Raw genomic sequence first — 228,276 nt, 5'->3', positions numbered from 1 at the left:
GTAGGTTTGTGCCGTAGTTTTGCGGGCCTCTGCCGCAACGAGACAGAGCAACGCTTGCCAGTTGCACGGCGACCGGGAGTTTCGCGCGAAATCCTACTTTGGTCGGAGGGAATTGCCCCTGTTATTGCAAAGTGCTCTACTCGCATTGACGCCAGCGAGCCGGACGCTTGCGATGATGCCTGGCCAGATCACGAAAATCGGGAATTCGGCCGCACAATTCCTGCTCGGCGGCCTTGCGGCGCTTCGATCATTCGGCAACGGAGAGAAGGCCAGGCCCGCGGTCGCAGACGACCCGCGGCAGAACACCGGTCTGCGTGACGCCGTGAAGCAATGGCGCGAGGTGTTCGAGCACAATCCGGTCATGTACTTCATGGTTGATCCAGCCGGAACGGTGCTCAACGTGAATACATTTGGCGCCGCACAACTGGGCTACACGACGGCCGAGCTGATCGGCCACTCCGTGCTGAACGTCTTCTTCGAGGAGGACCACGACTTCGTTCGTCAATGCGTCGCGTTGTGCCTGACGACCCTGGACCAGTCGCATACCTGGGAAATTCGCAAGTTCCGGAAGGACGGCTCGGTGCTCTGGGTCCGTGAAAACGCCAAGGCGATGCTGCGCGGCGATGGCACGCCGATCCTGCTGGTCGCCTGCGAGAACATCACCCAGCGCAAGGAGACGGAGGATGCTCTGCGGCAGAACGAGACCTACCTCGCCCAGGCGCAGGAACTGAGCCACACCGGCAGCTTTGGCCTGAACGTCGCGACGGGCGAAGCCGTCTGGTCGAGGGAGACCTTTCGCATCTTCCAATGCGACCCGGCGACGAAGCCGACCCTGAACTTCGCCCTTCAGCGCATCCATCCGGAAGATCGCGATACGGTCCGCAGGACCCTTGATCGGGCCTACCGCTTGGCACAGGATTTTGACCACGAGTATCGTCTGCTGATGCCGGACGGATCGGTCAAATATCTCCATTCCGTGGCACGTGCGGTACGACACGCATCCGGGCGCATCGAGTTCGTCGGGGCGGTGACCGATGTCACGATTGCGAAGGAAGCGGAACAGAGGCTGCGTCGCAGCGAAGCCTATTTGGCTGAAGCCCAACGCCTCAGCCAAACGAGCAGCTGGGCCTGGGACGTTCATCGTCATGAATTCGCCTACCGCTCGGCCGAACTCTACCGCCTGTTCGGGTTTGAGCCGGACCAGATCGATGTGCCGGCCCGGGCTTTTCAGCAACGTATCCTGCCGGAGGACTTTCAGCGGATTGTCGAGATGGAACGTGAAGCGATCCGGCAAAAGCAGCCCTTCCAGATCGACTTCCGGATCGCGCGTCCAGACGGCTCGATCAGACGCGTCCATAGCGAGGGACATCCGGTGATTGGCGGCGACGGCGAGGTGACCGAAATCATCGGCACGCACGTGGACGTCACCGAGCAGTTCACGGCCAAAGAGGCGCTGCAAAAGGCGTTCGACGAGCTCAAGGCATCCGAGGAGCGGTTCCGCGACTATGCCGAAACCGCATCAGACTGGTTCTGGGAGACCGGGCCGGACCACCGCATTACCCAGATATCGGAACATGCCGATACGTCCAGCGCTGCGCCGACGGGTTTGATCGGCCTGACCCGCTGGGACATTCCGCCCGATGTCGAGTTCGAGCCGGAGAAATGGGAGCAGCATCGCGCGGCGCTAGATGCCCACCTTCCGTTCCGCGATCTGGTCTACCGCAGCAGGGATCGTAACGGATCTCCGATCTACGTGCGCACCAGCGGCAAGCCCCTTCATGACGCGAAAGGCAATTTTCTCGGCTATCGCGGCGTCAGCACCGACGTCACGGCGACGATCCGCGTTGAGCAGGCGGAAGAGGCGCTGCGCAAGACGCAAGGCGAGCTCGCCCATGTCACGCGCGTCACGACGCTCGGCGAACTTACGGCCTCGATTGCCCACGAAATCACCCAGCCTCTCGCCGCCGTGATCTCCAATGCGGACGCCTGCATCGCTTGGCTCGACCGCAACCCCGCCGACCTTGAGGCTGCGCGCCGTTCAGCAGAATGGATTGTCGAGGACGCCAATCGGGCCAGCGAGGTGATCCGCCGGATCAGGGCACTCGCGAAGAAAACCGAGATCGAAGTCGTTCCACTCGACATCAACCAGGTGGTCAGGGAGGCGGTGGCGCTCGTTCGGCGCGAGCTCGCGACCCATGCGGTGTCGGTGCGAATGGAGTTGGCGTCCGACCTGCCCAGGATTTGCGGCGACCGAATCCAGCTCCAGCAGGTGCTGATCAACCTTGTGATGAACGGCATCGAAGCCATGCAAGCCAATGTCGATCGCCCGCGCGAATTGGCGATCCGCTCGAACCGGACGAACGACGACGACGGTGACCGCCTGCTCCTCACCGTGACGGACTGCGGTGTCGGCCTCGGCAAGGACGTAAAGCAACGCATCTTCACCCCCTTCTTCACGACGAAATCGGGCGGTCTGGGGATGGGACTCGCGATCTGCCGATCGATCATCGAGGCTCACGCCGGCCGGCTTTCGGCCTTTCAAAATGAGGGGAGCGGTGCAACACTCCAGATCGCCCTGCCCTTGCCGCTCAAGGACACGTCGTGACCGACCATGCCAAGCAGGCGCAGGCGAGCGCCGGTGATCCGATCGTCCTGATCGTCGATGATGATCCGTCGATGCGCCGCGCACTCACCAATCTCTTTCAATCGGTCGGCCTCAAGGTCGAGGCTTTCAGTTCAGCGGCGGAGATCATGGAGGCCAAACCGCCTGCGGTCCCCAGTTGCCTTGTGCTCGACATCCGCCTGCCAGGCTCGAGCGGCCTCGATCTCCAGGCGGACCTCGCCAAGGCCAATATTCACACGCCCATTATCTTCATCACCGGTCATGGCGATATTCCCATGACCGTGAGAGCCATGAAGAGCGGTGCCGTCGATTTCCTGACCAAGCCGGTGCGCGATCAGGACATGCTGGATGCTGTGCAGGCGGCGATCGAACGGGATCGCAAGCGGCGCGATGCCGAGAAGTCGATCTCAGGCGTGCGATCCCGCTTCGAGGGGCTGACAGCGCGCGAGCGCGACGTCCTCGTCCTGGTTGCATCCGGCCTGATGAACAAACAGGTCGCCGCCGAGCTCGGATTGGCCGAGATCACCGTGAAGATCTATCGCGGGCAGATCATGCGGAAAATGGAGGCGAAGTCGTTGGCCGATCTCGTCAGAATGACCGACGCGCTCGGAATCCCGCGCAATAGGGGTCACCTGCAAACCTAAGTATGCTTTCCAATCTCGCTCCGGAGGCCCACTTTCCGGAGGCGGCTGAACTGCGGCCGGCGGCGCCCCGTTCAGGAGCGATCATATTGCCAGTACCTTCGATCATTTCCGTCATTGATGATGATCCCTCCGTTCGGCTTGCGACGAACAACCTCCTGACGTCGCGAGGATATACGGTCTACACCTTTGGTTCCGCTCACGAATTTCTTCAATCCGCCGAACTGGACGCAACCTCCTGCGTGATCGCGGACGTACAGATGTCGGCCATGAGCGGCGTCGAGCTGTTGACGCATATGCGCGGCCTCGGGCGCATCACGCCCTTCATCTTCATGACGGCTTTTCCCGACGACGCCGTGCGCGACCGCGCGCTGAAGGCCGGCGCGACCTGCTTTCTCGCCAAGCCGTTTTCAACGCCAACCCTGATTCAATGCCTGGAATCGGCGCTGTCGGGCCCCGGTGGCGCCACGATGTGATGCGGCGGCGCGGAGTCCCGCCCGCTCCTGACGGCCAGACACTCCGCGTTGCGGCCGCGGCGAGGCGCTCAATCCACCTTGATGTTGGCGGCCTTGATAATCGGCCACCATTTTGCGATTTCCGCCTTCTGGCGGGCGCCGAGCGCTTCGGGCGTGAGCTGATCCTTGGGCGTCATCTCGAGGCCCTGGCTCTCGAGCTGCTTCTTCACGGCGGGATCGTTCAACGCTTCCACCGCGGCCGCATTGAGCTTGGTGACGATCTCCTTCGGCGTGCCCTTCGGCACCCACAGGCCCGACCACAACGTCATGTTGAAGCCTTTCAGCCCCGCCTCGGCTGCCGTCGGAATGTCCGGCGCCGACGAGAGCCGCTTGTCGTCGGTGATGGCGTAGGCGCGGATCGTGCCGGCGCGGACCTGGTTGATGGAGTTGGAGGTCTGATCGATGATGACGTCGATCTGGCCGGCGATGAGATCGTTCAGCGCGGGAGCCGTGCCGCGATACGGCACATATTGCAGCTTGATGCCGCTGACGCTCTCGAAATAGACACCGGCGATATGGCTGCCGGAGCCTGCGCCGGCGGTGCCGGCGGTCGGCGGCGACGGCCGCGACTTCAGCCACTCGATGAGCTCCTTCAGCGAGGTCGCGGGCACCGCGTTCTTGCTGACGACGATCATCGGATTGCTCGGCAGCAGCACCACCGGCTCGAGATCGGCGACGAGGTCGTATTTGAGCTTGTAGACGGCGCCGTTGGCAACATGGGTGCCGAGATGACCGAAGGAGATCGTGTAGCCGTCCGGCGGCGATTGCACGGCGCGACCGACGCCGATCGAGCCGCCCGCGCCGGTGACATTCTCGATCACGAGCGGCTGGCCGAGCGTCACCCGCATGCGCTCGGCGAGCACGCGCGCCATCGCGTCCGACGGGCCGCCGGCGGCGAAGGGAACGATGATGGTGATGGGATGCGAGGGATAGTCGTCGGCCTGCGCGGCGGCGCTAGCAACGAGAATACCGATCAGCCCGGCCCAGATGGCCTTCTTCATTGTCTTCTCCCCAGCGATGTCATTTTTATTGTTGCCCTCCCCGCGTACGGGAAGAGGGATCGTTCGTGAAGAGGCGAAATGACGCGCTGGAGCGCGACCATCGCGCTCCAGCTGCCCGGTCCTGCTTAGAACTGCGTGTAGTCGATCGGCTTGTGGCGATCGAGCGTGCGGGTGACCGGCGGCAGCGGGTACTTCAGGCCGGTCGCGCAGTTGAACAGCATCACGCGGTCGGTCTTGCTGACGCGGCCGTCGGCGAGGCTGTCCTTGTACGCGGCGTAGGTCGCGGCGCCCTCGGGGCACAGCAGCAGCCCCTCCTCGCGCGCGACTTCGTTGAGCGCCGACGAGATCTTGTCGTCGTCGACCGCGATGGCAAAACCCTTGCTCTCGCGCACCGCGCGCAGGATCAGGAAATCGCCGATCGCCTGCGGCACGCGGATGCCGGAGGCGATGGTGTGGGCGTCCTCCCAGCGCGTCGCATGCTCGGTGCCGGCGTCATAGGCCCGCACCATCGGCGCGCAGCCCGACGCCTGCACCGCGACCATGCGCGGGCGCTTGGAGCCGATGAATCCGATCTTCTCCAGCTCGTCGAAAGCCTTCCACATACCGATCAGGCCGGTGCCGCCGCCGGTCGGATAGAAGATCACGTCGGGCACGTCCCAGCCGAGCTGCTCGGCGAGCTCCAGGCCCATCGTCTTCTTGCCCTCGATGCGGTACGGCTCCTTGAGCGTGGACGTGTCGAACCAGCCGACCTTTGCCTTGCCTTCGCCGACTATCTTGCCGCAATCATCGATATAGCCGTTGACGCGATAGACGGTCGCGCCCTGAAGCTCGATCTCGCTGACGTTCACCTCGGGCGTGTCGGCCGGGCAGAAGATCGTGGTCTTGATGCCGCAGGAGGTCGCGTAGGCCGCGAGCGCCGCACCGGCATTGCCGTTGGTGGGCATCGCCATGTGCTTGATGCCGAGCGCTTTGCCCATCGACACCGCCATCACGAGGCCCCGCGCCTTGAACGAGCCGGTCGGCAGCCGCCCCTCGTCCTTCACGATGATCTCGCCGCCGCCAAGCCTGGCGCCGAGCTTCGGCAGCCGGATCAGCGGCGTCGTGACCTCGCCGAGCGAGACGATGTCCTTGCATTTGCGCACGGGCAAGAGCTCGCGGTAGCGCCACATGTCGCCAGGACGCTGAGCAAGCGCATCCTTGGTCAGCGCCTTCTTCACACCAGCGAGGTCGTAGCGCACCAGCAGCGGCTTACCGGCCTTGGAGAGATTGTGGACCTGGTCGGCGGCGTAATGATCACCTTCCATCGCGCATTCGAGATGGGTGACGAAGGTCGGGCGTTCGATGGTCAAATTGTCGTTGTCGTGCATGGGTTCATCCCTTTTGTTATTCTGTGTTCAGTATCTGACTCGTCACCCTGAGGTGCCGGAGCGAAGCGGAGGCCTCGAAGGGCGACGAGCCCGGCTGCCTCTCGGCCGTTCATCCTTCGAGGCTCGCTGCGCGAGCACCTCAGGATGACGGAACCAACAGCGCCGCCGTCCAATCGTCAAATATTCAAAACCCTTCCATAGGCATCCAGCACAGCTTCCTTCATCATTTCCGACAGGGTCGGATGCGGGAAGACCGTGTGCATCAACTCTTCTTCCGTCGTCTCCAGATTCATGGCGACGACGTAGCCCTGAATCAGCTCGGTGACCTCCGCGCCGACCATATGGGCGCCGAGAAGCTGGCCGGTCTTCTTGTCGAAGATGACCTTGACCAGGCCCTGATCCTCGCCCAGCGCGATCGCCTTGCCGTTGCCAACGAACGGGAAACGGCCGACGCGGATCTCTCGGCCGCTCTCCCTGGCCTTGGCTTCGGTGAGGCCGACGGAGGCCACTTGCGGCTGGCAATAGGTGCAGCCCGGGATCATGTTCTTGTCCATGGGATGCGGATGCAGGCCCTTGATGGCCTCGACGCAGATCACGCCCTCATGCTCGGCCTTGTGCGCCAGCATCGGGGGACCGGCGACGTCGCCGATGGCGTAGATGCCCGGAACATTGGTCTTGCCGTAGCCGTCGATGACGATGCAGCCACGGTCAGTCTTCACGCCGAGCTTTTCGAGGCCGAGATTCTCGATGTTGCCGACGACGCCGACCGCAGAGATCACCCGCTCGAACTCGGTGGTGACAGGCTTGCCCTTGCCGTCGTCGATGGTGGCGACGACGCTGTCGGCCTTCTTCTCGAGTTTCGTGACCTTGGTCGAGGACATGATCTTGATGCCCATCTTCTCGAAGCGCTTTCGGGCAAGGCCGGCGATCTCCGCATCCTCGACGGGCAGGATCTGCGGCAGCACCTCGACCACGGTGACGTCGGAGCCCATGGTATGGAAGAACGACGCGAACTCGATGCCGATCGCGCCAGAGCCGACGACCAGCAGCGATTTCGGCATCCGCTCCGGCACCATCGCCTCGAAGTAGGTCCAGATCAGCTTCTTGTCGGGCTCGAGGCCCGGCAGCACGCGCGGCCGCGCGCCGGTCGCAACGATGATGTGCTTGGCCTGATAGCTCCCCTCGCCCAGCGCGCCCTTGGGCCCCTCGACGTCGGACTTCTTCACGGTGACCTTGCCGGGCGCGTCGATCGATGCCGCGCCCCAGATCACGCTGACCTTGTTTTTTTTCATCAGGAAGCCGACGCCGTCGTTGAGCCGCTTCGAAACGCCGCGCGAACGCTGCACCACGGCCTTCGGATCGAACGAGACCTTCTCGGCCGACAGTCCGTAATCCTTGGCGTGCTGCATGTAGTGGTAGATCTCGGCGGAGCGTAAGAGCGCCTTGGTCGGGATGCAGCCCCAGTTCAGGCAAATGCCGCCGAGATAGGATTTTTCGACGATCGCGACCTTGAAGCCGAGCTGGGCGGCGCGGATCGCGGTGACATAGCCGCCGGGCCCGGAGCCGATGATGATGACGTCGAAGGATGTATCGGCCATGGCGGCTCCCGTTCAACTCAAGCGGTCGTTGCGCCGCGGGCGCGGCGATTGAGGATGTAGGTTCTGATCAGCCATTCCAGGAGAATGACCGCCGCCATGACGGCGAAGATGGTGAGCGCGATCGGCGCCCAGATGTTGCGCGACAGCGCTTCACCGGCGAAGAAGGCTGATACAACGATGTCGCGGCCGAGCGGGCTGAGCGTCGCGACCAGCGAGATCAGCATCGAGATCCAGGGCCAGCGCGTCGTCATGCGCCATCTCAGACCATCATCATGACGGGATTTTCGATCAGCTGCTTGAATGCGCCGATCAGCTCGGCGCCGAGCGCGCCGTCGATGGCGCGGTGATCGCACGAGAGCGTCACGCTCATCATGTGCGCGATCTCGATCTTGCCGCCGCGCACCACGGGGCGCTCCTCGCTGGTGCCGACCGCGAGGATCGTCGCGTGCGGCGGGTTGATCACGGCGGTGAAGTGGCTGATGCCGAACATGCCGAGGTTGGAGACGGCCGTGGTGCCGCCCTGGTATTCCTCGGGCTTCAGCTTGCGCGAGCGGGCGCGTGAGGCGAAATCCTTCATCTCATTGGAGATGGTGGAGAGCGTCTTGGTCTCGGCCTTGCGGATGATCGGCGTGATCAGGCCGCCCGGCATCGCCACGGCGACGCCGACGTCGGAATGATGGTGCTTGACCATGCCGGACTCGGTCCAGCTCACATTGCAGTTCGGGATCTTCTGGAGCGCAACGGCCATCGCCTTGATGACGAAGTCGTTGACCGAGATCTTGTAGAGCGGCTTCTTCTCCTTGTCCTTGGGAGCAGCCGCATTGATCTCCTCGCGCGCGGCGAGCAGCTTGCCGATGTCGCAGTCGATGGTCAGATAGAAGTGCGGGACGTTCTGGATCGACGCGGTCAGGCGCTGCGCAATCGTGCGGCGCATGCCGTCATGCGGGACGATGTCGTAGGAGCCGGGCTCGAACAGCGACAGGATCTGCTTGTCCGACATGGTCGGCGCGATCGAGGGCGCGCCGGACGGCGCAGCGGCAGGCGCCTTCAGGCCCTTGCCGGACTTGGCCTGCTCGACGTCGCGCGCGACGACACGACCGTGCGGGCCGGTACCTGTCACCATCGACACATCGATGCCGGCGTCCTTGGCGAGACGGCGCGCGAGCGGCGATGAGAACACGCGGCCGCCATGGCCGTTGCTCTGCGCGGCTGGTGCGGCAGGCTGCGGCGCTGGTGCGGCGGCGGGGGGCGGAGCGGCCTTGGGCGCTGCAGGTGCGGGCGCCGGCGCAGCAGCGGGAGCCTCGGCGGCTTTCGGGGGCGCAGCCGAGGCACTGGGCTTCGCGGCACCAGCCGCCTTCACGTCCTCGCCCTCGCCGGCCAGCACCGCGATCACGTCGTTGACCGGGACGTCCTGCGTCCCCTCGGGCACGAGGATCTTGGCAATCGTGCCTTCGTCGATGGCCTCGACCTCCATGGTGGCCTTGTCGGTCTCGATCTCGGCGATGACGTCGCCGGACTTGACCTTGTCGCCTTCCTTCTTCAGCCACTTGGCGAGGTTGCCCTTCTCCATCGTCGGCGAGAGAGCGGGCATCAGGATGTTGATGGGCATGCTGACCTCAAGAAGAACTTTGCAAAACGTCGTCTCCAAAAGCGAAGACGAACAGACCAGGTTTAGTTGCCGATGTCGCCCTGCCACAGGCGCTCATTGGCAGGATTGGAACGCCAGTTCTTCATCATGGTGATGGAGCGGTCGTCCGCAATATCGATCCAGGGGATGCCGAACTTGTCGAGGATGTCCTTGGAGCCCGGGAAGGTGACGGATTCCCCGATCACCACCAGTTGGACCTTGAACAGAGCGAGTGCGCCGGCGCACATCGAGCATGGCGACAGCGTGGTGTACATGACGGTGTCGTGGAACGAGATCACGCCGGCTTCGCGCAGGCAGCTCATCTCGCCGTGCAGGATGACGTTCTTTTCCTGCACGCGGTTGTTGTGACCGCGGGCGATGATCTCATTGCCGCGCGTCAGCACGGCGCCGATCGGCAGGCCGCCCTGCGCGATCGAAGCCTCCGCCTCGCGGATCGCCTCCAGCATGAAATCGAAATGATGGGCTTCGATCGCCACGGTCAGTGTCCCTTGCCGCGCGGCGTCGTGGTGCCGGTGTCTGTAGGACGCTCGATCTCGGCCTGGAACATCTCGAGGATCCGGTTCAGCGCGTCTTCCTCGGTGTATTCGCTCTCGCGCGCATACGCGCGCGCGGCGTGACGGGCGAGATCGACCAGCAGCAGGCCCCACATGTCGGGCTCCTCGAAGGCCCGCTGGAACGCCATCGACAGCCCGCCGTCCAGCACAAACACGCGCAGGATCTCGACCGCATCTTCGCGGGTCATGACGTCGGGCGGCAGTGGCTGCTCCTTCGGGCCCGCCATGGTCTACCTGTAGCAGACGGCTTTGGCGGCCTCGACCACTTCAGCCGCCGAGGGCAGCGCCAGCTTCTCCAGGTTCGCGGCATAGGGCATCGGCACGTCCTTGCCGGAGACGCGTGTCACAGGCGCATCCAGATAGTCGAAGGCGTTTTCCATGATGCGGGCGGCGATCTCGGCGCCGACGCCGCTCTGCGCCCAGCCCTCTTCCACCGTGACGGCGCGGCCGGTCTTCTTGACGGAGTTGATGATGGTCTCGGTGTCCATCGGGCGCAGCGTGCGCAGGTCGATCACCTCGGCCTCGATGCCCTCTTTGGCGAGCTCGTCGGCCGCCTTGAGCGCATAGGTCATGCCGTTCGACCAGGAGACGATGGTGACGTGGCTGCCGGAGCGCACGATGCGCGCCTTGCCGATCGGGATCACGAAATCGTCGAGCTTCGGCACTTCGCCGGTGTGGCCGTACAACACCTCGTTCTCGAGGAAGATCACCGGGTTGGGATCGCGGATCGCGGCCTTGAGCAGGCCCTTGTAATCGGCGGCCGAGAACGGCGCGACGACCTTCAGGCCCGGGATGTTCGAATACCAGGACGAGTAGTCCTGGCTGTGCTGGGCGGCGACGCGTGCAGCCGCACCGTTCGGCCCGCGGAACACGATCGAGCAGCCCATTTGGCCGCCGGACATGTACAGAGTCTTGGCCGCCGAGTTGATGATCTGGTCGATCGCCTGCATGGCGAAATTGAAGGTCATGAACTCGACGATCGGCTTCAGCCCGGTCATGGCGGCACCGACGCCGACGCCGGCAAAACCGTGTTCGGTGATCGGAGTGTCGATGACGCGCTTGGCGCCGAACTCCTGGAGCAGGCCCTGCGTTACCTTGTAGGCGCCCTGGTATTCGGCGACCTCTTCGCCCATCACGAAGACGTCGGCGTCGCGGCGCATCTCTTCGGCCATCGCGTCGCGCAGCGCTTCGCGGATGGTCTGCGTCACCATCTCGGTGCCGGCGGGCACTTCGGGATCGGGTTCGGCGACGGCCTGCGGTGCGGGCGCAGCCTTCGGCGCGGGTGCCTCGGCTTTCGCAGCAGCGGGCGGCGCAGACTCCGCGGTCTTCTCCTGCTTGGCGGGCGCAGGCGCCTTGGCGAGATCAGCAGCGCTCTCGCCGTCGGCGAGAATGGTCGCGATCGGCGTGTTCACCGCGACGTCGGCTGTACCCTCGGGGATCAGGATCTTGCCGAGCGTCCCCTCGTCGGTCGCCTCGACCTCCATCGTCGCCTTGTCGGTCTCGATCTCGGCGATGACGTCGCCGGACTTGATCGTCTCGCCCTCTTTCTTCAGCCACTTGGCAAGGTTGCCCTTCTCCATCGTGGGCGACAACGCGGGCATCAGCACTTGAATTGGCATATCGACTCCAAAAGAAAGCTTGCGCGCGTTCAGCGGTAAACGTCGGTCCAGAGCTCGGCGGCTTCCGGCTCGGGATCATGCTGGGCAAAGTCGGCGGACGCGTTGACGATGTCGCGCACCTCGGCGTCGATCGCCTTCAGGTCCTGCTCGCTGACCTTGGCCGCGAGCAGTCGGTTGCGCACCTGCTCGATCGGGTCCTGGTCGTGGCGGACTTTCTCGACCTCCTCACGCGTGCGGTATTTTGCAGGATCAGACATCGAGTGGCCGCGATACCTGTAGGTCTGCATCTCCAGGATCATCGGGCCCTTGCCGGCGCGGCACCAGGCGACAGCTTCGTCACCGGCGGCCTTCACGGCGCGGACGTCCATGCCGTCGACTTGCAGGCCGGGGATGTTGAAGGACGCGCCGCGCTTGGAGAAATCCTGCTGGGCGGAAGCGCGCGAGACCGCGGTGCCCATGGCGTAGCGGTTGTTCTCGATGACGTAGATCACCGGCAGCTTCCAGAGCTCCGCCATGTTGAAGCTCTCGTAGACCTGGCCCTGGTTGGCCGCGCCGTCGCCGAAATAGGTGACGCTGACATTATCGTTGCCACGATAATGGTTGGCAAAGGCCAGACCCGTGCCGAGCGAGACCTGGGCGCCGACAATGCCGTGGCCGCCGTAGAAGTGCTTCTCCTTGCTGAACATGTGCATGGAGCCGCCCTTGCCCTTGGAATAGCCGCCACGCCGGCCGGTGAGCTCGGCCATGACGCCGTTGGCCTCCATGCCGGTGGCAAGCATATGACCGTGATCGCGATAGCCGGTGATGACCTGATCGCCCTGCTTCAGGGCCATCTGCATGCCGACCACCACGGCTTCCTGGCCGATATAAAGGTGGCAGAAGCCGCCGATCGCGCCCATGCCGTAGAGCTGGCCAGCCTTTTCCTCGAACCGCCGGATCAGGAGCATGTCGCGGAGCGCCTTGAGCTCCTGCTCCCTGGTGAATTCCGGGGGCGAACCGCCGTCGGTCTTGTCCTGTGCAGTGCTTGCGGCGGCTTTCTTGGGTGCGGCCATGGGAATTCCGGGTCAGAGAAAACTTCAGCCCTCTCTAACCCAACTCAAACGCCCTTGGAAAGCACCGCGGCAGCATGGCACGACTTTCATTATGCCGCACTGCAACGTGGCCGAAACTTTGCAAAACCTTTGGGCTTGATCAGGCAACTTTAGCTCACCCGCCAGCGACGGCGGCGAGTGCCGCCGACGGAATGAAATTCGGATACGTTGAGCGACGGGTCCAAGCCCCTGCGCGTGTCCGAATCGCCGTGCCGCCTACCAGCCCAGCTCACGCAAATACGCTGCGCGGGCGGCAACGCCGGTATGCGTGAAGTCGCTGAAGACCCCATCGACGCCAAGTCGGAAAAATTTGAGATATTCAAGGCTGGGATCGCCGCGATAGTCGGCAGCCAGATATTTCTTCTCGTTCCGGAACGTGAAGACATGCACGAACAGGCCGAGCTTGTGCGCGTCAGCGACAAGACTGGTTGGGTCCTGCGTCGATGCTTCCGGCGTCAATCCCTTGTAGGGCGTGCCGTCCGCATTTGCGTCCTTCCACGGCGCGATCTTGAGCGGAACGATATAGGCCTTCCACGGACCGATGCCGTCGGCATAGCTCTTGATCTCGGCAAGGCCCTCAGGGGTCAGCATCGCATCGTACAGTCGCGCATCGCCCGAAACCGTCCAGTCGAACGGACGCGAATTGGTGATATTGTTGAGCAGGACCTTGCCGGTCCTGAAGTCGATGCCATTCCCGTCGATGAGCTGGACCTGCCGCGTCTGAAGGCCGTGGCTGCGCATATATTTCAGGCTGCCGGGTTCGAAGCTCTGAACCAGGATGGGGGCGTCCTTGATGTTGAGGCCGTTGTCTTTGATGATCTTGATCAGGGCATCCTCGAGCGGGCGGCTGCCCGGCGCGCCGCAGCCATTGGCGATCGCCTGGGCGTTGTTCCAGGTCGGGTTCTTGGTTTCGGGGTAGACGAGGATGGAACGCCCGGTCTCCTTGCCCCTGGCCTTGGCGATGTCGATGACGTCCTGGAAGCTGATGATCGGGAGCTTGCCGTTGAAGACCTTTGGCCGCTCGTTGGCCGCGTCATAGGTGGTGCCCCCGATCAATTGCTTCAGCTCGGCCATGGTGAAATCGGTGATCGACCAGTCGTTGGTGTGGTCCTCGCCGTCCACGATCAATGACTTCAGCACCGATTTCGGATCAGCGGGATCGGTGAGATCCGTGAGGTAATCAGCAGGCGCGGTTGGGGACGCCGGCGCCTTGACGCGCACGCCGGGCACCGTGCGCTTGCGCGCGGCCACGGACGCATTGGTCTTCGCCACCTCGGCAATATTGGTGTTGTCGCTCAGCCAGGGATTATGGCGCACGACCAGGACGCAGTCCTTGGTCAGGTGCAAATCCTCCTCGAGCGCGTCGGTCCCCACAGCAGCCGCGAGATCGTAGGAGGCTTCGGTCTCCTCAGGCACCAGTCCCGGCAGGCCGCGATGTCCAAGGACGAGCGGTGCCTTTCCATCGACGGTCAAGAAGGGTTTTGCGGCTGATGGCGCGGGGCCGGTCTGTGCGAAGGCCATCGACAGCGGGAGCACCGCGGCACCGAACAGCATCGCTCCAATATACATTGTTCGTCGTGCTGGAATGTTCCGCATCGCCAAGCCTCCGTCTTGCCTGGCATTGCCTCGAACGCCAGCAGCGCCGAACCCGGATGGGCACGGCGCTGCCGTCTTGTCCGAAGACTCTGACAGATGGATGACGATCGAACGGGCGCTCGCTTCCGCCCGATCACATCTTCGATCAGAAGAAGCCGAGTTTCTTCGGGCTGTAGCTGACCAGGAGATTCTTGGTCTGCTGGTAGTGATCGAGCATCATCTTGTGGGTCTCGCGCCCGACGCCCGACTGCTTGTAGCCGCCGAAGGCCGCGTGGGCGGGATAGGCATGATAGCAGTTGGTCCAGACCCGGCCGGCCTGGATCGCCCGGCCGAAACGGTAGCAGCGATTGGCGTCGCGGCTCCAGACGCCGGCCCCCAAGCCATAGAGCGTGTCGTTGGCAATCGCGAGCGCCTCCTCGTCGGTCTTGAAGGTCGTGACCGAGACGACGGGGCCAAAAATTTCCTCCTGGAAGATTCGCATCTTGTTGTGGCCCTCGAACACCGTCGGCTGGACATAGAACCCGCCGGCAAGATCGCCCGCGAGCTCGGCACGTCCGCCGCCGGCCAGCACCTTCGCACCCTCCTGCTTGCCGATGTCGATATAGGAGAGGATCTTCGCGAGCTGCTCGCCCGATGCCTGCGCGCCGATCATGGTGTCGGCCTCGCGCGGGTCGCCCTGCTTGATCGCTGCGACGCGCCTGAGCGCCCGCTCCATGAAGCGGTCATAGATGTCGGCGTGGACCAGCGCCCGGCTCGGACAGGTGCAGACCTCGCCCTGGTTCAGCGCGAACATGACGAAGCCCTCGATCGCCTTGTCGAAGAAATCGTCGTCCTCGGCGGTGACGTCGTTGAAGAAGATGTTCGGCGACTTGCCGCCGAGCTCCAGCGTAACCGGAATGAGGTTCTGGCTGGCATATTGCATGATCAGCCGGCCCGTCGTGGTCTCGCCGGTGAAGGCGATTTTTGCGATCCGCGGACTGGACGCAAGCGGCTTGCCGGCTTCGAGGCCAAAACCGTTGACGATGTTGAGGACACCGGGCGGCAGCAGATCGCCGATGATCTCGGCCCAGACCATGATCGAAGCCGGCGTCTGCTCGGCGGGCTTGAGCACGACGCAATTGCCGGCTGCGAGCGCCGGCGCGAGCTTCCAGCAAGCCATCAGCAGCGGGAAGTTCCAGGGGATGATCTGGCCGACCACGCCGAGCGGTTCGTGGAAATGATAGGCGATGGTATCGTGGTCGATCTCGCCGATCGAGCCTTCCTGTGCGCGCACCACGCCCGCGAAATAGCGGAAGTGATCGATCGCAAGCGGCAGGTCGGCAGCACGGGTCTCGCGGATCGGTTTGCCATTGTCCCAGGTCTCGGCGATCGCAAGGCGCTCCAGATTCTCTTCCATGCGATCGGCGATCCGGTTCAGGACCGCAGCGCGCTCGGCGACGCTGGTGCGCCCCCAGGCGGCCTTGGCGGCATGCGCCGCATCGAGCGCGGCCTCGACGTCCTGCGCGTTGGAGCGCGCGATCTTGCAGACGATCTGGCCGTTCACCGGCGAGGCGTTGTCAAAGTACTTGCCGGAGATTGGGGCGACGAACTTGCCGCCGATGAAATTGTCATAGCGTTCGGCGAAGGGAACCTGGGTGACTCCGAGGAATTCCACCTTGTTCATTGATCACTCCCGATGTTTGCTGTTTGCGCAATTCGTCGCGTGGTCGCGACTTGTGTCGACGATGTCGCGGGAGCGTTTTTCTGTCAGCCCGGGCGTCAGCGATGGAGGAGCGGACCTGTCGCAGTTCTGCGACAGTTGCGGGCGAGACAAGTGCAAGATGGATGCTGGCGGCTTCCACATCGTCATCGCGAGCAGCGAAGCAATCCAGAATCCCTCCGCGGGGACATTTTGGATTGCTTCGTCGCTTCGCTCCTCGCAATGACGCTGGAGCTCAGTGGTTCAGCCCGAAGCGCTTGAGCTTTCTGTGCAGCGTGGCCCGGCTGACGCCGAGAGCCTTGGCGGCCGCCGAGACATTGCCGCCCGCGCGGAGCAGCGCGCGCTGCAACACCGCGCGCTGACCGCCGGCAAGGTGGTCGTGCGCGGTATCGCCGCCGAGGAGGTCTGCCGCGGGCACCGGCTGCAAGGGACGGCCGGGCGCAATCCCGAGTCCCACCCGCGCGGACCGGGTCGCGCCGATCACGAGATCATCTGCATCGACCGCGACGAGCCCGGTCGATTGGCCATCCGCGCCTTGCGTCAGCACGATGCGGGCATGGGCGAACGCCTTTCGAAACAAATCAGCCTCGATGCGCCTCGCCGCTTCGCCTGCCGCGAGCGCGATCAGGTTGGAGAATGCATCGGTGCGGTCGGCGCGGCAGGAAGAGACGTCGAGCACGCCGGCAAATGCCGCCTCATGGTCGTAGATCGGAACCGCAGTACAGCTCAGAAGCGTGTTGCGGGTGAAGAAATGCTGGTCGCGGTCGATCGTCAGCGGACGCTGCTCGACGACGCAGGTGCCGATGCCGTTGGTGCCTTCATGCTCCTCGCTCCAGAGCGCGCCGGTCCACAGCCCCCAGGATTGGAACGTTGCATCGTCCGCCAGTGTGCCGCGGCGGTCGACCGGTACGCCCTCGCCGTCGGCCAGCAGCACGCAGCAGCCGCTGGCACCGACCGCCTGATAGAGCCGGTCCATCGCGCCTTGCGCGGCGGCGAGCAGCGGCCCGATGCGCTCCCGCGCCTGACGCAACTCGGCTTCGGTCAGCCGCATCGGCGAGGTGCGGCCGGCGGGATCGAGATGATGCAAACGGGACGAACGGCGCCATGAAGCCACAAGCGCGGAGCGCGCGGCCTGGCCTGACGCAATGGCGGCCTCGACACGGGCCGCGTGATGCCGGGACATTGGCCCATTCATCACTGTTTCCTCCGGATGGCAGTCTAGGCTGTGCCGGCGTGGCCCGGTTGATCTGCGTCAACTTGGCGACAGTGGCAGAAGCCATGAGCCCCCTCCGGTGCCGCCGTCAAGCGGCAGCCCGGTTCCAAGCGTACGACTTTCGGTAGAATTGATACACGCCTGTCGGGTTTCGGCGGCGGCTTTCGATATCGGTTTCGAATGCAGCGGAAAGCGCTATTTCGCCGGGACCATACGAACGAGATCGTGCGGATTGACATAGTCGAGCTGGTAGCGCGCCCGCTCGTCCAGCATGTCCGGATCGATCCGCGACGTGCGCAGCAGCGAGACGCGCTGCTCACTCCGGGCACGCTCGCGCTTGAGCTGGGCGAGCTCGCTCGTCAGCGCGATGATCTCCTGGTCGAGTTCCTGGCGGGCGTTGAGGCCGTATTTGCCGGTGTAGGCGTTGACGCCGAAATAGCCGACGATGGCGACCGCCATCGCATAGAGGGCAAGGCCGGTCAGGATCGATTTCAGGCGCGCGCGGGAGACCATCCTCGGAAGATGGGACAGGTTGGTTAAGGGAGTGCTAATTGCTTCCCCCTTCGCGTTCCAATCCCTATCCCAGCCGTCATGCCCGGCCTTGTGCCGGGCATCCACGTTCTTCGTCACCCCGAGCCAAGACGTGGATGCCGGGACATCGAGCGCGAAGACGCGCTTCGCGCTTTTGCCCGGCCATCACGAAGAAAACCTCAGCCGTGGTGCTTGGCCACGTGCGCAGCAAACGCGTCGACATAGGCCTGGAGGACGGGCTTCAGAGATTCCTTGGTCAGGTTCCCCTCCGCATCGAAGGCGTCGCCGACCGCGTTCAGATAGGTCTCCGGCTGCTGCAGGATCGGGCCGGCAATGCCCGGCAGGATGTTCTGCAGCGTCTTGGCGGCGCTGACGCCGCCGAGCGGGCCCGGCGAGTTCGAGATGATGCCGACCGGCTTGCCGTTGAACGAGCTCTTGCCATAGGGGCGCGAAGCGACGTCGATGGCGTTCTTCAGCACGCCCGGGATGGCGCGGTTGTATTCGGGGGTGACGAAAATGACGCCGTCCGACTTCTGCAGCTTCTCGCGGAAGGCCAGCCAGTCCGCTGGCGGCGCGCCCTCAAGGTCCTGGTTGAAGAACGAGATGCCTGCCAGCGTGACGACCTCGAGCTTGAGCGAGGGCGGCGCGAGCTTTGCGAGCGCATTGGCGATCTTCAGCGAAAAGCTGTCCTTGCGCAGGCTGCCGGCGATCACGACGATATTGTAGGCCATGGATTGTCCTTGGGGGCTTGAGCGGAAGTTCCGGGGCGGCACTTAAGCGATCCCGGCCGATGGATGCAAGTGCATGCACCGGTCCCGTTTGGAAACGCTGAGTTTCTCGAAAGCAGATGGTCGCTACGATCCAAAAACAATCAGGCCGCCCGAAGGCGGCCTGAAGTTTCTCGCAACCCTGGCCCGGTTCAGATCGTCGGATTCCAGGCCGACGGAATCAGTCGGTATTTCGCGCCGTCCTTCTCGACATGCCCCACCGAGGGGAAGGTGAAGTGGAAGCCGATCACGGTCGCCTTCTCGGCCGCCGCCATGTCGTAGAATTTGTGGCGTGTCGCCTGCGCCAGCGCGGCGTCGTTGTCGAACGCCACGTGCCAATCCGGATTGCGCAGGAAGAACTCCGGAATGTTGGTGACGTCAGATTGGATCAGCACCTTTTTGTCGCCAGAGGCCACCGCGAACGAGGTATGACCGGGCGTATGGCCGGGCGTCGCGATCGAGGTGATGCCCGGGGCGACCTCCTTGCCCCACTCGTACTTCGTGATCTTGGATTCGAGGCCGGCAAAGGTCTTCTTCACGTTGGCGAAGTAGTTCTTCGTCATGTCGTTCGGAGCCTTGGCCGCGTTCTCGTCGCTCGCCCAGAACTCCCAATCCTTCGCCGGCACCATGATCTCCGCATTCGGGAACGCGAGCGCGCCATCGGCCAGACGGATGCCGTTGGTGTGATCAGGATGGAGATGCGACAGCAGCACGAGGTCGATGTTCTTCGGGTCGACGCCGGCGGCCTGGAGGTTTTGCAGCGTACGGCCGACCGCGCCCTTGCTCGGCTCGAGATTGGCAACGCCGTTGCCGGTGTCGATCAGGACCAGCTTGGAGCCGGTGTTGATGAGCTGCGGATTGAACGGCACCGTGACCATGCCCTTCGGCATGTACGCCGCCTCGCCCGCGGCCAGCGCTTCCTCCTTCGGCAGGTTGACCACGAACTTGTCCGGCATCGGGAAGGTGCGCGCGCCGTCGTTGATCGAGGTGCACTCGTAGCTGCCGACCTTGTAGCGATAGAAGCCCGGCGCCTGCGTCCCGCTTTGCGGCACCGAGGCACTGGCAGTGGTCGGTCCAAGCCCGGTTACGGCCGCCGCGCCAATAGCGGTCGCGCCCGCGAGCAGGTCGCGGCGATTCAGATCAGTCATGGAAGTGTCCCCTTCTATGCTTGCGGTTGCCCCGCTTCAATTACGGCGCGAATGTTCCCCCGCTTCGCTCAGAAGGCAAGTCCTTCTTTGGGTGGTGTGCCGTCGCACATCACGAAGATTTATTCGGGTTGATGAGGAATTTTTCGCCGGTGGCTCGTTTGGCGTACACCGCGATGTTGGCGGGATCGAGCGCCTCGGGAAGCGACACCACCTTGGTGTAGTGGCTGGCGAAGGTGGTCTTCAATTCGTCGACGACGCGCTGGCGCAGCTTGACGCCGTCCGCCTGCCCGATCTTCATCAGGAACGGAAACAGCAGCCAGCCGCCGACGCCCCAGGCCATGCCGAAGCCGCGCGGCAGCTCGATCGGGCGGATATCGAGCGCGCCGTAGACGTAGACCTGCTTGTGCACGTTGGAGCCGTAGCGGCTGTACTCCTTGGCGGTCTTGTTGATCGCGGCTTCCATGCAGTTGAGGATGTCGCCGGCAAGCTTGCCGCCGCCGATGGCGTCGAAGGCGATGGTGGCACCGGTCTCGACCAGCGCATTGGTGAGATCGCCGAGGAAGCTCGGTGCCGTGGAATCGACGACGTGTTTGGCGCCGATCTTGTGCAGGATGTCGGCCTGCTCCTTGCTGCGCACGATGTTGACCAGCGGAATGCCGTCCTTGATGCAGATCTTGTTCAGCATCTGCCCGAGATTGGAGGCGGCCGCGGTGTGCACCAGCGCCTTGTGCCCCTCGCGCCGCATGGTCTCGGTCATGCCGAGCGCCGTGAGCGGATTGACGAAGCAGGAGGCGCCTTCAGCCGGCGTGGTGCCCGCCGGCAGCGGCAGGCACTCGCGCACTTTCAGCGTGCGGTACTGCGCGTACATCGCGCCGCCGATCATGGCGACGGTCTTGCCCATCAATGCTTTCGCGGCATCGGACGAGCCGGTCTTGATGACGACGCCCGCGCCTTCGTTGCCGACCGGCATGGATTCGCCGAGCCGGCCAGCCATCGCCCGCATCGCGCCCTCCGGCACCTTCGCGGTGATGACAGGAGCGTCCTTGCCGCCAGAAGCCTTGGCCGTGCTCATATCGGCCGCGCCGACGAGAAGGCCGAGGTCGGACGGGTTGATCGGCGCCGCCTCGACGCGGACGACGACCTCGTCCGCGGCGGGCTCGGGGGTCGGCACGTCGACGAGCGAGATTTCCAGTTCTCCGCTCGTCTTGATCAGCGAACGCAGTTGCAGGCCGGTCTTGCCGTCGCTCATGTCTGTCCTCCCCTGTCCTTGCCAGAGCGCTGGCTTACGCCAGCGCCTTCAGCGCCGCCTTGCCGCCGTAGAGAGCCTGCTTGCCGAGCTGCTGCTCGATGCGCAGGAGCTGATTGTATTTGGCGGTGCGGTCGGAACGCGCAAGGGAGCCGGTCTTGATCTGCCCGCAATTGGTGGCGACCGCGAGGTCGGCGATGGTGGAATCCTCGGTCTCGCCCGAGCGGTGCGACATCACCGAGGTGTAGCCGGCCTTGTGCGCCATCTCGACGGCAGCCAGGGTCTCGGTCAGCGTGCCGATCTGATTGACCTTGATCAGGATCGAGTTGGCCCGTCCCGTCTTGATGCCGTCAGCCAGGCGCTTGACGTTGGTGACGAAGAGATCGTCGCCGACCAGCTGGCACTTCTTGCCGATGAGATCGGTGAGCTCCTTCCAGCCGTCCATGTCGTCTTCCGACATGCCGTCCTCGATGGTCACGATCGGATAGCGGCCGACGAGGTCTGCAAGGTACTTGGCCTGCTCCGAGATCGAGCGGGTTTTGCCCTCGCCTTCATAGACATACTTGCCGTCCTTGAAGAACTCGGTCGAGGCGCAGTCGAGGCCGATCACGATGTCGCTGCCCGCCTTGTAACCGGCCTTGCCGATCGCGTTCATGACGAATTCGAGCGCGGCGTCCGCCGACGGCAGGTTCGGGGCGAAACCGCCCTCGTCGCCGACATTGGTGTTGTGGCCGGCCTTCTTCAATTCCGACTTCAGCGTGTGGAAGACCTCCGCGCCGTAGCGCAGGCCCTCGGCGAAGGACGACGCGCCGACGGGGAGGATCATGAACTCCTGGAAATCGATCGGGTTGTCGGCATGCACGCCACCATTGATGATGTTCATCATCGGCACCGGCAAGAGGCGCGCCGAGGTGCCGCCGACGTAGCGATAGAGCGGCATGTCGAGCGAGTTCGCGGCAGCCTTGGCGCAGGCGAGCGACACGCCGAGGATGGCGTTGGCGCCGAGCCGGCTCTTGTTCGGCGTGCCGTCGAGGTCGATCATGATCTGGTCGAGCTGGGCCTGCTGCTCGACATCGAGGCCGCTGAGGGCCTCGAAGATCTCGCCATTGACTGCGCCGACCGCCTTGGTGACGCCTTTGCCGAGATAGCGGGCCTTGTCGCCATCGCGCAGTTCCACCGCCTCGTGGGCGCCAGTGGAGGCGCCGGACGGCACCGCGGCACGGCCGAGCGCACCATCTTCCAGCACGACGTCGACCTCGACGGTGGGATTGCCACGGCTATCGAGAATTTCGCGGCCGATGATGTCGATGATGGCGGTCATGATGTCCACTTCCGTTCGTTAGGGCTGATCGGTGCCGGGGTCTTACACGGGCCGCAAGCAAATGTGAACGCTTGGACGACGTGCTTCGACTGACGCGTGAAGGGGCTCGGACTATGCTTGACGTCGACTGCCCTGCGCGTCCAACCTCAATCTGAAACAGTCGGGGTAACGCCATGAACCGCCGCCAGTTTCTCGCCTCGAGCGCTGCCCTCCTCGCCGCCCGCCCAGGTTTTGCGCAGGAAGGCCCGTTCCGGACAAAATATTTCCCGATCAGCGCCGGCATCGGCCTGCACGACCTCGCCCCGGCTCGCGACGGCACGGTCTGGTTCACGGCGCAGGGCAAGGGCATGCTGGGCAGGCTCGACCCCCGGGATGGCAGTTTCAAGACAGTCAGCCTCGGCCAGGGCGCCGCCCCGCACGGCGTGACGATCGGCCCGGACGGTGCCCCGTGGATCACCGAGGGCGGCCAGAACGCGATCGCCCGGGTCGATCCCGGCGATCTCAAGGTCACGCTGTTCCGCCTGCCCGAGAAGTTCGCCTCGGCCAATCTCAACACTGGCGTGTTCGACAAGGAGGGCACCTACTGGTTCACCGGCCAGTCCGGCTATTACGGCCGGCTCAGGCCGAGATCGGGCGAGATGGACGTGTTCAGGGCGCCCAAGGGCGTCGGTCCCTACGGCATCGCTGTGACGCCCAAGGGCGAGGTCTGGTACGCCTCGCTCGCCGGCAGCCATATCGCGAAGATTGATCTTGCGACCGGCAATGCCGCCATCGTCGAGCCGCCGACGCCGAGCCAGGGAGCGCGGCGGGTCTGGTCGGATTCGCAAAGTCGGATCTGGGTCAGCGAGTGGAACAGCGGTCACGTCTCGGTGCATGATCCCGCCAACGGCTCTTGGAAAACCTGGAAGCTGCCGAGCGATCGCCCCCGCACCTATGCCGTCTATGTCGACGACAAGGACAAGGTCTGGCTCACCGATTTTTCCGCCAACGCCATCGTCCGCTTCGATCCCACGACCGAGCGGTTCAACGTTTTCGTCAGCGACAAGGCCAATGCCAATGTGCGCCAGCTCGACGGCCGCCCGGGCGAGCTCTGGGGCTGCGAGTCCGGCAACGACCGGATCGTCATGATCCAGACGACCGCGGCTGGTTGACGACAGCGACATTTGCGTCCATCCCGGCACCCTCTGGAGCGCGGTGTTATCGCGCTCCGGTTTTTTAGTTGAGCATGATCTTTCGGAACAGCGACGCCCACTTTGCGCCAACGCGGCCCTTCGGGTCCGGATCATGCTCGAACAGGATGTGACGACGATGGCGAAGAAATCCCTCCAGCTCGGCCGCGCGGTCGAGTGGCCGCATACACCGGAAGAAGCCCAGCTCGACCGCGTGCCCAATCCGCAAAAGGGCACGGACTATCTGGTGCGCTTCACCGTGCCGGAATTCACCTCGCTCTGCCCGGTCACGGGACAACCGGATTTCGCGCATCTGATGATCGACTACGCGCCCGGCCCGTGGCTGCTGGAGTCGAAGTCGCTCAAACTCTACATCGCGAGCTTCCGCAATCACGGCGCCTTCCACGAGGACTGCACCGTGATGATCGGCAAGCGCATCGCGAGCGAGATCAAGCCGAAGTTCCTGCGCATCGGCGGCTACTGGTATCCGCGCGGCGGCATCCCGATCGACGTGTTCTGGCAGACCGGCCGCGTGCCGAAGGGATTGTGGGTGCCGGAGCAAGGCGTCGCGCCGTATCGCGGACGGGGTTAGTTGGAGACGAATGACGATGACATCGATATCAGCAACATTCCGCAGCATTGCCTTCGGCGTTCTAACCGTCCTGTGGCTGACCGGCGCGGCCGAAGCTGCCGAGGTCCATGTGATGATCTCGGGCGGATTGACGGCTGCCTACAAGGCGCTCGTGCCGGAGTTCGAGAAAGCCACCGGCAACAAGGTGCTGACGTCGTTTGGGCCGTCGATGGGGACGACCACCAATGCGATCCCGGTCCGGCTGGAGCGCGGCGAACCCGCCGATGTCCTGATCATGGTGGGCTATGCCCTCACCGACCTCGCCGGCAAGGGCAAGGTCGTGGCCGGCAGCCAGGTCGACCTCACCAGATCGCCGATCGGCGTTGCCGTGAAATCTGGTGCGCCGAAGCCGGACATCGGCTCGGTGGAGGCGGTCAAGCGCGCGCTGCCGGCGGCGAAAACGATCGCCTATTCCGACAGCGCCAGCGGCGTCTACGTCTCGACGGAGATGTTCGACAAGCTTGGCATCGCCGACGTCATGAAGGACAAGGCCCGAAAGATTCCGGCAACGCCCGTCGGCGAGATCGTCGCGCACGGCGAGGCCGAGCTCGGCTTCCAGCAGATCAGCGAGCTGAAGCCCGTGAAGGGCATCGATATCGTGGGACCGCTGCCGAACGAATTGCAGAAGATCACGATCTTCTCGGCCGGAATCGCGGCCGGCTCGAAGGAGCCCGAGGCCGGCCGCGCCCTCATAAAATTCCTAGCCTCCCCTGCCGCGCGCGAAGCGATCATCGCAAGCGGGATGGAGCCGATCCCGGCTGGGAGTGCGAATTGAGGCAGGCCTACTCCACGCGCGGGTCCTGATACGCCGTCAACAGATTGGCTTCGCCACTCTTAGTCAATCGGAGGCTGCTGAGGCCTTGACCGGACCGAGATCGCGCGCCGGATAGTTGGCGCCGGATTCGACGATGTGTCGCCGCACCGCTGCAACGAGTGCGGCGAGATCGCGAGACTCGATCGCATCGACGATCTCGACGTGGTGTGCGGCACTTCTCTGCAACTCGGCGTTCGAGGGCCACAAAGCAATCGGCCCTGGTCTGGCGCGATTTCTGATCTCCACGATGAGGCTGGCGAGCGATTGGTTCGCTGCATGGCGATAGATCTCGTCGTGAAAGGCTGCGTTGGTATTTGCCTGATCCGCCTTGCTGCCGCGCGCCACAGCATCTTCGAAGATTTGCTGAGCCTGCTTGATCTTCTTGAGTTCGTCGGGGCCGATATTCGGTAGCGCCTGCGTGGCCGCTTCAACCTCGAGCAGCGTGCGGATCGCCAATATCTCGCGAACAACGGTCAAGTCGGGTTGCGCGACCCGGTATCCGCGATTTTCGACATGCGTCACCATCCCGCTTGCGGCAAGCTGGGTCAGCGCACTCCGGACGTCAAACCGTTTGGCAGCGAAGGCTTCTTCCAGGTCGATCTGGCGCAACCATTCGCCAGGCCGGTAGTCGCCTTGCAGGATTGCGGCACCGATTTCCGCCGCCAACAGCCTCTTCTGCTCCTTCCGTACTTTCATGGCTGCTTCCCTTTTTGGAGCGCTTGACTTGCCAAAACTATTGCGCACAAATTGGCGCCAATAAATGTGCATAACAAATCGCGGCGGCCGGAGGAACAGTAGATGTCAGGCATCGATCGTAGAAGCTTAATGGTGATGTCGGTCCTCGGCGCCACGATGGGGCTCCGGGGCACGGCCCAGGCGGCGCCGAACGGGTATCCCGAGAATTATCAGAAGATCATCGACGACGCCCATAACGAGGGCAGCCTCCTCATTTACTCGATTATGTCGCCGGAAAACTGGCGTCCCGTGATCGAGGGCTTCAACAAGCTGTACCCGAAGATCAAGGTCGAGACCCTGGATCTCCCCGCCTCCCGCGAGAGCTTCGAGCGATATCTGGCCGAGCGGAGCACCAACAGCCGCACCTGCGACCTCATCGCGACAGCCGACCCGGGCGGATGGATCGATTTCCAGGAGCGCGGTGAAGTCCTCGACTACGTATCGCCTGAAGCGAAGGCCTGGCCGGATTGGTCAAAGCCGTTTCCCGGCGTCTACACGGTCTCGTCCGACCCCATGGCGCTGATCTGGAACAACACGCTGGTGACCGACGGCAAGCGTCCCAAGACACTCGCCGAGTTCGTCGAGCTTGCGGTCGCAAACGAGAAGACCTGGCGAAACCGCATCACCAGCTACGGAGTGCATCAAACGACCTTCGGCTACGGCATCAGCTACGCGTTCGTGAAGAAGCACGGCGAGAAGGCCTGGGACTGGTTCGCCCAGCTTGCAAAGCTTTCGCCCCGCTTCGAGCGCTCCGGCGGGCCGATGACCGAGAAGGTCACCTCCGGCGAATACACCATGGGCTTCTTCGTTTCGGCCATCACCTTCTGGCCGCGCCTGAACGATCCGGCGCGGGCGAAGATCCTCGGCTGGAGCTTCATCGGAGACGGTCAGCCGGTTGTGCTGCGTGGCATCGCGATTCCGAAGGGATCGAAGAACGTCAACGCGGCAAAACTGATGCTCGACTACGTCGTCTCGGAGGACGGTCAGCGCGCATTCGGACGGGGCGGTCTGACGCCGGCACGCCCCGGCGTGAAGCCGGGCGACGGAATCCGCCACACCTACTCGTCGATCGTGGAAGCCGTCGGCGAGCAGAACATCTGCTACATCGGCTACGATCGGGACGCGGTGCGGGACTACGACAGCTTCCTCGCGCGCTGGAAAAAGACCTTCAATGTCGCTTGACGCAAGCAGCGCGCTGGGGTCGTCGACCGCGGACGCTTTACCGAGGCCGCTGCCCGGCCGCGATACCATCATCCAGTACGGCATGGCGCTGCTGACAGTTGTGCTGATCGCAGCGCCTCTCCTTCCCGTTCTCTATCAATCTTTCCTGGATCGTGCGCTCTACGATTCCGGCCAGCAACTGACGCTGGGCAATTTCGGGCGCCTGCTTCGCACCGAGGGCTTCGCGCTCGTCATCTGGAGCACGTTCGTGTTCGCCACCCTCACCACCGTGATTTCGCAGACGCTGGGCACGCTGGCGGCGGTGCTGTTCGGCCGCACCGACATGCCGTTTGCGCGGTTGTTTGGCGAACTCTTCCTGTGGCCGATCTATCTCTCGGCGCTGGTGCTGTCGTTCGGCTGGTACACGATCTACGGGCCGGCCGGCTACCTCACGCTTCTGGTTCAGTCGATCTTCGACGGCGCGCCCTGGAATCTCTACTCGCTGCCGGGCATGGCGATGATCGCGGGCGTCTCGCAAGCACCGGTCGCCTACATCTACTGCATGTCGTCGGCCTCGATCACCGATCCGACGTTGGAGGAAGCCGCGCGCGTGACCGGCGCGGGCACCTTGAGGACCTTGTGGCGGATCACGCTGCCGCTCCTCATGCCGGCGATCGCCTATAGTGCCGTGCTGAACTTCACGGTGGGACTGGAACTCCTCGCGATTCCGCTGGTGTTCGGAGATCCCGCCGGCATCACCGTGCTGACCACGTTCCTCTACAACAACGGCGTGGCGTCGGCCCGCCCCGATCACGGGCTGGTGGCAACGGCTGCCGTTCTGATGCTTGCCGTCGTCTGCGTGCTGGTGTGGCTACAAGGACGCCTGCTCGGCAATACGAGACGCTTCGTCACGCTCGGCGGCAAGGCCACGCGACCGCGCCCTTTCCGCCTGAACAGCCTGCGCTGGCCGCTTTGCATCGTCTCGGCGATCTACATCACCGCAACTGTCGTGATGCCGATCGGCGCGCTGCTGCTGCGTGCCTTCACGAGCCTGCTGTCGCCGATGGTGCCGATCAGCGAGGTGCTGACGCTCGGCAACTTCGCCAACATGCTCGAATACCCGGTCTACCCGCGTTCGATCTGGAATTCGCTGATCGTCAGTTCGGTCGGTGGCGTCATCGCCACCGCCATGGTCGCCCTGATCGCCATCATCGTGCTGCGGTCCGACTTCCGCTGGCGTGGCGCGCTGCACTACGTCGCGCTGTTTCCCCGCGCCGTGCCCGGCGTCGTCGCCGGCATCGGTTTCTTCTACGCGTTTGCGCTCGTGCCCGGCCTGGGCGGCCTCCGAAACACGATCTGGATTCTGGTTGCCGCCTTCACCATGCACTTCATTCCCGTGGGGCTCGGTGCGGTTGCTCCAATGTTGTTGCAGATGAGCCCGGATTTCGATCGCGCCGCCCGTACGCAGGGCGCGGACTGGTGGACGACGAGCCGGCGCATCGTTTTGCCTTTGCTGCGCCCGGCGCTTGTGGCCTGCTTCATCATCCTCTTCATCACGTTCTTCAAGGAATACACGACCGCGATCTTCCTGTTCGCTCCCGGCAGCGAAGTGATCGGGACCACGCTGCTCCAGGCATGGACGCAGGGCGAGGTCGGTCTGGTGTCCGCGCTGGCGACCGTTCAGATCCTGGTCATCGGAGTCTGCGTCACGGCGGCGCGCGCTTTTCTCGGAGTGAAGCTTTATGGCTGAGTTGCTGATCGAGAACCTGCATAAGCGGTACGGACCGGTCAAAGCCATCGACGACGTCAACATCCACGTTGCCGATGGCGAGTTTGTCACGCTGCTGGGGCCGTCAGGGTGCGGCAAGTCAACAACGCTCGGCGCCATTGCCGGACTGGATCAACCGACGAGCGGACGCATCCGCGTCGGCACCAAGACCTACTTCGACGGCGAAAAGGGAATCTTCCTTCCGCCGGAAGCGCGCCATTGCGGGCTCGTGTTCCAGAGCTACGCTTTATGGCCGCACATGACGGTCTATGACAACGTCGTGTTTCCGCTCAAGCTGCGCAAGGTATCGACCGCCGACTGCAAGCGTCGCGTCGAGGAGAGTCTCGCTCTCGTCGAGATGGAGCGCTTTCAGGACCGCTATCCGCATCAGCTCTCGGGCGGCCAGCAGCAGCGTGTCGCGCTCGCGCGAACGCTGGTCTACCAGCCCGAAATCCTCCTGCTCGACGAGCCGCTGTCGAATCTCGACGCAAAGCTGCGCGACCGCGCCCGGACCTGGCTTGCCGAACTGCGCACGCGCCTCGGCCTGACGACGATCTACGTGACGCACGACCAGGTCGAAGCACTGGCCCTGTCCGACCGCATTGTGGTCATGAATGGCGGCCGCATCAGCCAGATCGGCTCGCCCCAAGAGATCTACACGCGGCCGGCAGACAGTTTCGTCGCCGACTTCATCGGAACGACCAATTTCCTGAACGGCGACGTGGTCGGGGCGCCCGACGGCGATGGACAGACACTGGTCAGTCTCGCCGATGGTCAGCGCGTTCTGATCAAGTCCGACAAACGTCCATCCCTGGGCGACAAGGTCACGTTTGCCTACCGCCCCGAGCAGATGCGCCTGGCGGCGGCCAACGATCGGGCGATCGGAGGTTCGATCGTTGAAGCCGACGTGGTCAGCCATTCCTATGTTGGCGGCCGATGGCAAATCGGATTGAGCGTCGGCGGAAATCAGATCCGCATCGAAACCCAGGAGGCAACGACTGACCGCCAGTTGCGCCTGTGGCTGCCTGTCACCGGCGGCATCCTGTTTACAGAACGGAACCATGGCAAATCCCACTGACGCCACCTCTCCCGAAAGCGGACTGCATCAGGCCGACTACACCCCCGGTGTCCGCGGCCCGCTGACAGGGCTCCGCGTCATCGACCTCTCGAGGCTGGTCGCAGGCAATCTGCTCACCCAGCATCTCGCCGACTTCGGCGCCGACGTCATCAAGGTCGAGCCGCGCGAAGGCGATACGCTGCGCGGCTGGCGCACCAAGGGCGTCGAGACCAACTGGAAGATCCATTCGCGCAACAAGCGCAGCATCTGCCTGGAATTCCGTCACGACGAAGCGGTGCCGCTGATCCGCAAGATGATTCCTGGCGCCGCGATGCTGGTCGAGAGTTTTCGTCCCGGCACGCTCGAGCAGATGGGGCTCTCGCCGGAGGAACTGCTGCGGCTGGAGCCCAAGCTCGTGATCGTTCGCATATCGGGATGGGGGCAGACCGGCCCCTATCATCGCCGGCCCGGCTTCGGGACATTGGTGGAAGGCTTTTCGGGATTTGCCGAGATGAACGGCTTTCCTGATCGCGAGCCGGTGTTGCCGCCGATGTATCTGGCTGATGCCCTCTCCGGTCTCACCGGAGCGTTCGCTGCGATGGCAGCCCTTCGGGAGGTCGAGATCAACGGCGGAAAGGGACAGGTAATCGATCTTCCGCTGCTCGACCCGATCGTCAACTCGCTCGGGCCTCAGGCGGCAAATTACCGTTTGACCGGCGTGGTCAAACCGCGCAGCGGGAGCCGCTCGAGCGGCTCGGTACCGCGCAATGTCTACCGCACGCTCGATGGCGGCTGGGTTTGCCTGTCGGCGTCCACGCAAGGCATGGCGATGCGGGTGCTGCGTTCGATCGGCCGCCCGGAGCTTTGCGAGGATCCAAAGTTCAAGACCAACGAGCAGAGGCTCGTCCATGTCGCCGAGCTCGACAAGATCATCGGCGATTTCATCGCGACACGCACGGTCGATGACAACGTGGCCTTCTTCGAGGCCGCCGAGGTCACGATCGGTCCGGTCAACGATACCGTCCGATTGATGAACGATCGCCACGTCCAGGCTCGGGGACTGCTGGCCGACTATCCCGACGAGGACATGGGAACGTTCCCGATGCACGCCGTCCCGGTGCGCCTGTCCGAGACGCCCGGAAGCATCCGGACGCCTGCGCCACGCCTTGGTCAGCACAGCCGCACCATCCTGGCCGAAGCCGGCCTCAGCCCTGACGACATCGATGCCGCCCTCGCCTCGGGCGCTGTGAAGGAAACCAGCACATGACAGTTGAACGAAAATTCCCCGTCTGGCGCTCTGCGCTGTTCGTACCCGCAAACGTCGAGCGGTTCGTCGTCAAGGCCGTCGAGCGCGGCGCGGACGCGCTGATCATCGATCTCGAGGACAGCGTGCCGCTGGCTGAAAAGGCGAACGCTCGAAAGCTGATCCCGGGCATCGTGAAGCGCTTTCGCGACACCGGAAGTTCGGATGTCATGGTGCGGATCAACCAGCCGCTCGAATTGGCGGTGCCCGATCTGGAAGCGGCCGTCGTCGCCGGCGTGGACGCGATCAAGATCACCAAGGTCGAAGGCGCCGAGCATCTGCGCCTGCTCGACGAAATGGTGACCAGACTTGAGATCGAGCGCGGACTACCCGTCGGCAAGATCTGGTTTGTCGGTCTGATCGAGGCGCCCGGTCCTCTCTCCAGGGCTCACGAGATCGCGCGATCGATCCCGCGGCTGGCCGGCATTTCACTGGGTGCGGAAGATTATGCCACCGCAATCGGCGCCAAGCCGACGGAAGAAACCCTGTTGATGCCGAAGCAACAGGTCGTGCAGGCGGCCCGCGCCGCCGGCATCATGCCGCTCGGCACCATCGGCTCAGTCGCCGATTTCTCCGATCTGGAAGGATACACAAGAATCGTCAGGCGCTCTGCGGACTTTGGCTTCGTGGGCTCAGCCTGTATCCATCCGTCGCTGGTGCCGATCCTCAATGCGGGTTTCAGCCCCTCAGCCAAGGAGGTGGCGGATGCCGAGCGCGTCGTTGCACTCAACAAGCAAGCGGCTGCCGAGGGCCGCGCCTCCTTCGCCATCGACGGCAAGATGATCGATATCCCGATCGTTCAGCGGGCAGAAGCGCTCCTCGAACGCGCACAAGCGATCGCCGCCCGGGCGCATCGCCCTCGTTGATTGCGTTAGCCCCAGCGCGGCGCGCAGCGCTGCGTCTGGGGACCGAGGACTAATCGATAGAGTGCGCGCGGCAGCCCCTACGCCACCGCCCTCACCTTGCTGATGAAGCCGTCGACTTCCGAGGTCAGCGAGGTCGACTGGCTCGACAGGTTGGCGGCGGCCTTCAGCACGCCGGAGGCGGCGCGGCCGGTCTCGTTCGCCGCTGACGACACGGTTGCGATGTTGCGCGTGACGGTCGAGGTCGCTTCCGCCGTGTGCTGCACGGTGGTTGCGATCTCGGCGGTGGCCTTGTTCTGCTCCTCGATGGCGGCGGCGATCACGCGGTTGATGCTCGAGACCTCCTCGATGGTCTTGACGATGCCGTCGATCGCCGAGACCGCCTTCTGTGTCGCCCCCTGGATCTCCGTGATCTGGGCGCTGATTTCCTCGGTCGCCTTCGCCGTCTGCGAGGCCAGGTTCTTCACCTCGCTCGCCACCACCGCAAAGCCCCTGCCGGATTCGCCGGCGCGCGCCGCTTCGATGGTTGCGTTCAGCGCCAGCAGATTGGTCTGGCCGGCGATCGAGGTGATGAGGCCGATGACCTCGCCGATGCGATCGGCGCCGTCGGCAAGCGCACGCATGGTGCTGTCGGTCTCCTTGACGGTGACGACCGCCTGCTCGGTGGCGCGCGTCGCCTGCTCGACCTGGCGGTTGATCTCGCGGATCGAGGCGTTGAGCTCCTCGGCAGCAGCCGCCACGGTCTGGACGCCACCGCCGACCTGATCGGCAAGGGTCGAGGCCGAGCCAGCCTGGGTCTGGGCTTCGGCTGCCGTTCCCGACATCGAGCGCGCTGTTGTTTCCAGCTCGCTCGAGGCGCTCGACAGCGCCTGCACCATCTGGCCGATCCGGCTTTCGAACTGCCGCACGAGGCCGGACATTTCGGACGCACGCTTCTCCTTGTCGGCGCGATCGGCAGCTTGATCGCCGGACAGGCGCTCGGCGTTGATCATGGCGTCCTTGAACACCTGGAGAGCCGCGGCCATGCGGCCGATCTCGTCGTTGCGGTCGAGGCCCGGCACGTCGCTGGCGAAATCATGCGCGGCGAAGCGGGTCATGACGCCGGTGATTGCGGTCAAGGGCCGGGTGACGCGGTTGCGCATCAGGAACAGCCCGCCCACCGTCAGTACGAGCGAGGCCGGCACCAGCAGGCCGAACAGGATCAGGCTGAAACGGGCACGCGAGGCGCCCTCCTCGGCCCGCGAGATCATGTTGGCGAGCGCGGTCTGCGTGACGATGACGACGTTGTTGGCGCCGACAAGCTGGCGATCGCGATAATCGAGGCCGGGGACGCCGGCGGGCTCACCGGCCAGCAGCTTGGTCGCAATCGTATTGCGCTCGTCGCTGAGCGTGCCGGTGATTTCCGGCTCGGCGTTGCGGATCGCCTGCAGCAATTCGGGCGAGGCGACGTTCGGGCTGAGGTCGCGCACCACCAGCCAGGACTGCTGGATACGGCCGCGCAGATCGGCGAAGGTGACGCCGTCCGCCGCGGTCCAGGCCTTGTTGGCGAGGATCGAGGAGAACTGGATCAGAATGGTCTGGCCGGCATTGGCGCGGGCTTGCCAGGCGGCCTGCTTGGCGATCAGGAGGCGATCGACCACGGGGTCGATCAGCGTCATTGCATTGTCGACATGGGTGGTGACTTCGCCGATCGCGTCCATATAGGCGTCGCTGGTCTTGGCCCAGCTCGGCTGCAGGTTCGCGTCGCGCGCGCTCTTCTCCTGCTTCAGCGCAGTGACCGCACGCGGCCGCAGCTCCTCGAGCTGCGCCCAGATGCCCCGGAGCTTGTCGAGCTTTTCGGCAAGACCGGGGGCTTCGGCGGAGGCGAGGCTCTGCAGGGCCTGCGCGTAATTCTTCTGCACGGTGGCCCGCTGCTCGGCGAGGCTGTTCATGACGCTGTCGGGCGCGGGGGCGGCGGACGCGAGATAACTCAGCGTATCACCGCGCTCGAGGCGAAAGATCACCAGCGTGTTGGTCAGGTCGCGGCTGGCGACCGCGAGCGAGACGATGCGGTTGCTGTCCGCGTAGCGGGTAACCGCGAGCTTCAGCGCATAGGCGCAGATGACGACGAGGACGAGACCGAGAGACCCAACCACCGCGCCGAGGATACGGGCGACCGAACGCTGCTTTTGCATCGACTGATCCACAGATGTTGCCGCCAAGTTGCGGCTTGCGGGCAATCTACGGAGCGATCGGTGAGATTTGATTTAAGATCGAAAGGAATTGGCTACCGTTTTGTCCCGGATAAATACGGAGACCGGTAAGAAGATACTTCCGTCAGGCCCGTGCGTCCGCCGGGGCCCGCGACTTGAGCAGTCCGGCGCAGACGAGACCCAGCACCACCATGATGGCGGCGCTCGCGAGCAGGGTCGGCACCTTGCCGCCGTGCTGGAGGCCGAGGCCATAGGCGATCGGCCCGACCGTCTGCCCCATGAAGAAGAAGAACGAATGCAGCGACATCGCCGTCGCCCGCGCCCCGACCGAGAGTTCGCTGGCGAACACCTGGAGGCAGCCATGGATCATGTAGAAGCCCCAGCCCATCGCCAGCATGCTGACGAATTGCAGCTTCCATTGGGGACCGAAGGCGAGCACACCGAGTTGCAGCCCGACGAGGCCCGCGCCCGCGATCATCATGCCCTTGACGCCGAGCCACGGCAGGAAGCGCGAGACCGTGAAAGTGTAGAACAGTCCGCCAATCGCAAAGCCCGCGATCACGATGCCCGCGATCGACGGCGACTTCTCACCAAGATCGAACAGCAGCGCGGCGATGAACGGAAACAGGCCAAATACGCAGCAGCCCTCGACGAAGACCGCCGAGTAGCAGTAGCGCGTGTTGGGGTTGGCGAAGATGGTGCGATAGCCCTGCCGCAAGGCCTTCAGATCGGTCTTCGGCGGCGCTGTCAGTGCGGCACCGCGAAAGCCCGCCGCCACCGCCACGGCTGCAATCAGGCCGAGCGCGCCGAGCATCATGAGCACACCGCGCCAGCCGATGAGTTCGCCGATGATGCCCGAGGCGGTCGCGCCGAGCAGATTGCCGGTCATCGAACCCGCCAGCGTGCGGCCGATTGCGACTTGCCGCTTGGCGGGGGCAACGAGATCGGCGGTCAGGCCGAGAGCGACCGGAAACACGCCACCGGAGGCGATGCCGGCGAGGATGCGGCTCGCGAACAGTCCCGAGAAGGTGGTCGCGATCGCGCCAAGAATGCAGGAGACGCCAAGCAGCGCCAGGCACAGCGTCATGAGCCGCGCCTTGCCGAACATATCGGCAGCCGCTCCGATCACCGGCTGAACCAGCGCGTAGATCAAGGCATAGCCGGCCGCGATGCTGGCGGCCGTCGTGATGCTGATCGAAAAATCCTCCGCGACATGCGGCAGGACGGGATCGAGCGCACGCGTGGACAACGCCGCCGAGAAGCTCGCGAGCGCGATGATATTGATCGCGGGCGGAAACTTCTGGTCGGACGACGGCCCGGTCGCAGGCTGGGACATCAGCGCGTTGTGCTTTTCGTCACCGCGTCGAATGCCATCAGCGTGCGGATCAGCCCTTCGAACTCGCGCAGCGGCACCATATTGGGACCGTCCGAGGGTGCGCGATCAGGGTCGGGATGGGTCTCGATGAAGACGCCGGCAACGCCGACAGCGACGGCTGCACGCGCCAGCACCGGCACGAACTCACGCTCGCCACCCGACGACGTCCCTTTCCCGCCCGGCTGCTGCACCGAATGGGTGGCATCAAAGATCACAGGCGCGCCGGTGGTGCGCGCGAGGATCGGCAGCGCGCGCATGTCCGACACCAGCGTGTTGTAACCAAAGGACGCGCCGCGCTCGGTAACGAGCACGTCGGGATTGTTGGCGCTGGTGATCTTGGTCACGACATTCGCCATGTCCCAGGGCGCGAGAAACTGGCCCTTCTTGACGTTGACGACCTTGCCGGTTGCGGCCGCGGCCAGCAGCAGATCGGTCTGCCGACACAGGAAGGCCGGGATCTGCAAGACATCCACGGCTTGCGCCACCTCGGCGCATTGCGCGGCATCGTGCACGTCGGTCAGCACGGGGAGCCCAAGCGAGGAACGGATCTCGGCGAAGATCGGCAGCGACTGCGCCAGACCAAGACCGCGTGCCGCCGACGCGCTGGTGCGGTTGGCCTTGTCGAACGAGGTCTTGTAGACGAGGCCGATCTCCAGCCGCGCGGCGATCTCCTTCAGCGCGGAGGCCACCTCCAGCGCATGCTGGCGGCTTTCGAGCTGACACGGCCCGGCAATGATCGAGATCGGCAGATCATTGCCGAATTTGACCGTGCCGACGCTGACCACCGGCGCCGCTGATGTCGAAGAGCTCAAGGCAAATTCCCTCGTTTCGCCGCGACCATAGCGGCGATGAGGGGCGGATCAACCCCATTCGACCCGGGCTGTCAGAATATCAGGGTTGCGCCGGGGTTCCCCGGCGCGCCCCGTGCGGGAAAGCGGCTACTTGACCGACGAGAACGCGGTCGGCGTCAGGATCTGGCTGACGATGTTGCCGACGATCTGGCCATCGGCTTCGCTCTCGGCGCGCGCCTTCATCCAGTCCGGATCGGTCATGAAGCCGCCCCACTTCTTCTCGCGCTCGGCGAGCGACTCCCAGGCCAGGAAATAGGTCAGCTCCTGGTTGGAGTCACCGATCAGCGTGGTGAAGAACCCGGCCTGCTTGATGCCGTGCTTTTCCCAAAGCTTCAGCGTCACCGTCTCGAACCGCTTCAACAGCGCCGGCAGGCGGCCGGGCACGCAGCGATAGATGCGCATTTCGTAGATCATTTTTGCTTCCTCCCTGATCAGGTCGGGCGGTTATAACGGCTCGCCGGGACGGTGTCTTGAGCGCCGCCCGGACGCCCCCCGCGGCGTTTCGCGCATGGCTGGACAAGCTCCGGCTGCCGGTTCGCGCGGTTCATTCCCGCAATGCTGCCGTAATGATCGGGCCGCTAGAACTGTCTGGTTGAGACCGGAGTACCGGAGATCATGCGGATTTTGCTCGTCGAGGATGAGGCGGAGATGGCCGGCGCATTGGCGTCGGCGCTGAAACGCTACGACATGGTGGTGGATCACGTGCCCACGCTGGCCGAGGCGGAAGAGGCAATCTCTTCCGACGTCCATGCCGCCGTTCTGCTCGACCGTCAGCTGCCGGACGGCGACGGCCTTTCGCTGATCCCAAAACTTCGCGCACGCGCCGACGGCGTGCCGATCATCGTCCTGACTGCACGCGACGAGCTCGCCGACCGCATCACCGGGCTCGACAGCGGCGCTGACGATTATCTGGCAAAGCCGTTTGCGGTCGAGGAATTGCTGGCACGCCTGCGCGCCGTGTTGCGGCGGCCTGCCGGGCTCACGCCGGACGTGATCCGCACCGGCCGCCTCGCCTTCGATGTCGGTCACCGCGAGGCCAGCATCGACGGCCAGCCCTTCGAGCTGCCGCGCCGCGAGCTGCTCGTGCTCGAAGCCCTGATCCGCCGCATCGGCCGGACCGTTTTGCGCTCGGCGCTGGAAGAGGCCGTCTACAATTTCGACGACGAGATCCAGTCGAACGCGCTGGACACCCATATCTCGCGGCTGCGGCGCAAGCTTGCCGAAGCCGATGCCGGCGTGGAGATCCACGGCATCCGTGGTGTCGGCTATCTCCTCAAGAAGCTGCCATGAGCAAGCACGACGATCCCTATTGCCTGCGCTCGCGGCTGAGCTGGCGCCTCCTCTCGCTTCAGGCCGCTATTCTGATTGCGCTGGTTGCGGTCGTCCTCGCCGGGCTGTGCGCGTCCGGCTTCGTGCTGGCCGAGCGGGACGAGGATCGCGTGATCGACGTCGTGCAGCGCGCGCTCGCGCGTGACGCGCAAGGCGGCCTGATCCTGCGCCAGACAAGCGAGCTGAAGCAGTTGCGCGGCGAGACGCCGGATCTCTGGTTCCTGGTCCGCGACAAGCAGGGACATTCGCTCAGCGAAGGCACTGTACCGGCCGAGTTCGCTGCGATCGGCAACGGCCTCGACCAGATCAGCCAGGCGCGGCTCGGCTGGCAGATGTTCGAGGACGATCCGCGCAAGCCAGCGGCGCGACTGAAGCGGGTCGACACCGACGCCGGCAATGTGCAGATCATCACGGCGACGCAGGGACGGCTCACCGGCGCCAAAGCGCTGTTCATGACATCGCTTGCGTTCCTCGGCATCGCCCTGCCCGGCCTGCTTCTGATGGGAACGGCGACCTTCATTGCGACACCGATGATCGTGCAGCGCGCCTTCCGGGGGCTCGACACCACGGCGGACGAGGCGCGCCGCATCGACATCCATCAGCGAGGCGCACGGCTGTCGGTGGCGAAAATTCCGCTGGAGGTCGTGCCGCTCGTCACTGCGATCAACGACGCGCTGGCGCGGCTCGACCAGGGTTATGCCCGCCACAAGCGCTTCGTCGCCGACGCCGCGCACGAGCTGCGTACACCCATTGCAATTCTGAACACGCGGCTGGAATCCTTGCCATCGGGCCCGGACAAGACCCGTCTGCTGGAGGATTCCGCACGGTTGGCAACGCTTGCCGAGCAATTGCTGGACATTCAGCGGCTCGACCGGTGTGGCAATCCGTTCACGCGCGTCGATCTCGTCGGGATCGCGCAAAGTGCAGTCGCCGATCTCGCGCCGCTGGCCATTGCCGCCGGCTACGAGCTGGCGCTCGATGCACCCGCCACCGCTACTCCGATCGAAACGATCGGTGACGCCGCAGCCGTGGAACGGGCGCTGACCAACCTCGTGCAGAACGCAATTCAGCACGGCCCTCGCCGCGGCACGATCTGCATTCGTGTGAGCAAACCCGCTTGCATCGAGGTCACCGACGAAGGCGCAGGCATTCCACCCGATCAGCGCGAGATGATCTTCGAGCCGTTCTATCGGCTGACGCCGCTCGATCGCGGCGCCGGTCTCGGCCTCAACATGGTGCGCGAGATCGTGCTCCTGCACGGAGGTCAGGTCACGGTTGCGGACGGTCCGGATGGCGGCGCATGCTTCAGGATGACGTTATCCCCAATCCGGCAAAGCTGATTCAATTCGCCTCGGCATCTCGAGCGCAATGCTCTCGCAATGCACTCAGGCGACTCTTCGACTGCCTCACCTCTGATTTGCAAGGCACAATCGAAATGCCGGAGTGCACATGCCCAACGATTTCCTCTCGTTCTTCCTCTCCTGGATGTCGGCCCCACGGCGGGTCGGCGCGATCGCGCCGTCGGGCGCGGCGCTCGCCGATCTCATCACGCGCGAGATCACGGCGTCGACCGGCCCGATCCTCGAGCTCGGCCCCGGCACCGGCGCGTTCACTTACAAGCTGCTCAAGCGCGGCGTGCGCCAGGAAGACCTCACGCTGATCGAATACGGCTCCGACTTCATCAAGCTTCTGCAAATGCGCTTTCCCGGCGCGCGCGTGCTGTGGATGGACGCGTCGCGGCTCGCGGCGGAACGTCTCTATGACGGCGCGCCTGTCGGCGCCGTGGTGAGCGGCCTGCCCCTGCTCAACATGTCGACGCGCAAGGTCATCTCGATCATCGGCGGCGCGTTCAGCCACGTCCGCCCCGGCGGCGCGTTTTACCAGTTCACCTACGGCGTTAGCTGCCCAATTCCGCGACCCGTGCTCGACCGGCTCGGCCTGCGCGCAAAACTGGTCGATCGCGCGATGCTGAACGTCCCACCCGCCGCCGTCTACAAGCTGACGCGGCGACCGCAGATGAAGCTCGTCGCGGGCTCGCTCGCGCCGGAGATTTCAGCACCGATCGCCGCGGACACGGATTGTTAGACCAACCGGCTCTGCACCATCGCCGCCTGAATGAACGAGGCGAAGAGCGGATGGGGCTCGAAGGGCCGCGACTTCAGCTCGGGGTGGAACTGGACGCCGATGAACCAGGGATGGTCCTCGTACTCGACGATCTCCGGCAGCACGCCATCGGGCGACAGGCCGGAGAATTTCAGTCCGTGCTGCTCGAGGCGGTCCTTGTAGGCGGTGTTGACCTCATAGCGGTGGCGGTGGCGCTCGGAAATCTCGGTCGCGCCGCCGTAGACCTGCGAGACGCGGCTGCCGCGGTTGAGCGCCGCGGGATAGGCGCCCAGACGCATCGTGCCGCCGAGATCGCCGGCCTTGGAGCGCTTCTCGAGCTCGTTGCCGCGCAGCCATTCGGTCATCAGGCCGACCAGCGGCTCCTTGGTCGGGCCGAATTCGGTGGAGTTGGCGTCCTCGATGCCGACGAGGTTTCGCGCGGCTTCGATCACCGCCATCTGCATGCCGAAGCAGATGCCGAAATACGGCACGTCGCGCTCGCGCGCGAACTGCGCCGCGCGGATCTTGCCTTCGGCGCCGCGCTGGCCGAAGCCGCCCGGCACCAGGATGCCGTTGACGTGTTCGAGGAACGGCGCGGGATCTTCCTTCTCGAAGATCTCGCTCTCGATCCAGTCGAGATTGACCTTCACCTTGTTGGCGATGCCGCCATGCGAGAGCGCCTCGATCAGCGACTTATACGCATCCTTCATGCCGGTATATTTGCCGACGATGGCGATGGTGACGTTGCCTTCGGGATTGCGGACGCGCTCGTTGATCTGCTGCCAGCTTCGCAGCTCCGGCGGAATCCGCGAGCCGATGCCGAAGGCGGCGAGCACTTCGTCGTCCAGGCCCGCGTTATGATAGGCCTCGGGCACGGCGTAGATGTTGTCGACGTCGCGCGCCTCGATCACGGCGCTTTCGCGCACGTTGCAGAACAGTCCCAGCTTGCGCCGCTCTTCCTTCGGGATCTCGCGGTCGGTGCGGCAGAGCAGGATGTCCGGCTGGATGCCGATCGAGCGCAGCTCCTTCACCGAGTGCTGCGTCGGCTTGGTCTTCAGCTCGCCCGCGCTCGGGATGTAAGGCAGCAGCGTCAGATGGATGTAGACGGCATGATCGCGCGGCAGCTCGTTCTTGAGCTGACGAATCGCCTCGAAGAAAGGCAGGCCCTCGATGTCGCCGACGGTGCCGCCGATCTCGACCAGCACAAAGTCGTAATCGTCATTGCCGGAGAGGACGAATTCCTTGATGGCGTTGGTGACGTGCGGAACCACCTGGATGGTCGCGCCGAGATAATCGCCGCGGCGCTCCTTGGAGATGATGTCCTGGTAGATGCGCCCGGTGGTGATGTTGTCCTGCTTGGTCGCAGGCCGGCCGGTGAAGCGCTCGTAGTGACCGAGATCGAGATCGGTCTCCGCGCCGTCATCGGTCACGAACACTTCGCCGTGCTGATACGGCGACATCGTTCCGGGATCGAGGTTGAGATAGGGGTCGAGCTTGCGGAGACGGACCTTGTAGCCCCGGGCTTGCAACAGGGCACCGAGTGCCGCTGAAGCCAGACCCTTGCCGAGCGAAGAGACCACGCCGCCGGTGATGAATATGTACCGCGCCATGGGACTTAACCTCTAATCCCTCGAATTCGATTCGCCAAAGCGATTCGTATTCCGCCCCAAATAATTTGCGGGCCTGTGGGTGAGCCAAAACTAAGAGTGGTGACAGAGCCTTGATGGGGATTTTTGATGCAGGACGGTAGAAGCCGCCCTGCATGGCCCCCCTGCTTTATTGCGAGCGCGGTACCTGCGGGCCGGCTGGCGCCTGGTTCTGCTGCTGCTCGTCGGCCTTCTTCAGCGAATCCAGGATGCCGCCCGAGGTCGGCGGCGCGATCGGAGCGCCTCCGGCCGGCTGGGTCTGGGACGCCGGCGCGCCGATGATCGAGGTAGGCGCGCGGCTGTAGCCGGCATGCCAGGACAGGAACAGGCTGGTGAGGAAGAAGCCCGCAGCCAGAATTGCGGTGGTCCGCGTCAAAAGGTTCGCCGTGCCGCGGCTCGACATGAAGCCCGCGCCTCCGCCCATGCCGAGGCCGCCGCCTTCCGACTTCTGGAGCAGGACGGCGCCGATCATGACGGCGACGATCATGAGGTGAATGACGATGACAACGGTCTGCATAGTGTCCTTCCGTCACAAGCCGACAGCGCCGAGACGGCGGCCGATCGCGCTTCGCGGGTTTTCCTGAAGTTGCGCGGTGTTACACGATCGGAAGGGGCATTGCCACCCCCCGATCGGCCACAGCCGCGCTTTGAGATTAGCTAGGGGCAGCCCTTCGCAATCGCAAGGAAATCAGCCGCCTTCAGGCTGGCGCCGCCGACCAGCGCGCCGTTGACGTTTTTCACGGACATCAGCTCGGCCGCGTTCGACGGCTTGACGGAGCCGCCATAGAGGATGCGCATCCTGGCCCCGTCCGCCCTGAACCGGGAGGTCAGGAGTTCCCGGATAAAGCTATGAATCTGCTCAACATCCTGGGCCGTCGGGGTCAGGCCGGTGCCGATCGCCCAGACCGGCTCATAGGCCACGACCAGGTTGGCGGCGGTCGAGCCGTCCGGCAGCGAGCCGTCGAGCTGGCCGCGCAGGATGTCGAGGGTCTGGCCGGCATCGCGCTGGCCTTGCGTCTCACCGATGCAGACGATCGCGGTGATGCCGGCGCGCCAGGCGGCCTCGGCCTTCTGCCGGATCAGTGCATCGCCCTCGCCGTGGTCGGCGCGACGCTCGGAATGACCGACAATGATGGCGGTCGCGCCGGCATCGGCCAGCATTTCGGCGGCGATATCGCCGGTATGGGCGCCGGAGGCCCTGGGGTGGCAATCCTGCGCCCCCACCGCGACCTTGCTGCCGCGCGCCTTGTCGGCGAAGGCCGCGATCAGGGTCGCCGGCGGGCAGACCAGCAGGTCGGCCTTGGCGGCCACCTCTGCCGCCCCCTTGAGCATGGCGTCGAATTCGGCAGCCGAGCCCTTAAGGCCGTTCATTTTCCAGTTGCCGGCGATCAGCGGTCGGATGGCGTCGGTCATGTCAATTTCCAGCAAAATGAGGTTTGTGCATGCGCTAGCAGAGCTGTCGCGGCAGTTCCAGAGAGCTGAGGGCTTTAACCGCAGCGTCGAGGGACCGCGTGGCCCGAGGTTGCGGGGGGAAAGCCGCCACTTTATGATGATTGATCAATTTGGTGACGCGCTTTTGCGGAATCTGCATTAAGACGCGCTCCCGTTCCCCTCCTGCCAAACAAGTTGGACCAAATGCTTCGAGGAATGCGCAAGGCCTCATCAAACTGGCTCGGCAAGACCATTATGGCCGTGGTGATGGGCGTGTTGATCATCAGTTTCGGCGTTTGGGGCATCGCAGACATCTTCAAAGGCTTCGGGCAGTCCACGGTGGCCAAGGTCGGCAGCACCGAGATTTCGTTGAACGAGTTCCGGCAGACCTATACCGACCGGCTGCAACAGATCAGCCGCCAGTTCGGCCGGCCGCTGACGCCTGACCAGGCGCGTGCCTTCGGCCTCGACCGCCAGGTGCTCCAGCAGACGATCGCGGAGGCCGCCCTCGACGAAGAAGCCCGCCGGCTCGGGCTCGGCCAGTCCGACGAACAGATCCGCCAGGTCATCATGAACGACCCCAACTTCAAGGGCGTCGGCGGCAGCTTCGATCCGAACCGCTTCCAGGCCGTGATCCGCAATTTCGGCTATACCGAGCAGCGCTACGTCTCCGAGCAGCGCAAGGTGTCGCTGCGCCGGCAGATCACCGGCACGATCGGCGCCGGCCTCGAACCGCCGAAGGCCATGATCGACGTGCTGACGCGCTTCCAGAACGAGCAGCGTGCGATCGAATTCGTCAGGCTCGACGCCGCGCAGGCCGGCACCATCGACGCTCCCTCGCCCGAAGCCCTCGCCGCCTATTTCGAGGATCACAAGGTCCAGTTCCGCGCGCCCGAATATCGCAAGATCTCCTTCGTCGTGGTCTCGCCGGAAGAGATCGGCAAATGGAGCGACGTCTCCGACGAGGACGCCAGGAAGGTGTTCGACCAGCGCAAGGACCAGCTCGGTACGCCGGAGAAGCGCCAGATCCATCAGATCGTATTCCCGAACGCAGCCGAGGCGCAGGCGGCACGCGAGCGTCTCGCCGGCGGGATGTCGTTCGAGGACCTCGGCAAGGAGCGCGGGCTGACCGCCTCCGACGTCGACCTCGGGCTCGTGACCAAATCGTCGCTCGACCCCGCGGTCGGCGATGCCGCCTTCGCGCTTCCCGCAGGCGAGATCAGCCAGCCGATCCAGGGCCGTCTCGGCACGTCCATCGTCAAGGTCGACAAGATCGAACCGGGCAGTGAAGCGAACTACGCCAGCCTCGTCGGCGACATCAAGCGCGAGATCGCCACCGAGCGCGCCCGCGTGAAGGTCAACGATCTCCGCGACAAGATGGAAGACGAGCGCGGCGGCGGCGCCAGCGTGATCGACGCGGCGCAGAAGCTCGGCCTCACTGCCGTGACCATCGACGCCGTCGACCGCTCCGGCCGTGCCCCGAACGGCCAGCCCGTCACCAGCATCCCGCAGGGCCTCGACGTGGTGTCGCAGGCCTTCAACACCGATGTCGGCGTCGACAACGACGCGATCTCGTTCAAGGGCGGCTACGTCTGGTACGACGTGCTCGCCATCACGCCCTCGCGCGACCGCAATCTCGACGAGGTGCGCGACCAGGTCGAGGCGCGCTGGCGCCAGGACCAGATCGCCGCCAAGCTGAAGACCAAGGCGACCGAGATGGTGCAGAAGCTCGAACAGGGCGGCAAGCTCGCTGACGAGGCCGCCGCGATCAACGCCAAGGTCGAGACTGCCTCCGGCTTCAAGCGCGACGACTCGCCCGCCGGCGTGCCCGCCAACGTCGTTGCGGCCGCCTTCCGCACCGCCAAGGACGGCGTCGGACAGACGGCAGTGAGCGGCGGCAGCGAGGTGATCGTCTTCCGCGTCACCGACATCGTCGATCCCGCGGTCGACGCCGCGTCCGACGCGGTGAAGAAGCTGAAGGACAGCCTCGACCGCGCGCTGACCGACGAGCAGGTCGCCTCCTACGTCAACAAGCTTGAAACCGACATCGGGACCACCATTAATCAGGCCGCCTTCGCGCAGGTGACCGGCGCGAACCAGTGAGTTGAAAGCACGCGATGGACGACCTGAAATCGATCATTGGAAAAGTGGCGACCGGCGCCAGCCTGTCGCGTGACGAAGCGGCTTCCGCCTTCGACGCCATGATGTCCGGCGAGGCCACCCCGTCGCAGATGGGCGGCCTCCTGATGGCGCTGCGGGTGCGCGGCGAGACCGTGGACGAGATCACCGGCGCGGTCTCGGCGATGCGCTCCAAGATGCTGACCGTGACGGCACCGCCTGAGGCCGTCGACATCGTCGGTACCGGCGGCGACGGCTCCGGCTCGGTCAACGTATCGACCTGCGCCTCCTTCATCGTCTCGGGCGCCGGCGTGCCAGTGGCCAAGCACGGCAACCGCGCGCTGTCGTCGCGCTCGGGCGCGGCCGACGTGCTGGCCTCGCTCGGCGTCAAGATCGATCTCAGGCCTGAGCAGGTAGGCCGCTGTGTGCGCGAATGCGGCATCGGCTTCATGTTCGCCCCTGCCCACCATCCGGCGATGAAGAACGTCGGCCCGACCCGGGTCGAGCTCGCGACACGCACGATCTTCAATCTGCTCGGCCCCTTGTCGAACCCGGCCGGCGTCAAGCGCCAGATGGTCGGCGTATTCTCGCGGCAATGGGTGCAGCCGCTGGCGCAGGTGCTGAAAAACCTCGGCTCGGAATCCGCCTGGGTGGTGCATGGCTCCGACGGCCTCGACGAGATCACCCTCACCGGCCCGACCTTCATCTCCGCGCTCCACAATGGCGAGATCCGGAATTTCGAGGTGACGCCGGAAGACACCGGCCTGTCGCGCTGCGATCCCGGTGCGCTCAAAGGCGGCGACGCCGACGCCAATGCGATCGCCTTGCAGAGCGTGCTCGACGGCAAGCCGAGCCCCTATCGTGACGTCGCGCTGATCAACGCCGCCGCTGCGCTGGTCGTGGCCGGGCGCGCCAAGGACCTCAAGGAGGGCGTTGCGATCGGTACGAAGTCGCTCGACAGCGGCGCGGCGAGCGCGCGGCTGAAGCACCTGATCGCGGTCTCGAACGGCTGAGCTCCCCCAATGTCGGACATCCTGACCAAGATCGAAGCGTACAAGCGCGAGGAGATCGCAGCCGCCAAGCGCGCGCAGCCGCTCTCGGAAGTCGAGGCCAAGGCCAAGGCACAACCCGCCCCGCGCGGCTTCGTGCGCGCCATCGAGGCCAAGCACGCCAATGGCGACTACGCGCTGATCGCGGAGGTGAAGAAGGCCTCGCCCTCGAAGGGGTTGATCCGCGCGGATTTCGATCCGCCGGTTCTCGCCAAAGCCTACGAAGCCGGCGGTGCGGCCTGCCTGTCGGTCCTGACCGACACGCCATCGTTCCAGGGGCATCTCGACTTCATGGTGGCGGCGCGCGCGGCGACGTCGCTCCCGGTGCTGCGCAAGGATTTCATGTTCGACACCTATCAGGTGGCTGAAGCGCGCGCGCATGGCGCCGACTGCATCCTGATCATCATGGCCGCGCTCGACGATGCCGCCGCCAAGGATCTCGAGGACGCCGCCCTTGCCTACGGCATGGACGTGCTGATCGAAATCCACGACCGCGCCGAGCTCGACCGCGCGCTGAAGCTGCGTTCGCCGATGATCGGCGTTAACAACCGCAATTTGCGCACCTTTGAGACGACGCTCGCGACCAGCGAGACGTTGGCGCCGCTGATCCCTGCGGAACGTCTGATGGTCGGCGAGAGCGGCATCTTCACGCCCGCCGATCTCGCCCGGCTCGAGCGCGTCGGCATGTCGACCTTCCTGGTCGGCGAGAGCCTGATGCGCCAGGCCGACGTGACCGCCGCCACCCGCACGCTGCTCGCGCGCGAGAACGCGCCGCGCGCGACGGGTACGCGCTGACATGGCGCGCAAGCCCTCGACGACCAAGCCTTCCAGGACGGCCGGCGGTGCCCTCACCCATATCGGCGCCTCCGGCGAGGCCCGGATGGTCGACGTGTCGGACAAGCCGGCAACCGAGCGACTTGCCGTTGCCGAAGGCCGCGTCATCATGACCAAGGCGACGCTTGATCTCATAGTTTCGGGCAACGCCAAGAAAGGCGACGTGCTCGGCACCGCGCGCATCGCCGGCATCATGGCGGCCAAGCGCACCTCCGAGCTGATCCCGCTCTGTCATCCCCTCGCGCTGTCAAAGGTCACGGTCGACATCGAGCCCGACCCGAAGCTGCCGGGCTGCCTCGTCCGCGCCAGCGTGAAGGTGACGGGCCCGACCGGCGTCGAGATGGAGGCGCTCACGGCGGTGTCGGTCGCCTGCCTCACCATCTACGACATGATCAAGGCGGTCGAACGCGGCGTGCGCATCGAGGGCATCCACCTGGTCGAGAAGCTCGGCGGCAAGTCGGGCCACTACCGCGGCTGAGCGCCGCGTGATCTATTTCGCCTCGCGCTGCCGCTCGCGATAGGCGCGCGTCTTCATCCGGTTGCCGCACAGCGTCGACATGCACCACCGCCGCGTCGATGGTTTCGACCGGTCGAAGAACACCCGGCGGCATTCCTCCGACGCGCACATCTTGAGCCGGTCCAGCGTTCCCACAAGCGTGGCGTCATGAAGCTCGATCGCGATGGCCGACAGGCCTGCGAGCGCATCCTCGCGCGCTGCCGACAGCGTCGCGCCACGGCCTGCGCGCGCCTCAACCCGCAACGGAAACGGCGCGAGCGCCTCACTGAGAGTGCCGAGAACGCTCCTGTTCCGGGGGCGCTCGGTGGGCTCACATTGCAGATAGGCGCGAAGGGCGCCGCGCAGTCTTAGCGCAGTCTCGAACATCGCGAGCGTGACGCGCCCGCCCGCGGCGCCAAGGCCGCGTTCCCGCATCCAGTCCGCAAGTTCCTTCGGCCCGCCGAGTTCATCGCTCTCCGGGTGCTCCACGCCGAAATGCGTGAAGTGGCGAACATCGAGCGTGTTGGCGAAATCGTAGACGTTCGCCAACGTGTCGGGAACCTGGAATTTGCGCGACTCTTTCGACATCGGAACACCAACATGTGGAACACCAGTAAAACAGATTTACTGGTTGACAGCAAGCGACACCTGTATCCTAATTATACCGGTGTCGACTCCTTCGGGATCGAGCCGCCCATTGCGATCACCAGAACGGAGAACCCGCGCCGATGGCTGATGCCCTGCACTATCTCGAACTCACCGCGCTCGCAGCACGCCTCAAGGCGCGCGACATCTCCGCACTGGATGTGACACGCGCGCAGCTCGACCGTATCGACGCCATGGACCGCGATCTTGGCAGCTACGTTCACGTGATGGCGGAAACGGCCATCGCCGAGGCAAAAGCCGCGGACGACGAAATCGCACAGGGCCGGTATCGGGGCCCGCTGCATGGCGTGCCGATTGCGCTCAAGGACCTGTTCTGGACCCAGGGCATTCCGACCGCGGCCGGCACCACGCTTCATCGCGACTTTCGTCCCGGCGAAGACGCAACCGTCGTGCGCCGGCTCAAGGACGCAGGCGCCGTGATACTCGGCAAGGTGCAACTCACCGAGGGCGCCTATTCCGACCACCATCCGTCGGTGCCGCCGCCGAGGAATCCGTGGAACGCAAGTTACTGGCCGGGCATTTCGTCCAGCGGCTCGGCGGTCGCGACGGCCGCCGGGCTTTGCTTCGGCTCGCTAGGCTCCGACACCGGCGGCTCGATCCGCTGGCCCTGCGCCGCCAACGGCCTGACCGGATTGAAGCCAAGCTGGGGTCGCGTCAGCCGGCATGGCGCGTTCGAGCTGGCCGCGACGCTCGACCATGTCGGACCGATCGGCCGCAGCGCGGCCGATGCGGGCGCGCTGCTCGGCGCCATCGCCGGACACGACCCCAGCGACCCGACCTCGGTGTTCAATCCGGTGCCCGACTATCTGGCCGCGGCCGCACAGGACGTGCGGGGCTTGCGGATCGGCGTCGACGTTGCCTGGAACAGCGAGGACGTGGACGTTGCGACACAACGCGTGCTGGCGGACGCCATCGATGCGTTCCGCGCGCTTGGGGCCGACATCGTCGATGTCAGATTTCCCGACGTCATGCAGGCGATTGCCGACTGGACACCGAATTGTGCGGTGGAAGCTGCGGTCGCGCACGAGGCGACCTATCCTGCCCGCAAGAACGAGTATGGTCCGATGCTCGCCTCACTGATCGAGGCCGGTCGCGCGTTCTCCGCTCTCGATTATCAGAAGATCCTGCTGCGACGGCTGGCGCTGCGCGGCCGGGTGACCGCGTTGTTCGAGACCATCGACCTGCTGCTGATCCCGGTACACCCGTTCCCGCCGGTGACGCTCGCCATGATCCAGACGCTCGGCGAGCAGCCGGATCTGATCGCGAAGCTGCAGCGCTACACCTGCCCGTTCGACATGACCGGTCATCCCACGATCACGCTGCCAGGTGGCGCATCGGCAGACGGACTGCCGATCGCGTTCCAGCTCGTCGCCGCTCATCTCGACGAGGCCATGCTCGTGCGCGCCGGCGCGGCGTTCCAGCGGGTCACATCCTGGCATCGTCGCCATCCTTCCCTCAGCTCGCGGAGGCAGCATTGACCCTTCAATCCACGCTCGCTCAGCGAAGCATTTTCCATGGCTGGTTCGTCGTCGCGGCGGCGTTTGCCATCATGTTCGTCGGCTTCGGTTCCGCCTACACGTTCAGCGCATTTCTGGAGCCGCTCCAGCGCGATTTCGGCGCCTCGCGAGGTTCGATCTCGCTCGTGTTTTCGATTGCGGGCTTTCTGTACTTCGCGCTCGGACTCGTCAGTGGTCCGCTCGCCGACCGACTCGGCTCGCGTCCGCTGGCCGTTAGCGGCATGATCCTGATCGCGGTCGGACTTGCGGCCGCAAGCGCGGCACGTTCCCTTGTCGAGGTCTATCTCGCCTACGGGCTGGGTGTCGGCCTCGGCGTCGGCTGCGCCTACGTTCCCGCGATCGGCGCTGTGCAACGCTGGTTCGTCAAGCGCCGCGGCTTCGCCTCCGGGCTCGCGGTGAGCGGCATCGGGCTCGGTACGCTGGCGATGCCGCCGCTCGCCTCATTGCTGATCGCATCGGTGGGCTGGCGCGGCGCCTATCTGGCGCTGGGCGCGATCGCGCTGGTGCTGGGCGGCGGAGCGTCGCTGCTCATCGAGAACGATCCGAAGGATCGCGGCCTCGGACCCGACGGCGATCCGCCTCGCGAGGCCACGGGCGCAAGCAACGCCGGCGGCGCTTCGGTGCGCGAGGCCGTCCGGTCGACGCGGTTTGTCGCCCTCTACGTATCGTGCTTGGTCTGCTCGTTCGGCGCCTTCGTCCCGTTCGTCCATCTCGTGCCTTACGCGCGCGACCACGGGGTCGCGGCGTCCTCTGCGGTACTGCTGCTCGGCGTGATCGGGGCCGGCAGCACCGCGGGCCGCTTCTTTCTCGGTGCGCTCGCCGACCGGATGGGCCGCGACCGCTCGCTGATCATGGTCTTGGTCGGAATGGCGTTCGCGATGGCGATCTGGGCCATCGCCGCCGATGTCTGGACTCTCGCCGCTTTTGCCTTCGTCTATGGCGTGTTCTACGGCGGCTGGGTCGCCGTGCTGCCCGCTGTGGTCATGGACTATTTTGGCGGACGCAACGTCAGCGGAATCATTGGTATTCTCTACACGAGCGTAGCGTTCGGCACGCTGGTTGGCCCGAGTGCGGCCGGCTTCGCCTATGATGTCAACCACAGCTATACGTTGCCGATCCTGGTCAGCGCTGCCGCGAACATCGTCGCGGCGCTGATCGTCGTGGCGATACTGGCGCGCAGCGGAGCCCACGCGATCAGCGCAGCGAAGAGCTGATCGACCCGAATTTTGCGCTGAGCCTGCTCCCCATGCCGTTCACGACGGTGATGATCGCCAGCGCGATGCCGGCGGCGATCAGGCCGTATTCGATCGCGGTCGCACCATGCTCGTCGGCGAGGAAGTTGTTCAAGGTGTTTTTCATCGTCGTGTCCTCTGTGTCGCTGGCAGGCATGCTCGCAAATCACATGCCAGTGCCGACCTGAGGATCGCCAACACCTTGGATGGTTAAGCCATGGTTGATCGTGGCGTGACCGGCAGGAATTGACCGGCATCGCGAGAGCTACCGGCAATTCCTGCACGTCTTGCGTCGCGCGCATCAATTGCTTTTGCGCGCGGCCGTTCATGTCGCATTAACCGCGCTTCCTAACTTCGCCTCCACACCGTTCCCGTAAACCAACGGATGTTTCCGGGGCCAAGAATTGACCCTGACGTGTGCACCGCCATGATCCAGCATGATGACGAGATTCAGCAATCGCCTCTTTGACCAGGCCTTCGTTCGCAGCGGACCGATCCGCTGGCTGGTAGTGGGCGGCACGCTGCTGATCGCGGCAATCGCCATTGGCTCGGTCCTGATGGCGCAGAACTTTCGAGAGCGCGCGCTGCGCAACAGCGGGCGCGAGCTGGAAAACACCGTGCTGCTGCTCGCTCATCATTTCGATCAGCAGTTGCAGGATTTCGCGGTCATCCAGAAGGATTTCGTCGACCACGTCCGCACAACCGGCATCGCAGGCGCGGAGGACTATCGCAAACGCCTCTCCGGCCAGGACGTCCACCGGATGCTGCGCTCGAAGATCGAGGCGCTGCCCTACATGGGCGGCGTCAACATCATCGATGCCGAAGGCAACGTGATCAACTCGTCGACGACATGGCCGGCTCCCAAAGTGAACGTCGCCGATCGCGCCTATTTTCGCACTTTCAAATACGATCCTAACTCGCCGAACGTGCTGATCGAGCCGGTGCACAGCCGCATCTCCGGCGCCTGGACCATCCTGATCGTGCGCAAGATCGTGGGACCGAACGGCGAGTTCTTGGGCGTGGTCGGGCGCGGTATCGAACCCGCCAATTTCGAGAAGTTTTTCGAGTCCGTCGTGCTCGGCGAAGGCGCCACGATCTCGATGCTGCATCGCGACGGCACGCTGCTCGCTCGCTATCCCCATTCCAGCGAGTTGATGGGCAGGAATTTCAAGACCGGCCCGTTCGAGCATCAAAGGGTCTTCGGGCTCGATCATTTCGCCGGCCGGTTCATGAGCCCCGTCGACGGAGAGGACCGGCTGATCTCCTCGCGCGCCCTGCCCCACTTCCCGATCCTGATGATGGCCACCACGACGCGCGCAGCGGCGCTGACGGACTGGCGCGAGCAGATCGGCATCCTGATCTCGGTTGCCGGCGCCTGCGCGCTCGCCATTGCGGGCGTGCTGATCGCGATCGTGCGCAAGCTGCTGGAGCAGCACCGCGCCTCCCGCGAGCGGCTGACGCTGGAGAAGCAGCGCCTCGACCGCGCCGTCAACAACATGACGCAGGGCCTGCTGCTGTTCGACGCCGAGCGGCGGCTGGTGATCTGCAACCAGCGCTACATCGAGATGTACGGCCTGTCAGCCGAGGTGGTGAAGCCCGGCTCCAGCTTCCACGACATCATCGCCCACCGCAAGGCGACCGGCTCGTTCACCGGCGACATCGACGACTATGTCGTCCGTGTGCTGCGCGACATTCATGTGCGCAACTCCATGGTGATCGATACCTCCGACGGGCGCTCGATTCACATCCTCAACGAGCCGCTCGCGGACGGCGGCTGGGTGGCGACCCACGAAGACGTCACCGAGCGCCGGCGGACCGAGGAGCGCATCACCCACCTCGCCCACTATGATGCGCTGACCGACCTGCCCAACCGCACCATGTTCCATGAGCATCTGCGCGAGCAGCTGGTTGCCATCGCGGGCGGCGAAGAAATCGCAGTGCACTACATCGACATCGACGAGTTCAAGGGCGTCAACGACGCACTCGGCCATCTCGTCGGCGACGAGCTGTTGAAATCGGTCGCGCAGAGTCTGCGCCGCTGCGCGGGCCCGACGGATTTCGTGGCGCGGCTCGGCGGCGACGAGTTCGCCATCGTGCAGAGCGCGGTGACGTCGCTGGAGCAGGTCAACGATCTCGTCGCGCGGGTCTTCGAGGCCATCCGCACGCCGTTCGACTGCATGGGCCATCATCTCACCACCGACGCCAGTATCGGCATCGCGCTGGCGCCGGGACACGGCACGGTGCTGGACCAGATCCTGAAGAACGCGGATATGGCGATGTACGCCGCCAAGGCCGCAGGCCGCCGGACCTATCGCTTCTTCGAGCCGGAGATGGACGCCAAGGTCCGCGAGCGGCGCCAGCTCGAGATCGATCTGCGCCACGCCATCGCCCAAGGTGGGCTCGAAGGCGGGCTCGAAGTCTACTACCAGCCCTGCCTCGGCCTGAAGGACGACCGGATCACCGGCTGCGAGGCGCTGGTGCGCTGGCGCCATCCCGAGCGCGGCATGGTCTCGCCCGCCGAGTTCATCCCGATCGCCGAAGACACCGGCCTGATCAACGAGATCGGCGAATGGGTGCTGGCCACCGCCTGCCGCGATGCCGCCAACTGGCCCGACGACATCCGCCTTGCCGTCAACGTCTCGCCAGTTCAATTCAAGAGCGGCACGTTGGCGCTGAAGATCGTGGCGGCCCTTGCCGCCTCCAATTTGCCGGCGAGCCGGCTCGAGCTCGAGATCACCGAGGCCGTGCTGATCCGCGACGACGAGACCGCGCTTGCGATCCTGCACCAGCTCCGCGCCATCGGCGTACGCATTGCGCTCGACGATTTCGGCACCGGCTATTCCTCGCTGAGCTATCTGCACCGCTTCCCGTTCGACAAGATCAAGATCGATCGCTGCTTCGTCAACGACATCGCCGGGCCGGACGGCTCCGCCAGCATCGTGCAGGCCGTCGTCAACCTGGCCGCCGCCCGCCGCATGACCACCACGGCCGAGGGCGTCGAGACCGAGGAGCAGCAACGCCTGTTGCGCGCGCTCGGCTGCTCGGAGATGCAGGGCTATCTGTTCAGCGCCGCAAAACCGGCCGACAAGGTGCTGGAGCTGTTCGCACTGCACCGCAGCCGCCTCGCCCAGCGCGGCGGCGAGGAAAGCCGGCGCCGCGAGGCGGGCTAGGGCAGTCTTCTCAACAATTCGAAGCGTCACCGCACGAATTCGCCCGGGAGCGGTGATCCACTCCCGGGCGATCGATGTCTCGAAGTCGTAAGGCTTAGTTCGGCACCGCAGCCTTCGGCGCGGGCTTGGCCGCGACGGCATTCGCGGTCACGCCGTGCAGGAAGTCGTAGGCCGTATGCAGGGCCTTGTCGTCCTTCTCTTCCGGCGGGACGTAGGATTGCGATCCGGTCTGCTCGGTGCCGTCGGCAGCCGACAGATGCCCGCGCATCTGGGACTCCGCCATGGTGTCCATCCGGCCTTTCAGCTCGGGCGGCACGTCCTGGAGGATCTCGATGTCGGGCGCGATGCCCTGGGCCTGGATCGAGCGGCCCGACGGCGTGTAGTAGCGCGCGGTGGTCAGCGCCAGCGCGCCATTGCCGGCGCCGAGCGGAATGATGGTCTGCACCGAGCCCTTGCCGAACGAGCGCGTGCCGATGATCGTGGCCCGCTTGTGATCATGCAGCGCACCGGCCACGATCTCCGAGGCCGAGGCCGAGCCGCCATTGACCAGCACGACCAGCGGCTTGCCCTTGGTGAGGTCGCCGCCATGCGCGGTGAAGCGCTGGGTCTCTTCCGGATTGCGGCCGCGGGTCGAGACGACCTCGCCGCGCTGAAGGAATGCGCTCGACACCGACACGGCCTGGTCGAGCAATCCGCCCGGATTGTTGCGCAGGTCCATCACGTAACCCACGAGCTTCTCCGGCGGGACCTCCTTGGAGATCGACGCGATCGCCTTCTTCAGGCCGTCGGTGGTCTGCTCGTTGAACGAGGTGACGCGGATATAGCCGATGTCACCGTTCTCGACGTGGAAGCGCACCGGACGCACATGGATGATCTCGCGCTTGATGGCGACGTCGAGCGGGGCGTCGGCGCCCTTGCGCACGATGGTGAGCTTGGTCTGGGTATCGACCGGCCCCTTCATCTTGTTGACGGCCTGCTCGAGCGTCATGCCCTGCACGGCATCGCCGTCGATCTTGCTGATGAGGTCGCCGGACATGATGCCGGCCTTGGACGCCGGCGTGTCGTCGATCGGGGAGACGACCTTGACCAGGCCCTCCTCCATCGTGACCTCGATGCCGAGCCCGCCGAACTCGCCGGAGGTGGTCTCCTGCATCTCGGTCCACGCCTTGTCGTTCATGTAGCGTGAATGCGGGTCGAGCGAGGTCACCATGCCGGTGATCGCGCCCTCGATCAGCTTGGAATTGTCGGGCTTCTCGACATAGCTCGCCTTCACCCGCTCGAACACTTCTCCGAACAGATTAAGCCGCGAATAGGCATCATCCGCGCTCGCTGCCGCCCGCGCCGCCCATACTCCGCCGTGCGGGCTCGCGACCAGAAGGGTCAGACACGCTCCCGTGAGCGCGCCCAGGGGGAACAGCAGGGTTTTCCGCATGGATAGGCTGGCCTTCTTGCTTGGAGCTTTGCTTTGAGCTTGGCAGGCGCCATGCAAATGGCGATCCAGCCCGTTGTTCACAATACCATTCTGGTTTCTTCAAGGCCGGGACGCCACGCCGGCGGGTACATCGTAAAAATCCCTTCGTCCGGGCCTAAACTTTTGGCAACGTTCCGAAACCGTTTCACGCAAAGCGGGAATCGGCCGGCCGGGCCACGCCTCGCAGCTATGCGATTTTAGGATGGTTTTGGAGGTCCGAACGCGATAGGCGATGACAATAAGACTTCAAATTCTCGGGAGGACAACAATGAATGACGCGCCCCGCATCCGGTCGGAAAGGAACGTCGAACTCGGCTCCAGCAACGAGCTGTTCCAGAACCTGCATGAATTCATCCGGAAGGCGCGCGCCAACCTCAACCAGAACGCCTGGGACTATATCGTCGGCGCGGCCGAGACCGAGACCACGATGCGCCGCAACCGCATGGCGCTGGACGAGATCGCCTTCAGGCCGCGCGTGCTGCGCGACGTCCGCGAGGTCGATGGCTCGGTCGAGCTGTTCGGGCGCAGGATGCGGCTACCGGTGGTGCTGGCCCCTGTCGGCGCACTGGAGATCTTCGATCCGGACGGTGCGGCGAGCGTCGCGCGCGCCTGCGGCACCTTCGGCGCGGCGCACATGCTGAGCTCGGTGTCCGAGCCCGGTCTGGAGAAGACCGCCGAGGCTGCCCCTGATGCGCTGCGGCTCTATCAACTCTATGTGCGCGGCGACGATGATTTCGTCGCCGATGTCGTCAGCCGGAGCGAGAAGAACGCCTACGCCGCCTTCTGCCTGACCGTTGACACCGCCCATTACAGCCGTCGCGAACGTGACATTGCCAAGCGCTATGTTCGCGAGAGTCGCCTGCGCGCCACCGGCGGCGACTACCAGAAGGGACTGGAGTGGCGGACCGTGAAGATGGTCAAGGACAAGTTCAAGATCCCGCTCATCCTGAAGGGTATCGCGACCGCCGAGGACGCGCAGATTGCGATCGATCACGGCGTCGAGTGGATTTACGTCTCCAACCATGGCGGCCGCCAGCTCGATCACGGCCGCGGCGCCATGCATGTGCTGCCGGAGATCGTCGAGGCCGTGAAGGGACGCGCCAAGATCATGGTGGATGGCGGCTTCTGCCGCGGCACCGACATCGTCAAGGCGATCGCGGCGGGTGCGGATATGGTCGGCATCGGCCGGCTGCAATGCTGGGCATTGGCTGCGGCCGGGGAAGCCGGCGTGACGCGAATGCTGGAGCTGCTCGAGGACGAGGTGCTGCGCTGCCTCGGCCTGTTGGGCGCCAACTCGTTCGCCGGCGTCAACAAGTCCTGCCTGCACCAGGCGACCGCAACGAATGCGCCGAGCGTGTTCAGCGCGTTCCCGCTCTTCGACCACGACCCATATCGATATTGAGTGAAAGGATGCAATGAGCTCGCTCTCTCCCGGCAGCGCGGACGCGCTCCTGTTCGATCTCGGGCGCGTCGTGCTCGACATCGATTTCTCCAAGGCGATCGCCTGCTGGGCGGCACATGCCGGTTGCGAGCCGGAAGCCATCGTCGCGCGCTATGTGCGGGACAGCGAAGCCTACCGGCTGCACGAGGTCGGCAAGATCAGCGACGAGGCCTATTTTGACTCGTTGCGCGTCTCGCTCGGGATCGCCATTTCGGACGCGCAGTTCCTGGAGGGCTGGAACGCGATCTTCGCCGGCGAGATGCCCGACATCGCCGAACTGCTGCCGCGTGCGGCAAAGCAGATGCCGCTCTACGCCTTCTCCAACACCAACCGGCCGCATGTGGACCACTTCTCGAAGGAATATGCCGGCCTGCTCGGCCATTTTCGCGCGCTGTATCTATCGTCCAGCATCGGCCTGCGCAAACCGGATGTTGAAGCCTTCGACCATGTCGTGGCCGCGATCGGCGTGCCGGCGAACCGTATCGTGTTCTTCGACGATCTTGCCGAGAACATCGAAGGAGCGCGGTCCCGCGGCCTGACCGCGGTCCACGTGACCTCGCCCCGCGACGTCGGGAACGCCCTCAAGGCGCTCGGAATCTGATCGCTGGCCGGCAAGCCGACAGGCCGCGAATGGAACTATTCTGCCATGGGGTGAGGAACCAAAATCCTTTGTGCATTTTTGTACAGAATTCCAGGAACGAATGCCCGCCTCAGGACTCATGAGTCAGTTGGGACATCTACATCGGACTTATCGTCGTGTTGGGCAAAGCCTACCTCACTAAGCAGGCCTCTCTGCTGATGAAATTCGCCAGAAGCACATCGGATTCTGAGCTTTCCGCCAAGCTGATCAGCAAGGCCGCCGACCTGAAATCCCAGGCCGACCCGCTGCCTGACAAGGACCAGGGCTCTGCAGCGCCGGATGTCAGTCCATACAAGTCAGGGGCCTGACCGATGCTGGCCGTGGCGGTCGTCTTTCTCGTCCTCGCCATAGCCATCCTCGTGCCGGTCTGTCTCGCCTTCCGGATCATGCCGCGGCGGACTTGATGCTCACCCTTCAGAGCGGATGACGCAGGATAAATCATCCTGCGTGGCCATTGTTTTGCCACTGCGCCTGCACTCGGCTAGAACTCTCGCCGCCGATTTGCCCGAACGGGCTTAGCAGGAGTTTTCACCCGTGGCCCTGATGCCGGTTTCCGACGCGCTCGCCGCGGTGCTGGCGGGTGCAGAGCCGCTGCCTGAAGAGATGATTGCGCTCGACGCAGCCTTCCACCGCGTACTCGCGCGCGATGTCGCGGCGCGGCGCACGCAGCCGCCGCAGGCGATGTCGGCAATGGACGGCTATGCCGTGCGCGCGGTCGATGCGGCGAAGATCGACGCCACGCTCACGGTGATCGGCGAGGTCGCGGCGGGCCGGCCGTTTGCAGGAACGGTGGGCACCGGCGAAGCCGTGCGGATCTTCACCGGCGGCGTCGTGCCTGATGGCGCGGATGCCGTCGTGATCCAGGAGGACACGGTTGCGGATGGCAAGCGCATCACGATCAGGGAAGCTGCCGTTTCCGGGCGGCACATCCGCCCAGCGGGCGTCGATTTCTCCGAGGGCGACGTGCTGCTGCGCGAGAGGACCCGGCTGACCGAGCGCGACCTGGCACTCGCCGCCGGCATGAATCACCCTCACCTACCCGTCCGCCGCCGCCCGAAGGTCGCGATTCTCGCCACCGGCGACGAGCTGGTGATGCCCGGTACGACGCCGGGCCACGGCCAGATCGTCTATTCCAACGGCTATGCCCTGCACGCGCTCGCCCGCAGCGAGGGCGCCGAAACCATCGACCTCGGCGTTGCCGCCGACACGCTGGAGGCGACCACGGCCGGCATCGGCCGCGCGCGGGAGAGCGGCGCCGACATCCTGATCACGACCGGCGGCGCGTCGGTCGGCGACCACGATCTGGTCCAGCAGGCGCTGAGGGGCGCAGGCATCTCGATGGCGTTCTGGAAGATCGCGATGCGGCCGGGCAAGCCGATGATGAACGGGCGGCTCGGCACGATGCGCGTGATCGGCCTGCCCGGCAATCCCGTGTCATCCTACGTTTGCGGCTTCCTGTTCATGGTGCCGCTGATTCGCGCGCTCTCGGGCCGTTCGATGATTCATCACCGCCGCGAACGCGCGGTGCTCGGCCGCGATGTCGGCGCCAATGACCAGCGCGAGGATTATCTGCGCGCACGCCTGGAGTTGCGCGACGACGGCACGCTCATGGCCCTTCCAGTCAAACACCAGGATTCCTCGCTGCTTGCGAATCTCGCTGCGGCACAGGCACTTCTCGTGCGGCCGCCATTCGCGCCGAAGGCCGACGCCGGCACGCCTTGCGAGGTCTTGCGGCTGCCCGTCTGACCGCTTCGTTCGCGTGCGTTCCGCGAACTTTGACGCGTTCACGGTAAATTAAGCAGTTGCGGAACATGTATCGAACATATAGTGTCCGTTCATGATTTGTTTCGAGCATGTAGCGGCTTATTGCTGAATTCAGCGTCTCGGAATCGAACGACATCAACCGGGGGATTTTGGTCGAGATGTTAACGCGCAAACAGTATGAGCTCCTGCGGTTCATCAGCGAACGGCTGAAGGAAAGCGGCGTGCCGCCCTCCTTCGACGAGATGAAGGATGCGCTCGACCTGCGCTCGAAATCGGGGATCCATCGCCTGATCACCGCGCTCGAGGAGCGCGGCTTCATCCGGCGCCTGCCCAACCGCGCCCGCGCCATCGAGGTGATCAAGCTGCCCGAGCTTCAGGCCGCCGCCGGCAGCCGCCGCGGCTTCACGCCGAGTGTCATCGAAGGCAATCTCGGCAAGGTCCGCACGACTTCCAGCCCACCCGCGGACGAGGGCGAGCGCCCGGTCGCGGTGCCCGTGATGGGCCGCATCGCGGCCGGCACGCCGATCGAGGCCTTGCAGACCCGCAGCCACACCATCAGCGTACCGCCTGACATGCTCGGCTCGGGCGAACATTATGCGCTCGAAGTGCGCGGCGATTCCATGGTCGAGGCCGGCATTCTCGACGGCGACATGGCGCTGATCCAGCGCAACGAGAGCGCCGATACCGGCGATATCGTGGTGGCGCTGATCGACGACGAGGAAGCAACCCTCAAGCGCTTCCGCCGCCGCGGCGCCTCGATCGCGCTCGAGCCCGCCAATGCGGCCTATGAGGTCCGCATCCTGCCGCCCAACCGGGTCAAGATCCAGGGCAAGCTGATCGGGCTGTACCGGAAGTACTGATACCGGACGCACTGGTATCGGTTATTGGGCGCCTCGCGCGCTTTCGATCGGCATCGCCGATGCGGGCGATTGTCCGCTTCCGCTGGATAGTCTTTCTGATTTCGCGCAGATTATCCGGCCCCTCCTCCATCAGTACATCCTCGGCGCGCCGCACGAAGCAACACTGCTTCGCGGCCATCAGGTTCGAGGAGAAGCCATGCGCCAGACCGTTCTGAGCATAGTCGCTGCGGCGCTGATCGCAGCATCAGCCTCGCAAGCCTTCGCCGCGCAATCGCGACATGTCCGTAAAGACACCGCCGTGAACGAGCAGGTCCGCAAGGCCCGCAACGCGGTCGAGCAACCGTCGCGGCCGGGCTGGCAATATTCCGGCTGGTCGGCGCCTGCGGGGCGCTGACACGCGCGTCCCGAATGCCCAGGGGCGGGCTTTGTTCCCAGTGGATTCGGGAAAGATAATGTGATCGCGGGCTACGACGGCGAGCCGCAGATTTGCCTACAACCGAGAAGACGCTATCATGCTTCCACTCTGATAGAGGCCTGCGCCTCGATAAGAGACGTGGGTCGCTATCCCTGCAAGAGGAGCACCCGATGTGTGACTACAGCCTGCATGCCGTCGCGTCGCGTCCCGCCGAAGTCGGCGAGACGATCGTCACGACAACCTTCCGCGGTACCTCGACACGCGGCTTTGCGTCCGCAGCCGATCCGACCGTCGCGGTTTGCCTGCTGCCGGGAACGGAGCTCGCCTTCGCCGACAACGTCCGCTACGACAATCGCTGGATCTGGACGCGGACCGTCAATTCGCGCGTCGGCAAGTTCGGCAAGATCGATCCACATATTCCCGATCGCCATCACGACGCGATCGAATTCCCCGATGGAAAATACGTGCTGGTGACGCAACTCGTCGAAGGCCAGCGCGCGACAGTGCTGCAACTGCCGGTGACCCAGCCGGTCGGCGAGCGCGAGCACAAGCCGCAGATCAGCGCGGACAGCCGGCCGACCATTACCCACCTGCCGATCGGCTGACACAGCCATCCCCGGCCGGCAGGTCGGGCCAGGATTGAAATTGCCATCGCCGGCCGAGGCCGGCGAGATGGTATCGTTTGCGTCCCGCGAAATTGCATCGGGCGGACCAAGCCGCAGCGCCTCCCACCGCACGAAGTTTGCGCTGTCCTGCCTGAATTTTGAACGTCCGTTCCGCAGCCAAATGGCCGATGCTCAATGCGGCTTGAGACGGCGGGCACGTTCGATGAAGACCTTCATTCGCGTCGTTGAACTCTGGGTGCCCGACCGGACGCGCATGCGGCTGGAATTCGGCGGCGGCCTCTACGGCGAAGGGCTGTCCGCATTCAAGGCCGTGAGCGAAGATCTGCACTTCGGATATGACGAGGGGCTTCCCGGCAAGGCCTGGGCCGGCGGCCACCCCGTGATCCTCACCAAATTCACCGATTCCTATTTCAAGCGGACCGATCAGGCCATCGCCGCCGGGCTGACCTGCGGCGTGGCGGTGCCGGTGTTTTCAGGCGAATTCCTGCAAGCCGTCATGGTGCTGTTCTGCGGCGACGACGAGGCCCATGTCGGCGCAATCGAGCTCTGGCACAACGATGCCGAAACCTCCCACGAGATGGGGCTCGTCGACGGCTATTACGGCACCGCCGACATGTTCGAATTCAACTCCCGCCACACCAGATTTCCGCGTGGCTTCGGCCTGCCCGGCCGCATCTGGAAAGCCGGCCTGCCGCTGATCATCAAGGACCTGCACGATGCCAGGAGTTTTCTGCGCTGGGAGGACGCCGCCAAGGTCGGAATCAATCTCGGCGTCGGCGTTCCCTACCGGACCGGCTCCGATCAGACCTGGGTGCTGACATTCCTCTCCGCGCAGGCGACCCCGATTGCACGACGCTTCGAGATCTGGGTCCCGGACGAGGCCCGTTCGGCGCTGGTCTTCCGCGCCGGCGATTGCAGCGCGCAGACCGACCTCGCCGCGCTCTATGCGGAGAAATCCATCGCCAAAGGCGAAGGCAGCATCGGCGGGGCCTGGGCCACCGGCATGCCCGCGCTCAACGACGATCTCGCGCGTGACGGCTCGATCGCGGCCTCGCAGGCCAGCGCCTCTGGACTGAGCCAGATGGTCGTCCTGCCGGTCATCGGCAACGCCAGGCTCGACGCTGTGTTGGCCTGGTATCTGTGACCCATCCGCTCAATCCTCGGCCTGCAGGTCGGCTTCCGATGGCGTCGCGTCGCGGTTGCGGGGAGCCGCCGCCTGCGGCGCAAGGCTCGCGCCGAAATCCGCCTCGCCGGCCGCTGCCGGCGACCACGGACGGTCCGTCCCCCTCGTCTTCGCCGCCTGAACCGCAAAGCCGTCGCCGCTTCGCGTCAGCGCCAACGCGCCCTGCCTTGCGAGACGCTGGCGGTCGACAACCATCGCCGCGCAATCCGGCGGCGCCGGCCGCGCCGTCACCACCAGCGCAGCACGGCTGCAATCGTCAACCAGTGAATCGATGCGCAAGGCCAGCGCGACCAGGCGCCCGTCGGCGAGCGGCGTCACGCAGCCGGCCTCGTCGCACGACACGCCGGCGGCCAGTGAGGCAGTACCGGCGTCGCGCGGATCGGCGTCGGCGGCGAGCCATTCCTTCAGAAGAAAACCGTCCTTGCTCGACCTGATCAGATGCAGCTGCCCATCCCTGCCCCGCACCGCGACGCTCTGGCCGTCACCGGCAATCAGGACATCGGGCTGCCGCGCGGACAGTCCCCAGACGATCGCGGCCAACAACACCACCGCGCCTGACCAGCGCAGAGGCGTGCGCAACAAGCCCAGCACGATGATCCCGAGACTCGCGGCGATCAGCGGCGCGATGCCAAAAGCCGGGAGGCGGCCGACCGCGCCCGGCAATGCCGCCACCCAGCGCGAGACTGCGACCATCCAATCAATGCCGATCCCCATCACCCACCAGCACACGCCATCGAGCCCGAACGGAGCCAGGAGCAATCCGAAAAGTCCGGCCGGCATCACCAGGGCCGAGACCACCGGCATCGCCCCGAGATTGGCGAGCACGCCGAATGGCGTCACGCGGTGGAAATGGAAGGCGGCATAGGGCGTGGTCGCGAGCCCCGCGATCAGCGAGGCCAGGAATAGCATCGCGATCTCGCGCCCGCCCCACATTGCAATCCGCGCGGTCGCGGAATGATCGGGCGACGCAAACAGGTTCGGCATCCCGATCTGCACCAGCGCGACGAGCCCGAGCGTTGCCGCAAACGACATCTGAAAACTAGGATGGACCAAAGCTTCCGGCGCGACTGCAAGCACGATCAGCGCGGCCACCGCCAGCGTGCGGAACGTGATGGCGCGGCGATCGACCATGACCGCGATCAGCACCACCGCAGTCATGAAGAACGATCGTTGTGTCGCGACCTCCGCGCCCGATAGCAGCAGATAGAACGCGGCTGCGACCAGGGCGGCGGCCGCCGACCATTTCTTGATGGCAAAGCCGGCCGCCATTCCGGGGATCAACGCCAGCAGCGCGCGCACCGCGAAGAAGACCACGCCGGCGACGACCGCCATGTGGTAGCCGGAGATCGAGAGCACATGGCCGAGCCCCGAGATGAACATGGCGTCGTTGACGGGCGTGCTGATCGCATCGCGCCGGCCCGTGAGCAGCGCGGTCGCAATCGCCCGGTTGTCGCCCTCGAGCGTGGCGCGGATGCGCGCGTCGATCGCATCGCGCAGCCCCTGCATGAAGGCGGCATAACGCAGCCGCAAGCCACCGGCATCCGGCGGCACCGATGCCGCAATCGTTCCCATCACGAAGCCGGAGGCGCCGATGCCCTGGAAGAACATGTCGCGCGAAAAGTCATAGCTGCCGGGGCGCACCGGCGACAGCGGTGGCAACAGCCGCGCCTTCAGTTGCACGAAGCTCCCGACCTCGGGCGCAGTCCCCTTGCGCACCGAGAGGCGCACGCGCTCGAGCTTGACGTCGCTCCGCTGCGCCTCCATCGCGGTGACGCGCAGGACAAAACGGTCGGTGCGTTCGCGGATGTCGCGGGTCTCGACGAAGCCCGACAGCGCGACAGAATAGAGCGGCTTTGCTAGCACCGTGTGCGCGATCCGCGCGGTCTTCCAGGTCGCCGTGGCAAGACCGGCCGCGATGGCCGCGATCATGATCGCCGGCGCAAACCACCGGCTCCGCCGCAGCAGCACGGCGCCAATCATGAGCGCGATGGCCGTCGCGGCAACGACCCACAGCACCGGTTCATGATCGGCGGCGAAGTAGAGCGCGATGCCGCCGCCGAACGCGACCGGCACCCACGGCAACAACCGTCCCGCGCCGGCCTCGGCGCGCGCCCATTCGCGCAGGGTCTCGCCGATTGCGGGCCAGACGCCCAAACCCGCCGGCGCAAAGCCGCCGGCCGGTGCAGCGCGGCCGACCGGCCACGTCCCGGCGACTCCCTGGGAGCGTACTGGCCGGCCCGGCTCCGCCATTCCCTGCACCTTACGATACGCGACAGGCCTGGAGGCTACCGGAACGTGCAGGCAGGCGAATAGCGGTACGGATCAGGAACGGGACGAACGGACCCTACTTTTCCTCTTCCATCGTCACGGCGACATCCGCCTTGGCCGAGAGCCGGACCTTGTTGCCCTCGACACCGGCGACGAGGCCCTTGTCGATGAAGTGATGGTGGCCCTTGTGGCTGCCCTCGCCGCTGTCCTTCTTGGTCAGCTTGATGCGATGGCCCTCGACCTTGTCGACCGTGCCGATGTGGACGCCATCGGCGCCGATGACTTCCATATGCTCTGCGATGTTCTGCATAGTGAGATCCTTGTTGGGGACCCACACAACGCCTGAGAGGCCTTTCCGTTCGTTCGTGACAAAACCGGCCGGCGCGATGGGCGACTGTTCCATCTCGGGACGGGTCACTCGGTTCAGGTCGATCGAGCCGAAAGTCTCATAAGACGCCAGCCCCGGCAGGATTACATTGCTTCTACGCCTCCCCGGCAGACGGGCAGGTCGTGATAGCTCGCGGTACCGAAGAGACCGCTGGAGCTCTTTCTCAGGTGGCTCAAGCGCCCCTAAGACCAGGCGTTGCGGACGCAACTCGCAATTCTCGCCTGTAGCGTTCGCGCACCAAGCGCACTCCGCGAGCGAATGGGCGCTGAAAAGCGCCAAGAGTAGCGCTTGAATTTGATAGGAGCAGCACATGGCAGTTCAAGTACCGAGCGATTTTCGCCGCGTGATTGTTGCTGCATCGGTGGGAAACGTCATCGAATGGTATGATTTCTATATCTTTGGCAGTCTGGCCGCAGTTCTGTCGGTCAAGTTCTTCGAGCAGTCCCACCCGGTTGCAGCCCTCCTCAGCACGATCGCGCTGTTCACTGCAGGCTTCCTGATCCGTCCGCTGGGAGCTTTCCTCTTTGGATGGATGGGCGACCGGGTCGGGCGAAAATATACGTTCCTCATCACGCTGAGCGGAATGGGACTGGGTACGGGGGCAATCGGGTTGATCCCGACCTACCAGTCCATCGGTCTGACGGCGGCGTTCCTTCTATTCGGCTTGCGCATGATCCAGGGTCTGTGTCTGGGCGGCGAATATGGCGGCGCCATCACCTATGTGGCAGAGCATGTTCCGGACGAGAAGCGCGGCTACTACACCGGCTGGCTGCAGACCTCGCCAACTCTCGGCATCGTGGTGTCCCTGGCCGTGATTATCCTGACACGGACCTGGTTCGGCAATCAGGCCTTCGACGAATGGGCGTGGCGCGTTCCGTTCTTGGTGTCCTTCTTGCTGGTGGCCATCGCGATCTATATCCGCCTCCAGCTCCAGGAGACGCCGATCTTCCAGGAGATCAAGGCCCGTGGACAGATGACGAGGAATCCGTGGAAGGAGGCCTTCCTCGGTTCGAACATCAAATACATCGGGATCGCCGTCGTGGTCCTGATCGGACAGGGCGTGGTCTGGTACAGTGGTCAATTCTGGGCGCTGTACTTTCTGCAGCAGGTCTCCAAGGTGGACCCGCTGACCTCGGCCTACATCGTGGGAACCGCGCTGCTCATTGCAACGCCGAGCCTGATCTTCTTTGGCTGGCTGTCGGATCAGATCGGCCGCAAGCCGGTGATTCTTGGAGGCATGCTGCTCGCCGCGATCACGTACTATCCGCTGTATCTGTGGCTGGGATCGGTCACGCAGCCCGGAAACATCAACTATCCGACCGCGATCTTCATCATCTTCATCCTCGTTTGCTATGTCGGGATGGTGTACGGGCCGGTCGGCGCGTTTCTGGCGGAATTCTTCCCCGCCAGGATCAGGTACACGTCAGTCTCCGTGCCGTACCACATCGGCAACGGTTGGGGTGGCGGATTGGTGCCGTTCATCACCTCGGCGGCATTCGCCGCGACCGGCAGCATCGGCTACGCACTGATCTACCCGATCGTGGTCCCCGCGGTGTGCTTCGTGCTCGCTGTCTTCTTGATGCCGGAGACGCGCAAGATCAGCATCTGGCAACCGATCGAGCCCAGAGCCGCGTCTTAAGGTAATCACCTCTCCTCCGGCCGCCAGCCGATGGCGGTCGGAGAGGAGCCGGCAACCTCTCGTCTCAGCCGGCGCGGTGAGGCCAGTGATCGTGCCACCAGCTACCGAAGTCGCGATCGGTCATCAATTCCCAGACCGCGAGCAAGATCACCAATAGGCCCGACACTATGCTGCTGACCGTGGCCGATACGGGCTCATAGCCAATGGACCAAGGTGCCAGCACCAGAGCCAAGCCCAGCAGCATTTCGCCCCACTCTTCCAGGTAGGACGGGATGACAAAGGCTTCCACGGCAAACAGCATGACGCCGAGCCCGAGTGCGATGGTGATCCAGACGGCAGCGCCGGATAAGCCGAGGACAAAGGACGACAGGACCAGCCACACGCCCACCAACAGGCTACCAGCGTCTTGCCAATGTTGGATGCGCATGATGCTCACCTCCCTTCTCGTATAATGTGGGGGGCGCGCCCATGAAGAACCATCCCTCCGGCCTGCGCTGTGTTGCCGCGATCAGGAGCCGGCGCCCCATCCGGGCGCCCATGCCCCGGAAAGGGCTCTTGCAAGTGCGGCGCACCAGGATGCAGACTATCGGCGCTTGACAGGTGTCAATGTCTGCCGTTCTAGGCCCACCCGGTTCGCGCCCAGAACAAGAGGGAGATGACGCCATGCGAGAAATGGAAATCCACGACTATGCGCGGCAGTTGCTGGAAGCCCATGGCCCCAAGGCCATTGCCGAAGCCGCTCAAAACGCCATCGACCTCGAGCAGAACGGCGAGCTCGAGTTGGCCAAAACCTGGCGCCACATCGAAGACGCGATGAAGCTGATGCGCGGGCCACATCAAAGCTGACTGCCGTCGCGCGAAGCTTGCCTGACTGCGGCGACAACGCCGAAGGTGGACCACAGTCCGTCGCGAGCCGCCAGGTTGCGGCCGAACGGCTACGCGATCTCGGGACGCTGACCTGGGAGCGAAGCCATGGTTGCGAAATGTACGACAGCCGAAGACCTCGTGAAGGTGATCGCGGACGAGAAAGTCCAGATGATCGATTTGCGGTTCACCGACCTGCCGGGGGTGTGGCAACATTTTTCCGTCCCGCCGAGCGCGGCGAATGCCGATGCACTCAATGAAGGCATTGGATTCGATGGCTCATCGATCCGAGGCTTCCAGGAGATCCAGGAAAGCGACATGCTGGTCGTCGCCGATCCGACGACGGCATTCGTCGACCCCTATAGTCCGGCCAAAACGCTGGTTCTCATCTGCAACATCCGCGACCCCGTGACCGGCCAGTCCTATAGCCGGGATGCCCGCTACATCGCCCAGAAAGCCGAAATCTACCTCAAGGGCACCGGGCGTGCCGATACGAGCTATTTCGGCCCGGAAGCGGAGTTCTTCGTCTTCGACGAGGTGCGCTACGCACAGGGCATCAACTACGCCATGCACGCAGTCGACTCCAGCGAAGGCAGCTGGAACACCGGCTCTGAGGAAGGGCCGAACCTCGGCCACAAACCGCGCCCGAAGGAGGGATACTTTCCCGTTCCCCCGACCGACAGCATGCAGGCGCTACGCACCGAAATGGTGCTGACGATGGAATCTCTGGGTATCCAGATCGAGGCCCATCACCATGAAGTCGCAACCGGCGGCCAAAACGAGATCGACCTGCGCTTCACCACCCTCACCCGCATGGCCGACAACCTGATGATGTACAAATACGTGGTGAAGAACACCGCGCATCAGCACGGCAAGACCGCGACATTCATGCCGAAGCCGCTGTTCGAGGACAACGCTTCGGGCATGCACGTTCACCAATCGCTCTGGAAGGGTGAGACCAATCTGTTCTACGACAAAGGTGACTACGCCGAGTTGAGCCAGCTCGGCCGCTACTACATCGGCGGGCTATTGAGCCACGCCTGGGCGTTGTGCGGACTTTGCGCCCCCACGACGAATTCCTATCGGCGTCTGGTGCCGGGCTATGAAGCTCCGATCAACCTCGTCTACTCCCAGCGCAATCGCTCCGCCTGCTGTCGGATTCCGATGTATTCGCCGAATCCGCGCGCCAAGCGCGTCGAGTTTCGTTCGCCGGATCCGTCCTGCAATCCCTACTTGGCCTTCGCGGCAATGCTGATGGCTGGCCTCGACGGTATCGACAAGCGGATCGACCCCGGCAGCCCGATCGACAAGAATCTCTACGACCTCGCGCCCGCGGAGGCGAAGGAGGTGAAATCCACGCCAGGATCGCTGGACCAGGCGCTCGACGCGCTCGAGCGCGATCACGCATTCCTGCTACGCGGCGACGTCTTCACCGCCGACGTGATCGAAACCTGGCTCGACTACAAGCGAAAGAAAGAGGTCGATCCCATCCGGCTGCGGCCACATCCTTACGAGTTTCATCTTTATTACGACATCTAACGGGCGGCGACCGCGCACCTGGCGGAACGGGCAGAGCCCCCGCTGCTAGATCATAGGGTCCCTCGACGAGACGTGATGATTGACGATCTTCCAGTCACCGTCCTCGCGGAGGATGACCCAGCTCATCTTGACCGAGAATTCCTCCCTCTCGCCGGCGAGGTCAAACGACACGATGGCGCCCATGTTGATGAGGTCAGGGCCGGCCTGCGCGGCTTGCACGTCGGAAAAGGCCGCGCTCGGCTGACGCCAGCGCGGCAGGCCGTTGAAGTAGTCGGCGACGCCGTCCCTGCCCCGATAGAGTCTTGGATTCGAGCCGAAGAAGAACGCGTTCTTCGCATAGAGCGACGACAGCGCGGCCGCATCGAGCGTCGCGAAGCCGGCGCACCATTTCGCAATGATGGCGGAAACGATCGCGTCGGCTTCACTGCTCATGTGCCCAATCCCCTCAGCCCTTTGCAACTTCCTTCGCAAACGTATCCCGCAGGCCGATGGTGCGCGAAAAAACCGGCTTGCCGGGCGTCGAGTCCTTGTCGCGCACGAAATAGCCCTGGCGCTCGAACTGTATCGGCTCGGTCGAATTGCTTTCCGCGACCGATGCCTCGATCCGCGCGTCAGCGAGAATTTCCAGCGACTGCGGATTGAGATCGGCCGCGAAGTTCGAGGCGTCCGGGTTCGGGTTGGAGAACAGCTGGTTGTAGATGCGGATCTCCGCCGGCACCGAATTTGCCGCCGGCAGCCAGTGCATGGTCGCCTTGACCTTGCGGCCGTCGGGCGCGTTGCCGCCCTTGGTCGCAGGATCGTAGGTGCAGCGCAGCTCGATCACCTCGCCGGCGTCGTTCTTGATAACGCCGGTGCACTTGACGAAATAGGCGTAGCGCAGCCGCACCTCGTTGCCCGGCGACAGGCGGAAGAACTTCTTCGGCGGGTTCTCCATGAAGTCGTCCTGCTCGATATAGAGCTCGCGGCCGAAATTGATCTTGCGCGTGCCGGCGCTGGGATCGTCGGGATGGTTGATCGCCTCGAGCTCCTCGACCTGCCCTTCCGGATAGTTCTCGATCACGACCTTGAGCGGTCGCAGCACGCCCATGCGCCGCTGCGACGTGCGGTTCAGCTCCTCACGGATGCAGAATTCCAGCATGCCGACGTCGACCACGCTGTTGGCCTTGGCAACGCCGATGCGCTTGACGAACTCGCGTAGCGCGGCCGGCGGCACGCCGCGGCGGCGCATGCCGGCCACGGTCGGCATGCGCGGATCGTCCCATCCGGCGACATGGCCGTCGCGGACGAGCTGGGTCAGCACGCGCTTCGACAGCAGCGTGTAGGTCAGGTTGAGCCGCGCCATTTCGTACTGGTGCGGCTTGGACGGCACCGGCAGCTTTTCGATGAACCAGTCGTAGAGCGGCCGGTGGTCCTCGAACTCCAGCGTGCAGATCGAGTGCGTGATGCCCTCGATCGCATCCGACTGGCCGTGCGCATAGTCGTAGCTCGGATAGATGCTCCACTTGGTCCCGGTGCGCGGATGGTGCGCATGCAGGATGCGGTAGAGCACGGGATCGCGCAGATTGATGTTGCCCGAGGACATGTCGATCTTGGCCCGCAGCACGCGCGCGCCGTTCGGGAATTCGCCGGCCTTCATGCGACGGAACAGGTCGAGATTCTCCTCAACCGAGCGGTTGCGGAACGGCGAGTTCTTGCCAGGCTCGGTCAGCGTGCCGCGGGACAGCCGGATCTCTTCCTGGGTCTGATCGTCGACATAGGCGAGCCCATCGCGGATCAGCGTCTCCGCCCATTCGTACAGCCGGTCGAAATAGTCCGAGGCGAAGAACAGGTTCTTGCCCCAGTCGAAGCCGAGCCAGCGGACGTCGGCCTGGATGGAATCGATATATTCCTGCTCTTCCTTGACCGGGTTGGTGTCGTCGAAACGCAAATGGCAGCGGCCCGGAAACTCCTGGGCGATGCCGAAATTGAGCGCGATCGACTTGGCGTGGCCAATATGCAGGTAGCCGTTCGGCTCCGGCGGGAACCGGGTCACGATCTCCTTGTACTTGGCCTGATCGAGGTCGGCCTGGATGATGTCACGAATGAAATCGCGCCCAACCTCAGTCGCCACCGGTTCTGTCATTACGAAAATCCTGTAGGGAGATCAGCGGCCCTTCTGCCAAATTCGGGACGCTGAGCCAAGCCTTAGCGGGTCTGCTGCCGGGCTTTAGTTATGCAACGGTCCTGCTATATACCACCGCCTCCAATGCATAGGCCCTGCCAAGAATGACCGATTCCGTCGTCACACGCTTCGCTCCCTCGCCGACCGGCTTCCTCCATATCGGGGGCGCCCGCACGGCGCTGTTCAACTGGCTCTATGCGAAGAAGCATGGCGGCAAGATGCTGCTCCGGATCGAGGACACCGACCGGGAGCGTTCCACCGAGGCCGCGATCGGCGCGATTCTGGACGGGCTGAAGTGGCTGGAGCTCGGCTGGGATGGCGACGTCATCTACCAGTTCAGCCGCGCCGCGCGTCACCGCGAGGTCGCCGAGCAGCTGCTCGCCGACGGCAAGGCCTATCGCTGCTACGCCACCGCCGAGGAGCTCACCGCGATGCGCGAGAAGGCGCGCGCGGAGGGCCGCACCCGCCTCTATGACGGAATGTGGCGCGACCGCGATCCCGCCACGGCGCCTTCCGACGTCAAACCCACCATCCGGCTCCGCGCGCCGCAGACCGGCGAGACCGTGATCGAGGACCAGGTCCAGGGCCGCGTGGTCTGGCAGAACGAGAACCTCGACGACCTCGTCCTGCTGCGCGGCGATGGCAATCCGACCTACATGCTCGCAGTGGTAGTCGACGACCACGACATGGGTGTCACCCATGTCATCCGCGGCGACGACCATCTGATCAACGCCGCCCGCCAGAAGCAGATCTATGACGCCATGGGCTGGGCGCTGCCGAGCATGTCCCACATCCCCCTGATCCACGGCCCGGACGGCTCAAAACTATCGAAGCGCCACGGCGCGCTGGGCGTCGATGCCTACCGCGCCATGGGGTACCTCCCGGCCGCGCTCCGCAATTACCTCGTCCGGCTCGGCTGGAGCCATGGCGACCAGGAGATCTTCTCGACCGAGGAGATGATCGCCGCGTTCGACCTCGCCAGCGTCGGCCGCGCCGCCGCCCGCTTCGATTTCGCCAAGCTCGAAAACCTCAACGGCCACTACATCCGCCACGCCGACGATCAATCACTCGTGAAGATGTTCGAGGACGTGCTCGACCACGTCGTGCCCAGCCGCAACGAGCTTAAGGCCAAGTTAAACGACACGACGCGGGCGCAGCTTCTCAAGGCCATGCCAGCCCTGAAGGAGCGCGCCAAGACGTTGATCGAGCTGATCGACGGGGCCTATTTCATCTTCGCCGACCGGCCACTGGAGCTCGATCCCAAGGCACAGGCGCTGCTGACGCCGGAGAACCGCAAGCTGATCGGCCAGCTTCATTCCGCGCTGGAGAATGTCGAGACGTGGAGCGGTGCCACCGCGGAAGCTGCGCTGCGCGCCTTTGCCGAGGAAAATAGTCTCAAGCTCGGTGCTGTCGCCCAGCCGCTGCGCGCAGCCCTCACCGGACGGACCACATCACCCGGTATATTTGAGGTTTTGGACGTGCTGGGACCGCAGGAAAGCCTGGGTCGGCTTAAGGATCAGTCCAGGGACTAGGCTAAGACGTAAGTCGACCATGCGTGCGGCGATCTTGCAGCGCACACAGCAATAATATACCCATCTGCCCCGTACCTTCTGGAACATCCGGCCTGCCCCATTATCTCCATCGGGGCCTTCCGGGTCCGGTCCGTTTCACCATACATCGGGGACCTCTGATGGACGCAAAACCAAGCAATAAGACCGCCACGCTGACGGTCGGAAACAAGAACTACGATCTCCCGATCCACAGCGGCAGCGTCGGGCCTGATGTCGTCGATATCGGCAAGCTCTACGGCCAATCCGGCCTGTTCACCTACGACCCGGGCTTCACCTCGACCGCGAGCTGCCAGTCCAAGATCACCTATATCGACGGTGACGCGGGCGTGCTGGAATACCGCGGCTACCCGATCGAGCAGCTCGCCGAGAACGGCGACTTCCTCGAGACCTGCTATCTGCTGCTCTACGGGAACCTGCCGACCGCCGCGCAGAAGAAGGATTTCGACGACCGCGTGATCCATCACACGATGGTGCACGAGCAGATGGCCCGCTTCTTCCAGGGCTTCCGCCGCGACGCCCATCCGATGGCGGTGATGGTGGCGTCCGTCGGCGCGCTCGCCGCGTTCTACCACGACTCCACGGACATCAACGATCCGAAGCAGCGCATGATCGCTTCGATGCGGATGATCGCGAAGATCCCGACGCTGGCGGCGATGGCCTACAAGTACACGATCGGCCAGCCCTTCGTGTATCCGAAGAACTCGCTGAAGTTCGCCGAGAACTTCCTGCACATGTGCTTCGCGGTGCCCTGTGAGGAGTACAAGATCAACCCGGTGCTGGCTGACGCGCTGGACAAGATCTTCATCCTGCACGCCGATCACGAGCAGAACGCCTCGACGTCGACGGTGCGCATCGCCGGCTCCTCCGGCGCCAACCCCTTCGCCTGCATCGCCGCCGGCATCGCCTGCCTCTGGGGCCCGGCGCATGGCGGCGCCAACGAAGCCGCGCTCGCGATGCTCGCCGAGATCGGCTCGGTCGACAAGATTCCGGAATTCATCGCCAAGGTGAAGGACAAGAACAGCGAAGTCCGCCTGATGGGCTTCGGCCACCGCGTCTACAAGAACTACGATCCGCGCGCCAAGATCATGCAGAAGATGTGTCATGCCGTTCTCAAGGAGACCGGCCATGGCGACGATCCGATGCTGAAAGTGGCGCTCGAGCTCGAGAAGATCGCGCTCAGCGACCAGTACTTCATCGACCGCAAGCTCTACCCGAACGTCGACTTCTATTCGGGCATCACGCTGAAGGCGATGGGCTTCCCGGTCTCGATGTTCACCGTGCTGTTCGCGGTCGCCCGCACCGTCGGCTGGATCAGCCAGTGGAGCGAGATGATCGAGGACCCGCAGCAGAAGATCGGCCGTCCGCGCCAGCTCTACACCGGCGTCACCCGCCGCGACTACGTCGCGATCAAGGATCGCAAATAAGTTCGGACTCATTTTTGGTCCTACGGAACGGCGTCACCCCAGGGGTGACGCCGTTTTCATTTGCGCGCAGCCAGGAATACCGGCCAGCATCATTTTCTTTCTATTTGCGCGAGCTTTCTGGCATGATGCATCCGTGGTCGCGCACCCCGGAGACCGGTCATGTCCGCGAAGAAAGTGGCGCCCTCACGAGCGAAGGCCGGCAGCCGGAAAGCCGGGAAGCCCGCCAAGGCACGAGCGCGCAAGCGCACGACCACCGCCAAGGGCACCGACACTGTCCGGGACTCATCGTCCCCGCCCGCCGTCGAAAAGCGATCCGACGAGTACGAGGTGCGAATCCGCTATAGCGGCAACAAGGGCTTGGACGAGCTCGTCATTCCCATTGACGATCAAAAATTTTACCCGTCCGTCCAGCGCTGGCGCTACGTGATCGCCAATCGACGACGGATTGTTCGTTCGACGCGCGACGACCTCAGCCGGGACCTTCAGAAGCTGATCAAGGATAACGCTCGCATTTACGACGAAAGCGAGATCCTCGCGCGGATCAAGGAGATGGCAGCCGCCAAGCTCGTCGAGGTCAGAATCCCTTACAACGAGGAGAACGTCGGATGGTCGGCAAGACTGTTCCCCTGGGAGAGTGCTCTGTGGCTGGCGACCGCGCCCTATCGCAGCGAGCCAAGCGAATTCGCCGTCGTCCGCCATCTCGCAGTTCAATCGCCGTACAACCACCAACTGGCGCCCGCGACAGCGCTCGCAGTTGATAGCGGCCCCGGAAAGCTCCGCTCACTCTACGAATTCGCGCGAGAGATCGAGATGGTCAAGAGCGCGCTGAAGGAAATCCAAACCGAGCCCCTCCCAGATCCCGACCGTCAAGAACTCCGCGCGAAGATTGTATCCCTTTCGCCTGCGATCGTGCATCTTGCGGGTGTAGACCCGATGTCGCTGGTGGAGCAAAAGCTCATTGACCAGCCAACCAGCGAAGAGGACGGCTTTGTTCTCCGTGCAAGCCCAAGCTCCGGGGGAAACGCCCAGGGCAACACCCAAGCCTACGACGCCGTGGGGTCGGTGGACCTGGCCGATATTGTCACAGCCGGCGCGCCGAAGCCCCTGCTGGTGGCGATCAGTAGCTGCTACAGCGCGCAGCGTCTTGCTCCCCTCGCCACCGCGCAAGGCGCCAGACACGCAATCGGTTTTGTCGATACCATTACCGATGCCGACGCCATGCTGTTCTTCAGCGTATTCTATCGCACCTTGGCGCAAGACTGGAACGTCAAGGACGCTTTTCTTCGTGCCCGGCAACAGTGGATGTCCCAGGCCGGCAGCGATAACGAGCAGCGCTCGGGAGTCGCACTTTGGAGTCAGGTTTCGCTCCTCGACAGCCCTCAGGCTGGAACGATCGCGGCGCGTCCTGCGGCGACGAAAAAAGCCGCAAGAGGTGGCGCAACCTACAGGGACCTCAAGCTGGACATCACTTTGGTCCAGGACAAGTCGATTCCCGGTCGCGTGCGCAAGACCTCAAGCGCGAGTTTGAACTACTCGTTGCTTCACAACGACCGCCCGCCCTTCAGTATCTTCACAGTCCATAAGACCAAGGCAGGGCCAGTCGACCTGCTTCAAGTCGAAATCGTGCTGGAAGTCGGTACGGAATCATGCCGCTGCCGCTTCTCGGAGGAGTTGCCCGAAGAAGACGCCACACTCGACCTTCTCGACAAGATCCGGCTCCCCCTTGTTGCGGGCATGCTCCGGCAGACCAGCGAGAGCTTGAGAAGCAATCTTTATATCAAGGTCCAATGCGGCAAGCAGATATTGCGCGAGTCCAGCGAGCGCGTGACCGTGCTTCCGGCGGACGAGTGGCGAGACGACGGCGAGGACCACCGCTGGCTGCCAAGCTTCGTTCTGCCTCGAGACCCGACTGTGCTGAAGGTCGTCGCCTGCGCCCAGCGTTATCTGCAAACATTGCTCGATGACTGTTCCGCCGGCTTCGACGGCTATCAGCAAGTGATTGAGGACGACTCCAATGCGCCCAACGTGGTCGATCCTCAGGTGCAGGCGATTTGGGCGGCCCTTCAACACGATTTGCCCGTCAATTATATCAACCCGCCGCCGTCCTACACGAGCCAGTCGCAGCGGCTTCGAACGCCGACTGAAATCTTCAAGGGCAGTGCAGCGACCTGCATCGATCTCGCGCTGCTGTTCGCATCGTGCCTGGAATTCGTGGGCATCTATTCGTCGGTGTTCCTGATTACCGGACACGCGTTTCCGGCCTACTGGAGAAGCAACAAGGCCTGGTGGCGCATGAAGAGCTTTCGATTTGACCAAAACGAGCAGCAGATGCCTGGGCAGGTCGGCCGAAGTCAGGATGGCTTCACCAGCACGGTCCAGTCGACGAATACCAAGGGCCAGACCGAGAGCTGGATGTTCACCGGGACCGACAATCTGGCGGAGCTCCTGAGCTACGTGCAGAAGGGTGAGCTCGTGCCTTTCGAGAGTACCTTTGTAACCGCACGGAAGGGCTTCTTCCAGGCCCTGGAGCGGGGCGCGAGCAATCTGCATCCGCAGAGCTTCGACGCAATGATCGACATTCAATCCGCCCGCGGCGAAAGCGTCACCCCACTTCCCTTGCTGGACCGGCTCGGCTAGCGCCGGCGACAAAACACGGAGCCCGCATGACTACGCCCGTTCCTTTCGATGATTGGCTCGCGGCGATGCCGGAAATCGAAGGCGTCCGGCCGGTCGATCGGCTTACAGACGTGATGCGGATGCAATCATCCCGGCCGACCTATCGGCGCCAGCGCCCGCCGACCGATCCGGCGGACCGGCTGCCGGAGCAGCAGATCATTTCACTCGTGCGCGACGGCGGGATCCTGAGATGGCGCCTCGGCGCTGCCATTCCGATGATGTCCAGTCGCGCCGGATCGCGCGCCGCACTCCCGGCGGGACAAATCGTAAAGCAGTACGCCTTCGAGGCTCTCGAAACGTCGCAGGTCTATGATGCGCTCCTCAAGCTCGACAGGACGCTGACACCAGGTGCGTCTTATGCGGTCAAACCGTCGACAGGCCTCAGTCGGCTGGTGCAAGGCAAACTCCAGCCGCTGGCGCTCACCGACGTGCCTCAAATTGCAGGCAAGCGCGTATTGCTGCTGATCCACGGGACGTTCAGCGAATCTGCAGCTCTCATCACGAACGGACTGGCAAAGGTTCCCGAGGGTCTACAGCTGCTGAGAAGAGCGGAGGCGAAGTATGACTTCGTGCTCGCCTACGACCACCCGACGCTCAGCGTGAGCCCGGTGATGAACGCCTTCGACCTCGCCGCATTGTTGCGGCCGGCGCCAAAGGAACTCGACATCGTCTGCCACAGCCGCGGCGGGCTCGTGGCCCGGTGGCTATGCGAGGGATTTTGCGAGCCCGCACTGGAGCGCAGGGTGATTTTCGTCGGCTCGCCGCTCGGCGGCACCAGCCTGGCCGCCGCCCCGCGTCTGCGCAGCACGCTCGATCTGTTGACGAACATCGCGGACGCCCTGCGCGCCGGCGCGGATCTCGCCGCCGCCAATCCCTTCTTCCTCGCAGCCAGCGGATTGTTGCGGGTGTTCAGTACCGTCACCAATCTGGCTGCCAAAACACCGATCTTCGATGCCGCCCTGGCTCTCGTTCCCGGGCTCGATGCACAGTCCCGCACCGGTAACAACGAGGAGATCCGGCGGCTGCGCATGAATACCGGGAGCGGCGCGTTTGGCGCCCAGCCCATCCAGTACTTCGCGATCAAATCGAATTTCGAACCGACGGCGATCGGCTGGAATTTCCTCCGGATATTTTCCAAGCCGATGCAGCGCCTCGGCGACCTCGGAGCCGACATCATCTTCGAGGCCGACAACGACCTGGTCGTCGACACCTCGTCGATGTCCGAAGTCGCGGACCAGCGCCAGGTGAAGATCGTCCATGATTTCGGCACGAACCCCAACGTGCATCACACCAACTACTTCGTTCAGAAGGAAACGGCCGAGGCCATCGGAAGAACGTTTACGATCTGACGCCTCGCCATTCGCTGGATCGTGCGCCGGCTGCTGGCAACGCCATGGCCCCCCGAGCGGGTGGTTATATCGAGCCGGCGCCCGATTTTGCTGCACCACGCAAAACAACGAGTCCGTGCATTGCGCCCGCAGGCGCTTGACAGACCTTGTAGGGTGGGCAAAGCGAAGCGCGCCCACCCTACGATTACAGATCAAAGGAAGCCATGATGCTCAGCGGGAGATGCCTCTGCGGACGCGTTGCCTACGAGGTCGACGCAGCCCCGGGTGCCATCGTTCACTGCCATTGCGAGACCTGCCGGAAGACGCACGGATCGGCCTTCTCCACCGTCACCAACGTGCCGCGCGACCGCTTTCGCTGGACCAGGGGCGAGGAATTGCTGCGCGGTTTCGAATCCTCGCCCGGCAAGACGCGCCATTTCTGCTCGCAATGCGGCTCGCACATCGTCGCCTCCCGCGACGGCAAGGACACAATCCTGCTGCGAATGGGTTGCCTGGACACACCAATCGCAGAACGGCCCGAGGTGCACATCTGGCGTTCGGACGCCGCCGACTGGTACGACCCGAAGGCCGAGCTGCCGGAATGGGCGGACGGCAGACCGCCCAGATCCTGATTGGACTGCCCCGATCTTGCTGCCGCGCACAACAACAAGTCGGCGCATCGTGCCGGCAAACGCTTGACAGTTGAAACGCTCCGCGCGCAAATTCTTACACTAAGTAAGAATGACGACAGGGATGGAAATGCCGGAGCAGCCGAGAAGTCGGCGGCAGACGCGCGCTGCCATTTTAACTCATTTGCTTCAGTCCGGCGGCTCGTTCCGGCCGCCGCTGGCCAAGGCCGTGCGCCTGTCGGAAGCGAGCCTGTCGCGCATCCTGTTTGACCTGAAAGCCGAAGGCCTGATCGAGGAAGTCAGGCGCCCTGCCCCTTACGTCGGCGGCCCGACCGGCCTGGTCTCGCTCGACGGCTCGGTGGCGCTTGCCGCCCTCGAGCTGACCGGTCAGTGGCTCGGCATCGGCGTCGGCGGCCTGGCGGGCGAACTGCACTACACCGAGCGTGTTCCCCTGCCGAAAAAGCCGACCGTCGAGACCGTCGGCCAAGTGTTCCGCGAGGCGCTGACCTTGCTGCGCGACTGGACGCGCCGCCGCCGCATCACGCTCGCGCAGATCGGGATCACCATTCCCGGCCTCGGCCGCTTGAGCGAGTTCGGCAATCCGATCATTCCCTGCGACGTCGGACGTATCAGCGACATGTTCGGCGAGCTGTTTGCGGGCACACCGGTCGCCTTCACCAATTCGGTGGTGGCCCATGCCACCTTTCACCGTTGCCGCACGGAAAACTACCCGTTCAGCGATGCGCATCTGTTCGTCTTTGTCGGCCAGGGCGTCGCGGGTGCGTGGATGGACGATCCGATCGAGGAGGATGCGCTCCAGCCGGTCGAGCTCGGCCACATGGTGTTCGGCACTGACGGACCGCGTTGCCGCTGCGGCCATCACGGCTGCGTCGAATCCTATACGTCGCTGCCGGCGCTGGCCGAGCTTCTGCGCACCACCGAAGCAGAATTGCTCCGGCTCGGCAGTGAATGGGTGACCACGATCCCCCTCACGTCGCGGGTGCGCCAGGAATTGCGGGAGCGGCTCTTCAGGCTCGGCCTCGCCATCGGCAACACATTGAACGTCAAGCCATGCCGCGGCGTTGTCATCAGCGGCTGGCCATCGCTTCTCGCCGAGGACGATCGAAAGGCCGTCATCGACGGGATCGATGCATGTCTTCTCGGCGGACGGAAATTGGCGCAGGTGTCGCTCGCGTTCGTGCCGCCCTCGAACGGCAACGATCCGCAGGCGGCATTGGCCTTCGCCGCCTTTTGTCTCGCCAGCCGCGGCGGAATGCCCGCGGCATCGACGGAGGCCGCCTGACCTGCCCAGAGCCGCACGGCTCAACGTGCCAAGAAAGTTCACACCGGGAGGAACTGCCATGCCGATCACAACAACAAGGCGTCGTCTGCTCGCTGGATCCGCCGCCGCGCTCGCTCTGCCGGCATTTGCCCGCGCACAAGGTGCGGCAAAACCGCGCCTGACCGCGATCTCGCAATGGTCTGCAGGCAGCGATGGGGCGGCCATCACCGCGCTCGGCAAGAAGTTCGAGGAGAAAGGCGGTGTCTGGCAGCACTCGCCCGTCCCCGGCTTCACCACCGAGATGATGAACAAGCTGCGTGCCCAGATCATCGCCGGCGATCCGCCGGCCTGCTCGCAGCTCAAGGGCCCGGAGATCGCGGCCTGGTCGAAGATCGCCCCGACCGTCGATCTCGATGCCCTGGTCGCGGCCGCCGGCTACGAGAAGGTCGTCGCTCCGGACCTTGCGAAACTGCACAAGCCGGGCGGCAAGTGGATCGCGCTGCCGTTGCAGATCTACAGCACCAACATGCTGTTCCTCTCCAAGCGCGCGATGGACAAGGCCAAGGCCGACAAGATCCCCGTGACCTGGGCCGACTTCAACGACCTCGCCGACAAGATGAAATCAGGCGGCGTCGCATATCCCGTCGCCAACGGCGGCACCCGCCCCGATGACGGGCAGAAGTTCGAAGCCTCGCTCGCCGGCATCAGCCCGACCGCGTATCGCTCAGCGATCATGAATCTCGACAAGAAGGCCCTGGAGGGCCCCGAGATCAAGGCTGCGTTCGTGCAGGTCCGCAAGATCGCCGACTGGATGGACCCCAACGTCGGTGCCCAGCACTTCTCGACCAACCTGAAGCGCTTCGTCGACGGCGACATGGGCATGATGATCATGGGCGGCTGGGCCCAGGGCGTGTTGCGCAACGCCGGGTTCAAGTTCGAAGACTTCGTGATCGCCCCGGGCCCGAGCGACAATAGCAAGCCGGTTTTCCTGCTGAATGCCGATGCCTTCATCTTCTGGCAGCGCAAGGAGCCCGACCTGCAAGCCGGCCAACAGCTGATGGCCCAGCTCGTCATGGATCCGGCGATCCAGACGATGTATTCGCAGATCACGGGATCGATCCCCGTGCGCACCGATGTCGATCTGTCCGGTGAAGGCTGGTCGGACGGTCAACGGCGGACCGCAGCAGCTCTGAAAGACGCGATCGGCAGCAATCAGGCCCTCCTCAGTTTCGCGCACAACATGGCGCTGGAAAACGGCATGACCGCAGCGATGATCGACGTGATCACGGAGTACGTGAAGAACAAGACGATCAAGCCGGAGCAAGCGGCCACACGCCTCGCCGACGCCGTCGAGAGCGCACGTTGACCATCGCCGTCTCGACAAGACCGGGCCGGCCGGCGACCTCCGACATGGTCCGCCGGCTGCCCGAATATCTGACGATCTGGGTGCCGCTGCTATTGTCCGCCGCGCATCTCATTGCGTTTACGTTGTGGACGATCTGGATCTCGTTCACGCCGTCCACGCTGGTCCCGATCTCGGGCTGGGTGGGTCTGCGCAACTATTCCGCGGTTGCGGCATCGCGGAACTGGCAGATCGCCCTGGACAACCTGCTGCTGTTTGGCAGTGCCTTCGTGTTGCTGAGTCTGGCGACCGGCCTCATCCTTGCCATCCTGCTCGATCAGCGCATTCGCGGCGAGAATGTGCTGCGATCGATCTTCCTCTACCCCCTCGCGGTGTCGTTCGTGGTCACCGGCACGGTCTGGAGCTGGCTGCTCAATCCTGGCCTCGGAATCCAGAAGCTGGTCCACGACCTCGGCTGGACCTCCTTCCGGTTCGACTGGCTGATCGACCGCGACATGGCCATCTGGACCATTGTCATCGCAGCGATCTGGCAGTCCTCCGGCTTCGCGATGGCGCTCTTCCTCGCTGGCCTCCGCTCCGTCGACGCCGACCTGATCAAGGCCGCGCAGATCGACGGCGCCGGACCGATCCGGATGTACCGGCGCGTCATCCTGCCGACGCTTTGGCCGATCACCGTCACCGTGATCGTCATCCAGCTACAGTTCGCCATCTCGACCTTCGACCTCGTCCGCGCGCTCACCAATGGCGGGCCTGGCATCGCAACCCAGCTGCCGGCCCTTGTCGTCTATGACCTGATGTTCCAGCGCAGCCTGCTCGGACGGGGAGCGGCGGCAGCAGTCCTCATGTTGCTCCTTTTACTCGCGGTCTTGCTGCCGTATGCAGGGTGGCGTTATGTCCAGCGCCGGCGGGCGATCCATGCGTAACCGAACCTTCGCGCCCAGCCGAATTCTGATCTATCTCATCGTTTCGCTGATCGCTGCTGCATGGCTCGCGCCATTGGCTGTTGTCGTACTGAACTCGCTCCGTACCAACGAGGAGATCGCGCAGGGTTCGATGATCGGCTGGCCGCAACACCTGGCCTGGAGCAATTACGCCGCCGCCTGGAGCGGTTTCTGCGTCGCCGAGACGTGCGCCGGCATCCGGCCGTACATGCTGAACTCCGCGCTCGTGACCATTCCCGCGACGATCTTCTCCACCTTGCTTGGTGCGATCGCCGGTTACGCGGTTTCGCTCTGGCGCTTTCGCGGCGATAGCTGGATTTACGGTATCGTCACGCTCGGCATCTTCCTTCCGCAGCAGATGCGCTTGCTGCCCTGGACCATCGTGCTGCGCGATACCGGCCTGATGAACACGCTGACTGGCCTGGTCGTGATTCACACGATCCAGGGCCTCTCCTTCACCACCTTGTTCTGTCGAAACTACTACGTTGCCATCCCGCAGGAGTTGATCAGAGCTGCGCGCATCGATGGCGCGGGGTTCTTTCGTATCTTCTGGCGCATCATCCTGCCGCTCTCGCCGCCGATCCTGGTCGTCACCGTGATCTGGCAGTTCACGCATATCTGGAACGAGTTCCTCTATGGCGTGACATTCACGACCGGTCAGCAGCAGCCGGTCACCGCCGCGCTGATCGCACTATCCGCCGCGGTCGCCGACATCCCGCAACATGGCGTGCAAAGCGCCGCGGTGATGATCGCCGCCCTGCCGACCCTACTGATCTATCTGATCGGCGGCAAATACTTCGTACGCGGCCTGACCGCCGGAGCCGTGAAATGATGGAGTTGCCGTCAATGGAGTCGTCATGGCCGCGCTAAGCATTCGCACCCTGTCGAAGCGCTACGCCAATCTGGAAGTGCTGAAAGGCATCGATCTCGACATCGAAAGCGGGGAGTTCACCGTGCTGGTCGGGCCGTCCGGCTGCGGCAAGTCCACGCTGCTCAACATCGTTGCCGGGCTTGACCGTCCGAGCGCAGGCACCGTGGAAATCGGCGGGCGCGTCGTCAACGACGTCCCGCCCAAGGACCGCGACATCGCCATGGTGTTCCAGTCCTACGCGCTCTATCCGTCGATGACGGTCCGCCAGAACATCACTTTCGGCATGGAATGCCGTCACGTGCCGAAGGCAGAGCAGGACGCGGCGGTTGCGAATGTGGCCAAGCTGCTCCAGATCGAGCCTCTGCTCGGCCGCAAGCCGTCGCAACTCTCCGGCGGCCAGCGCCAGCGCGTGGCGATGGGTCGGGCGCTGGTGCGCGATCCCCTGCTCTTCCTGTTCGACGAGCCGCTCTCCAATCTCGACGCAAAACTGCGCGTCGAGATGCGGATGGAGATCAAGCGCCTGCACCAGCGCATCGGCGCCACCATCATCTACGTCACCCACGACCAGATCGAGGCGATGACGATGGCAACGCGCATCGCCGTGATGCATCGCGGCGTGGTGCAGCAATTTGCCGATCCGGACACCGTGTACCGCTATCCGGCCAATCTGTTCGTCGCCCGCTTCATGGGTTCGCCGCCGATGAACACGATGCCGGCGCGGCTCGAGGCCGATAGTGGCGGACTGGTAGCCGCGATCGGTGCGGGGCGGCCGGACGCGGTTCGTCTGCGCCTGAATGGACATGACGGGGCGGCGTCCTATGTCGGCCGCGACGTGGTCGTCGGGATCAGGCCGGAATGCATCGCCGAGGCCAGCCGCGTCTTTTCCGGCGAGGCGCCCGTCCTCGTCGATGCGCCGGTCGAGATGGTCGAGCCGACCGGCGCCGAGACGATCGTGCTGCTGCGTCTCGGCGGCGAGGCTGCACTGGCGCGCATCACGCCGGATATCCGCCCCGCGCCCGGGGCGACCACCTCCTTCGCGCTCGACACGCGGCGCATTTGCTTGTTCGACCCCCAGACGGAGCGGCTGATCGCATGACCCAAGCCACCTATTCCAGCCTTGCCGGCCGCATCGTGTTGGTTACCGGCGGCGCCAGCGGCATCGGTGCCGCCTTCGTGCGCGCCTTCGCGGCCCAGAAAGCCCGTGTCGCGTTCCTCGATATCGATGCCGATGCCGGCGAGGCGCTCGCGCGAGAGGTCGCGAGGTCGTCAGGAACCGAGCCGCTATTCGTGCCGTGCGACCTCCTGGACATCGACGCCTTGCGCGCAGCGATGGCGAAGGTGCACGGATTGCTTGGCGATGCCGCCGTCCTCGTCAACAACGCCGCCAACGATAGGCGCCAGGTGGTGAGCGAGGTGACGCCTGCCGAATTCGATTGGACGATCGGTGTCAATTTCAAGCACGTCTTCTTTGCCGCGCAAGCCATCGTGCCGCAGATGCAGGCGCGCGGCGGCGGCTCGATCATCAACATGTCTTCGGTGGCGTGGATGCGCGGTGCGCCGGCACTGCCGGTCTATGCCGCGGCGAAGGCCGCGATCGTCGGCTTCACCAATTCGCTGGCACGCTCGATCGGCCCCGACCGCATTCGCGTCAATGCCATCGCACCGGGCATGGTGATCACCGAGCGCCAGCGCCGGCTCTGGTTTCCGGACGAGCAGAAGATCTCCGAGATGCGCACCCGCCAGGCCGTTCCCGATGCGGTGACGCCCGACGACATCGCCAGCATGGCGCTGTTTCTCGCGTCCGACGAGAGCCAGCGCATCACCAGCCAGTGTTTTCGGGTGGATGGCGGATTGGCCTAGTGATCTGGTCGGAGGCCGGGTGAGCCAAGCCTCGGTATCGCAGGGTGGGCAAAGCGAAGCGTGCCCACCGCCTCTCTCCGCAACTCAGACATGGTGGGCACGCTGCGCTTTGCCTACCCCACAAGAGCGTCGCCTACCGCCGCACCTTGCGCATCGTCGCGAGCACGATGTCGGCGGCGAGCACGCTCGGCGGCTTGTTGCCAGTCGACATGATGGTGTCGAGCCGTGCAAAGGCCTCGACCTGCCGATGGCGCATGTCGGTATCGGTGAGAACCGCCGACAGCGCCGGCCCGAGCTTCTCCGGCGTGCAGTCTTCCTGAAGATACTCCGGAATGACATCCTCGCCGATCACGAGATTGGCGAGGATCACCGAGGAGACGCGGATCGCACGGCGCAGGATGAAGGCTTCGATCGCGCCGACGCGATAGGCGGTCACCATCGGAATGCCGGACAGCGCGAGCTCCAGCGTCACGGTGCCGGATTTGGCCAGCGCCGCGCGCGCGGTTCGGAACGCGGCGCGCCTCTCGGTCTCGCCGACCACGATTTGTGGCTTGACCGGCCAGCTCGCGATGCCTTCGCGGATGGTGGCTTCGAGATGCGGCATGGTCGGCAGCTTCAGTTCGAAGGCGCGGCCTTCGGCCTGAAGCCGTCCAAGTGTCTCGCCAAATACGTCGAGATGGTGCCTGATCTCGCTGCGGCGGCTGCCGGGCAGCACCAGCAGAACCGGCGGCTCGGCATCGCGGCGCCGCTGCTCCTCCGCGTTCGGACGCAGCGACGGCAATTGCTCGATCAGGGGATGGCCGACATAGCTGCATGGCGGCCCGCCGAGCTTGCGGTATTCCTCCGGCTCGAACGGCAACAGGCCGAGCACATGATCGACGTAGCCGAGCATGGTCCGCGCCCGTCCCGGCCGCCAGGCCCATAGCTGCGGCGAGACATAGTCGACGACCGGGATCGCGGGATTCTTCGCGCGTACGCGACGGGCGACGCGATGGGTGAAATCGGGACTGTCGATGATCACGAGCGCGTCGGGCGCGGCCTCCAGCACAGCGTCCACGGTCTGGCGGATCAGCCGCAATATCTTCGGCAATTGCTGCACCACCGCGGCGAAGCCGACGATCGACAGCTCCTCGATCGGAAACAGCGTCTCGAGCCCCTCGCGCGCCATGGTCCGGCCGCCGACGCCCACGAACTGCACGCCGTCGCCCAGCCGCTGGCGCAACACCTTCATCAACGCGCTGCCGAGCCGGTCGCCGGATTCCTCCGTCGCGATCAGGAAGATCTTTCGCTTGGGGTCGCGGCTCTGCATCACGCCGGCAGGCCGATGACGAAGAGATATTTGGCATCCGCGAGCGAGATCATCGCCTGCGGCTCGGCGGCGATGGTGTTGCCGGCGACGACGGCGATGCCGGCCAGTCCGGCCCGGGCGACGCCCTCGAGGGTACGCGGGCCGATCGTCGGCAGGTCGAAGCGCAAATCCTGCCCGCTCTTCGGTACCTTCACCAGCACCCCGCGTCCTGTCGCAGCGCGGATGCGACCTTCCTCGCGCAGGCGCGCCACGCGCGCGAGCAGCGCATCGGTGCCCTCAATGTCCTCGACCGCGACCACATGGCCGTCGATCACGACCGCGGCCTGGCCGATATCGAACGGACCGAGCGCAGTCAGCACCGCGCGACCGCGCTCGATATCCGTCTTGCTGTTGTCGTTCGGCCAGGCGCGGCTGATGCAGCCCTCGGGCATCAACAGATCGGGCGCGACATCCTTGATGCCGACCATGCGGAAGCCGTCCTGCTCGAGGATGCGGCCGACGCCGGACAAAAGATGATCGTCGCCGCCGCGGAAGGCGCGGATGACGTTGCCGAGCAGACGCAGCGTCTTGAGGTCGAACCGGATCTCGGACAGCGAAGGCCGCACCAGGGTGCCGATGAAGATCAGGTCGCGGCAGCCCTCTTCGCGGAACAGCCGCATGGCGCGGCCGAGCTGGCCGACCGAGATCCAGCGATGGCGGAATTTCTCCACTCGTGCCGGATCGCAGGCCCCACGCAGCGGGAACAGTACCGGCGTGATGCCGCGCGCGGCAAGCGAGTCGGCGACCGCGAACGGCATGGCGCCGCCGCCGGCGACCACGCCGACCGGCGATGAAATCTCCGAAGCCGCCGATGTCACGCCCGCGGCCATCCCGAAATCACTTCTCGATGGCGGGAAGACAGATCGGGCGATGCTTGCGCTTGCCGATGAAGTCGAGGATTTCGGCGATCGCAGGATCTTCGCCCGCGAGCGGCTGGGCCGCCGCGAGCCGCTCGGCGAACGTGCCGGGGCCGTGGAAGAGCTTCTGGTAGAAGGATTGCACGGTTGCGCGCCGCTGCTTGGTGAACTGCCGCCGCTTCATGCCGATCAGGTTGAGGCCTTCCAGTGCCGCATACTGGCCGTTGGCCAGCCCGAACGGAATGATGTCGTCTCGCACGCCCGAGAGACCGCCGACCATCACTTGCGGGCCGATGCGCGTGAGCTGATGCACCGCCGACAGGCCGCCGATATAGACGAAATCGCCAATCTCGCAGTGGCCGCCGAGCGTCGCCGAGGTTGCGAAGATTACGTTATTGCCGACCATGCAGTCATGGCCGACATGGCTGTTGTTCATGAAGTAGCCACCGTTGCCGACGCGTGTCAGCCCGCCGCCCTTGATGGTGCCGACATTCATCGTTGCACCTTCGCGGATAGTGCAGCCAGAACCGACCTCCAGCCTGGTCGGCTCGCCCTTGTAGCTGAAATCCTGGGGCGCGCCGCCCAGCACCGCGAACGGCGAGATCACGCAGCCGTCGCCGATCGAGGTGTGGCCGATGACCGTGACCTGTCCGATCAGCTTGCAGTTCGCACCGATCACGGCATTCGGACCGATGATGCAAAAGGGTCCGATCTCGGTGCCCTCGCCGATCACGGCGCCGTCCTCGACCCGTGCGGTGGGATCAATCTTACTCATCAAGCAATCTGACTCATCAAGAAGGTCTGATTATGTGTTGAAGTCGCTCAGTTTTCCGGTGGTTAGCGCGACTATGCCCGATCTGTCCAGTGACGTATCATCTCGGCCTGTTTCAGGCGCCGGATGAGCCGGCCGTCCTAAAGCACGATGAGATTGGGATGAATCGTCATCGCGCTTCAGGTTATTGTTTGAGCATGATCTTTTCGGAAACCCGCTGCACACTTTTCCGGATCATGCTCTAGCCCTTCAACACGTTCATGTGGAGCTTGAAGTCATTGTGATCAGGGCCCTGGCAATCCTGCTCGCGCAGCTCGCGACCGCTCCGGTCGTGTCCGAGACGGTCGAGACCAGCGAACGCCGCCTCGTCGATCTCGGGACATTCGAGTGCCGCGACATCACCCGCAGCACGGTGCTTCAGCGGGTCTGCTACGATCGTGCAAAGCAGGACCTCATCGTCGCGGTGAACGGCGCCTATGACCGCTATTGCGGCGTGACGGCCGACACGGCCGAGCGCCTCCTGGACGCACCGTCCATGGGCCAATTCTTCAACCAAAATATCAAGCGCGATGTCACAGCCGGCCGTTACGCCTGCCCGACGCGCGAACGCGTGCAGAAGAGCTGATCCCGCTCAGTCCGTCAGCATGGCGCCAACGTCGGCTTCCGCAACGATCTGGCCGTTGACCTTGGCGTCGCCGTGAAACCACCACATCGCCTTGCGGCGTCCGATCGAACGCATGTGATACTCGATGGTATCCCCGGGCAGCACGGGCTTGCGGAACTTGCACTTGTCGATGGTGAGGAAATACACCGCGCGCGGCTTCTCGGTGCCCTCGACCGACGTGATGCCGATCACGCCTGCGGTCTGGGCCATCGCTTCGATCATCATCACGCCGGGATAGACCGGGCGCTCCGGGAAATGGCCCTGGAAGGCCGGCTCGTTGAAGGTGACGTTCTTGATGCCGATGCCACTGTAATCGGCGCGGATGTTGATCACCCGGTCGATCAGCAGCATCGGGAAGCGGTGCGGCAACGTCCGGAGGATCGCATTGATATCCACCAGCTCGAATTTAACAGGTGATTCCGCCGTCATTCCCGTCCCTCGTTCTTCGGATCGGCCTTGCTGTCGCGTACCAGGCGCTCCACCGCGATAATTTCCTTGAACCACTGCTTGGTCGGCTTGGCGAAAAAGCCACCCCAGCGACCGTTCGGCGGGATGTCGTCCTTGACGCCGCTCATCGCGGTGACCTGGGCCCCGTCGCCGATCTTGAGGTGATTGTTGATGCCAACCTTTGCTCCCAGCGCCACGTTGTCGCCGATCGTCAGGCTGCCGGCGAGCCCGATCTGGGCCGCGAGCAGGCAGTTTCGGCCGATCGTCACATTGTGGCCGATCTGGACCTGATTGTCGATTTTGGTGCCCTCGCCGATCACGGTGTCGCGCAGGGACCCGCGGTCGATGGTGGTGCCGGCGCCGACTTCCACATTGTTCTGGATCAGCACGCGGCCGGTCTGGGGCACCTTCAGATGGCCCTCGGGGCCGAAGAAGATGAAGCCGTAGCCGTCCTGGCCGATCGAGCAGCCGGGATGGATCAGCACGTTGTTGCCGATCAGTGCGCACTGGATCGCCGTGCGGGCGCCGACATTGCAGTCCCGGCCGATCTTGACGCCGGGACCGAGGATCACACCGGCGCCGATCACGGTGCCGCTGCCGATCTCGACGTCAGGACCGATGACAGTCAGCGGCTCGACGATGACGTCGTCCTCGAGCCGCGCCGAGGGATCGATGATGGCCGACGGCGCAATGCCGTCATTGCCGAACCAGGACTGCGGACGGAGCGCATCGCCGTGCCACTCCCGGGCGAGCCCAACAAAGGCGCGGAACGGCTGCGCCACCCGCAGCACGGCCACGTGCGCGGGCACCTGGGCCTCGAAGCGCGGACTCACCAGGCACGCCCCGGCCTTGGTCGCCTTGAGCTCGTCGGCGTATTTGAGGTTGTCGAAGAACGCCAGATGCATCGGGCCGGCTTCGTCGAGCGAAGCAAGACCGGTAATGACGTGACCGCCCCTGGCAGGGTCGACGAGCTGCGCCTTGGTCAGCGCGGCAATGTCAGCCAGCGCTGAGGCCGGCGGCTTTTTGAAGAAGGTCGGCTGCGCCATTCCACCCCGTCGCGGTCCGGCTTCGGCATGAAGCGGTCAGGCCGCATCATGCCTTATCTCACGGATTGAGCGCGATCTTTTTGGTGACCGGCCCCAGGGAACTCCCAAGGGAATTCCCGGATGGCCGGATCATGCCTTGCTGATCGAATTAGAACGAGGTGCCGCCGCCGAACCGGAACTCCTGGGTACGGTCGTACTTGCCCTTGGTGAGCGGCACGGCGTAGTCGAAGCGCAGCGGTCCGAATGGCGACTGCCAGATCAGGCCGACACCAACCGACGAACGGACGACGTTGCCGTTGTCATACACCAGGCCGGTACAGGTTCCAGACGTGGGCGGGTTGATGGTCGACGGCGTACAGCTCGAGTTCCTGGTCGTGGTCAGCTCGTTGGTCGCCGACCACGTCGTCGGGCCCTGATAGTCGAACAGGCCACCGGCGTCGGCATAAACCGCGCCCTTCAGACCCACTTCCTTCGGCAGGAACCAGAACGGCATCTGCAATTCGAACGAAGCGCCCCAATATTTGGTGCCGCCAAGCGCGTCCTGCGTGCCAAAGGGATTCAAATCGCGCGGGCCGATGCCGTTCGGGGCAAAGCCGCGGACGAGATTCGGGCCCATCTGGAACTGATCCAGCATGCGGATCTCGTTGTTGCCGATCTTGTTCAGCACGCCGCCCTGAAGGTGGACTAGGCCGACGATGTCGGAGACGAGCGGAGCGTAGTACTTCGCATCGACGACGGTCTTCAGGTAGGAGACGTCGCCGCCGACGCCGGCAAAGTCCTGACGGAAGTCGACGAGCAGACCGTCGGTGGGGTTCTTGTTGTTGTCCAGCGTGTTGTAGGTCAGCGTGTAGCCGAGCGCCGAAGTCAGGGTCCTGCCGTTGGCAAGCTCCTTGCGGACCGGCAGCGAGGCTTCGCCGTCGGAGTAGCAGCCGAGGCCGTTAGTCGAGGCAGCCAGAGGAATACCAGTCGCTGCCGAGAAAGCCGGGCTCGGATTGAAAGCCGGATTGGGCGTCACACCATCCGCGAGGAACTGGTTGTTGTTACAGTTCGCCAGGTAGGAAGGCAGCGTGATTTCCTGCTGATAGATCGAATACCGCAGCTGCAGGGCCAAATCTTCACGCAAGGAGAAGCCGAGGCGCGGCGAGAAGCCGAGCGTCTTGGTGCCGTAGGAGATGTAGTTGTTGGCCAGCTGCTGGCGCTGATAGAGGTCGAGGCCCAGCGCAACGCGGTAGTCGAGCAGGTACGGCTCGACGAACGACAGCGAATAGCCGCGTGCGTACTGGCCATAGGTCACCGACGCCTTGGCGAACAGGCCGCGGCCGAGCAGATTGCGCTCGGAGATCGAGACTTCGGCGAGCGCGCCGTCGGTCGTCGAGTAACCGCCCGAGACCGAGAAGTCGCCGGTCGATTTCTCTTCGAGATCGACGATCAGGACCACGCGGTCGCTGGAGGAGCCCGGCTCCGTCGTGATCTTCACGCTCTTGAAGTAGTCGAGGTTCTTCAGGCGGCGCTCGGCACGGTCAACCAGCGCGCGGTTGTAGGCATCGCCCTCGGAGATGTCGAACTCGCGGCGGATCACGTAGTCGCGCGTGCGGGTGTTGCCGCGGACGTTGATGCGCTCGATATAGGTGCGCGGGCCTTCGTCGATGTTGAAGACGACGGCGACGGTGTGCGCCTCGAAGTTGCGGTCGCCGCCGGGACGGACCACGGCGAAGGCATAGCCGCGACGCGACGCCTCGATCTGCATTTCCTCGACCGACTTCTCGACCGATTCGACGTTGTAGAGCGCGCCGACATTGACGCGCGAATAGTTGCGCATCGTGGTCGGATCGAAGTTCGGAATGGAGGAGCGGAAGTCGACGGTGCCGACGCGGTACTGCGAGCCTTCCTCGATCTTGAAGGTGACGTTGAAGCCCTTCTTCTCCGGATCGTATTCGGTGAGCGCGGCGACCACCTGGACGTCGGCGAAACCGTTCTTGAGATAGAAACGGCGAATCAGGTCGCGGTCGGCCTCGACGCGATCGGGATCGTAGATGTCGTTGCTGGCGAGGAAGCTCAGCAGGTTCGATTCGTGCGTCTTGATGACGTCGCGCAGGCGGTAGGACGAGAACGCGTTGTTGCCGATGAACTCGATCGACTTGACGCCGGTCTTGGCGCCCTCCTCGACCGTGAAGATCAGGTCGACACGGTTGTTCGGCTGCTCGATGATCTCGGGCGTGACGCGGACGTCATAGCGGCCCGAGCGGCGGTAGATTTCGGCGATTCGCAGGGTGTCGGACTGCACCATGGCGCGGGAGAAGGTGCCGCGCGCCTTGGACTGGACTTCGGCGGTGAGCTGCTCGTCCTTGATCTTCTTGTTGCCCTCGAACGCGATGCGGCCGATCACCGGGTTTTCCACCACGGAGACGATGATCTGGCCACCAGAACCGCGATTGATTCGCACGTCCTGGAACAGGCCGGTCTCGATCAGGGCCTTCAGGCCGTCATCGATGGCGCCCTGGTCCAGGCGGCCACCCGGGCCCGGCTTGAAATAGGAGCGGATCGTCTCCACCTCGACACGGCGATTTCCTTCGACGGAAATCGACTGGACGGTCTGAGCAAGCGCAGACGAAGAGACAAAACCAGCCCCAACCGGGGCAAGCACCGGCGCGCCGAACAAGATCAGGGTTGCGAGCAGGCCCCCCCGGAGTCGCAGTCCAAACTTCATTGCGCAACGCGCCCTTATCAGTACCAGACCCAACCCCAACGCCGGTCCGGGAGATTCCCCAAGTTCAGAGCCGCTTGTAGCCAATTTCCCCGACGCCGCAAACGGCCGAGCGCGCCGCAATTTCAATTTCATTCCAAGACGTTGCTCAACAGCAACGCCACAAAAAAGCCCCTATCAGGAAGCGGCCATCCGCAGAATGTCGTTGTAGGTGGCAAACACCATCAACATCAGCACTAAACCGAGCCCGATTCGGAACCCCATTTCCTGGGTCCGCTCGGACAAGGGCCGGCCACGGACCACTTCCGCCGCATAGAACATCAGGTGACCGCCATCGAGCAGCGGGATCGGGAACAGGTTCAACAGCCCGATCGACACCGACAGCACCGCGCACAGATTGATCACGAACTGGAATCCGGCGCTGGCCGCCTGCCCCGACATCTTGGCGATGCCGAGCACGCCGCTGACCTCGTTGGGATTGCCTTGTCCGACGAACAGCGAGCCTAGGAACTTGAAGGTGCTGGTGATGATGAACCAGACCTGCTCGACCCCGATCTTGAGCGCTTCGCCGACGCCGACCGGCGTGGTCGAGGCCTCACCGGCCTGGGACTTGTGCTCGACGCCGAGCACGCCGAGGCGGTGGCTGTTGCCGAAGGGATCCTTGCGCTCGAGCAGCGCCGGGGTCGCGGTCAGGGAGACGATGGCGCCGTCCCGCTTGACCTGGAAGGCAAGCGCCGAACCCGCGTTCATCGCAACGATTCGCTGCATGTCGGCAAAGCTCTCGATCGGCTTGCCGTCGATCTGCACGACGACGTCGCCGATCTTGAAGCCGGCCGCGGCCGCAGCGCCGTCGGCGACGACGCCGTCGACGCGCGCGATCGTGCTCGGCTTGCCGTAATAGAGCGCCATGCCGGCGAAGATCAGCGCGCCCAGGATGAAATTGGCGACCGGGCCGGCCGCGACGATGGCGGCGCGCGGGCCGACCTTCTTGTGATGGAAGCTGCCGGCGCGCTCCTCGGCCGTCATGGCCGCAAGCGTCTCGGCCGACGGCGTCGAGGCCTCGCTCTCGTCGCCGAAGAACTTGACGTAACCGCCGAGCGGGATCGCCGAGATCTTCCAGCGGGTGCCATGGCGGTCATTGAAGCCGACCAGCTCAGGTCCGAAACCGAGCGAGAAGGTTAACACCCGAACGCCCGCCCAGCGCGCGACCAGGAAATGGCCGAGCTCATGGAAGAACACGACGATCGTCAGGACGAACAGGAAGGGAACCGCGTAGCCGAGGAGCCCATGGCTCAAAGTATTGAAACTATGGACGAAAAAGTCGATCATCGAATTCCCTCATCCAGCGCCGCAAGGCCCTGGCCCCGAGCCATCTAGGATGCCTTTAAGGCAATTTGAGGCAATAGGGCGGCAGCTCTATTTCGCGCAACATGGTCAACAGAGATGGCATCGTCGGCGGACGTCAGCGGAGCCTGGTTCCCGCCGCGGATCCAATCGTCCAGGGTCGCCTCGACCAGCCGCGCGATCGCGCCGAACCGGATCTTGCCGGCGATGAAGGCGGCGACGGCGACCTCGTTTGCGGCGTTGTAGACGGTGGTCGCCCCCTTCCCGGTCCGGAGCGAATCGAAGGCCAACCGAAGTCCAGGGAAGCGCTCGAAATCCGGTGCTTCGAAGGTCAGCTGGCCGATCTTGGCCAGATCGAGCTTGGCCGCCGGCCCCTTGATGCGATCGGGCCAGCCGAGGCAGTGCGCGATCGGCGTGCGCATGTCGGGAGCGCCGAGCTGGGCCATCACCGAGCGGTCGGAGAACTCGACCATGCCGTGGATGATCGACTGCGGATGCACGAGGACGTCGATCTCGTCGGGCGAGAGCGCGAACAGATAGGACGCCTCGATCACCTCGAGGCCCTTGTTCATCATCGAGGCGGAATCGATCGTGATCTTCTGGCCCATGCTCCAGTTCGGATGCTTCAGGGCCTGCTCCAGCGTCGCCTGCTCGATGTCGGCAGGCTTCCAGGTCCGGAACGGCCCGCCCGAGGCGGTGATGATGACACGAACGAGCTCGTCGCGGTTGCCTGAGGCGAGCGCCTGGAACAGCGCATTGTGCTCGGAATCCGCCGGCAGGATGCAGGCGCCCGCTTTCGCCGCGCGCTGCATGAAGAAATCACCGGCGCAGACGAGACATTCCTTGTTGGCGAGCGCGACATGCGCGCCGCGATCGACCGCGGCCAGGGCCGGCTTCAGTCCGGCAGCGCCGCTCACGGCGGCCATCACCCAATCGGCCGGACGGGCGCCGGCTTCGATCACCGCGCTTTCGCCCGCGCCGCATTCCGTGCTCGTTCCCGCGAGCGCAGCCTTGAGCTCGGCGAGCTTGGATGTGTCGGCGATCGCGACGTAGCGCGCGGAAAATTCCCTGGCGAGCTTTGCCAGCGCTTCGACATTGCCGTTCGCCGTCAAGGCTTCGACGCGATAGCGCTCGGGAGAGGCGCGCAGCAAATCCATCGTGCTGTCGCCGATCGAGCCGGTGGCACCGAGAACCGTGACACTGCGGACGCTCGACGCCGCAGCCTTGTTGTTACGCAATGGGACCGCGCTCATATCCTCACCAAACCATAAGACCGCTTCCGGCGCTATGCACACCATGGCGGAGAAAGCCGATAATCCATGCCATCAGGATGGCGGCGACAAAACCGTCCAGACGGTCCAGTAGCCCGCCATGGCCGGGAATTAAGTGACTGGAATCCTTGACGCCGAAGCGCCGCTTGACGGCGGATTCGAAGAGATCGCCGAGCTGCGACACCACCGACAGGACGGCGCCGACGAGCAGCAGTGGAACCGCCTTCCCGATCCCGCAAGCGGCAAAGCCGCCGGCAACCGCAAGGCTCGCCGTGAAGCCGCCGAGGGCTCCGGACCAGGTCTTCTTCGGGCTGACGCGCGGCCACAGCTTCGGTCCGCCGATGCTGCGGCCAGCGAAATAGCCGCCGATATCGGTCGCCCACACCACCAGCAGCACGAACATCAGCGCGGAGAAGCCGTTGACGAGGTCCTTCCGCACCAGGATCGAGGCCAGCAACGCCGCCGATGCGTAGGCGAAGCCGGTCCCGGCCCAGACAAACTTGCCGCGCGCGATCAGCATGATGATCGCGCCACCGACGCAGCCGACGATGATGGCGGTCTTGAGCGCGCCGGCGGCAACGCACAAGCCCATCATGGCGATGACGATCGTCCCGGCCCCGGTCAGCGCGGTCGAGCCCGCGCCGACCACCATCAGCCATTCCGCGAACAGCCCGATCGACACCAGGGTGACGAGAAGCGCCCACAGCCAGCCGCCGGCATAGGCGAGCGCAATGGCGAGCGGTGCCAGCACCAGCGCCGCGAGGACTCGCATCACGAGATTGCTCGGGGCAGGCTTCGCGCCCGCCGATGCGGCGTCGGGTTCGCTCACGAGGCGGTTTTCGCGACCAGACCGCCGAAACGGCGCTCGCGCCTGGCGAATTCGGCGATCGCGCCTTCCAGCGCCGCCTTGTCGAAATCGGGCCAGTGGATCGGCACGAAGACCAGCTCGCTGTAGGCGGCCTGCCACATCAGGAAGTTGGACAGCCGCTGCTCGCCACTGGTGCGGATGATGAGATCGGGATCGGGAATGTCGGGCGCATCGAGATGAGCCCCTATCGTCTCGGCATCGATCGTTTCAGGGGCGCGCTTGCCGTCTGCGACTTCCCGCGCGAGCTTCTGCGCGGCTTTCGCGATTTCCTGCCGCGAACCGTAGTTGAAGGCGACGACCAGCGTCAGGCGCGTGTTGTCGCGCGTCAGTTCCTCGGCCTCGTTGAGCAGCGCGCAGATGTCGCCCTCGAGTCCGTCGCGCTCGCCGATGATGCGGACCTTGACGCCGTCGCGATGCAGGCTCGCGAGATCGTTGCGGATGAAGCGGCGCAACAGACCGAAGAGATCGCCGATCTCGCTCGCCGGGCGCGACCAGTTCTCCGACGAGAAGGAGAAGATGGTGAGATAGCGGATGCCGAGCTCGTGCGAGGCACGCACCACGCGGCGCAGGGCCTCGACTCCGCGGCGATGGCCTTCGGCCCGCGGCAGGCCGCGCGCGGCCGCCCAACGCCCGTTGCCATCCATGATGATGGCGACATGCGCAGGCGCCTCGGACCGGTCGGGTCCTTCCGTTGCTGGCGCGGCGGCATTGGACATGAAGGCGGCCCTAAAGCATGATCCGGAGAAGTGCGAAGCGGTTTTCCGAAAGGATCATGCGCGAACATAACCTAAAGTGCGATGACGATTCATCGCGCTTTAGACGGTGAGGATTTCTTTTTCCTTGGCGGCCAGCAACTGGTCGATCTCGGTGATCGTGCCGTCGGTCGCCTTCTGCACCTCGTCGGCGTGACGCTTCTGGTCGTCCTCCGACATCTCGTGATTCTTCTCGAGCTTCTTGAGGACGTCGAGGCCGTCGCGGCGGACGTGACGCGCGGCGACCTTGGCTGCTTCCGCGTATTTGTGCGCGACCTTGACGAGCTCCTTGCGACGCTCCTCGTTGAGCTCGGGGATGCGCAGGCGCAGCACCTGGCCTTCGGTCGCGGGCGACAGGCCGAGATTGGAATCGACGATCGCCTTCTCGACCGGCTTGACCATCGACTTGTCCCAGACCTGCACCGAGATCAGCCGCGGCTCCGGCACGCTGACGGTGGCAAGCTGGTTGAGCGGCATGTGGCTGCCGTAAGCCTCGACCTGGACCGGGTCGAGCATCGAGGCCGACGCGCGCCCCGTACGCAGGCCGCCAAGCTCGTGCTTGAGGGACTGGACGGCGCCCTGCATGCGACGCTTCACTTCGTTGAGGTCGAAATTACCCGTGGCCATCACGTTTCTCCTTCAAAATCCCGGCGACCTCTCCGCGACCCTTCGGGCGCGACCGACGAGCCGTCAGCCGGCGACGATGGTTCCGTGGCCGCCGCCACGCAGTACAGCGCCGATCGAACCCGGCTCCGCGATCGAGAACACGATGATAGGCAGCAACGTCTCGCGGGCAAGCGCGAAGGCGGTCGCATCCATCACCTTGTAGCCGCCCTCGATCGCCTGCGAATGCGTCAGCCGGTCGAATCGCGTGGCGGTGGGATCCTTTTTCGGGTCGGCCGAGTAGACGCCGTCGACATTGGTTGCCTTCAGCACAGCCTCGGCTCCGATCTCGGCGGCCCGTAGCACCGCGGTCGTATCGGTGGTGAAGAACGGATTGCCGGTTCCGCCCCCGAGCAGCACGATCCGGCCCTCGGCGAGGTATTTGTGCGCTGCGGTGCGGGTGAACAGCTCGGAAATCTGCGGCATGACGAAGGCCGACAGCGTACGCGCCGGCGTGCCCTTGCGCTCGATCGTCGCCTCCAGCGCGAGGCAGTTCATCATGGTGGCGAGCATGCCCATGGTGTCGCCGGTGGTGCGTGACACCCCGCGCGAGGACACCTCGACGCCGCGCACGATGTTGCCGCCGCCGATCACCACCGCAACCTCGGTGCCGAGCTGGCGGGCGGCAATCAGATCGTCCGCGACCCGGTCGAGGGTCGGCTGATCGATGCCAAAACCCTGCTGTCCCGCGAGATATTCGCCGGACAGCTTGATCACGACGCGACGATAGACCGGATCAGTCATGAGCACTTTCCTCGTCCGGGCGCCGCTTCCGGCGGCACGCCGGAAGGAACGTTCCGGCGCTTACTTCTTGCCGCTGGCCGCTGCGACCTCGGCCGCGAAGTCGCTTTCCTGCTTCTCGATTCCCTCACCGAGAGCATAGCGCACGAAGCCCGTGATCTTCACCGCGCCGCCGACCTTGCCCTCGGCCTCCTTCACCGCCTGCGCCACCGACTTGCCGGTGTCGTGGATGAAGGCCTGCTCGAACAGGCAGACTTCCTTGTAGTAGGTCTTGAGGCCGGACTCGACGATCTTCTCGATCACGTTCTCGGGCTTGCCCTGCTGGCGATATTTGTCGGCGAGCACGTCCTTCTCGCGCTTGACGACCGCCGGATCGAGACCGGACGGATCGAGCGCGAGCGGGTTGGCGGCCGCGACATGCATCGCGATCTGGCGGCCGAGGGCTGCGAGCTCGTCGGCCTTGCCGGGCGATTCCAGCGCCACGATCACGCCCATCTTGCCGGCGCCTTCGACGACGGCGCCGTGGACGTAGCTCGACACGACGCCCTGCTTCACTTCCAGCGAAGCGGCGCGGCGCAGCGTCATGTTCTCGCCGATGGTGGCGATCGCGTCGTTGATTGCGGCTTCGACCGTGACGTCACCGACCTTGGCAGCCTTGATCTTCTCGACGTCGGCGCCGACGTCGAATGCGACCTGGGCGACCATCTTGACGAGGCCCTGGAACTGGCCGTTGCGCGCGACGAAGTCGGTCTCGGAGTTGACCTCGACGACGACACCCTTGGTGCCCTTGGTGAGCGCACCGATCAGGCCTTCAGCGGCGACGCGACCGGACTTCTTGGCGGCCTTCGACAGGCCCTTCTTACGCAGCCAGTCCTGCGCCGCTTCCATGTTGCCGTCGTTTTCGGTGAGCGCGGCCTTGCAGTCCATCATGCCTGCGCCGGTGGACTCGCGCAGATCCTTGACCATCGCAGCAGTGATCGTTGCCATCATTGAAAATCCTTCTTGCCTGCCGGTTTGCCGCGGCGTGGCATCAAACAGCCCCGCCGCGGTCCATCTCAGGAATTCGCGTCAACTGAAATGGTGGCCGGACTTATATCCGGCCAACCCATCGCTCTTTTTGACTATTCCGCTTCCGCGGTCAGCGCCTTGGCCTTGGCCACCCAGGCATCCGCACGGCTGGGCAGACCGACTTCTTCGCCGATCTTGTGCGCGGTGTCGTGATCGAGCTCGGCGAGCTGCCAATAGTGGAAGATGCCGAGGTCGTTGAACTTCTTCTCGATCGCGCCCGAAACGCCCGGGAGCTTCTTGAGGTCGTCGGCGGTGCCGCGCGGACCGGCAAGGCCCTGGAAGCCGCTCGAGGAAGCGGCCGGCAGATCTTCGGCGAGCGGACGGGCCGACGCACCGATGTCGATGCCCGAATCGCCCTGGGCGCGCGAGATGCCGTCGATCGCCGCACGCGCGATCAGGTCGCAATACAGCGCGATCGCGCGGCCGGCGTCGTCATTGCCCGGGACCACATAGGTGATGCCCTTGGGATCCGAATTGGTGTCGACGATCGCGGCGACCGGGATGTTGAGCCGCTGGGCTTCCTGGATCGCGATGTCTTCCTTGTTGGTGTCGATCACGAAGATCAGGTCGGGCAGACCGCCCATGTCCTTGATGCCGCCGAGCGAGCGGTCGAGCTTATCGCGCTCGCGCTGAAGCGTCAGGCGCTCCTTCTTGGTGTAGGAGGAGGCATCGCCGCCGGAGAGCACGTCATCGAGATGACGCAGGCGCTTGATCGAGGCCGAGATCGTCTTCCAGTTGGTCAGCGTGCCGCCGAGCCAGCGCGAATTGACGAAATACTGCGCGCAGCGCTTGGCAGCGTCCGCGACGCCGTCCTGCGCCTGGCGCTTGGTGCCGACGAACAGGATGCGGCCGCCCTTGGCGACAGTGTCGCTGACCGCCTGCAAGGCGGTGTGCAGCATCGGCACGGTCTGCGCGAGGTCGACGATGTGGATGTTGTTGCGAGCGCCGAAAATGAACGGTGCCATTTTCGGATTCCAGCGGTGAGACTGGTGACCAAAGTGCACGCCAGCTTCGAGGAGCTGACGCATGGTGAAGTCGGGTAGCGCCATAGTTTCAATTCTCCGGTTGGTTCCTCCGGAAACGTGTGAGCAAAACAGAGCGTTCTCGCCCCGGTTGCCACCGGACGGCCTTGTGAGCCATGTTTCCGTGTGAGATGGGGCGCTATATAGCGCCATTTCGGCCAGAAGCAAGGAAATAAGGGCCTTTCGGAGGCGGCTTTCGCCCCGGAAGGCCCTATTCCGTAAAGACCACGCTACGCCCTATTACGCGACTAGCACTTGGGCTGGTTCGGCGGGCACTTCTTCGCCGCCGGCGGTGGTGCCGCTGGGCGCGGCGGAGGTGCCGCCGGACGCGGCAGGGGTGGTGGCGCGACGGCCATCCGGGGCGGCGGCGGTGGCGCAGGCCGGGCTACCGGCGGTGGCGGCGCAGGCCGCGCCATGGGTGGAGGTGCAGGCCGGGCCATTGGTGGAGGCGCCGGCCGTGCAACTGCCACAGGCGGAGCTGCCCGGGCCGGCGGAGGCGATGCGACATGCGGCGGCGGTGCCGGGCGAGCGGCAGGCGGTGGCGGTGTCGGCCTCGCCACGGCCTGCGGCCGCGGTGGTGGACCTGACGGCGACGGCCGGGCGGCTTGCGCTGGAGGGGTCGCGGGCGAGTTCTGCGGTTTGACGGGTTCGCGCGCGGCCGAGGGCGGCGGCGTGACCGGCCTGCCCGCGGCACCCGAGGGCGTGCCGGGCGGCGTGCCCGCAGCAGGCGGCGGCGCGCCGGCCGGCTCACGGGTTGCAGACTTGGCGCCGGCGGGCGCCCCCGCGGGCGGGGTCTGAGCAACCGGCGGCTTCGGCGGTTGCCCGGGCGCAGCCGGGTTCGCGGTGGGCGCTACGGTCGCAGGAGTGCCGGCCGTTGGCGCACCAGGATGGGGCGGCAGCGTCGTGCCGGGAGCAGCCGCGGTCGGCGCCCCCGGATGCGTCGGCGGGGGCGCGCCGGGTGCAGTTGCCGTCGGGGGCAAGGGCCTGCCACCCGGCGGCGTCCCTGCCCCGGCCGGCGGCGCTGGCGGCCCACCATGGGCGCCGGGAACCGGCAGCGTGTTGGCCTGTGGCAGCCGGGCCGGCGGTGCGGCGGGGGGCGTGCCGGTCGGCGCGACATTGGCCGGCGTCCCGGGAGGTGTCCCCGGCCTCGCCGTCGGCTGGACCGTCGCGCTTGGCGGCATCGGCGCCTTGCCCTGCTGGATCAGCGCGGCGCGCTGCGTAGCGGCTTGCGGCAACATTGGCGCTACCGGGTTGGCGCGGTCGGCAATCGCCGGCCTCAGATTGCCGGGCCCGGTCCCTCCTCCCGCTGCCAGCGGCGGTGGTGCCGGCGGGCGGTTGATCACCGTGTTGATGACCGTGGTGTTGTGGATGTTCGCGTAGATGATGTTGTTCGGCGGCGGCGCGACATAGACCGGCGGCCTGACGAACACCGGGATCGGCACGAACACCGGCTGCGGCAGCACGAACAGGCCGACCACCGGCAGTGGCGGCGGCAGCACGACGAAATCCGGCGGCGGCGGCGGCAGATAATAGACCGGCGGCGGCGGCGGCGGCGCGAAGCCGAAATCAGGGTCGCTGAAGTACAGCACCGGACGGTCGACATAGACCACCTCCTCCGGCGGCGGTGGCGGCACGTCGTAGTCGATCATCGCGAAGGTCGGGGGCGGCTCGGGCGGCGCGGTGAGGATCGCCAGACGCCGGCGCGCATCGGCCGCGTGCGGCCCGCGCGGATAGCGGCGCAGATAGGACCAATAGGCCTCCGGCGTATCGTTCCGGTAGGTCCGCCGCCAGGTGATCGCCTCGCGGCGCGCTGCGACGATCGCCATCACGCGCTTCGACAGCGGGTCACCGGGATAGGCCGCGAGAAACTCTTCATAGGCCGGCAGCGTGTCGCGCTCGAGCGCGGCCGCATAGGCGTCCTGCACGCCGAGATCGCGGATCGGCTTGTTGCGGATCGCGGCAACCTGGTCGGGCGCGGCCTCCGGCGGCGGCGCATCGGGCCCGCGCTCGAAGAACGAGAAGGGCGCCGAGATCTTTGCCTCGTTCCAGGGCACCTGCGCGCCCTTGCTGGCCTCGTTGACGCGCAGACGGACGCGGTCGAACACGTCAGGCAGCGGCAGCCCGCCAGTGCGGATCATCTCGGCCAGCGACTGCGCGTAGATGCCGTATGGGCCGGGCTCCTCCGGCGCCACCGTGCCGGGCGCGGCGTTGAAGGCGATCAGCATGTTCGGATCGGGCTCGACCAGCGCCAGCCCGCTCGCGATCGGCTGGCCGCCCTCGATGAAGGGCTGCGCGCGCGCCGCATCGAGCACGACGATGTTCGCCTTGAGCTGAAGGGCCGCGAGCTGGCGCGCATAGTCGCTGATGCGCAGGGCCTCGGTCGGAATGTCGGTGTCGCGGGTGATGTTGGAATCGACCGGGATGAAATAGTTCTCGCCGGCGAGCTGCACGCCGTAGCCGGCCAGATAAACCATCGCGACGGTGCCGGGCCCCGAGGCCTGCGCCTTCTGGATGAAATCGCGAAAGCTCTTGCGCAGCGTGTCGCCGTCGAGATCGCGCGCGCCGACCACGTCGAAGCCCGCCGCTTGCAGCGTCTGCGCGATCAGGCCGGCGTCGTTCGCGGTCGTCGCCAGCGGCGACTTGGCGTAGGCGCCGTTGCCGACCACGAGCGCGATGCGCTTTTCCTGCTGCTGCGCGCGCGCGGGATCGGGCGCGCCCGCAGCGAAGGCCAGGATCGGCAAGAGAAAACAAATGAAGGCCTTGAGCGTCCCACGCATGGCTTGTGCCCGCTTTTGTTATTGAGGTGCCGCCGTGCATGAAACGCGCGGCCGGCTGAATGGCACTTGAACGAGATGCTTGGATTGAGGCGTTGGCATGACGCGCCCCTGTTCCGACGTCAGCTCCGCGTCAGCCCTGCGCGATCAGATCGACCGTTCCTGTGGTGAGCCGGTAGATGCCGCCGACGACCTTCAGCTTGCCCTGCTCCACGGCCGCGTTGAGGATCGGCGTGGCCGACTTCAGCTTCGCGACATTGTCGATCACGTTCTGCCGGATCGCCTTGTTGAGCACGTCCACGCCCTGCTGCATCGCGGCCTTTGCGGCGGGCGCGATCGCATCGACCAGCGAGGGAATGTGTCCCGGCGGCGACGTATTGTCCTTGATTGCCTTCAGCGTCGCATCGACCGCGCCGCAGGCATCATGGCCGAGCACGAGGATCAGCGGTGCGTTGAGCACGGCGACCGCATATTCCATGCTGGCAATGGTCTCGGTGCCAGCAAAATTTCCGGCGACGCGGCAGACGAAGAGATCGCCGCGGCCGCTGTCGAAGGCGTATTCCGGCGCGATACGCGAGTCGGCGCAGCTCAGCACGGCCGCGAACGGGTTCTGCCCGCCGGCCAGCGCCTCGCGCTCGTGCTTGAAATCGTGGCGCCGCGACACGCCGTCGACGTAGCGCGCGTTGCCCTCCATCAACCGCTTCAGCGCCGCATCAGGGGACAGCACGTTGTGCGGTTTTGGCGGTGCCTTGGCTTCCTTGGCGAGGGCTTCCTTGGCGAGGGCTTCCCCGGCAAAGGCCAGCCCCAGCGCGGCGGCGCCAAACAGCATCGCGGAGCGCCGCGAGGGCGCGATGTCCTGCTGATGAGATTCAGAGCATTTGTCGCACATGTCACGTTTCCCCCCGGCGCGATGGACGAACGCGTCGCTGCCATCATAGCCGCGATGGCGTTACGAAACCACAACATCTGCCGCACAGATCCCACGGACCGACGCACGACGCGCATTCGCGACGATCGGCTACAGTTGCTGCACATCCACCACGCCCGCGACCGCCTTGATCGCGCCGGCGATCTGCGGCGAGACCTTGAAGCGGCCGGGCAGCTTCATCTCGACCTCGGTCTCGAGGTCGAGCATCATCACCAGCGAGACCTCGCCGTCGCCGCTTCCGCGCGGCGCGATGCCGGGACTGCCGACTTTTGGCGCGGCGCCGTTAGACGCGGCCGCGTCGGGACCGGCGAGACGCTTGGCGATCGAGTCCAGCGGCTTGGTATCACGCACGAAGATGCGCAGGCCCTTCTGTGTCTTGGCCGCAGCATGATCGAGCGGCTCGGCATGCAGCACGCGGGCGCGAACGTCCTCGCCCTGCAATTCCGCACCGAGTTGCAGCAGCACGGCCGCGCCCGGCTCCAGCACGTCGCGATATTGCGCAAGGCCTTCGGAAAACAGCACCGCCTCGAAATGGCCCGTGGGATCGGATAGCCCCATGATGCCCATCTTGTTGCCGGTCTTGGTGCGCCGCTCCATGCGCGACACCACGGTGGCCGCGACCTTGCCCGCGGTGGCGCCGGTCTTCACCGCACGCGAGAACTCGGCCCATGACTGCACGCGCAGCCGCTTCAGCACGGTGGCGTAATCGTCGAGCGGATGGCCCGACAGGAAGAATCCGATCGCATCGTATTCGCGGCGCAATCGCTCGGCCGGCAGCCACGGCTCGATCTGCGGCAGCATGATGCTGGGTGCATCCGCCGAGCCGCCGAACATGTCGTTCTGGCCGATGGTCTCGGCCTGGTGCGCGCGCTGGCAGGAGGCAAGGATCGCGTCCGCACCGGCGAAGACGCGGGCGCGGTTCGGCTCCAGCGTGTCGAAGGCGCCGGCGGCGGCAAGACTCTCGATGATGCGCTTGTTGATCGCACGCGGATTGACCCGCGCGGCGAAGTCGGCGAGCGAGGTGAACAGTCCCCGCTTGGTGCGCTCCTCGATGATCTGCTCGATCGCCTGGATGCCGACGCCCTTGAGTGCGGCGAGCGCGTAATAGATCGTCTTCTCGCCGACCTCGAAGGTCGCGCCTGAGCGATTGATGTTCGGCGGCTCGACCTTGATTCCTAGGCGCTGCGCCTCGGAACGGAATTCGGAGAGCTTGTCGGTGTTGTTCAGATCGAGCGTCATCGACGCCGCGATGAACTCCACCGGATAATGCGCCTTCATGTAGGCGGTGTGGTAGGATACCAGCGCATAGGCGGCCGCGTGGCTCTTGTTGAAGCCGTAGTCGGCGAATTTCGCCAACAGCTCGAAGATGGTCTCGGCCTGCCCCTTCGGCACGCCGTTCTTGACCGCGCCCGCGACGAAGATGTCGCGCTGCTTGTCCATCTCGGCGCGGATCTTCTTGCCCATGGCGCGGCGCAGGAGGTCGGCGTCGCCGAGCGAATAGCCCGACATCACCTGCGCGATCTGCATCACCTGTTCCTGGTAGATGATGACGCCGAAGGTTTCCTTGAGGATCGGCTCCAGCACCGGATGCAGATATTCCGGCTCCTCGTCGCCGTGCTTGCGCGAGCAATAGGTCGGGATGTTCGCCATCGGACCGGGGCGATAGAGCGCCACCAGCGCGATGATGTCCTCGAAACGGTCGGGACGCATGTCAACCAGCGCGCGCCGCATGCCCTGGCTTTCAACCTGGAACACGCCGACCACCTCGCCCCGCGCCAGCATCTGGTAGCTTTCGGCATCGTCGATCGGCAGCGTCGCGAGATCGATGTCGATGTTGCGCGGCTTGAGCAGTTTCACTGCGACGTCGAGCACAGTCAGCGTCTTCAGGCCGAGGAAGTCGAACTTCACGAGGCCCGCCGGCTCGACCCATTTCATGTTGAACTGGGTCACCGGCATGTCTGACTTGGGGTCGCGATACATCGGCACGAGTTCGCTCAAGGGGCGATCGCCGATCACGATGCCGGCCGCGTGCGTCGAGGCGTGGCGGGTCAGGCCTTCGAGGCGCTGCGCGATGTCGAAGGCGCGCGCCACCACCGGATCTTCGTCGCGGAACGCCTGGAGCTTCGGCTCGCTCTCGATCGCGGCGGCCAGCGTCACCGGCGCGGCCGGGTTCTGCGGCACCAGCTTGGTCAGCTTGTCGACCTGGCCGTAGGGCATTTGCAGCACGCGGCCGACGTCGCGCAGCACGCCACGCGCCTGCAGCGTACCGAAGGTGATGATCTGCGCGACCTGGTCGCGGCCGTAGCGCTCCTGGACGTATTTGATCACCTCGCCGCGGCGGTCCTGGCAGAAATCGATGTCGAAGTCCGGCATCGACACGCGTTCCGGATTGAGGAAGCGTTCGAACAGCAGGCCGAACTTGATCGGATCCAGATCGGTGATGGTCAGCGCCCAGGCGACCAGTGAGCCTGCGCCCGAACCGCGGCCCGGTCCTACCGGAATGCCTTGCGACTTCGCCCATTTGATGAAGTCCGACACGATCAGGAAGTAGCCCGCGTACTTCATGCGCATGATGACGTCGAGCTCGAACGCGAGGCGCTTGTTGTAGTCCTCTTCCGTGGTGCCCTGCGACAGGCCGTGGACGTTGAGGCGGTTGGCGAGCCCCTCCTCCGCCTGGCGCTTCAGTTCGGCCGCCTCGACCGCGGCGGCATCGGAGCTTGCGGCGGCGCCGACCGTGAAGAACGGCAGGATCGGCTTGCGCGTCATCGGGCGGAACGAGCAGCGCTCGGCGATCTCCACCGTCGAGGCCAGCGCCTCCGGAATGTCGGCGAATAGCACCGCCATCTCGGCGCGGGTCTTGAAGCGGTGATCGGGCGTGAGCTGAACGCGATCGGTCTCGGCGATCAGCCGGCCGCCGGCGATGCACAGCAGCGCATCATGCGCCTCGTAATCGTCGGTCGAAGCGAAATACGGCTCGTTGGTCGCAACCAGCGGCAGGCCCTTGGCGTAGGCGATGTCGATCAAGCCGCTCTCGACGCGCCGTTCCTTGTCGATGTTGTGACGCTGCAATTCGACATAGAGACGATCGCCGAACAGGCTTGCAAGGCGCTCGCATCGTAATGCCGCAATTTCGGCCTGGCCTGCCGCCAGCGCGAGCGAGATCGGGCCGTCGGGGCCGCCGGTGAGCGCGATCAGGCCTTCGGTCTCGCCCTCGAGCCAGTCGAACTTGATGTGGGAGGCGTGGGTGTCGGGGGTCTCCAGGAACGCGCGCGAGTTCAGCCGCATCAGGCTGCGATAGCCGCGCTCCTGGGCTGCCAGCAGCACCACGCGCGATGGCAGCAGCGCGTTGCGCGCATTGGGATCCTGGTCGCCGAAATCGATCGCGAGCTCGCAGCCGACGATCGGCTGGATGCCGGAGCCCGCCATCTTGTCGGAGAACTCCAGCGCACCGAACATGTTGTCGGTGTCGGTCAGCGCCAGCGCGGGCTGGTGGTCCTTCTTCGCAAGCTCGGCGAGCTTGGCGATCTTGATCGAGCCCTTGAGCAGCGAATAGGCCGAGTGAACGTGAAGGTGGACAAATCCGGCGCTCGGCATGGTCGCGTGACGGCCTCTTGCAGATGAAATGGAGCGGTCACCGGCACCAGGGGGGATCACAAGAGGATCATGAGGACATCCTGCACCCACCATCCCCCGAACCTTCGCCGACTCGCCTCACAATGGTGGGGCGTCGCTGCTTCAGAGTCCACGCCGGAGCGGCTGATCGGCCGCGTCATCCCGCTTTTCCCCAAGGGCATGACCCGGCGGCACCTGAGGGGATCGCGCGAGTCGCACCCTAGAGCTGCGGAATCACCTGCGCCCAGATTGCGATCATCCCGACGAACAGCGAGATCGAGGCGAGTGCGGCGGCTTCTTCCACGAAAATCCTGAACATGGCTTGCTCCATTACCAGAACGTATGAAGAACATTGTTCTCATTTCGTTCTCGAGAGTCAAGCCGTCTCAGCCACCTCGAAATGGGATGGTTAACTCGCTGAATTCAAACAATAAAAAAGCCCCGGCCAATGGCCGGGGCTTCGACAACCGCTCCAAGGAGAGCGATCAGTCTCAGTCGTTTGCTTAGTACCGGCCGATCAGCGGGCCGCCGAACTTGTAGTTCAGACGGACGAGGCCCATGTCGACGTCCTGGCGGATGCGCTCCGAGCCGGCGAAGCCAGCGAAGGTCACGTCCTTGTCGGACAGGAAGATGTGGTTGTACTCGACGCCAACCGACCAGTTCGGCGCGAAGCCGTACTCGAGGCCGGCACCGACCGTGCCACCCCAGCGGCTGTCGCTGGACGAGGAGAGCAGCGCGCCCGCCGTGCTGGAGATCTCGTACTTGTTGCTGACCACAGCCGCACCGCCCTTGACGTAGATCAGGACGTTGTTCCAGGCGTAGCCAACCTGACCGGTGATCAGACCGAACGCATCGATCTTGGTGCGGTTGTTGGTGGCGAACAGCGCGCTGGCGTTGTCGCCCGAGAAGTCGGCCCAGTTGCCCTGGCCTTCAACACCGAACACCCACTGGCCGGACTGCCAGCGATAGCCGATCTGGCCACCGACCGTGCCGCCCGTCGCGTCGTGCGAACCTTCGCGGCCGACGCCGACGAAATCCCAGGTCGCGTGCGACGAACCGCCGCCGCCGTTGATGCCGATGTAGAAGCCGCTCCAGTCATAGATCGTCGCGACCATCGCGGGCGCCTTGGTGTAAGGACGCGCAGCGAGGTCAGCAGCCAGCGCCGGCGCAGTCGCGCTGAGCGCGACAAGGCTCACAGCAGCAAGCAACAGATTCTTATTCATTTGATTCCCGTTCCAGTTTCGTAGTTAGGCCCCCGGGCCGTAGCGCCGTCATAACAGCGCTCGATGGAATTGCTGTAACCTCGACGCAACAGTCAGAGCCAAAGGCCCCTCGTGAGTTAATGGATGTTTAGCAGTGCGCGCGGGAAACCCTTTGAAACAAGAGTTTTCATGAGTTCCAATGTCGACTACACGACCTCCACCGCGCGCATGTGTAACGACGACGCGCGCACATTCGCGTGACTTGGAGACTACAGATGCGTGGACAAATCGCTCACCCCATTGCCGCCACATTTTCGCTCGCAATCGCCACATTTGTATTCGGCGCAAGCTCACCTGCGCGCGCCTTCGGGACGCATCATGCCTTCTGCCTCACCGGCGATGAATGGCCGGGGCTGAGCAATTGCACATTCGACACTTATGCACAGTGTCAGGCGAGCTCGTCGGGCCGCGCGCTGAGCTGCCTCGCGAATCCGTATTTCGCAGGCCAGAGCGATGATCCCTACGCCTATCAGAATCGTCCGCGCACGCAGACGCCGGGTTATTCACCCGGCTACTACCTGCGCTGAGATGCGCCGCGCCCGCCTCACGCTCGTCGCTATCGGCCTGCTCTTCTCGGGCGTGCCGGCGCACGCGCAGACCTATGATCCCAACTATCCCGTCTGCATGCAGATCTACGGCCCCGTCGGCTATTTCGACTGCCGCTACACTTCGCTCGAACAGTGCAGATTTCTCGCCGTCGGCCGCTCCGCGAGCTGCACCGTGAATCCGTACTTCGCACAGAAGAAACCGGCAGCCCCTCGGCGGTCGAGGCGAATTGACTAGATGGGCACGTGCCAATCGGGACGCTGATATGCGGCATGCCTTGCATCGCGCCTCCGGTGTTGACGCAGACTGATCCCGGTTTAAGTACGACAGACAAATCTTGCAGGGGTGGCGACGTTCGCTGGGCTGGTTCCCGTTGACGCCACCAATGCAGGACACATGACGACCTCGCCTCAAGCGACCTCGCCCCGCGCGAATGCGGCCTCCACGCCTCCTCACCTCGCCATCGTGCTCCTCTCGCTCGCGATGGGCGGCTTTGCGATCGGAACAACCGAATTCGCATCGATGAGCCTGTTGCCGTTCTTCGCTGCCGACCTCGGGATCGACGAGCCTGCCGCAGGACATGCGATCAGTGCCTACGCGCTCGGCGTGGTGCTTGGCGCGCCGCTGATCGCCGTACTTGGCGCGCGGTTCGCACGGCGCACCCAGTTGCTGGCCCTGATGTTGGTGTTCGCGCTCGGCAACGCGCTCACCGCGCTCGCGCCGGGCTTCGGCTCGATGATCGCGGCGCGCTTTCTCTCGGGATTGCCGCATGGCGCCTATTTCGGCATCGCAGCTTTGGTCGCGGCCTCGCTCGTTCCGCAACACCGCCGCTCGCAGGCGATCGGCCAGGTGATGCTCGGGCTGACCAGCGCCACCATCATCGGCGTGCCGCTGGCCAACCTGATCGGCCAGGCGGTCGGCTGGCGCGCGAGCTTTGGCCTCGTCTCGGTACTGGCGCTGCTCACGGTGCTGCTGTGCGCCTTGTTCGCACCGCGCGACCAGGCCGGGCGATCGGATCCGCTGCGCGAGCTCGCGGCGCTTCGAAGCGGCCGCGTCTGGATCACGCTGGCGATCGGCGCCATCGGCTTCGGCGGCATGTTCGCCGTCTACACTTATCTGGCGACGACGTTGATCGAAGTCACCAAGGTCAGCCCCGCGATCATTCCGTTCTTCCTCGCCGTGTTCGGCATCGGCGCCACGCTCGGCAATCTGTTCGTGCCACGCTTCGCAGACCGCGCCTTGATGCCGACGGCGGGCGTCATCCTGCTGTTTGCTGCGGTCGCGCTGCTGGTGTTTCCACTTGCCGCCGGCAATCCCTGGCTGCTGGCGGCCGACGTCTTCGCCATCGGTGCCAGCGTCTCGCTCGGCGCCATCCTCCAGACCCGGCTGATGGACGTCGCAGGAGACGCACAGGCGCTCGCCGCTGCGCTCAACCATTCGGCGTTCAACACCGCCAATGCGCTCGGCCCGTTCCTGGGTGGCATCGCCATTCGCGAGGGGCTGGGCTGGACTTCCACCGGTCCTGTCGGTGCCGCGTTGGCGCTTCTCGGCTTCCTGATCTGGATCGTCGCCTGGCGCGACGCTGGGCCCGCGCCAGTCGAGCTCACTTCGGCAAGCGATGGAGCTTCGCTGAAGACCGCTCCCGCAAGACCGGCGCCGCCGCTGGCGCCGGATGACCGGCGCCGCTCGGATGCCGTCAGGGATCCGGTGGCTTGAGCCGCAGCTCAGCTTTGCCAGGGCGTATTGCGGATGCGCGTGCACGCGTTCGGCTTGCGGAACGTGGGATCGCGATCCTCGATGTAGTCGAAATTGACCGTGCCGAACGTCGTCTGGGGCTTCTTCAGGGCTGAGCAGGTCTGCACCTTCAAAAACTCGTTCTTGAAATCGCCGCGCGGAAACGCGGTGATCACCTGCTCGCGTTGCTCGGCCGTGTAGTCGTCGTACCCAATGCCCACGACATCCACCAGGACGCCTGCATTCGTGAGGGCGATTTCCGGCCGCATGTATTGCGGAATGCCGGGGGTGGTATGCAGCGCAATCGCTTCCCACACCAGATCGGCCTGCGGCTGGGAAATACCGTGTCCGCGGAGAAAGTCGCGCGCGGCGTCGGCACCGTCGACCTCAAATCGCTTTGTCTCCGTATGGTAGTGATCGACAAGGCCGAGGTCGTGAAACAGCGCCGCGACATAGAGCAGTTCGGCGTCGAATTTCAGCTTCTGACGCAGCCCCTTCATCGCGCCGAACACATAGACGCGCACCGAATGGTTGAACAGCATCTCGTCTTCGTAACTGCGCACCAGCTCGGTCGCCTCGCGCGCCAGCTTGCTGTCGGGGATTTTGACTTCCGAGATCACGCTCGTCATTTTCAAGCTCCTGCGTTGCATCGATGTCGGTCAGGCTGCCTTCGCGATGGCGGCCTGCGGTGTTTTTCGGAAGCTGATCGACATGCGATTGTACGCATTCATCAGGCTGATGGCGATCGTGAGATCGACCAGCTCACGCTCGCTGAAGTCCTTGCGGGCGGCTTGATAGGCTTCATCCGGCACATTGGTTTCGGCGACGCGGGTCACCGTCTCGGCCCACGCGAGGGCCGCGCGTTCGCGCGCGTCGAAGAGATTGCCAGCCTCGGCCCACGCCTGCAGCAGCGCGAGCTTTTCGATCTTGACCCCGCTCTTGAGCAGGTCGCGCGTGTGCATGTCGAGGCAATAGGCGCAGTTGTTGATCTGCGACACGCGCAGATAGACGAGGTTGACCAGCGTCGCGGGAAGCCCGCTCTGCATGACGTAGCCGTAGACGCCGCCCAATGCTTTCGCGCCAGATGGTGCGACGTGGTTGTAGTCGAGACGTTCACTCATCTGCTTTCTCCTTGATGATCGGTATCTTCCGGAGGGCAAGGCGCTCCCCCTTCTCCTCTTAGGTGCCTCTGCCATGGACCATAAAAAAGGACCAAGAACGCACAAAACTGATGTACCAAGGGGCATGACCAAACCGCTGCGGCTGGAGCTGGATCGATCTGCGAAGACGCCACTGGCAGAGCAGATTCACAGGGGCATCAGGGCCGCCATCGAGAGCGGCGTGCTCGCCCCCGGAGCGCGCCTGCCCTCCTGGCAGGATCTGGCAGCCCAGCTCGGCGTCGCGCGCGGCACCGTGCGTTCGGCCTATGAAAAGCTCTCGTCCGCCCAGCTGATCGTCGCGGCCCGCGCAACTGGTACGCATGTCGCGGACCGGCCGTCATTCCCCGTTCGTCGGGACAAGGCCCCTGCCCGCGGCTCGTTCATGGAGATGTACCAGGAGCTCACGGCGGGCCCCGCGATCTTCCAGATGGGCGTGCCGGCGCAAGAGACTTTCCCTGCCACGCTGCTGGCGCGGATGCGCGCGCACGCGGTTCGCATTGAGGTGAGCGCGCCGGCGATTTATCCGGATCCGCGCGGCGAGCTGGATCTGCGGCGCGAGATCGCGGCCTACCTTGCGCTGGCGCGCGGGATCGATTGCGCCCCGTCGCAGATCATCATCACCAGCGGTTTCAGCGGCGGCCTCGGATTGGCACTCCGTGTCCTCGGCCTCGAGCAGAAGAAGGCCTGGGTGGAGAATCCGGGCTTTCCCTTCACCCGGCACGGACTCGAGCTTGCAAGACTATCGATCGCGCCGATCCCGGTGGACGCCGACGGCATCGATGTCGATTACGGCCTGAAACATGCTCCTGACGCAGCGCTTGTTGTTGTGACGCCCGGACAGCAGGCGCCACTCGGATCCACATTGTCGCTGGCAAGGCGTTCGCGCCTGCTCGACTGGGCCACCCGAAGCAAGGCGTGGGTGATCGAGGACGATTATCTCGGCGAGCTTCAGCTCAAGGGCCGCGCCACCCCGGCACTCGCCTCGCTCGATCGCGCCGGCCGCGTCATCCACATCGGCTCTTTCAGCAAGACCGTGACCCCAGCCTTGCGGCTCGGCTTTGTCGTTGCACCGGCCGCTCTCGCGTCGCGGTTTGCCGAAGCCGCCGCTTGCCTCGCGCCGGCCCCTGGGCCCGCGGTGCAGCTCGCGACCGCCGATTTCATGCGCGAGGGCCATTATCTGCGACATCTCCGGCGCACGAAGCGGGTCTATGCCGCGCAAGGCGATGCATTGCTGAAGCAGCTTCGCGCGCGCACCGCCAACGTTGCGCTTGCCGGATTGGCAGCTATCCTGCGACTGCCGGATCGAGCGCCCGATCTCGCCATCGCCAGGGAAGCGGCATCGTTCGGACTGGCGCCCACCCCGCTGTCGCTCTGGTATGCGTCCACGGCTTCGGCCCGGCCCGGTCTGTTGCTGGGCATCGCCACATCGCCGCAAAAGAGAATCGAGGCGTCGTGCAAGCAACTCTTCGGGATCATTGACCGCCTGACCTGACAAACGCAGGTCTTTCGAGAAAGCACGGCGTCACGTTCCGGCCTCCCTATCGTCGTTGGTGTGACTTTGCGCGATATGGCTGCGATATAACGTTGCTTCACTCTGGCCCCGTTGCCGACTTCGCCTGCGCCACCTCGGAAATGCGCTTTGGACCACGAGCGAATCTGTGCGCCACCGGCTGAATGGATGACCCCGTCACCTTAGGAGAACTCAGGGAATAAGCACCGCTGGCATTAGTTCTGTCGGCAGCGGTACAAACTGATCCTGCGGCCCCCGAGCCATCGCCAGGATCGCCAATGCAATTGCGAGGACCGCCAAGAGTCTGGCCATCAATCGAATCCGCTGAAGATCTTGTTGGTACGTACGGGATGATCTTGGCTTTGCCCTCCTTTGCAAAGGCAATCGTTCGACAGCGTCTCGGATCGACCGATCACAATCAATATATGCATGCTGAAGAAACCAGCACCGTGAACATGTCGACGTCGAACTCGTTCTCCAGCGTAAGTCCGAACCGCTCCAGCCATTTATCCTGAGCCAGGTAGGCCAATTTCTCTCGCGCCTGAGGGCAATCAAATTTGAGCTTTCCAACATTCTGAAGGTGATGGACCATTTCGTGTACCAGGACCGATTGGTCGGCTGGCGAAGTACCGCCCCAATCATCAGGAAGCAGGATCGTTCGCGTCTCGTTGTCGTAAAGTGCGACAACTTCGCGCTGAGCGAGTTGCCCATCGCTTTCCATGAAGCCTTGCGAAAGAGTCCGCTCTCTTGCACGCAACCTCGCGAGCTCCATCTTCGACGCAAATTCAATGACGGGGCGCTGTTTGATGGCAGGCAGGTCGAAATTCGATGAGAGCCAAGTCACAATGTCGTCCAACACGGCTTCCGCAAGTTGAACCGTATCGGAATGCAACGAAACCGAACGCGACTTGGCCGACGCGCTGCGCTCCGAAGCATATTCGCAATGGGCTTTAGTGGATGTGGCTAGCGTCAGCGAGGCCACCGCCGCGACCAAGAGGAATTGCTTGAACATGATCCTCTCCTCAGAGGCTGTTCGAAAAGAAACTCTTCAAAAAATCAGTCGGCAGTTGAATGGCTGGAACATAGCATTCGCCTGGCCAGGTCGTTGTGAACCCATTCACACCCAAAGAACTCGCAACGCCGCCGGCCACCGAACATGCTGGCGAGCGGCGTCCCTCGTACTTCACCGGGATACCGGCCGGCCGTTCAGCAGACGACGGAACCACGTCGCTGGTGCGTGGTAGCGGACATGAGCGTCGGGGCAAACCGTTCAGAAAATTTTGCTGGTGATGTACGCCGATTCCCGAGGCGGCATGCCGCAGCAACAACGCAAAGTACAAGGCTTGAACGGCACCTAACACGTAAACAGGCGGCTGAGCTGACAGCGTTGCGAGCAGAGCGCCATCGCCCGCTCTTCTTGAGTTACTTTGCGGCCTGTTGCGGCTGGGGCGGCGGTGGCTTGGGAACCGAGGTGAGCATGCGAATCTTCCATTGCCCGTTCTCACGAACATCGAGAGCGGTCCAAACAACGGTGAAATCTATGGGAGCACCAGTCTCGCTGTTGCCGGTGACGCGAGATTCGCCGGTGACCAGAGCCATGTTTTCTGACAATGACTGAACGTCGGTCGTCTTGACCTCGAGGTGACTAACTCCAGCTTTGAAAGCGTTCTCATAGTACTTGGTATTGTCCACCACGCCATCTTCAGTCACACGCATATAGTTCTTGGTATAAAGCGAAGTAATTCCGGCGGGATCCTTGTTGCTGAAGTACTGCTCGTAGGCTGAACCAATCTTTCCAATTTCCTCCTTGAGATTTTGATCTGACGCAGTCGCGGGAATTGCCGATAGTAACAGTGAGATGCATACAGCTCCAAATCCACGCATGATTTTACTCCCTACTGTTGACGCCACTTCAAACGAGACTTGAAATAAGGCTTGCCTCCATCCCCGGTAAGCTTCTGCACTCGAGCTGCAGCCTCGTTGTTCTCTATGGACAGGAAGTCTCCCTTGGTCTGACGCAAGGATCTTTCTCCGCTGTCAGCGCTGCTCGAAACTTGGTTGTTCGTCTTCATGGTGGCAGCAGAGCGGCCGCGATTCCGCCGCTGAGATCAGGCGGCCGCACAAAAAGAAAACGAGAGGTCACCGGTATTTCGGCATCATCCCGGCCGTCTTGGCCGATCAGGATCAATCCGGCTCCGCCATTTGCCACGTTGAAGATCACCGGTTCTCCGCTCCACGTCTTGATTGGCTCCATTCCCACGATGAGGAATTCACCCATGGGCTGATCAAGATATTGAAGGCGCAATTGCGGGCCGATCTCCGCTGCCGCAAGTTCAAAGCCGAGTTGCCGAGCCCGCGCGTAAATGACAGCCAGAGGCACACTATCGGTGTTGAAGCCAAGCTCGATTGCGGATACCGCCACAAGCTCCACGCCTCTCTTGCTGGAACTGATGGTGAAGGCCGGTCGCGCGAGAACTTCCGCGGCCAGCCCGCCGATATTGCAGCCGACGGCATCCAATGCGTTGCGCAGCACAATGGAATTGACAAAGGTGCCGACCGTAATCGTCTTCCATGTCGGAACGTCGCGTACGGACGCGATGGGTTTTCGCGGCAGATCAACTGCACGAACTTTGCCGAGCTTCAGTTGATTCTGCAGGGCGTCGCGCGCCGAGCACTGTCCCCACGCCCTGGGCGTGAACTGAAACAGAGAAGCGGCACAGAGCAACGCGACCATCAAGCAATAGCTGCCCCACCTCGCGTTCAGATGGTGATGTGGTGCGGCACGACCCGCGTGGCTCGTCAGAATGCACATGTCGAAGGTCGACTTGTTGCAAAGTTCGACTGAAAAAGCCCGCCTCCGAGTCAATGGGAAGAACGGAGGCCAATGAAAAACATCGTCCGACCGCACTCAAAAGGGGGGCCGGAGGCGGGGCACTATTGGCTCAAGTATTCCAATTTCAAATGAACGGGCGGCAGTCCGTAAGCCCGATCGCCCGTCGCATCAAACCGAAAACGGAATGACGTGCAGAAGCGTAGCACCACGATTCCGTCGGTACAATCAGCAACTCCGCCCACCATCGTGCATAACGCGCTTCGCCGCGATCGCATTTCTCGCGCTGGCGCGCCCGCCGGCCGTACCCTCACCCGCATCGCCACTTCGTTTTCAAAGTGACGATCCCTTTGCCTGTCGCAGTCGGTCACGCGCAGACGCCGGTGTATTCACCGAGCTATCCTTGGGCGCGTTAAATGCGCAGCGCTTGCCTTGCTCCGCGGGCTTCCCTTGGCGTCTGTCATTGCTGCCGGCCAACGGTTTCACTGTCGACCCGCTTGATGGCCGGCGGATTCCACACGCCGGTCAATGCCTCCGACTTTGGCGCATAAAGGCGCATGGTGAGGTTGAACGAGCCTTTGGGCGCGGGCAACCAGTTGGCTTCGCGATCGCCGCCCGGATTGTCATTCTGGACGTAGAGCGTGAGCGATCCGTCGGCGTCGCGCTTGAACGGCATCCAGCTGCTCACCGCAAAGCGATTGAGTGGATTGGCAACCTGGAAGCCTTCATCGTCATAAAGGGTGATTGACCAGAATGCCCCGACCGGCGGCTCTGCCTCCTTGGTGAAGCGGACGATGTATTTATTCGCTCCGTCGAGCGGCTTGCCGGTTTCATCGCCAACGCTACCCGGGTAAATCGCGTCCTCCGGCAGATTCGCACCGAGTCCAACCTGGGCGACGATAGCCCGCTTCAAATAGTAGTTCCCGTAAACGCCCATCGTGTCCGTGTTCATGGACCAGTGATTTGCGACGCGCGCCAGCGTCGGGACTTTCCATGCCATCAGTTTTTGCGCCTGAGCCGGCGCATCTTCGATAGCTTTCCGTACCGTCGCGTCGGCTTTGGTAATATCGAAGCTCTTGCCCGGTTCGAGCCCGATCCGCACCATGCGCGCGATGATCGGCTCATCTGTGATGTGTGGCGGGTGGACCTTTGATAGCTCGGCCGCATAGGCAAAGAACTTGTCGCCTGCCATCGTGTCGACTTGCAGCTTCGGCGGCGTCTTGACGTCAACGGTGGGATCGATGGTCTGTGTCACGGCGACCGGGGGCTTACCCCATCCGGATAGCGGCGTGATCTTGTAACCTTTCTGCACCTCGTGAACCGCAGCATAGTCGGCAGGGCCATCGGTCTTGGTGCGGCCGATGATCCAGACATAAGGCGTCGGCGCGTCGATACGCGCGAAGCCCGCCGGCACGTTTCCGTTCCAGTCCGGCGGCACGACCAGGAAATTGGCCGCCTTGGTGCCTGTCGTGCGCCATCCCGGCGACGCGAACACATCAGTCCACATGTCGAGCATTGGCAGCAGGTAGTAGCGGCCGCCGGTATCAGGAACCGAAACGACCATGGGCTCGCGGGTCAGGTCGAGCCAGGCGCTCGAATACAGCGTGTCGAAATTGGGTCGCACCACCGACTTCATGTCTGCAGCCGGGTAGGCCTGGACATTGTCGAACGTGTTGGGAGGACCGCCTATTCCTGCGGTTTTGGGATCGGAATTGATGAGCTGCTTGCGCGTCAGGTCCATCGTCACGAGCGGATAGAAGTAGACATACGCCTCCGCAGCGATCGCTTGTGCCTCTTCCGCGGATATCGATTGAGCGGCGCTCGGGGTCGATGCCGACACGATGAGACTCAAACCCGACAGGATCGCAGCAAGCGACGACAGTTGCCTTTTCATGAAGGTCCTCCGGAATATCCCGCACTGGCGACCAATGGTCCTTGCGGATAAAATAGTGCCCCGCTGCGGGGCTTTTCCCACCTTCCAACCCAAGCAAGCACGATGGGTGGGACAGCCAAGAAGCGAAGCGCCGCGTTCTGGTTGATCTAGATCAAAGGACGTCCGCCGTTGGGTCACGAGCAGCATTGCCCTGACGGATAGCAACGCTCCGCTTGGCCCTCGGAGGCTGATGCTCGGCGATTGTCGCGCGAAACATCGCGACCATTGGCCACGGCTGTCCGGCAGCGACAGTCGCGCTTCATCAAGCCCGCAGCGGCAGGTCGTGATCTCGGTTCGCCCCGCCAGCGACGATGCGAGCCCATCTGCCGAGAAGGGGCAGAGCTACTTCCACTTGCGAAGCCTGAACCTGGATCAGGCCGCCGAAGACGAACCTTCATCGAGATTGAACTGGAGGTTCGCTCCTCAAACGTCGCTCGATACATGCCTCTTGGACAGTTTACACAGCTATGGAGGTAGCCCATGCCGATCGTTCAATTTACCCGCTTCAAAACCGACAAGGTCGAGGAAACGGTCCAGATCATCAGGCAGGCGAAGAAGATCTTTGAAAAACATGGTGCCGAATTTCTTCGGCTCTCCCGTTTCCACACCGGTCACTGGGCAGGAGAGTTGCTGGTTACGACGCGCTACGCCAATTGGGAAGTCTACGGCAAGGTGCAGGAGGCCGTGTCAAAGGACCCGGAGTTCGCGCAGCTGCAGGCTGATGGAATGAAGATTGCCGAACTACAGGGCCGTAACATCGCCGTCAGCATCGATCTCTAGTCGGGGCGCCGCCCCGCAAACCACAATAAGCGCGGAGGCCGCCGGACCTATGCCGGTGGCCTTCCCGATCTGATGACTGCGTTCTACGCCCTCACACCGGCGTGTAGATCACGAGCTTCAGCGCGGGATCGTCATTGGCCTGAAAACTCGTGTGCTCGAAATGCAGCACGCCCAGAGTTGGATGAGACATCGTCTTGAGGCCCGAGGCGGTGCTGCGGATCTCGTGGGCTTCCCACCATTTGACGAATTCCGGGCTGCCCTGCCGCAACCGCGTCAGCAATTCCGCGAAGGCAGGATCGCCGGCCCAGACGTCATGCGTCGTGCGAAACATCGCGACCATGCGCTTGGCGACCTCGGCCCAGCCCGCGCCGTAAGCCTTGCGCGTCTGCTTGTTGGTCATCATCAGGAGCATCGTGTTGCGATCCTCCTCGGCCAACCGGCCGAACGCAAAGACCTGCTCGGCGGCTTCGTTCCACGCGAGCACGTCCCAGCGCCGGCCGGTGATATAGGCGGGATGCGGCAGGCTCGCGATCAGCCGCAGGATCGGCGGCGGCACGATCTCGCGCGTGAACGCGCGCTTGTCGCCGTCGCGCGCCAGCGCCTTGAGATGCGCATGCTCGGTCTTGCTGAGCCGCAGCGCACGGGCGAGCGCATCGACGGTGGTGACCGAGGGGCTGACGGTGCGGCCCTGCTCGAGGCGGATGTACCAGTCGACGCCGATGCCGGCGAGTTGCGCCACCTCTTCGCGGCGCAAGCCTACGGTGCGACGCCGGCTGCCCGCGGGAAGCCCGACCGTTTTCGGCGTCAGCTTTTCGCGGCGGGACCTCAGGAAGTCGCCGAATTCGACGCGGCGTGGGTCGGCCATGGCTTGCTCCCGCGATGGAGGGCTTTGAGAATACTAGGATAATACCAGGCCTTCTTGTCCCTTCAAGGGCGGCGCATAGTCACCTGACCCGACCTTGAGGTGAACACCATGAAAGCTGCCGTACTCAATTCCCTCGGAGCCCCGCTCGCGATCGAGAATGCCCCCGAACCGGCGCTCGGCACCGGCGAGGTCATCGTCGATGTCGTCGCCACCCGCGTCCTGTCCTACATGAACGAGGTCTTTAGCGGCGAGCGCAACTATGCGCTCGACCTGCCGATCATCCCGGGCCCGGGCGGCATCGGCCGCGTGCGCGCGATCGGGCCTGATGCGACCAAGCTCGCGATCGGCGACTGGGTGTTCTGCGACCCGACGGTGCGTTCGCGCGACGATATCGTTGCGCCCGATATCGCGCTGCAAGGGCTCACGGCCGCCGGTCCCGGCGGCATGCTGCTGCAAAAGCATTTTCGCCACGGCTCGTTCGCCGAGCAGATGCGGGTGCCGACCGAGAACGTCAAACGCCTCGGCGCGATCACGTCCGACGAAGCCACGCAATGGTGCGCGCTGGGCACGCTGCTGGTGCCCTATGGCGGCTTCCTCGCCGCCAAGCTTCAGCCCGGCGAGACCGTACTGGTGAGCGGCGCCACCGGCAATTTCGGCAGCGCGGCCGTCTCCGTGGCGCTCGCGATGGGCGCGGCCTGCGTGGTCGCGCCCGGTCGCAACGACAGGATCTTGGCCGACCTCGTCCGCCGCTTCGGCGATCGGGTGAAGCCGGTGAAACTCACCGGTAACGAGAGCGATGACTGCGAAAGCATGAAGCGCGCCGCACCGGGGCCGATCGACTGCGTGTTCGACATCATGCCGCCTTCGGTCAGCACGACCGTCGTTCGCGCGGCGATCATGACGGTGCGCGCTTACGGCCGCGTCGTGCTGATGGGCGGCGTCGGCATGGCGGGCGGCGCGGGGCTCGAGCTGCCCTACCCCTGGATCATGCGCAACTGCATCAGCATCCACGGCGTCTGGATGTATCCGCCGGATGCGGCGAGCCGCCTGATCGCGCTGGTGCGCGCGGGATTGTTACGACTGGACGAATACAAGACGACGGCCTTCGACCTCGACCATGCCAATGAGGCGGTGGATCACGCCGCGGCCAATACGGGACCGTTCAAATTGACGGTAATCAGGCCGTAACGGCCCCTCCGCTGCGGCGATGCGCCGTCGCAGCCGATAGGACCGACATGTCAAATGGCTGGAAGGCGTCACCCCGATCGTAGCCGGCCAAGGCCGGCTACTGTGCATGGGGTTGTTTTCGCAGTTTTTATTATTCGAGCTCGACGACCTGGCCGTTCGACAGCGACACGCGCCGGTCCATGCGGCCGGCGAGCTCCATGTTGTGGGTCGCGATCAGCATGGACACCTTGGTCGCCTTGACCAGTTGCATCAGGGCCTGGAAGACGTGATCCGCGGTATGCGGATCGAGGTTGCCGGTCGGCTCGTCCGCGAACAGCACGCGCGGCGCGTTGGCGACCGCGCGCGCGATGGCGACGCGCTGCTGCTCGCCGCCCGACAGTTCCGCGGGCCGATGGGTGATGCGGTCGCCGAGGCCGAGGTAGCCTAGAATCTCCTTGGCGCGCTTGACGCTCTCGGACTTCTTCAGGCCGCGGATCATCTGCGGCATCATGACGTTCTCGAGCGCCGAGAACTCCGGCAGCAGCCGGTGCGACTGGTAGACGAAGCCGATATCGGTGCGGCGGAGCTGGGTACGCTCGATATCGGGTAGCTGCGAGGTCGGCGCACCATTGACGTAGACCTCGCCGGAATCCGGCGCTTCAAGCAGCCCCGCGATGTGCAGCAACGTCGATTTGCCCGAGCCCGACGGCGCGACCAGCGCGACCGATTGCCCGGCCCACAGCGCGAGCTTGGCGTTGTCGAGGATCGTCAGCGGCACCTCGCCCTGCAAGTACTGCCGCTTTATCTCGTGGAGATAAATGACCGGTACATCTTCCGCCCCCTGCTGGCTCTCCATCAGCCCCTCACTCGTACCGCAGCGCTTCGACGGGATCGAGGCGCGCGGCGCGCCACGAGGGGTACAGCGTCGCAAGGAACGACAGCGTCAGCGCCATGATGACGACCGCCGTGGTCTCGCCGACGTCGATTTCGGCGGGCAGTTTCGACAGGAAGTAGAGCTCCGGCGAGAACAGCTCGGTGCTGGTCAGCCAGGACAGGAATTGCCTGATGGACTCGATGTTGAGGCAGATCACGAGGCCGACGAAGAAGCCGACCAGCGTCCCGACCACGCCAATCGATGCGCCCGTGATCAGGAAGATGCGCATGATCGAGCCTTGCGAGGCGCCCATCGTGCGCAGGATCGCGATGTCGCTGCCCTTGTCCTTCACCAGCATGATCAGGCCGGAGACGATGTTGAGCGCGGCGACCAGCACGATCATGGTCAGGATCAGGAACATCACGTTGCGCTCGACCTGGAGCGCGTTGAAGAAGGTCGAGTTGCGCTGCCGCCAGTCGACCAGGAACACCGGACGGCCCGCGGCGTCCGTCACCGCCTTGCGGAAGGCGTCGATCTTGTCGGGGTTGGTCGTGAACACCTCGATCGAGGTGACGTCGTTGCTGCGGTTGAAATAGGCCTGTGCTTCGGCGAGCGGCATGAACACGAACCCGAGATCGTATTCGGACATGCCGATCTCGAACACCGCGACGATCTTGTAGGGCTTGATGCGCGGCGTCGTGCCCATCGGCGTGACCGCGCCCTTCGGCGCCACCAGCGTCACGCTGTCGCCGGCATGCAACGACAGCTGGTCGGCGAGGCGCCGGCCGATCGCGACCCCCTGCCCGTCGTCAAAGCCCTCGAGCGAGCCCTGCTTGATGTTCTTCGCGATCGAGGTGAGGTTGTTGAGGTCGTCGGAGCGGATGCCGCGCACCAGGACGCCCGAGGCGTTCCACGGCGAGGACGCCAGCGCCTGGCCGTCGACCACGGGCGCTGCGAGCCGGATGCCCTGAACCTGGCTGAGACGGTCGGCGACGTCCTTCCAGTCGGTCAGCGGCGATTCCAGCGGCTGCACCAGGATGTGGCCGTTGAGGCCGAGGATCTTGTCGAGCAGTTCCTTGCGGAAGCCGTTCATCACCGCCATCACGATGATCAGCGTCGCCACGCCCAGCATGATGCCGAGGAAGGAGAACCCGGCGATGACCGAGATGAATCCCTCCTTGCGGCGCGCTCGCAGATAGCGCGCCGACAGCATCCATTCGAATGGCGCAAAAGGCGCGGTTTGCTTGGTCTCGGTCATGGTCTCATCCATCGCTCGATAATCCCATGATTCGGGGTCAAATGTGGCCGGATTACCGGCCCACTATCGCGCGATGAACACTATTCAACCGACCAGGCGGGCGACCGCGTCCGCAGGCGACATCGTCTCGCGGGAGCCGTCACTGCGCTTCTTGATCTCGACCTTGCCGTCGGCGAGCCCCTTCGGACCGATCATGATCTGCCAGGGGATTCCGATCAGGTCGGCGGCGGCGAATTTGGCGCCGGCGCGCTGGTCGGTGTCGTCATAGAGCACGTCGACGCCCTTGGCGGAGAGCTCGGCATAGAGCTTCTCGCAGGCCGCATCGACCGCGGCATCGCCCTGCTTGAGGTTGAGAATTGAGACGCGGAACGGGGCCACCGCCTCCGGCCATTTGATGCCGGCATCGTCATGGCAGGCCTCGATGATGGCGCCGAGCAGGCGCGAGACGCCGACCCCGTAGGAGCCGCCATGGATCGGCACGTCGACGCCGTCGGGGCCCGCAACCAGCGCCTTCATCGCTTCGGAATATTTCGTGCCGAAATAGAAGATCTGGCCGACCTCGATGCCGCGGGTGTTCACCCGCTTGTCCGCAGGCACTTCCTGCTCGAAGCGCGCGGCGTCGTGCACGTCTTCCGTCGCCGCATAGACCGAGGTCCATTGCTTGATGATCGGCGTCAGGTCGCTCTCATAGTCGACGTCCTCGCCCGGCACCGGCAGGTCCAGCACGTCGCGATTGATGAAAACGCCGGATTCGCCGGTCTCGGCGAGCACGATGAACTCGTGGCTGAGATCGCCGCCGATCGGGCCGGTCTCGGCGCGCATGGGGATCGCCTTCAGGCCCATCCGCGCGAAGGTCCGCAGATAGGCGACGAACATCTTGTTGTAGGCAACGCGCGCTGCGGCCTCATTGAGGTCGAAGGAATAGGCGTCCTTCATCAGGAACTCGCGGCCGCGCATCACACCGAAGCGCGGGCGCTGCTCGTCGCGGAATTTCCATTGGATATGATAGAGGTTGAGCGGCAGGTTCTTGTAGGACTTCACGTAGGCGCGGAAGATCTCGGTGATCATTTCCTCGTTGGTCGGCCCGTACAGCAGCTCGCGCTTGTGCCGGTCGGCGATGCGAAGCATCTCCGGGCCGTACGCGTCGTAGCGGCCGCTCTCGCGCCAGAGGTCGGCAAGCTGGAGCGTCGGCATCAGGAGTTCCAGCGCGCCGGAGCGGTCCTGCTCCTCGCGCACGATCTGCTCGATCTTCTTCAGCACGCGGAAGCCGAGCGGCAGCCAGGCATAGATGCCGGCGGCCTCCTGTCGGATCATGCCGGCGCGCAGCATCAGCCGATGCGAGACGATCTCCGCCTCTTTCGGATTTTCCTTCAGGATGGGCAGAAAGAATCGCGACAACCGCATGGCAATACTCTGAGAATCAGTGATCGCCTGCAGTGAAAGCGGATTGGGAGCGAAAACACAAGACCGGGAATGAGGAAAAGCCGCTAAGGCGGCGAAATTCCTGTCATTTTTCCGTTGCCTTCAGGTTCAGCATGAACTGCACCGGCGCGCCTTAAGGCGGCCCCACATCGAGCTCGTCCTCCAGCGTGACCTTCTCGAAATCGGTCACCAGCGCGTCGATCCGCACATGCCAGCGGCCGGCGAAGGGAAGCTCGACCTTGCGCACGTGCCAGTAGCCGTCCGGCCCGAGCGAGGCGCCCCGCTCCATCGGCTCGATGCCGCGCTCCGGCAGGCTCAGGGTCAGCGTCACCTCCTTCGCGATCAGCGGCGTGGCCTCGCCGGTCATGAGCTGGAGCACGAAATCGTCGACGCCGGGTTTCCCAGGAGACACCAGCACCTGGAACATCGCCTTGTCGCTGTGGATGTGGATCGCCAGCGGCGTCTCGGGAATGATCGTCCGCGGCGGTGGGGTGAAGCGCCAGCCGGCGACGACGGCAAGGATGGCGAGTGCGATCGCGCCTTCCAGCAGGATCGAGCGCTTGAGCGCGGGCGTCCCATTCTCGTCCCGGGCCAGGGCCGGTGTCAGCCTGAACCGATTGAGCGCGGCGAGCGCCAGCAATCCCGTGACCAATGCAAGCTTGATCGAGAGGATGAATCCGTAGCGGGTCTCGACCAGCGCGACCGGCTTTTCGAGCTGAACGATCGCGAGCGCGAGGCCGGTCAAGGCCAGCACGCCGACCGCCAGCGCGGCGATGCGGGAGAAGCGGTTCACGACGGGAAGCGTCGCAGTCGTCGGCTTGGACACCAGCGCCACGAGCGGCGCGAGAGCACCGATCCAGATGGTGACGCCGAGGCCATGGAGAAAGATCGCCGGCCGGGTCAACGCCTCCGGCGGGGCCGTTGCGGCGTGCCCGGTCATGGCAAGCGACAGACCGACGCCGACCAGCGCGCTGATCGCAAGAGCGCGCGCATACCATGCGCTGCGCAGCGCCATCAACGCGAGCAGCATCGCGGCAATCGCAACCAGCAACGCGGGCCCGGCGCTGGTCGCGAACGCGACCTTCCACGGGCCGGCCGTCGCGAGAGCCGCCGGCGGCAGCCCGAGGAGATCGAGGCCCAACGCGCCAACGGACGCTGTGGCGCTCGGAATGCCGATGGCGAGCGCTACGCGTGGAACGGTCATGCCCGTCGTCGACCACGCAACCCAGCGCGCGAAGAACACACCGCCGACACCGACAAACAGCCCGAGATAAAGTCCGACACGCGCAAGCCAGATCAGCCCGTTCAACCCGCGATCCGCATTGGCGGGAGGTTGCGTCCCCGTCGGCATGCCGATCGAGAAGATCACCGATCCCGCGACGGGATGGCCGTCCTGCGAGATCACGCGATAGCTCACGACCGCAGTGCCCTGCGGCAGGTCTGGCGGCATCGCGACCGAGATCGTTTCGCCCGATGCGCTGACGTGCGCGTCGTCTCGCGCCCTGCCTGCGCCGTCGATCAGCCGGATTGCGCCCGGCGTCACCGCCTCGTTGAAGCGCAGCTCCACTGCCTGCGGCGCGCTCGCGAGCATGCTGCCGCTCGCCGGCTCGACCGCGACGAGCGCCGCATGCGCCGAGGCGCCGGTCGCGAAGCCGACAACGAGAAGCAGCGTCGCAAGCGCGGCGAGCAGGCGCATCAGGGCTTTGGCAGCAGCTTCACGCCAGGCGCCGGCGACTTGCCCTCATGCGAATGCCCTGCCCCATCAGCCGGAATTTCGATCCACCGGCTTACGCCGGTCTCGCATTCCTGGACGACGGGGAAATACAAGGTCGTGTTCGGCTTAAGGCTGCTCGTCAAGAAGCTTCTGATGACGAACTCGTCGTAATTGTGATCCGGCAGCTTGCCGCCGGACCAGGCCACCTCCTTGACGCCGGAGGCAAGCTTGTTGCCGTGATAGTCGTATTCATTGGCGTACTTGCCTTCGACGACATCGACGCTCCAGCCCGCCTTGGGCATCGGCTTCACCGCGATCACACCTTCCGGAATCTGCACCCTGATCTTCACCGTGGGCGAACCCGCGCAGCCGTGCGGCACGGCGAAGACGGCCTTGTAGTAGGAACCAACCGTCGCCTGCTTGGTCTCGAGCGTGATATGTGCCCATGCCGGTGACGCGGCCAGCGCGGCGATCAGGAACAGGCAGGACTTCTTCGACATGTTTTTCCCCTTCGACAACGTCATTTAATCAGGATCGGCGATTCCACGCTGACATGATCGGCCTCGGAGATCGAAATTCCGAGACCCAGCATCCAGCGTCCGGGCGTCAATTGCGCGACCTTCACGTGCCAGCTGTCCTCGCCGTCGCGCGAGGCCTCGACCGGTGCGAGCTTCCTGCCAGACTGCGTGTCTACGAGGGTCACCGACACAGCCTTCGCCGTGAGCGGCGTCTCGTCCGTCGTTTCAAGCTGGATGGCGATCTCGACCGGGCCGGCGCGGCCCGGCGAGACCGTGACATTGGCCATCGCCTTCTCGGTGTGCAGATGCGTGAAGAAGCTGTCGTCGTCCGTCGCCGCCGCAAGCGGTGTCGCGGCAACCGACAGCAACGCAGCCATCGCGAGCGCAAGGCCTGTGAGGGATCGACGCGAGATCATCGGAGACTTGATCTGCTTCATCACATCTTCATTCCCGAATGATCCGGCATTTTCTTCATCATGTGCCCGCCGTCGCCGGGCGCCTGCGCACCGACGCCCTGGACGTCGAGGGAGACGGCGACCTTGCCGGCCTTCTCGAACTCCAGCGTCACCGGCACCTTGTCACCCTGCTTGAACGGCCCCTTCAGCTCCTGGAGCATCAGATGATTGCCGCCGGGCGCGAGCTTTACGGTCTTGCCGGCATCGATCACGAGCCCCTTGTCGAGCGGACGCATCTTCATCACACCGTTGTCCATCGCCATCTCATGGACCTCGGTCTTCCCCGCGATATCGGCGGAAACGCTGACCAGCTTGTCGGCCGTCGTTCCCTTGTTCTCGATAGTGAGATAGCCGCCGGCGACCTTGGCGCCGCCCGGCGTCGCCCGGCTCCAGGCCTGCGAGATGACGAGATCGCCAGCCTTGACGTCGTCGGCCGCCGCCGGTGCCGCGCAGAGCGCAAGAGCGAACGCCGCGAGCATCACATCTTTCAACATTGTCTTCATATCAGTCTTCCCGTTTGCAGATTGAATTTCATTGCGTGCCGAGCTGTTGGCCCGACCATTTCTCGAGATCGGCCATCTCGGCCGAGCCCTCGATCGTCGTGACGGTGCCGTCGCGAGAGATCAGCATGGTCCGGGGAATGTCGCCCTGCCAGGCGGGATCGATCTCGAACCTCAAACGCTCGACAAAACCATCATTGAAGATGAAGTTCTCGGTCGACGACAGCCCCGCCTTGTCAAGCATCGACTGCGTTGCCGCGGGCAGGTTCGGCACGAGATCGGCGCTGATCGTGACCACGTCGATCCCGGGATGGTCCTTCGCAAACTGCCCGAGCAGCGGCAGCTCGACCTTGCAGGGCCCGCAGGTCACGCCCCAGAAATGCACGAGCGTGGGGCGGCCGGCGTGGCCCTTCAGCAGGCTTTGCCAGGTACCGCGCTCGAATGGCTTGAGAGCCGGCGCCGCGCCGAGCCCGGCCGCTGACGCGATCAGGATACCCAGACCTAGAATGCCTGCAAATCGACGTCTCATGGCTGGTCCTCGATTGCGGTGAGCCGATAGCCATCCGCTTTCGTCATCCATGACAAATAGACCTGTCGGCCATTGGAAACGAGCAAGGGATGATCGGATGAGTCGGTCGTACTCGATATCGTCTTCGGCGGCGACCAGCTCTCGCCGTCGTCGCGGGAAATCATCATCTGGACCGAGGTCTTCTCGCCGTCGAACTCCTTCCAGACCATCACCGTTCCCGCCGCGCCCTCAAGCACGTAAGGACGCGTCGGATTGCGGCCTGGCGCGCCCAGCGGCATGGGCGGGGAGAAGGTGCGGCCTTCGTCGCGCGAGTGGGCGTAGAACAGTCCCTTGTGCGCCTTGCCGTTCGTGTACCAGGCGACGTGATAGGTCCCGTTCGGCGCAACGGTGAGGCTCGGTCCATGGTGCGGGCAGGCATTGATCTGCCAGTCGTCGCTGCTGACGCGATGGATTTCGCCGGGCGTCGCGACGTCGGTGAAGGTCATGACCGCATGATCGCGCACACCGCCGTCAAAAATGTTCCTGAAGATCACGGCCGGCCGTCCGGGCGCCGCGAATGTCAGCCCCAACCGGCAGCATTCGCAAGTGCCTTCGCGCGCCAGCTTTGCTTCTGCGTAGGTGGTGCCGCCGTCGCTGGACGAGGTGAAGAACAGCCCCGCTCCCTCGTACTTCTGTCCCGCCTCCATCGCAAAAACGCGATTGCGCTTGTCCAGCCACGCTGCAAACACCGTTCCATCCTCATCGAGCGCCAGCGCCTCGAAACGCTGGCTCTCGTTGCTGGCGGTGATCGGCTTCAGCTCTGCAAAGCTCTTTCCGCCATCGGCCGAGCGCGTGTAGAGCACCTGACCGTTGAAGGCCTCATCCCTGAAGATCGAGAATGCGAGCGCGATGCCGCCCTTGCGGTCGACCACGATCTTGGGCCGGGCGTCCGGCCCCCAATCAAGGTTCAGCCGCTTGGTCGTGACCTGGGTGGGCGCCGAGAAGCTGCGCCCCGCATCCGGCGAGCTCGCAACCGAGACCTGCCCGCCCGCCATCCAGGCCAGCCACAGCGTTCCGTCCGGTCCGAATGCGGGCGTCACCTTGGTAGCGCAGCGCAGCGTCGGCTCCTCGCACGCCGCTTCCGAGGCATGCTGATGATGGCTCATTTGCGCATGCGCTGCGTCTTGGTAAAGCGAGAGGACGAGCGTCGTGAGCAGGCTCATTCGCAGCATGGCTTTCCCCCTCCTGCAGTGTTGCTCGATCATTTGAACGCCAGCCTCATTCCGGCGAAGAACGCGCGCGGCGAGCCGGCGTAGATCGAATTGGTCGTATTCGCCAAAGCGATCGCTCCGTCCTGGATGCCCGTGCCTTGCACCGTATTCGCAATATTGTTCGCCGAAGCCACATAGGTCCGGTCAAACACGTTCCTGACTTCAAAATAGACGTTCAGTGACTTGAAGTGGTCGGACTGGAGGTCCGTCTTGTAGTGTACGTCGAGATTGACCAGTTCGTAACCGGGCGCCTTCAAGAGATTGGCGTTGTCCATCCAGAAGGAATCCTTCCACTGCACTTCGACGAACGCGCCGAGGCCGGCAAGGGACCCCGAAAACTCGTCATAGCCAAGTCGCGCGGTTAACTCGTTCGGCGAGATCCCGGGAATCTTGTTGCCCGCGCGATTGAAGCTGAAGACCGTTCCACCGACGCCGGGGCTTCTGAGGTTTTCCGTGTATTCGGTGTAGAATTGATCGAGATAGGTATACGCCGCCGTGAATCGCCAGCCTGGAAGGAACTTCCAGTCAGCGGCAAGCTCGACACCGCGATGCTCGGATCGTGGCGCGTTGAACATGAAGCTGACGCCGGCCACCTGTGTCGCCTGGCTCACCAGTTCGTTACGGAAAAACTCGTAGAAGCCGGTCGCACTGAGTTTGAGCGCGGTGTTTGGAGTCCAATCGAAGCCAAGATCGTAGCCGAGATTCTTTTGCGTCTGGAGCTGGGTGTTATTGCCGGCTGTGCCGTTCGAAACGATGAACAGGTTGGTGACCTGCGGTGTTCCGTAGCCCGTCGCGACGCGGCCGCGAAACTGCCACTCGGGGTTCAATTTGTAGACCAGCGCCAGTTCGGGAGCCGTATTCTGGAATTGCCGGTCAGTCGCGGTGAGATTCGTCGTCGTTATGCCTGCGGCTCCCGTGTAAGTGTATGCCGTATTTAGTCCCTTCAGAATGGTGGTTTCCCATCCGATCCCGGCAACAGCGGTCAGTTGCGGCGTCAGCTTGAGTTCCTCGCGCGCACGCACGCCGTAATTCGAGGTGTCGCTGAACGTATTGCTCTGGAGCCTACCCAGCGTCGCGTTACCACCCGGCATCACGAATCTCGTGTCGCTCGATGCCGTCAGAGTGTTGTAAAAGCCACCGAAATAGGTGGTCGAATCCATCCCGAAGATTTCACCGCGCTTGGTTATGTCGCTCATGTAACTGTACGACGGAAAGTCGCCGATGGCGCTGGTGCCACCCGTGGGCTGACTGATGTTGCGGTCGTCGAAAACAAACTGATTTCGCCATGTCGTCGTATTGTCGAAATCGTGCTCCCAACGCCCGCCGACAATGGTCCGGCGGTCGTTGCGACCAAGCCCCGCTTGCAGCGCCGTTTCCCTGTCGGTCCCCGCGACTGTGTTGAAGCCGTTATTGTTGAGCAGAACCGTCGCGCATCCCGGTGCGGCGGTAGCCCCGGTCGCGCAACCCTGCTGGAAAGGGTTTTGATAGAACTGGTTCAGCGAGGAGCGGATCGGAAGGCGGGTATCAAGATTGTTGTTGATGAACTTGACGGTAAAGCGATCATCAGGCGTGGCCTGCAGCGTGCCGAGAAAATTGACCGTTTGGGTATTGTACCAGCTATTGCCGATGAAGCCGTCGCCGCGGGCGTCGCTCGCAAACAGCGAGCCCTCGAAATTGCCGACCTTCTTGCCGTAGGTAAAGTAATTGTTGAGGTAGCCAAAACTCCCGCCATCGACGCCATATTCGGCGCCATCGATCGAGCCGCCCGGGCGGGTGCGGAAATTGAGCGCGCCGCCGGTGGCATAGTTGCCGTAGAGCGCCGACGACGGGCCGCGGATCACATCGATCGCACTGTAGGCCCGCGGATCGATCAGGTCACTGCGGGACAGCCCGTCCGGTTGCGTGACCGGGAAGCCGTCGTCGAAGATCACGAGATTGCGGATGCCGAAGCCGTTGCGGGCGTTGGAGCCGCGGATCGAGATGCCGATATCGCGGGGTCCGTTGCCCTGCTTCACCGATATGCCGGGGCTCTCGCGCAGCACGTCGGCCACGGTAACCGCCGGCCGGTTGTCGAACTGACTGCGATAGATGGTCGTCTCGGTCTGGCCGGTTGGCGCCTGATTGAGACCGGCTCGCGCCGCGCTGGCCGTCACGGCCCGGTTTAGGGTCGATGCGCTGACGCCCACACTCGGCGTAACGGGCCTCGCGGCGCGGCCCGCGGCAGCGGATCGCGGCTTCGAGGGCCGGGTGACCGGTTTGGCACGAGCGGCCTGCGGCGCCTCGACGGTCACCGGGGGAAGCACCGTATTGCTGCTCTGGGCAAAGGCTCCGCTCGACGACGCAAGCAGCGCGGCCTGAACCGCGACGACGCTCACGCCATGGCGGGCATGACAACGTAACATTGGGCATTCCTGACGCCGGGCTTTCTCTCCGGCCATTCGACAGCATCAATCGCCTGCGGACGGACCGCGGCAATTACGAGGGTCGTCAGGAAAAGTGTGGCGGTGCGCGTGCCTGCGCGCTGGTACCCTTATGGATCGCGACGGCGGATACATCCGCCGCATGCCACACCACGCGCTCGGCGTGGCGGAAGGGACTAGCGAGCGCAACGTGCGGCGGCGAATCGAGCGATGCGCCCGCCTGCGCCAGGCAACACAGCGCACACGCAGCGCCATGTGCGGTCGGCGTACCGGTCTGGTCGTTCAGACCGCCCTGCTCGCTCGCGCTGTGGCAGATAACGCCGGCAGACAACGGATCGGCCACTGCCTGGCCGGCCGCCAGACAGGCGGCAATAGGCGCCAGCACCTGCATCGCCAAAGCGAGCAGGACCAGGGGTAGGAATTTTTGCAGCCGTGCGCGCATCCGCCGAACCATTCGTTCGCCCACGAACTAAACACCTCGCCGTCGGCCGAGTCGAGGTCAGTTCCGCAGGCTTCTTGGCCCAGCGCAAATTTCTCGAAAAACTGTGGTCGGGCCGCCCCACCGAGGGAGAGTCCGGCATTTGAGGCAGTCCGGCAACCTTACCCCATCCACAGATTTCTTATATTTGTCATATGCTTACACGGAAAACAGCCCGATCATTTCGTCAACTGCTCTAATTTTGAACAATCGTTGCCGAAAATGATGACAAGTGAGAAAAGTTGATCTAGCATCCCTCTTGCTCAGGCCTGACCGCGAGGTCGAAGTCTGGTGGTCCAAGTCTCGGGAGGAGCCCCTGGCGCGCAAAACGCAGCGTCGCCCCGTCAATCAAGAGCAAATCTTAGAATCGGGGATAATAGGGTCGACACAATTTTCGAGCGGGGCTAGGGCCCCGCTCTTTTTTTGCCCGCATGGCTTCGATGCCGATGAGCGCTCCCTCTAATCCAATCGAAAACAGCTTCGAACTCGCCGCGTTGCGCTGCGCGGATCTCACGCCGCGCGTTTACCAACGGCTTTTCGAACGTCATCCCGAAACGCAGACCATGTTCCGCTCGCAGGGTAGCGAGCTCGTGATGGGATCGATGCTTGCGCTGACGATCGAGGCGGTCCTCGACTTTGCCGGGGAGCGTCGTGGGCATTTCAGGCTGATCGCCTGCGAGGTCGCCTCGCACGACGGCTACGGCACGCCGCGCGAGCTGTTCATCGCCTTCTTCGCCGTCATCAGGGATACGCTGCGCGATCTGCTCGGCGACGAATGGTCGCCGGAAATCGCGCGGGCCTGGGACCAGCTGCTCGTCGAGATCTACGCCTTCGCCGCCATTCAGGCCTGACGCTTTGCGCTGCACCAACACGGGCTGCGGCGATCTCGCGGTCGATTGCAGATTGAGTGGCAACAACTCTTGTGAGAGACTTTCGGACATCGGTCGCGCAATCAATGACGCGCCGACGATAGAATTTCATGGGAGCGAGCGATGTCCGGGACGAAAGATTTCTCGACGACGAGGCGCGATCTTCTTCAGGCGGCAGCGACCGCCGGCGCCGCAACTGCCCTTCTCGGCAGCATGGGCATTAACCCCGCATTGGCAGCCGAAGTCGGACGATCCGAAAAGCCGCTGAAGGCGGCCTTCTCCAATGCGGGCCTCCAGGCCACTTGGTGCGCCCAGGGCAAGCAGGCGGCGGAATTCTGGGGCAAGCTGTTCAATGTCGAGGTCACCTGGTTCGACGGCCAGCTCGACGCGGTGAAGCAGCGCGCCGCGATCGACAACATGGCCTCGCAAAAGTGGGACTTCGTCGCGATCCAGGCTTTCGGCATCGGCACCCTCACCCAGCCCGTGCAGAAGATGATCGACGCCGGCACGCCCGTGATCGACATGGACACGCTGATCGCGCCGCTCGACCAGATCAACGTCCACTCCTTCCTTGCCCCCGACAACGAGTTCATGGGCGCCTCGGTGACGCAGGCGCTGTGCAACGCCATGGGCGGCAAAGGCAAGATCATCATGACGCAAGGCGCGCTCGGCCATACCGGGGCGCAGGGCCGGGCGAAAGGCTTCAACACCGTCGTCAAGCAGTTCCCGAACATCGAGGTGCTCGACACCCAGCCTGCCGACTGGGACGTCTCCAAGACCGCGCGCCTCTGGGAAACCTATCTGACCAAATATCCGCAGATCGACGCGGCGTTCTTCCACAATGACGACATGGCGCTCGCTGCCGCCAACATCATGAAGGCGCGCAATCGCACCAACATCCTGATCGGCGGCGTCGACGCGATGCCACCGGCGATCCAGGCGGTGAGCGAAGGCCGCATGTTCGCGACCGTGCGCAATCCCTCCTGCCGCATCCATGGCGGCGCGATCATCGCGGGCGTTTCCGCCGTGGTCGGCGGCGAGAAGAGCGGACAGGGGATTCCCAAGAACGTCGTCACCGACGGCCCGGTCGTGACTAAGGCCAATGCCGCCGGGATGCAGTGGATGCAGGATCACTTCCTGATCTGAGCCTTCATGCGAGAGGATCGTTCGCCCATCCTGGAACTGCTGGGCATCACGAAGAGCTTCGGCGGCGTCGAAGCGCTTCGTGGCGTCGATTTCGCGCTCTCACCCGGCGAGATCCACGGTCTCGTCGGCGAGAACGGCGCCGGAAAAAGCACGCTGATGAAGATCATCGCCGGCGTGCACAGCGAATTCTCCGGCCGCTTCCTGATCGACGGGAAGGAGACGCATTTCCGCTCCGCCCGCGATGCGCACGCGGCCGGAATCGCCATGGTGCATCAGGAGCTCTCCGTCGCGCCCGATCTCACGGTCGCCGAGAACGTGTTCCTGGGCAACCAGCCGACCAACCGGTTCGGCCTCGTGCAATGGCGGCGCATGGCGCGCGAGGCCGGCGAGCAGCTCGCCCGCTTCGGCATCGACGTCGATCCGATGTCCAGGCTCGGCGACCTCCCGATCGGGCTGCAGCAGCTGATCGAGATCGCCCGCGTGCTGTTCTCCGGCGCCCGCATCGTCATTCTGGACGAGCCGACCTCCGCTCTCTCCCCGCCCGAGGTCGAGCGGCTGTTCGCGACGCTGCGGCGGCTGCGCGAGGAAGGCACTGCAATCGTCTTCATCTCGCATTTCATCGAGGACATCCTGCTTGTGTCCGACACGGTGACCGTGTTCCGCAACGGGCGGAAGGTCGCCGAGACTGCCTCGGCTGCGACCAGCAAGGGCGCGCTGATCGAGGCCATGATCGGCCGCGGCGGCGAAGCGCTCGAGCACAGCTACACCGATGACCTCATGCTGCCACGGCCGAGCGACAGCTCCGTGGTACTGAAGGTCGACCAATTGTCACTGGCCCGCAGCCTGAAGGACATCTCCTTCGAGGCGCGCGCCGGCGAGGTGCTCGGCATCTACGGTTTCATGGGCTGCGGCCAGCAGGAACTGTCGCGCATCCTGTTCGGCAAGCTGAAGCCGGACGGCGGCACGCTCGCCGTCGACGGCACGCCAAAGACTTTCGCCAGCACGGCGGCAGCACGGCGCGCCGGCGTGGCGCTGGTGCCGGAGAGCCGGCGCGACATGCTGTTTCACCAGGAGCCAGTCTACAAGAACATCTCGATCAGCATTCTCGACCGCATCTCGTCGCTGCTGCTCAAGCCGGCGCAGGAGCGCGATATCGCGAGGCGCCAGGTCGAGCAGCTCCAGATCCGGCCGCCGGTGGTCGGCCTCGATCTCGGCATGCTCTCCGGCGGCAATCAGCAGAAGGTCGCGCTGGCAAAATGGCTGACCTATCCGCCGAAGCTGCTGGTGCTGTGCGAGCCGACCCGGGGCATGGATGTCGGCGCCAAGAACGACGTCATCAACATCGTCCGCGATCTCCGCGCCAAGGGGCTCGCGGTCATCGTGCTGTCGACCGAGCCGGAAACGGTGCTGTCGCTGGCCGACCGCATCCTCGTGCTCAAGCGCGGCGCATTGGTGCGGGAATTCAAGAACGAGCCGGTCAGCAAGGACCGCCTGCTGGAAGCGGCGTGACGGAGAAGCACCATGGCGAGCAGTGAGACGGCTTTGGCGGCGGGGCAGCGGCCGCGGGGCCTTGCGCCCTTCCTGCGCTCGCAGATGCGCAACATCGCGCCGTTCCTCACCCTGATCTTCCTGTCCGCCTTCTTCGCCTTCGCCAGCCCCTCCTTCGCGACGCTGGACAATCTCGGCAACATCCTGACCCAGGTGTCGGTCACCGGCATCATCGCCGTCGGCCTCACCTTCGTGATCCTCTGTGCGGAAATCGACCTCTCGATCGCCGGCATCGCCAACGTCACGGGCATCGCGGTCGCCTACTTCACGCTGCAGGAATCCTACGTCAACATCGCCAACATCCCCCTGCCCGGCGCTGCCGCGATCCTGCTTGCCATCGCGCTCTGTGCCCTGCTCGGCCTCGTCAACGCGCTGGGACTGACGGTGATCGGCATCCCCTCCTTCATCATGACGCTGGCGATGATGCAGATCGCCGCCGGTATCTCGGCGCTGCTGGTACGCGGCCAGATCGCCTACAAGGTGCCCAGCCTGATCACGACACTGGGCTCCGGCTCGATCGGCGGCATCCCCTGGATCGTGATCGTTGCCGCCATCATGCTGCTCGGCGGCCATCTGGTGCTGACCTACACGCGCTTCGGCCGCTACGTCTACATGGTCGGCGGCAACCGCGAGGCCGCCGAATATTCCGGCCTCAACGTCAAGCTCATCCTCGGTGCGGTCATGGTGATCTCGGCGGTCTGCTCGGGCATCGGCGGCATGCTGGGAGTAGCCCATTTCGGCAGCGCGCAGCAGAACGAGTTCGACACCTACCTGCTCGACTCCATTGCCGCCGTCGTCGTCGGCGGCACCAGCCTGTTCGGTGGCCGCGGCGGCATCGGCAACACCATCGTCGGCCTGTTCGTGCTCGGCGTGCTCAACAATGGCCTCGACCACGTCAACATCGACAGCTTCCTGAAGATCCTGATCCGCGGCCTGATCCTGCTGGCGGCGCTGATCATCAATGTCTATGCGCAGCGGCTGAGGGAAAAAGCGGCTGAGTAGGCAGCCCTCAAAACAAAAAACGCGAAAACAACCCCATGCACAGTACAAATCATTGAAGAATTTAGCGCGTAGCGGTTTGAGCACGCGCTTCACTGGCGTTTGACACGTCGGGCAAAACAGGAGCACGATGTCATCATTGCCCACTTCGCTTGAGAGCGCGGTGAAATCGCGCCAGGGGTTGGAACCGCATGAGGCTTAGTGGCTTCGTTGACCTTTCCCTGATAGCAATAGAGCGATCACCGACAACGCGTTCAGTGGGTATCGGTGGCTGAGAGAGATCCGAAACCGCCTGGCCACCCGCCGAGCCAATGCCCGCGGTGCGATGGAACACCACGCTTCTATCTGACGCTTCCAGACATTCCCAGAGGAACCGTGGTGCTCGTTTATCGCTGTCGCAAATGCAGCGAATTGATCTGGGACGACTAACATGACGGGCATGACAAGATATTATTTCGACGTGCGCGACGGCGATACCCTGGCCATTGACGAAGAGGGTATGGAATTGCGTGATCTCGCAGCTGTGCAGGCCGAAGCTGCAGAGTCGTTTGCCGATGTGGTTCGCGATACTGCACGGGACGCGGTGAACGGCGGCGCCGCAATTCGGATGGCCATCGAGGTGCGCGACGACAAAGGCAGCCTTCTACAAGTCGGATATACGTTTAAGAATAACCGGCTGGATTGAGGCTGTTGTTCTGCTCACGCCATGGTCCCTCATGACCGCCGGTCCAGCGCCGGCCAATGCGTGTTACCACCTGAGCAGCTCGAGCCTGATCAACTCACATTGGAGGGGAAATCCTCACGCCGGCTCTTCCGAGGGCAGCCGTCAAACGGTCAAGGTCGAACGGCTTCGTCAGCAATTGAACTCCTTTGGCGACGGAAAAGCGTTTTCGGACATCGTCGTCCGCGTAGCCGGTTGCCAGCACGACCGGAAGGTTGGGATACAGGGCGCGTAATTCCGTGACCAGTTCATCTCCGGGCCTGTCCGGCAACCCCAGGTCAACGATAGCACCCACGAGATCGTCGATCCCTGAGCGCGCCTTTTTCGCGGCCTCCCCGAAACTCGCAGCCGCATCCACCGAGAACCCGGCTTCTGCAAGCATGTCCGTGACGAGCAAGTTCAGGAGAAATTCATCTTCGACCAGAAGGACACGGCCAGGTCCTGGACGCCCGCCGTCGAGCAATCCGCGAACCCGGTTGCCAAGTGCGGCGAAGGAGAATGGCTTGCTGAGCAGCTCGATTTCCGGATCGAGCCGTCCTTCGCGGATCAAAACGTCGCCGGCGTAGGCCGTCGTGATCAGGATCTTCAATTCAGGATGCAGGGCCCGTGCACGACCCGCGAGCATCTTGCCGTTAATGCGGCCGGGAAGGCCGAGGTCGGTGAACAGCAGATCGAATGTCGTCGCTCCTTGCAGCAACCGGAGCGCCGCGTCTGCGTCAGCGGCCTCAACTACGGTGTAGCCGAGCTCGCGCAGGTTACCCACGGTGATGGCGCGGACATCCTCGTCGTCTTCAACTGCGAGGACGGTTTCGCCGCTGCGCGCCCGCGGGATGGTCTTGAGCTCTACACTCGGCTCGACCTGCGGCTTCTGATCCGAACCTGTCGCCGCTTTGGGCAGGTAGATATCAACCGTGGTCCCGACGTTGACCTCGCTGCGAAGCCTGAGATAACCCCCGCTCTGTTTGGCAAAGCCGTAGACTTGGCTCAACCCGAGACCTGTCCCTCGCGCAGCGCCCTTTGTCGTAAAGAACGGCTCCAATACCCGGTTGAGGACATCGGCCGTCATACCTTCTCCCGTATCGGCGACCGAGATCCTGACGTGGGGCCCCGCCTTGCCGCCGCCGTCCTCGGCGTCGTCACGTGCGAAATCGATGTTCTCAGTCGTGATCACGAGTTCGCCGCCGTCCGGCATTGCATCACGCGCATTGACCGCCAGATTGAGGATCGCCGCCTCGAGTTCCGTCGGATCGACCTCCACGGCCCACAGCTCGCTCGGAATTTCCGCGCGCACCGCGATCCTCTCGTCGAATGTTCGCTGTAGCAAATCCGACATGCTGGCGAGCAAGTCGGACAGATCGACTTGACGAAACTCGAGGGGTTTACGCCTCGCGAAAGCGAGCAGTTTGCTGGTCAGAAGCACCGCCTGCTGGGCACCGCGCGTAGCGTTGTCGAGCAACGACGCGAGTTCGCTGCCTTCCCATTCGATTCGGCGCTTTGCGCTCTCCAGACTGCCCAGAACCACCGCCAGCAGATTGTTGAAGTCGTGCGCGATGCCCGCGGTCAGACGCCCGATCGCCTCCATCTTGGCGGCGTGTCGCGTGCGGTCCTCCATGGCGCGGCGCTCGGATACGTCGCGCACGCTGGCGAGACGCGCCCGTTGGCCGTCCCAGCTGGTTTCCACGGTCCGGATCTCCGCATCCACCAATCCGCCTCCGGGCTGGTGGATTGCAATCTCGCTCATCTCGTCGACCACGATCGGCACCCCGATCGGAGATCCGATCAACGCGCGAGACGGCTGTCCGAACAGGCGTTCCGCTGCCGGATTGGCGAACAACACGAGTCCTGCTTCATCAACGACGATAATTCCGTCGGCGTTCTTTTCGATCAGGAACTGAAAATCCGGCTGCTCGACCATTGAGCCGATCTCGTTGTCCGTCATGGAAATTCCAGCTGCCGTCCGTGCGGATCTCATTCTCTGAACACGTTCGGTGCTTCCTTGAAGGGGTCGCCTAGATGCATACCGGAACCGTCAATGGAAAATCGCCGGATCTCCTTGGCGTGCTCGCTGCCGCGCATCTTCAGCACCATCAAGCCGCGGTGCATGATTTCCTGCTCCTGAATATAGCGCAGCAGGATTATGGAATCCGTCATCGTGGAGATGTGCTGCTCGCTCGCACTCTCGCCTCCGAGCAGCGACTTGCTCGTCGCCGTACAAAGGCCCGCGATCTCTCGCTTCTTGATAAAGGAGGTCAAGCTGATCAGGAACTCGCGGAAGCCGGTCTCCGGAGCGATCCGCTCCAGCGCCGAGAGGCTATCCACCGCAATCCGGTTGGGCTGGAATTCATCGACCATTCCCTGGATGGTCAGCAAATGATCAGGCAGCCCCTGCGCCTCAGGGTAAAGACTGACCACCTTAAGCCTGCCTTCGGCCTCCATGCGAGCGAAATCAGCTCCCCAGCCGCTGGCGTTGCGGAAGAGCTGGCCGCGACTCTCCTCGTAGCCAAACATCAGGACCTTCTCACCAGCCTCAACGCCGCCAGATACGAAATTGGTCACAAGGAGCGTCTTGCCCGTACCCGTTGCTCCGCTGACAAGCGTGACGCTGTCGCGGAAGAAGCCTCCCCCGCACATCTCGTCGATATCGGCATTGCCGCTCGTCACGCGTACAGTGCTCGAGTGCTGCTCCAAGCGAAGCGACGACAGCGGGATCGCCACCATGCCGCGGCCGCCGAGCAGTGTAAACGGCGCCTCACCCTCGACATGATGGCTGCCGCGCATCTTCAGAACCTCGATCGTACGACGGCGCTTTTCGCGATAGAGAACGTTTCGCAGAATCACGACGTTGTCCGCAACAAACTCCTCCAGCCGATGGCGCGTGATCTCACCGTACTCGCTGTTCCGCTCCGCCGTCATCAACACGGTAAGCCCCGACTTCTTGAGCGCAGTGCTGATGTGAAACAATTCACGACGCAGGATCTTGGGATCACCGATGAAGTGATCGAACAGCTGCGTCAGCGAATCCAGCACGACCCGCTGGGCATTGACGCTTCTGGCGGCATGTTGAATTCGCGACAGCAGTCCCGCAAGGTCGAAGTCTCCGATGACAAGCTCATCATTCGGCGGCGGACTCGCATCGACAAATGCAAGGCGGCCATTCTTTCTCCATTTTGCCAGATTCCAGCCGAAGCCACTCATATTGGTCTCGATGTCGGCAGGCGGCTCTTCGAACGTTACCAGCACGCCATTCTCGTCGAAGTGCGTAATGCCGTGAGCGAGAAATTGGGTGGCGAACACGGTTTTTCCGCTGCCGGGCGTCCCGCCGACCACCGTGGATCGCGCCCGCGGCAAGCCGCCCATGACAAGTTCATCAAAGGCTTCGACGCCGGTCTTGACTCGCTCCAGGACGCCAGAGATCTCTACTTCCTCAGCAGTCATACCTCGTCCTTTTCGTCGATCCCGAGAAATTCAAGAACCCGCGCCGTGTCGCTGAGATCACCGACGATGCGCCGGGTGCGCGCCGCATCTTCGTAGGAGAGCGTGGGTGTGGCGATAATTCTGGCGCTTTCGGCGAGCTCTGGGCTCTCCAGAACGTCGACGATCTCGACGTCCCATCCGCGGGAACCGAGCGAGACGCGCAAGCGTTCAAGATTTTGCTGAGCCCGGCGCGAACTGGCCGAATTTCCGGCGACATAGAGTCGGAGCAAGCGAACGGCCACGGAGACATTGCCTCATCTTTTGACCGCCCGCCCTATGGCGATGCGCCTTCGCGACGCTGCAGCATTCGAACTACGGATGCTCCCAGCGAATCCAACGAGCCATAGCAGGGAACAACAAGCAATGCCTTGGCGCAAGAGAGCTAGAACTACTAGACGACTGGTAGGTCCCTCATCGCGGCGGCGCCGCTTATCGGTGTCCTCGCCGCGTGCTGCGCAGGCTCTCAACAGTAATGCCACGCTTCCTCGCCCACAGAATTGCGGCGCTGCGCCGATGGACGCCGATCTTCCGATAAAGCGAGGAGATGTGGTTGCGCACGGTGTTTTGCGACAAATTCAGCTGAGCGCTCATCTCGATATCGCTCCTGCCCTGGCAGATCAGTCCGAGAGTCTCCTTCTCGCGCACAGTGAGAACATCAAGATCCTGAGCCTTCGTATCGGACGCCGCGAAGCTCAGCGTCTTGATCCGATCGATGATGCTGCGAGCAAAAGACGTCGTGTCCGCCAGCACCGCTTCAATCGCGGCCTCGCGTTCGGCAGGTTCGCGTTCCTGCACGACGCAAACTGGAGTTGGCACACCTTTGATATTCACCGTTTCGGCGGACATGAAGCAGTCAATCGCACGCGCGTCTTCGTTGCGAAGCGGCAAGTCGAGCTGCTTCACCTCGCCGTCGAGACTCCGCCGGGCGGTGCTGTCCATTCCCACCACCTGGCCGTCGACATCAACGAATATGATCCCACCTCGCGCGGCAGAAATGGCCTGCTCCAACGGTCCGCTTTCACGCGCGTCATCGCTCACCACCTGGTCCATCGCTGGCCCCCTGTGTTGCTTGAACTGTCGGTTCTGATCGGGTCGCCTTGTCAACGTGGAAGGGGACGATCTGGTTCCTTGCGACCAAGTCCTTGGTAGTTATCGACTACCTTCGGGAACCGCCCCTTTCTCCCACCGCCCGGCAGGATGGCCCGGATCAAATGAACATGTGCTGCACCCCGGCGCCTGGTCAGGGTTAGATGCGGTCTCGAGCCGCTTCGGCGGCCCGCTCATCGCCAAGCACTGATACGCGACACTGACCAAGCGCGATTGATCAAGCCCCGGCGTCGTCCGGTTTTTTTCTTTCTCTCGATTTGATTGCTCCCGCTCGTCGGAGTCACGAGTTCGCGCGGTCGACAATCCGAATCTTAAAAACGAGTAGGGTAGCAGCTTCAATTGGCGGGCTCGCTGCGTGCCGAATGGTACGCAGCGCGGACAGCAGGTGTGTCAGCGCGGCGTCGCCGTCGGCGACGGGCGCCGGTCTCGATGCGCTGACGCACGAAGATGCCTTGTTTAGCGATAGTTGGGCGATATGGCGCCTGTCCTGTTCCTCGGCAGGAGGCGCATCACGACCGCAACTTCCAATTGAGGCAATCTTGGCGACGCGGCCGAGACTGGCCGCACCTGCGCCACAGGTGCGCCCCATTGTCATCCCCTCGCCTCCTTAATCTGCGTGCCAAGTCGGGGACATGAATGGGGGGACCGCGGCCGCGCGGCTGGCGACATTGAAGATTTGGCAAGCAAGCTGTATTGCCGGCGCGCTGACAGCGGCTTCGCTTGCCGCGATTGGTCAGATCGCGGTACCGCGCGCAAGCATCGCAACGCCGAATGCAAGAGTGGCTGATGCATTCAGCGGCATCCCGCTGAATGTGACGAAGGTCCTGACAAATGCCGGCGCCGCGTTTCCGGCCCCGACCATCGAGAAGAAATTCGATACAGGATTATCGGCTAATGCGATCGTTGCGGCGGGATTCAGTGCCGCGGCGCCGGACTCGGTGCCGCCGTCCGATGTAACCACTTCGCAAGGGCCAATGTTGCAGGTCGCCAGCCTTGAGGCGGAGTTGCCCGAGAACTCGGCAACGCTTCAGCAGGACCGTCCGCCCGTTGCTTCGCCCAATCCAGGCGAAGGCAAACCGTCGTATCTCAAATACTACGTCTACTCGGAAATTCCGCCGCCGGAGAAACCCGCGAAGATCGCCTTGTCGGCGTTGAGCCGCGTTCCGCTCGGAACGCCCGTCCAGGAGATCGAACGTGCAGCCGAAGCGTTCGGTGTCGATGTCAATTTCATGAAAGCGGTCGCCAAAATCGAATCCGATTTCAATCCCAAGCAACGCACCGGCTCCTATATCGGCCTGTTCCAGCTGAGCAAGTTTGAGTTCAACAAATACGGATCGGGCGACATCCTCAATCCTCGCGACAACGCTATGGGTGCCGCCTACAAGTTTCTCAGCGAGGCTGCGCTATTCGAAATATTGACGCAGAAGAAGCCGACCTTTTCCGACCTTTACCTGATCCACCAGCAGGGCTGGGAAGGAGCCGCCCAACACATCAGCCGTCCGCAGCGAATTGCCTGGAAGTCGATGTGCGCAACCAAGGAGGGCTCGGCGAAGGGCGAGCGATGGTGCAAGCGCGCTATCTGGGGCAACACGCTGCCTGCGGTCAAACGCGAATGGAAGTCGGTCGATAGTCTCACCTCGGGTGCGTTCGTGGCGATGTGGCGGGACCGCGTCGACACGCTCTATGCCCGCTATCCTGTGCTAACTGCGGCGGCCGAACGCTCGAGATAGAACAGCTCGCGACTGCCCAGACATTGGCGCGAGGCTTCTTTCCCGCGCTTTGTGTTTAGGACCACGGCGGCTCTTCGCTCTTCCCGACCGCCTCGTGGTGGGTCGTGACACCCGCCGAACGCAAGCCGGTCAGCAATACGGTTCTCACAGAGGCCGGATCGAATCCAATCTCCTTGGCGTTTGGTGGATGTGCTTCGCTGCCCTTCAATCGGAGCGCCAGGTGCAGTTGCTCGCAAAGGTGCTGAACGACGAGATTGACCTGATCGTCAGTCATGATCTGCCTTTCCTGCTACATTTTGCTATTCAATCAGGTAGCACAGATGAAAATAGGGCGATATGCGATTGGGCCGCCCCAAGGATCAAGCCCACACGATTGTCCATGGGCGGGCTCCAAAATCGTTCGCCTATCGGGGCAGACCGGAAGTGACTAGCGGGGCACTAGAACGACGCTTTTGACCCACAACGGTCGCCCTCGATCCTAGGGATGCCCTCCGGTCAAGGCCAACGCCCTCCGACCGGCAATCTCATCAGCTCGCCAACACCTCACTGCGTGGCCGTCGGGACGCGTTTCAAGCGACGGACCGGGCTCGCGGCGACACATCTCCTCCGCGTAACGACAGCGCGGGCTGAATGCACATCCCTCCGGCGGATTGAGCGGGTTGGGCAGATCGCCCCCTGTCGTAGCCAACGGTGCATGGTGCAGCGGATCGGGAATGGCGGCGATCAGGGCTTGCGTGTACGGGTGCGCCGGCCGCTCGAAAATCTCGCGCCAGCCGCCGTTCTCGACGATGCGGCCGAGATACATGACGGCAACCCTGTCGCTCATATGTTCGACGACGCCGAGGTCGTGGCTGATCATGATGTAGGAGAGGCCGAGTGTTTCCTTCAATTCCAGCAGCAGATTGATGATCTGGGCGCGGATCGAGACGTCCAGCGCCGACACGGGCTCGTCGCAGATGACGATTTTTGGATTGAGGATCAGTGCGCGCGCAATGCCGATGCGCTGGCGCTGGCCGCCGGAGAATTCGTGCGGGTAGCGGTCGGCCTGTTCAGGCCGCAGGCCGACATGCCGCAGCATGGTCGCAACGCGGTCCTCGATCTCGCTTTTGGCGGTCACGCCATGCACCCGCAATGGATCTTCGAGCGTACGACGCACGGTCTGGCGCGGATTGAGCGAGGCGTAGGGATCCTGAAAGACGATCTGCACGGTGCGGGCCAACGCCTTGCGATTGCCGGATTGCCTGTTCGTCACCACCTGCCCGTCCAGCACGATGCGGCCGCGCGTCGGCGTCAGAAGACCCAGGATCGACAATGCGACCGTCGACTTGCCCGAGCCGGACTCGCCGACGAGGCCGAGGCATTCGCCGCGCTTCAGGGTGAGATCGACACCGTCGACCGCACGGAGCACCCGCCGGCCGCGGCCGAGCAGGCCGCCGCCCATCGGGAAATGAACCGCGAGGTCCTCGACGCTGAGGATGAGATCGTCGTCCGGCCTGCTCTGCGGTTCATGCATGGTGATGACACCTGACCAGACCGCCTGCCCCCAGCAAATCCGTCTGCGGCGCCGTGGTCCGGCAAATATCCGTCGCCTGCGCGCAGCGCGGATTGAACCGGCAGCCATCGGGGAAACTCGTGATGGCCGGGACGACGCCCGCGATCTCCTTGAGCCTGGTCCGCCCAAGCGCAGCGCGACTGCCCAGCCGCGGCAGCGAGGCAACCAGGCCCTGCGTATAGGGGTGCGAGGGCGCCCGGAAGATATCGGCCGAGCCGCGCTCCTCGACGATGCGGCCGGCATACATGACGGCGACGCGGCGGCAGACATTGGCAACCAGCCCGAGATCGTGGCTGATCATCAAAATCGCCGTTCCCCTCTCGGCGCACAGATTCCGCATCAGCTCGATGATTTCGGCCTGCACGGTCACGTCGAGCGCGGTCGTCGGCTCGTCGGCGATCAGGAGATCCGGACCGCAGGCGAGCGCGATGGCGATCATCACGCGTTGGCGCATGCCGCCGGAAAGCTGGTGCGGATAATCCCTCACGCGCCGCTCGGGCGCGGGGACGCGGACACTGGCCAGCGCCTCAACCGCCAACTGGTTGGCTTCCCGCCAACTCTTGCCCTTGTGCAGCACGAACATCTCGGCGATCTGCCGGCCCACGGGCGAGACGGGGTTCAGCGCCGTCATCGGCTCCTGGAAAATCATGGCGATGCGATTGCCGCGCAGGTCCCGCTGCTTGGCGGCGGAAAGGTGCTGGATCTCCCGCCCGTCAAATCGGATGAGGCCACCGCCGATCGACAAGGGCTGTCGCAACAGGCCGATCAAAGCGAGCGCCGTGATGCTCTTGCCGCAGCCGGATTCGCCGACAAGGCCGAACGTCTCGCCGCGATCGATGCGGAATGAAATGCCCTCGGCCGCCGCGACGCGCCGCGATCCGTCGTCGAGATCGATGCGCAGATCCTCGACCTCGATCAGCGGCGCGCCGGTCATGCCCGCCGGCTCCGCGATTGGGGATCGAGAATGTCGCGCAGGCCATCGCCAAGCAGATTGAGGCCGAGCACTGTCAGGAAGATCGCAAGGCCCGGAAACACCGAGAGCCACGGCGCCGTCGTGATCTGGTCGCGGGCATCCGACAGCATGCTGCCCCAACTCGGAAACGGCGGACGGACGCCGAGGCCGAGGAACGACAAGGCGGCTTCGGACAGGACCGCGCTGCCCATGCCGAGCGTACCGATGACGACGATAGGTCCGAGCATGTTCGGCAGCAGCTGCGTGACCATGATGCGCAGATCGCCGTAGCCGAGCACCGTCGCCGCCTGCACATAGCCCTGGCTCCTGAGCGACAGCGCCGAGGCCCGTGCGATCCGGCACGTAAAGGACCAGTTGGTCAGACCGAGTGCGATCAAAAGGCTCGTCAGGCCGGGCCCAAGCACCGCCATGATGGCGAGCGCAAAGATCAGCGAGGGGATCGCGAGCATCAGATTGGTCAGCCCGTTGACGAAATCGTCCCACCAGCCGCCCCAATAGCCCGCGCTCAAGCCGAGCGCGACGCCGATGACGCTGTTGATCAGCTGCGAGACGATGCCGACGGTCAGCGAGACGCGGGCGCCGTAGACGACGCGGGAATAGATATCGCGGCCCTGGTCGTCGGTGCCGAACCACCAGGTCCAGCTCGGAGGCTCCTCCGCGTTCATGAGGTTGGCGTCGAGGACGGGATCGGTGTGCGCCAGCCAGGGGGCGAGCAGGCCGACCAGGATCGCAAGCGCGAACAGCGCGCCGCCGATGATGAGATTGGCGCGGAGCTTCATGCGTATCTGATCCTGGGATCGATCACGCCGTAGAGCACGTCGATCAGCAGATTGATCGCGAGAAAGGCCAGCACCACCACGAGAATGGAGCCCTGGACCGCCGGAATGTCGCGCTGCAGGACGCTGTCGACCAGCAGCGATCCGATGCCCGGCCACGAGAACAATTTTTCGACGACGACCGCCTGCCCCATCAGCCCGCCGAACTGCAGGCCGACGGTGGTGAGAATGATGACGAGCGCATTGCGCATCACATGCCACTTCACGACCCTGGTCTCGCTCATGCCCTTGGAGCGTGCGGTGCGAACGAAATCAGCCGTCATGATTTCCAGGACCGCGGCACGCGTCGTCCGGGCAAATAACGCCATCGGCGAGACGCCGAGCGTCACGGCCGGCAGGAGCAGATATTTCAGTCCTCCATCGCCATAACCGAAACTCGGCAGCCAGCCGAGCTTCAATGCAAACAGATACATCAGCACCAGTCCGAGCCAGAATTTGGCGATGGAAAGGCCCGACACCGCCACGACCATGGCAAGCGTATCGACGATGCCGCCGGGTCGCAGCGCTGCGATGAAGCCCAGGGGAACACCGATCACGATGGCGAATGCCATGGCCGCGAAAATGAGCTGCAGCGTTGGCCAAGCCCGTTTGGCGATCATGGTGGTGACAGGCTCGCGGGTCCGGAACGAGGTCCCGAAATCGCCGGTCGTGAGCTTGGCGATGTAGGCACCGAAGCGCACATAGACGGGATCGTCGAGGCCGAGCTGCTTCTTCATGCGCAGCTCGACCTGGGGATCGCTGTCATCGCTCATGGAGGATACGATGCTGCCGGGAACGACGCTGAACAGCACGAAGACCAGCAGCACGACGGCGAGCACGGTCGGAATGGTCTGCAGGAGGCGACGGAACAGGAACGAGAGCATCGGCACTTTTCCTCTCTCCCTCCACCACTCGTTGCGATGGAGGGAGCGCGAGAGCGCGTGTCACTTCGCGGGCGAGGCCTCGTCGACCCAGAGGTCTTCGACGTTCTGATGGGTCAGCTCCGTCGCGTTCAGCTGAACGCCCTTGAGCCACGGCTGCACGGCCATGACCGCCTTGTTGTAGTTGAAGAACCAGACGGGCGCTTCTTCGTAGAGCAACGCATTGGCCTTCTGCAGCAGCTCGGTGCGCTTGGCGGCATCGTCGGCCTGCCCTGCCGCGTCGATCAGCTTGTCGAAGTCCGGGTTCTTGTAGTTCATGTAATTGCAGGCCGGCTGCGGCGTCGACGAGTGGAAGCATTTGAGGGCGGCCTGGGGGTCCGGCCCCGTCGCCTGGGAATAGATGAAGGCCTGGTAGTCGCCGCTGCGAACCACCTCCGCCAGCACGGCAGTCTCGACCTGCTTGACCTTCGCCTTGATGCCGACCTTGTCCAGCATCGGGATGACGGCCGAGACGATCGGCAAGCCCCAGCTTTCATTCTGGCTGGTGGTCCATTCAAACTCGAAGCCCTGGGGATAGCCGGCGTCAGCGAGCAGCTGCTTGGCCTTGGCGGGATCGTAGGCGTAGGGCTTCATCGCCTTGTCGTAGGCGGGCGAGGTCAGCGGCAGCCAGCTGGTGGCGCGATAGGCCTTGCCCTTGACCAGCTTGTTGATGATGAGGTCGGTATCGATCGCGTAGTTGATCGCCTGCCGGACGCGCTTGTCGGCAAACGGCTTGAACGAGGGATTCATGCCCATATAGCGCGTGAAGACCTCGGCGACCTCGACGATGGTGCCCTTGAGGCCGGCGTCGGACTGATAGGCGACATACTGCGCAGGCCCCAGCACCGAGGTGTCGATTTCCTTGTTGCGGAAGGCGACATCGCGCGCCGCGGCCTCGCCCATGATCGACACGATGACCTTGTCGGCGTAGGGCTTGCCGGGCTTGTAGAACCGGTCCCACCGCTCCAGCACGATGCGCGATCCCGGCACGTGCTCGACGAACTTGAACGGCCCGAGACCGATCGGCTTCTGGATGAAGCTCTCCTTGGCGGCCTCGTCGGCGGGATAGATCGAGGTCAGCGCGGTGAAGAAATAGAAGCCCGGATCGACCTTCTCGGTCAGCTTCATCTCGAGGGTGAAGTCGTCGATCTTCTTGAGGCCGGAGATCTCCTTGGCCTGGCCCTTCTCGACCGCGGCCGCGCCCTCGATCACGCGGACAAAGCGCGCGCCGGGATAGGCCTTGGTACCGTCCATGATGCGGTTGTAGGACCAGATCACGTCGTCGGCGGTCATCTTGCGGCCGTTATGGAAATAAGCGTCGTCGCGCAGCTTGAAGGTGTGAACGAGGCCTCCGCCGGAGACGACGTCCTCCTTGGCAAGCTCCAGGACCGGCTTGCCCTCCGCGGAATTCCAGATGTAGAGCGAGCGATGCAGGGCCTTGGCGTAGATCTCGTCCTGGGCGCGCTGGGTCGTGTGAATGTCCAAACTTGTGAAACTTGAACCATAAGGCGCCGTCATGCGGATGGTTCCGCCCTTGCGCGGGGTCTGAGCCTCCGCCGCGGCGGCGAGCGCCAGCCCCAAACCAGCAACGATCGCCACTACCCTGAACATCATGGTCCCTCCGACAATGCAGGCGCGTTCCGACAAGAGATTTGATCATTCGTCGCCTGTCGAAAGCAAGCTTCGTTTTTGATGGTGGCGATGCCGGTTCCGGAAGGCGGCCCTTCGACGAGGACCTCGGGGGGACAGGTCGCATCCCCAGCGACACAGGCCGCCGATTGACGCGGTGCGTCATCGAGCGACCAGGAACAGTGAACATTCTTCGTGATCAACGCGACCAAGCTCTGGATCGTTATCTGAGCCGCAAGGATCGCGTAAAGAATGAACCGCCGAACGCTAGGTGTTTTGATCGCCGGCGGACTGGTCGCCGCCACGGCCGTGCTGGCGATCCCCGTCACGCCGGACCCTGCCCGCGACCGGGACGATCCCTCACCCCGTCACGGCGAGCGCTTTCGCGGCGTCCTCAGCTTGTCAATTCCGGCGGCCAATCCCGCAGTTTTCGCGCAGCGCCCGTGACGTCAGAGATCGTCCGAAACGCCGCCGCCTCCACCATCATCGCGCGCGCAAGCCGCACCGCGCGGGCCTCGCTGATGGCGCGTTTGCGCGGATCTTCGATCAGCTCGAAATCGATGTTGTGGGCGAGGCCGAAGATGCGGCGGATGGTTTTTGCAGCCGCGAAGCCGATCGTGTCGGTGAAGAGACGCTGCGTGTAGGCCTGCCGCTCGGTCTCGAGGCGCGCGGCGCCCTTGTCGCCGGCGAAGAGTGAGGCGGGATAGGCATCACCCGCCGCGCCGGCGCGCCAGAGGTCGACGAATTTTCGGGCGAACTCGCTCCAGACCTTTTCAACCGCCTCCAGCACCCAGCCCTCGAACGCCTGCCGCTCGCCCGGCGTGCGCTCGTGGCCGGCCGAGGCGAAATAGGCCATCAGCAGATTGGCCAGCACAGCGCCGACATCGAACCCCATCGGGCCGTAGAACGCGAATTCCGGGTCGATCACACGCGTCTGGCTGTCGGTGACCATGATCGAGCCGGTGTGGAGATCGCCATGCAGCAGCGCCTCGGGGCCAGCCATGAACTTCAGCTTCAGCCGGGAGATGGCGACGTGCAGCTCCATGTCGTCGCGCAAGGACGCGGCCAGGCCGTCGAGATACGGCGCGGTCCAGCGGTTCTGCTCGGCGATGCGGTAGGGATCGGTGAAGATCAGATCCTCGGTGATCTTGCACAGCGCATGGTTGCCGGCAAAGGCCGCGATGGCTTCCTTCTTCTCGGCGGCCGAGAGCGCGAGGTCGGAGGTGAAGAACAGCGTCCGCGCCATGAAGGTGGTGATGTCGTCCACGAAATGCGGATATTGCGTCGCAGCGACCATCCCCTTGCGCATGATGATGTGGGGCTCGAGCAGCTCCATCACCGTCAGCGCCAGGGTCTCGTTGTGGTGCAGCAGGGCCGGCACGAGGCCGGGCGCGAGCTGGGCCTGCCTCGCCAGGGCAAGATACTCGTAGTGGGCCCGCGACAGCGGCAGCGGCCAGCTCTCGCCGACGAGGCGGACATAGGGCAGCGCCTGCTTTACGGCGACGCCGCCGCGCGCGCCCTTGACGATGAAGACAAGGTTGAGATTGCCGTCGCCGACCTCGGTGACCCCCCAGGCAGCTGGCCCGCCGCCCAGAAGCGCCTTCAGGTCGGCCACGCTTGCGAGATAGTCCCGCAAGGCCGCCTCATGCAGAATCCGATAGTCCCCTGCCCGGTCCCCGGTCATGACGATCCCATCCCATGCTTGGCATGGCCGGATCGTTACTCCCGCTCCAGGAAGCTCGAGCCGATCTCGGCCTTTCTTTTGATGGGATCGTAATCACAATAGACGAGATCCGCCACCAGCGTGTAGCTGGCACTGACGGTGTATTTGTCCAGCTTGACCGAGTTCAGGCCGATCACCGAGGTGCTCTTGCCCCCGTTCCATCTGAACGGCGTCGAGCTCTGCGTCCGCTCGCAGGCCATCACCGCCTCGTTGAAGACGTAGCCCTCGACGAACGCCTTCAGCGTTCGGACCTGCAGGGCCATCTTCCACTCGAAATAGCCGATGGCACCGAGGCCGGCGACGATCAGCACCAGAAGCGCGATGACGATCCGCTGAAAAGTCATTTGTTTCCCCCGAACAACGACCCAACCGAAAAACTATGGCAAGAAATCCTAGAACGGCATTCCCATCAATTTGGACAAGCGCTCGATCGAAAGATAGCCGGCATGATAGGCCGCTATGCCGATCCCGTAGATGATCGCCGAGATGATCGTGGTCCAGATCAGCTTGCGTCCCATCCGCGTCAGGATCGGCGCGCCGGGGTCGGTGCCGGGCGCGCCCACGCCGTCCTCGTGCTGGCTGCGCACGCCGAACGGCAGCGTCAGAAACAGCGCGATCCACCAGATGACGAAGTAGATCGCAAGCGCGGTTGATATCTGGATCGCCATGGCCGGGCCTTACGCCTGCTCGATCTCGACCAGCGCACCGGAAAAATCCTTGGGGTGCAGGAACAGCACCGGTTTGCCGTGGGCGCCGATCTTCGGCACGCCGTCGCCGAGCACCCGCGCCCCCTCCTTCACCAGCGTGTCGCGCGAGGCGATGATGTCGACGACTTCGTAGCAGACATGGTGGATGCCGCCATCGGCATTGCGCTCGAGGAACTTCGCGATCGGCGAGGCCTCACCGAGCGGCTCGATGAACTCGATCTTGGTATTGGGCAGCGTCGCGAACACGGTGGTGACGCCATGCTCGGGCAGCGCGACGGCTTCCGAGATCTGGGCCCCGAACGCGGCGCCGTAGATCTTTGCAGCCTTGATGGCGTCCTTTGTGGCGATCGCCACGTGGTTGAGCCGGCCCAGCATGTTTCTTCTCCCTCAGAGCATGATCCGGAAAAGTGTGAAGCGGTTTTCCGAAAAGATCATGCTCAAACAATTACACTGTCAGGACATGTACCAGACAGGGGGGCTTTTTGCCCCAATGTTCGTTGATGACCGCCCGGACAGCGCGTCGCACCGACTCGGCCAGGGCATCCGCATCGCGGCGACGTGCCTTCGGCAGACCTTCGATGGTGGAGACCACGGCGTCGAACACGATGTCGTCGAAGGGCTCGCCGGCCCGGTTCTTCTCGGGGATGCCGACGAGATCGACCTCGGGATCGTCGGCGAGCTCGCCCTGCTCGGTCATCGCGACCGCGACGAAAGCGCAGCCGGAGAACGCCATGCGGCGGCGCTCGACCACGGCGCGGGATTTGGAGTCCTCCAGGATCGTGCCATCCTTGTAGAGCCGGCCGGAGGGCACCTCGCCGATGATGCCCGGATCTCCCGGGCCGAGCTTGATCAGGTCGCCATTGCGCACGACCAGGACGCGCGGCACGCCGGCAGCGCGCGCGAGCTTGGCATGCTCGTTCAGGTGCAGCGCCTCGCCATGGACGGGGATCAGGAGCTGCGGCTTCACCCAGGCGATCATGTCGCGCAATTCGTCGCGGCGGGGATGGCCGGAGACGTGAACCAGATGGTCGCGGTCGGTGAGGACCTCGACGCCCTGGAGCACCAGATTGTTGATGATCGAGCCGACCGCCTTCTCGTTGCCGGGAATGGTGCGCGAGGAGAAGATCACGCTGTCGCCGCGGTTGAGCGTGATCTCGGGATGGTCGTCATTGGCGATGCGCGCCAGTGCTGCGCGCGGCTCGCCTTGGCTGCCGGTGCACAGCGCCAGCACCTTGTCCTGCGGAAGGTGGCCGTAAACCTCGGGCGAGCGGAAATTCTGCACACCGTCGAGATAACCGGTCTCGCGTGCGATCTGCACCACGCGCTCCATGGCACGACCGACCACGACGACCTCGCGGTCGGCGGCTCTCGCTGCGGCGGCGACGGCCTTGATGCGGGCGACGTTGGAGGCGAAGGTCGTCACCGCGACGCGGCCCTTGGCGGCCTTGACCAGGTCGATAATGGTTCGGGCGACCTCGGCTTCCGAGGGCGAGCGGCCGTCACGCACGGCGTTGGTGGAATCGCCGATCAGGGCGAGCACGCCCTCCTCGCCCAGCTCGCGCAGCCGCTTCTCGTCGGTCGGGCTCCCGAGCGTCGGGGTCGGATCGATCTTCCAGTCGCCGGTGTGCAGCACCGTGCCGGCCTCGGTGTGGATCGCCAGCGCGTGCGCCTCGGGAATCGAATGCGCGACGGGAATGAACTCGACGTTGAACGGGCCGATATCGACGCGCCCGCCTGACGGCACCACCGTCACCGGGATCTTCGGTGCGTTGCGCTCGGCGGCGCATTTGGCATCGAACAGCGCCGCGCTGAACTGCGTGGCATAGATCGGGCATTTCAGCTTCGGCCAGAGGTCGATGATGGCGCCGAAATGGTCCTCATGGGCGTGGGTGAGCACCAGGCCCATCAGGTTCTTGCGTTCCTTCTCCAGGAAGCTGATGTCGGGCATGATCAGGTCGATGCCCGGCAGATGCTCCTCGTCGCCGAAGGAAACGCCGAGATCGACCGCGAGCCAGGCGCGCTGCTGGCGGTTGCCGAGGCCGTAAATCGACAGGTTCATGCCGATCTCGCCGACGCCGCCGAGCGGCGCAAATACCAGTTCGTCAGGCTTCGCCATCACGCAGCTCCCACGGAGGCGGCCGAGCCAAAGAACACCTCGCCGGCCGCCACCGGGAGGCGTCGGCCGTCAACGGTGCGGACGATCAGGCAGCCGGTGTCGTCGATGGTGTCGAAAATGCCTTCCAGCGTCATCGTTCCCGTGTTGATCGCGACCCGTTCGCCGAGGCCGGCGGCGCGCTCCAGCCACAGCTTGCGGATCTCGGCAAAGCCGCGGCCATTGTCCCAGATCCCTCGGAATTCCACCCAGGCATCTGATAGCGCCGAGAACAGCTCTTCCGCGCTGATCTGGACGCCGAGTGCGGCCAGCGACACCGCGGGCGTCGGCGTGCCCTCGGGCGCCGCCACGACGTTGGTGCCGATGCCGACGACCACGGCAAGACGATCGCCGACGGCCTCGGCTTCGAGGCCGATGCCGACCAGCTTCTTGCCGCCCGCGAGGACGTCGTTCGGCCATTTGAGGGCGTAGCGGGGCCGGTCCGGGCCGAGGCGCAGCGCGGCCTCGAGGCTGACCTTCTCCAGCGCAGCCTCTTCCGCCAGCCCCGCCGCAAAACCGATGGTGGCGGCAACCGCGGGCGCGATGTCCAGGACTTCGAGGACGCTGGCGGCGAGATTGCCTTTCGGCGCGATCCAGGCGCGCTGGCGGCGGCCGCGGCCGGCGGTCTGGTCCGACGTGACGAACCACATCGGGCCGGCTTCGCCGGCCCGAGCGTGTTCGATCGCGTCCGTGTTGGTCGAGCCGGTCCGTTCGAAAGCTGCGAGCTTGTAGCCCGCCTGGAGTGCGCGAGGACCGAGCGCGAACCCCATCCTAGAACAGCGACTTTGCCGCGGCGGAGGCGACGGTCACCACCGGGCCCGCGAACAGCGCGAACAGGATGTTGAACACGCCCGCAACCGCCAGCACCGTCTTCACCTCGACGCGCACCGGATCGACCTGGCCGGCCGGCTCGTCGAAATACATCGTCTTGACGATGGTGAGGTAATAGTAGGCACCCACCACGCTGGTCAGCACGCCGATGACGGCGAGTGTGAACAGGTTCGCCTTGATGGCGGCGACGAACACGTACCATTTGGCGAAGAAGCCGGCGAGCGGCGGAATGCCGGCCAACGAGAACAGCAGCATCGCGAACATGAAGGCGAGCAGCGGATTGGTCCGCGACAGGCCGGCGAAATCGCTGATCTGCTCCACGGCCTGGCCGTTGCGCTTCATCGCGAGGATGATCGAGAACGAGCCGAGCGTCATCGCGACATAGATCACGATGTACATCAGCACGCCCTGCGCGCCTTCGACCGTGCCGGAGGCAAGGCCGACCAGGGCGAAGCCCATGTGGCCGATCGAGGAGTACGCCATCAGGCGCTTGATGTTGGTCTGGCCGATCGCGGCGAAAGAGCCGAGTGCCATCGAGGCGATCGCCACGAACACCAGGATCTGCTGCCACTGCGAGACGATGCCGGGGAATGCGGTCAGGGTGACGCGGGTGAAGACGGCGAGCGCGGCCACTTTCGGCGCCGAGGCGAAGAAGGCGGTCACCGGGGTCGGGGCGCCCTCGTAGACGTCAGGCGTCCACATGTGGAACGGCACGGCCGAGACCTTGAAGCAGAGGCCGGCGAGCAGGAAGACCAGGCCGAACACCAGGCCGACGTTCGAGACCGTCGCGGCCGACGCGATTCCGGTGAAGCTGACCGTGCCGGTGAAGCCGTAGACCAGCGAGGAGCCATACAGCAGCATGCCCGAGGACAGCGCGCCGAGCACGAAGTATTTCAGGCCGGCTTCCGTCGACTTGGCATTGTCGCGGTTGGAGGCCGCCACGACGTAAAGCGCGAGCGACATCAGTTCGAGGCCGAGATAGAGCGAGATCAAATCGCCGGCCGAGATCAGCACCATCATGCCGAGCGTCGAGAGCAGCACCAGGATCGCGTATTCGAAGATCCGGCGCGACGGATCGGACAGGAACTCGGTCGACAGCACCAGCGTCACCGCCGAGCCGATCAGGGCCAGGATCTTCATGAAACGCGCGAAATCGTCGACGATGAAGCTGCCGCCGAAGGTCACGTGCTTGCCCGCAGGCTGGGCGTAGACGAGCACGCCGACCACGACCAGGAGCAGGACCGAAAGCGTCGTGACGGCCTTGGTGGTCCCCTCCCCGCGATAGGCCCCCAGCATCAAGAGTGCCATGGCGCCGACCGCGAGCACGATCTCGGGCAGCACCGGCGCCAGTTGATAACCTGCAGTCTCAAAGCTCATGGCGATATCCTGACCTGCCCGATCACTGGAGCAGTGCGGCGGCCTTCACGGCCGTCACAGCGGTGTTGTAATTGTTGACGAGTTGCTGGACCGAGACGGCCGACATATCGAGCACCGGCTTCGGATAGACGCCGAACAGGATCGTCAGCGCGATCAGCGGGAACAGCGTCACGCACTCGCGGAAGGTGAGATCCTTCATGCTCATCAGCGACGGCTTGACCAGCGCCCCGAACACGACCTTGCGGTAGAGCCACAGCGCATAGGCCGCCGACAGGATCACGCCGAAGGTGGCGAAGAATGCGGTCGGGATCGAGACCTTGAAGGTGCCGAGCAGCGTCATGAACTCGCCGACGAAGCCGGAGGTACCGGGCAGACCGACATTGGCCATGGTGAAGACCATGAAGGTCAGCGCGTAGAGCGGCATCCGGTTGACGAGGCCGCCATAGGCCGCGATCTCGCGGGTGTGCATGCGGTCGTAGACGATGCCGACGCAGAGGAACAGCGCACCGGAGACGATGCCGTGCGAGATCATCTGGAACACGCCGCCGGCGACGCCCTGCATGGTGCCGGCGAAGATGCCCATGGTGACGAAGCCCATATGCGCCACTGACGAGTACGCAATCAGCTTCTTCATGTCCTCCTGCATCAGGGCGACCAGCGAGGTGTAGATGATGGCGATGGCCGACAGCGTGAATACCAGCGGCGCGAAGTCGTGCGAGGCGAGCGGGAACATCGGCAGCGAGAAGCGCAGGAAGCCGTAGCCGCCCATCTTCAGGAGGATCGCGGCCAGCACCACCGAGCCCGCGGTTGGCGCCTCGACGTGCGCGTCGGGGAGCCAAGTGTGCACCGGCCACATCGGCATCTTCACCGCGAACGAGGCGAAGAAGGCGAGCCACGCCCAGGTCTGCAACGACCGCGGCACGGCGGTGTGCATCAGGGTCGGGATGTCGGTGGTGCCGCCGTTCCAGTACAGCGCCATGATCGCGAGCAGCATCAGCACCGAGCCGAGCAGCGTGTAGAGGAAGAACTTGAACGACGCGTAGACCCGGCGCGGACCGCCCCAGACACCGATGATCAGGAACATCGGGATCAGGCCGCCCTCGAAGAACAGGTAGAACAGCACGAGATCGAGCGCCGAGAAGGTGCCGACCATCAGCGTTTCCAGGATCAGGAACGCCATCATGTATTCGCGGACGCGGTTGGTGATCGCCTTCCAGCTCGCGATGATGCAGAACGGCATGATGGCGGTGGTCAGGATCACCAGCGGCAGCGAAATGCCGTCGACGCCCATGTGGTAGGTGATGCCGGTGGCGAGCCAGTTCGCCTTCTCGACGAACTGGAAGTCGGCGCTCGAGGGATCGAAGCGCATCACCAGGATCACCGACACCGCGAAGGTGATCAGCGTGGTCCACAACGCGATCCAGCGCGCATTGCGGCGGGACGCCTCGTCATCGCCGCGGCTGAGATAGACGATCAGCGCGCCAACCAGCGGCAGGAACGTCGTGACCGATAGGATGGGCCAGGTTGTCATTTACTGGCCTCCAAAGCCGAACATGAACCAGGTGATCAGGCCGGCGGCGCCGATCAGCATGGCGAACGCGTAGTGATAGAGGTAGCCGGTCTGGATCTTCACCACGTTGCGGGTGACGTCCAGCACGCGGGCCGAGATGCCGTCGGGGCCGAAGCCGTCGATGATGAAGCCATCGCCCTTCTTCCAGAGCTGATAGCCGATCCACTTCGCCGGACGGACGAAGATGACGTCGTAGAGCTCGTCGAAGTACCATTTGTTGAGCAGGAACTGGTACAGCATCGGCTGGGTGTTCGCGAGCTCGACCGGCAGATATGGCCGGCGGATATAGAACAGGTACGACACCAGGAAGCCCAGCACCATCATCACCGTCGGCAGGAAGGCGATGGTCTCGGGGATGTGGTGCATCTCCTCGATGATGTGCGGGTTCATCTTCACGGACTCGCGGAAGAACTCCTCGACGCCGTGACCGGCGAACAGCTCCTTGAACGGGAAGCCCGCGACGATCGAGCCGACCGCGAGAACGCCGATCGGGATCAGTATCCACATCGGAGCCTCATGCGCGGCCTCGTAGTGATGCTCGTCATGGGGCTCGCCGTGGAAGGTCTTGAAGATCAGGCGCCAGGAGTAGAACGAGGTCAGGCCGGCGGCGACGACCGTCATCAGGAAGCCGTACATCGCGAACGGATTGTGCGAGGCGTAAGCGGATTCGATGATCGCGTCCTTGGAGAAGTAGCCGGCGGTGAGCGGGAAGCCGGTCAGCGCCAGCGTGCCGACCACCATCACCGCGTAGGTGTAGGGAATCTTCTTCCAGAGGCCACCCATGTTGCGGATGTCCTGCTCGTGGTGCATCGCGTAGATCACCGAGCCGGAGCCCAAGAAGAGCAGCGCCTTGAAGAAGGCGTGTGTGAACAGGTGGAACATGCCGACCGAATAGGCCCCTGCTCCCATGGCCACGAACATGTAGCCGAGCTGCGAACAGGTCGAGTAGGCGACGATGCGCTTGATGTCGTTCTGGACGAGGCCGATGGTCGCCGCGAAGAACGCGGTCGTGGCGCCGAAGAACATCACGACAGCCTGCGCGTTCGGGGCGAGCTCGAACAGCGGCGACAGGCGCGCCACCATAAAGACGCCGGCGGTGACCATGGTCGCAGCGTGGATCAGCGCGGAGACCGGGGTCGGACCTTCCATCGCGTCCGGCAGCCAGGTGTGCAACAGGAACTGCGCCGACTTGCCCATCGCACCCATGAACAGCAGCAGGCAGGTCAGGGTCAGCGCATCGGCATGCCAGCCGAGGAAGTCGACGGTCTTGCCGGTCAGGCTCGGCGCCTGGTGGAAGATGGTCTCGAAATCGGTCGAGCCGACCAGCGCGAAGATCGCGAAGATGCCGAGCGCAAAGCCGAAATCGCCGACGCGGTTGACCACGAAGGCCTTGATCGCCGCCGCGTTCGCCGACGGCTTCTGGTACCAGAAGCCGATCAGGAGATAGCTCGCCAGACCCACGCCTTCCCAGCCGAAGAACAGCTGCACGAGGTTGTCCGCCGTCACCAGCATCAGCATGGCGAAGGTGAACAGCGAGAGATAGCCGAAGAAGCGCGGCCGGTACGGATCCTCGTCCATGTAGCCGATGGAATAGAGGTGCACGAGCGAGGACACGGTGGTCACCACCACCAGCATCACGGCGGTGAGCGTATCGACCCGCAGCGTCCAGTAGACCTGGAGGTCGCCCGAGAGGATCCAGGGCAACAGCGGAATGCGCATGTCGTGGTGCATGAAGCCGACATCGACCAGCGTCATCCAGGACAGCGCGGCCGAGACGAACAGCAGCGCCGTGGTGATCAGCTCCGCTCCGCGCGAGCCCGCCGCCGCCGGCTCGACCGGGCCGTGGCCGTGGTCGTCATGGCCGTGATCGTCGTGGCCATGGTCGTCATGGGCCGCCGACGCATGCGCGTCGCCGTGACCATGGTCACCGTGATGCTCGACCTCGTCGCCCGAGGGGTTGCGGGCATGCGCGCCGAACAGCGCGATAAGCCCGGCCAGAATGGCGCCCAGCAGAGGCAGAAAGACAATTGCCTGAACCATGACCGAGCTCAGCCCTTCATCAGATTGACGTCCTCAACCGCGATCGAGCCGCGGTTGCGGAAATAGACCACCAGGATGGCGAGACCGATCGCGGCTTCCGCAGCCGCAACAGTCAGCACCAGCAACGCGAAGACCTGGCCGACGATGTCGCCGAGGAAGGTCGAGAACGCAACGAGGTTGATGTTGACCGAGAGCAGGATCAGCTCGATCGACATCAGGATGACGATGATGTTCTTGCGGTTCAGGAAGATGCCGAGGATCCCGAGCGTGAACAGGATCGCGCCGACCGCCAGATAATGTCCGAGCCCGATCGTCATTTCACCCACTCCGCCGCGTCGGCATCCTGGAGCCCCTGCCCCGGTGCCACCTTGCGCATCGCCATCGCCATGTCGGGCGTGCGTGCGTTCTGAACGTTGATGTCCTGCCGCTTCACGCTCGCCTTGTGGCGCAGCGTCAGCACGATGGCGCCGATCATGGCGACCAGCAGCACCATGCCCGAGAGCTGGAAGTAGTGGATGTACTTCGTATAGAGCACGAGGCCGAGCGCCTCGGTGTTGCTGACATTGGTCGGGATCGCCGCCGTGATCGTCTTGGAGACGCCGGGGTTGATGACCCAGAAGCCGACGGTGAGCAGCAGCTCGAACAGGAAGATGCCGCCGATCACCAGGCCGACCGGCAGGTACTCGATGAAGCCCTCGCGCAGCTCGAGGAAGTCGACGTCGAGCATCATGATCACGAACAGGAACAGTACCGCGACGGCGCCGACATAGACGACGATCAGGATCATCGCGAGGAATTCGGCGCCCATCAGCACGAACAGGCCGGAGGCGTTGACGAAGGCCAGGATCAGGTACAGCACGGAGTGCACGGGATTGCGCGAGACAATCACCATCACCGCCGAGGCGACGCAGATGCCGGCGAAGAGATAGAAGAACAGCGCGGGAAGGATCATGCTCTCATCTCACCGGTACGGCGCGTCGAGCTCGATCGCTTTCGCGATCTCGCGTTCCCAGCGGTCGCCATTGGCGAGCAGCTTGGCCTTGTCATAGAACAGTTCCTCGCGGGTCTCGGTCGCGAACTCGAAGTTCGGACCTTCGACGATGGCGTCGACCGGACAGGCCTCCTGGCAGAGGCCGCAATAGATGCACTTCACCATGTCGATGTCGTAGCGCACGGTGCGGCGGGTGCCGTCATTGCGGCGCGGGCCGGCCTCGATGGTGATGGCCTGCGCCGGGCAGACGGCTTCGCACAGCTTGCAGGCGATGCAGCGCTCTTCGCCGTTCGGATAGCGGCGCAGCGCATGCTCGCCGCGGAAACGCGGCGAGATCGGGCCCTTCTCGAAGGGATAGTTCAGCGTCGGCTTCGGCTGGAAGAAATAGCGCATGGCGAGGAAGAACGCCGAGACGAATTCCGACAGCAGGAGCGAGCGTGCGGTGGCGTTGATGTTGATACCCATGACGGCCCTCACTTCGGCGCGATGCCGGCGAAATGCAGCACGCCGGCCACCACGACCACCATCGCCAGCGACAGCGGCAGGAACACCTTCCAGCCGAGGCGCATCAATTGGTCGTAGCGGTAGCGCGGCACGATCGCCTTTGCCATCGCGAACAGGAAGAACATGAAGAAGACTTTGAGCGAGAACCAGATGATCCCCGGCACCCAGTTGAAGGGCGGCAGGTCCACCGGCGGCAGCCAGCCTCCGAGGAACAGGATCGTCGCCATCGCGCACATCGTGACGATCGCGACGTATTCGCCGAGCATGAACAGCAGATACGGCGTCGAGCCGTATTCGACCATGAAGCCGGCGACCAGCTCGGATTCAGCTTCCACGAGATCGAACGGCGGACGGTTGGTTTCCGCCAGCGCCGAGACGTAGAAGATCACGAACATCGGGAACAGCGGCCAGACGTACCAGTTCAGGATGGTGAGCTGCGGCAGCCCGATCAGGCTGGCAAGGCCGCGCGCATGCTGGGCCTCGACCACGGCCGAGAGGTTCAGCGTGCCGGCGCAGAGCAGCACCGTGATGATGACGAAGCCGATCGAGACTTCATACGACACCATCTGCGCCGCCGAACGCAGCGCGGCCAGGAACGGGTATTTCGAGTTCGACGACCAGCCGGCCATGATGATGCCGTAGATCGACAGCGACGAGATCGCGAAGATGAAGAGGATGCCGACATTGATGTCGGAGATCACCCAGCCGAGATTGGTCGGGATCACCGCCCAGGCGGCGAGCGCGAGCACGCATGAGACCAAGGGAGCAAGGAGAAACACGCCCTTGTTGGCGCCGGACGGGATGATCGGCTCCTTCAGCACGAACTTCAGCAGGTCGGCGAAGGATTGCAGCAGGCCCCAGGGGCCGACCACGTTCGGGCCGCGGCGGATCTGCACCGCTGCCCAGATCTTGCGGTCGGCGAGCAGGATGTAGGCGATCGCAACCAGGAGGACGACGAGCACCAGAACGCTCTCCGCGACCATGATGATCAGCGGCCAGAGGAAACCGGTCCAGAATGCGCTTTCGAAGAATTCCATCGGCTCACTCCGCTGCGGTCAGCATCTGCCCGGAGGCAAGCCGCGAACATTCCGCCATCACGGCGGACGCACGCGCGATTGGGTTGGTCAAATAGAAGTCCTCGATCGCCGCCTTGAACGGCGCCTTCTCGGGCGAACCGCCCTTCCCGGCCAGCTTCTTGATCTGGTCGGCCGAACCGGCCTCGATCTGGTCGAGACGGATCAGATGCGGCACGGCCTTGAAGATCGCCTGGCGGAGCGCCGGGAGCGAGTCGTAGCCGAGTTTCTTGCCGAGCGCTTCCGACAACGCACGGACGATCGCCCAGTCCTCGCGGGCTTCGCCCGGCGGAAACGCGGCGCGGCCCGTCATCTGCACGCGGCCTTCGGTGTTGACGTAGATCGCGGACTTCTCGGTGTAGGCGGCTGCCGGTAGAATGACATCGGCACGATGCGCGCCGCGGTCGCCATGGGTGCCGATATAGACGACGAAGGTGCCGTCCGGCGCCTTGATCTCGTCGGCGCCAAGCAGGAACAGCAGGTCGAGCGTACCGAACGTCGTCATCTGCGCGGCGTTCAGCCCGCCCGCCGTGGCGGAGAAGCCGATATCGAGCGCACCGACGCGCGAGGCGGTCTCGTGCAGCACGGCAAAGCCGTTCCAGCCGTCCTTCACCGCGCCGACGTCGAGCGCGAGCTTGGCGGCCGCAGCGAGAACGGCAGCGCCGTCGTGACGCGAGGCCGCGCCCGCGCCGACCAGGATGATCGGGTTCTTGGCGTTCTTCAGCACGTCCATGAAGGAGTGCTTGCCGGCCGCGAGCTCGCCGAGCGTCTCGGTGCCCGCGCCGAGATGATCATAGTCGTAAGTGAGATCGGCCTTGGCGCCGATCACGCCGACCTTGAAGCCGCCGGCGCGCCAGCGCTTGCGGATGCGGGCGTTGAACACCGCCGCTTCCTTGCGCGGATTGGCGCCGATGATGAGCAGCGCGTCGGCCTGCTCGATGCCGACCAGCGTCGGGTTGAAGATGTAGGAGCCGCGGCCGAGCGCGGGATCGAAGGCGTCGCCGCCTTGCACCGCGAGATTGCTGGAGCCGTATTTGGCGAGCAGATCCTTCAGCGCGAACATCTCTTCGACGCCGGCGAGGTCGCCCGCGATCGCGCCGATGCGCTTGCCGTCGGTGCGCGCCGCCTTGGATGCGATCGCGGCGAAGGCTTCCGGCCAGCTCGCCGCCCGCAGTTTGCCGGCTTCGCGGATGTAAGGCCGGTCGAGGCGCTGGGTGCGCAGGCCGTCGACGACGTGACGGGTCTTGTCGGAGATCCACTCCTCGTTCACGGCCTCGTTGATGCGCGGCAGCACGCGCATCACCTCGCGGCCGCGGGTGTCGACGCGGATCGCCGAGCCGATGCCGTCCATGACGTCGATCGACTGGGTCTTGCCGAGCTCCCACGGGCGCGCCGCGAACGCATAGGGCTTCGAGGTCAGCGCGCCGACCGGGCAGATGTCGACGAGATTGCCCTGCAATTCGGACGTCAGCGCGTGCTCGAGATAAGTCGTGATCTCCATGTCCTCGCCGCGGCCGGTGGCGCCCATCTCGGGCGCGCCGGCGACTTCCGCCGAGAAGCGGACGCAGCGCGTGCACTGGATGCAGCGGTTCATCGAGGTCTTGACCAGCGCACCGAGATATTTGTCCTCTACCGCGCGCTTGTTCTCGGCGAAGCGGCTGGTGTCGACACCATAACCCATCGCCTGGTCCTGAAGGTCGCACTCGCCGCCCTGGTCGCAGATCGGGCAATCCAGCGGATGGTTGATGAGAAGGAACTCCATCACGCCTTCGCGCGCCTTCTTCACCATCGGCGAACGCGTGGAGATTTCCGGCGGCTCGCCCTTGGGGCCCGGACGGCAATCGCGCACGCCCCAGGCGCAGCTCGCGACCGGCTTCGGGCCGCCCTTCACTTCGACGAGGCACATCCGGCAATTGCCGGCGATCGACAGCCGCTCGTGATAGCAGAAGCGCGGAATCTCGGCGCCGGCCGCTTCGCACGCCTGAAGCAGCGTGTATTCGGCGGGGACATCGATCTCTTTGCCGTCGATGATGAGCTTGGTCATTTCTCTTACTCCGCCGCGACCATGTTCACGGGATCGCGGACGCCGATATCGTCGATGTCGGCCTTGTGCGAATACTGGTCGATGCGCGCTTCGATCTCGTGACGGAAATGCGCGATCAGGCCCTGGATCGGCCAGGCGGCTGCGTCGCCGAGCGCGCAGATGGTATGGCCTTCGACCTGCTTTGTGACTTCGAGCAGCATGTCGATCTCGCGCTTGTGGGCGCGGCCGTCGGCCATGCGGGTGAGCACGCGCCACATCCAGCCGGTGCCTTCGCGGCACGGCGTGCACTGGCCGCAGCTCTCATGCTTGTAGAAATAGGAGATGCGGGCGATGGAGCGGATCAAGTCGGTCGACTTGTCCATCACGATCACGGCCGCAGTGCCGAGGCCCGAGCGCAGCTTGCTCAGGCTGTCGAAATCCATCGGCGTGTCAATGATCTGCTCGGCCGGCACCATGCGCACCGAGGAGCCGCCGGGGATCACGGCCTTGAGGTTGTCCCAGCCGCCGCGGATGCCGCCGCAATGCTTCTCGATCAGCTCACGGAACGGAATGCCCATGGCCTCTTCGACGTTGCAGGGCCGCTCGACATGGCCGGAGATGCAGAACAGCTTGGTGCCGACATTGTTCGGACGGCCGATGCCGGCGAACCACGCGGCGCCGCGCCGCAGGATGTCGGGCGCAACCGCGATCGACTCGACGTTGTTGACGGTGGTCGGGCAGCCGAACAGGCCGACATTGGCCGGGAACGGCGGCTTCAGGCGCGGCTGGCCCTTCTTGCCTTCGAGGCTTTCGAGCAGCGCGGTCTCCTCGCCGCAGATATAGGCGCCGGCGCCGTGCGCGACGTAGATGTCGAACGGCCAGCCGTTGACATTGTCCTTGCCGACGAGCTTGGCCTCATAGGCCTGGTCGATCGCGGCCTGGAGATGCTCGCGCTCGCGGATGAACTCGCCGCGGACATAGATGTAGCAGGCATGCGCGTTCATCGCGCAGCTCGCGATCAGGCAGCCTTCGATCAGGAGATGCGGATCGTGCCGCATGATCTCGCGATCCTTGCAGGTGCCGGGCTCGGATTCGTCGGCGTTGACGACGAGATAGCTCGGCCGGCCGTCGGTCGATTCCTTCGGCATGAACGACCATTTCAGGCCGGTCGGGAAGCCGGCGCCACCGCGCCCGCGCAGACCCGAGGCCTTCATCTCGTTGATGATCCAGTCACGGCCCTTGTCGATGATATTCTTCGTACCATCCCAGGCGCCGCGGCGCCGCGCGCCCTCGAGCCCCCAGTCGTGGAGGCCGTAGAGGTTCTTGAAGATGCGGTCCTTGTCCTCGAGCATTTCAGTGCTTTCCGATCAACGATTGGACTGCTTGTAGGCAAGTCCGGCGGCGCAGACGGCGAAGGTCAGCGCCCAGAGTAGGCTGCTCTCCTGCGTCGCGTTCATCACGAAGCGCTGCAGCAGGAACATGAAGGCGGCCGCGACCGCGGCGTGCATGGCGACGAAGCCCCATTTGTTCACGGCCTCGTTCCCTCCAATTGCGGGGCGATCACGCATCAGGTGATCTCCTTCAGCGTGGTCGGCCCACCCGTCGGCGCCGAGAACTGACGGCCGTTCTGCGGACCGGGCTTCGGCGGATTGCCCGAGGCGAAGCCGTCGAGCACCTTGCCAAAGGTTTCCTTGGTCAAATCCTCATAGGTGTCCTTGCCGATCAGCACCATCGGCGCATTCACGCAGGCACCGAGGCACTCCACCTCTTCCCAGCTGAAATTGCCATCCTTGGACAGATGAAACGGCTCGTGGTGGATGCGGTGCTCGCAGACGTGGATGAGATCCTCGGCACCGCGCAGGCGGCACGGCGTGGTGCCGCAGACCTGGACGTGGGCCTTCTTGCCGACGGGGGCGAGCTGGAACATCGTGTAGAAGGTCGCAACTTCCAGCACGCGGATATAGGGCATGTCGAGCAAGTCGGCGACGGCGCGGATCGCGGCTTCCGAGACCCAGCCTTCGTGCTGTTCCTGCACGCGCCAGAGAATGGCGATGACGGCGGAGGCCTGACGCCCGGCCGGATATTTCGCGATCTGCTGCTTGGCGAACGCGAGGTTCTCGTCCGTGAACGCAAAGCTCGCGGGCTGGACTTCCTTCGGTGCTAATCGGCGAACGGACATCTCTTATCTCTCACTGCATACGGCGCGCGGTTTTCGCATTCAGGGCATCGATCCTGTCCTGCCAGAATGCGCTTGCGGTGCCGAAAACGTTGTAGCCGACGTGGGTCGAGACCTTGATGCGGTCGAGGATCGACAGCTCGGTCACGGTCTCCATCCGGTTGGTGCGCGGATCGAGCACGATCAGCTTCAGCGGGGTTTGTTCGAGGATATAGCGCGACACTGCGTGGCTGCGGTCGCTGCCGTGCTCCTCGCACATGATGACGCTGTCGGTCTCAAGCAGCCGGGCGCCGCCCTTGATCGCCTCGATCTCGACGCCCTCGACGTCGAGCTTGATCAGGTACTTGCCGTGGGCCGCCACCTTGCCGTCGTCGATGAGATTGTCGAGCGCGAGAACGGGCACTTCCTCGCCGCCTGCCGACGGAGCGCCGGCGATGCTGAAGGCTTCGTGCTTGGTGCCGGACAGACGCGCGGTGCCGCGAGCCGCGCCGATCGCGCATTTCAGGGTCTCGAAGCGATTGCCATTGACGCGGGCGTTGTTGGCGAGCTTCGGGTAGTTCTGGCCCGACGGCTCGATCGCGATCGCCTTGTGCGAGCCGAACGGCTTGCTCGACACCAGCACCGACCAGTAGCCGTAGTTCGCGCCGCAATCGAGCAGCGTGTAGTCGACGTCGATGGAGTCGGCGAACAGCAGCTCAAGCTCGTCCTCGTAATTGTAGGAGCGGTTGAGGAGCTTGCTCCAATAGCCGTCGCCGTAAGGGAACTCGAACACGGCGTCGGAGTTGAGCCTGATCGCGATATTGCGCTCGGGCAGCGTTTTCCGCAGCAGGTTCGCGCAGGCGATGTAGCCCATATGCGAGAAGTGCGACGAGATCTTCGATCCCGTCACCAGCGCCAAGGCAGCCGTCCGCTCCCACAGGTTGGCCCCTTCAAGGGCCCCCGAGGCACGGTCAAACTGGATTGGCGCCTGCGCCATCACCGATCGACCTCGCTTAGTTCCTTGCAAAAGTTCGTCTTCTGGCCGCCACGGCTTCCACTCAGTCCGCACAGAACTGCGGCCCGCTCGCGAATCCATACTTCGTAGCGCCAGGACACATCCATCAGGTCGCGCGGACTTACGCTTTCATATTTCAGCTTCCAGCCTTCTTTGGACAACTGATCCGGACACCAATTCGCGACGGTTCTTGCTCCTGGGCACGGCGAGGAGAATGCGGTCGGAAGCTGCGCCTGCGCGCTTCCGGCCCAACAACCCGCACCAGCAAGTATCGCGATAGGCATTATGGCTCTCACCGATCGACCTCTCCGAACACGATGTCGAGCGAGCCGAGGATCGCCGAGACGTCGGCAAGCAGATGGCCGCGGCAGATGTGGTCCATCGCCTGCAGATGCGCAAAGCCCGGCGCGCGGATCTTGCACTTGTAGGGCTTGTTGGTGCCATCGGAGATCAGATAGACGCCGAACTCGCCCTTCGGCGCCTCGACCGCGGCGTAGACTTCGCCGGCCGGCACGTGGACGCCTTCGGTGTAGAGCTTGAAGTGGTGGATCAGCGCTTCCATCGAGCGCTTCATCTCGCCGCGGCGCGGCGGCGCGACCTTGTTGTCCTCGACGACGACAGGCCCCTTCCCTTCGGCTGCATTCAGCTTCTGGATGCACTGCTTCATGATGCGCACGGACTGGCGCATCTCTTCCATGCGGATCAGGTAGCGATCGTAGCAGTCGCCGTTCTTGCCGATCGGGATGTCGAAATCCATCTCGGCGTAGCACTCATAGGGCTGCGACTTGCGCAAATCCCAGGCCGCGCCCGAGCCGCGCACCATGACGCCCGAGAAACCCCACTCCCAGGCTTCCTTCAGCGGCACCACGCCGATGTCGACGTTGCGCTGCTTGAAGATGCGGTTGGCGGTGAGGAGGCGATCGAGGTCGTCCACGACCTTCAGGAACGGATCGCACCAGGCCTCGATGTCGTCGACCAGCTTCTGCGGCAGGTCCTGATGCACGCCGCCGACGCGGAAGAAAGCTGCGTGCATACGGCTGCCGGAGGCGCGCTCGTAGAACACCATCAGCTTCTCGCGCTCTTCGAAGCCCCACAGCGGCGGGGTCAGCGCGCCGACGTCCATCGCTTGCGTGGTGACATTGAGGAGGTGCGAGAGGATGCGGCCGATCTCGCAATACAGCACGCGGATCAACTGGCCACGGCGCGGCACCTCGATGCCGAGCAGCTTTTCAGCGGCGAGACAGAAGGCATGCTCCTGATTCATCGGCGCGACGTAGTCGAGGCGGTCGAAATACGGGATCGCCTGGAGATAGGTCTTCTGCTCGATCAATTTTTCGGTGCCGCGGTGAAGCAGGCCGATATGCGGATCGACGCGCGCGACGACTTCGCCGTCAAGCTCCAGGACCAACCGCAGCACGCCGTGCGCAGCCGGATGCTGGGGCCCGAAGTTGATGGTGAAATTGCGAAGCTGTTCGGGTTGCTCGTTCATGATCAGACCTTCGGTCCCGCCTTCTCGTCACCGGGAAGCGGATAGTCCGCTCCTTCCCATGGCGAGAGGAAATCGAACTTGCGGAATTCCTGGTTGAGCCTGACGGGCTCGTACACCACCCGCTTCTCCTGGTCGTCGTAGCGGACCTCGACGAAACCGGTGGTCGGGAAATCCTTGCGCAGCGGATGGCCCTCGAAACCGTAGTCGGTCAGCAGGCGGCGCATGTCGGGGTGACCGACGAAGAACACGCCGTAGAGGTCGTAGGCCTCGCGCTCGAACCAGTCCGCGCCCGGGAACACGTCGATCAGCGACGGCACCTGCGTGGTCTCGTCGGCCTGGGCCTTGAGCCGGATCCGCGTGTTCAGGGTCGGAGACAGCAAGTGATAGATCACGTCGAAGCGTTTTTCGCGCGAGGGATAGTCCGCGGCCGTGATGTCGGTGAAGTTGATGAACCGGCACTTCGGATCGTCGCGGAGGTACTTGACCACCTCGACGATCTTGGCGGCCTCGACGTCGACCGTGAGCTGGTTGAAGGCCACCGAATGACCGATGGCAGCGCCCGGAAGCGCGCTAACGATCGTCTGCCCCAGTGCGTCGAGCTTGGCGTCGTCCATGACGTAAAACCTTAGCGTTCGATGGTGCCGGTGCGGCGGATCTTCTTCTGCAGCAGCAGCACGCCGTACAGCAGCGCTTCCGCCGTAGGCGGGCAGCCCGGCACGTAGATGTCGATCGGCACGATGCGGTCGCAGCCTCGCACGACCGAATAGGAATAGTGGTAGTAGCCGCCGCCATTGGCGCAGGAGCCCATCGAGATGACGTAGCGCGGCTCGGGCATCTGGTCGTAGACCTTGCGCAGCGCGGGCGCCATCTTGTTGGTCAGGGTGCCGGCGACGATCATCACGTCGGACTGGCGCGGCGAGGCACGCGGCGCGAAGCCGAAGCGCTCGACGTCATAGCGCGGCATCGACACCTGCATCATCTCGACCGCACAGCAAGCGAGGCCGAAGGTCATCCACATCAGCGAGCCGGTGCGGGCCCAGGTGATAAGGTCGTCGGTCGCGGCCACGAAGAAGCCCTTGTCGGACAGCTCGGAATTGACCTCGAGGAAGAACGGATCATTGGCGCCGACCGGCCGGCCGGTCGACGGATCCAGGATGCCCTTGGGGGCCGGCGCTACGACCGGGCCCGAGGACGTTGCAGGGTTCAATCCCATTCCAGTGCTCCCTTCTTCCATTCATAGGCGAACCCGACCGTCAGCACGCCGAGGAACACCACCATGGACCAGAAGCCGGTCGCGCCAAGCTTGCCGAACGCCACCGCCCAGGGAAACAGGAACGCCACCTCGAGGTCGAAGATGATGAAGAGGATGGCGACCAGATAGAAGCGGACGTCGAACTTCATTCGGGCGTCGTCGAAGGCGTTGAAACCGCACTCATACGCCGACAGCTTTTCCGGGTCCGGTTGCTGGAACGCCACGATGAAGGGCGCGATCAGCAGCACGAGGCCGATGAGGCCCGCTACCCCTATAAAGACGACGAGTGGAAGATAGTTCTGCAGAATGCCGCTCATTGACGAGCCCTTTTTCCCGCAGCCTCGGGACAGCCACGGATTCGTCCAGTTTGGAATTGTTCTGAGCCTTAGCGCAGTGCACCAATGGGCGCAAGACACGCTCTTTTTAGGCCCTTTGCCGCCCCCAGAACGATAGAAATCCCGGAATCACCCCGCGGCTGGTATGGAGCAGATCGCCAATCCCAGCAAGGGCGGCCACAGTTTTGCAGGGCAGCCGTTCGAAGATTGCGGCGCACGGGCCGAGGCAGCTATTTGCCGCGTATCGTCCGCGAGAATTGCCCGGTTTTTTGGGTCCGGCAGCGCACCCAAACCCACGCGATGACCAGCACCGGGGCCCCGACCGTCACCCAGGCGACATACTGTCCGACCGTTCCCCAGAGCAGCGCAGCCAGCAGGCCGGTGATGGTCGCAGCCGCGAGCAAGATGGGTGCAGCAAAGACACGTATCCACAGGCGCGAGCGGTCAGAGGAGCCATGCATCACGACGGGACCGGGGTTCGTCTGGCGAATGCGTCGGTCCGGGCGGGCGCACGCTTGCGCCGCCGTGCCAGCCAGAGATAGAGGCCGCTGCCGATCACAACGATCGTGAGAATGTCGAGCACGGCCCAGATCGCCTTGAGCGGCATGCCGCCATAATCGCCGAAATGCAGCGGCTGCGAGATCAGGAGCGCCTGGAGATAGAGCGGCAGTGCCCGGCTGTCGGCGACCTCCCCCGTCTCGCCGTCGAGCAGCACCGGTTTGAGCAGCCGCGCCGTCAGCGCCGTGTCCCCGCGCATGAAGGCGGCGAAGTGGTGCGAGGACGTAAACGGCGTCCCCGGAAAGGCGATGAAGGCGACCTCCATCCCGGGCGCCGCCTGTCTGGCGCGCGCCACGACGTCGTCCAGCGAGGCCAGATGCGCCGGTGGCGGCTTGCCAGCATAGGGCGCGACCATGCTGGCGAGCTCGGTGGCCTTCCACTGGTTGAGCATCAGCTCGGCCCAGGTATTGACGACGCCGGTGAGACCGACCACCAGCGCCCAGGCCACCGTCACGACGCCGATCAGATTGTGCCAGTCGAGCCAGCGCACGCGGCGCGAGGCGTGATCGCGGATGGTGGCAAAGCGCAGACGGCGGGTGAACGGCCAATACAGCACCACGCCGGAGATGATGGCGACGGCGAACAACAGGCCCATCCCGCCGAGGAACAATTTCCCGGGCTGGCCGACAAACATGTCGGTGTGCAGCTTGAGCATGATCAGCATCGGCCCGATGCCGACCGGTCCGAGCAGCTTGGTCGACCCTGCATCGAAGGCACGCACGGTCGTGTTGTCGGGCAGCCCGTCGACGGCGCTGTTGGTGAACGCGGTCACGATCCCGGGCTCGTCCTTGTCCCAGGAGATATATTGCAGCACGCGGCCGGGATCGGCGGCGAGCGCGGCGTCGGCGACCGCTTGGGTCGTCGCACGCGCCGCGCCCGCATGAGCTTCGGGCTGGGGGGCATAGCCCAGGAGCTCATCGATCTCGTGATGGAAGATCAGCGGCAGGCCGGTCAGGCAGAGCAGGAGCAGGAAGACGGTCGAGATCAGGCTGGTCCAGGCGTGGACCACGGACCAGAGCCTTACCGTGCGCGCCTTCACGAGGCCCTCCCCTCTGCACTCACCACTTGTAGGAGACGCTCGCAGTGACGCGGCGCCGATCGCCGTAGAAGCAGGACGAGGCCGCGGCACAGCTCGCGACATAGATCTTGTCGGTCAAATTGATCACGTTGAGCGCCGTGCGCCAGTTCTGCCATTCATAGTGGATCGCGAGATCGCCGAGCACTACCGCGGGAACCTCGAGCGTGTTGGCGGGGTCGGCCCAGGAGGAGCCGACATAGCGCACGCCGCCGCCGAAACCAAACCCTTCGAGCGGCCCGTCCTTGAAGGTGTAGTCCGCCCAGCCCGAGACTAGCAATTCAGGCGTATTGGTCGGCGTCTTGCCCACCAGCGCCGGATCGAGATCCCTGCTGGTGAAGAGATGATAGGCCGTGAAGGCGCCGATGAATTTCAGCTCCTTCGTCGCATTGGCCACCGCTTCGAGCTCGACGCCGCGCGAGGTCACCTCGCCGGTCTGGTTCTGCAGCGTGGTGATGATCGGATCGGTGGTCGGCACGTTCTGGCGCTTCAGGTCGAACACCGAAGCAGTGAAATAGCCGTCAAATCCCCTGGGTGCGACCTTCACACCGATCTCGGCCTGCCTGCCGGTCTCCGGCACGAAGAGCTGGTTCTGCGCGTTGAGACCGATGATCGGGTTGAAACTCGTCGCGTAGGAGATGTAGGGCGCGATGCCGTTGTCGAAATTGTAGATCAGGCCTGCGCGGCCGCTGAACTGGCTGTCATTGTTGCTGGCGAGCGTCGCCCCAGTGTCACGGGCGGCCTGCGTCGTCTCGACCCAATCGTTGCGGCCGCTCAGCACCAGCGTGAAGTTACCGAGCTTCATCTGGTCCTGGAGGTAGGTGCCGGCCTGCTTCTGCGTGATCAGGAAGTTACGGAACGGCGGGCCTGTGAGGGGGATGTTAATGCCGTAGACCGGATTGAGCACATTGATCGGAGGAACGGTGCCGAAGTTGAAGGCCTGATAGTCGTCGATCTGATACCCTTTCAGATCGACACCGAACAGCATCGTGTGCCTGACAGGACCGGTGTTGAAGCGATATTCCAGCTGGTTGTCGAGATCGGCTTGGTTGGCGGTGTCCTTCGCATACCAATTGTAGCGACCGAGAGAGGCCGCATTGATATTGTCCCAGCCGTTGCCGACGTAGCCGCGATAGGTCAGGTCGATATGCGCGAACCGCGCGTTCTGCCGGAACGTCAGATCGTCGGTGAGATTGCGTTCGAACTGATAGCCGAGCATCTCCTGCTCGCGCGTGAACTTGTCGACAGTGGGATCGCCGACGAAGAAGCTGGTCGGGATCTTGCCGAACGGGGCGTTGGTCACCGTGCCCTGATAGGGCAGGAAGTTGATGCCGCGGGTATCCTGCTTCGAGGCCGAGGCCAACACCGTGAACGTCGTGTCGGCGTCGGGCTTCCAGGTGAACGACGGCGCGATGAAGTAATTGTTGTCGGGCGTGAAGTTGACCTGCGTCGGGCCGTTCTGGACCTGGCCGACGACGCGGTAGAACAGCTTGCCGTCCTGGGGCTGTGTCGCGACGGGACCGCCGACATCGAAACCGACATAGGCGTTGCCGAAATTGTTGACGCCGGTCTCGATGTAGCGAACCGGCTCGGCCGGCGGCATCTTGCTGATGACGTTGACGATACCGCTCGGGCTCGATCCGCCATAGAGCACCGCCGACGGACCGCGCAGCACCTCGACGCGCTCCATGTTCGACGGCTGAAGCTTCCAGCTCGCGTACGAGGTGTAGAACAGCTGCATGCCGTCGAGGAACAGCCCGATGTCGTCCGACTTGAAGCCGCGGATCAGCCACCAGTCGTTGCGGGTGTCGGCGCCGAAGGTGCCGGCCCGCACGCCGGCGGTGTAGCGCAGGACTTCGTCGAGCTTGTTCGGCTTCTGGTCGCGGATCTGGTCTGCGCCAATCACCGATACCGATTGCGGCGTCTCCATGATCGGCGTGTTGGTCTTGGTGCCCGACGAGCTGCGGTTGGCGACATAGCCGTTCACCGGACCGCGCGGCGTCTCGACGAAGCCGACATTGCGCTGTTGAACCGGCCTGCGGCTGGCGGCGGACTGCACCGACGGCCGCGCCGCGCGGCGCACGGCGGCAGGCGCGCGTCGGCGTGCTTCCGGCGCGTTGACTGTCACCGACGGCAGATTTTGCGCGCCGCTTTGTGCCGAGGATTGTGCGAGCGATGCCTGCGGCATCAACACGAAAGCGGACGCGGTCGCCAATACGGCCGACCGCAGCATACGAAGACTGTTCAACGCGCACCCCAAGATGTCTATTTGCTGCGTCCTGCCGTCGTTCCCCCAACGGCAAGTGCTTGCGATGACGCTTAGGTGAGCGCGCGCGAATTCCCTAATTGAAAGGTTCTTAGAAAGACTCTTAGAAACGATCCAATGTTTCTGGGGATTGCTGAGCGATCAGCGCGGAACTTTCTCGGCTTCGAGCATCTTCTCGGCTGTCGCCGTGAGACGATCGATCTGTGCCAGCAGCGTCTCGAACTCGTCCTTGCTCAACTGTTCCAGCAATTGCCGATTGCGCTCCTGCGCGCCTTCGACGATCGCATCATGCGCGGCGAGCCCTGCCGCGGTCAGCGAGACCAGCACCTCGCGGCTGTCCTTCGGGTTCGCCGATTTCGCGATCAGCTTGCGCGAGACGAGTTCCGCGAGCGCGCGGCTGATCTGGCCCTTGTCCTGGCCAACGGCCTCGGCGAGTCGCGCCACGCTCATCGGCGGCCGGCGGCCGAGCGAGGCGACAAGACCGAACTCGACCGAGGACAATCCGGCGAGGCGCTTGTAGCGCAGGATGGCGCCGCGCTTGAGCAGATTGGCCAGCACCATCAACCGCGACGACAGCATCACGGTGATCGGCGCCGGCGAGTGGCTTTCGTCCGCATCGGACGATTTGCGCCCGTCCCTGCTCGATGTCTGGCTCATGATCCACCTCTGCCAAGAAAGCCAGGGCGTGCCAAGTCTTGGTAGCGCAACCTCCCCCACCAGATCCGAATGCGACTAAGAGGCATTCCGGAAGATCGTTGACATTGTCATCGATTTATCTTTCACTGTGTCACCGCACCAAAAAGCGACCCGGCCACCAAGGCCAGCGGCGGGAGGAACAACATGACGACGACCCAGCGGGATCGCGATCTCGGCACCGGCTACGCGATGAAGCCGGCGCACACGCGCACCGAGCTCACCTCGGTCGTGCGCGGCACGCCGATGGGCGAGTTGCTGCGCCGCTACTGGCATCCGGTCGGGCTCGTCAGCGACGCCACCAACACGCCGAAGAAGGTACGTGCGCTCGGCGAGGATCTGATCCTGTTCCGCGACAGGCACGGCCGCGTCGGCCTGCTGCACGCGCGCTGCTGCCATCGCGGCACCACCCTCTATTACGGCAAGGTCGAGGAAGACGGCATCCGCTGCTGCTATCACGGCTGGAAGTTCGACACCGAGGGTCACTGCCTGGAGCAGCCCTGCGAGCCCGATGGCGGCCAGTTCAAGGACAAGGTGCGCCAGCCCTGGTATCCGGTCGAGGAGCGCTACGGACTGATCTTCGCCTATATGGGCCCGGCCGAGAAACGCCCGGTGCTGCCGCGCTACGAGTGCCTCGAAAACATGGACGACGGCGAGTTCGTCGAAGCGGATGACTCCTCGATCGGTGGCGGCGGCCCCGCGGTCATCCCTTGCAACTGGCTCCAGCATTTCGAGAACGTGGTCGATCCTTATCACGTGCCGGTGCTGCACGGCTCGTTCTCGGGTCCGCAATTCACCAACATGATGGCTTCGATGCCGGAGGTGAAATTCGACAAGACGCCGCGCGGCATCGCCGTGCGCTCGATCCGCAAGCAGGACGACGGCAAGGTGTTTTATCGCGTCACCGAAGCCGCGCTGCCCACCTTGCGCGTCGTACCCAATCCGCGCGTGGCGCAGTTTGCCCGCGTCGAGTCGATTGGATGGACGCTGCCGATCGACGACACGTCTTTCCGCATCTACGTCGCCGGCCGCGTCAAGACTTCCGGCGACATCGGCCGCATGCGCTCGAAATTCAACGGAAAGTTCTGGTGGGACATGACCGAGGCCGAGCATCAGCAATTCCCCGGCGATTACGAAGCCCAGGTTGGTCAAGGCGCCGTGACCGTTCATTCCGAGGAGCATTTCGGCCAGAGCGACCGCGGCATCCTGATGATCCGGCGCATGCTGGGCGAACAACTCGAGGCCATGGAAGCAGGTCGCGACCCGATCGGAGTTTCATTCGGCGCAAGCACTACGCCCGTTGAATTCGAAGCAGGGAATTACATCCGCGACGCATGAAAACAACCAGCTCGAATAAAGCTGGACCGACAACGATAACAAAGACAAATTGGGGGGATGCGATGGTCGATGTGACGTCACAGATGTCGGTGCAAGCGGCCGCCGCGGCACCGCCCACGCCGCGGCGCTATTACGTGCTGGGCCTGCTCACCATCATCTATGCGCTGAACTTCCTCGACCGCACGATCTTCAACGTCCTGATCGAGCCGATCAAGAAGGAGTTTCAGCTCAGCGACACCATGATGGGCCTGCTCGCGGGCTTCGGCTTCGCGCTGTTCTATTCCCTGCTCGGCATTCCCATCGCGCGCGTCGCCGACCGACTCAACCGGCGCAACATCGTCGCCGCGGCCTTCGCGTTCTGGAGCGCGATGACGGCGCTGTGCGGGATGGCCTCGAGCGTGACCTCGCTGGCGCTGGCGCGCATCGGCGTCGGCATCGGCGAATCCGCGGGCTCACCCGCCTCGCAGTCGATCGTCGCCGATCTCTTCACCAAGAACGAGCGCCCGCGCGCGCTGGGCATCTACGCCATCGGCACCTATCTCGGCGTCTTCCTCGGCTATTTCGTCGGCGGCTACGTCAACCAGCACTATGGCTGGCGGATGGCGTTCTATGTCGCCGGCCTGCCCGGCATCCTGCTCGCATTGATCCTGTGGCTGACGATCTCCGAGCCGAAGCGCGGTGCGATGCAGGAGAGTTTTGTACCCGAGCCGCTCGGGCCGACCCTGCGCTTCCTCGCCTCGCAGCGAAGCTTCATCATCGTGCTGGTCGGCTTCTGCCTGACGACCTACACGAACTACGCGACCGCGGCCTGGATCCCGCCGTTCCTCGCCCGCGTACACCATCTGTCGAGTGCCGAGATCGGCACCTATGCCGGCACCTTCAAGGGGCTCGCCGGCATGGCAGGCACCTTGCTCGGCGGCTTCGTCGTGGCGCAAATCAGCCGCCGCGACGATCGCTGGAAGCTGTGGGCGCCGGCGATCACCTCCGGCCTCGCAGGCCCGGTGTTCGCGCTGTGCATGCTGACGCAGGATTTCGCGATGATGGTGGCCATGCTGGCGCTGACCTCGTTCCTGGTCGGCTTCCATCTCGGGCCGATCTTCGCGATCGCGCAGACGGTGGCCAAGCCGAGCATGCGGGCGCTCGCCTCCGCCCTGATCGCGCTCACCGCCACCTGCTTCGGCCAGGGCGTCGGCCCGCTCGCAGTCGGCATGGTCAACGACGCCCTGAAGGGCACTTATGGTGCGGACGCCGTGCGCTATTCCCTGCTCTCGGCGGCGGTCACGACCACGCTGGGGGCCCTGCTGTTCGTCTGGGCCGCCCGCTCGATCCGGAACGACATCGGCCGGGCCGCCTGAAGCCGGCTCGGCCGCAAGCCCGGCGAAACCGAGCCGGCGCATTAATGAAACCATTTTGCGGAACCCGCGAAACCATCCGGAAACAGATGGTCCTTAAGACGTGAGCCCATAGACGACGGCGAAGCCCGTCGGGAGGCTCAGATGAACCACTCATTTCACTCTGCTGATCGCGGTACCCACCTGAAGATCGTGGTGGTGGCGCTCGTGGCTGGTATCCTGGTCGCCGGCTTCGGGATCGCAGCCCGTACCAACGCCGATTACAGCCAGACAGCCCAGTCCACCCACGTGATCAAGGCCGGCAAGCCGGTGGCGGTGACCAGCGCGGGCACGTCCGAGATTCGCTGACATGCACCGCCTTGCGCTGACCAAGGGCCGCCGCCAGGCGGCTTTTTTCGTTTTCCAGAGCAATGCTTAGCCGATGCGTCCTGACGAAGCGCAACGTCCTTGACTTCACCCAGCCCCGCCTTTAAGTCCCCCCTCGTTCCGCGCGCTTTCAGCGAACCACGCGGGAGTAGCTCAGTTGGTTAGAGCGCCGGCCTGTCACGCCGGAGGTCGCGGGTTCGAGCCCCGTCTCTCGCGCCATTTTGGCAATCCCTTCATAGTCTTAGCCCGAACTTTCCGCTGCCCTTCCCGGCTGCGCGGTGATTGCCGGCGGCCGTCGGGAACCCGTGGCATAGTCAGCCCGCGCCCGAATCGTCTACGCCTGCCAGGACTTGGAGGGATCCCCACGCTTTCCCGGCTTTTCCGGGGCTTCCCTGTTCATTGAGGAGGCCAGACATGGCTAAGAAGGATTCGGCGAAGAAGGCAGCCGCTCCCGCCACCATCACGCTCAAGCACCTCGCCGCCGACATCGCGGAGAGCCAGGACCTGTCGAAAAAGCACGCCGAGGCCGTCCTCACCGACATGGTCGACCTGATCACCAGGCACCTCAAGAAGGGCGACCGCGTCCGCATCGTCGGTCTCGGCATCCTCCAGGTCCGCAAGCGCGCCGCCCGCACCGGCCGCAACCCCGCCACCGGCGAGGCGATCCACATCAAGGCCAGCAAGAAGGTCGCCTTCCGCCCGGTCAAGGAGCTGAAAGAGGCGATCTAGCTGCTTACGGATTGTTAAGTCTGATCCAGCTTCCTTCCGGCCGCATCGAGCCCGCTTTTCTGATATACCGCCTGCTTCCCCAAAGCCCCGGCGGTTTGACCAGAAATGTCCTCCCTCAATTTCAAGCATACCGTGACAGAGCGCTTCCTGCGCTACGTCACCATCGACACCCAGTCCGATCCGGAATCCCCGGCCTCGCCCTCGACCGAGAAGCAGAAGGATCTCGGCCGCGTGCTCGCCGCCGAGCTGAAGGCCATGGGCGTCGCGGACGCGCATCTCGACGACTACGGCTACGTCTACGGAACGATCCCGGCCAATACGACCAAGAAGGTGCCGGTGATCTGCTTCTGCTCGCACATGGACACCTCGCCCGATTGCTCGGGCGAGGACGTCAAGCCGCAGATGGTGAAGAACTATCGCGGCGGCGATATCACGCTGCCGGGCGATACCAGCCAGGTGATCCGCTTCACTGAACATCCCGCGCTGAAGAACCAGATCGGCAACGACATCATTACCACCGACGGCACCACGCTGCTCGGGGCCGACAACAAGGCCGGCGTCGCCGAGATCATGGATGCCGCGCATTTCTTCATCAACAACCCCGATGTGAAGCACGGCACCATCAAGATCCTCTTCACGCCGGACGAGGAGATCGGCCGCGGCGTCGACAATGTCGATCTGAAGAAATTGGGGGCCGATTTCGGCTACACCATGGACGGCGAGAGCGCAGGCTCCGTCGAGGACGAGACCTTCTCGGCCGACGGCGCCACCATCACCATCAACGGCGTCAGCGCCCATCCCGGTTATGCCAAGGGCAAGATGGAGCACGCCATCAAGATCGCAGCGGCAATCGTCGAGCGGCTGCCGAAGGAAGGCTGCTCGCCGGAGACGACGTCAGGCAAGCAAGGCTTCTTGCATCCGATCGGGATCGAAGGTGCGCTCGAGCAGGCGACACTCTCCTTCATCGTGCGCGACTTCACCGAGGAAGGGCTGAAGGAGAAGGAAGTCCTGCTCGAGACCATCGTCAAGGACGTGATGAAGGACTATCCGCGCTCGACCTACAGTTTCGAGGTCAGGGAGCAGTACCGCAACATGAAGCAGGTGATCGACCGTCACCCGCACATCCTCGAATACGCCATCGAAGCGATCCGCCGTGCCGGCCTGCGCCCGATGCGGACCGCGATCCGCGGCGGCACCGACGGCTCGCGCCTGTCCTTCATGGGCCTGCCCTGCCCCAACATCTTTGCCGGCGAGCACGCGTTTCATTCGCGGCTCGAATGGGTCAGCCGGCAGGACATGGAAAAGGCGGTGCAGACGATCGTGCATCTCGCCATGATCTGGGAAGAAAAGGCGTAGCTTGCGCTGACTCAAAATTCTGTCGCGGCACACCTGTTCGTCCTCGCGGTTCAGGCAGTCGCGGCAGCTTGCCCGCCGCGATACTCCGCCCACGCTTGCCGCAGGATTTGCAGCGACGAAGTGAGGAAGATTCCCGCCATCACGGCGGCAACAGCCAGATCGGGCCATGCCGTTGCGGTGCCGAATACGCCAATGGCAGCAACCATCACGATCACGTTGCCGATGGCGTCATTGCGCGAGCAGAGCCAGACCGACCGCACGTTGGCATCACCGTCCTTGTAGCGCGCGAGCAGGAGAACCGAGGTCAGGTTCGCCGCCAGCGCGGCCAGGCTCATCGCGCCCATCAGCTCCGCGCGCGGGAGCCCCAGGACGAGTGTCTGATAGACCGTCGACCCGAACACCCAGGCTGCCATGCCGCTGAGCGACAACCCCTTGAACAGCGCGGCGGTGGCGCGTGTCCTGATGGTCGCGCCGATGACCGAAAGGCTCAGGCCGTAGGTGACTGTATCGGCCAGGAAATCGAGAGCATCGGCCTTGAGAGCCTGCGAGCCGGCCACGTGGCCCGCCGCCATTTCGCTCACGAACATCGTCGCGTTGATGGCGATGACGGTCCATAGCACGCGCTTGTATCTGGGATCGAGCCCGTCGAAGACGGGAACGCCTGCCGAGCAGCAATCGGCGCAGCCCGATCTGGCGACCTCTTCCACTCGGGGTTTGGCAGCTTCCGTGCAGCACGCGTCGTGCGAGCAGCAAGGCTCTTCGGGCATTCCAGGCTCCTCTCCGCGTGTCATCTTACCATCAGCCCGCAACGATGGCGATCTCGTGAAGTTCCCTGCCTTCCCAAGCGGGACCGCCCATGCGAAAATGACGCCGTGAAAATAGCTTACGCCCTTCGCTGCCTGCTTGCGGTGCTCGTGATGGCCTCCCTGGCCATGGCGCCGCTGGCTGCACCTGCCGCCGCGCAGCTCGCTTCCGACACGATGGCGATGGACGACGGCGCGATGGCGAATGAAATGCCGTGCTGCCCGGATCAAAAGGCGCCGGTGCAGAAGGACGATTGCAAGGACTGTCCCTTCATGGGGCTCTGCTTGATGAAGAGCATCCAGGGCATGCCCGTTGCAGCGGTGAAGCTGCAATACGATCTCGCCTACTCCGGCAGGCTTGCGTTGCTTGACGACGCCAAGGCTGACGGCCTGGGCTCATCGCCCCCCGCACGACCACCTCGAAGCTAGCTGCGGTCACACCGCGCTGCTGCCCGGGCCATGCCCGGGCGGCAACGTTGCGCGCCGTCATCGGCGGAAACCAAAGCTAGATAGAGGATAAACACATGAAGACCTTGAACACCGCGCGCACCATGGCGGCCGCGCTGACGCTGCTTGCCGCAACCTGCCTCGCCGGGACGGCCCGCGCCGAGATCAACGACTACGCATTTCAGCTGGTCCACGAAGCGGTCCCGGTCGGACCGAATGAAATCGCAGTCAAGCTGATGAACAAGAAGACCGGCAAGGCGGTGCCTGATGCGGTGATCTTCGCGAGCCGTCTGGACATGGCCCCGGATGGTATGGCCGAGATGGCGACCAAGCTGACGCCGGTCTCCGCCACCGAGCCGGGCGTCTACAAGTTCAAGGCAAACCTGAGCATGGCCGGACGCTGGCAGCTATCGCTCGGCGCCAAGGTCCAAGGCGAAACCGGGACCGTGGAGAACAAGCTGGTCGTGAAGGCCGGCCAGTGAAACGCGCACCGACCGTCGTCGTCCTCGCAGCCGCACTGGCAGCGGGGATGGCCTGGCTCTGGATGGCCGAGCCGGCATGGTCGCCACTCCCGCGTACCACTGCACAACCGATGCAGGCTGCACCTGCGTCCACGGAGGCCGCGCTCTACTACCGCGACCCCGACAACAAGCCGCTCTATTCGCTGGAGCCTTCGAGCACGCCGGACGGCCGCGCCTATCGTGCGGTCACGCAGTCCGAGGAGAGCTTGAATTTCGATCCGAACCAGCAAGACGCCGCGATGGCTCCGGCGCCCGCGGCAATGCCCCCGGGCAAGATCAAGTACTACCGCAATCCTATGGGCCTGCCAGACACCTCGCCAGTCCCCAAGAAAGACTCGATGGGGATGGACTACATTCCGGTCTACGAAGGCGACGACAGCGACGACGGGACCGTCAAGCTGTCGCCAGGCAAGATCCAGCGCACCGGCGCGAAATCCGAGCGGGTCGTGCGGCAGCCCATCAGCTCGGTCATCCGCGCGCCCGGGACCGTCCAGGAGGACGAACGCCGTATTTCGGTGGTCGCGCTGCGCTTCGAGGGCTTCGTGGAAAGCGTTGCCAACGTCACCACCGGTGAGCACGTTCACAAGGGGCAGCCGCTCATGAACGTGTACAGCCCGGCGCTCTCCAGCGCGGCTGCCGAATATCTGTCCGCAATCAACGCGGGCGCCAGCGGAAAGGAGCTGAAGGGCGCACGTCGCAGGCTGGAGAATCTCGCGACGCCCGAGCAGGCCATCAAGGAGCTCGAACGGACGCGCGACATCTCGCTCTCGATTCCCTGGCCCGCTCCGCAGGACGGCGAAATCCTCGAGCGAAACGCGGTGAACGGAATGCGGGCGGGACCCGGCGACGTCCTGTTCAGGATCGCCGATCACCGCCTGGTCTGGGTTCTCATCGACGTCGCCGAACGCGATCTGCCTCAGGTCGTCGTCGGAACGAAAGTAACCGTCAGGCCGCGCGCGCTGACGGGCCAGACCTTCGTCGGCGCCGTGGCGCTGATCTACCCACACCTGAACGCGCAGACCCGCACAGCGCGCATCCGCGTCGAAGTGCCCAATCCCGATGAGGCGTTGCGGCCCGAGATGTACGTCGATGCCGCGATCGAGACGGGGACCCCAGCTCCGGTGATCGTTGTTCCCGAAAACGCGGTACTCGACAGTGGCACGCGCCAGGCGGTTCTGATCGACAAGGGCCAGGGCCGCTTCGAGCCGCGCGACGTCAAGCTCGGCCGTCGAGGCGGCGGTTACGTCGAGATTGCGGAAGGCCTCGCCGAAGGCGAAGCGGTCGTGACCTCGGCCAACTTCCTGATCGACGCCGAGAGCAATCTGAAAGCGGCGCTGAAGGGATTTGCCGACGCCAACAATACGCCGGGTGCGGACCGAGCCGGTGGTACGGAGGCGCGCAAATGATCGCTCGTCTCATCGCATGGTCGGCGCGCAATCTGCTGCTGGTCCTGTTCGGCACCGGCTTCGCGGCTGCGGCCGGTGTCTACGCACTGGCCCATCTGCCGCTCGATGCCATCCCGGACCTCTCCGACACCCAGGTCATCGTCTACACGGAATACCCTGGTCAGGCGCCTCAGGTGATTGAAGACCAGGTCACCTATCCGCTTGCCACCGCCATGCTGACGGTGCCGAAATCGAAGGTGGTGCGCGGGTTCTCCTTCTTCGGCGTCTCCTTCGTCTACGTCATCTTCGAGGACGGCACCGACATCTACTGGGCGCGCTCGCGCGTGCTCGAATTCCTCAATGCTGCAACATCGAGATTGCCGGCGGGAGTGACACCAACCATTGGTCCGGACGCCACCGGCGTCGGCTGGGTTTACCAGTACGCGGTGATGTCGAAGGAGCTGAATCTCGCCGACACACGCACCATCCAGGAATGGAACCTGAAGTTCGCCCTCGCCAAGGCCGAAGGCGTCGCCGAGGTGGCGAGCGTCGGCGGCTTCGTCAAGCAATACAACGTGATCCTCGATCCGCAGCGGATGCGCGACCTCGGCATCCCCATGCAAAAGGTTCGCGACGCGATCCGCGCCAGCAACGCGGACGTCGGTGGACGCACGGTCGAACTATCCGAGTTCGAATACGTCATCCGAGGCAAGGGTTACCTGAAAAGCATCGACGACATCGGCAATATCGTGCTCAAGACCGACAAGGGGACGCCCGTGTTGCTGCGGGACGTCGCGAGGGTCGAACTGGGACCGGACGAGCGGCGCGGCATCACCGAGCTCAATGGCGAGGGAGAAGTCTCCAGCGGTATCATCCTGCAGCGCTTCGGCATGAACGCGCTCGACGTCATCGAGAACGTCAAGAAGCGATTCAAGGAGATCGCGAGCAGCCTGCCGAAATCGGTCGAGATAGTCCCGGTTTACGACCGGTCGAACCTGATCTACGCCGCCATCGCCACGCTCAAGCACACGCTGGTCGAAGAGAGCATCGTCGTTGCTCTCGTCTGCATCGTGTTCCTGCTGCACGTTCGCAGCGCGCTCGTCGCAATCCTGATGCTGCCGGTCGGCGTACTGATGGCGTTCGGCGCGATGAAGTTGCTCGGCATCGGCTCCAACATCATGAGCCTCGGAGGCATCGCAATCGCGATCGGTGCCATGATAGACGCCGCGATCGTCATGATCGAGAATGCCCACAAGCATCTCGAACGCGCCGAGCCGGGCCGGTCGCGCGTCGCGATCCTGATCGAGGCGGCATCGGAAGTCGGGCCCGCGCTGTTCTTCAGCCTGTTGATCATCACCGTGTCGTTCATGCCGATCTTCACGCTGGAATCGCAGGAAGGCCGGCTGTTCAGCCCGCTAGCCTTCACCAAGACCTTTGCGATGGCGGCGGCAGCCCTCCTGTCGGTGACGCTGGTGCCGGCACTGATGGTGATCTTCGTCCGCGGCAGGATCATCCCGGAGCACAGGAATCCGATCAACCGCTTCCTGATCTTCATCTATCGCCCCGTGATCAGGGGCGTGCTGCAGGCCAGGACGCTGGTGATCGTGCTCGCGCTCGGTGTGCTCGCAGTCTCGGTCTGGCCGGCGCGCCAGCTCGGCACCGAGTTCATGCCGAACCTCAACGAAGGTACATTGTTGTACATGCCGACCACCCTGCCCGGGATTTCGGTGACGAGGGCGGCCGAACTGATGCAGGTCCAGGATCGGATCATCCGCTCGTTCCCCGAAGTGGCCTCGGTCTATGGCAAGGCGGGACGCGCGGCGACCGCGACCGACCCGGCGCCCCCGGAAATGTTCGAGACGGTGGTCAACCTCAAACCGAAGGAGCAGTGGCGCGCGGGCGTGACGGTCGACAGCCTGATCGCCGAGATGGACAAGGCGCTTCAGTTTCCTGGCGTCTCCAACGCCTGGACCATGCCGATCAAGGCGCGCATCGACATGCTCTCGACCGGCATCCGGACCCCCGTCGGCATCAAGGTCATCGGCACCGATCTCGTCGAGATCGACAAGCTTGCCCGACAGATCGAGCAGGTGCTCAAGGCGGTGCCCGGCACGTCCTCGGCCTATGCCGAGCGGGGCCTCGGCGGCTACTACCTCGAGATCACGCCGGACCGTGAGGCGCTGTCGCGCTACGGCATCATGGTGCAGGACGTGCAGGACACGATCGCGACGGCGCTCGGCGGCCAGGCGGTGACGACGACCGTCGAGGGCCGGCAGCGCTTTACCGTCAACATGCGCTATCCCCGCGACCTGCGGAACAATCCGACCGCGATCGCCAGCGACATCCTGGTGCCGTTGCCGGGCGGCGGCGCGGTCCCGCTCGGCGAGGTCGCGAGCGTCACGCCGGCGCGCGGGCCGGCCTCGATCCGGACCGAGAACGGGCAACTCGCCACCTACATCTATGTCGACATCCGTGATCGCGACCTCGGCGGCTACGTCGCCGATGCGCGGCGCGCGGTGCAGGCGAGCATCCAGTTCCCGCCAGGCTATTACGTGGTCTGGAGCGGGCAATACGAATATCTCGAACGCGCCACCGCGCGGCTGAAGATCGTGGTGCCGGTGACGCTGCTGATCATCTTCCTGCTGCTCTACCTCAACTTCCGCTCGGTCACCGAGACCATGATCGTGATGCTCTCCCTGCCCTTCGCCCTCGTCGGCGGCCTGTGGCTGATGTGGTGGCTCGGCTTCAACCTCTCGGTCGCTGTCGCCGTCGGCTTCATCGCGCTCGCGGGCGTGGCGGCCGAGACCGGCGTGGTGATGCTGATCTACCTCAACCAGGCGCTCGCCGAGACGGGGACGCACTGCGCACGCGCAGGCCGGTCGCTCACCCGAGACGATCTCGACAAGGCCATCATGCGAGGCGCGGTCGAGCGCGTCCGCCCGAAGATGATGACGGTGGTCGCGATTATGGCCGGCCTGCTGCCGATCATGTGGAGCAACGGGACCGGCTCGGAGATCATGCAGCGCATTGCCGTGCCCATGATCGGCGGCATGATCTCGTCGACGCTGCTGACGCTGATCGTAATCCCCGCGATCTTCAGCCTGGTGAAAGGCCTAGGGCTGCATTCAGGCACTGATGCAGTCATGCCGGGATCGGCTCGGGAGGCCGCGGAATGAGGTCGCAATCCTGCCTCGCGAGCTGGTAACGGCAACACGACCGCCTGGCAGTCCAATCGGCATCTACGGCACGGGCATCGCGCGAGGGCTGCGATGGAAGCGGTTCGAGTTCGCCATCCAGTTCGGCAGCGGCTCTCCATCACGGTGCCGCCCGCCGGCAACCGCCGCCGCCCAGGCCACCGCGGCTCCGATCAGGGCCGCCGCCGCCACCGAGAAAGCGACGATGACCGAGTTGCGCCGCGCACGGCTGATGGCCGTCCGCGCATCCGCGATCAGGGCGTCGACCCGACGTTCGGAATCGGCCGCCGCCAGTCCCGTCAGCGCGGAGACCTGCTGCACGAGATAATTGCGATCATCGAGCGCGACGCCGCTATGGCTCGATGACGTCATCAGGATGCGTCCGGCTTCGGCACGGGCTTCCCGCATGTCGGCGGGAGGCCGCCGCGGCGCGCGGAACAGCTTGTCGAGCTCGTAGCTCAACAGCGGCTCGGCGGAGGTCGCATTCCCCGACGAGCTGCGCATCGGCGAACGGTCGATCGCGGCAGCACCGATGATCGCCAGCAGCGCAGCGCCAATCAGCACTGCCAGAGCCCAGGACGTCAGCCCATGAAGGCCGTCCCGCCGCTCGCCGTCGTCCTCGATCGTGGCCAGCGCCGGCGCCGGCCGCGCCGTCCGGCCGGCGATGTAGCCGCCGAAGCCGAAGCTGATGATCGCCTGGATGATCAGATACAGCCCGGACAGCAGCGCCAGCGCCGCCGAGGCGTCGCGCCATGTCGGCGAGGCCGAACTGACACCGAGGCCGATGGCGACGCCAAAGCCGACCAGGATGAACGACATCGCACCGGCGGCGAAAGCGCCCGCAAGCACCGAACTCCACTGGATGGTCCGGCGGTCCTCGGCTACGCCATCTTCCATCATGTTTTCCTGTACGAGAGTTTCCATTGCCGTCCTCTCAGCGCAGGCCGAAGAACGACAGGATCGCCATGATCACGACGATCAGGCCGATCAGATAAATCAGTCCGTCCATAGTCCCATCCTCCTCAAACACTCCTGATCGCTAATCAGGGGGAATGAGGAACGTTCCTAATTCGATATTTCCCGGGGAACGAACTGGCGAGATGCGGATTGATTGCTCAAGTCCCAAGGATGAAGATTGTGAGCACTGAAGGCCTCAGCCGGTCTGCCCCGGCTGGGGCCCTTTCGCATTTGCAACCGCCTTACTGTCCTATGTTAACGACGCCGGTGCCAGGATCGTCAAAGATGCGATCGGGGCGAACCTCCAGATCGGGAGCGCCGTGTGGATCGCAGGACCGCGTGCTTGAATCAGGCGAATGCATCCCGGGAGAAGGCCATCGCCGATCCCGAGCACCACGACCAATGGATCGATGAAGCCATCGAATGGCTGGAGCAGGCAATGGAAGCCGGCCGTTGCGCCGTCACGACCGTGGAAGCTGACGACCCGCCGCCTGCTCCGGAGCCCGTCGGCACGGCGGCAAGCGAGACCTTCGCCTCACCCTGGCGCGTCATCGCCCGCCAGTAAGAGGCGGTCGCAATCCACGCGCTGCTGCGGCAATTGTTCCAGGGACGTAACAATGTTGCGGGTCGACACTGTTCCCGGCACCATGCTAGGCCGTGCACAGACCGCAACCAGAGTGACGTCGTGCTCGCGAACCGCCAGCCCTCAGGATTTTGCCGCCCGCGCCACTGGCGCGGACTGCTGTCTGTGCTGATCGCGGTTGTCTATCTGCTCGCGGGCGCGCTGCACGGCCTGCACGACATCGACGTGACTACGCCCGGCGGCGGCTCGGAGATCGCTGCGGTCCTTGATGGCTCCGCAGGTCACAGCGACCACAAGGCAATCGGCGGGCATCATTGCCACGGCTGCTTCTCGGTGGCGGTGACGCAGCCGGCGCCACCGGCGGTACTGATCGCGCTTGTGTCTGCATCGAGCCCGCAACGTGCACCCCAGCTCGCTGGAATCGTCCCTGATACGGACTCCCCGCCTCCCAAGCCTATGGCCTGAACGGATTGGTCGGGCGTCCCGCGCCCATTAGGTTCATCCCTCACAGGTCGGTTTCATGTTTCGCAACGGAATGGCCGCGCGCCTGGCGTGCGTGGCAGCGTGTCTTGTTGCCGGATTGGCGCTTGCGCCGTCTCACGCCCAGACTTTGACGATGCGGAGCGCGCTGTCGCGCGCGCTGGCCGCGAGCCCGCGGCTCACCGCGGCAGAGCGCGACGTCGGCATCGCCACGGGGCAGCGCATCCAGGCCGGCGCGCTGCTCAATCCGGAACTGTCCTATGAACAGGACAATTCGTTCGGATCGGGCATCTATCGCGGCACGAGATCGGCCGAGACCACGCTCCAGATCAGCCAGGCCTTCGAGCTGTTCGGCAAGCGTGATGCGCGGATCGCCGCAGGCGCCGCCGGCATCGAGGTGGCCGCGATCCAGCGCAAGGCGGTCAGGCTGGAGGTGCTGTCGGAGACTGCGATCGCCTTCCTCAGCGTGCTCGGCGCGCAGCGGCGCATCCAGATCCTCGACGAGCAGATCGCCGCGATCGACCGCCTGACGCCGCTGCTGCGCCGCCGCGTCGAGGCCGGCGCCTCCTCGCCGGCCGAGACCGGCCGCGCCGAGGTCGCGTCCGCCCTGGTGAAGGCCGACCGCGAACGCTTCAAGGCAACGCTGGCCAGCGCCCGGCGCGAGCTTGCGGTGCTGATGGGGGATCCCGCGGCAAAATTCGGCGAGGTCTCCGGCCGGCTCGACACCACGGGAAAGACGCCGACGTTCCAGTCGGTCGTCGCCGCCATCGATGCCAATCCGCAGCTGGTGCGCTGGACCGCCGTCTATGCCCAGCGCAACGCCGAGCTGTTGATGGCGCGCTTAAGGCCCTATCCCGACGTGCGGATCGCGGCGGGATGGCGCCATTTCAACGAGACCAATGACGACGCGGTGCGCCTCACCGTCTCGGTGCCGATCCCCGTGTTCGACCAGAACCAGGGCAACATCCTCTCGGCGCAGGAAAGCCTCGCCAAGACCAGGGCCGAGCGCGAAGCCAACCGCAACACGCTGATCGTAGTCGCCGGCCGCGCCTACGACTCGCTCCAGGGCTCGCTGCGCGAGCTCGCGGTGCTGCGCGAGACCGCGATTCCGAAAGCCACGGAAGCCTCGGAGGCGATCGCGCAGGGCTACGGCCAGGGCCGCTTCTCCCTGCTCGAAGTGCTCGACGCCCAGGCGAGCGTCACCCAGGCGCGCCTGCGCGAGCAGGAGGCGCTGCAGAACTTCCATGCCGGCGTCGCGACCATCGAAGGCCTCGTTGGCAACCCCTTCGCACTGGCCCGGGATAGCGCACGATGAAGACGTCCTCCACCATTCTCGTCGCCATCGTGGCCGCCGCACTCGGCGCCTACGGCTATTCCCTGCTCGCGCCTGCCGGGGTCACGCACACCGAGCATGCCGAGCATTCCGAACAGAAGAAGCCGAGCGACCATGTCGAGCAGGACGAGCACGGCGCCGACCGCATCCGCATCTCCGACGTCAAGCTGGCCGCCGCCGGCGTGGTGCTGGCGGAAGCTTCAAGCGCGACGCTGACCGATACACTGTCTTTCAACGGCATCTTGCGCGCCAACCAGGAAGCCGTCGTGCAGGTGACGCCGCGCTTTCCGGGGGTCGCCAAATCGATCCAGAAGCGCATCGGCGACAGGGTCGGCAAGGACGATCTGCTCGCCGCGATCGAGAGCAACCAGAGCCTCACCGTCTACGAGCTGAAGGCGCCGATCGCAGGCACCATCATCGAGCGGCAGATCTCGCTCGGCGAATACGCCTCCGAGCAGAAGCCGGCCTTCGTGGTCGCCGACCTCTCGACGATCTGGGTCGACCTGTCGATCTACCGGCAGGACCTCCGGCGCGTTCGTCTCAACGACGAGGTGCTGATCGATCCCGACGACGGCCGCGGCGAGATCAAGGGCACGATCTCCTACATGGCGCCGATCGGCAGCAGCGAGACCCAGACCGCGCTCGCCCGCGTGGTGCTGCCAAATCCGGACGGGCGCCTGCGTCCCGGCCTGTTCGTCACGGCGCGGCTGATCCTCGCCGCGCGCAACGTCGCGGTCGCCGTACGCCGAAGTGCGATCCAGACGCTGGAGAACAGGACCATCGTGTTCGTCCGCGAGGACGGCGACAAGATCGAGGCGCGTCCCGTGGAGCTCGGGGATTCCGATCCGCGCCATGTCGAGATCAAGGCGGGTCTTTCGGCCGGCGAGCATTACGTCGCGGAGAACAGCTTCGTCGTGAAAGCGGAGATGGGCAAGGGCGAGGCCGAGCATGATTGAGCGTCTCATCGCGGTCTCGCTTCAGCAGCGCTGGCTGGTCCTGCTGCTCGCGCTCGGCGCCGTCGCCTTCGGAGCCTGGAATTTCCAGCGCCTGCCGATCGACGCCGTACCCGACATCACCAACGTCCAGGTCCAGATCAACACCCGCGCGCCCGGCTACTCGCCGCTGGAAACCGAGCAGCGCATCACCTTCCCCGTCGAGACCGCCATGGGCGGCCTGCCGAAGCTCGACTACACCCGCTCGCTGTCGCGCTACGGCCTGAGCCAGGTGACGGTCGTGTTCAAGGACGGCACCGATATCTATTTTGCCCGCCAGCTCGTGGGCGAGCGCATCCAGCAAGTGAAGGACCAGCTTCCGGCCGGCGTCGAGGTCGCGATGGGCCCGGTCTCGACCGGCTTGGGCGAAATCTTCATGTACACCGTCGAGGCAAAGGCGGGGGCGAAGACGCAGGGCGGTCACGACTATTCGCTGACTGACCTCCGCACCGTGCAGGACTGGATCATCCGGCCACAGCTTCGCAACGTGCCCGGGGTGATCGAGGTCAACACCATCGGCGGCTTCGAGCGGCAGTTCCACGTGCTGCCGGACCCCGGCAAGCTGATGGCCTACCGGCTCGGCTTTCGCGACGTCATGACGGCGCTCGCCGCCAACAACGCCAATGTCGGCGCCGGCTATATCGAACGCAACGGCGAGCAATATCTGGTGCGCTCCCCGGGCCAGGTCGGCAGCATCAGCGAGATCCAGGACATCGTGATCGGCTCGCGCGGCGGCAATCCCGTCAGGATCAGGGATGTCGCCTCCGTCACGGAAGGCCGCGACCTCCGCACGGGCGCGGCGACGCGCGATGGCGAGGAAACCGTGCTCGGCACCGCCATGCTGCTGATCGGCGAGAACAGCCGCAGCGTGGCGCGCCGCGTCGCAGCCCGTCTCGACGAGATCGCCAAATCGCTGCCCGACGGCGTCGTGACCCGGACCGTCTACGACCGCACCCATCTGGTCGAGGCCACCATCCGTACGGTCGAAAACAACCTCCTGGAAGGTGCGGCCCTGGTCGTGGCCGTGCTGTTCCTGATCCTCGGAAACATCCGCGCCGCGCTCGTGGTGGCCTGCGTCATTCCGCTCTCCATGGCCATGACGATCACCGGCATGGTCGAAACAAAAGTCAGCGCGAACCTGATGAGCCTGGGTGCGATCGATTTCGGCATCATCGTCGACGGCGCCGTGATCATCGTCGAGAACTGCCTGCGCATGCTGGCCGAGGCGCAGCGCCAGAAAGGCGGCCTGCTCTCCACCCCCGAACGGCTGCGCGCGATCCTGCGCGGGTCGCGCGAGGTCATCAAGCCGAGCCTGTTCGGAACGCTGATCATCGCGGTGGTCTACCTGCCCGTGCTGACGCTGACCGGCGTCGAGGGCAAGATGTTCACGCCGATGGCGCTGACCGTGCTGATGGCGCTGGGCGCCGCGGTGCTGTTCTCCATCACCTTCGTGCCGGCGGCGGTTGCCATCTTCGTCACCGGCAAGGTGTCCGAACACGAAAACCTGTTCATGCGGGTGGCGAAGCGCATCTATCTCCCCCTGCTCCGCCTCGCGATCGACAATCGGATCGCGGTCACCGTCATGGCCGCCATCATCGTGGTCGCAAGCGGCATCGCCGCCGCGCGCATGGGCGGCGAGTTCATCCCGAGCCTGGACGAAGGCGACGTCGCGCTGGCCTCGATCCGGATTCCCGGGACCAGCCTCACGCAGTCGCTGGATCTGCAAAAGGCGCTGGAAAAGCGCATCAAGGAGATTCCCGAGGTGAAGGAATTCTTCACCCGCATCGGCACCGCCGAGATCGCGACCGACCCGATGTCGCCGGCGCAGACCGACGGCTACATCATGCTGAAACCGCGCGCGGAATGGCCCGACCCGGGCAAGCCGAAATCGGAGGTGATCGAGGCCATCGACCACGCCGCCGACGAAATTCCCGGCAGCGCCTATGAAATCTCCCAGCCGATCCAGTTCCGCGTCAACGAGCTGATCTCCGGCGTGCGCAGCGACGTCGGCATCAAGGTCTTCGGCGACGACCTCGACATCCTCCAAGGCGCCGCAAAGCAGGTCGAGGCCGCAATCCGCGGCATCCGCGGCGCCAGCGACGTCAAGATCGAGCAGGTCTCGGGCCTGCCGATCCTCACCGTCCGGCTCGACCGCCAGGCGCTCGCCCGCTACGGGCTCAGCATCGGTGAGGTACAGGGCATTGTCGAGATCGCGGTCGGCGGCAAGTCGGCAGGCAAGCTGTTCGAGGGCGACCGCCGTTTCGACATCGTCGTGCGCCTGCCGGAACGTCTGCGCGGCAATCTCGAGGCGATCCGGGCCATACCGATCCCGCTGCCGCCCAGCGAGGAAGCTGCAGGCGGCACCGCCGTTCGAACAGCGCTGACCGCCTCTCCCCTTGCCCAGATGCGCTATGTCCCGCTGTCGTCTGTCGCAACCGTCGATGCGACGCCCGGTCCCAACCAGATCAGCCGTGAGAACGGCAAGCGGCGCATCGTCGTCACCGCCAATGTCCGCGCGCGCGACCTCGGCTCCTTCGTGAGCGAGGCGGAAGCGGCCGTCGCCGAGAAGGTCAAGCTGCCGCCGGGCTATTGGATCGGCTGGGGCGGCCAGTTCGAGCAGCTGGTCTCGGCGACCAAGCGGCTGACGATCGTGGTGCCGGTGGCGCTGCTGCTGGTGTTCCTGCTGCTGTTCATGGGCATGGGATCGGCGGCGGATGCGGCTCTGGTGTTCTCCGGTGTGCCGCTGGCGTTGACGGGCGGCGTTGCCGCGCTTCTGCTGCGCGACATTCCGCTGTCGATCAGCGCCGGTGTCGGCTTCATCGCATTGTCGGGCGTGGCCGTTCTCAACGGCCTCGTCATCATCGCCTTCATCGAGCGGCTGCGCAGCGAGGGGCTCCCCGTTGCCGACGCGGTGCGCGAGGGTGCGCTGACCCGGCTGCGGCCGGTGCTGATGACTGCACTGGTCGCCTCGCTCGGCTTCGTGCCGATGGCGCTCGCCACCGGCGCCGGCGCCGAGGTGCAGCGTCCGCTGGCGACCGTGGTGATCGGCGGCATCATCTCCTCGACCGTGCTGACGTTGCTGGTGCTGCCGGCGCTCTATGCGCTGTTCCGTCGTGACGCGCCAGGTGAAACGCCTACAATGGCGCCTGATTTGGCGGCGTCCCGGGAGCGCTAGATTTGGGCAGCCACGACCATCACGGTCATCACCACCATGATCATGCCGGCCACGGGCATGACCATGGTCATGCGCACGGACATGATCACGGTGCCGGCCACGCGCATGTCCATGCGCCCGCCAATTTCGGCAAGGCATTCGCGATCGGCATTTCGCTCAACATCGCGCTGGTCGTGGCCGAGGCGATCTACGGCTATATCGGCAACTCCACCGCGCTGCTTGCAGACGCCGGCCATAATCTCAGCGACGTGCTCGGCCTGATCGTGGCCTGGGCTGCGTCGATCGCGGCAAGGCGCGCGCCGAGCGGCCGCTTCACCTATGGCCTGCGCGCCTCCACCATCCTGGCGGCGCTGGCGAATGCGGTCTTCCTGCTGGTCGCGACCGGCGCGATCGGCTGGGAAGCGATCTTGCGTCTGCGCGAGCCGGAGCCGGTCGCCGGCGTGACCGTGATGGTAGTCGCCGGCATCGGCATCCTCATCAACGGTTTCACCGCCATGCTGTTCGCGCGCGGACGCAAGGACGACATCAACATCGAAGGCGCCTATCTGCACATGGCGGCCGACGCCGCTGTCTCGCTCGGCGTCGTGGTCTCGGCGGCGCTGATCATCTGGACCGGCTGGCTCTGGCTCGATCCCGTCACCAGCCTCGTCATCTGCGCCACCATCCTCTGGAGCACCACCAGTCTGCTGCGCGGCTCCATCGACATGTCGATGGCTGCGGCGCCCAAGGGCACCGACCTCGCCGCGATCAGGTCATTCCTGCTGGCGCGGCCGGGCGTGTCCGCGATTCACGATCTCCATGTCTGGCCGATCTCGACCACCGAGACGGCGCTGACCTGTCACCTCGTCATGCCCGCGGGCACTGCCGATGCATTCCTGATGGAGACGGCACAGCTCCTGAGGGCGTCCTTCCGCATCGGCCACACCACGCTTCAGGTCGAGACGCATCCGGACAATGGCTGCGCGCTGGCGCCGGATGATGTGGTTTAGGATTCGCAAATCCATCCACACCGTCATTTGCGGGGAGTACTTGCGACGAAGCAATCCAGACTGTCTCAGCGGAGACAGTCTGGATTGCTTCGCTGCGCTCGCAATGACGGTGGAGAGAGTTTCGCCGACCTCCTACGCCACCTTCGCCGTGACGATCCAGATCGCGCCCTGCAGCGCCACGCTCTGTCCCTTCAGGAACGGCGCGAGCATCTCGCGGATCGAGGCTTTTGCAGCGGCATAGGTCTCCGGCGGATGGCCCTGGAGCGCGCGGCTGGCGGGGCCGATCTGGAGCGCACCGTCGACCGCGGCATCGAGACCACCGCCGATGGCGACATCCATCGCGAGATTGCGCGGCTCCATCGCCACGTCCACGAAGCCTGCACCTTTCAGGATGCGCGTCACGCGCTCTTCCGAGGCGAAGGCGAACGGGCCCGGCTCTTCCGGCCCGACCGGCGGCATCTTCGGGACATGTTTGTAGACCGCCATCAGCGGCGCCATCATCCACGGATTTTCCTTCGGCTCGCGCCAGCAGGCAAACGCGAGCCGTCCCGACGGCTTGAGTGCGCGGCGGAGATTGGTGAAGGACGCAATGGGATCGGCGAAGAACATCACGCCGAAGCGCGACGCCAGCAGGTCAAAGCTCGCCGGCTCGAACGGATGCACCGTCGCATCCGCCAGCACGAAATCGAGCGGCAGACCCTTTGGCGCAAACGCGCGCGCCTGCGACAGCATCGGGTCGGAAACGTCGAGGCCGAGCGCGAAGCCATCGGGCGCGACAGCCTTTGCGAACGCGACCGTCGTCGCACCGGAGCCGCAGCCCACGTCCAGCACGCGCTCGCCCGGCTTTGGCCTGGCGCGCTCGATCAGGGCGTCCGCGATCGGCCCAAGCAGTTTTTCCTGCGCCGCATGACGATCGGCCCAGCGCTGCCCGCTCGGACCGTTCCAATAGGCGATCTGATCCGCGTTCTCTGCGTGTCCGCTAGGCTGTTCCATGGATCCCCTCCGGCAGCTTGGTCGAAAGACCCCGATGCCGAAAAGCAAGGACGCCGTCAACTGAGGCGGCCTGTTCGGTCCACCCGTCAGCGAGACGTTCTTGCGTTCACGCCGCACGGCACGGCGTCAGAGGTTGACGGACGCTGAGGTCTTCAACTGCGGACCTGCGCTACGCCGGATCATTCGGCCGCGAGCGAAACTTCGGTTCGCTTGGCGAGGACGCGGCGAAAGTCGGCTGCCAGCTCGTCGTAATAATTGGCAAGCTCCTCGTAGAAGGCCCTACCGGCCTCATCAGGAGCTTCTTGAGCCGCTTTCATGCAGTGGGCGGCTTTCGACTCGTACCTTTCCAGCTTAATGCGAAGATCACTCATCACGGCGATACTCCACGCTGCCACAGGGAGCCGTAACGGTGGTTCGGATGGCGATCAAAAAGATGACCGAAAAAGGGCAATTTTGGACCCTTGGAGGGCGGTTCGTGGGCGTCCGATGCCAGGCGCAACGAGGCAGGACAGCCGCCAGCGGCCAAGGCGGTCTTGCTCGAGCCCAATTTGCGATGCGTTCGGGCCTTGCTCGAACACCCGCGGGAGGGCTAAAGAGGCGCCTTGGGGCGGTTAGCTCAGCTGGTTAGAGCATCTCGTTTACACCGAGAGGGTCCGCGGTTCGAATCCGTGACCGCCCACCAGCCTGCGCTCGCGTATTGACGCAGGTTGCCGCGCCGAATCCCAACGGGCGAAGGCGGGCTTTTTGCGGCGAGCTTCGACTTGGCAAGCCAGCCTAGTCCCCCGGCCTACCCGGCAGCAGTGGCACGGCGTCGATCCACACCGCCGCCGACTGGCACCAGATCTGCCTGACGGGCCTCAAAGCATCCCGCTGGCGGATGGAGCCCCAGCGGATGCCCCAATCGTCGGCCTGGTCCCCCTCGCCGCTGGTGAACAGCGGGGAACCGCAGTCGGCGCAAAAATGCTGGAAGCGCATCCGGCCGTTGTCGCCGCGCTTGCCGTAGACTTTTGGCGTGCCGGCGGTGAGCTTCACGTCGGCCTTGGTGCAGATCGCGGTCACCCGGAACGGTGAGCCCGTGAGGGCTTGGCAATCGCGGCAATGGCAGACCGACACCGTTTCAGGGTCGATCTCGGCTTCAAAGGTGATCTGCCCGCAATGGCACTGCCCGTCGATCTGCATCACCCTCTTCCCCTCGCCCTCAAAACAAAAACGGCGCCCGAAGGCGCCGTTTTATCATCTTTCTGAGCTGTGATCTCAGTGCGCGGTCAGGCCGCCGGCGGCCTCATCCCCGTCCGGCTTCACCGTCACCTTGGTGTCCTCTTCCCAGACGATCGGCACGGGCTTCTTCACCAGCGCCTTGGCGACGACGTCGTCCAGACGGGAGACCGGGATGATCTCCATGCCGCCCTTGATCGCATCGGAAATCTCCGTGAGATCCTTGGCGTTGTCCTCGGGGATGAGCACCGTCTTGATGCCGCCGCGGGCCGCGGCCAGCAGCTTCTCCTTCAGACCGCCGATCGGCAGCACGCGGCCGCGCAGCGTGATCTCGCCGGTCATCGCGACATCGTGGCGGACCGGAATGCCGGTCATGACCGAGATGATCGCGGTGGCCATTGCCACGCCCGCCGACGGACCGTCCTTCGGCGTAGCGCCTTCCGGCACGTGCACGTGGATGTCGCGCCGATCGAACAGCGGCGGCTCGATGCCGTACACGATCGCACGCGAGCGGACGTAGGACGCCGCCGCCGAGATCGACTCCTTCATCACGTCGCGCAGATTGCCCGTGACCGTCATCTTGCCCTTGCCGGGCATCATGACGCCTTCGATGGTCAGCAGCTCGCCGCCGACATCGGTCCAGGCAAGGCCGGTGACGATACCGACCTGTGGCTCGCTCTCGATCTCGCCGAAGCGGTACTTCGGCACGCCGAGCAACTCTTCCAGAGTCTTCTCGGTGACCTTGACCGACTTCTTCTTGGAGATCATCAGCTCCTTCACCGCCTTGCGGGCGAGTGTGGAGAGCTCACGCTCCAGGTTACGCACGCCCGCTTCGCGGGTGTAGCGGCGGATCAATAGCAGCAGCGCGTCGTCGTCGATCGAGAACTCCTTGGAGTCCAGGCCGTGCTTGGACACCGCGGTCGGGATCAGATGCTTGCGCGCGATCTCGACCTTCTCGTTCTCGGTGTAGCCCGCGATCCGGATGATCTCCATGCGGTCCATCAGCGGTCCCGGAATATTGAGCGTATTCGCGGTCGTGATGAACATCACGTTGGACAGATCGTAGTCGACCTCGAGGTAGTGGTCGTTGAAGGTCCCGTTCTGCTCGGGGTCCAGGACCTCGAGCAGCGCCGAAGACGGATCGCCGCGGAAATCGGCGCCCATCTTGTCGATCTCGTCGAGCAGGAACAGCGGATTGGACGACTTCGCCTTCCGCATCGACTGGATGATCTTGCCGGGCATCGAGCCGATATAGGTGCGGCGGTGACCGCGGATCTCGGCCTCGTCGCGCACGCCGCCGAGCGAGACGCGCACGAATTCGCGCCCCGTCGCCTTCGCGATCGACTTGCCGAGCGAGGTCTTGCCGACGCCGGGAGGCCCGACGAGGCACAGGATCGGGCCCGTCAGCTTGTTGGCGCGCGACTGCACCGCAAGATACTCGACGATACGTTCCTTGACCTTCTCGAGACCGTAGTGATCGGAATCCAGGATGGCTTGCGCCGATTCCAGATCCTTCTTCACCTTGGACTTCTTGTTCCACGGGATCGACAGCAGCCAATCCAGATAGTTGCGCACGACGGTCGCTTCCGCGGACATCGGCGACATCTGGCGCAGCTTCTTCAATTCATGCTGCGCCTTCTCGCGCGCTTCCTTGGAGAGCTTGGTCTTGGAGATCTTCTCTTCGAGATCGGCGAGCTCGTCGCGACCGTCGTCGTCGCCGAGCTCCTTCTGGATCGCCTTCATCTGCTCGTTGAGATAGTACTCGCGCTGGGTCTTCTCCATCTGGCGCTTGACGCGCGAGCGGATGCGCTTCTCGACCTGCAGCACCGAGATCTCGCTCTCCATCAGGCCCAGCACCTTCTCAAGGCGCGTGGTGACGGACAGCGTCTCCAGGATCTGCTGGCGATCCGCAATCTTGACGGCGAGATGGGACGCAACGGTATCAGCGAGCTTGGCGAAATCGGTGATCGCCTGCACGACGCCGACGACCTCGGCCGAGATCTTCTTGTTGAGCTTCACATAGCTCTCGAAGTCGGACACGACCGAGCGCGACAGTGCTTCCGCCTCGACCGATTTCGCATCGGTGTCGGCGAGCGCAACCGCGGTCGCTTCATAGTACTCGCTGCGATCGGTGTACTTCTGCACGCGCGCACGCTCGAGCCCTTCGACCAGCACTTTCACGGTGCCGTCGGGAAGCTTCAAGAGCTGGAGCACGCTGGCGAGCGTACCGGTCTCGTAAATGGCATCGGGCGCCGGATCATCGTCGGACGCATTCTTCTGCGTCGCGAGCATGATCAGCGCGTCGTTCTTCATCACCTCTTCGAGCGCGCGGATCGACTTCTCGCGACCGACGAAGAGCGGAACGATCATGTGCGGGAAGACGACGATGTCGCGCAGCGGCAGCACGGGATAGGCGTGCGTTTCGCCATGAACGATGGTTGGCCGGGGTTTTGGATTAGTCATGGCCTTTTCCTTTTGCTTTGCCCCCTTGCACGCAGCCCGCCATGCTCATGCGCAACCGCCACAAGGTGCCGAGGTGATCCGCAGAACCGGTCGGTCCCATTATAGACCTTGGTTAGTGGATCGGAACTGAGGCGAATCTTGAACAGAATTCTCGCTCGCCGCCGACATTAGGTGGCTATCGACCGGGGGGGTGTCAAGTCATTGAAACACGCGCGCCATCAGGCGCTTACGCACGCGGATAAGCGACGCAACACCGGCTGCGGAAGTACTTCCGCAGCCTTCAACTGATGGGACGATTGGAGCGTTCCAGCGCCGCAAATCAGGCGCTGGCGTTCTCGACGGCGCGATCGGAGCGATCGGCGTAGATGTAGAGCGGACGGGCCGTTCCTTCCACGACTTCGCGTGAAATCACGACTTCTTCCACACCTTCCAGGCCCGGCAGGTCGAACATGGTCTCGAGCAGGATCGCCTCGAGGATCGAACGCAGACCACGCGCGCCGGTCTTGCGCTCGATCGCCTTGCGGGCAACCGCGCCAAGCGCCTCGTCGGCGAAGGTCAGCTCGATGTTCTCCATCTCGAACAGCCGCTGGTACTGTTTCACCAGCGCGTTCTTCGGCTCGGTGAGGATCTTCTTCAGTGAGGTCTCGTCCAGATCCTCGAGCGTCGCCACGACCGGCAGACGGCCGACGAATTCGGGGATGAGACCGTACTTCAGGAGGTCCTCAGGCTCGACGTGACGGAAGATCTCGCCGGTACGGCGATCCTCCGGCGCCAGCACCTGCGCGGCGAAGCCGATCGAGGTCGACCGCCCGCGCGCCGAGATGATCTTCTCGAGGCCGGCGAACGCACCGCCGCAGATGAACAGGATGTTGGTGGTATCCACTTGCAGGAACTCCTGCTGCGGATGTTTGCGGCCGCCCTGCGGCGGGACCGAAGCCACCGTGCCTTCCATGATCTTCAGCAGCGCCTGCTGCACGCCCTCACCCGACACGTCGCGCGTGATCGAGGGATTGTCGGACTTGCGGCTGATCTTGTCGATTTCGTCGATGTAGACGATGCCGCGCTGGGCGCGCTCGACATTGTAGTCGGCGGCCTGGAGCAGCTTCAGGATGATGTTCTCGACGTCCTCGCCGACATAGCCGGCTTCGGTCAGCGTCGTCGCATCGGCCATCGTGAACGGCACGTCCAGGATGCGGGCGAGCGTCTGCGCGAGCAGCGTCTTGCCCGAACCGGTCGGACCGATCAGCAGGATGTTCGACTTCGCGAGCTCGACGTCGTTGTGCTTGGTCTGGTGGTTGAGGCGCTTGTAATGGTTGTGCACCGCGACCGACAGGACCTTCTTCGCATGGCTCTGGCCGATGACGTAATCGTCCAGGACCTTGCAGATTTCCTTCGGCGTCGGAATGCCGTCGCGCGACTTCACGAGCGAGGATTTGTTCTCCTCGCGGATGATGTCCATGCAGAGCTCAACGCACTCGTCGCAGATGAAGACCGTGGGACCCGCGATCAGTTTGCGGACTTCGTGCTGGCTCTTGCCGCAGAACGAGCAATACAGGGTGTTCTTGGAGTCGCTCGTGCCGACCTTACTCATTCATGTCTCCGTCCGCGGTTCGATCCCGCTCCGCTCGATCGCTCCATTCCGGCACGAGGGCCGTATGAAGTTCAAATAGAGCAAATTCCGTACCAAAAAAGACCCTACGCGTTACATCCCGTGCGAATCACGGTCACTCGATTCTCCGCGATCATAGCCGATCAATCGTAGCCAACCATGCTGTCACCCGACTATCAAGAATTCGCTAATCGGGGGGCCGTCGGCTACCCGTGACAATACCGTGATTTCACGTCTTGGCACGGGAGAAGTGATCGAAATCGCGGTTGCGTGGCTGGATTGCCACGCAAAACAGGCACGAAAGCGGAACTTTCTGCCTGCCGCAGGGCGCAAACGACCTTTTGCGCCCGCGAATGCGTCCTTAACGTGAACGCCGTCCTGACGATCCCACGCAATACCGGGGGATCTCTGTTGCGATCCCGGTAACGCTACGGGGTCTTCGCCGCCACCGGCTCTTCGGCGCGCTTGTCGATGACCTTGTCGACCAGGCCGAACTCCTTGGCGTCGTTCGCGGTCAGGAACTTGTCGCGTTCCAGCGCGTCCTCGATCGTCTTGTAGGTCTGACCGGTGTGCTTCACGTAGATCTCGTTGAGCCGCTTCTTCAGGTTCAGGATTTCCTGAGCATGCAGCATGATGTCGGTAGCCTGGCCCTGGAAGCCGCCGGAGGGCTGATGAACCATGATGCGGGAGTTCGGCAGCGAGAAGCGCATGTCCTTTTCGCCGGCGGCGAGCAGGAGCGAGCCCATCGAAGCCGCCTGTCCCGTGCACAGCGTCGAGACCGCAGGGCGGATGAACTGCATGGTGTCGTAGATCGCGAGGCCCGATGTCACCACGCCGCCGGGCGAGTTGATGTACATCGAGATTTCCTTCTTCGGATTGTCGGCTTCCAGGAACAACAGCTGCGCGACGATCAGCGTCGACATGCCGTCTTCGACCGGGCCGGTCACGAAGATGATGCGCTCCTTCAGGAGGCGCGAGAAAATGTCGTAGGCGCGCTCGCCACGGTTGGTCTGCTCGACCACCATGGGCACGAGGTTCATGTAGGTTTCAACCGGATCGCGCATGAGTCACCTAGGGTTTTAGGAGGCGGACATTGCCAGTCTTGGCTGCCAGTTTGGCTGGATTTGCCGGAAGGCCGATGGACGCCAGTGATGCAGGAAGTTGGTAGAGGTAGAACGCTTGAAGACTTGGGTACAGGGCGTACCGACAGATATAGCCCAATTCGCGCCAGACAAGTGCGGAGCGAATTAAGGCTTAATCCACGGCGCACTTGAAGCTGATTCTCGCAAAGAGGCCCAGCCAGCCACATGGCTAGCCGGGCCCCTTCGCTGATCATCCTTAATGGAAGGCTTTTTCAAAGCTCTCAGGCTGCGGTCTTTTCCGCCTCGTCGTCCTTGTACAGATCCTCGCGCGAGACCTTCTTCTCGGTCACGATGGCGAGCTCGAGGATGAAGTCGACGACCTTGTCCTCATAGATCGGTGCACGAAGCTGGGCCAACGCCTGGGCGTTGTTGCGGTAAAAGTCCCAGACCTCCTTCTCGCGGCCGGGCATCTGGCGCGCCCGCTCGATCACCGCGCGGCCGACCTCGTCGTCGGTCACGGTGATCTTGTTCTTCTCACCGATCTCGGAGAGCACGAGGCCGAGACGCACGCGGCGGTCGGCGATCTTGCGGTACTCGTCCTTGGCCTTGTCCTCAGTGGTGTCCTCGTCGGCAAAGGTCTTGCCGGCGGAGTCCATCTCGGCCTTGACCGAGTTCCACATCAGATTGAACTCCTCGTCGACGAGCGAGGGCGGCGCTTCGAAGCGATGCGCCTCGTCGAGGCGGTCGAGCAGCGCACGCTTGACGCGCTGGCGCGTCGCACCGGCGAACTCGGCGGCCAGACGTTCGCGCGCGGCTTCCTTCAGCTTGTCCAACGATTCGAGGCCCAGCGTCTTGGCGAACTCGTCGTCGATCGCGACATCCTGCGGCGCCTCGATCGAGGTCGCGGTGGTCTCGAACTCGGCCGGCTGGCCGGCGAGCTTGTCGTTCATGTAGTTCTTGGGGAACGACACCTTCAGCGTGCGCGTCTCGCCCGCGCCGATGCCGGTGAGCTGCTCCTCGAAACCGGGGATGAAGGTGTTGGAGCCGATCACGACCTGGATGCCCTCGCCGGTGCCGCCCTCGAAGACTTCGCCGTTGATGGTGCCCTTGAAGTTGATGGTGACGCGGTCGCCCGACTCGGCCTTGGCGCCCTCGGCCTTGGCAGCATAGCCGCGGTTGGAGTCGGCGATGCGCTTGATGGCCTCGTCGACGTCGGTGTCGGACACGTCAGCGACGGGCTTCTCGACCTGGAAGCTCTTGAAGTCGGCGAGCGCGATCGCGGGCACCACCTCGATCGCGACCGTGTAGGTCAGATCGGTTTTGCCGTTGAGCAGCTCCTCGACCTCGGCCTGCTCGGTCGGCATGGTGATCTTCGGCTCGGTCGCAAGGCGGAAACCGCGGTCGGAGAACAACTGGGTGTTGGTATCGCGGATGGTCTGGTCGATGGTCTCGGCCATCACCGAGCGGCCATAGACCTTCTTCAGATGAGCGACCGGCACCTTGCCGGGGCGGAAACCGTTGATGCGGACCTTGTCCTTGAGGTCGACGAGTTTGGCACCAGCCTTGGCGTCGAGATCAGACGCGGGAACGCTGATCTTGAACTCGTGCTTCAAACCTTCCGAGAGGGTTTCTGTGACCTGCATGGCGTCCAATCTTCTTCTCGCTCGGCCCCGGCACGCATGCGTCGGGACGCTGTCATTAATCGAACCGGCGCGAGGCAAGACGCCTCAACGCCGGTGGTTCATCGGACCACTTCCGCCGGAAAAACTCCGTGAGGAAGCAGCCCTTCGGTAATCCGTGCAAACGCTGAAAGCGCTTGGTGCGGGCGGAGGGACTCGAACCCCCACAACTTTCGTCACTGGAACCTAAATCCAGCGCGTCTACCAGTTCCGCCACGCCCGCGTGAATTTGCATCAAGACCGGCCGCGATGCCGCGGGCGGCCGGGCTTATAGCATGTGCCTGACTGTTCGCAGCAAAAAAATGGCTGGTTGGAGGCACACTTCAAGTAGGCACGATGGCTGGACTTATCCAGCGCGGCGTGGTCCGCATCGAGCCATGAAAACGCGGATTTCTGACCCTAACCGGCGTGAGGTTTTGGCCGGGCTCGGAGCCGGGCTTGGAGCTGGGTTTGGAGCCTCCGCCGCCGGGCTGATCGCCGGCGGCGCAGCCCCGACTACCACCGCCCAGCTCGCCCTTCAGGCAAGGCCAGCAACCCTGGCTCTCAGGCCGGGCCAGCCGGCTACACCAATCTGGGAGCTGGCCGCCGTAAGCCATGTCGGGAACGTCCGTCTCAAGCGAGGCGACCGCTGCGAGGTCGTCTTTCGGAACGACCTGCCTGTCCCGCTTGCGCCAGTCTGGTACGGCCTTAATGGCCCGGCTGCGGCCGACCCGTTGCAAGGCCGCGCGCCGACCGCACCGGCCGCGACTGAAACCTCAATTCTTTCAATACCAAATGCGGGAACTCTGGCAGTCGACTTCCGTCTCTTCGAAGACGGCCTGAAGCTGCCCGCACGCCCGCTTCCGATCATCGCCGGCGAGACAGATCGCGTTGCCGTCGATCGCGACGAGATTCTGTTGATCGAAGAATGGCGCCTGCGGCCGGATGGGACCGCGCTTCCGCCCGGCCGCGCCCCCAAGGACACGACACCGCTCTTTACCCTCAATGGCCGGACCTCATTCGAACTCTCAGCCGCAGCCGGCGAGCGGCTGCGGCTGCGCTTCATCAACGGCTCGCAACGTTCTGTTCTGGCGATCAAATTGGAAAGCCACGACGTCCAAATGATGGCCCTGGACGGACAGCCGGCCGAGCCATTCCCAGCGCGCAACGGCGCCTTGGTGCTCGCCCCGGGCGCGCGGGCGGACGCCTTCGTGGATGCGGCCACATCGGCCCCATTCCTGCTCCATGACGGCAAGGAGGCGCGCCAGGTCGGGAGCCTCGCGATATCAGGCAAGCTTGAGCGGCGCGCGCCGCTGCTGTTGCCGCCACAGCCGCTCCCCCTGAACGACCTCCCCGAGAAGCTCGATCTGAAAGGCGCCCTGCGGTTCGATGTCGCGCTCGGCGCGCCCGACGCCGGCTGGACACGGCCTGCAAGCTTCTCCCTCTCCTCCAACCCCGCCTTCCGCGCCAGGACCGGCCGCACCGTCGTGCTGGCCCTCAAGAACCCCGGACCGGTCACGACCGTGTTTCACCTGCACGGCCACCATTTCCGCCTGCTCGACAAGCTCGACGACGGCTGGAAGCCCTACTGGCTCGACACGCTCGCAATCGAGCCCGGCCAGACCCAGCGCATCGCCTTCGCTACGACCTCACCCGGACGCTGGCTGATCGAATCAGTCGTCACCGACTGGGCTGCACCGCGGCTGGTGCGCTGGTACGCGGTGGAGTGAGCGCCTACTGGCGCCTCCAGAGGTACCGGGCGTCGGGCTCCCGCTCCTCGTTCCGCGTCCCGTCGTTCTGCTCAACCAATGCAAACCCGCGCACCTCATAAAAGCGCCGCGCCGGCGCGTTGCGCTGGAAGGTCCAGAGCTCCAGCCGATCGCAGCTGGCTTTGGCGACGTCGAGCAGTTCGGTTCCGAAGCCGCGGCCCTGGGCTGCGGGAAGCACGTAGAGCTGTTCGACCCAGCCGTCGCGGAAAGCCATGATCCCGCTCAGTTCGTCGCCGTCGAAGCGTCCCCACACGCGGCATGTTGGAAAAACGCGCTCGCGGTAGAACCAGCGGTCCTCATCAGGCGTGTGTAGCCCGACGAGCCAAGGCATCGCCTGGTCGAACGCAGTCCGATGCACCCGCGCCGCTGCGTCCATGTCAGTGAGCGCGAGCTGCCTGAGCACTAGTACTCGACCCCGAGCGCGTTATAGATCCGCCGGTGCACGGCCGGCAGCGTTTCGGTCAGGTCCTCCGCGATCAGGCCCGGGCCCGCCTCGCTTCCCGCCTCGCCATGCATCCAGACGCCGATGCTGGCGGCTTCGAATGCCGGCACGCCTTGCGCCAGCAGGCCTGCGATGATGCCGGCGAGCACGTCGCCGGCCCCGGCGGTGGCGAGCCAGGGCGGCCCGTTGGCAGCGATGGTGGCGCGACCGTCAGGGGCGGCGATCGTGGTGTCCGGGCCCTTCAGCAGCACCACTGCACCGGCACGTTCGGCTGCGGCGCGCACGCGCTCCAGCTTCGAACGGCCCGGATATTTGTTGCTGAGATCCGAGAACAGGCGCGGAAACTCGCCCTCGTGCGGCGTCAGCACCACCGCATTGTCCTGCGAGGACTTGATCGATTCAAACAGCCGCTCGGGGTTTGCGGCAAAGCTCGTCAACGCATCCGCGTCCAGCACCAGATGCCGATGCGCCGCCAGCGCAGTGTGAACCAGATCGCAGGTGCGATCGCCGACGCCCGCGCCGGGGCCGATCAGGCAGGTGCTGTAGCGCTTGTCGCCGAGCAGCTCGCCGAACTCGATCGCGGTGTCGCAGGGGCGAACCATCACCGCGGTGAGCGCGCTCGCATTGATCGCGAGCGCATCGCGCGGGGTCGCGAGCGTCACGAGGCCCGCACCGGCGCGCAGGGCCGCGCGTGCAGCCAGCCGCGCCGCGCCGGTTGCGGCCGCATCGCCGGAGACCGCCAGCACATGGCCCCGCGCGTATTTATGACCGTCGATGCGCGGCACCGGAAAGGCTGCGCTCCAGAAATCCGGATCGTTCTCGAATGTCTGCGGCGCGATCTCGTCCAGCACCTGCGCATCGATACCGATGTCGGCGACGCGCACCCGGCCGCAATGCATCCGACCCGGCAGGAGAAGATGCGCCGGCTTCTTGCGGAAGAAGGTGACGGTCTCGGTGGCGTTCACCGCCGCGCCCATCACGGCCGCGCTGGTGCCGTTGATGCCGCTCGGCAGGTCGACCGCGAGCACCAGGGCGCCGTTGGCGTTGATCGCCTCGATCATCGCACGCGCCTCACCGTCGAGCGGGCGGCTGAGGCCCGCGCCGATCAGCGCATCGATGATCAGCGCCGGCTTTCCGATCGCCTGTGGATTGAACGGCAGCACCGGGTGCTTCCAGCCGCGCGCCGCGGAGGCCGCATCACCCTGGAGCTGGTCGCGCTCGCACATCAGGATCACCGAGACGTCGCGGCCCTGGGCCGCGAGCTCGGCGGCTGCGACAAAACCGTCGCCGCCATTGTTGCCGGGGCCGGCCACGATCAGGATCGGCCCCTCCTCCACCAGCGCATTGGCGGCTTCGGCGACCGCCTGGCCCGCGCTGAGCATCAGCTTGAAGCCGGGCGTGCCTGCCGCAATACTGAGCTGGTCAGCGCGCTGCATTTCAGCGGTGGTCAGAACTTCCATGCCACTTCCCTGGTCCTAACGCCTTTTCAACAGGCATCTTCCGTGCAAATCCGGCCGACGGAACATCAATCTGCATAGATATTGAACTGTTTGCCTATTTCGTAGTCTGCGGTATTTTGGGCAGATCGGCTCCACCTATCAGAGATGCGCGTTAAAAGGCTGATAACGCTCCAATAATCAGGGCATTTGCAACTTGGCATAGACCCTGCTTTCGAGGAAGCCACTTCGGTTCGTCGTGCTCACTGGCAATCTATCAGGTGTGGCCGGCCGTTGTTGCCGGGCTGGTCAGGGATCCGGCATAGCGAAGACAAGATCGTGCGTTAAGAAAAGCGCATCCTGACGAAGACGTTGCTATTTGATCGAAAGGCCGGGAGGCGCGCAGTGAAGAAAATCGAAGCCATCATCAAGCCATTCAAGCTCGACGAGGTGAAGGAAGCGCTTCAGGAAGTCGGCCTTCAAGGCATCACCGTGACTGAGGCCAAGGGCTTCGGCCGGCAGAAGGGTCACGCCGAGCTTTATCGCGGCGCAGAATACATCGTCGACTTCCTGCCCAAGGTGAAGATCGAGATCGTGATCGGCGACGATCTGGTCGAGCGCGCCATCGACGCGATCCGCCGCGCCGCGCAGACCGGGCGCATCGGCGACGGCAAGATTTTCGTCTCCAACATCGAAGAGGCGATCCGCATCCGGACCGGCGAATCCGGGCTGGACGCTATCTGAGCCGGGTGCTATCCCGCATTTTGCGACACTCTGACAAGAAAAAGGCTGCTTCGGCGGCCTGATTTCGTTTGTGCGGTCGCGCGCGAACTCGCCAAAAGCGAGAACAATCCTGCTCACCTGGAAACCGACCCGCAGAGCCAAAAGGGGTATGCATGAAGACCGCCAAAGACGTCCTGAAATCGATCAAGGACAACGACGTCAAATACGTCGACCTGCGCTTCACCGATCCGCGCGGCAAGTGGCAGCATGTGACGTTTGACGTCAGCATGATCGATGACGACATTTTCGCCGAAGGGACGATGTTCGACGGCTCCTCGATCGCCGGCTGGAAGGCGATCAACGAGTCCGACATGTGCCTGATGCCGGATCCGGTGACTGCGACGATCGACCCGTTCTTCGCCGAGACCACCATGGTCATCACCTGCGACGTGCTCGAGCCGACCACCGGCGAGCCCTACAACCGCGACCCCCGCGGCATCGCCAAGAAGGCCGAGGCCATGGTGAAGTCGATGGGCGTGGGCGACAGCGTGTTCGTCGGCCCCGAAGCCGAGTTCTTCGTGTTCGACGACGTGCGCTTCTCCGCCAACCCCTACAGCACCGGCTTCCGTCTCGACTCCTCGGAGCTGCCGACCAACTCCGACACCGAATATGAAGGCGGCAATCTCGGCCACCGCGTCCGCACCAAGGGCGGCTACTTCCCGGTGCCGCCGCAGGACTCCGTGCAGGACATGCGCTCCGAAATGCTCGGCGCCATGGCCAAGATGGGCGTCAAGGTCGAGAAGCATCACCACGAAGTCGCATCCGCCCAGCACGAGCTCGGCATGAAGTTCGACACGCTGACGCTGATGGCCGACCACATGCAGATCTACAAGTACTGCATCCACCAGGTCGCGCACATCTACGGCAAGACCGCCACCTTCATGCCGAAGCCGGTCTATGGCGACAACGGCTCGGGCATGCACGTGCACCAGTCGATCTGGAAGGACGGCAAGCCGGTGTTCGCCGGCAACAAGTACGCCGACCTGTCGGAGACCTGCCTCCACTACATCGGCGGCATCATCAAGCACGCCAAGGCGATCAACGCCTTCACCAACCCGTCGACCAACTCCTACAAGCGTCTGGTCCCGGGCTATGAGGCCCCGGTGCTGCTGGCCTACTCCGCGCGCAACCGCTCGGCCTCATGCCGCATCCCCTACACCGCTTCGCCGAAGGCCAAGCGTGTCGAGGTGCGCTTCCCCGATCCGCTCGCCAATCCCTATCTCGGTTTCGCCGCGATGCTGATGGCCGGCCTCGACGGCATCAAGAACAAGATCGATCCGGGTCCGGCGATGGACAAGGACCTCTACGACCTGCCGAAGGAAGAGCTGAAGCAGATCCCGACGGTGTGCGGTAGCTTGCGCGAGGCGCTGGAAAACCTCGACAAGGACCGCGGCTTCCTCAAGAACGGCGGCGTGTTCGACGACGACTTCATCGACGCCTATATCGAGCTGAAGATGACCGAAGTCGAGCGCTTCGAAATGACCCCGCACCCGGTCGAGTTCGAGATGTACTATTCGGGCTAAGCGGCCCAAACTCTCTGCGACAAGCAAAAGGCGCTCCGCGAGGAGCGCCTTTTCGTTTGGGGAAATCGTGGGATGGGTAGAGCGAAGCGAAACCCATCCTACACTTGCGCGACAACGGCCCTCACCGTCGATCCAATCACCACGTTGCCGTGAACGCCTTCTGCAGCTCGGCCGGAGCCGTCACCCCGCCCGCGATCAGCAACTGAGTGAGAACACGGGCCTTCTGCGGATTGAGGTCCTCGGACACGACGAACCCGTTCTTGTCGTCGTCAACCTCGACATTCCGGGTGACGAAGCCGGATCGAACCCTCGTGGAGCGCACGACGATGATGCCCTTCTTCGCTGCCGCTTCGAGCGCATCGAGGGCCTGCTTCGACGTGTTGCCGTCGCCGACGCCGGCCAGCACGATGCCCTTGGCGCCGTGCGAAATGGCGTCCTCGATCGGAACGGCGTCCATGTTGGCGTGCGAATAGACGATCTCGACGCGGGGCAATTGCTCGCCTGCCGGGAGCTGATAGGTCGCGCGCTTGGAGCCTCCGGCCTGGGTCATGAAACGGATGCCGCCGGCGGTGTCGACATAGCCGATCGGGCCGTCATTGGGGGAGCTGAACGTCTCGATGCTCGTGGTGTTGGTCTTGGTGATCGAGCGGGCGCTCTGGATCTTGTCGTTCAGCACCGCCATCACGCCGCGGCCGCGAGAGCGCGGATCGGCCGCCACCTGCACCGCTTCGTACAGGTTGCCGGGGCCGTCTGCACTCACCGCCGTGGCCGGCCGCATCGAACCGACGATTACCACCGGCTTGTCGCCGCGCACGACGTTGTCGAGAAAGAACGCGGTCTCCTCGAGCGTATCCGTGCCATGGGTGATGAGGATTCCGTCGGCTTCGTTCTTGTCGAAGGCGTCCTGGATGCGGCGGGCGAGCGCAAACCAGACCTTGTCGTTCATGTCCTGGGACCCGATCGACGAAATCTGTTCGGCGTTCAGCTTCGCCAGCTTGTCCAGGCCCGGCACCGACGCCATCAGCTGCTCGCCGGTGATCTGGCCGGATTTGTACGCGCCGGTCGCGCGCGCGTCGGCCTGACCTGCGATGGTGCCTCCCGTCGCGAGCACGAGGATGCGCGGCAGGCCGGCGGCCGGCGCATCCTTGCCCGGCTCCGCAGCCTGCGCCGCATCGATCCCCCACGACCAAAGTGCGAGGGCGACCAGCGGAGCGGCTACCATCAATGTCCGATTTCGGCGGCGGATTGCTGGTCTGGCGGCATGCTTCGTCATCGTTGTCCTCCCGTTTAAGTTGGGAGCAATATTCGACACGCCCATTGAGGCCGAAGATGGTCATCCTCCCGCTTATGGCTACGGGTTGTCGCGCCGCGCCATGAAATGATCGAGCAAACCCGTCGGCAGCGGGAAGACGACGGTCGACGACCGTTCGCCCGCGATGTCGTGCAAAGCCGCGAAATAACGTAGCTGCATCGCCTGAGGCTCCTGCGCGAGAATCCGGCCGGCCTCGACCAGCTTTTCGGCAGCCTGCTGCTCGCCCGTCGCATTGATCACCTTGGCCCGCCGCAAGCGCTCCGCCTCGGCCTGTTTGGCAATCGCGCGCACCATGGTTTCATTGAGATCGACGTCCTTGATCTCTATGCCGGTCACCTTGATGCCCCAGACGTCGGTCTGCTTGTCGAGGATCTCCTGGATGTCCGCGTTCAACCTGTCGCGCTCGGCGAGCATCTCGTCGAGCTCGTGCTTGCCGAGCACCGAGCGCAAGGTGGTCTGGGCGAGCTGGCTGGTGGCAGCCATGTAATCGCCGACCTTGATGATGGCCCGTTCGGGGTCGACGATGCGGAAGTACAGAACGGCGTTGACCTTGACGGAGACGTTATCCCGCGAAATCACGTCCTGCGGCGGCACGACCTGCACCATCACCCGTAGGTCCACCTTCACGAGTTGCTGCACGATCGGAATGAGGATGATCAGGCCCGGGCCCTTCACGCCGGTAAAGCGGCCGAGCGTAAAGATGACGCCACGCTCGTATTCACGCAGGATTCGAATAGCCTGGGACAGGAACATGATGACAAGCAACGCGAGCGCCGCATAAGTCAGATATTCCAGCATCATGATGTGCCTCCCTCGCCTGTTGGTGCGCGCCGTATCAGCAGCGTCAGGTCGACGACGTTGGCGACTTCGGCCGTCTCTCCGGGCTTGAACGTTTCGGCGCCGCGCGCCTGCCAGCGCTCACCATGGGCGAAGACATGACCTTCGTTCCCATTCCAGTCGAGAACCTCGGCGGGCAAGCCTCGCATGGCCTGCGCGCCGACCAGTGCAGGCGCCCTGCCGACGCGCCGAAGCGAACCGAGCACGACGAGCGCGAAGCCGGTGAACACTGCCGCAGTGATGCCGATCACCCACCACGACAGCTGGTAGCCCGGCGCCTCGCTCCTGAAGAGCATCAGCGCTCCCAGCACGAAGGCGATGATCCCTCCGAGACCGATCACCACGGTCGGGTTGAAGGCCTCGATGGTGAGAAGCACGAGTCCAACCAGCATCAGGGCAAGGCCGGCATAATTGATCGGCAGCAGATTGAGCGCATAGAGGCCGATCAGCAGGCAGATCGCCCCGACGACTCCGGGGGCGACGGCACCGGGAGACATGAACTCGAAGATCAAGCCGTAGATGCCGACCATCAGGAGAATGAACGCCACGTTCGGATCGGTGATGACCGCCAGGAAACGGGATATCGATCCGGGATCAATGGCTTCAACGACGGCATCCTTCGTCACCAGGCGTTGCGTCTTGCCGCCTGCGACCTCGACCACGCGACCATCGAGCTGCCTCAGCAATTCAGCCTGATCGCGCGCGACGAGATCGATGGCATGAGCCTCCAGCGCGGCGTTGGCAGAGAGCGTGGCAGCCTCACGGACCGCCTTCTCTCCCCAGTCCGCATTGCGGTTGCGCAGTTCCGCAAGGCTGCGGATGAAGGCAACCGCATCATTGGTCGCCTTGGCCGTCATGGCATCCTTGGGCTGCTCCTTGGGCTGGTCACCGTCCTTCGTGTCCTTGCCGCCCTTGTCCGGTGCTCCGCTCGGCAGTCCCGGCAGCGGCCCGCCAATCTGCACCGGCGTCGCGGCACCAATATTGGTGCCCGGCGCCATCACCGCGATGTGGGTCGCATAAAGGATATAGGTCCCTGCGCTCGCCGCGTGGGCGCCGGAGGGAGCGACGTAACCGACGACGGGGATCGGCGAGGCCAGCACATCCGCAATGATCTCGCGCATGCTGGAATTGAGACCGCCGGGCGTGTTCATTCTCAGAAGCACGATCTCGGCGCGCCGCTCGCTTGCCGTGGCCAAAGCCTCCTTCACGTAGCTGGCCGACGCAGGGCCAATGGCTCCGTCGATCGAAACAATCAGTGCAAGACGGCGGTTCTCCTCCGCTGAGCTGGGAAGGAGGCAGCAGATCAAAGCCACGACGCCAATCGCCGCAACGAGGGCCGCCTTCATGGTCTGCACGGCAGGGCTCCTTGCAGAGCATATGGTGCGCGTCTTGCGAACCTCAATGTGGCCGCGTGCAGGCCATTGTCGTGATTGTGCATTGCAATGGAAATCGCCCCGCAGATTGATCGAGCACAGGGCGGTGGCGAACCGAGTCTCTTGGGCTGGTCCGCCCGCGCACTCTGCGCGGCTACGGCCGCGGGACCCGCACGCCATCCGCGCCGATCGTGCCGAACATGCCGGCGATGATCTCGGGTGTCGGCTGCATGCCGCCGAGCGACCAGTGCGCCGGCTCCTGCTCCTCGATCCTGACCCAGACGTTCCTGCGGAAATCCGGATTGCCCTGCCCTTCGACCTCGACCAGGAGATCGGTGACGCGCTCGAGCAGGGTCTTCTTCTGGGCTGCATCCAGGATGCCGCGAACGGTGGAAATGGTGACGTAAGGCATGTCTCTCTCCAATCATGTCGTGTGACGACGGCACAAGACTGCACCCGACGCCGCCGGCAAGGCAGTGGCGGATGAGACAGAGATCGGGCAATTTCCGCCACGCAGCCCCGCGCCGATCGGCTAGGATCGCCGCGCTGTCCCGGAGGTCTCATGAAGCTCGCAATTCTCGCGCTGGAAGGCTGCATGCATTCGGCGATCTCAGGCGTCGCCGACATCCTGTCGCTCGCCAATCACGTGATGCAGCAGAGCGGTGCGAAAACCCGCTTCGCCTGGGAGACGCTTTCGCTCGAAGGCAAGCCGGTGCGCGCCGGCGGCGGCCAGATGGTCGTAGTCGATGGCGCGATCGGGAAACGCGGTCGCTTTGACGCGATCCTCGTCCCCGGCAACCTCGTCGATCACGTCACGGCGGAGCGCCTGCAACCGCAATATGCCCGCGCCGGCGCCTGGCTGCGGCAGCAGCACGCGAACGGCCGGCTGATCGGCGCGTTCTGCAGCGGCGTGTTCCTGCTTGCAGGCAGCGGTCTGCTCGACCACCGCCGCGCCACCATCACCTGGTGGCTGCAAGGCGAGCTGCGGCAGCGCCACCCCACCATCGACCTCGCCGCCGACGCCGTCATCACCGTGGCGGACCGCATCGTCTGCGCGGCCGGACCGATGTCGTGGGTCGACCTCCTGCTCAGGCTGATCGAGATGGTCGACGGCAAGGAGATTGCAAAACTCTGTGCGGACTACGTCGTCATCGACACCGCGCAACGCAGCCAATCGCTCTTCATGCCCGTCGGCTATTTGCTGTCGCAGGACCCGCTGCTGACCAGGGCCGACCTCCTGGTTCGCCGCACCGGCAAGAGCCCGATGACGGTCAAGCGCCTCGCCGATGCGCTCGGCCTCAGCGAGCGCACGCTGAACCGGAGGTTCCAGGAGCTCACGCGCGAGCCGCCGCAAGCCTTCATCACGCGCCGCCGCGTCGAGCACGCGCGCACGCTGCTGGAGACGACGACGCAGCCGATCAAGACCATCGCGCGCACGGCCGGCTACGAGGACGAGAGCAGCTTTCGCAAGGCCTTCCGCAAGCTCACCTTGATGTCACCGCAGGCCTATCGCGCAAGAAGGATGGAGCGGGCGGCGTAGCGTTCCGCGCGCACGGATAATCCGGGACAACTGGAAGGATCGGCGAGAACATGAAATTGCGGCCGCGGCCTGGCTGTGACTTTCAAGCCGAGAACCACCTCCGTCATTGCGAGCGCAGCGAAGCAATCCAGAATCCCTCCGCGGAAAGAGTCCGGATTGCTTCGCTGCGCTCGCAATGACGATGGGGCGAGAGCGTGTCTAAAATGACTATCCGCGCCAGCCGCGCTCGCGCCCTACACCGTCGCGCGCTGCCGTCCGACCATGGCCTCGCCGAACGCCTCGAACAGTTTGCGGTTGATCGGATTACGCTGCGGGTCGTATTCGGCGTGCCATTGCACGCCGAGCGCGAAGGTCGGGGCTTCCGCGATGCGGATCGCCTCGATGGTGCCGTCCTCGGCGATGCCTTCGATCAGCACGCGTTTGCCGGGGTCGAGAATGCCCTGGCCGTGCAGCGAATTGACCCTGATCTTCTCGCAGCCAAGCAGCTGCGCGAAGGCGCCTCCGGGTGTGAGGTCGACGTCATGACGGTCGGCGAACACCACGGTCGGATCGGGATGAATCTCGCCGTTCTCGAGCCGGGGCATGCGGTGGTTCATGCGGCCGGGGATTTCGCGGATCTCCGGATGCAGCGAGCCGCCGAAGGCGACGTTCATCTCCTGCAGGCCCCGGCAGATGCCGAACAGCGGAATGCCGCGGGACACGCAGGCGACGGAGAGAGCTAGCGCCACCTCGTCGCGGTGGATGTCGTAGGGCTCGTGTCGCTCGCACGGATCGACATTGAAACGGGTCGGATGGACGTTGGCGCGGGCGCCGGTGAGCACGATCCCGTCGACCACGTCGAGCAGCGCACTGATGTCGGTGATGTCGGGCGCTCCCGCAAACATCATCGGCAAGCCACCCGAGACCTCGGCTACGGCGCGCAAATTTCGCTCGCCGACCATCTGGACCTGAAATCGATTTTCGACGCGATGGGCGTTCCCGATCACGCCGACGACCGGTTTTTTCATCTCCGGTTCCGACCTCCCCCGTAAGAAGATTCTCCAAACATGCCCCTAGGATGGAACAAATTCAACAGAAGGGTACGCGGGACGGCAATGCTATTTTCGCGCAAATGCCTCGCGGGCGTCGGTCGTCCCCACGAGGGGCAGGCCGGCCGCCGTCAGCGCAGTCGCCGCCGCCTCCCCGGGCGTGTCCAACCAGGGTAGTTTGGCGTCGATTCCGCGGGTCACGGGCTGCCCGAGCACGCCTCCGAAATCGATCGGCCAGAACCCGTTGGGCACCACCTCGGCGGTGAGACGGGTGGCGTAGCCGTGCCCCAGCACTTCCTCCGCATGGTCGCCGGCGACAAGGCGCGCGGTCTTGGGGTCTTTGGGATCGCCAAAGCTCACGAGCACCGGAACGAGGTCGCCCTGCACCGGGACAATGCCGGCCTGCCGGCTGATATCGTTGAACGAGACGCGGTTGCCCCGCGCCGCGCCATAGGCACGGAGCGCGACATAGTTGATGTCATCGAGGTCGAGCTTGCCGCCCTGCCGATGCGCCAGCAATGCCACCAGGTTCTTGCCTATGCCGCCGTCTTGGCCGAGGTCGACGAACACGGCCTCCCCGCGCATCGTGGTGCGGCCGCCTCGGTTGTAGTTGCGGTCAGGCACGACGGCCAGAACGCCAGACCCGGTCTTGATCCCGTCAGGCGTCGTCACCTCGACCGTGAGGCGGAATTTGTGGCCGGGCCGGTTGATCCGGATCTGGTCGCCGATGACGAGCACGGCCAGAAGCCCGAGCAGACCGGCCCACTTGCTGATGAAACTCAAACGCCCCCCACCTGTTTTTCTCCTCATCGCTCTGCACCGTTCGCGCGACAGCGTCAAACCAGCGCGTTGACGCGGTCTTGATCGGGAGCGTGTTTGTCGAAAGAGTGCGGCGTGCATGCCGAAAAGGACCCGATGTGACCATTCCCAGAGATGAACGCCCCCGGACCCGCAACGATCAGGCTCGGGATCAGGCTTGGGCGATCTCGGTCGGTGGCATCGGCGTCGTGCTGTTCACGGCGATGCTGGTCTTCACCTGGTATTTTGCCGCCACCCTGCTCCTGATCTTCACCGGCATGCTGCTCGGCGTCGGCCTCAACGCGCTGACCAACGCGCTCGGCCGCCGCGTGCACTTGCCTCATGCGGTCCGGCTCGCGATCGTCTGCGTCGTGCTGGCCGCGCTGCTCGCGGGCGTCGCCTATCTCGGCGGCGCCACCATTGCCGAGCAGGCTTCGGTGCTGAGCAAGACCATCAAGTCCCAGATCGGCAACGTGAAGGCCTTCCTGGACAGCCACGGGATCGACACCAGCTTCTTCGATCTCGGCAACGCCGCGTCTGACACCTCGGCCAATCCACCATCGGACTCGACACCCTCGCCAGCAGCGCCCCCGCGCGGTCCCCTGCCCGGCGCCGACGCGCTGGCTTCCAGCGGTGGCGCGATCGTGAGCCAGACCTTCAAGCTGCTGCTCGGCACCATCCACGGTGTGGGAAACATCTTCATCGTGCTGTTCCTGGGGCTGTCCTTCGCCGCCCAGCCCGGCGTCTATCACGACGGCCTGTTGTTCCTCGCGCCGGCGAGGCATCGCACCCGCGTCACCCTGATCATCGACCGCATCAGCGAGACGCTGGAGCGCTGGCTGATCGCGCAGATCGTCGTGATGATTGCGGTTGGCGTCGTGACCTGGATCGGGCTTGCCCTCATCGGCATCCCGGGGTCATTCATCCTGGGAATCCAGGCCGGCCTGCTCGCCTTCATTCCGACCGTCGGCGCCATCATTGCCGGCGTCGTCGTGGTGCTCGCGAGCCTCGCCTCGGGCTGGATTCCGGCGCTGTCGGCCTTCCTCCTCTTCATGGGCGTGCACGCGATGGAGAGCTATGTGCTGACGCCGATCCTGCAGCGGCAGGCGCTCGACATCCCGCCGGCCACGCTGTTCGCGTTTCAGATCCTGCTGGGCGTCGTATTTGGCATCTGGGGCCTGGCGCTGGCGCTGCCACTAGTCGCCATCGCCAAGGTCATGATCGACCATTTCAAGACGTATGAGGCGCCGCCCCTGGTGGAGGCGGCGTAAGGCGTCGTGAAACAGCTCAGGTCGTCAGCACGGTCTCGGTGTGCTCGACCTCCGGGGGCGAAGCAAAATACTGGCCGACGAGGCCGCGCCATTCGGTGAAATTCTCCGAGCCGCGGAAATCGACGGTATGGTTTTCCAGCGTCGCCCACTTCACCATCAGCCGGTAGCGCTGCGGCTTCTCGATCGACTTGTGCAGCTCGAAGCCGTGAAAGCCCTTGGAACGGCCGAAGGCGGCCTTGGCCTTGGCGACAGCCGCCTCAAAGTCCTTCTCGCTGCCCGGCTTGACGTCGATTTGCGCGATCTCGGTGATCATCGGTTTCCACCCTCTTTGTTTGATGGGCGTGTCTACCGCAGCCCGCGACAAAGAAAAAGGCGCCGAAACGGCGCCCTGACCGGTCAAAAATGCGTCGCTCTCAGGCCCACAGCAGAGCGGTGCCTGCCACGACGAGCGCGCAACCGATAAACAGCGCGAGCGGCCAGTAGTTGCGACCTTGCGCGTAGCGCCCTTGGGCGCGGCGCTCGGTGATCAGCGCGCTCTCGTATTCATCCGCGGTGGAGAACAGGCAGCCGAAACCGCCGCGTGCCGACGCCGCGGCGGCTTCGAGCGACATCAGGGCAGCCTGCGGGTTCTGTCGACGGATCGATTCCATGACCGCAAAGGTAGGGATCGAATGGTAAACAGCGGATTACCGCAAGGCGCGTCGTGGCTTCAGGCCGTGGCCGGACGCGCCTGCGGTGCACCGGCCCGTGCCGCGCTCTGGCGGCGCCAGTTCTCCAGCGACAGCGGCAGCTCTTCCGCCGCCTCGACGCGGTTACGGCCACCGCGCTTGGCCTGGTAGAGCGCGGTGTCGGCCGAGGCCAGCAGCACCTCGAGCTCGGTGCCGGCCGGACCGCCGGCGACGCCGATGCTGACGGTGGTGTCGACCGGACCTTCATCGACCACGACGCCAGAGGTCTCGAACGCCTCGCGCACGCGCTCTGCGACCAGCACGCCCTCCTCCAACGAACACGGCAACAGCGCTGCGAACTCCTCGCCGCCGATCCGGCCCGACATGTCGGTCATGCGCAGATTGCTGACGACGACGGTCGAGAACAGCTTCAACATCTCGTCGCCGGCGGGATGGCCGAAGCGGTCGTTGATCGACTTGAAGTGATCGATGTCGAAGATCATCACGGTCACGGGACGGCCGGCCTTGGCCTCGCGCTCGATCACGCGTCCGCAGGCTTCCGAGAAACCGCGGCGGTTGAGCATGCCGGTCAGGGGATCGGTGGACGCGGCGGTCCGGTGCGCCGTCACCGTGCGCTCCGACACCAGCATGAAGATCACGAACACGGTGCCGACGGCATAGAGGATAAGCTCGACCGCAAACACGGTGACCCAGATGCTGCCGGAGAAGCCGGCATCGTTGGGACGCAGGAAGCTGCCGAGCAGGATCGGCAGCATCAGCACGCAGCCGTGCATCACCGGCACGACGAAAGCCGGCCAGCGCCGCTGCAGGCTCTTGCGCCGCTCGACCCAGAGCTCGCCCGCGGTCAGCGCGGCATAGACCGAGACGATGCCGGCGCCGACGATCATGCGCAGCATCGAGGCTGAAGGATCGAGCAGCGAGACGGCAGCGACCCAGGCGAGCGCGCCGACGAGCAGGCCCGGCCAATTCGGCTTGCGGCCGTGGAAGACGCGCGCCGCATTCCACACCATGCCGCAGGCAACGAAGCCGACCGCGTTTAACGCGAGATGGAGGTGCGGCCCAAGCTTGTCGCCGGCCGCGGTCCATAGCGCCACCGAGGCCGCGCCCAGCAGATACGCGGTACCCCACCATTTCAGCGCAGGACTGTTTTCCTGCTTGCCGAAAAACACCATCATGGCGCCGAGCAGTGCGGCAACCATGGTGGCAACCAAATAGAGCGTGATGCTATCGAGCGACATCATGTCGGCCCCCTTGAAAACATAGCAGTTACGCGATCGGCACATCCGATTTGCGCGCCCTTCCAAATGCGACGCTATGTCCCGCGGGTTCCATTCAGGTTTTCACGGGCGGCCAAGTTTTCGGGAAACACGCCATCAATTTGCGTACAAACGAACAACAAAAAGGGCGCTGAATTCAGCGCCCTTTTGCATCTCATTGAAGCCGCTTTCGCGGCGAATGTGACCGAAGCGATTAACGCTTCGAGAACTGGAAGGACCGGCGGGCCTTGGCCTTGCCGTACTTCTTGCGCTCGACCACGCGCGAGTCGCGGGTGAGGAAGCCGCCCTTCTTGAGCACGGAGCGCAGCTCCGGCTCGAAATAGGTGAGCGCCTTGGAGATGCCATGACGGACGGCACCGGCCTGGCCGGACAGACCGCCGCCGGCGACGGTGCAGATCACGTCGTACTGGCCCGAACGCTGGGCCACCGAGAACGGCTGCTCGATCATCATGCGCAGCACAGGACGGGCGAAATAGACCTCGACCTCACGCGCGTTGACGGTGACCTTGCCGGCACCCGGCTTGATCCAGACGCGGGCGACCGCGTCCTTGCGCTTGCCGGTGGCGTAAGCGCGATTGAACTTGTCGACCTTCTTCTCGTGCTTGGGCGCGTCGGGCGCGGCCGCGGTCTTGAGCTGCGAGAGCTGGTCGAGCGACTGGATGGATTCGGCCATGATTATGCGGCCCTCGTGTTCTTGCGGTTCAACTTGGCGATATCGATCTTCTCGGGCGTCTGCGCCTCGTGCGGATGATCGGCGCCGCCGTAGACCCGGAGGTTGCCCATCTGCACGCGGCCGAGCGGACCACGCGGGATCATGCGTTCGACGGCCTTCTCGAGCACGCGCTCGGGATGCTTGCCCTCAAGGATCTGGCGCGCGGTGCGCTCCTTGACGTGGCCGACGTAACCGGTGTGCTTGTAGTAGGTCTTCTGCTCGCGCTTGCGACCGGTGAGGACCGCATGCTGCGCGTTGATGATGATGACGTTATCACCGCAATCAACGTGGGGGGTGTAGGTCGGGAGGTGCTTGCCGCGCAGGCGCATGGCAACGATGGTGGCGAGACGGCCGACGACCAGACCCTTGGCGTCGATCAGCACCCACTTCTTCGTCACCTCAGCCGGCTTTGCCGAAAAGGTTTTCATATCGGAGTTTCCGTGGACGGGAGATATCGGCGCGAACACCGCACCGGACTGCGCGGGTTTCTAGAGAAGAGACGCGCAACGGTCAATGCCCGAAGGTCTAAATTAGGCCTGCAAAATCAATAATTTAAAAATATGGTGCTATACTACCTGCAAAAAGCTCAAACATTTGGAATGGAATAGGTCGAGGTGACATGGGCGATCGGATCGGGCGAAGTGCCGGACAGCAGCTTGACCTCCCCAACTGCCAAGCGCTTGCCGAGCTTGAGCAGCCGGGCTTCCGCCAGCACGTCCTGCCCGGGCAGCCCCTTGCGCAGGAAGTTGATATTGAGATTGGTGGTGACCGCGAGCCCGATCGGCCCGATCGCGGACAGCAGCACCACGTACATCGCGAAATCGGCGAGTGCCATCAGCGTCGGGCCGGACACGGTTCCACCCGGGCGCAGCATCCTTTCGCTGTAGCGCTGGCGCAACAGGCAGGTCTGGCCGTCCGCACTCTCGATCGTGATGTCATCGCCGCTGAAGGCCTGGGGAAACTCGTCACGGAGAAACTGCTCGACCTCCGCCACGCTCATTTTCGCTAACGCCATGCTTTGCCTCACCCTCGCTTCACGTCCCCTGTTACATTAAGTTATCTGCGTCATCCAATTGCAATGATTAACCGGAAACGCTTCGATGTCCGCTCAGGCCGCCCGCGCCCCCTCCCCGCAACCGTCGATCCTGCTGCGCGAGACCATTGGCCCCATCGCGATCCTGACGCTGAACCGCCCGGCCGCACGCAACAGCATGTCTGAGGCGATGATCGCAAGACTGCATGCCGAGCTCAACGAGATCCGCGACGACAAGGCGGTCCGCGGCGTCGTGATCGCCGCCAATGGCCCGGCCTTCTCCGCCGGCCACGACATGAAGGAGTTGACCGCGCGCCGCACTGACCCGGATCGCGGCCGCGCCTTCTTTGCCGAGATGATGAGCGCCTGCAGCGCGATGATGCAGGCGGTCGTGCACCTGCCGAAGCCCGTGGTCGCTGCCGTCCAGGGCATCGCGACCGCGGCCGGCTGCCAGCTCGTGGCAAGCTGCGATCTCGCGATCGCCTCGGAAGCGGCAAGCTTCGCCACGCCGGGCGTCGATATCGGGCTGTTCTGCTCGACGCCGATGGTGGCGCTGTCACGCAACGTGCCGCGCAAGCAGGCGATGGAGATGCTGCTGACGGGCGAGCCGATCCCGGCCGAGCGCGCCCGCGAGATCGGCCTCGTCAATCGCGTCGTCGCCGCCGGCACCGAGCGCGACGCCGCGATTGCGCTGGCCGAAAAGGTCGCGCTGAAGTCGGCCTACACCGTCAAGCTCGGCAAGGAGGCGTTCTACCGCCAGGCCGAGATGAGCCTTGCGGACGCCTATCGCTATGCGGCACAGGTGATGACCGAGAACATGATGGCGCGCGACGCCGAGGAAGGCATCGGCGCCTTCATCGAGAAGCGCACGCCGACATGGCGGGATGAGTAGAATTCGTCATTGCGAGCGAAGCGAAGCAATCCAGAATCTTTCCACCGAGGCAGTCTGGACCGCTTCGTCGCTTCGCTCCTCGCAATGACAGCAAAAAAGAAGAGCCAATGAACCACGACGCCTATCCCGACAATTACATCCGCAGCATCCTCAACAGCGTGAAGTCGATCGCGATGGTCGGCGCCTCGCCGGTCAATGTGCGGCCGAGCTATTTTGCGTTCAAATACCTGGCGCAGCGCGGCTACGACATGATCCCGGTCAATCCCGGCCATGTCGGCAAGGATCTGCTCGGCATGCCGTTTGTCGCCTCGCTCTCCGACATCGGCCGCCCCGTCGACATGATCGACATCTTTCGCAACTCCAGCCACATCATGCCCGTGGTCGAGGAGGCCCTGACGCTCGATCCGCTGCCGAAGGTGATCTGGATGCAGCTCGGCGCGCGTGACGACGCGGCAGCGGCAAAAGCGGAATCGGTCGGTATCAAGGTCGTGATGAACCGCTGCCCGAAGATCGAATATGGCCGCTTGTCGTCGGAGATCTCCTGGATGGGCGTCAATTCGCGCACGCTGAGCTCCAAACGGCCGCCGGCTCCGACGCAAGGCATGCGGCTATCCCTCAATCGGATGAGTGTCGGCGGCGGTGACACCGCGGCTTCCGATCGCGCCGCCAAAAACAAGACCGAGCAAAGCTGACGCAATCGCGAAGCATTCTTTTCGCGAACGCGGCAATGCGTAGCAAGATCATTTCGGTGTGAAGCAGCGCCTTGACGGCAGCCGCGGCGCCCATCAGCATGCCGCGCGATTTCAGATCACAAGAACAGGACGCCCTCAATGAGCGATCGCCTTCCGGGATTTTCAACCCTCGCCGTGCATGCCGGTGCACAGCCCGATCCCACCACCGGTGCGCGCGCGACTCCGATTTATCAAACCACCTCTTTCGTTTTCAACGATGCCGACCACGCCGCCTCGCTGTTCGGTCTGCAGGCGTTCGGCAACATCTATACCCGCATCGGCAATCCCACCAACGCGGTGCTGGAAGAGCGTGTCGCCGCACTCGAAGGCGGCACCGCCGCGCTTGCGGTCGCCTCGGGCCACGCCGCACAGGTCGTGGTGTTGCAGCAATTGCTCCAGCCCGGCGACGAGTTCATCGCCGCGCGCAAGCTTTATGGCGGCTCGATCAACCAGTTCACGCATGCGTTCAAGAGCTTTGGCTGGAACGTGGTGTGGGCGGATTCCGATGACATCGCCAGCTTCGAGCGCGCGGTGACGCCGCGCACGAAAGCCATCTTCATCGAATCGATCGCCAATCCCGGCGGCAGCATCACCGACATCGAGGCGATCTCGACGGTCGCGCGCAAGGCGGGCGTTCCCTTGATCGTCGACAACACGCTGGCCTCGCCCTACCTGATCCGCCCGATCGATCACGGCGCCGACATCGTCGTGCACTCGCTGACGAAATTTCTGGGCGGCCACGGCAATTCGCTCGGCGGCATCATCGTCGATGCCGGCACGTTCGACTGGTCCACGGGCGGCAAATATCCGATGCTCTCGGAGCCACGGCCCGAATATCACGGCATCCGCCTGCAGGAGACCTTCGGCAATTTCGCTTTCGCGATCGCCTGCCGCGTGCTGGGCCTGCGCGACCTCGGACCCGCGCTGTCGCCGTTCAACGCCTTCATGATTCTGACCGGCATCGAGACGCTGCCGCTGCGCATGCAGAAGCACTGCGACAACGCCAAGGCCGTCGCAGAATTCCTCGCCGGTCATCCGGCAGTGGCCTCGGTGAGCTATGCGGGCCTTGCCAGCGACAAGTACAACCAGCTCGCGCGCAAATACGCGCCAAAGGGCGCAGGCGCCGTGTTCACCTTCAGCCTGAGGGGCGGCTACGACGCCGGCGTCAGCCTGGTGTCGAAACTGCAGCTGTTCTCGCATCTGGCCAATGTCGGCGACACCCGCTCGCTGGTCATCCACCCCGCCTCGACCACGCACAGCCAGCTCGACGACGCCGCCAAGGTGAAGTCCGGCGCCGGCCCCGACGTGGTGCGGCTCTCGATCGGCATCGAGGACAAGGAAGATCTGATCGCGGACCTGGAACAGGCGCTGGGGGCGTAGCATTTCCGGTCATTCCGGGCGCTCGTGGGCGCCCCGGAATGACCGCCCCGTTAACAGTCATTAACCATATCTGCCGCATACATCGTCCTTGGATCGCCCCTTTGATTCGGAGCCGACGATGCTGCGCTGGATGGTACCTGCCCTTGCCGCCATGCTGACGGTCTCAGCTGCCGTTGCCGCCGATCTACCGGCCACAGCGAGACGGCGGGCTGTCGCGCCGCCGCCGGAGCCGCCACAGGTCTATGTCGAGACCGATCCGGATGCGCTGATCTCGCCGGCCTACGGCATCGGCAGCTACATCCGCAACCTACCGGGCACGCCGCTGCTGCCCGGCTCCAACACGTTGCCGGGCTATTACGGACGCCCCTGGGATTACGATTATCAGGGCCCATACTACGGCGGACCGCAGGTCGGCTATTTCTGGCGCCTGCCCTACGCCTGCGGCGTCTACGGCTATTGCTGACCTGATCAGCCGGCCTGACCGACCGGAACCGCGCGCGGCTGCGCCTGTGCCGATTGTCGCGAGGCCAGACGCTCCACCTGCATCACTGCAAGCGTGAGCACTGCGATCGCGACCGCCTGGTGCGAAAGCGCGAGATCAATCGGCACCTGGTTGAGCAGCGTGAGGATCCCGAGCACCGCCTGAAGGCCCACCGCGCCCAGCAGCAACAGCGCGCCGCTCGCCGCAGCTCCCGCGCGTGAACGCACCGCGTCGATCGCGTGCAGCGCCGCCAGCACGAACAACGCATACGCCGTCATGCGGTGCTCGAACTGCACCGTCAGCACGTTGTCGAACATGTTGCGCCACCACGGCGTCTCGAACCAGAGCCGATCCGCGGAGGGAATGAACGCGCCGTCGATCTGCGGCCAGGTGTTGTAGGCGCGCCCGGCGCGCAGGCCCGCGACCAGCGCGCCGAAATAGATCTGGACGAAGGTCACGATGAGGAGCAGCACGCTCGTGAACCGCAGCCGCGCGGGCGCAATGATCTGCGGACGCTCGGCGAGCCGCCGCACCGTCCAGACGATGCCGGCGAAGATCAGCAGCGCAAGCACCAGATGCGTCGCCAGTCGATATTGCGAGACCTCGACACGCTCCGTCAGGCCCGAGGCCACCATCCACCAGCCGACCGCGCCCTGGAGTCCGCCAAGCGCGAACAGCAGCCATAGCCGTCGCTTCAACTCACCGGAGAGGCCGCCGCGCCACAGGAAGAACAGGAACGGCAAGAGATAGGCGACGCCGATGAAGCGGCCGAGAAATCGGTGGCTCCACTCCCACCAGAAAATCTCCTTGAACTCGGACAGGCTCATGCCGGCGTTGAGTTCGCGATATTGCGGGATCTTCTTGTAGGCCTCGAAGGCCTCGGTCCACGCCGCTTCCGAGAGCGGTGGAACGCTGCCCGTCACAGGCTTCCACTCGACGATCGAGAGCCCGGATTCCGTCAGTCGTGTCGCGCCGCCGACCAGCACCATCAGCGCGATGAGGGCGGCCACGGAGATCAGCCACCAGCGCACGGCGCGATACGGCTCGGACAGGGTGGAATTCGTCGTCATTTCGGGGCCAAAACCAGGACCTGAACCAAAGAGGCTTGAACCGGACTGCACGGCCCTTATAGTCCCCCGCTCCCGCAGCGCAAGTAACGCGAAAGACCGCGACATTCCGTCATGACGATCCGCACTCGCAAGTTCCTCGGCGCCATCCTGCTCCTGGTGCTGGCCACCGTCTGGGCCCTGCTCGGCATGGCGGCGGCGCAGATGCCGTGGATCGCCGAGTCCGGATGGCGGCAGGCGATCTACTACGTGGTGGTCGGCATGGGCTGGGTGCTGCCGGCGATGCCGATCGTGAGCTGGATGCAGCGGCCCGACCGCGCCAAATCTAGCTAGTGACGCTTCGCGTCGGTTTCACCGGCGCGAAGGCAACACCGGACACCAGCACACGCAGCATGCGCAGTGACTGTATCCGGCCGTCCCAGGAAATCCGCGGCAGCGCGCGCAGATTGGTGCGCCCCTCCGCATCCACGATGCCCGGGATGGTCGAGACGGCGCTGGCAAAGCCGGCCTCCTCCGCCATCACGACGTGGTTGCGCCGGAAGGAAGAGCGATCGCCGAACGGAAAGGCGAGATGCCTGATATCGCGGTCGAA

211 protein-coding genes and 3 tRNA genes (1 of these 214 cut by a window edge) are annotated in these 228,276 nt (G+C 64.2%); 84 read left to right on the top strand and 130 right to left on the bottom strand.

Translation table 11 applies throughout. The features are described 5' to 3' along the window. Nucleotides 1–172: 172 nt before the first annotated feature. The 3 genes from JQ627_RS07480 (at nt 173) to JQ627_RS07470 (ending at nt 3,740) form a co-directional block, all read left to right on the top strand. Complete coding sequence (locus tag JQ627_RS07480; RefSeq protein ID WP_212483540.1) at nt 173–2,605, top strand: PAS domain-containing sensor histidine kinase; 2,433 nt, start codon at nt 173–175, stop codon at nt 2,603–2,605. Further along, nucleotides 2,602–3,267: a response regulator transcription factor gene (locus JQ627_RS07475; RefSeq protein WP_212483538.1), complete on the top strand. Its 666-nt coding sequence runs from the start codon at nt 2,602–2,604 to the stop codon at nt 3,265–3,267. Before JQ627_RS07480 ends, JQ627_RS07475 begins: the two co-directional genes overlap by 4 nt. An 86-nt stretch (nt 3,268–3,353) precedes the next feature. Next, the gene (locus tag JQ627_RS07470; protein ID WP_212484076.1) at nt 3,354–3,740 is read left to right on the top strand and encodes a response regulator transcription factor; all 387 of its coding nucleotides are present in this window, start codon (nt 3,354–3,356) and stop codon (nt 3,738–3,740) included. A 68-nt stretch (nt 3,741–3,808) separates the two neighbouring features. Here the strand turns inward: JQ627_RS07470 and JQ627_RS07465 are convergent, their stop codons facing one another. From JQ627_RS07465 to adh, 11 genes are all read right to left on the bottom strand, one after another. Then, complete coding sequence (locus JQ627_RS07465) at nt 3,809–4,780, bottom strand: tripartite tricarboxylate transporter substrate binding protein BugD (RefSeq protein ID WP_212483536.1); 972 nt, start codon at nt 4,778–4,780, stop codon at nt 3,809–3,811. A gap of 125 nt (nt 4,781–4,905) precedes the next feature. Beyond that, nucleotides 4,906–6,147: a threonine synthase gene (locus tag JQ627_RS07460; RefSeq protein WP_212483534.1), complete on the bottom strand. Its 1,242-nt coding sequence runs from the start codon at nt 6,145–6,147 to the stop codon at nt 4,906–4,908. Nucleotides 6,148–6,323: 176 nt separating this feature from the next. Next, nucleotides 6,324–7,745 (bottom strand): dihydrolipoyl dehydrogenase, encoded by a 1,422-nt coding sequence (lpdA, locus tag JQ627_RS07455; protein ID WP_212483533.1) that lies wholly within the window; start codon nt 7,743–7,745, stop codon nt 6,324–6,326. A 17-nt stretch (nt 7,746–7,762) separates the two neighbouring features. After that, nucleotides 7,763–7,996: a hypothetical protein gene (locus tag JQ627_RS07450; protein ID WP_212483532.1), complete on the bottom strand. Its 234-nt coding sequence runs from the start codon at nt 7,994–7,996 to the stop codon at nt 7,763–7,765. 8 nt (nt 7,997–8,004) lie between these two features. Next, nucleotides 8,005–9,354, bottom strand: coding sequence for a pyruvate dehydrogenase complex dihydrolipoamide acetyltransferase (locus JQ627_RS07445; protein ID WP_212483530.1), 1,350 nt, complete (start codon nt 9,352–9,354; stop codon nt 8,005–8,007). 62 nt (nt 9,355–9,416) lie between these two features. Beyond that, nucleotides 9,417–9,869 (bottom strand): nucleoside deaminase, encoded by a 453-nt coding sequence (locus JQ627_RS07440; protein ID WP_212483528.1) that lies wholly within the window; start codon nt 9,867–9,869, stop codon nt 9,417–9,419. Nucleotides 9,870–9,871: 2 nt separating this feature from the next. After that, nucleotides 9,872–10,174: a DUF5076 domain-containing protein gene (locus JQ627_RS07435; RefSeq protein ID WP_092181243.1), complete on the bottom strand. Its 303-nt coding sequence runs from the start codon at nt 10,172–10,174 to the stop codon at nt 9,872–9,874. 3 nt (nt 10,175–10,177) lie between these two features. Beyond that, nucleotides 10,178–11,566 carry a pyruvate dehydrogenase complex E1 component subunit beta gene (locus tag JQ627_RS07430; protein ID WP_212483526.1) on the bottom strand — a complete coding sequence of 463 codons (1,389 nt, stop codon included), beginning with the start codon at nt 11,564–11,566 and terminating at the stop codon, nt 10,178–10,180. A 29-nt stretch (nt 11,567–11,595) separates the two neighbouring features. Next, nucleotides 11,596–12,618: a pyruvate dehydrogenase (acetyl-transferring) E1 component subunit alpha gene (gene pdhA, locus JQ627_RS07425; RefSeq protein ID WP_212483524.1), complete on the bottom strand. Its 1,023-nt coding sequence runs from the start codon at nt 12,616–12,618 to the stop codon at nt 11,596–11,598. A gap of 255 nt (nt 12,619–12,873) precedes the next feature. Beyond that, entirely contained in the window at nt 12,874–14,253 is a 1,380-nt protein-coding gene (locus JQ627_RS07420; RefSeq protein WP_249142941.1) for a glycerophosphodiester phosphodiesterase family protein, read from the bottom strand. A gap of 145 nt (nt 14,254–14,398) precedes the next feature. Continuing rightward, complete coding sequence (adh, locus tag JQ627_RS07415; protein ID WP_212483523.1) at nt 14,399–15,916, bottom strand: aldehyde dehydrogenase; 1,518 nt, start codon at nt 15,914–15,916, stop codon at nt 14,399–14,401. Here adh and JQ627_RS07410 point away from each other — a divergent pair. Continuing rightward, entirely contained in the window at nt 15,909–16,178 is a 270-nt protein-coding gene (locus JQ627_RS07410; RefSeq protein ID WP_212483521.1) for a hypothetical protein, read from the top strand. The genes adh and JQ627_RS07410 overlap by 8 nt on opposite strands. A gap of 9 nt (nt 16,179–16,187) precedes the next feature. On the opposite strand, the gene JQ627_RS07405 is transcribed toward JQ627_RS07410, so the two are convergent. The 6 genes from JQ627_RS07405 to eno all read right to left on the bottom strand — a co-directional run bounded on the left by JQ627_RS07405 (nt 16,188) and on the right by eno (nt 22,178). Then, nucleotides 16,188–17,147 (bottom strand): GAF domain-containing protein, encoded by a 960-nt coding sequence (locus tag JQ627_RS07405; RefSeq protein ID WP_212483519.1) that lies wholly within the window; start codon nt 17,145–17,147, stop codon nt 16,188–16,190. A 213-nt stretch (nt 17,148–17,360) separates the two neighbouring features. Continuing rightward, nucleotides 17,361–17,678, bottom strand: a complete 318-nt coding sequence (locus tag JQ627_RS07400) for a septum formation initiator family protein (protein ID WP_212483517.1) — start codon at nt 17,676–17,678, stop codon at nt 17,361–17,363. A 197-nt stretch (nt 17,679–17,875) separates the two neighbouring features. Further along, on the bottom strand, nt 17,876–18,427 hold the full coding sequence (locus tag JQ627_RS07395; protein WP_212483515.1) for an NADPH-dependent FMN reductase: 552 nt from the start codon (nt 18,425–18,427) through the stop codon (nt 17,876–17,878). Nucleotides 18,428–18,615: 188 nt separating this feature from the next. Further along, nucleotides 18,616–19,611, bottom strand: coding sequence for an MBL fold metallo-hydrolase (locus JQ627_RS07390; protein WP_212483513.1), 996 nt, complete (start codon nt 19,609–19,611; stop codon nt 18,616–18,618). Nucleotides 19,612–19,720: 109 nt separating this feature from the next. Then, complete coding sequence (locus JQ627_RS07385; protein WP_212483511.1) at nt 19,721–20,860, bottom strand: zinc-binding dehydrogenase; 1,140 nt, start codon at nt 20,858–20,860, stop codon at nt 19,721–19,723. Nucleotides 20,861–20,894: 34 nt separating this feature from the next. After that, nucleotides 20,895–22,178, bottom strand: a complete 1,284-nt coding sequence (eno, locus tag JQ627_RS07380) for a phosphopyruvate hydratase (RefSeq protein WP_212483509.1) — start codon at nt 22,176–22,178, stop codon at nt 20,895–20,897. 173 nt (nt 22,179–22,351) lie between these two features. On the opposite strand from eno, the gene JQ627_RS07375 reads away from it, so the two are divergent. The 3 genes from JQ627_RS07375 to JQ627_RS07365 all read left to right on the top strand — a co-directional run bounded on the left by JQ627_RS07375 (nt 22,352) and on the right by JQ627_RS07365 (nt 24,753). Continuing rightward, nucleotides 22,352–23,329 (top strand): lyase, encoded by a 978-nt coding sequence (locus JQ627_RS07375; RefSeq protein ID WP_212483507.1) that lies wholly within the window; start codon nt 22,352–22,354, stop codon nt 23,327–23,329. A gap of 133 nt (nt 23,330–23,462) precedes the next feature. Beyond that, the gene (gene queF, locus JQ627_RS07370) at nt 23,463–23,939 is read left to right on the top strand and encodes a preQ(1) synthase (RefSeq protein ID WP_041960296.1); all 477 of its coding nucleotides are present in this window, start codon (nt 23,463–23,465) and stop codon (nt 23,937–23,939) included. A gap of 16 nt (nt 23,940–23,955) precedes the next feature. After that, nucleotides 23,956–24,753, top strand: a complete 798-nt coding sequence (locus JQ627_RS07365; protein ID WP_212484074.1) for an extracellular solute-binding protein — start codon at nt 23,956–23,958, stop codon at nt 24,751–24,753. Between the two features lie 63 nt (nt 24,754–24,816). Here the strand turns inward: JQ627_RS07365 and JQ627_RS07360 are convergent, their stop codons facing one another. After that, a complete protein-coding gene (locus tag JQ627_RS07360; protein WP_212483504.1) occupies nt 24,817–25,458 on the bottom strand; it encodes a GntR family transcriptional regulator in 642 nt (213 codons plus the stop codon). A 132-nt stretch (nt 25,459–25,590) separates the two neighbouring features. Between JQ627_RS07360 and JQ627_RS07355 the strand changes: the two genes are divergently transcribed. From JQ627_RS07355 to JQ627_RS07335, 5 genes are read left to right on the top strand one after another with little or no spacing between them, the layout of a single operon-like run. After that, the gene (locus JQ627_RS07355; RefSeq protein ID WP_249142940.1) at nt 25,591–26,709 is read left to right on the top strand and encodes an ABC transporter substrate-binding protein; all 1,119 of its coding nucleotides are present in this window, start codon (nt 25,591–25,593) and stop codon (nt 26,707–26,709) included. After that, nucleotides 26,699–28,438 carry an iron ABC transporter permease gene (locus tag JQ627_RS07350; protein WP_212483503.1) on the top strand — a complete coding sequence of 580 codons (1,740 nt, stop codon included), beginning with the start codon at nt 26,699–26,701 and terminating at the stop codon, nt 28,436–28,438. The genes JQ627_RS07355 and JQ627_RS07350 overlap by 11 nt, the downstream gene beginning before the upstream one ends. Next, nucleotides 28,431–29,534 (top strand): ABC transporter ATP-binding protein, encoded by a 1,104-nt coding sequence (locus tag JQ627_RS07345; protein WP_212483501.1) that lies wholly within the window; start codon nt 28,431–28,433, stop codon nt 29,532–29,534. The genes JQ627_RS07350 and JQ627_RS07345 overlap by 8 nt, the downstream gene beginning before the upstream one ends. Beyond that, nucleotides 29,518–30,780 carry a CaiB/BaiF CoA-transferase family protein gene (locus tag JQ627_RS07340; RefSeq protein ID WP_212483499.1) on the top strand — a complete coding sequence of 421 codons (1,263 nt, stop codon included), beginning with the start codon at nt 29,518–29,520 and terminating at the stop codon, nt 30,778–30,780. Before JQ627_RS07345 ends, JQ627_RS07340 begins: the two co-directional genes overlap by 17 nt. Then, nucleotides 30,777–31,682 carry a CoA ester lyase gene (locus JQ627_RS07335; protein ID WP_212483497.1) on the top strand — a complete coding sequence of 302 codons (906 nt, stop codon included), beginning with the start codon at nt 30,777–30,779 and terminating at the stop codon, nt 31,680–31,682. Before JQ627_RS07340 ends, JQ627_RS07335 begins: the two co-directional genes overlap by 4 nt. A 77-nt stretch (nt 31,683–31,759) precedes the next feature. On the opposite strand, the gene JQ627_RS07330 is transcribed toward JQ627_RS07335, so the two are convergent. The 4 genes from JQ627_RS07330 to JQ627_RS07315 form a co-directional block, all read right to left on the bottom strand. Further along, on the bottom strand, nt 31,760–33,853 hold the full coding sequence (locus JQ627_RS07330) for a methyl-accepting chemotaxis protein (protein WP_212483495.1): 2,094 nt from the start codon (nt 33,851–33,853) through the stop codon (nt 31,760–31,762). A gap of 142 nt (nt 33,854–33,995) precedes the next feature. Then, on the bottom strand, nt 33,996–35,207 hold the full coding sequence (locus tag JQ627_RS07325; RefSeq protein ID WP_212483493.1) for an MFS transporter: 1,212 nt from the start codon (nt 35,205–35,207) through the stop codon (nt 33,996–33,998). Then, nucleotides 35,207–36,058 carry a 3-deoxy-8-phosphooctulonate synthase gene (gene kdsA, locus JQ627_RS07320; protein ID WP_212483491.1) on the bottom strand — a complete coding sequence of 284 codons (852 nt, stop codon included), beginning with the start codon at nt 36,056–36,058 and terminating at the stop codon, nt 35,207–35,209. Before kdsA ends, JQ627_RS07325 begins: the two co-directional genes overlap by 1 nt. A gap of 126 nt (nt 36,059–36,184) precedes the next feature. Then, nucleotides 36,185–36,511: an NIPSNAP family protein gene (locus JQ627_RS07315; RefSeq protein WP_212483489.1), complete on the bottom strand. Its 327-nt coding sequence runs from the start codon at nt 36,509–36,511 to the stop codon at nt 36,185–36,187. Nucleotides 36,512–36,712: 201 nt separating this feature from the next. Here JQ627_RS07315 and JQ627_RS07310 point away from each other — a divergent pair, with 201 nt between their 5' ends. The 3 genes from JQ627_RS07310 to JQ627_RS07300 all read left to right on the top strand — a co-directional run bounded on the left by JQ627_RS07310 (nt 36,713) and on the right by JQ627_RS07300 (nt 39,511). Continuing rightward, nucleotides 36,713–37,387, top strand: coding sequence for a response regulator transcription factor (locus tag JQ627_RS07310; RefSeq protein WP_212483487.1), 675 nt, complete (start codon nt 36,713–36,715; stop codon nt 37,385–37,387). Then, nucleotides 37,384–38,766: a HAMP domain-containing sensor histidine kinase gene (locus JQ627_RS07305; protein WP_212483485.1), complete on the top strand. Its 1,383-nt coding sequence runs from the start codon at nt 37,384–37,386 to the stop codon at nt 38,764–38,766. Before JQ627_RS07310 ends, JQ627_RS07305 begins: the two co-directional genes overlap by 4 nt. Before the next feature lie 109 nt (nt 38,767–38,875). Beyond that, the gene (locus JQ627_RS07300; RefSeq protein ID WP_212483484.1) at nt 38,876–39,511 is read left to right on the top strand and encodes a class I SAM-dependent methyltransferase; all 636 of its coding nucleotides are present in this window, start codon (nt 38,876–38,878) and stop codon (nt 39,509–39,511) included. On the opposite strand, the gene JQ627_RS07295 is transcribed toward JQ627_RS07300, so the two are convergent. From JQ627_RS07295 to tpiA, 3 genes are all read right to left on the bottom strand, one after another. Then, the gene (locus JQ627_RS07295) at nt 39,508–41,139 is read right to left on the bottom strand and encodes a CTP synthase (protein WP_014494987.1); all 1,632 of its coding nucleotides are present in this window, start codon (nt 41,137–41,139) and stop codon (nt 39,508–39,510) included. The two genes, JQ627_RS07300 and JQ627_RS07295, sit on opposite strands and share 4 nt — an antisense overlap. A gap of 166 nt (nt 41,140–41,305) precedes the next feature. Next, complete coding sequence (gene secG / locus JQ627_RS07290) at nt 41,306–41,692, bottom strand: preprotein translocase subunit SecG (RefSeq protein ID WP_014494986.1); 387 nt, start codon at nt 41,690–41,692, stop codon at nt 41,306–41,308. A gap of 140 nt (nt 41,693–41,832) precedes the next feature. Further along, entirely contained in the window at nt 41,833–42,588 is a 756-nt protein-coding gene (gene tpiA / locus JQ627_RS07285) for a triose-phosphate isomerase (RefSeq protein WP_212483482.1), read from the bottom strand. A 222-nt stretch (nt 42,589–42,810) separates the two neighbouring features. Here tpiA and JQ627_RS07280 point away from each other — a divergent pair, with 222 nt between their 5' ends. The 4 genes from JQ627_RS07280 to moaC are packed head-to-tail and all read left to right on the top strand — an operon-like array spanning nt 42,811 to nt 47,085. Then, nucleotides 42,811–44,709, top strand: coding sequence for a peptidylprolyl isomerase (locus JQ627_RS07280; RefSeq protein ID WP_212483480.1), 1,899 nt, complete (start codon nt 42,811–42,813; stop codon nt 44,707–44,709). A 14-nt stretch (nt 44,710–44,723) separates the two neighbouring features. Continuing rightward, the gene (trpD, locus tag JQ627_RS07275; RefSeq protein ID WP_212483478.1) at nt 44,724–45,737 is read left to right on the top strand and encodes an anthranilate phosphoribosyltransferase; all 1,014 of its coding nucleotides are present in this window, start codon (nt 44,724–44,726) and stop codon (nt 45,735–45,737) included. Nucleotides 45,738–45,746: 9 nt separating this feature from the next. Continuing rightward, complete coding sequence (trpC, locus tag JQ627_RS07270) at nt 45,747–46,568, top strand: indole-3-glycerol phosphate synthase TrpC (RefSeq protein ID WP_212483477.1); 822 nt, start codon at nt 45,747–45,749, stop codon at nt 46,566–46,568. Between the two features lies 1 nt (nt 46,569). Next, entirely contained in the window at nt 46,570–47,085 is a 516-nt protein-coding gene (gene moaC, locus JQ627_RS07265; protein ID WP_212483475.1) for a cyclic pyranopterin monophosphate synthase MoaC, read from the top strand. 12 nt (nt 47,086–47,097) lie between these two features. On the opposite strand, the gene JQ627_RS07260 is transcribed toward moaC, so the two are convergent. Then, on the bottom strand, nt 47,098–47,691 hold the full coding sequence (locus tag JQ627_RS07260; protein WP_212483473.1) for a CGNR zinc finger domain-containing protein: 594 nt from the start codon (nt 47,689–47,691) through the stop codon (nt 47,098–47,100). A gap of 140 nt (nt 47,692–47,831) precedes the next feature. On the opposite strand from JQ627_RS07260, the gene JQ627_RS07255 reads away from it, so the two are divergent. Then, nucleotides 47,832–49,247 (top strand): amidase, encoded by a 1,416-nt coding sequence (locus tag JQ627_RS07255; RefSeq protein ID WP_212483471.1) that lies wholly within the window; start codon nt 47,832–47,834, stop codon nt 49,245–49,247. Then, nucleotides 49,244–50,500 (top strand): MFS transporter, encoded by a 1,257-nt coding sequence (locus tag JQ627_RS07250; RefSeq protein WP_212483469.1) that lies wholly within the window; start codon nt 49,244–49,246, stop codon nt 50,498–50,500. The genes JQ627_RS07255 and JQ627_RS07250 overlap by 4 nt, the downstream gene beginning before the upstream one ends. On the opposite strand, the gene JQ627_RS07245 is transcribed toward JQ627_RS07250, so the two are convergent. Continuing rightward, entirely contained in the window at nt 50,481–50,645 is a 165-nt protein-coding gene (locus JQ627_RS07245; RefSeq protein ID WP_212483467.1) for a Flp family type IVb pilin, read from the bottom strand. The two genes, JQ627_RS07250 and JQ627_RS07245, sit on opposite strands and share 20 nt — an antisense overlap. A gap of 310 nt (nt 50,646–50,955) precedes the next feature. Between JQ627_RS07245 and JQ627_RS07240 the strand changes: the two genes are divergently transcribed. Beyond that, nucleotides 50,956–53,688, top strand: a complete 2,733-nt coding sequence (locus JQ627_RS07240; RefSeq protein ID WP_212483465.1) for an EAL domain-containing protein — start codon at nt 50,956–50,958, stop codon at nt 53,686–53,688. A gap of 94 nt (nt 53,689–53,782) precedes the next feature. Here JQ627_RS07240 and JQ627_RS07235 read toward each other — a convergent pair whose 3' ends face one another. Next, a complete protein-coding gene (locus JQ627_RS07235; RefSeq protein WP_212483463.1) occupies nt 53,783–55,120 on the bottom strand; it encodes a S41 family peptidase in 1,338 nt (445 codons plus the stop codon). 307 nt (nt 55,121–55,427) lie between these two features. Between JQ627_RS07235 and JQ627_RS07230 the strand changes: the two genes are divergently transcribed. The 8 genes from JQ627_RS07230 (at nt 55,428) to JQ627_RS07195 (ending at nt 62,049) form a co-directional block, all read left to right on the top strand. Further along, entirely contained in the window at nt 55,428–56,561 is a 1,134-nt protein-coding gene (locus JQ627_RS07230) for an alpha-hydroxy acid oxidase (RefSeq protein WP_212483461.1), read from the top strand. A gap of 13 nt (nt 56,562–56,574) precedes the next feature. Further along, nucleotides 56,575–57,201, top strand: coding sequence for an HAD family phosphatase (locus JQ627_RS07225; protein ID WP_212483454.1), 627 nt, complete (start codon nt 56,575–56,577; stop codon nt 57,199–57,201). 155 nt (nt 57,202–57,356) lie between these two features. Continuing rightward, nucleotides 57,357–57,548 carry a hypothetical protein gene (locus JQ627_RS07220; RefSeq protein WP_212483452.1) on the top strand — a complete coding sequence of 64 codons (192 nt, stop codon included), beginning with the start codon at nt 57,357–57,359 and terminating at the stop codon, nt 57,546–57,548. Nucleotides 57,549–57,774: 226 nt separating this feature from the next. After that, the gene (gene glp / locus JQ627_RS07215; protein ID WP_212483451.1) at nt 57,775–58,986 is read left to right on the top strand and encodes a gephyrin-like molybdotransferase Glp; all 1,212 of its coding nucleotides are present in this window, start codon (nt 57,775–57,777) and stop codon (nt 58,984–58,986) included. Between the two features lie 176 nt (nt 58,987–59,162). Then, nucleotides 59,163–59,864 (top strand): transcriptional repressor LexA, encoded by a 702-nt coding sequence (lexA, locus tag JQ627_RS07210; RefSeq protein ID WP_014494969.1) that lies wholly within the window; start codon nt 59,163–59,165, stop codon nt 59,862–59,864. A 196-nt stretch (nt 59,865–60,060) separates the two neighbouring features. After that, on the top strand, nt 60,061–60,258 hold the full coding sequence (locus JQ627_RS07205; RefSeq protein WP_212483450.1) for a hypothetical protein: 198 nt from the start codon (nt 60,061–60,063) through the stop codon (nt 60,256–60,258). Nucleotides 60,259–60,449: 191 nt separating this feature from the next. Further along, nucleotides 60,450–60,884: a hypothetical protein gene (locus JQ627_RS07200; RefSeq protein ID WP_212483449.1), complete on the top strand. Its 435-nt coding sequence runs from the start codon at nt 60,450–60,452 to the stop codon at nt 60,882–60,884. A gap of 223 nt (nt 60,885–61,107) precedes the next feature. After that, the gene (locus tag JQ627_RS07195; protein WP_212483448.1) at nt 61,108–62,049 is read left to right on the top strand and encodes a GAF domain-containing protein; all 942 of its coding nucleotides are present in this window, start codon (nt 61,108–61,110) and stop codon (nt 62,047–62,049) included. A 9-nt stretch (nt 62,050–62,058) separates the two neighbouring features. On the opposite strand, the gene JQ627_RS07190 is transcribed toward JQ627_RS07195, so the two are convergent. Further along, entirely contained in the window at nt 62,059–64,338 is a 2,280-nt protein-coding gene (locus tag JQ627_RS07190) for a ComEC/Rec2 family competence protein (protein ID WP_212483447.1), read from the bottom strand. Between the two features lie 94 nt (nt 64,339–64,432). Beyond that, complete coding sequence (locus tag JQ627_RS07185; protein ID WP_028149639.1) at nt 64,433–64,666, bottom strand: DUF2171 domain-containing protein; 234 nt, start codon at nt 64,664–64,666, stop codon at nt 64,433–64,435. A gap of 388 nt (nt 64,667–65,054) precedes the next feature. On the opposite strand from JQ627_RS07185, the gene JQ627_RS07180 reads away from it, so the two are divergent. Next, the gene (locus tag JQ627_RS07180) at nt 65,055–66,383 is read left to right on the top strand and encodes an MFS transporter (protein WP_212483444.1); all 1,329 of its coding nucleotides are present in this window, start codon (nt 65,055–65,057) and stop codon (nt 66,381–66,383) included. 64 nt (nt 66,384–66,447) lie between these two features. Here the strand turns inward: JQ627_RS07180 and JQ627_RS07175 are convergent, their stop codons facing one another. Continuing rightward, complete coding sequence (locus JQ627_RS07175; RefSeq protein ID WP_212483443.1) at nt 66,448–66,810, bottom strand: SPW repeat protein; 363 nt, start codon at nt 66,808–66,810, stop codon at nt 66,448–66,450. Nucleotides 66,811–67,046: 236 nt separating this feature from the next. On the opposite strand from JQ627_RS07175, the gene JQ627_RS07170 reads away from it, so the two are divergent. Continuing rightward, on the top strand, nt 67,047–67,229 hold the full coding sequence (locus tag JQ627_RS07170; RefSeq protein ID WP_028149642.1) for a hypothetical protein: 183 nt from the start codon (nt 67,047–67,049) through the stop codon (nt 67,227–67,229). 126 nt (nt 67,230–67,355) lie between these two features. After that, nucleotides 67,356–68,786, top strand: a complete 1,431-nt coding sequence (gene glnA / locus JQ627_RS07165; protein ID WP_212483442.1) for a type I glutamate--ammonia ligase — start codon at nt 67,356–67,358, stop codon at nt 68,784–68,786. A gap of 45 nt (nt 68,787–68,831) precedes the next feature. Here the strand turns inward: glnA (JQ627_RS07165) and JQ627_RS07160 are convergent, their stop codons facing one another. Further along, nucleotides 68,832–69,218: a nuclear transport factor 2 family protein gene (locus JQ627_RS07160; RefSeq protein WP_212483441.1), complete on the bottom strand. Its 387-nt coding sequence runs from the start codon at nt 69,216–69,218 to the stop codon at nt 68,832–68,834. Nucleotides 69,219–69,231: 13 nt separating this feature from the next. After that, nucleotides 69,232–70,908 carry a glutamine--tRNA ligase/YqeY domain fusion protein gene (locus JQ627_RS07155; RefSeq protein ID WP_212483440.1) on the bottom strand — a complete coding sequence of 559 codons (1,677 nt, stop codon included), beginning with the start codon at nt 70,906–70,908 and terminating at the stop codon, nt 69,232–69,234. 143 nt (nt 70,909–71,051) lie between these two features. On the opposite strand from JQ627_RS07155, the gene gltX reads away from it, so the two are divergent. The 11 genes from gltX (at nt 71,052) to JQ627_RS07100 (ending at nt 84,892) form a co-directional block, all read left to right on the top strand. Continuing rightward, nucleotides 71,052–72,479, top strand: coding sequence for a glutamate--tRNA ligase (gene gltX, locus JQ627_RS07150; protein ID WP_212483439.1), 1,428 nt, complete (start codon nt 71,052–71,054; stop codon nt 72,477–72,479). 158 nt (nt 72,480–72,637) lie between these two features. Continuing rightward, nucleotides 72,638–73,942, top strand: coding sequence for a citrate synthase (gene gltA, locus JQ627_RS07145; RefSeq protein WP_212483438.1), 1,305 nt, complete (start codon nt 72,638–72,640; stop codon nt 73,940–73,942). Between the two features lie 159 nt (nt 73,943–74,101). Further along, on the top strand, nt 74,102–76,579 hold the full coding sequence (locus JQ627_RS07140) for a CHAT domain-containing protein (RefSeq protein WP_212483437.1): 2,478 nt from the start codon (nt 74,102–74,104) through the stop codon (nt 76,577–76,579). Between the two features lie 26 nt (nt 76,580–76,605). Next, complete coding sequence (locus tag JQ627_RS07135) at nt 76,606–77,967, top strand: triacylglycerol lipase (protein ID WP_212483436.1); 1,362 nt, start codon at nt 76,606–76,608, stop codon at nt 77,965–77,967. Nucleotides 77,968–78,173: 206 nt separating this feature from the next. Beyond that, nucleotides 78,174–78,578, top strand: coding sequence for a GFA family protein (locus JQ627_RS07130; RefSeq protein ID WP_212483435.1), 405 nt, complete (start codon nt 78,174–78,176; stop codon nt 78,576–78,578). A 121-nt stretch (nt 78,579–78,699) separates the two neighbouring features. Further along, nucleotides 78,700–79,878 (top strand): ROK family transcriptional regulator, encoded by a 1,179-nt coding sequence (locus JQ627_RS07125; protein ID WP_212484072.1) that lies wholly within the window; start codon nt 78,700–78,702, stop codon nt 79,876–79,878. Nucleotides 79,879–79,936: 58 nt separating this feature from the next. After that, nucleotides 79,937–81,223 (top strand): ABC transporter substrate-binding protein, encoded by a 1,287-nt coding sequence (locus JQ627_RS07120; RefSeq protein WP_212483434.1) that lies wholly within the window; start codon nt 79,937–79,939, stop codon nt 81,221–81,223. After that, nucleotides 81,220–82,143: a carbohydrate ABC transporter permease gene (locus tag JQ627_RS07115; RefSeq protein ID WP_212483433.1), complete on the top strand. Its 924-nt coding sequence runs from the start codon at nt 81,220–81,222 to the stop codon at nt 82,141–82,143. Before JQ627_RS07120 ends, JQ627_RS07115 begins: the two co-directional genes overlap by 4 nt. Further along, complete coding sequence (locus JQ627_RS07110) at nt 82,136–82,993, top strand: carbohydrate ABC transporter permease (RefSeq protein ID WP_212483432.1); 858 nt, start codon at nt 82,136–82,138, stop codon at nt 82,991–82,993. Before JQ627_RS07115 ends, JQ627_RS07110 begins: the two co-directional genes overlap by 8 nt. 25 nt (nt 82,994–83,018) lie before the next feature. Continuing rightward, nucleotides 83,019–84,128, top strand: a complete 1,110-nt coding sequence (locus JQ627_RS07105) for an ABC transporter ATP-binding protein (protein WP_212483431.1) — start codon at nt 83,019–83,021, stop codon at nt 84,126–84,128. Beyond that, complete coding sequence (locus JQ627_RS07100) at nt 84,125–84,892, top strand: SDR family NAD(P)-dependent oxidoreductase (protein WP_212483430.1); 768 nt, start codon at nt 84,125–84,127, stop codon at nt 84,890–84,892. The genes JQ627_RS07105 and JQ627_RS07100 overlap by 4 nt, the downstream gene beginning before the upstream one ends. Before the next feature lie 133 nt (nt 84,893–85,025). On the opposite strand, the gene lpxB is transcribed toward JQ627_RS07100, so the two are convergent. From lpxB to lpxA, 3 genes are read right to left on the bottom strand one after another with little or no spacing between them, the layout of a single operon-like run. Continuing rightward, complete coding sequence (gene lpxB, locus JQ627_RS07095) at nt 85,026–86,204, bottom strand: lipid-A-disaccharide synthase (RefSeq protein WP_212483429.1); 1,179 nt, start codon at nt 86,202–86,204, stop codon at nt 85,026–85,028. Beyond that, entirely contained in the window at nt 86,201–87,058 is an 858-nt protein-coding gene (locus JQ627_RS07090; protein ID WP_212484071.1) for an LpxI family protein, read from the bottom strand. The genes lpxB and JQ627_RS07090 overlap by 4 nt, the downstream gene beginning before the upstream one ends. Before the next feature lie 19 nt (nt 87,059–87,077). Beyond that, nucleotides 87,078–87,872 carry an acyl-ACP--UDP-N-acetylglucosamine O-acyltransferase gene (lpxA, locus tag JQ627_RS07085; RefSeq protein ID WP_212483428.1) on the bottom strand — a complete coding sequence of 265 codons (795 nt, stop codon included), beginning with the start codon at nt 87,870–87,872 and terminating at the stop codon, nt 87,078–87,080. Between the two features lie 277 nt (nt 87,873–88,149). Between lpxA and JQ627_RS07080 the strand changes: the two genes are divergently transcribed. Further along, nucleotides 88,150–88,494: a KTSC domain-containing protein gene (locus tag JQ627_RS07080; protein ID WP_212483427.1), complete on the top strand. Its 345-nt coding sequence runs from the start codon at nt 88,150–88,152 to the stop codon at nt 88,492–88,494. Between the two features lie 6 nt (nt 88,495–88,500). Here JQ627_RS07080 and fabZ read toward each other — a convergent pair whose 3' ends face one another. The 15 genes from fabZ to JQ627_RS07005 form a co-directional block, all read right to left on the bottom strand. After that, nucleotides 88,501–88,962 (bottom strand): 3-hydroxyacyl-ACP dehydratase FabZ, encoded by a 462-nt coding sequence (gene fabZ / locus JQ627_RS07075; RefSeq protein WP_212483426.1) that lies wholly within the window; start codon nt 88,960–88,962, stop codon nt 88,501–88,503. Beyond that, a complete protein-coding gene (lpxD, locus tag JQ627_RS07070) occupies nt 88,959–90,026 on the bottom strand; it encodes a UDP-3-O-(3-hydroxymyristoyl)glucosamine N-acyltransferase (RefSeq protein ID WP_212483425.1) in 1,068 nt (355 codons plus the stop codon). Before lpxD ends, fabZ begins: the two co-directional genes overlap by 4 nt. A gap of 148 nt (nt 90,027–90,174) precedes the next feature. Further along, on the bottom strand, nt 90,175–92,733 hold the full coding sequence (gene bamA / locus JQ627_RS07065; protein ID WP_212483424.1) for an outer membrane protein assembly factor BamA: 2,559 nt from the start codon (nt 92,731–92,733) through the stop codon (nt 90,175–90,177). Nucleotides 92,734–92,907: 174 nt separating this feature from the next. Continuing rightward, nucleotides 92,908–94,059 carry an RIP metalloprotease RseP gene (rseP, locus tag JQ627_RS07060; RefSeq protein ID WP_212483423.1) on the bottom strand — a complete coding sequence of 384 codons (1,152 nt, stop codon included), beginning with the start codon at nt 94,057–94,059 and terminating at the stop codon, nt 92,908–92,910. 44 nt (nt 94,060–94,103) lie between these two features. Then, nucleotides 94,104–95,327 (bottom strand): 1-deoxy-D-xylulose-5-phosphate reductoisomerase, encoded by a 1,224-nt coding sequence (dxr, locus tag JQ627_RS07055; protein ID WP_212483422.1) that lies wholly within the window; start codon nt 95,325–95,327, stop codon nt 94,104–94,106. A 4-nt stretch (nt 95,328–95,331) separates the two neighbouring features. Next, nucleotides 95,332–96,174 carry a phosphatidate cytidylyltransferase gene (locus tag JQ627_RS07050; protein WP_212483421.1) on the bottom strand — a complete coding sequence of 281 codons (843 nt, stop codon included), beginning with the start codon at nt 96,172–96,174 and terminating at the stop codon, nt 95,332–95,334. Then, nucleotides 96,171–96,929 carry an isoprenyl transferase gene (locus tag JQ627_RS07045; protein WP_212483420.1) on the bottom strand — a complete coding sequence of 253 codons (759 nt, stop codon included), beginning with the start codon at nt 96,927–96,929 and terminating at the stop codon, nt 96,171–96,173. Before JQ627_RS07045 ends, JQ627_RS07050 begins: the two co-directional genes overlap by 4 nt. A gap of 99 nt (nt 96,930–97,028) precedes the next feature. Beyond that, on the bottom strand, nt 97,029–97,592 hold the full coding sequence (gene frr, locus JQ627_RS07040; RefSeq protein WP_063679666.1) for a ribosome recycling factor: 564 nt from the start codon (nt 97,590–97,592) through the stop codon (nt 97,029–97,031). A 63-nt stretch (nt 97,593–97,655) separates the two neighbouring features. Next, nucleotides 97,656–98,372 carry a UMP kinase gene (gene pyrH / locus JQ627_RS07035; RefSeq protein WP_212483419.1) on the bottom strand — a complete coding sequence of 239 codons (717 nt, stop codon included), beginning with the start codon at nt 98,370–98,372 and terminating at the stop codon, nt 97,656–97,658. A 60-nt stretch (nt 98,373–98,432) separates the two neighbouring features. Continuing rightward, complete coding sequence (gene tsf / locus JQ627_RS07030; RefSeq protein WP_212484070.1) at nt 98,433–99,356, bottom strand: translation elongation factor Ts; 924 nt, start codon at nt 99,354–99,356, stop codon at nt 98,433–98,435. 134 nt (nt 99,357–99,490) lie between these two features. After that, nucleotides 99,491–100,486, bottom strand: a complete 996-nt coding sequence (locus JQ627_RS07025) for a 30S ribosomal protein S2 (RefSeq protein WP_212483418.1) — start codon at nt 100,484–100,486, stop codon at nt 99,491–99,493. 221 nt (nt 100,487–100,707) lie between these two features. Beyond that, nucleotides 100,708–103,236, bottom strand: a complete 2,529-nt coding sequence (locus JQ627_RS07020) for a caspase family protein (protein WP_212483417.1) — start codon at nt 103,234–103,236, stop codon at nt 100,708–100,710. Nucleotides 103,237–103,366: 130 nt separating this feature from the next. Continuing rightward, the gene (locus tag JQ627_RS07015) at nt 103,367–104,122 is read right to left on the bottom strand and encodes a carbonic anhydrase (RefSeq protein ID WP_212483416.1); all 756 of its coding nucleotides are present in this window, start codon (nt 104,120–104,122) and stop codon (nt 103,367–103,369) included. A gap of 129 nt (nt 104,123–104,251) precedes the next feature. Beyond that, entirely contained in the window at nt 104,252–107,755 is a 3,504-nt protein-coding gene (gene dnaE / locus JQ627_RS07010) for a DNA polymerase III subunit alpha (protein ID WP_212483415.1), read from the bottom strand. 521 nt (nt 107,756–108,276) lie between these two features. Further along, nucleotides 108,277–108,996: an outer membrane protein gene (locus JQ627_RS07005; RefSeq protein WP_212483414.1), complete on the bottom strand. Its 720-nt coding sequence runs from the start codon at nt 108,994–108,996 to the stop codon at nt 108,277–108,279. 254 nt (nt 108,997–109,250) lie between these two features. Between JQ627_RS07005 and JQ627_RS07000 the strand changes: the two genes are divergently transcribed. The 3 genes from JQ627_RS07000 to JQ627_RS06990 all read left to right on the top strand — a co-directional run bounded on the left by JQ627_RS07000 (nt 109,251) and on the right by JQ627_RS06990 (nt 111,297). Further along, entirely contained in the window at nt 109,251–109,562 is a 312-nt protein-coding gene (locus JQ627_RS07000) for a DUF3551 domain-containing protein (RefSeq protein ID WP_212483413.1), read from the top strand. A 1-nt stretch (nt 109,563) separates the two neighbouring features. Then, entirely contained in the window at nt 109,564–109,818 is a 255-nt protein-coding gene (locus tag JQ627_RS06995) for a DUF3551 domain-containing protein (RefSeq protein WP_212483412.1), read from the top strand. A gap of 159 nt (nt 109,819–109,977) precedes the next feature. Further along, a complete protein-coding gene (locus JQ627_RS06990) occupies nt 109,978–111,297 on the top strand; it encodes an MFS transporter (protein ID WP_212483411.1) in 1,320 nt (439 codons plus the stop codon). Between the two features lie 8 nt (nt 111,298–111,305). Here the strand turns inward: JQ627_RS06990 and JQ627_RS06985 are convergent, their stop codons facing one another. Both JQ627_RS06985 and JQ627_RS06980 read right to left on the bottom strand, forming a co-directional pair. Continuing rightward, on the bottom strand, nt 111,306–111,944 hold the full coding sequence (locus JQ627_RS06985; RefSeq protein WP_212483410.1) for an HD domain-containing protein: 639 nt from the start codon (nt 111,942–111,944) through the stop codon (nt 111,306–111,308). Between the two features lie 30 nt (nt 111,945–111,974). Then, the gene (locus JQ627_RS06980) at nt 111,975–112,436 is read right to left on the bottom strand and encodes a carboxymuconolactone decarboxylase family protein (RefSeq protein ID WP_212483409.1); all 462 of its coding nucleotides are present in this window, start codon (nt 112,434–112,436) and stop codon (nt 111,975–111,977) included. Between the two features lie 124 nt (nt 112,437–112,560). On the opposite strand from JQ627_RS06980, the gene JQ627_RS06975 reads away from it, so the two are divergent. After that, nucleotides 112,561–113,967, top strand: coding sequence for a PLP-dependent aminotransferase family protein (locus tag JQ627_RS06975; protein WP_212483408.1), 1,407 nt, complete (start codon nt 112,561–112,563; stop codon nt 113,965–113,967). A gap of 436 nt (nt 113,968–114,403) precedes the next feature. Here the strand turns inward: JQ627_RS06975 and JQ627_RS06970 are convergent, their stop codons facing one another. The 4 genes from JQ627_RS06970 to JQ627_RS06955 form a co-directional block, all read right to left on the bottom strand. Beyond that, nucleotides 114,404–114,997, bottom strand: a complete 594-nt coding sequence (locus JQ627_RS06970; protein WP_212483407.1) for a DUF6647 family protein — start codon at nt 114,995–114,997, stop codon at nt 114,404–114,406. A gap of 410 nt (nt 114,998–115,407) precedes the next feature. Further along, nucleotides 115,408–115,869 (bottom strand): DUF4440 domain-containing protein, encoded by a 462-nt coding sequence (locus tag JQ627_RS06965; protein ID WP_212483406.1) that lies wholly within the window; start codon nt 115,867–115,869, stop codon nt 115,408–115,410. A 184-nt stretch (nt 115,870–116,053) separates the two neighbouring features. Next, on the bottom strand, nt 116,054–116,719 hold the full coding sequence (locus JQ627_RS06960; protein ID WP_249142988.1) for a hypothetical protein: 666 nt from the start codon (nt 116,717–116,719) through the stop codon (nt 116,054–116,056). A gap of 556 nt (nt 116,720–117,275) precedes the next feature. Next, nucleotides 117,276–118,709, bottom strand: coding sequence for a DUF1254 domain-containing protein (locus JQ627_RS06955; RefSeq protein WP_212483404.1), 1,434 nt, complete (start codon nt 118,707–118,709; stop codon nt 117,276–117,278). Nucleotides 118,710–119,228: 519 nt separating this feature from the next. On the opposite strand from JQ627_RS06955, the gene JQ627_RS06950 reads away from it, so the two are divergent. After that, complete coding sequence (locus JQ627_RS06950) at nt 119,229–119,528, top strand: hypothetical protein (protein ID WP_014494913.1); 300 nt, start codon at nt 119,229–119,231, stop codon at nt 119,526–119,528. A gap of 91 nt (nt 119,529–119,619) precedes the next feature. Here the strand turns inward: JQ627_RS06950 and JQ627_RS06945 are convergent, their stop codons facing one another. Continuing rightward, nucleotides 119,620–120,393 carry a helix-turn-helix transcriptional regulator gene (locus tag JQ627_RS06945; protein WP_212483403.1) on the bottom strand — a complete coding sequence of 258 codons (774 nt, stop codon included), beginning with the start codon at nt 120,391–120,393 and terminating at the stop codon, nt 119,620–119,622. A gap of 108 nt (nt 120,394–120,501) precedes the next feature. Between JQ627_RS06945 and JQ627_RS06940 the strand changes: the two genes are divergently transcribed. Then, complete coding sequence (locus JQ627_RS06940) at nt 120,502–121,581, top strand: zinc-binding alcohol dehydrogenase family protein (protein WP_212483402.1); 1,080 nt, start codon at nt 120,502–120,504, stop codon at nt 121,579–121,581. Between the two features lie 130 nt (nt 121,582–121,711). Here JQ627_RS06940 and JQ627_RS06935 read toward each other — a convergent pair whose 3' ends face one another. The 11 genes from JQ627_RS06935 to JQ627_RS06885 all read right to left on the bottom strand — a co-directional run bounded on the left by JQ627_RS06935 (nt 121,712) and on the right by JQ627_RS06885 (nt 132,942). Then, entirely contained in the window at nt 121,712–122,416 is a 705-nt protein-coding gene (locus JQ627_RS06935; RefSeq protein WP_028153958.1) for an ABC transporter ATP-binding protein, read from the bottom strand. A gap of 7 nt (nt 122,417–122,423) precedes the next feature. Then, nucleotides 122,424–123,704, bottom strand: coding sequence for a lipoprotein-releasing ABC transporter permease subunit (locus JQ627_RS06930; RefSeq protein ID WP_212483401.1), 1,281 nt, complete (start codon nt 123,702–123,704; stop codon nt 122,424–122,426). Between the two features lie 72 nt (nt 123,705–123,776). Further along, the gene (gene proS / locus JQ627_RS06925; RefSeq protein WP_212483400.1) at nt 123,777–125,096 is read right to left on the bottom strand and encodes a proline--tRNA ligase; all 1,320 of its coding nucleotides are present in this window, start codon (nt 125,094–125,096) and stop codon (nt 123,777–123,779) included. Between the two features lie 151 nt (nt 125,097–125,247). Next, entirely contained in the window at nt 125,248–126,810 is a 1,563-nt protein-coding gene (locus tag JQ627_RS06920; RefSeq protein ID WP_212483399.1) for a CopD family protein, read from the bottom strand. Then, entirely contained in the window at nt 126,810–127,328 is a 519-nt protein-coding gene (locus tag JQ627_RS06915; RefSeq protein ID WP_212483398.1) for a YcnI family protein, read from the bottom strand. The genes JQ627_RS06920 and JQ627_RS06915 overlap by 1 nt, the downstream gene beginning before the upstream one ends. A 20-nt stretch (nt 127,329–127,348) precedes the next feature. Next, on the bottom strand, nt 127,349–127,783 hold the full coding sequence (locus JQ627_RS06910; RefSeq protein ID WP_212483397.1) for a hypothetical protein: 435 nt from the start codon (nt 127,781–127,783) through the stop codon (nt 127,349–127,351). Continuing rightward, nucleotides 127,783–128,304 carry a copper chaperone PCu(A)C gene (locus JQ627_RS06905; RefSeq protein ID WP_212483396.1) on the bottom strand — a complete coding sequence of 174 codons (522 nt, stop codon included), beginning with the start codon at nt 128,302–128,304 and terminating at the stop codon, nt 127,783–127,785. The genes JQ627_RS06910 and JQ627_RS06905 overlap by 1 nt, the downstream gene beginning before the upstream one ends. A gap of 28 nt (nt 128,305–128,332) precedes the next feature. Beyond that, nucleotides 128,333–128,830: a TlpA disulfide reductase family protein gene (locus JQ627_RS06900; protein WP_212483395.1), complete on the bottom strand. Its 498-nt coding sequence runs from the start codon at nt 128,828–128,830 to the stop codon at nt 128,333–128,335. Next, the gene (locus JQ627_RS06895; RefSeq protein WP_212483394.1) at nt 128,827–130,041 is read right to left on the bottom strand and encodes a sialidase family protein; all 1,215 of its coding nucleotides are present in this window, start codon (nt 130,039–130,041) and stop codon (nt 128,827–128,829) included. Before JQ627_RS06895 ends, JQ627_RS06900 begins: the two co-directional genes overlap by 4 nt. A 29-nt stretch (nt 130,042–130,070) precedes the next feature. Then, nucleotides 130,071–132,482: a TonB-dependent receptor gene (locus tag JQ627_RS06890; protein WP_212484069.1), complete on the bottom strand. Its 2,412-nt coding sequence runs from the start codon at nt 132,480–132,482 to the stop codon at nt 130,071–130,073. An 85-nt stretch (nt 132,483–132,567) separates the two neighbouring features. Beyond that, on the bottom strand, nt 132,568–132,942 hold the full coding sequence (locus JQ627_RS06885) for a DUF2946 domain-containing protein (protein ID WP_212483393.1): 375 nt from the start codon (nt 132,940–132,942) through the stop codon (nt 132,568–132,570). A gap of 482 nt (nt 132,943–133,424) precedes the next feature. Here JQ627_RS06885 and JQ627_RS06880 point away from each other — a divergent pair, with 482 nt between their 5' ends. From JQ627_RS06880 to JQ627_RS06860, 5 genes are all read left to right on the top strand, one after another. Beyond that, nucleotides 133,425–133,829 carry a globin gene (locus tag JQ627_RS06880; RefSeq protein WP_212483392.1) on the top strand — a complete coding sequence of 135 codons (405 nt, stop codon included), beginning with the start codon at nt 133,425–133,427 and terminating at the stop codon, nt 133,827–133,829. Between the two features lie 141 nt (nt 133,830–133,970). After that, nucleotides 133,971–134,993, top strand: coding sequence for a sugar ABC transporter substrate-binding protein (locus tag JQ627_RS06875; RefSeq protein ID WP_028155964.1), 1,023 nt, complete (start codon nt 133,971–133,973; stop codon nt 134,991–134,993). Nucleotides 134,994–134,999: 6 nt separating this feature from the next. After that, nucleotides 135,000–136,502 (top strand): sugar ABC transporter ATP-binding protein, encoded by a 1,503-nt coding sequence (locus tag JQ627_RS06870; protein ID WP_212483391.1) that lies wholly within the window; start codon nt 135,000–135,002, stop codon nt 136,500–136,502. Nucleotides 136,503–136,514: 12 nt separating this feature from the next. Beyond that, nucleotides 136,515–137,543, top strand: coding sequence for an ABC transporter permease (locus tag JQ627_RS06865; protein ID WP_212483390.1), 1,029 nt, complete (start codon nt 136,515–136,517; stop codon nt 137,541–137,543). A gap of 427 nt (nt 137,544–137,970) precedes the next feature. After that, complete coding sequence (locus tag JQ627_RS06860; RefSeq protein WP_312015738.1) at nt 137,971–138,225, top strand: DUF6894 family protein; 255 nt, start codon at nt 137,971–137,973, stop codon at nt 138,223–138,225. A 94-nt stretch (nt 138,226–138,319) separates the two neighbouring features. Here the strand turns inward: JQ627_RS06860 and JQ627_RS06855 are convergent, their stop codons facing one another. The 4 genes from JQ627_RS06855 to JQ627_RS06840 form a co-directional block, all read right to left on the bottom strand. Next, a complete protein-coding gene (locus JQ627_RS06855; protein ID WP_212483389.1) occupies nt 138,320–140,200 on the bottom strand; it encodes a response regulator in 1,881 nt (626 codons plus the stop codon). Between the two features lie 29 nt (nt 140,201–140,229). Beyond that, on the bottom strand, nt 140,230–141,696 hold the full coding sequence (gene kaiC / locus JQ627_RS06850; RefSeq protein ID WP_212483388.1) for a circadian clock protein KaiC: 1,467 nt from the start codon (nt 141,694–141,696) through the stop codon (nt 140,230–140,232). Then, nucleotides 141,693–141,977 carry a circadian clock KaiB family protein gene (locus tag JQ627_RS06845; RefSeq protein ID WP_212483387.1) on the bottom strand — a complete coding sequence of 95 codons (285 nt, stop codon included), beginning with the start codon at nt 141,975–141,977 and terminating at the stop codon, nt 141,693–141,695. Before JQ627_RS06845 ends, kaiC begins: the two co-directional genes overlap by 4 nt. Nucleotides 141,978–142,164: 187 nt before the next feature. Continuing rightward, a complete protein-coding gene (locus JQ627_RS06840; RefSeq protein ID WP_212483386.1) occupies nt 142,165–142,785 on the bottom strand; it encodes a response regulator transcription factor in 621 nt (206 codons plus the stop codon). Between the two features lie 836 nt (nt 142,786–143,621). Here JQ627_RS06840 and JQ627_RS06835 point away from each other — a divergent pair. Then, complete coding sequence (locus JQ627_RS06835; protein WP_312015737.1) at nt 143,622–144,572, top strand: transglycosylase SLT domain-containing protein; 951 nt, start codon at nt 143,622–143,624, stop codon at nt 144,570–144,572. 55 nt (nt 144,573–144,627) lie between these two features. On the opposite strand, the gene JQ627_RS06830 is transcribed toward JQ627_RS06835, so the two are convergent. The 31 genes from JQ627_RS06830 to JQ627_RS06680 form a co-directional block, all read right to left on the bottom strand. Continuing rightward, nucleotides 144,628–144,846, bottom strand: a complete 219-nt coding sequence (locus JQ627_RS06830) for a hypothetical protein (RefSeq protein ID WP_212483385.1) — start codon at nt 144,844–144,846, stop codon at nt 144,628–144,630. A gap of 204 nt (nt 144,847–145,050) precedes the next feature. Further along, nucleotides 145,051–146,085: an ABC transporter ATP-binding protein gene (locus tag JQ627_RS06825; protein WP_212483384.1), complete on the bottom strand. Its 1,035-nt coding sequence runs from the start codon at nt 146,083–146,085 to the stop codon at nt 145,051–145,053. Then, nucleotides 146,078–147,058 carry an ABC transporter ATP-binding protein gene (locus JQ627_RS06820; RefSeq protein WP_212483383.1) on the bottom strand — a complete coding sequence of 327 codons (981 nt, stop codon included), beginning with the start codon at nt 147,056–147,058 and terminating at the stop codon, nt 146,078–146,080. The genes JQ627_RS06825 and JQ627_RS06820 overlap by 8 nt, the downstream gene beginning before the upstream one ends. Then, entirely contained in the window at nt 147,055–147,876 is an 822-nt protein-coding gene (locus tag JQ627_RS06815; protein WP_212483382.1) for an ABC transporter permease, read from the bottom strand. The genes JQ627_RS06820 and JQ627_RS06815 overlap by 4 nt, the downstream gene beginning before the upstream one ends. After that, nucleotides 147,873–148,796, bottom strand: coding sequence for an ABC transporter permease (locus tag JQ627_RS06810; RefSeq protein WP_212484066.1), 924 nt, complete (start codon nt 148,794–148,796; stop codon nt 147,873–147,875). The genes JQ627_RS06815 and JQ627_RS06810 overlap by 4 nt, the downstream gene beginning before the upstream one ends. A gap of 60 nt (nt 148,797–148,856) precedes the next feature. Continuing rightward, a complete protein-coding gene (locus JQ627_RS06805) occupies nt 148,857–150,446 on the bottom strand; it encodes an ABC transporter substrate-binding protein (protein ID WP_212483381.1) in 1,590 nt (529 codons plus the stop codon). Nucleotides 150,447–150,855: 409 nt separating this feature from the next. Next, complete coding sequence (gene mtnK / locus JQ627_RS06800) at nt 150,856–152,145, bottom strand: S-methyl-5-thioribose kinase (protein WP_212483380.1); 1,290 nt, start codon at nt 152,143–152,145, stop codon at nt 150,856–150,858. Between the two features lie 35 nt (nt 152,146–152,180). Continuing rightward, nucleotides 152,181–152,528 carry a hypothetical protein gene (locus JQ627_RS06795; protein ID WP_212483379.1) on the bottom strand — a complete coding sequence of 116 codons (348 nt, stop codon included), beginning with the start codon at nt 152,526–152,528 and terminating at the stop codon, nt 152,181–152,183. Between the two features lie 48 nt (nt 152,529–152,576). Beyond that, on the bottom strand, nt 152,577–152,852 hold the full coding sequence (locus JQ627_RS06790; protein ID WP_212483378.1) for a DUF1467 family protein: 276 nt from the start codon (nt 152,850–152,852) through the stop codon (nt 152,577–152,579). A 9-nt stretch (nt 152,853–152,861) separates the two neighbouring features. After that, nucleotides 152,862–153,266, bottom strand: coding sequence for a methylmalonyl-CoA epimerase (gene mce, locus JQ627_RS06785; RefSeq protein ID WP_212483377.1), 405 nt, complete (start codon nt 153,264–153,266; stop codon nt 152,862–152,864). A 70-nt stretch (nt 153,267–153,336) separates the two neighbouring features. After that, a complete protein-coding gene (locus JQ627_RS06780; RefSeq protein ID WP_212483376.1) occupies nt 153,337–155,007 on the bottom strand; it encodes a ribonuclease J in 1,671 nt (556 codons plus the stop codon). Beyond that, a complete protein-coding gene (locus JQ627_RS06775) occupies nt 155,007–155,813 on the bottom strand; it encodes a biotin--[acetyl-CoA-carboxylase] ligase (RefSeq protein WP_212483375.1) in 807 nt (268 codons plus the stop codon). Before JQ627_RS06775 ends, JQ627_RS06780 begins: the two co-directional genes overlap by 1 nt. 1 nt (nt 155,814) lies before the next feature. Beyond that, nucleotides 155,815–157,251, bottom strand: a complete 1,437-nt coding sequence (gene nuoN, locus JQ627_RS06770) for an NADH-quinone oxidoreductase subunit NuoN (protein ID WP_212483374.1) — start codon at nt 157,249–157,251, stop codon at nt 155,815–155,817. Nucleotides 157,252–157,273: 22 nt separating this feature from the next. After that, nucleotides 157,274–158,782 (bottom strand): NADH-quinone oxidoreductase subunit M, encoded by a 1,509-nt coding sequence (locus JQ627_RS06765; RefSeq protein WP_212483373.1) that lies wholly within the window; start codon nt 158,780–158,782, stop codon nt 157,274–157,276. Beyond that, complete coding sequence (nuoL, locus tag JQ627_RS06760) at nt 158,783–160,861, bottom strand: NADH-quinone oxidoreductase subunit L (RefSeq protein WP_212483372.1); 2,079 nt, start codon at nt 160,859–160,861, stop codon at nt 158,783–158,785. A gap of 8 nt (nt 160,862–160,869) precedes the next feature. After that, nucleotides 160,870–161,178 carry an NADH-quinone oxidoreductase subunit NuoK gene (nuoK, locus tag JQ627_RS06755; RefSeq protein WP_008547737.1) on the bottom strand — a complete coding sequence of 103 codons (309 nt, stop codon included), beginning with the start codon at nt 161,176–161,178 and terminating at the stop codon, nt 160,870–160,872. Then, nucleotides 161,175–161,813, bottom strand: a complete 639-nt coding sequence (locus JQ627_RS06750; RefSeq protein ID WP_212483371.1) for an NADH-quinone oxidoreductase subunit J — start codon at nt 161,811–161,813, stop codon at nt 161,175–161,177. Before JQ627_RS06750 ends, nuoK begins: the two co-directional genes overlap by 4 nt. Nucleotides 161,814–161,822: 9 nt before the next feature. Continuing rightward, nucleotides 161,823–162,311 carry an NADH-quinone oxidoreductase subunit NuoI gene (nuoI, locus tag JQ627_RS06745; protein WP_026232873.1) on the bottom strand — a complete coding sequence of 163 codons (489 nt, stop codon included), beginning with the start codon at nt 162,309–162,311 and terminating at the stop codon, nt 161,823–161,825. 14 nt (nt 162,312–162,325) lie between these two features. Then, entirely contained in the window at nt 162,326–163,393 is a 1,068-nt protein-coding gene (gene nuoH / locus JQ627_RS06740) for an NADH-quinone oxidoreductase subunit NuoH (RefSeq protein ID WP_014494863.1), read from the bottom strand. A 4-nt stretch (nt 163,394–163,397) separates the two neighbouring features. Next, nucleotides 163,398–165,473: an NADH-quinone oxidoreductase subunit NuoG gene (gene nuoG / locus JQ627_RS06735; RefSeq protein WP_212483370.1), complete on the bottom strand. Its 2,076-nt coding sequence runs from the start codon at nt 165,471–165,473 to the stop codon at nt 163,398–163,400. Between the two features lie 5 nt (nt 165,474–165,478). After that, nucleotides 165,479–166,804 (bottom strand): NADH-quinone oxidoreductase subunit NuoF, encoded by a 1,326-nt coding sequence (gene nuoF / locus JQ627_RS06730; protein ID WP_014494861.1) that lies wholly within the window; start codon nt 166,802–166,804, stop codon nt 165,479–165,481. Between the two features lie 15 nt (nt 166,805–166,819). Beyond that, the gene (locus JQ627_RS06725; protein WP_212483369.1) at nt 166,820–167,020 is read right to left on the bottom strand and encodes a hypothetical protein; all 201 of its coding nucleotides are present in this window, start codon (nt 167,018–167,020) and stop codon (nt 166,820–166,822) included. Further along, nucleotides 167,020–167,631: an NADH-quinone oxidoreductase subunit NuoE gene (gene nuoE / locus JQ627_RS06720; protein ID WP_212483368.1), complete on the bottom strand. Its 612-nt coding sequence runs from the start codon at nt 167,629–167,631 to the stop codon at nt 167,020–167,022. The genes JQ627_RS06725 and nuoE overlap by 1 nt, the downstream gene beginning before the upstream one ends. Nucleotides 167,632–167,641: 10 nt before the next feature. Further along, nucleotides 167,642–168,604 (bottom strand): FkbM family methyltransferase, encoded by a 963-nt coding sequence (locus JQ627_RS06715; protein WP_212483367.1) that lies wholly within the window; start codon nt 168,602–168,604, stop codon nt 167,642–167,644. Nucleotides 168,605–168,914: 310 nt separating this feature from the next. Continuing rightward, nucleotides 168,915–170,111: an NADH-quinone oxidoreductase subunit D gene (locus tag JQ627_RS06710; RefSeq protein ID WP_212483366.1), complete on the bottom strand. Its 1,197-nt coding sequence runs from the start codon at nt 170,109–170,111 to the stop codon at nt 168,915–168,917. A gap of 2 nt (nt 170,112–170,113) precedes the next feature. After that, a complete protein-coding gene (locus tag JQ627_RS06705) occupies nt 170,114–170,725 on the bottom strand; it encodes an NADH-quinone oxidoreductase subunit C (protein WP_212483365.1) in 612 nt (203 codons plus the stop codon). Nucleotides 170,726–170,736: 11 nt separating this feature from the next. Next, nucleotides 170,737–171,324: an NADH-quinone oxidoreductase subunit B family protein gene (locus tag JQ627_RS06700; protein ID WP_014494855.1), complete on the bottom strand. Its 588-nt coding sequence runs from the start codon at nt 171,322–171,324 to the stop codon at nt 170,737–170,739. Beyond that, nucleotides 171,315–171,680 carry an NADH-quinone oxidoreductase subunit A gene (locus JQ627_RS06695; protein WP_007603535.1) on the bottom strand — a complete coding sequence of 122 codons (366 nt, stop codon included), beginning with the start codon at nt 171,678–171,680 and terminating at the stop codon, nt 171,315–171,317. Before JQ627_RS06695 ends, JQ627_RS06700 begins: the two co-directional genes overlap by 10 nt. Nucleotides 171,681–172,158: 478 nt before the next feature. After that, the gene (locus JQ627_RS06690) at nt 172,159–173,295 is read right to left on the bottom strand and encodes a PepSY domain-containing protein (protein ID WP_212483364.1); all 1,137 of its coding nucleotides are present in this window, start codon (nt 173,293–173,295) and stop codon (nt 172,159–172,161) included. Nucleotides 173,296–173,314: 19 nt separating this feature from the next. Beyond that, nucleotides 173,315–175,564, bottom strand: a complete 2,250-nt coding sequence (locus tag JQ627_RS06685) for a TonB-dependent siderophore receptor (RefSeq protein ID WP_212484065.1) — start codon at nt 175,562–175,564, stop codon at nt 173,315–173,317. Between the two features lie 174 nt (nt 175,565–175,738). Beyond that, a complete protein-coding gene (locus tag JQ627_RS06680; protein WP_212483363.1) occupies nt 175,739–176,254 on the bottom strand; it encodes a MarR family winged helix-turn-helix transcriptional regulator in 516 nt (171 codons plus the stop codon). Between the two features lie 183 nt (nt 176,255–176,437). On the opposite strand from JQ627_RS06680, the gene JQ627_RS06675 reads away from it, so the two are divergent. From JQ627_RS06675 to pepT, 6 genes are all read left to right on the top strand, one after another. Beyond that, nucleotides 176,438–177,628: an aromatic ring-hydroxylating dioxygenase subunit alpha gene (locus JQ627_RS06675; RefSeq protein WP_212483362.1), complete on the top strand. Its 1,191-nt coding sequence runs from the start codon at nt 176,438–176,440 to the stop codon at nt 177,626–177,628. Between the two features lie 62 nt (nt 177,629–177,690). Continuing rightward, nucleotides 177,691–178,983: an MFS transporter gene (locus tag JQ627_RS06670; protein ID WP_212483361.1), complete on the top strand. Its 1,293-nt coding sequence runs from the start codon at nt 177,691–177,693 to the stop codon at nt 178,981–178,983. 141 nt (nt 178,984–179,124) lie between these two features. Continuing rightward, complete coding sequence (locus JQ627_RS06665; protein ID WP_212483360.1) at nt 179,125–179,328, top strand: hypothetical protein; 204 nt, start codon at nt 179,125–179,127, stop codon at nt 179,326–179,328. A 160-nt stretch (nt 179,329–179,488) separates the two neighbouring features. After that, nucleotides 179,489–179,565 (top strand) — tRNA-Asp (locus JQ627_RS06660). Between the two features lie 195 nt (nt 179,566–179,760). Beyond that, a complete protein-coding gene (locus tag JQ627_RS06655; protein ID WP_212483359.1) occupies nt 179,761–180,075 on the top strand; it encodes an HU family DNA-binding protein in 315 nt (104 codons plus the stop codon). A 105-nt stretch (nt 180,076–180,180) separates the two neighbouring features. Beyond that, entirely contained in the window at nt 180,181–181,431 is a 1,251-nt protein-coding gene (gene pepT / locus JQ627_RS06650) for a peptidase T (protein WP_212483358.1), read from the top strand. 50 nt (nt 181,432–181,481) lie between these two features. Here the strand turns inward: pepT and JQ627_RS06645 are convergent, their stop codons facing one another. Then, nucleotides 181,482–182,198 carry a cation transporter gene (locus JQ627_RS06645; protein WP_212483357.1) on the bottom strand — a complete coding sequence of 239 codons (717 nt, stop codon included), beginning with the start codon at nt 182,196–182,198 and terminating at the stop codon, nt 181,482–181,484. Between the two features lie 105 nt (nt 182,199–182,303). Here JQ627_RS06645 and JQ627_RS06640 point away from each other — a divergent pair, with 105 nt between their 5' ends. The 4 genes from JQ627_RS06640 to JQ627_RS06625 all read left to right on the top strand — a co-directional run bounded on the left by JQ627_RS06640 (nt 182,304) and on the right by JQ627_RS06625 (nt 187,763). Beyond that, nucleotides 182,304–182,663, top strand: coding sequence for a hypothetical protein (locus JQ627_RS06640; protein WP_212483356.1), 360 nt, complete (start codon nt 182,304–182,306; stop codon nt 182,661–182,663). A 95-nt stretch (nt 182,664–182,758) separates the two neighbouring features. Further along, entirely contained in the window at nt 182,759–183,163 is a 405-nt protein-coding gene (locus tag JQ627_RS06635; RefSeq protein ID WP_212483355.1) for a FixH family protein, read from the top strand. After that, the gene (locus JQ627_RS06630; protein ID WP_312015736.1) at nt 183,160–184,608 is read left to right on the top strand and encodes an efflux RND transporter periplasmic adaptor subunit; all 1,449 of its coding nucleotides are present in this window, start codon (nt 183,160–183,162) and stop codon (nt 184,606–184,608) included. The genes JQ627_RS06635 and JQ627_RS06630 overlap by 4 nt, the downstream gene beginning before the upstream one ends. Continuing rightward, nucleotides 184,605–187,763, top strand: coding sequence for an efflux RND transporter permease subunit (locus JQ627_RS06625; RefSeq protein WP_212483354.1), 3,159 nt, complete (start codon nt 184,605–184,607; stop codon nt 187,761–187,763). The genes JQ627_RS06630 and JQ627_RS06625 overlap by 4 nt, the downstream gene beginning before the upstream one ends. Nucleotides 187,764–187,826: 63 nt before the next feature. Here JQ627_RS06625 and JQ627_RS06620 read toward each other — a convergent pair whose 3' ends face one another. Continuing rightward, nucleotides 187,827–188,705: a hypothetical protein gene (locus JQ627_RS06620; protein WP_212483353.1), complete on the bottom strand. Its 879-nt coding sequence runs from the start codon at nt 188,703–188,705 to the stop codon at nt 187,827–187,829. A 376-nt stretch (nt 188,706–189,081) separates the two neighbouring features. On the opposite strand from JQ627_RS06620, the gene JQ627_RS06615 reads away from it, so the two are divergent. The 6 genes from JQ627_RS06615 (at nt 189,082) to JQ627_RS06590 (ending at nt 196,290) form a co-directional block, all read left to right on the top strand. Next, a complete protein-coding gene (locus JQ627_RS06615) occupies nt 189,082–189,303 on the top strand; it encodes a hypothetical protein (RefSeq protein WP_212484111.1) in 222 nt (73 codons plus the stop codon). Nucleotides 189,304–189,423: 120 nt separating this feature from the next. Next, entirely contained in the window at nt 189,424–189,786 is a 363-nt protein-coding gene (locus JQ627_RS06610; RefSeq protein ID WP_212483352.1) for a hypothetical protein, read from the top strand. Nucleotides 189,787–189,841: 55 nt separating this feature from the next. Further along, entirely contained in the window at nt 189,842–191,116 is a 1,275-nt protein-coding gene (gene ihpA, locus JQ627_RS06605; RefSeq protein ID WP_212483351.1) for a divalent metal ion exporter subunit IhpA, read from the top strand. Further along, entirely contained in the window at nt 191,113–192,090 is a 978-nt protein-coding gene (gene ihpB, locus JQ627_RS06600) for a divalent metal ion exporter adaptor subunit IhpB (RefSeq protein WP_212483350.1), read from the top strand. The genes ihpA and ihpB overlap by 4 nt, the downstream gene beginning before the upstream one ends. Then, nucleotides 192,083–195,301: an efflux RND transporter permease subunit gene (locus tag JQ627_RS06595; RefSeq protein WP_212483349.1), complete on the top strand. Its 3,219-nt coding sequence runs from the start codon at nt 192,083–192,085 to the stop codon at nt 195,299–195,301. The genes ihpB and JQ627_RS06595 overlap by 8 nt, the downstream gene beginning before the upstream one ends. Before the next feature lie 2 nt (nt 195,302–195,303). Continuing rightward, complete coding sequence (locus JQ627_RS06590) at nt 195,304–196,290, top strand: cation diffusion facilitator family transporter (protein WP_212483348.1); 987 nt, start codon at nt 195,304–195,306, stop codon at nt 196,288–196,290. Between the two features lie 132 nt (nt 196,291–196,422). On the opposite strand, the gene JQ627_RS06585 is transcribed toward JQ627_RS06590, so the two are convergent. Then, on the bottom strand, nt 196,423–197,283 hold the full coding sequence (locus JQ627_RS06585; RefSeq protein ID WP_212483347.1) for a class I SAM-dependent methyltransferase: 861 nt from the start codon (nt 197,281–197,283) through the stop codon (nt 196,423–196,425). A 179-nt stretch (nt 197,284–197,462) separates the two neighbouring features. Continuing rightward, a complete protein-coding gene (locus JQ627_RS06580; protein WP_212483346.1) occupies nt 197,463–197,654 on the bottom strand; it encodes a hypothetical protein in 192 nt (63 codons plus the stop codon). A gap of 234 nt (nt 197,655–197,888) precedes the next feature. Here JQ627_RS06580 and JQ627_RS06575 point away from each other — a divergent pair. Next, nucleotides 197,889–197,965 (top strand) — tRNA-Val (locus JQ627_RS06575). Between the two features lie 92 nt (nt 197,966–198,057). On the opposite strand, the gene JQ627_RS06570 is transcribed toward JQ627_RS06575, so the two are convergent. The 6 genes from JQ627_RS06570 to JQ627_RS06545 form a co-directional block, all read right to left on the bottom strand. After that, nucleotides 198,058–198,462, bottom strand: a complete 405-nt coding sequence (locus JQ627_RS06570; protein WP_212484063.1) for a GFA family protein — start codon at nt 198,460–198,462, stop codon at nt 198,058–198,060. 75 nt (nt 198,463–198,537) lie between these two features. Beyond that, on the bottom strand, nt 198,538–200,961 hold the full coding sequence (gene lon, locus JQ627_RS06565) for an endopeptidase La (protein WP_212483345.1): 2,424 nt from the start codon (nt 200,959–200,961) through the stop codon (nt 198,538–198,540). A gap of 319 nt (nt 200,962–201,280) precedes the next feature. Next, nucleotides 201,281–202,552, bottom strand: coding sequence for an ATP-dependent Clp protease ATP-binding subunit ClpX (gene clpX, locus JQ627_RS06560; protein WP_014494834.1), 1,272 nt, complete (start codon nt 202,550–202,552; stop codon nt 201,281–201,283). A 446-nt stretch (nt 202,553–202,998) separates the two neighbouring features. Next, the gene (locus JQ627_RS06555; RefSeq protein WP_212483344.1) at nt 202,999–203,634 is read right to left on the bottom strand and encodes an ATP-dependent Clp protease proteolytic subunit; all 636 of its coding nucleotides are present in this window, start codon (nt 203,632–203,634) and stop codon (nt 202,999–203,001) included. Nucleotides 203,635–203,933: 299 nt separating this feature from the next. After that, nucleotides 203,934–205,295: a trigger factor gene (tig, locus tag JQ627_RS06550; RefSeq protein ID WP_212483343.1), complete on the bottom strand. Its 1,362-nt coding sequence runs from the start codon at nt 205,293–205,295 to the stop codon at nt 203,934–203,936. 174 nt (nt 205,296–205,469) lie between these two features. Continuing rightward, nucleotides 205,470–205,554, bottom strand: a tRNA-Leu gene (locus JQ627_RS06545). 154 nt (nt 205,555–205,708) lie between these two features. On the opposite strand from JQ627_RS06545, the gene JQ627_RS06540 reads away from it, so the two are divergent. Continuing rightward, on the top strand, nt 205,709–207,040 hold the full coding sequence (locus tag JQ627_RS06540; RefSeq protein ID WP_212484062.1) for a multicopper oxidase family protein: 1,332 nt from the start codon (nt 205,709–205,711) through the stop codon (nt 207,038–207,040). 4 nt (nt 207,041–207,044) lie between these two features. On the opposite strand, the gene JQ627_RS06535 is transcribed toward JQ627_RS06540, so the two are convergent. Both JQ627_RS06535 and JQ627_RS06530 read right to left on the bottom strand, forming a co-directional pair. Then, nucleotides 207,045–207,482 carry a GNAT family N-acetyltransferase gene (locus JQ627_RS06535; RefSeq protein ID WP_212483342.1) on the bottom strand — a complete coding sequence of 146 codons (438 nt, stop codon included), beginning with the start codon at nt 207,480–207,482 and terminating at the stop codon, nt 207,045–207,047. Then, nucleotides 207,482–208,981, bottom strand: coding sequence for an NAD(P)H-hydrate dehydratase (locus tag JQ627_RS06530; protein WP_212483341.1), 1,500 nt, complete (start codon nt 208,979–208,981; stop codon nt 207,482–207,484). The genes JQ627_RS06535 and JQ627_RS06530 overlap by 1 nt, the downstream gene beginning before the upstream one ends. Nucleotides 208,982–209,362: 381 nt before the next feature. Here JQ627_RS06530 and JQ627_RS06525 point away from each other — a divergent pair, with 381 nt between their 5' ends. Further along, on the top strand, nt 209,363–209,701 hold the full coding sequence (locus tag JQ627_RS06525) for a P-II family nitrogen regulator (protein WP_007603495.1): 339 nt from the start codon (nt 209,363–209,365) through the stop codon (nt 209,699–209,701). 152 nt (nt 209,702–209,853) lie between these two features. After that, on the top strand, nt 209,854–211,263 hold the full coding sequence (glnA, locus tag JQ627_RS06520) for a type I glutamate--ammonia ligase (RefSeq protein WP_212483340.1): 1,410 nt from the start codon (nt 209,854–209,856) through the stop codon (nt 211,261–211,263). Between the two features lie 136 nt (nt 211,264–211,399). Here glnA (JQ627_RS06520) and JQ627_RS06515 read toward each other — a convergent pair whose 3' ends face one another. The 4 genes from JQ627_RS06515 to JQ627_RS06500 all read right to left on the bottom strand — a co-directional run bounded on the left by JQ627_RS06515 (nt 211,400) and on the right by JQ627_RS06500 (nt 215,197). Beyond that, entirely contained in the window at nt 211,400–212,485 is a 1,086-nt protein-coding gene (locus JQ627_RS06515; protein ID WP_249142983.1) for an asparaginase, read from the bottom strand. Between the two features lie 129 nt (nt 212,486–212,614). Then, a complete protein-coding gene (locus tag JQ627_RS06510; protein ID WP_212483338.1) occupies nt 212,615–213,376 on the bottom strand; it encodes a slipin family protein in 762 nt (253 codons plus the stop codon). After that, on the bottom strand, nt 213,373–214,767 hold the full coding sequence (locus JQ627_RS06505; RefSeq protein ID WP_212483337.1) for a nodulation protein NfeD: 1,395 nt from the start codon (nt 214,765–214,767) through the stop codon (nt 213,373–213,375). Before JQ627_RS06505 ends, JQ627_RS06510 begins: the two co-directional genes overlap by 4 nt. A gap of 172 nt (nt 214,768–214,939) precedes the next feature. Further along, complete coding sequence (locus JQ627_RS06500; RefSeq protein WP_212483336.1) at nt 214,940–215,197, bottom strand: tautomerase family protein; 258 nt, start codon at nt 215,195–215,197, stop codon at nt 214,940–214,942. A 150-nt stretch (nt 215,198–215,347) separates the two neighbouring features. Here JQ627_RS06500 and JQ627_RS06495 point away from each other — a divergent pair, with 150 nt between their 5' ends. Then, a complete protein-coding gene (locus JQ627_RS06495; RefSeq protein WP_212483335.1) occupies nt 215,348–216,325 on the top strand; it encodes a GlxA family transcriptional regulator in 978 nt (325 codons plus the stop codon). A 233-nt stretch (nt 216,326–216,558) separates the two neighbouring features. On the opposite strand, the gene JQ627_RS06490 is transcribed toward JQ627_RS06495, so the two are convergent. Together JQ627_RS06490 and JQ627_RS06485 are read right to left on the bottom strand one after the other, a co-directional pair. Next, nucleotides 216,559–217,332 carry a gamma-glutamyl-gamma-aminobutyrate hydrolase family protein gene (locus JQ627_RS06490; RefSeq protein ID WP_212483334.1) on the bottom strand — a complete coding sequence of 258 codons (774 nt, stop codon included), beginning with the start codon at nt 217,330–217,332 and terminating at the stop codon, nt 216,559–216,561. Nucleotides 217,333–217,422: 90 nt separating this feature from the next. Further along, nucleotides 217,423–218,136: a hypothetical protein gene (locus JQ627_RS06485; RefSeq protein WP_212483333.1), complete on the bottom strand. Its 714-nt coding sequence runs from the start codon at nt 218,134–218,136 to the stop codon at nt 217,423–217,425. A 134-nt stretch (nt 218,137–218,270) separates the two neighbouring features. On the opposite strand from JQ627_RS06485, the gene JQ627_RS06480 reads away from it, so the two are divergent. Next, nucleotides 218,271–219,422: an AI-2E family transporter gene (locus tag JQ627_RS06480; protein ID WP_212483332.1), complete on the top strand. Its 1,152-nt coding sequence runs from the start codon at nt 218,271–218,273 to the stop codon at nt 219,420–219,422. Between the two features lie 16 nt (nt 219,423–219,438). Here the strand turns inward: JQ627_RS06480 and JQ627_RS06475 are convergent, their stop codons facing one another. The 6 genes from JQ627_RS06475 to JQ627_RS06450 form a co-directional block, all read right to left on the bottom strand. Beyond that, entirely contained in the window at nt 219,439–219,735 is a 297-nt protein-coding gene (locus JQ627_RS06475) for an antibiotic biosynthesis monooxygenase (RefSeq protein WP_035673823.1), read from the bottom strand. A 100-nt stretch (nt 219,736–219,835) separates the two neighbouring features. After that, a complete protein-coding gene (locus tag JQ627_RS06470; RefSeq protein ID WP_212483331.1) occupies nt 219,836–220,072 on the bottom strand; it encodes a hypothetical protein in 237 nt (78 codons plus the stop codon). A gap of 59 nt (nt 220,073–220,131) precedes the next feature. Next, nucleotides 220,132–221,352, bottom strand: a complete 1,221-nt coding sequence (locus tag JQ627_RS06465) for a GGDEF domain-containing protein (RefSeq protein WP_212483330.1) — start codon at nt 221,350–221,352, stop codon at nt 220,132–220,134. Nucleotides 221,353–221,581: 229 nt separating this feature from the next. Continuing rightward, nucleotides 221,582–222,061 (bottom strand): 30S ribosomal protein S9, encoded by a 480-nt coding sequence (gene rpsI, locus JQ627_RS06460; protein ID WP_074120606.1) that lies wholly within the window; start codon nt 222,059–222,061, stop codon nt 221,582–221,584. A 2-nt stretch (nt 222,062–222,063) separates the two neighbouring features. After that, nucleotides 222,064–222,528, bottom strand: coding sequence for a 50S ribosomal protein L13 (rplM, locus tag JQ627_RS06455; protein WP_008137961.1), 465 nt, complete (start codon nt 222,526–222,528; stop codon nt 222,064–222,066). Nucleotides 222,529–222,686: 158 nt separating this feature from the next. Beyond that, nucleotides 222,687–223,115, bottom strand: coding sequence for a PaaI family thioesterase (locus JQ627_RS06450; protein WP_135215987.1), 429 nt, complete (start codon nt 223,113–223,115; stop codon nt 222,687–222,689). An 85-nt stretch (nt 223,116–223,200) separates the two neighbouring features. Here JQ627_RS06450 and JQ627_RS06445 point away from each other — a divergent pair, with 85 nt between their 5' ends. The 4 genes from JQ627_RS06445 to JQ627_RS06430 all read left to right on the top strand — a co-directional run bounded on the left by JQ627_RS06445 (nt 223,201) and on the right by JQ627_RS06430 (nt 226,599). Further along, nucleotides 223,201–224,025: an enoyl-CoA hydratase gene (locus JQ627_RS06445; protein ID WP_212483329.1), complete on the top strand. Its 825-nt coding sequence runs from the start codon at nt 223,201–223,203 to the stop codon at nt 224,023–224,025. Between the two features lie 107 nt (nt 224,026–224,132). After that, the gene (locus tag JQ627_RS06440; protein WP_212483328.1) at nt 224,133–224,717 is read left to right on the top strand and encodes a CoA-binding protein; all 585 of its coding nucleotides are present in this window, start codon (nt 224,133–224,135) and stop codon (nt 224,715–224,717) included. A 138-nt stretch (nt 224,718–224,855) separates the two neighbouring features. Then, nucleotides 224,856–226,136, top strand: coding sequence for an O-acetylhomoserine aminocarboxypropyltransferase (locus JQ627_RS06435; RefSeq protein WP_212483327.1), 1,281 nt, complete (start codon nt 224,856–224,858; stop codon nt 226,134–226,136). Nucleotides 226,137–226,254: 118 nt separating this feature from the next. Next, nucleotides 226,255–226,599: a hypothetical protein gene (locus JQ627_RS06430; protein ID WP_212483326.1), complete on the top strand. Its 345-nt coding sequence runs from the start codon at nt 226,255–226,257 to the stop codon at nt 226,597–226,599. 5 nt (nt 226,600–226,604) lie between these two features. On the opposite strand, the gene JQ627_RS06425 is transcribed toward JQ627_RS06430, so the two are convergent. Beyond that, a complete protein-coding gene (locus JQ627_RS06425; protein ID WP_212483325.1) occupies nt 226,605–227,687 on the bottom strand; it encodes a COX15/CtaA family protein in 1,083 nt (360 codons plus the stop codon). A 111-nt stretch (nt 227,688–227,798) separates the two neighbouring features. Here JQ627_RS06425 and JQ627_RS06420 point away from each other — a divergent pair, with 111 nt between their 5' ends. Then, complete coding sequence (locus tag JQ627_RS06420) at nt 227,799–228,017, top strand: DUF2842 domain-containing protein (protein WP_212483324.1); 219 nt, start codon at nt 227,799–227,801, stop codon at nt 228,015–228,017. Here the strand turns inward: JQ627_RS06420 and JQ627_RS06415 are convergent. Further along, on the bottom strand, nt 228,010–228,276 hold the end of the coding sequence (locus tag JQ627_RS06415) for a polysaccharide deacetylase family protein (RefSeq protein WP_212483323.1). The gene runs 777 nt beyond the window's last position; the window shows 267 of its 1,044 coding nt (coding positions 778–1,044); the start codon falls outside the window, past its right edge; its stop codon occupies nt 228,010–228,012. The two genes, JQ627_RS06420 and JQ627_RS06415, sit on opposite strands and share 8 nt — an antisense overlap.

Origin of the sequence: Bradyrhizobium liaoningense (genome assembly GCF_018130785.1) — a bacterium.
Taxonomy (GTDB): domain Bacteria; phylum Pseudomonadota; class Alphaproteobacteria; order Rhizobiales; family Xanthobacteraceae; genus Bradyrhizobium; species Bradyrhizobium liaoningense_A.
The sequence above is the reverse complement of the archived record's forward strand: the minus strand, read 5'-3'. Positions and strand labels throughout refer to the sequence as shown.

Excerpts from the sequence above, each read along its gene's own strand:
- JQ627_RS07480 (WP_212483540.1), top strand. The coding sequence starts at position 173 with ATGATGCCTGGCCAGATCACGAAAATCGGGAATTCGGCCGCACAATTC.
- JQ627_RS07465 (WP_212483536.1), bottom strand. The coding sequence starts at position 4,780 with ATGAAGAAGGCCATCTGGGCCGGGCTGATCGGTATTCTCGTTGCTAGC.
- JQ627_RS07460 (WP_212483534.1), bottom strand. The coding sequence starts at position 6,147 with ATGCACGACAACGACAATTTGACCATCGAACGCCCGACCTTCGTCACC.
- lpdA (WP_212483533.1), bottom strand. The coding sequence starts at position 7,745 with ATGGCCGATACATCCTTCGACGTCATCATCATCGGCTCCGGGCCCGGC.
- JQ627_RS07450 (WP_212483532.1), bottom strand. The coding sequence starts at position 7,996 with ATGACGACGCGCTGGCCCTGGATCTCGATGCTGATCTCGCTGGTCGCG.
- JQ627_RS07445 (WP_212483530.1), bottom strand. The coding sequence starts at position 9,354 with ATGCCCATCAACATCCTGATGCCCGCTCTCTCGCCGACGATGGAGAAG.
- JQ627_RS07435 (WP_092181243.1), bottom strand. The coding sequence starts at position 10,174 with ATGGCGGGCCCGAAGGAGCAGCCACTGCCGCCCGACGTCATGACCCGC.
- JQ627_RS07430 (WP_212483526.1), bottom strand. The coding sequence starts at position 11,566 with ATGCCAATTCAAGTGCTGATGCCCGCGTTGTCGCCCACGATGGAGAAG.
- pdhA (WP_212483524.1), bottom strand. The coding sequence starts at position 12,618 with ATGGCCGCACCCAAGAAAGCCGCCGCAAGCACTGCACAGGACAAGACC.
- JQ627_RS07420 (WP_249142941.1), bottom strand. The coding sequence starts at position 14,253 with ATGCGGAACATTCCAGCACGACGAACAATGTATATTGGAGCGATGCTG.
- adh (WP_212483523.1), bottom strand. The coding sequence starts at position 15,916 with ATGAACAAGGTGGAATTCCTCGGAGTCACCCAGGTTCCCTTCGCCGAA.
- JQ627_RS07405 (WP_212483519.1), bottom strand. The coding sequence starts at position 17,147 with ATGAATGGGCCAATGTCCCGGCATCACGCGGCCCGTGTCGAGGCCGCC.
- JQ627_RS07400 (WP_212483517.1), bottom strand. The coding sequence starts at position 17,678 with ATGGTCTCCCGCGCGCGCCTGAAATCGATCCTGACCGGCCTTGCCCTC.
- JQ627_RS07395 (WP_212483515.1), bottom strand. The coding sequence starts at position 18,427 with ATGGCCTACAATATCGTCGTGATCGCCGGCAGCCTGCGCAAGGACAGC.
- JQ627_RS07390 (WP_212483513.1), bottom strand. The coding sequence starts at position 19,611 with ATGACTGATCTGAATCGCCGCGACCTGCTCGCGGGCGCGACCGCTATT.
- JQ627_RS07385 (WP_212483511.1), bottom strand. The coding sequence starts at position 20,860 with ATGAGCGACGGCAAGACCGGCCTGCAACTGCGTTCGCTGATCAAGACG.
- eno (WP_212483509.1), bottom strand. The coding sequence starts at position 22,178 with ATGACCGCCATCATCGACATCATCGGCCGCGAAATTCTCGATAGCCGT.
- JQ627_RS07375 (WP_212483507.1), top strand. The coding sequence starts at position 22,352 with ATGAACCGCCGCCAGTTTCTCGCCTCGAGCGCTGCCCTCCTCGCCGCC.
- queF (WP_041960296.1), top strand. The coding sequence starts at position 23,463 with ATGCTCGAACAGGATGTGACGACGATGGCGAAGAAATCCCTCCAGCTC.
- JQ627_RS07365 (WP_212484074.1), top strand. The coding sequence starts at position 23,956 with ATGACATCGATATCAGCAACATTCCGCAGCATTGCCTTCGGCGTTCTA.
- JQ627_RS07355 (WP_249142940.1), top strand. The coding sequence starts at position 25,591 with ATGTCAGGCATCGATCGTAGAAGCTTAATGGTGATGTCGGTCCTCGGC.
- JQ627_RS07350 (WP_212483503.1), top strand. The coding sequence starts at position 26,699 with ATGTCGCTTGACGCAAGCAGCGCGCTGGGGTCGTCGACCGCGGACGCT.
- JQ627_RS07345 (WP_212483501.1), top strand. The coding sequence starts at position 28,431 with ATGGCTGAGTTGCTGATCGAGAACCTGCATAAGCGGTACGGACCGGTC.
- JQ627_RS07340 (WP_212483499.1), top strand. The coding sequence starts at position 29,518 with ATGGCAAATCCCACTGACGCCACCTCTCCCGAAAGCGGACTGCATCAG.
- JQ627_RS07335 (WP_212483497.1), top strand. The coding sequence starts at position 30,777 with ATGACAGTTGAACGAAAATTCCCCGTCTGGCGCTCTGCGCTGTTCGTA.
- JQ627_RS07330 (WP_212483495.1), bottom strand. The coding sequence starts at position 33,853 with ATGCAAAAGCAGCGTTCGGTCGCCCGTATCCTCGGCGCGGTGGTTGGG.
- JQ627_RS07325 (WP_212483493.1), bottom strand. The coding sequence starts at position 35,207 with ATGTCCCAGCCTGCGACCGGGCCGTCGTCCGACCAGAAGTTTCCGCCC.
- JQ627_RS07315 (WP_212483489.1), bottom strand. The coding sequence starts at position 36,511 with ATGATCTACGAAATGCGCATCTATCGCTGCGTGCCCGGCCGCCTGCCG.
- JQ627_RS07310 (WP_212483487.1), top strand. The coding sequence starts at position 36,713 with ATGCGGATTTTGCTCGTCGAGGATGAGGCGGAGATGGCCGGCGCATTG.
- JQ627_RS07305 (WP_212483485.1), top strand. The coding sequence starts at position 37,384 with ATGAGCAAGCACGACGATCCCTATTGCCTGCGCTCGCGGCTGAGCTGG.
- JQ627_RS07300 (WP_212483484.1), top strand. The coding sequence starts at position 38,876 with ATGCCCAACGATTTCCTCTCGTTCTTCCTCTCCTGGATGTCGGCCCCA.
- JQ627_RS07295 (WP_014494987.1), bottom strand. The coding sequence starts at position 41,139 with ATGGCGCGGTACATATTCATCACCGGCGGCGTGGTCTCTTCGCTCGGC.
- secG (WP_014494986.1), bottom strand. The coding sequence starts at position 41,692 with ATGCAGACCGTTGTCATCGTCATTCACCTCATGATCGTCGCCGTCATG.
- tpiA (WP_212483482.1), bottom strand. The coding sequence starts at position 42,588 with ATGACCGACGCCATCCGACCGCTGATCGCCGGCAACTGGAAAATGAAC.
- JQ627_RS07280 (WP_212483480.1), top strand. The coding sequence starts at position 42,811 with ATGCTTCGAGGAATGCGCAAGGCCTCATCAAACTGGCTCGGCAAGACC.
- trpD (WP_212483478.1), top strand. The coding sequence starts at position 44,724 with ATGGACGACCTGAAATCGATCATTGGAAAAGTGGCGACCGGCGCCAGC.
- trpC (WP_212483477.1), top strand. The coding sequence starts at position 45,747 with ATGTCGGACATCCTGACCAAGATCGAAGCGTACAAGCGCGAGGAGATC.
- moaC (WP_212483475.1), top strand. The coding sequence starts at position 46,570 with ATGGCGCGCAAGCCCTCGACGACCAAGCCTTCCAGGACGGCCGGCGGT.
- JQ627_RS07260 (WP_212483473.1), bottom strand. The coding sequence starts at position 47,691 with ATGTCGAAAGAGTCGCGCAAATTCCAGGTTCCCGACACGTTGGCGAAC.
- JQ627_RS07255 (WP_212483471.1), top strand. The coding sequence starts at position 47,832 with ATGGCTGATGCCCTGCACTATCTCGAACTCACCGCGCTCGCAGCACGC.
- JQ627_RS07245 (WP_212483467.1), bottom strand. The coding sequence starts at position 50,645 with ATGAAAAACACCTTGAACAACTTCCTCGCCGACGAGCATGGTGCGACC.
- JQ627_RS07240 (WP_212483465.1), top strand. The coding sequence starts at position 50,956 with ATGATGACGAGATTCAGCAATCGCCTCTTTGACCAGGCCTTCGTTCGC.
- JQ627_RS07235 (WP_212483463.1), bottom strand. The coding sequence starts at position 55,120 with ATGCGGAAAACCCTGCTGTTCCCCCTGGGCGCGCTCACGGGAGCGTGT.
- JQ627_RS07230 (WP_212483461.1), top strand. The coding sequence starts at position 55,428 with ATGAATGACGCGCCCCGCATCCGGTCGGAAAGGAACGTCGAACTCGGC.
- JQ627_RS07225 (WP_212483454.1), top strand. The coding sequence starts at position 56,575 with ATGAGCTCGCTCTCTCCCGGCAGCGCGGACGCGCTCCTGTTCGATCTC.
- lexA (WP_014494969.1), top strand. The coding sequence starts at position 59,163 with ATGTTAACGCGCAAACAGTATGAGCTCCTGCGGTTCATCAGCGAACGG.
- JQ627_RS07205 (WP_212483450.1), top strand. The coding sequence starts at position 60,061 with ATGCGCCAGACCGTTCTGAGCATAGTCGCTGCGGCGCTGATCGCAGCA.
- JQ627_RS07200 (WP_212483449.1), top strand. The coding sequence starts at position 60,450 with ATGTGTGACTACAGCCTGCATGCCGTCGCGTCGCGTCCCGCCGAAGTC.
- JQ627_RS07195 (WP_212483448.1), top strand. The coding sequence starts at position 61,108 with ATGAAGACCTTCATTCGCGTCGTTGAACTCTGGGTGCCCGACCGGACG.
- JQ627_RS07190 (WP_212483447.1), bottom strand. The coding sequence starts at position 64,338 with ATGGCGGAGCCGGGCCGGCCAGTACGCTCCCAGGGAGTCGCCGGGACG.
- JQ627_RS07185 (WP_028149639.1), bottom strand. The coding sequence starts at position 64,666 with ATGCAGAACATCGCAGAGCATATGGAAGTCATCGGCGCCGATGGCGTC.
- JQ627_RS07180 (WP_212483444.1), top strand. The coding sequence starts at position 65,055 with ATGGCAGTTCAAGTACCGAGCGATTTTCGCCGCGTGATTGTTGCTGCA.
- JQ627_RS07175 (WP_212483443.1), bottom strand. The coding sequence starts at position 66,810 with ATGCGCATCCAACATTGGCAAGACGCTGGTAGCCTGTTGGTGGGCGTG.
- JQ627_RS07170 (WP_028149642.1), top strand. The coding sequence starts at position 67,047 with ATGCGAGAAATGGAAATCCACGACTATGCGCGGCAGTTGCTGGAAGCC.
- glnA (WP_212483442.1), top strand. The coding sequence starts at position 67,356 with ATGGTTGCGAAATGTACGACAGCCGAAGACCTCGTGAAGGTGATCGCG.
- JQ627_RS07160 (WP_212483441.1), bottom strand. The coding sequence starts at position 69,218 with ATGAGCAGTGAAGCCGACGCGATCGTTTCCGCCATCATTGCGAAATGG.
- JQ627_RS07155 (WP_212483440.1), bottom strand. The coding sequence starts at position 70,908 with ATGACAGAACCGGTGGCGACTGAGGTTGGGCGCGATTTCATTCGTGAC.
- gltX (WP_212483439.1), top strand. The coding sequence starts at position 71,052 with ATGACCGATTCCGTCGTCACACGCTTCGCTCCCTCGCCGACCGGCTTC.
- gltA (WP_212483438.1), top strand. The coding sequence starts at position 72,638 with ATGGACGCAAAACCAAGCAATAAGACCGCCACGCTGACGGTCGGAAAC.
- JQ627_RS07140 (WP_212483437.1), top strand. The coding sequence starts at position 74,102 with ATGTCCGCGAAGAAAGTGGCGCCCTCACGAGCGAAGGCCGGCAGCCGG.
- JQ627_RS07135 (WP_212483436.1), top strand. The coding sequence starts at position 76,606 with ATGACTACGCCCGTTCCTTTCGATGATTGGCTCGCGGCGATGCCGGAA.
- JQ627_RS07130 (WP_212483435.1), top strand. The coding sequence starts at position 78,174 with ATGCTCAGCGGGAGATGCCTCTGCGGACGCGTTGCCTACGAGGTCGAC.
- JQ627_RS07125 (WP_212484072.1), top strand. The coding sequence starts at position 78,700 with ATGGAAATGCCGGAGCAGCCGAGAAGTCGGCGGCAGACGCGCGCTGCC.
- JQ627_RS07120 (WP_212483434.1), top strand. The coding sequence starts at position 79,937 with ATGCCGATCACAACAACAAGGCGTCGTCTGCTCGCTGGATCCGCCGCC.
- JQ627_RS07110 (WP_212483432.1), top strand. The coding sequence starts at position 82,136 with ATGCGTAACCGAACCTTCGCGCCCAGCCGAATTCTGATCTATCTCATC.
- JQ627_RS07105 (WP_212483431.1), top strand. The coding sequence starts at position 83,019 with ATGGCCGCGCTAAGCATTCGCACCCTGTCGAAGCGCTACGCCAATCTG.
- JQ627_RS07100 (WP_212483430.1), top strand. The coding sequence starts at position 84,125 with ATGACCCAAGCCACCTATTCCAGCCTTGCCGGCCGCATCGTGTTGGTT.
- lpxA (WP_212483428.1), bottom strand. The coding sequence starts at position 87,872 with ATGAGTAAGATTGATCCCACCGCACGGGTCGAGGACGGCGCCGTGATC.
- fabZ (WP_212483426.1), bottom strand. The coding sequence starts at position 88,962 with ATGACGGCGGAATCACCTGTTAAATTCGAGCTGGTGGATATCAATGCG.
- lpxD (WP_212483425.1), bottom strand. The coding sequence starts at position 90,026 with ATGGCGCAGCCGACCTTCTTCAAAAAGCCGCCGGCCTCAGCGCTGGCT.
- bamA (WP_212483424.1), bottom strand. The coding sequence starts at position 92,733 with ATGAAGTTTGGACTGCGACTCCGGGGGGGCCTGCTCGCAACCCTGATC.
- rseP (WP_212483423.1), bottom strand. The coding sequence starts at position 94,059 with ATGATCGACTTTTTCGTCCATAGTTTCAATACTTTGAGCCATGGGCTC.
- dxr (WP_212483422.1), bottom strand. The coding sequence starts at position 95,327 with ATGAGCGCGGTCCCATTGCGTAACAACAAGGCTGCGGCGTCGAGCGTC.
- JQ627_RS07045 (WP_212483420.1), bottom strand. The coding sequence starts at position 96,929 with ATGTCCAATGCCGCCGCGCCAGCAACGGAAGGACCCGACCGGTCCGAG.
- frr (WP_063679666.1), bottom strand. The coding sequence starts at position 97,592 with ATGGCCACGGGTAATTTCGACCTCAACGAAGTGAAGCGTCGCATGCAG.
- pyrH (WP_212483419.1), bottom strand. The coding sequence starts at position 98,372 with ATGACTGATCCGGTCTATCGTCGCGTCGTGATCAAGCTGTCCGGCGAA.
- tsf (WP_212484070.1), bottom strand. The coding sequence starts at position 99,356 with ATGGCAACGATCACTGCTGCGATGGTCAAGGATCTGCGCGAGTCCACC.
- JQ627_RS07025 (WP_212483418.1), bottom strand. The coding sequence starts at position 100,486 with ATGGCGCTACCCGACTTCACCATGCGTCAGCTCCTCGAAGCTGGCGTG.
- JQ627_RS07020 (WP_212483417.1), bottom strand. The coding sequence starts at position 103,236 with ATGCGTGGGACGCTCAAGGCCTTCATTTGTTTTCTCTTGCCGATCCTG.
- JQ627_RS07015 (WP_212483416.1), bottom strand. The coding sequence starts at position 104,122 with ATGTGCGACAAATGCTCTGAATCTCATCAGCAGGACATCGCGCCCTCG.
- dnaE (WP_212483415.1), bottom strand. The coding sequence starts at position 107,755 with ATGCCGAGCGCCGGATTTGTCCACCTTCACGTTCACTCGGCCTATTCG.
- JQ627_RS07005 (WP_212483414.1), bottom strand. The coding sequence starts at position 108,996 with ATGAATAAGAATCTGTTGCTTGCTGCTGTGAGCCTTGTCGCGCTCAGC.
- JQ627_RS07000 (WP_212483413.1), top strand. The coding sequence starts at position 109,251 with ATGCGTGGACAAATCGCTCACCCCATTGCCGCCACATTTTCGCTCGCA.
- JQ627_RS06995 (WP_212483412.1), top strand. The coding sequence starts at position 109,564 with ATGCGCCGCGCCCGCCTCACGCTCGTCGCTATCGGCCTGCTCTTCTCG.
- JQ627_RS06990 (WP_212483411.1), top strand. The coding sequence starts at position 109,978 with ATGACGACCTCGCCTCAAGCGACCTCGCCCCGCGCGAATGCGGCCTCC.
- JQ627_RS06985 (WP_212483410.1), bottom strand. The coding sequence starts at position 111,944 with ATGACGAGCGTGATCTCGGAAGTCAAAATCCCCGACAGCAAGCTGGCG.
- JQ627_RS06980 (WP_212483409.1), bottom strand. The coding sequence starts at position 112,436 with ATGAGTGAACGTCTCGACTACAACCACGTCGCACCATCTGGCGCGAAA.
- JQ627_RS06975 (WP_212483408.1), top strand. The coding sequence starts at position 112,561 with ATGACCAAACCGCTGCGGCTGGAGCTGGATCGATCTGCGAAGACGCCA.
- JQ627_RS06970 (WP_212483407.1), bottom strand. The coding sequence starts at position 114,997 with ATGTTCAAGCAATTCCTCTTGGTCGCGGCGGTGGCCTCGCTGACGCTA.
- JQ627_RS06965 (WP_212483406.1), bottom strand. The coding sequence starts at position 115,869 with ATGCGTGGATTTGGAGCTGTATGCATCTCACTGTTACTATCGGCAATT.
- JQ627_RS06960 (WP_249142988.1), bottom strand. The coding sequence starts at position 116,719 with ATGGTCGCGTTGCTCTGTGCCGCTTCTCTGTTTCAGTTCACGCCCAGG.
- JQ627_RS06955 (WP_212483404.1), bottom strand. The coding sequence starts at position 118,709 with ATGAAAAGGCAACTGTCGTCGCTTGCTGCGATCCTGTCGGGTTTGAGT.
- JQ627_RS06950 (WP_014494913.1), top strand. The coding sequence starts at position 119,229 with ATGCCGATCGTTCAATTTACCCGCTTCAAAACCGACAAGGTCGAGGAA.
- JQ627_RS06945 (WP_212483403.1), bottom strand. The coding sequence starts at position 120,393 with ATGGCCGACCCACGCCGCGTCGAATTCGGCGACTTCCTGAGGTCCCGC.
- JQ627_RS06940 (WP_212483402.1), top strand. The coding sequence starts at position 120,502 with ATGAAAGCTGCCGTACTCAATTCCCTCGGAGCCCCGCTCGCGATCGAG.
- JQ627_RS06935 (WP_028153958.1), bottom strand. The coding sequence starts at position 122,416 with ATGGAGAGCCAGCAGGGGGCGGAAGATGTACCGGTCATTTATCTCCAC.
- JQ627_RS06930 (WP_212483401.1), bottom strand. The coding sequence starts at position 123,704 with ATGGATGAGACCATGACCGAGACCAAGCAAACCGCGCCTTTTGCGCCA.
- proS (WP_212483400.1), bottom strand. The coding sequence starts at position 125,096 with ATGCGGTTGTCGCGATTCTTTCTGCCCATCCTGAAGGAAAATCCGAAA.
- JQ627_RS06920 (WP_212483399.1), bottom strand. The coding sequence starts at position 126,810 with ATGCGCCTGCTCGCCGCGCTTGCGACGCTGCTTCTCGTTGTCGGCTTC.
- JQ627_RS06915 (WP_212483398.1), bottom strand. The coding sequence starts at position 127,328 with ATGTCGAAGAAGTCCTGCCTGTTCCTGATCGCCGCGCTGGCCGCGTCA.
- JQ627_RS06910 (WP_212483397.1), bottom strand. The coding sequence starts at position 127,783 with ATGAAGCAGATCAAGTCTCCGATGATCTCGCGTCGATCCCTCACAGGC.
- JQ627_RS06905 (WP_212483396.1), bottom strand. The coding sequence starts at position 128,304 with ATGAAGACAATGTTGAAAGATGTGATGCTCGCGGCGTTCGCTCTTGCG.
- JQ627_RS06900 (WP_212483395.1), bottom strand. The coding sequence starts at position 128,830 with ATGAGACGTCGATTTGCAGGCATTCTAGGTCTGGGTATCCTGATCGCG.
- JQ627_RS06895 (WP_212483394.1), bottom strand. The coding sequence starts at position 130,041 with ATGCTGCGAATGAGCCTGCTCACGACGCTCGTCCTCTCGCTTTACCAA.
- JQ627_RS06890 (WP_212484069.1), bottom strand. The coding sequence starts at position 132,482 with ATGTTACGTTGTCATGCCCGCCATGGCGTGAGCGTCGTCGCGGTTCAG.
- JQ627_RS06885 (WP_212483393.1), bottom strand. The coding sequence starts at position 132,942 with ATGCGCGCACGGCTGCAAAAATTCCTACCCCTGGTCCTGCTCGCTTTG.
- JQ627_RS06880 (WP_212483392.1), top strand. The coding sequence starts at position 133,425 with ATGAGCGCTCCCTCTAATCCAATCGAAAACAGCTTCGAACTCGCCGCG.
- JQ627_RS06875 (WP_028155964.1), top strand. The coding sequence starts at position 133,971 with ATGTCCGGGACGAAAGATTTCTCGACGACGAGGCGCGATCTTCTTCAG.
- JQ627_RS06870 (WP_212483391.1), top strand. The coding sequence starts at position 135,000 with ATGCGAGAGGATCGTTCGCCCATCCTGGAACTGCTGGGCATCACGAAG.
- JQ627_RS06865 (WP_212483390.1), top strand. The coding sequence starts at position 136,515 with ATGGCGAGCAGTGAGACGGCTTTGGCGGCGGGGCAGCGGCCGCGGGGC.
- JQ627_RS06860 (WP_312015738.1), top strand. The coding sequence starts at position 137,971 with ATGACGGGCATGACAAGATATTATTTCGACGTGCGCGACGGCGATACC.
- JQ627_RS06855 (WP_212483389.1), bottom strand. The coding sequence starts at position 140,200 with ATGACGGACAACGAGATCGGCTCAATGGTCGAGCAGCCGGATTTTCAG.
- kaiC (WP_212483388.1), bottom strand. The coding sequence starts at position 141,696 with ATGACTGCTGAGGAAGTAGAGATCTCTGGCGTCCTGGAGCGAGTCAAG.
- JQ627_RS06840 (WP_212483386.1), bottom strand. The coding sequence starts at position 142,785 with ATGGACCAGGTGGTGAGCGATGACGCGCGTGAAAGCGGACCGTTGGAG.
- JQ627_RS06830 (WP_212483385.1), bottom strand. The coding sequence starts at position 144,846 with ATGACTGACGATCAGGTCAATCTCGTCGTTCAGCACCTTTGCGAGCAA.
- JQ627_RS06825 (WP_212483384.1), bottom strand. The coding sequence starts at position 146,085 with ATGCATGAACCGCAGAGCAGGCCGGACGACGATCTCATCCTCAGCGTC.
- JQ627_RS06820 (WP_212483383.1), bottom strand. The coding sequence starts at position 147,058 with ATGACCGGCGCGCCGCTGATCGAGGTCGAGGATCTGCGCATCGATCTC.
- JQ627_RS06815 (WP_212483382.1), bottom strand. The coding sequence starts at position 147,876 with ATGAAGCTCCGCGCCAATCTCATCATCGGCGGCGCGCTGTTCGCGCTT.
- JQ627_RS06810 (WP_212484066.1), bottom strand. The coding sequence starts at position 148,796 with ATGCTCTCGTTCCTGTTCCGTCGCCTCCTGCAGACCATTCCGACCGTG.
- JQ627_RS06805 (WP_212483381.1), bottom strand. The coding sequence starts at position 150,446 with ATGATGTTCAGGGTAGTGGCGATCGTTGCTGGTTTGGGGCTGGCGCTC.
- mtnK (WP_212483380.1), bottom strand. The coding sequence starts at position 152,145 with ATGACCGGGGACCGGGCAGGGGACTATCGGATTCTGCATGAGGCGGCC.
- JQ627_RS06795 (WP_212483379.1), bottom strand. The coding sequence starts at position 152,528 with ATGACTTTTCAGCGGATCGTCATCGCGCTTCTGGTGCTGATCGTCGCC.
- JQ627_RS06790 (WP_212483378.1), bottom strand. The coding sequence starts at position 152,852 with ATGGCGATCCAGATATCAACCGCGCTTGCGATCTACTTCGTCATCTGG.
- mce (WP_212483377.1), bottom strand. The coding sequence starts at position 153,266 with ATGCTGGGCCGGCTCAACCACGTGGCGATCGCCACAAAGGACGCCATC.
- JQ627_RS06780 (WP_212483376.1), bottom strand. The coding sequence starts at position 155,007 with ATGGCGAAGCCTGACGAACTGGTATTTGCGCCGCTCGGCGGCGTCGGC.
- JQ627_RS06775 (WP_212483375.1), bottom strand. The coding sequence starts at position 155,813 with ATGGGGTTCGCGCTCGGTCCTCGCGCACTCCAGGCGGGCTACAAGCTC.
- nuoN (WP_212483374.1), bottom strand. The coding sequence starts at position 157,251 with ATGAGCTTTGAGACTGCAGGTTATCAACTGGCGCCGGTGCTGCCCGAG.
- JQ627_RS06765 (WP_212483373.1), bottom strand. The coding sequence starts at position 158,782 with ATGACAACCTGGCCCATCCTATCGGTCACGACGTTCCTGCCGCTGGTT.
- nuoL (WP_212483372.1), bottom strand. The coding sequence starts at position 160,861 with ATGGTTCAGGCAATTGTCTTTCTGCCTCTGCTGGGCGCCATTCTGGCC.
- nuoK (WP_008547737.1), bottom strand. The coding sequence starts at position 161,178 with ATGACGATCGGGCTCGGACATTATCTGGCGGTCGGCGCGATCCTGTTC.
- JQ627_RS06750 (WP_212483371.1), bottom strand. The coding sequence starts at position 161,813 with ATGATCCTTCCCGCGCTGTTCTTCTATCTCTTCGCCGGCATCTGCGTC.
- nuoH (WP_014494863.1), bottom strand. The coding sequence starts at position 163,393 with ATGGAATTCTTCGAAAGCGCATTCTGGACCGGTTTCCTCTGGCCGCTG.
- nuoG (WP_212483370.1), bottom strand. The coding sequence starts at position 165,473 with ATGACCAAGCTCATCATCGACGGCAAAGAGATCGATGTCCCCGCCGAA.
- nuoF (WP_014494861.1), bottom strand. The coding sequence starts at position 166,804 with ATGCTCGAGGACAAGGACCGCATCTTCAAGAACCTCTACGGCCTCCAC.
- JQ627_RS06725 (WP_212483369.1), bottom strand. The coding sequence starts at position 167,020 with ATGCGTGATCGCCCCGCAATTGGAGGGAACGAGGCCGTGAACAAATGG.
- nuoE (WP_212483368.1), bottom strand. The coding sequence starts at position 167,631 with ATGTCCGTTCGCCGATTAGCACCGAAGGAAGTCCAGCCCGCGAGCTTT.
- JQ627_RS06715 (WP_212483367.1), bottom strand. The coding sequence starts at position 168,604 with ATGGCGCAGGCGCCAATCCAGTTTGACCGTGCCTCGGGGGCCCTTGAA.
- JQ627_RS06710 (WP_212483366.1), bottom strand. The coding sequence starts at position 170,111 with ATGAACGAGCAACCCGAACAGCTTCGCAATTTCACCATCAACTTCGGG.
- JQ627_RS06705 (WP_212483365.1), bottom strand. The coding sequence starts at position 170,725 with ATGGACGACGCCAAGCTCGACGCACTGGGGCAGACGATCGTTAGCGCG.
- JQ627_RS06700 (WP_014494855.1), bottom strand. The coding sequence starts at position 171,324 with ATGGGATTGAACCCTGCAACGTCCTCGGGCCCGGTCGTAGCGCCGGCC.
- JQ627_RS06695 (WP_007603535.1), bottom strand. The coding sequence starts at position 171,680 with ATGAGCGGCATTCTGCAGAACTATCTTCCACTCGTCGTCTTTATAGGG.
- JQ627_RS06685 (WP_212484065.1), bottom strand. The coding sequence starts at position 175,564 with ATGCTGCGGTCGGCCGTATTGGCGACCGCGTCCGCTTTCGTGTTGATG.
- JQ627_RS06680 (WP_212483363.1), bottom strand. The coding sequence starts at position 176,254 with ATGAGCCAGACATCGAGCAGGGACGGGCGCAAATCGTCCGATGCGGAC.
- JQ627_RS06675 (WP_212483362.1), top strand. The coding sequence starts at position 176,438 with ATGACGACGACCCAGCGGGATCGCGATCTCGGCACCGGCTACGCGATG.
- JQ627_RS06670 (WP_212483361.1), top strand. The coding sequence starts at position 177,691 with ATGGTCGATGTGACGTCACAGATGTCGGTGCAAGCGGCCGCCGCGGCA.
- JQ627_RS06665 (WP_212483360.1), top strand. The coding sequence starts at position 179,125 with ATGAACCACTCATTTCACTCTGCTGATCGCGGTACCCACCTGAAGATC.
- JQ627_RS06655 (WP_212483359.1), top strand. The coding sequence starts at position 179,761 with ATGGCTAAGAAGGATTCGGCGAAGAAGGCAGCCGCTCCCGCCACCATC.
- pepT (WP_212483358.1), top strand. The coding sequence starts at position 180,181 with ATGTCCTCCCTCAATTTCAAGCATACCGTGACAGAGCGCTTCCTGCGC.
- JQ627_RS06645 (WP_212483357.1), bottom strand. The coding sequence starts at position 182,198 with ATGCCCGAAGAGCCTTGCTGCTCGCACGACGCGTGCTGCACGGAAGCT.
- JQ627_RS06635 (WP_212483355.1), top strand. The coding sequence starts at position 182,759 with ATGAAGACCTTGAACACCGCGCGCACCATGGCGGCCGCGCTGACGCTG.
- JQ627_RS06625 (WP_212483354.1), top strand. The coding sequence starts at position 184,605 with ATGATCGCTCGTCTCATCGCATGGTCGGCGCGCAATCTGCTGCTGGTC.
- JQ627_RS06620 (WP_212483353.1), bottom strand. The coding sequence starts at position 188,705 with ATGGAAACTCTCGTACAGGAAAACATGATGGAAGATGGCGTAGCCGAG.
- ihpA (WP_212483351.1), top strand. The coding sequence starts at position 189,842 with ATGTTTCGCAACGGAATGGCCGCGCGCCTGGCGTGCGTGGCAGCGTGT.
- ihpB (WP_212483350.1), top strand. The coding sequence starts at position 191,113 with ATGAAGACGTCCTCCACCATTCTCGTCGCCATCGTGGCCGCCGCACTC.
- JQ627_RS06595 (WP_212483349.1), top strand. The coding sequence starts at position 192,083 with ATGATTGAGCGTCTCATCGCGGTCTCGCTTCAGCAGCGCTGGCTGGTC.
- JQ627_RS06585 (WP_212483347.1), bottom strand. The coding sequence starts at position 197,283 with ATGGAACAGCCTAGCGGACACGCAGAGAACGCGGATCAGATCGCCTAT.
- JQ627_RS06580 (WP_212483346.1), bottom strand. The coding sequence starts at position 197,654 with ATGAGTGATCTTCGCATTAAGCTGGAAAGGTACGAGTCGAAAGCCGCC.
- JQ627_RS06570 (WP_212484063.1), bottom strand. The coding sequence starts at position 198,462 with ATGCAGATCGACGGGCAGTGCCATTGCGGGCAGATCACCTTTGAAGCC.
- lon (WP_212483345.1), bottom strand. The coding sequence starts at position 200,961 with ATGACTAATCCAAAACCCCGGCCAACCATCGTTCATGGCGAAACGCAC.
- clpX (WP_014494834.1), bottom strand. The coding sequence starts at position 202,552 with ATGAGTAAGGTCGGCACGAGCGACTCCAAGAACACCCTGTATTGCTCG.
- JQ627_RS06555 (WP_212483344.1), bottom strand. The coding sequence starts at position 203,634 with ATGCGCGATCCGGTTGAAACCTACATGAACCTCGTGCCCATGGTGGTC.
- tig (WP_212483343.1), bottom strand. The coding sequence starts at position 205,295 with ATGCAGGTCACAGAAACCCTCTCGGAAGGTTTGAAGCACGAGTTCAAG.
- JQ627_RS06540 (WP_212484062.1), top strand. The coding sequence starts at position 205,709 with ATGAAAACGCGGATTTCTGACCCTAACCGGCGTGAGGTTTTGGCCGGG.
- JQ627_RS06530 (WP_212483341.1), bottom strand. The coding sequence starts at position 208,981 with ATGGAAGTTCTGACCACCGCTGAAATGCAGCGCGCTGACCAGCTCAGT.
- glnA (WP_212483340.1), top strand. The coding sequence starts at position 209,854 with ATGAAGACCGCCAAAGACGTCCTGAAATCGATCAAGGACAACGACGTC.
- JQ627_RS06515 (WP_249142983.1), bottom strand. The coding sequence starts at position 212,485 with ATGGTAGCCGCTCCGCTGGTCGCCCTCGCACTTTGGTCGTGGGGGATC.
- JQ627_RS06510 (WP_212483338.1), bottom strand. The coding sequence starts at position 213,376 with ATGATGCTGGAATATCTGACTTATGCGGCGCTCGCGTTGCTTGTCATC.
- JQ627_RS06500 (WP_212483336.1), bottom strand. The coding sequence starts at position 215,197 with ATGCCTTACGTCACCATTTCCACCGTTCGCGGCATCCTGGATGCAGCC.
- JQ627_RS06495 (WP_212483335.1), top strand. The coding sequence starts at position 215,348 with ATGAAGCTCGCAATTCTCGCGCTGGAAGGCTGCATGCATTCGGCGATC.
- JQ627_RS06490 (WP_212483334.1), bottom strand. The coding sequence starts at position 217,332 with ATGAAAAAACCGGTCGTCGGCGTGATCGGGAACGCCCATCGCGTCGAA.
- JQ627_RS06475 (WP_035673823.1), bottom strand. The coding sequence starts at position 219,735 with ATGATCACCGAGATCGCGCAAATCGACGTCAAGCCGGGCAGCGAGAAG.
- JQ627_RS06470 (WP_212483331.1), bottom strand. The coding sequence starts at position 220,072 with ATGGAATCGATCCGTCGACAGAACCCGCAGGCTGCCCTGATGTCGCTC.
- JQ627_RS06465 (WP_212483330.1), bottom strand. The coding sequence starts at position 221,352 with ATGATGTCGCTCGATAGCATCACGCTCTATTTGGTTGCCACCATGGTT.
- rpsI (WP_074120606.1), bottom strand. The coding sequence starts at position 222,061 with ATGGCCGAATCCATCCAGTCGCTCGACCAGCTCTCGCAGCTCAAGACC.
- rplM (WP_008137961.1), bottom strand. The coding sequence starts at position 222,528 with ATGAAAACCTTTTCGGCAAAGCCGGCTGAGGTGACGAAGAAGTGGGTG.
- JQ627_RS06450 (WP_135215987.1), bottom strand. The coding sequence starts at position 223,115 with ATGGCGTTAGCGAAAATGAGCGTGGCGGAGGTCGAGCAGTTTCTCCGT.
- JQ627_RS06445 (WP_212483329.1), top strand. The coding sequence starts at position 223,201 with ATGTCCGCTCAGGCCGCCCGCGCCCCCTCCCCGCAACCGTCGATCCTG.
- JQ627_RS06440 (WP_212483328.1), top strand. The coding sequence starts at position 224,133 with ATGAACCACGACGCCTATCCCGACAATTACATCCGCAGCATCCTCAAC.
- JQ627_RS06435 (WP_212483327.1), top strand. The coding sequence starts at position 224,856 with ATGAGCGATCGCCTTCCGGGATTTTCAACCCTCGCCGTGCATGCCGGT.
- JQ627_RS06430 (WP_212483326.1), top strand. The coding sequence starts at position 226,255 with ATGCTGCGCTGGATGGTACCTGCCCTTGCCGCCATGCTGACGGTCTCA.
- JQ627_RS06425 (WP_212483325.1), bottom strand. The coding sequence starts at position 227,687 with ATGACGACGAATTCCACCCTGTCCGAGCCGTATCGCGCCGTGCGCTGG.
- JQ627_RS06420 (WP_212483324.1), top strand. The coding sequence starts at position 227,799 with ATGACGATCCGCACTCGCAAGTTCCTCGGCGCCATCCTGCTCCTGGTG.